At 71.4% G+C, this 227,618-nt stretch carries 215 protein-coding genes, 2 tRNA genes, 1 pseudogene and 2 riboswitches (2 of these 220 running past the window's edge); of the genes and pseudogenes, 91 read left to right on the plus strand and 127 right to left on the minus strand.

Annotated features, from left to right (window positions below; translation table 11 throughout):
- The 3 genes in view from JOD64_RS06815 to gltX are tightly spaced (at most 51 nt apart) and all read left to right on the plus strand, a layout consistent with a single transcriptional unit that may run on beyond the window.
- Positions 1-1,309, plus strand: partial view of a GH1 family beta-glucosidase gene (locus JOD64_RS06815; RefSeq protein WP_204941459.1) — the 3' portion only. Its footprint begins 41 nt before the window's first position; 1,309 of the gene's 1,350 nt are visible here — the last part of the coding sequence; its start codon lies off the left edge, out of view; it ends in the stop codon at positions 1,307-1,309.
- Entirely contained in the window at positions 1,306-2,583 is a 1,278-nt protein-coding gene (locus JOD64_RS06820; protein ID WP_204941460.1) for an MFS transporter, read from the plus strand. Before JOD64_RS06815 ends, JOD64_RS06820 begins: the two co-directional genes overlap by 4 nt.
- A gap of 51 nt (positions 2,584-2,634) precedes the next feature.
- Positions 2,635-4,044, plus strand: coding sequence for a glutamate--tRNA ligase (gene gltX / locus JOD64_RS06825; RefSeq protein ID WP_307813266.1), 1,410 nt, complete (start codon positions 2,635-2,637; stop codon positions 4,042-4,044).
- 63 nt (positions 4,045-4,107) lie between these two features.
- Here the strand turns inward: gltX and JOD64_RS06830 are convergent, their stop codons facing one another.
- Positions 4,108-4,773: a copper resistance CopC family protein gene (locus JOD64_RS06830; protein WP_204941461.1), complete on the minus strand. Its 666-nt coding sequence runs from the start codon at positions 4,771-4,773 to the stop codon at positions 4,108-4,110.
- A gap of 220 nt (positions 4,774-4,993) precedes the next feature.
- Here JOD64_RS06830 and JOD64_RS06835 point away from each other — a divergent pair, with 220 nt between their 5' ends.
- Complete coding sequence (locus JOD64_RS06835) at positions 4,994-5,644, plus strand: hypothetical protein (protein ID WP_204941462.1); 651 nt, start codon at positions 4,994-4,996, stop codon at positions 5,642-5,644.
- Between the two features lie 71 nt (positions 5,645-5,715).
- Here JOD64_RS06835 and JOD64_RS32885 read toward each other — a convergent pair whose 3' ends face one another.
- Together JOD64_RS32885 and JOD64_RS06840 are read right to left on the minus strand one after the other, a co-directional pair.
- A complete protein-coding gene (locus JOD64_RS32885; RefSeq protein WP_239559441.1) occupies positions 5,716-6,042 on the minus strand; it encodes a hypothetical protein in 327 nt (108 codons plus the stop codon).
- A 213-nt stretch (positions 6,043-6,255) separates the two neighbouring features.
- A complete protein-coding gene (locus JOD64_RS06840) occupies positions 6,256-6,798 on the minus strand; it encodes an orotate phosphoribosyltransferase (RefSeq protein ID WP_204941463.1) in 543 nt (180 codons plus the stop codon).
- Between the two features lie 120 nt (positions 6,799-6,918).
- Between JOD64_RS06840 and JOD64_RS06845 the strand changes: the two genes are divergently transcribed.
- The 7 genes from JOD64_RS06845 (at position 6,919) to fabF (ending at position 13,695) form a co-directional block, all read left to right on the plus strand.
- Entirely contained in the window at positions 6,919-8,112 is a 1,194-nt protein-coding gene (locus JOD64_RS06845; protein WP_204941464.1) for a sensor histidine kinase, read from the plus strand.
- Complete coding sequence (locus JOD64_RS06850) at positions 8,109-8,810, plus strand: response regulator (protein WP_204941465.1); 702 nt, start codon at positions 8,109-8,111, stop codon at positions 8,808-8,810. Before JOD64_RS06845 ends, JOD64_RS06850 begins: the two co-directional genes overlap by 4 nt.
- An 82-nt stretch (positions 8,811-8,892) precedes the next feature.
- Positions 8,893-10,194, plus strand: coding sequence for a PucR family transcriptional regulator (locus JOD64_RS06855; RefSeq protein WP_307813269.1), 1,302 nt, complete (start codon positions 8,893-8,895; stop codon positions 10,192-10,194).
- 78 nt (positions 10,195-10,272) lie between these two features.
- Complete coding sequence (locus JOD64_RS06860; RefSeq protein WP_204941467.1) at positions 10,273-11,199, plus strand: ACP S-malonyltransferase; 927 nt, start codon at positions 10,273-10,275, stop codon at positions 11,197-11,199.
- Positions 11,196-12,140, plus strand: coding sequence for a beta-ketoacyl-ACP synthase III (locus JOD64_RS06865; RefSeq protein WP_204941468.1), 945 nt, complete (start codon positions 11,196-11,198; stop codon positions 12,138-12,140). The genes JOD64_RS06860 and JOD64_RS06865 overlap by 4 nt, the downstream gene beginning before the upstream one ends.
- An 86-nt stretch (positions 12,141-12,226) precedes the next feature.
- Positions 12,227-12,466, plus strand: coding sequence for an acyl carrier protein (locus JOD64_RS06870; protein ID WP_030330276.1), 240 nt, complete (start codon positions 12,227-12,229; stop codon positions 12,464-12,466).
- 2 nt (positions 12,467-12,468) lie between these two features.
- Complete coding sequence (gene fabF, locus JOD64_RS06875) at positions 12,469-13,695, plus strand: beta-ketoacyl-ACP synthase II (RefSeq protein ID WP_204941469.1); 1,227 nt, start codon at positions 12,469-12,471, stop codon at positions 13,693-13,695.
- Positions 13,696-13,821: 126 nt separating this feature from the next.
- Here the strand turns inward: fabF and JOD64_RS06880 are convergent, their stop codons facing one another.
- The 3 genes from JOD64_RS06880 to JOD64_RS06890 form a co-directional block, all read right to left on the minus strand.
- Complete coding sequence (locus JOD64_RS06880; protein WP_110565637.1) at positions 13,822-14,040, minus strand: hypothetical protein; 219 nt, start codon at positions 14,038-14,040, stop codon at positions 13,822-13,824.
- Between the two features lie 160 nt (positions 14,041-14,200).
- Positions 14,201-15,937 (minus strand): glycoside hydrolase family 3 protein, encoded by a 1,737-nt coding sequence (locus JOD64_RS06885; RefSeq protein WP_372434229.1) that lies wholly within the window; start codon positions 15,935-15,937, stop codon positions 14,201-14,203.
- 96 nt (positions 15,938-16,033) lie between these two features.
- On the minus strand, positions 16,034-16,525 hold the full coding sequence (locus JOD64_RS06890; protein WP_091409261.1) for a DUF3145 domain-containing protein: 492 nt from the start codon (positions 16,523-16,525) through the stop codon (positions 16,034-16,036).
- 308 nt (positions 16,526-16,833) lie between these two features.
- Here JOD64_RS06890 and JOD64_RS06895 point away from each other — a divergent pair, with 308 nt between their 5' ends.
- Positions 16,834-17,163 carry a hypothetical protein gene (locus JOD64_RS06895; RefSeq protein WP_030330285.1) on the plus strand — a complete coding sequence of 110 codons (330 nt, stop codon included), beginning with the start codon at positions 16,834-16,836 and terminating at the stop codon, positions 17,161-17,163.
- A 118-nt stretch (positions 17,164-17,281) separates the two neighbouring features.
- On the opposite strand, the gene JOD64_RS06900 is transcribed toward JOD64_RS06895, so the two are convergent.
- Positions 17,282-17,908 carry a carbonic anhydrase gene (locus JOD64_RS06900; protein WP_204941471.1) on the minus strand — a complete coding sequence of 209 codons (627 nt, stop codon included), beginning with the start codon at positions 17,906-17,908 and terminating at the stop codon, positions 17,282-17,284.
- A gap of 171 nt (positions 17,909-18,079) precedes the next feature.
- Here JOD64_RS06900 and JOD64_RS06905 point away from each other — a divergent pair, with 171 nt between their 5' ends.
- From JOD64_RS06905 to JOD64_RS06925, 5 genes are all read left to right on the plus strand, one after another.
- Entirely contained in the window at positions 18,080-19,030 is a 951-nt protein-coding gene (locus JOD64_RS06905) for an alpha/beta fold hydrolase (RefSeq protein ID WP_204941472.1), read from the plus strand.
- A gap of 108 nt (positions 19,031-19,138) precedes the next feature.
- Positions 19,139-21,253 (plus strand): HelD family protein, encoded by a 2,115-nt coding sequence (locus tag JOD64_RS06910; RefSeq protein WP_204941473.1) that lies wholly within the window; start codon positions 19,139-19,141, stop codon positions 21,251-21,253.
- Between the two features lie 107 nt (positions 21,254-21,360).
- The gene (locus tag JOD64_RS06915) at positions 21,361-22,278 is read left to right on the plus strand and encodes a cation diffusion facilitator family transporter (protein WP_204941474.1); all 918 of its coding nucleotides are present in this window, start codon (positions 21,361-21,363) and stop codon (positions 22,276-22,278) included.
- 114 nt (positions 22,279-22,392) lie between these two features.
- Positions 22,393-22,523, plus strand: a riboswitch (cyclic di-AMP (ydaO/yuaA leader).
- A 5-nt stretch (positions 22,524-22,528) separates the two neighbouring features.
- A complete protein-coding gene (locus tag JOD64_RS06920) occupies positions 22,529-23,593 on the plus strand; it encodes a coiled-coil domain-containing protein (RefSeq protein ID WP_372434089.1) in 1,065 nt (354 codons plus the stop codon).
- Positions 23,594-23,870: 277 nt separating this feature from the next.
- Positions 23,871-24,380, plus strand: a complete 510-nt coding sequence (locus tag JOD64_RS06925; protein ID WP_204941475.1) for a hypothetical protein — start codon at positions 23,871-23,873, stop codon at positions 24,378-24,380.
- A 100-nt stretch (positions 24,381-24,480) separates the two neighbouring features.
- Here the strand turns inward: JOD64_RS06925 and JOD64_RS06930 are convergent, their stop codons facing one another.
- Positions 24,481-24,948, minus strand: a complete 468-nt coding sequence (locus JOD64_RS06930; RefSeq protein ID WP_204941476.1) for an SRPBCC family protein — start codon at positions 24,946-24,948, stop codon at positions 24,481-24,483.
- A gap of 189 nt (positions 24,949-25,137) precedes the next feature.
- Here JOD64_RS06930 and JOD64_RS06935 point away from each other — a divergent pair, with 189 nt between their 5' ends.
- Both JOD64_RS06935 and surE read left to right on the plus strand, forming a co-directional pair.
- Complete coding sequence (locus tag JOD64_RS06935) at positions 25,138-26,115, plus strand: 1-phosphofructokinase family hexose kinase (protein ID WP_307813271.1); 978 nt, start codon at positions 25,138-25,140, stop codon at positions 26,113-26,115.
- Positions 26,112-26,939: a 5'/3'-nucleotidase SurE gene (surE, locus tag JOD64_RS06940; protein ID WP_204941477.1), complete on the plus strand. Its 828-nt coding sequence runs from the start codon at positions 26,112-26,114 to the stop codon at positions 26,937-26,939. The genes JOD64_RS06935 and surE overlap by 4 nt, the downstream gene beginning before the upstream one ends.
- Positions 26,940-26,953: 14 nt before the next feature.
- On the opposite strand, the gene JOD64_RS06945 is transcribed toward surE, so the two are convergent.
- Positions 26,954-27,316 carry an STAS domain-containing protein gene (locus tag JOD64_RS06945; RefSeq protein ID WP_204941478.1) on the minus strand — a complete coding sequence of 121 codons (363 nt, stop codon included), beginning with the start codon at positions 27,314-27,316 and terminating at the stop codon, positions 26,954-26,956.
- 387 nt (positions 27,317-27,703) lie between these two features.
- On the opposite strand from JOD64_RS06945, the gene JOD64_RS06950 reads away from it, so the two are divergent.
- The 5 genes from JOD64_RS06950 to JOD64_RS06970 all read left to right on the plus strand — a co-directional run bounded on the left by JOD64_RS06950 (position 27,704) and on the right by JOD64_RS06970 (position 30,724).
- Entirely contained in the window at positions 27,704-27,844 is a 141-nt protein-coding gene (locus tag JOD64_RS06950) for a hypothetical protein (RefSeq protein ID WP_204941479.1), read from the plus strand.
- A 141-nt stretch (positions 27,845-27,985) separates the two neighbouring features.
- Positions 27,986-28,384 (plus strand): hypothetical protein, encoded by a 399-nt coding sequence (locus tag JOD64_RS06955; protein WP_204941480.1) that lies wholly within the window; start codon positions 27,986-27,988, stop codon positions 28,382-28,384.
- 546 nt (positions 28,385-28,930) lie between these two features.
- Positions 28,931-29,617 (plus strand): BON domain-containing protein, encoded by a 687-nt coding sequence (locus JOD64_RS06960; RefSeq protein ID WP_204941481.1) that lies wholly within the window; start codon positions 28,931-28,933, stop codon positions 29,615-29,617.
- A 64-nt stretch (positions 29,618-29,681) separates the two neighbouring features.
- Positions 29,682-30,179 (plus strand): redoxin domain-containing protein, encoded by a 498-nt coding sequence (locus JOD64_RS06965; protein ID WP_204941482.1) that lies wholly within the window; start codon positions 29,682-29,684, stop codon positions 30,177-30,179.
- Positions 30,176-30,724 (plus strand): DsbA family protein, encoded by a 549-nt coding sequence (locus tag JOD64_RS06970; RefSeq protein ID WP_204941483.1) that lies wholly within the window; start codon positions 30,176-30,178, stop codon positions 30,722-30,724. Before JOD64_RS06965 ends, JOD64_RS06970 begins: the two co-directional genes overlap by 4 nt.
- 18 nt (positions 30,725-30,742) lie before the next feature.
- On the opposite strand, the gene JOD64_RS06975 is transcribed toward JOD64_RS06970, so the two are convergent.
- On the minus strand, positions 30,743-33,610 hold the full coding sequence (locus JOD64_RS06975; RefSeq protein ID WP_204941484.1) for a helix-turn-helix transcriptional regulator: 2,868 nt from the start codon (positions 33,608-33,610) through the stop codon (positions 30,743-30,745).
- A gap of 153 nt (positions 33,611-33,763) precedes the next feature.
- Here JOD64_RS06975 and JOD64_RS06980 point away from each other — a divergent pair, with 153 nt between their 5' ends.
- The 5 genes from JOD64_RS06980 to serS all read left to right on the plus strand — a co-directional run bounded on the left by JOD64_RS06980 (position 33,764) and on the right by serS (position 39,062).
- Positions 33,764-34,204 (plus strand): hypothetical protein, encoded by a 441-nt coding sequence (locus JOD64_RS06980; protein WP_239559443.1) that lies wholly within the window; start codon positions 33,764-33,766, stop codon positions 34,202-34,204.
- Positions 34,201-35,337, plus strand: a complete 1,137-nt coding sequence (locus JOD64_RS06985; RefSeq protein WP_204941486.1) for an alcohol dehydrogenase catalytic domain-containing protein — start codon at positions 34,201-34,203, stop codon at positions 35,335-35,337. Before JOD64_RS06980 ends, JOD64_RS06985 begins: the two co-directional genes overlap by 4 nt.
- Positions 35,338-35,387: 50 nt before the next feature.
- Positions 35,388-36,572 (plus strand): saccharopine dehydrogenase family protein, encoded by a 1,185-nt coding sequence (locus tag JOD64_RS06990; protein WP_204941487.1) that lies wholly within the window; start codon positions 35,388-35,390, stop codon positions 36,570-36,572.
- Between the two features lie 25 nt (positions 36,573-36,597).
- Positions 36,598-37,680, plus strand: a complete 1,083-nt coding sequence (locus JOD64_RS06995; protein WP_204941488.1) for a DNA polymerase III subunit beta family protein — start codon at positions 36,598-36,600, stop codon at positions 37,678-37,680.
- A gap of 92 nt (positions 37,681-37,772) precedes the next feature.
- Positions 37,773-39,062 (plus strand): serine--tRNA ligase, encoded by a 1,290-nt coding sequence (serS, locus tag JOD64_RS07000; RefSeq protein ID WP_204941489.1) that lies wholly within the window; start codon positions 37,773-37,775, stop codon positions 39,060-39,062.
- A gap of 132 nt (positions 39,063-39,194) precedes the next feature.
- Here the strand turns inward: serS and JOD64_RS07005 are convergent, their stop codons facing one another.
- The 5 genes from JOD64_RS07005 to JOD64_RS07025 all read right to left on the minus strand — a co-directional run bounded on the left by JOD64_RS07005 (position 39,195) and on the right by JOD64_RS07025 (position 47,127).
- Positions 39,195-42,338 carry a discoidin domain-containing protein gene (locus JOD64_RS07005; RefSeq protein WP_204941490.1) on the minus strand — a complete coding sequence of 1,048 codons (3,144 nt, stop codon included), beginning with the start codon at positions 42,336-42,338 and terminating at the stop codon, positions 39,195-39,197.
- Positions 42,339-42,493: 155 nt separating this feature from the next.
- The gene (locus JOD64_RS07010) at positions 42,494-43,375 is read right to left on the minus strand and encodes a cytochrome c biogenesis CcdA family protein (protein WP_204941491.1); all 882 of its coding nucleotides are present in this window, start codon (positions 43,373-43,375) and stop codon (positions 42,494-42,496) included.
- On the minus strand, positions 43,372-43,989 hold the full coding sequence (locus tag JOD64_RS07015; protein ID WP_204941492.1) for a TlpA family protein disulfide reductase: 618 nt from the start codon (positions 43,987-43,989) through the stop codon (positions 43,372-43,374). The genes JOD64_RS07010 and JOD64_RS07015 overlap by 4 nt, the downstream gene beginning before the upstream one ends.
- Before the next feature lie 40 nt (positions 43,990-44,029).
- The gene (locus JOD64_RS07020; RefSeq protein ID WP_204941493.1) at positions 44,030-45,493 is read right to left on the minus strand and encodes an NADH-quinone oxidoreductase subunit NuoF family protein; all 1,464 of its coding nucleotides are present in this window, start codon (positions 45,491-45,493) and stop codon (positions 44,030-44,032) included.
- Positions 45,493-47,127: a hypothetical protein gene (locus JOD64_RS07025; protein WP_307813273.1), complete on the minus strand. Its 1,635-nt coding sequence runs from the start codon at positions 47,125-47,127 to the stop codon at positions 45,493-45,495. Before JOD64_RS07025 ends, JOD64_RS07020 begins: the two co-directional genes overlap by 1 nt.
- Positions 47,128-47,406: 279 nt before the next feature.
- Here JOD64_RS07025 and JOD64_RS07030 point away from each other — a divergent pair, with 279 nt between their 5' ends.
- Together JOD64_RS07030 and JOD64_RS07035 are read left to right on the plus strand one after the other, a co-directional pair.
- Positions 47,407-48,852 (plus strand): alpha-amylase, encoded by a 1,446-nt coding sequence (locus JOD64_RS07030; RefSeq protein ID WP_204941494.1) that lies wholly within the window; start codon positions 47,407-47,409, stop codon positions 48,850-48,852.
- An 84-nt stretch (positions 48,853-48,936) separates the two neighbouring features.
- Positions 48,937-49,845: a L,D-transpeptidase gene (locus tag JOD64_RS07035; RefSeq protein ID WP_204941495.1), complete on the plus strand. Its 909-nt coding sequence runs from the start codon at positions 48,937-48,939 to the stop codon at positions 49,843-49,845.
- 10 nt (positions 49,846-49,855) lie between these two features.
- Here JOD64_RS07035 and JOD64_RS07040 read toward each other — a convergent pair whose 3' ends face one another.
- Genes JOD64_RS07040 through JOD64_RS07055 form a run of 4 tightly spaced genes read right to left on the minus strand, consistent with a single transcriptional unit; the run spans position 49,856 to position 53,357 of the window.
- Positions 49,856-50,500 (minus strand): response regulator transcription factor, encoded by a 645-nt coding sequence (locus JOD64_RS07040; RefSeq protein WP_307813274.1) that lies wholly within the window; start codon positions 50,498-50,500, stop codon positions 49,856-49,858.
- Entirely contained in the window at positions 50,497-51,627 is a 1,131-nt protein-coding gene (locus JOD64_RS07045) for a sensor histidine kinase (protein WP_204941496.1), read from the minus strand. The genes JOD64_RS07040 and JOD64_RS07045 overlap by 4 nt, the downstream gene beginning before the upstream one ends.
- 28 nt (positions 51,628-51,655) lie before the next feature.
- On the minus strand, positions 51,656-52,456 hold the full coding sequence (locus JOD64_RS07050) for an ABC transporter permease (RefSeq protein ID WP_204941497.1): 801 nt from the start codon (positions 52,454-52,456) through the stop codon (positions 51,656-51,658).
- Between the two features lies 1 nt (position 52,457).
- The gene (locus JOD64_RS07055; protein WP_204941498.1) at positions 52,458-53,357 is read right to left on the minus strand and encodes an ABC transporter ATP-binding protein; all 900 of its coding nucleotides are present in this window, start codon (positions 53,355-53,357) and stop codon (positions 52,458-52,460) included.
- Between the two features lie 190 nt (positions 53,358-53,547).
- On the opposite strand from JOD64_RS07055, the gene JOD64_RS07060 reads away from it, so the two are divergent.
- Both JOD64_RS07060 and JOD64_RS07065 read left to right on the plus strand, forming a co-directional pair.
- Positions 53,548-54,402, plus strand: a complete 855-nt coding sequence (locus JOD64_RS07060; RefSeq protein WP_204941499.1) for an alpha/beta hydrolase — start codon at positions 53,548-53,550, stop codon at positions 54,400-54,402.
- A 38-nt stretch (positions 54,403-54,440) separates the two neighbouring features.
- The gene (locus tag JOD64_RS07065; protein WP_204941500.1) at positions 54,441-55,571 is read left to right on the plus strand and encodes a site-2 protease family protein; all 1,131 of its coding nucleotides are present in this window, start codon (positions 54,441-54,443) and stop codon (positions 55,569-55,571) included.
- Here the strand turns inward: JOD64_RS07065 and JOD64_RS07070 are convergent.
- Positions 55,568-56,851, minus strand: coding sequence for an FAD-binding protein (locus tag JOD64_RS07070; RefSeq protein WP_204941501.1), 1,284 nt, complete (start codon positions 56,849-56,851; stop codon positions 55,568-55,570). The two genes, JOD64_RS07065 and JOD64_RS07070, sit on opposite strands and share 4 nt — an antisense overlap.
- Positions 56,848-57,600 (minus strand): hypothetical protein, encoded by a 753-nt coding sequence (locus JOD64_RS07075; RefSeq protein WP_204941502.1) that lies wholly within the window; start codon positions 57,598-57,600, stop codon positions 56,848-56,850. Before JOD64_RS07075 ends, JOD64_RS07070 begins: the two co-directional genes overlap by 4 nt.
- 119 nt (positions 57,601-57,719) lie before the next feature.
- Between JOD64_RS07075 and JOD64_RS07080 the strand changes: the two genes are divergently transcribed.
- Positions 57,720-58,028 (plus strand): hypothetical protein, encoded by a 309-nt coding sequence (locus JOD64_RS07080; RefSeq protein ID WP_239559444.1) that lies wholly within the window; start codon positions 57,720-57,722, stop codon positions 58,026-58,028.
- A gap of 8 nt (positions 58,029-58,036) precedes the next feature.
- On the opposite strand, the gene JOD64_RS07085 is transcribed toward JOD64_RS07080, so the two are convergent.
- Positions 58,037-59,077 (minus strand): hypothetical protein, encoded by a 1,041-nt coding sequence (locus JOD64_RS07085; RefSeq protein WP_204941503.1) that lies wholly within the window; start codon positions 59,075-59,077, stop codon positions 58,037-58,039.
- The gene (locus JOD64_RS07090) at positions 59,077-59,346 is read right to left on the minus strand and encodes a hypothetical protein (protein ID WP_204941504.1); all 270 of its coding nucleotides are present in this window, start codon (positions 59,344-59,346) and stop codon (positions 59,077-59,079) included. The genes JOD64_RS07085 and JOD64_RS07090 overlap by 1 nt, the downstream gene beginning before the upstream one ends.
- Before the next feature lie 353 nt (positions 59,347-59,699).
- Between JOD64_RS07090 and JOD64_RS07095 the strand changes: the two genes are divergently transcribed.
- The 3 genes from JOD64_RS07095 (at position 59,700) to JOD64_RS07105 (ending at position 61,940) form a co-directional block, all read left to right on the plus strand.
- Complete coding sequence (locus JOD64_RS07095; protein ID WP_204941505.1) at positions 59,700-60,146, plus strand: GNAT family N-acetyltransferase; 447 nt, start codon at positions 59,700-59,702, stop codon at positions 60,144-60,146.
- Positions 60,147-60,199: 53 nt separating this feature from the next.
- Positions 60,200-60,679, plus strand: a complete 480-nt coding sequence (locus JOD64_RS07100) for a hypothetical protein (RefSeq protein ID WP_204941506.1) — start codon at positions 60,200-60,202, stop codon at positions 60,677-60,679.
- 76 nt (positions 60,680-60,755) lie between these two features.
- The gene (locus JOD64_RS07105; protein ID WP_204941507.1) at positions 60,756-61,940 is read left to right on the plus strand and encodes an MFS transporter; all 1,185 of its coding nucleotides are present in this window, start codon (positions 60,756-60,758) and stop codon (positions 61,938-61,940) included.
- Here the strand turns inward: JOD64_RS07105 and JOD64_RS07110 are convergent.
- Entirely contained in the window at positions 61,888-62,739 is an 852-nt protein-coding gene (locus JOD64_RS07110; RefSeq protein ID WP_204941508.1) for a phosphotransferase enzyme family protein, read from the minus strand. The genes JOD64_RS07105 and JOD64_RS07110 overlap by 53 nt on opposite strands.
- 84 nt (positions 62,740-62,823) lie before the next feature.
- On the opposite strand from JOD64_RS07110, the gene sigJ (JOD64_RS07115) reads away from it, so the two are divergent.
- From sigJ (JOD64_RS07115) to JOD64_RS07130, 4 genes and pseudogenes are all read left to right on the plus strand, one after another.
- The gene (gene sigJ / locus JOD64_RS07115) at positions 62,824-63,768 is read left to right on the plus strand and encodes an RNA polymerase sigma factor SigJ (RefSeq protein ID WP_204941509.1); all 945 of its coding nucleotides are present in this window, start codon (positions 62,824-62,826) and stop codon (positions 63,766-63,768) included.
- 82 nt (positions 63,769-63,850) lie between these two features.
- Positions 63,851-65,035 (plus strand): NAD(P)/FAD-dependent oxidoreductase, encoded by a 1,185-nt coding sequence (locus tag JOD64_RS07120; protein WP_204941510.1) that lies wholly within the window; start codon positions 63,851-63,853, stop codon positions 65,033-65,035.
- Positions 65,036-65,219: 184 nt separating this feature from the next.
- Positions 65,220-66,100: pseudogene (locus JOD64_RS07125) on the plus strand (ABC transporter ATP-binding protein).
- Positions 66,097-67,113, plus strand: coding sequence for an ABC-2 membrane transporter-related protein (locus JOD64_RS07130; RefSeq protein WP_204941511.1), 1,017 nt, complete (start codon positions 66,097-66,099; stop codon positions 67,111-67,113). Before JOD64_RS07125 ends, JOD64_RS07130 begins: the two are co-directional and overlap by 4 nt.
- Positions 67,114-67,130: 17 nt before the next feature.
- Here JOD64_RS07130 and JOD64_RS07135 read toward each other — a convergent pair whose 3' ends face one another.
- Complete coding sequence (locus JOD64_RS07135; protein WP_204941512.1) at positions 67,131-67,379, minus strand: hypothetical protein; 249 nt, start codon at positions 67,377-67,379, stop codon at positions 67,131-67,133.
- 343 nt (positions 67,380-67,722) lie between these two features.
- Between JOD64_RS07135 and JOD64_RS07140 the strand changes: the two genes are divergently transcribed.
- Positions 67,723-68,169 (plus strand): hypothetical protein, encoded by a 447-nt coding sequence (locus JOD64_RS07140; protein WP_204941513.1) that lies wholly within the window; start codon positions 67,723-67,725, stop codon positions 68,167-68,169.
- A 236-nt stretch (positions 68,170-68,405) separates the two neighbouring features.
- Positions 68,406-68,939, plus strand: coding sequence for a hypothetical protein (locus tag JOD64_RS07145; protein WP_204941514.1), 534 nt, complete (start codon positions 68,406-68,408; stop codon positions 68,937-68,939).
- A 297-nt stretch (positions 68,940-69,236) separates the two neighbouring features.
- Here the strand turns inward: JOD64_RS07145 and JOD64_RS07150 are convergent, their stop codons facing one another.
- Entirely contained in the window at positions 69,237-72,503 is a 3,267-nt protein-coding gene (locus JOD64_RS07150) for an arabinofuranosidase catalytic domain-containing protein (protein WP_204941515.1), read from the minus strand.
- A gap of 688 nt (positions 72,504-73,191) precedes the next feature.
- On the opposite strand from JOD64_RS07150, the gene JOD64_RS07155 reads away from it, so the two are divergent.
- Positions 73,192-73,830 carry a flavin reductase family protein gene (locus JOD64_RS07155; RefSeq protein ID WP_204941516.1) on the plus strand — a complete coding sequence of 213 codons (639 nt, stop codon included), beginning with the start codon at positions 73,192-73,194 and terminating at the stop codon, positions 73,828-73,830.
- An 89-nt stretch (positions 73,831-73,919) separates the two neighbouring features.
- Here the strand turns inward: JOD64_RS07155 and JOD64_RS07160 are convergent.
- From JOD64_RS07160 to JOD64_RS07175, 4 genes are all read right to left on the minus strand, one after another.
- Positions 73,920-73,996: transfer RNA gene (locus JOD64_RS07160), tRNA-Ile, on the minus strand.
- Positions 73,997-74,117: 121 nt separating this feature from the next.
- A complete protein-coding gene (locus JOD64_RS07165; protein ID WP_204941517.1) occupies positions 74,118-75,356 on the minus strand; it encodes an FAD-dependent oxidoreductase in 1,239 nt (412 codons plus the stop codon).
- Positions 75,346-77,457: an MMPL family transporter gene (locus JOD64_RS07170; RefSeq protein ID WP_204941518.1), complete on the minus strand. Its 2,112-nt coding sequence runs from the start codon at positions 77,455-77,457 to the stop codon at positions 75,346-75,348. Before JOD64_RS07170 ends, JOD64_RS07165 begins: the two co-directional genes overlap by 11 nt.
- A gap of 160 nt (positions 77,458-77,617) precedes the next feature.
- Positions 77,618-77,690, minus strand: a tRNA-Asn gene (locus tag JOD64_RS07175).
- Positions 77,691-77,984: 294 nt separating this feature from the next.
- Here JOD64_RS07175 and JOD64_RS07180 point away from each other — a divergent pair.
- Positions 77,985-78,392, plus strand: coding sequence for a hypothetical protein (locus tag JOD64_RS07180; protein WP_204941519.1), 408 nt, complete (start codon positions 77,985-77,987; stop codon positions 78,390-78,392).
- Between the two features lie 64 nt (positions 78,393-78,456).
- On the opposite strand, the gene JOD64_RS07185 is transcribed toward JOD64_RS07180, so the two are convergent.
- The 22 genes from JOD64_RS07185 to JOD64_RS07290 all read right to left on the minus strand — a co-directional run bounded on the left by JOD64_RS07185 (position 78,457) and on the right by JOD64_RS07290 (position 105,770).
- The gene (locus JOD64_RS07185) at positions 78,457-79,464 is read right to left on the minus strand and encodes a sugar phosphate isomerase/epimerase family protein (protein WP_204941520.1); all 1,008 of its coding nucleotides are present in this window, start codon (positions 79,462-79,464) and stop codon (positions 78,457-78,459) included.
- Positions 79,465-79,676: 212 nt separating this feature from the next.
- Positions 79,677-80,195: a sensor histidine kinase gene (locus JOD64_RS07190; protein WP_204941521.1), complete on the minus strand. Its 519-nt coding sequence runs from the start codon at positions 80,193-80,195 to the stop codon at positions 79,677-79,679.
- Positions 80,196-80,393: 198 nt separating this feature from the next.
- Complete coding sequence (locus JOD64_RS07195; protein WP_204941522.1) at positions 80,394-82,508, minus strand: ThuA domain-containing protein; 2,115 nt, start codon at positions 82,506-82,508, stop codon at positions 80,394-80,396.
- Positions 82,509-82,583: 75 nt separating this feature from the next.
- Positions 82,584-85,436, minus strand: coding sequence for a PQQ-dependent sugar dehydrogenase (locus JOD64_RS07200; protein WP_204941523.1), 2,853 nt, complete (start codon positions 85,434-85,436; stop codon positions 82,584-82,586).
- A 217-nt stretch (positions 85,437-85,653) separates the two neighbouring features.
- Entirely contained in the window at positions 85,654-86,721 is a 1,068-nt protein-coding gene (locus JOD64_RS07205) for a polyprenyl synthetase family protein (RefSeq protein ID WP_204941524.1), read from the minus strand.
- The gene (locus JOD64_RS07210; RefSeq protein ID WP_204941525.1) at positions 86,718-88,133 is read right to left on the minus strand and encodes an alkaline phosphatase family protein; all 1,416 of its coding nucleotides are present in this window, start codon (positions 88,131-88,133) and stop codon (positions 86,718-86,720) included. Before JOD64_RS07210 ends, JOD64_RS07205 begins: the two co-directional genes overlap by 4 nt.
- Positions 88,130-89,329, minus strand: a complete 1,200-nt coding sequence (eboE, locus tag JOD64_RS07215) for a metabolite traffic protein EboE (protein WP_204941526.1) — start codon at positions 89,327-89,329, stop codon at positions 88,130-88,132. Before eboE ends, JOD64_RS07210 begins: the two co-directional genes overlap by 4 nt.
- Complete coding sequence (locus tag JOD64_RS07220) at positions 89,329-90,186, minus strand: TatD family hydrolase (RefSeq protein WP_204941527.1); 858 nt, start codon at positions 90,184-90,186, stop codon at positions 89,329-89,331. The genes eboE and JOD64_RS07220 overlap by 1 nt, the downstream gene beginning before the upstream one ends.
- Positions 90,187-90,795 carry an EboA domain-containing protein gene (locus JOD64_RS07225; RefSeq protein ID WP_204941528.1) on the minus strand — a complete coding sequence of 203 codons (609 nt, stop codon included), beginning with the start codon at positions 90,793-90,795 and terminating at the stop codon, positions 90,187-90,189. It abuts the gene before it with no gap.
- A gap of 20 nt (positions 90,796-90,815) precedes the next feature.
- Complete coding sequence (locus tag JOD64_RS07230) at positions 90,816-91,733, minus strand: sugar phosphate isomerase/epimerase family protein (RefSeq protein ID WP_204941529.1); 918 nt, start codon at positions 91,731-91,733, stop codon at positions 90,816-90,818.
- A complete protein-coding gene (locus JOD64_RS07235; protein WP_204941530.1) occupies positions 91,730-92,584 on the minus strand; it encodes an SCO3242 family prenyltransferase in 855 nt (284 codons plus the stop codon). Before JOD64_RS07235 ends, JOD64_RS07230 begins: the two co-directional genes overlap by 4 nt.
- Positions 92,568-93,734, minus strand: coding sequence for an inositol-3-phosphate synthase (locus tag JOD64_RS07240; protein ID WP_204941531.1), 1,167 nt, complete (start codon positions 93,732-93,734; stop codon positions 92,568-92,570). Before JOD64_RS07240 ends, JOD64_RS07235 begins: the two co-directional genes overlap by 17 nt.
- Before the next feature lie 620 nt (positions 93,735-94,354).
- Complete coding sequence (locus tag JOD64_RS07245) at positions 94,355-95,542, minus strand: Gfo/Idh/MocA family protein (protein WP_372434230.1); 1,188 nt, start codon at positions 95,540-95,542, stop codon at positions 94,355-94,357.
- 53 nt (positions 95,543-95,595) lie between these two features.
- The gene (locus JOD64_RS07250) at positions 95,596-96,648 is read right to left on the minus strand and encodes a substrate-binding domain-containing protein (RefSeq protein ID WP_204941533.1); all 1,053 of its coding nucleotides are present in this window, start codon (positions 96,646-96,648) and stop codon (positions 95,596-95,598) included.
- A gap of 97 nt (positions 96,649-96,745) precedes the next feature.
- Entirely contained in the window at positions 96,746-97,873 is a 1,128-nt protein-coding gene (locus tag JOD64_RS07255) for an ABC transporter permease (RefSeq protein ID WP_204941534.1), read from the minus strand.
- Positions 97,870-99,378 carry a sugar ABC transporter ATP-binding protein gene (locus JOD64_RS07260; protein WP_204945947.1) on the minus strand — a complete coding sequence of 503 codons (1,509 nt, stop codon included), beginning with the start codon at positions 99,376-99,378 and terminating at the stop codon, positions 97,870-97,872. Before JOD64_RS07260 ends, JOD64_RS07255 begins: the two co-directional genes overlap by 4 nt.
- 132 nt (positions 99,379-99,510) lie before the next feature.
- Positions 99,511-100,689 (minus strand): ROK family protein, encoded by a 1,179-nt coding sequence (locus tag JOD64_RS07265; RefSeq protein WP_204941535.1) that lies wholly within the window; start codon positions 100,687-100,689, stop codon positions 99,511-99,513.
- A 357-nt stretch (positions 100,690-101,046) separates the two neighbouring features.
- Positions 101,047-102,060 (minus strand): YihY/virulence factor BrkB family protein, encoded by a 1,014-nt coding sequence (locus JOD64_RS07270; protein ID WP_204941536.1) that lies wholly within the window; start codon positions 102,058-102,060, stop codon positions 101,047-101,049.
- A 63-nt stretch (positions 102,061-102,123) separates the two neighbouring features.
- The gene (locus JOD64_RS07275) at positions 102,124-102,933 is read right to left on the minus strand and encodes an ABC transporter permease (protein WP_204941537.1); all 810 of its coding nucleotides are present in this window, start codon (positions 102,931-102,933) and stop codon (positions 102,124-102,126) included.
- A gap of 64 nt (positions 102,934-102,997) precedes the next feature.
- Complete coding sequence (locus tag JOD64_RS07280; protein ID WP_204941538.1) at positions 102,998-103,795, minus strand: ABC transporter permease; 798 nt, start codon at positions 103,793-103,795, stop codon at positions 102,998-103,000.
- A gap of 305 nt (positions 103,796-104,100) precedes the next feature.
- Entirely contained in the window at positions 104,101-104,640 is a 540-nt protein-coding gene (locus JOD64_RS07285) for a hypothetical protein (protein WP_204941539.1), read from the minus strand.
- Between the two features lie 197 nt (positions 104,641-104,837).
- Entirely contained in the window at positions 104,838-105,770 is a 933-nt protein-coding gene (locus JOD64_RS07290; protein ID WP_204941540.1) for an ABC transporter ATP-binding protein, read from the minus strand.
- Positions 105,771-105,914: 144 nt separating this feature from the next.
- Between JOD64_RS07290 and JOD64_RS07295 the strand changes: the two genes are divergently transcribed.
- The gene (locus tag JOD64_RS07295; RefSeq protein WP_204941541.1) at positions 105,915-108,227 is read left to right on the plus strand and encodes a TRAP transporter permease; all 2,313 of its coding nucleotides are present in this window, start codon (positions 105,915-105,917) and stop codon (positions 108,225-108,227) included.
- Positions 108,224-109,243 carry a TAXI family TRAP transporter solute-binding subunit gene (locus JOD64_RS07300; protein ID WP_204941542.1) on the plus strand — a complete coding sequence of 340 codons (1,020 nt, stop codon included), beginning with the start codon at positions 108,224-108,226 and terminating at the stop codon, positions 109,241-109,243. Before JOD64_RS07295 ends, JOD64_RS07300 begins: the two co-directional genes overlap by 4 nt.
- A gap of 7 nt (positions 109,244-109,250) precedes the next feature.
- Here JOD64_RS07300 and JOD64_RS07305 read toward each other — a convergent pair whose 3' ends face one another.
- Positions 109,251-109,787 (minus strand): hypothetical protein, encoded by a 537-nt coding sequence (locus JOD64_RS07305; RefSeq protein WP_204941543.1) that lies wholly within the window; start codon positions 109,785-109,787, stop codon positions 109,251-109,253.
- The gene (gene dnaG / locus JOD64_RS07310; protein WP_204941544.1) at positions 109,788-111,668 is read right to left on the minus strand and encodes a DNA primase; all 1,881 of its coding nucleotides are present in this window, start codon (positions 111,666-111,668) and stop codon (positions 109,788-109,790) included.
- A 135-nt stretch (positions 111,669-111,803) separates the two neighbouring features.
- Between dnaG and JOD64_RS07315 the strand changes: the two genes are divergently transcribed.
- The gene (locus tag JOD64_RS07315; RefSeq protein WP_204941545.1) at positions 111,804-113,012 is read left to right on the plus strand and encodes a low temperature requirement protein A; all 1,209 of its coding nucleotides are present in this window, start codon (positions 111,804-111,806) and stop codon (positions 113,010-113,012) included.
- A 7-nt stretch (positions 113,013-113,019) separates the two neighbouring features.
- Here JOD64_RS07315 and JOD64_RS07320 read toward each other — a convergent pair whose 3' ends face one another.
- The 3 genes from JOD64_RS07320 to JOD64_RS07330 are packed head-to-tail and all read right to left on the minus strand — an operon-like array spanning position 113,020 to position 115,519.
- Entirely contained in the window at positions 113,020-113,859 is an 840-nt protein-coding gene (locus JOD64_RS07320; protein ID WP_204941546.1) for a siderophore-interacting protein, read from the minus strand.
- 15 nt (positions 113,860-113,874) lie between these two features.
- Positions 113,875-115,143, minus strand: a complete 1,269-nt coding sequence (locus JOD64_RS07325; RefSeq protein ID WP_275581687.1) for a deoxyguanosinetriphosphate triphosphohydrolase — start codon at positions 115,141-115,143, stop codon at positions 113,875-113,877.
- Positions 115,144-115,165: 22 nt separating this feature from the next.
- A complete protein-coding gene (locus JOD64_RS07330) occupies positions 115,166-115,519 on the minus strand; it encodes a VOC family protein (RefSeq protein ID WP_204941547.1) in 354 nt (117 codons plus the stop codon).
- Positions 115,520-115,772: 253 nt separating this feature from the next.
- Between JOD64_RS07330 and JOD64_RS07335 the strand changes: the two genes are divergently transcribed.
- Complete coding sequence (locus JOD64_RS07335) at positions 115,773-116,273, plus strand: roadblock/LC7 domain-containing protein (protein ID WP_204941548.1); 501 nt, start codon at positions 115,773-115,775, stop codon at positions 116,271-116,273.
- 84 nt (positions 116,274-116,357) lie between these two features.
- Here JOD64_RS07335 and ppdK read toward each other — a convergent pair whose 3' ends face one another.
- Entirely contained in the window at positions 116,358-119,066 is a 2,709-nt protein-coding gene (gene ppdK, locus JOD64_RS07340; RefSeq protein ID WP_204941549.1) for a pyruvate, phosphate dikinase, read from the minus strand.
- A 313-nt stretch (positions 119,067-119,379) separates the two neighbouring features.
- On the opposite strand from ppdK, the gene JOD64_RS07345 reads away from it, so the two are divergent.
- Together JOD64_RS07345 and JOD64_RS07350 are read left to right on the plus strand one after the other, a co-directional pair.
- Positions 119,380-121,071, plus strand: a complete 1,692-nt coding sequence (locus JOD64_RS07345) for a beta-N-acetylhexosaminidase (protein WP_204941550.1) — start codon at positions 119,380-119,382, stop codon at positions 121,069-121,071.
- Positions 121,072-122,113: 1,042 nt separating this feature from the next.
- Complete coding sequence (locus tag JOD64_RS07350; RefSeq protein ID WP_204941551.1) at positions 122,114-122,758, plus strand: C39 family peptidase; 645 nt, start codon at positions 122,114-122,116, stop codon at positions 122,756-122,758.
- A gap of 303 nt (positions 122,759-123,061) precedes the next feature.
- On the opposite strand, the gene dusB is transcribed toward JOD64_RS07350, so the two are convergent.
- The 4 genes from dusB to JOD64_RS07370 all read right to left on the minus strand — a co-directional run bounded on the left by dusB (position 123,062) and on the right by JOD64_RS07370 (position 126,638).
- Positions 123,062-124,219 carry a tRNA dihydrouridine synthase DusB gene (gene dusB, locus JOD64_RS07355; protein ID WP_204945949.1) on the minus strand — a complete coding sequence of 386 codons (1,158 nt, stop codon included), beginning with the start codon at positions 124,217-124,219 and terminating at the stop codon, positions 123,062-123,064.
- Positions 124,220-124,298: 79 nt separating this feature from the next.
- Positions 124,299-125,678: a glycine--tRNA ligase gene (locus tag JOD64_RS07360; protein ID WP_204941552.1), complete on the minus strand. Its 1,380-nt coding sequence runs from the start codon at positions 125,676-125,678 to the stop codon at positions 124,299-124,301.
- A 114-nt stretch (positions 125,679-125,792) separates the two neighbouring features.
- The gene (locus tag JOD64_RS07365) at positions 125,793-126,272 is read right to left on the minus strand and encodes a hypothetical protein (protein ID WP_204941553.1); all 480 of its coding nucleotides are present in this window, start codon (positions 126,270-126,272) and stop codon (positions 125,793-125,795) included.
- A gap of 24 nt (positions 126,273-126,296) precedes the next feature.
- Positions 126,297-126,638 (minus strand): antibiotic biosynthesis monooxygenase, encoded by a 342-nt coding sequence (locus tag JOD64_RS07370; protein WP_110566725.1) that lies wholly within the window; start codon positions 126,636-126,638, stop codon positions 126,297-126,299.
- 29 nt (positions 126,639-126,667) lie between these two features.
- Here JOD64_RS07370 and JOD64_RS07375 point away from each other — a divergent pair, with 29 nt between their 5' ends.
- The 8 genes from JOD64_RS07375 (at position 126,668) to JOD64_RS07410 (ending at position 131,236) form a co-directional block, all read left to right on the plus strand.
- Entirely contained in the window at positions 126,668-126,925 is a 258-nt protein-coding gene (locus tag JOD64_RS07375; protein WP_204941554.1) for a hypothetical protein, read from the plus strand.
- Between the two features lie 54 nt (positions 126,926-126,979).
- Entirely contained in the window at positions 126,980-127,921 is a 942-nt protein-coding gene (locus tag JOD64_RS07380; protein WP_204941555.1) for a metal ABC transporter substrate-binding protein, read from the plus strand.
- Complete coding sequence (locus tag JOD64_RS07385) at positions 127,918-128,679, plus strand: metal ABC transporter ATP-binding protein (RefSeq protein WP_204941556.1); 762 nt, start codon at positions 127,918-127,920, stop codon at positions 128,677-128,679. Before JOD64_RS07380 ends, JOD64_RS07385 begins: the two co-directional genes overlap by 4 nt.
- 3 nt (positions 128,680-128,682) lie before the next feature.
- Entirely contained in the window at positions 128,683-129,555 is an 873-nt protein-coding gene (locus JOD64_RS07390; RefSeq protein ID WP_204941557.1) for a metal ABC transporter permease, read from the plus strand.
- Positions 129,556-129,592: 37 nt separating this feature from the next.
- Positions 129,593-129,892 carry an ArsR/SmtB family transcription factor gene (locus tag JOD64_RS07395; protein ID WP_030338189.1) on the plus strand — a complete coding sequence of 100 codons (300 nt, stop codon included), beginning with the start codon at positions 129,593-129,595 and terminating at the stop codon, positions 129,890-129,892.
- A complete protein-coding gene (locus JOD64_RS07400; protein WP_204941558.1) occupies positions 129,889-130,287 on the plus strand; it encodes a Fur family transcriptional regulator in 399 nt (132 codons plus the stop codon). The genes JOD64_RS07395 and JOD64_RS07400 overlap by 4 nt, the downstream gene beginning before the upstream one ends.
- Positions 130,288-130,450: 163 nt before the next feature.
- Entirely contained in the window at positions 130,451-131,059 is a 609-nt protein-coding gene (locus tag JOD64_RS07405) for a hypothetical protein (protein ID WP_204941559.1), read from the plus strand.
- Positions 131,060-131,068: 9 nt separating this feature from the next.
- A complete protein-coding gene (locus tag JOD64_RS07410) occupies positions 131,069-131,236 on the plus strand; it encodes a hypothetical protein (RefSeq protein WP_167454842.1) in 168 nt (55 codons plus the stop codon).
- A 21-nt stretch (positions 131,237-131,257) separates the two neighbouring features.
- Here the strand turns inward: JOD64_RS07410 and JOD64_RS07415 are convergent, their stop codons facing one another.
- The 5 genes from JOD64_RS07415 to JOD64_RS07435 all read right to left on the minus strand — a co-directional run bounded on the left by JOD64_RS07415 (position 131,258) and on the right by JOD64_RS07435 (position 136,509).
- Positions 131,258-133,264 carry an acyl-CoA dehydrogenase family protein gene (locus JOD64_RS07415; RefSeq protein WP_204941560.1) on the minus strand — a complete coding sequence of 669 codons (2,007 nt, stop codon included), beginning with the start codon at positions 133,262-133,264 and terminating at the stop codon, positions 131,258-131,260.
- 117 nt (positions 133,265-133,381) lie between these two features.
- Positions 133,382-133,885: a DUF6328 family protein gene (locus tag JOD64_RS07420; protein ID WP_204941561.1), complete on the minus strand. Its 504-nt coding sequence runs from the start codon at positions 133,883-133,885 to the stop codon at positions 133,382-133,384.
- Between the two features lie 211 nt (positions 133,886-134,096).
- On the minus strand, positions 134,097-134,846 hold the full coding sequence (locus tag JOD64_RS07425; RefSeq protein WP_204941562.1) for a sugar isomerase domain-containing protein: 750 nt from the start codon (positions 134,844-134,846) through the stop codon (positions 134,097-134,099).
- Positions 134,843-135,649, minus strand: coding sequence for an AAC(3) family N-acetyltransferase (locus tag JOD64_RS07430; protein WP_204941563.1), 807 nt, complete (start codon positions 135,647-135,649; stop codon positions 134,843-134,845). Before JOD64_RS07430 ends, JOD64_RS07425 begins: the two co-directional genes overlap by 4 nt.
- A gap of 29 nt (positions 135,650-135,678) precedes the next feature.
- Positions 135,679-136,509, minus strand: coding sequence for an alpha/beta fold hydrolase (locus JOD64_RS07435; protein WP_204941564.1), 831 nt, complete (start codon positions 136,507-136,509; stop codon positions 135,679-135,681).
- Between the two features lie 107 nt (positions 136,510-136,616).
- Positions 136,617-136,721, plus strand: a riboswitch (TPP riboswitch).
- A gap of 76 nt (positions 136,722-136,797) precedes the next feature.
- Between JOD64_RS07435 and JOD64_RS07440 the strand changes: the two genes are divergently transcribed.
- The 3 genes from JOD64_RS07440 (at position 136,798) to JOD64_RS07450 (ending at position 139,814) form a co-directional block, all read left to right on the plus strand.
- Positions 136,798-137,391: an ECF transporter S component gene (locus JOD64_RS07440; protein WP_204941565.1), complete on the plus strand. Its 594-nt coding sequence runs from the start codon at positions 136,798-136,800 to the stop codon at positions 137,389-137,391.
- A 129-nt stretch (positions 137,392-137,520) separates the two neighbouring features.
- Positions 137,521-139,017 (plus strand): ABC transporter ATP-binding protein, encoded by a 1,497-nt coding sequence (locus JOD64_RS07445; RefSeq protein ID WP_307813280.1) that lies wholly within the window; start codon positions 137,521-137,523, stop codon positions 139,015-139,017.
- A complete protein-coding gene (locus tag JOD64_RS07450; RefSeq protein ID WP_204941566.1) occupies positions 139,014-139,814 on the plus strand; it encodes an energy-coupling factor transporter transmembrane component T family protein in 801 nt (266 codons plus the stop codon). The genes JOD64_RS07445 and JOD64_RS07450 overlap by 4 nt, the downstream gene beginning before the upstream one ends.
- Positions 139,815-140,538: 724 nt before the next feature.
- Here the strand turns inward: JOD64_RS07450 and JOD64_RS07455 are convergent.
- The gene (locus JOD64_RS07455) at positions 140,539-140,973 is read right to left on the minus strand and encodes a hypothetical protein (RefSeq protein WP_204941567.1); all 435 of its coding nucleotides are present in this window, start codon (positions 140,971-140,973) and stop codon (positions 140,539-140,541) included.
- Between the two features lie 291 nt (positions 140,974-141,264).
- On the opposite strand from JOD64_RS07455, the gene JOD64_RS07460 reads away from it, so the two are divergent.
- Together JOD64_RS07460 and gnd are read left to right on the plus strand one after the other, a co-directional pair.
- A complete protein-coding gene (locus tag JOD64_RS07460; RefSeq protein ID WP_204941568.1) occupies positions 141,265-141,561 on the plus strand; it encodes an MTH1187 family thiamine-binding protein in 297 nt (98 codons plus the stop codon).
- Between the two features lie 113 nt (positions 141,562-141,674).
- A complete protein-coding gene (gnd, locus tag JOD64_RS07465) occupies positions 141,675-143,117 on the plus strand; it encodes an NADP-dependent phosphogluconate dehydrogenase (protein ID WP_204941569.1) in 1,443 nt (480 codons plus the stop codon).
- A 136-nt stretch (positions 143,118-143,253) separates the two neighbouring features.
- Here the strand turns inward: gnd and JOD64_RS07470 are convergent, their stop codons facing one another.
- The 5 genes from JOD64_RS07470 to recO all read right to left on the minus strand — a co-directional run bounded on the left by JOD64_RS07470 (position 143,254) and on the right by recO (position 146,347).
- Entirely contained in the window at positions 143,254-144,015 is a 762-nt protein-coding gene (locus JOD64_RS07470) for a pirin family protein (RefSeq protein WP_204941570.1), read from the minus strand.
- Positions 144,012-144,251 (minus strand): thioredoxin reductase, encoded by a 240-nt coding sequence (locus JOD64_RS07475; RefSeq protein WP_239559446.1) that lies wholly within the window; start codon positions 144,249-144,251, stop codon positions 144,012-144,014. The genes JOD64_RS07470 and JOD64_RS07475 overlap by 4 nt, the downstream gene beginning before the upstream one ends.
- Positions 144,252-144,406: 155 nt before the next feature.
- The gene (locus JOD64_RS07480) at positions 144,407-144,592 is read right to left on the minus strand and encodes a hypothetical protein (RefSeq protein ID WP_204941571.1); all 186 of its coding nucleotides are present in this window, start codon (positions 144,590-144,592) and stop codon (positions 144,407-144,409) included.
- A gap of 71 nt (positions 144,593-144,663) precedes the next feature.
- Positions 144,664-145,476 (minus strand): isoprenyl transferase, encoded by an 813-nt coding sequence (locus tag JOD64_RS07485; protein WP_204941572.1) that lies wholly within the window; start codon positions 145,474-145,476, stop codon positions 144,664-144,666.
- 4 nt (positions 145,477-145,480) lie between these two features.
- Positions 145,481-146,347: a DNA repair protein RecO gene (gene recO / locus JOD64_RS07490; RefSeq protein ID WP_204941573.1), complete on the minus strand. Its 867-nt coding sequence runs from the start codon at positions 146,345-146,347 to the stop codon at positions 145,481-145,483.
- 102 nt (positions 146,348-146,449) lie between these two features.
- Here recO and JOD64_RS07495 point away from each other — a divergent pair, with 102 nt between their 5' ends.
- Positions 146,450-147,259 carry a DUF4097 family beta strand repeat-containing protein gene (locus JOD64_RS07495; RefSeq protein WP_204941574.1) on the plus strand — a complete coding sequence of 270 codons (810 nt, stop codon included), beginning with the start codon at positions 146,450-146,452 and terminating at the stop codon, positions 147,257-147,259.
- On the opposite strand, the gene JOD64_RS07500 is transcribed toward JOD64_RS07495, so the two are convergent.
- The 8 genes from JOD64_RS07500 to JOD64_RS07535 all read right to left on the minus strand — a co-directional run bounded on the left by JOD64_RS07500 (position 147,240) and on the right by JOD64_RS07535 (position 154,809).
- Positions 147,240-148,466, minus strand: a complete 1,227-nt coding sequence (locus JOD64_RS07500) for an acyltransferase family protein (RefSeq protein WP_204941575.1) — start codon at positions 148,464-148,466, stop codon at positions 147,240-147,242. The two genes, JOD64_RS07495 and JOD64_RS07500, sit on opposite strands and share 20 nt — an antisense overlap.
- Before the next feature lie 157 nt (positions 148,467-148,623).
- On the minus strand, positions 148,624-149,520 hold the full coding sequence (era, locus tag JOD64_RS07505) for a GTPase Era (RefSeq protein ID WP_372434232.1): 897 nt from the start codon (positions 149,518-149,520) through the stop codon (positions 148,624-148,626).
- A 5-nt stretch (positions 149,521-149,525) separates the two neighbouring features.
- The gene (locus JOD64_RS07510; RefSeq protein ID WP_204941577.1) at positions 149,526-149,912 is read right to left on the minus strand and encodes a cytidine deaminase-like protein; all 387 of its coding nucleotides are present in this window, start codon (positions 149,910-149,912) and stop codon (positions 149,526-149,528) included.
- On the minus strand, positions 149,905-151,329 hold the full coding sequence (locus JOD64_RS07515; RefSeq protein WP_204945951.1) for a hemolysin family protein: 1,425 nt from the start codon (positions 151,327-151,329) through the stop codon (positions 149,905-149,907). Before JOD64_RS07515 ends, JOD64_RS07510 begins: the two co-directional genes overlap by 8 nt.
- On the minus strand, positions 151,305-151,778 hold the full coding sequence (gene ybeY / locus JOD64_RS07520; protein ID WP_110562700.1) for an rRNA maturation RNase YbeY: 474 nt from the start codon (positions 151,776-151,778) through the stop codon (positions 151,305-151,307). The genes JOD64_RS07515 and ybeY overlap by 25 nt, the downstream gene beginning before the upstream one ends.
- A 15-nt stretch (positions 151,779-151,793) precedes the next feature.
- On the minus strand, positions 151,794-152,852 hold the full coding sequence (locus JOD64_RS07525) for a PhoH family protein (RefSeq protein ID WP_204941578.1): 1,059 nt from the start codon (positions 152,850-152,852) through the stop codon (positions 151,794-151,796).
- Between the two features lie 132 nt (positions 152,853-152,984).
- Positions 152,985-154,382, minus strand: a complete 1,398-nt coding sequence (locus JOD64_RS07530) for a serine hydrolase domain-containing protein (RefSeq protein ID WP_204941579.1) — start codon at positions 154,380-154,382, stop codon at positions 152,985-152,987.
- A gap of 67 nt (positions 154,383-154,449) precedes the next feature.
- Positions 154,450-154,809 carry a histidine triad nucleotide-binding protein gene (locus JOD64_RS07535; RefSeq protein WP_204941580.1) on the minus strand — a complete coding sequence of 120 codons (360 nt, stop codon included), beginning with the start codon at positions 154,807-154,809 and terminating at the stop codon, positions 154,450-154,452.
- Between the two features lie 47 nt (positions 154,810-154,856).
- Between JOD64_RS07535 and JOD64_RS07540 the strand changes: the two genes are divergently transcribed.
- Positions 154,857-155,618, plus strand: coding sequence for an SDR family NAD(P)-dependent oxidoreductase (locus JOD64_RS07540; protein WP_204941581.1), 762 nt, complete (start codon positions 154,857-154,859; stop codon positions 155,616-155,618).
- A gap of 22 nt (positions 155,619-155,640) precedes the next feature.
- Here the strand turns inward: JOD64_RS07540 and JOD64_RS07545 are convergent, their stop codons facing one another.
- The 3 genes from JOD64_RS07545 to hrcA all read right to left on the minus strand — a co-directional run bounded on the left by JOD64_RS07545 (position 155,641) and on the right by hrcA (position 158,618).
- Positions 155,641-156,375 carry a 16S rRNA (uracil(1498)-N(3))-methyltransferase gene (locus JOD64_RS07545; RefSeq protein WP_204941582.1) on the minus strand — a complete coding sequence of 245 codons (735 nt, stop codon included), beginning with the start codon at positions 156,373-156,375 and terminating at the stop codon, positions 155,641-155,643.
- A gap of 1 nt (position 156,376) precedes the next feature.
- Positions 156,377-157,525: a molecular chaperone DnaJ gene (dnaJ, locus tag JOD64_RS07550; RefSeq protein ID WP_184188132.1), complete on the minus strand. Its 1,149-nt coding sequence runs from the start codon at positions 157,523-157,525 to the stop codon at positions 156,377-156,379.
- A gap of 70 nt (positions 157,526-157,595) precedes the next feature.
- Entirely contained in the window at positions 157,596-158,618 is a 1,023-nt protein-coding gene (gene hrcA, locus JOD64_RS07555; protein WP_204941583.1) for a heat-inducible transcriptional repressor HrcA, read from the minus strand.
- A gap of 225 nt (positions 158,619-158,843) precedes the next feature.
- Between hrcA and JOD64_RS07560 the strand changes: the two genes are divergently transcribed.
- Positions 158,844-159,488, plus strand: a complete 645-nt coding sequence (locus JOD64_RS07560; RefSeq protein WP_204941584.1) for a DUF4870 domain-containing protein — start codon at positions 158,844-158,846, stop codon at positions 159,486-159,488.
- Between the two features lie 69 nt (positions 159,489-159,557).
- Here JOD64_RS07560 and hemW read toward each other — a convergent pair whose 3' ends face one another.
- Positions 159,558-160,781, minus strand: a complete 1,224-nt coding sequence (hemW, locus tag JOD64_RS07565) for a radical SAM family heme chaperone HemW (protein WP_204945952.1) — start codon at positions 160,779-160,781, stop codon at positions 159,558-159,560.
- Positions 160,782-160,800: 19 nt separating this feature from the next.
- Here hemW and JOD64_RS07570 point away from each other — a divergent pair, with 19 nt between their 5' ends.
- Complete coding sequence (locus tag JOD64_RS07570; protein WP_204941585.1) at positions 160,801-161,610, plus strand: enoyl-CoA hydratase-related protein; 810 nt, start codon at positions 160,801-160,803, stop codon at positions 161,608-161,610.
- Positions 161,611-161,686: 76 nt separating this feature from the next.
- Here JOD64_RS07570 and JOD64_RS07575 read toward each other — a convergent pair whose 3' ends face one another.
- Positions 161,687-162,451, minus strand: a complete 765-nt coding sequence (locus JOD64_RS07575) for an SDR family NAD(P)-dependent oxidoreductase (RefSeq protein ID WP_204941586.1) — start codon at positions 162,449-162,451, stop codon at positions 161,687-161,689.
- A 398-nt stretch (positions 162,452-162,849) separates the two neighbouring features.
- Here JOD64_RS07575 and JOD64_RS07580 point away from each other — a divergent pair, with 398 nt between their 5' ends.
- The 3 genes from JOD64_RS07580 (at position 162,850) to JOD64_RS07590 (ending at position 166,221) form a co-directional block, all read left to right on the plus strand.
- Entirely contained in the window at positions 162,850-163,710 is an 861-nt protein-coding gene (locus JOD64_RS07580; protein ID WP_204941587.1) for a hypothetical protein, read from the plus strand.
- A 221-nt stretch (positions 163,711-163,931) separates the two neighbouring features.
- Positions 163,932-164,834 (plus strand): phytanoyl-CoA dioxygenase family protein, encoded by a 903-nt coding sequence (locus JOD64_RS07585; RefSeq protein ID WP_091409805.1) that lies wholly within the window; start codon positions 163,932-163,934, stop codon positions 164,832-164,834.
- Positions 164,835-165,018: 184 nt separating this feature from the next.
- Positions 165,019-166,221, plus strand: coding sequence for a low temperature requirement protein A (locus JOD64_RS07590; protein ID WP_204941589.1), 1,203 nt, complete (start codon positions 165,019-165,021; stop codon positions 166,219-166,221).
- A gap of 25 nt (positions 166,222-166,246) precedes the next feature.
- On the opposite strand, the gene JOD64_RS07595 is transcribed toward JOD64_RS07590, so the two are convergent.
- Together JOD64_RS07595 and JOD64_RS07600 are read right to left on the minus strand one after the other, a co-directional pair.
- Complete coding sequence (locus JOD64_RS07595) at positions 166,247-167,440, minus strand: low temperature requirement protein A (RefSeq protein WP_204941590.1); 1,194 nt, start codon at positions 167,438-167,440, stop codon at positions 166,247-166,249.
- Between the two features lie 158 nt (positions 167,441-167,598).
- Positions 167,599-168,240, minus strand: a complete 642-nt coding sequence (locus tag JOD64_RS07600; RefSeq protein WP_204941591.1) for an MOSC domain-containing protein — start codon at positions 168,238-168,240, stop codon at positions 167,599-167,601.
- 134 nt (positions 168,241-168,374) lie between these two features.
- On the opposite strand from JOD64_RS07600, the gene JOD64_RS07605 reads away from it, so the two are divergent.
- On the plus strand, positions 168,375-168,854 hold the full coding sequence (locus JOD64_RS07605) for a hypothetical protein (RefSeq protein ID WP_204941592.1): 480 nt from the start codon (positions 168,375-168,377) through the stop codon (positions 168,852-168,854).
- The gene (locus tag JOD64_RS07610; protein WP_204941593.1) at positions 168,851-169,165 is read left to right on the plus strand and encodes a winged helix-turn-helix domain-containing protein; all 315 of its coding nucleotides are present in this window, start codon (positions 168,851-168,853) and stop codon (positions 169,163-169,165) included. The genes JOD64_RS07605 and JOD64_RS07610 overlap by 4 nt, the downstream gene beginning before the upstream one ends.
- Before the next feature lie 34 nt (positions 169,166-169,199).
- Here JOD64_RS07610 and JOD64_RS07615 read toward each other — a convergent pair whose 3' ends face one another.
- The 7 genes from JOD64_RS07615 to JOD64_RS07645 all read right to left on the minus strand — a co-directional run bounded on the left by JOD64_RS07615 (position 169,200) and on the right by JOD64_RS07645 (position 176,915).
- Positions 169,200-170,030: a carbohydrate ABC transporter permease gene (locus tag JOD64_RS07615; protein ID WP_204941594.1), complete on the minus strand. Its 831-nt coding sequence runs from the start codon at positions 170,028-170,030 to the stop codon at positions 169,200-169,202.
- On the minus strand, positions 170,027-171,013 hold the full coding sequence (locus tag JOD64_RS07620) for a carbohydrate ABC transporter permease (protein ID WP_204941595.1): 987 nt from the start codon (positions 171,011-171,013) through the stop codon (positions 170,027-170,029). Before JOD64_RS07620 ends, JOD64_RS07615 begins: the two co-directional genes overlap by 4 nt.
- Positions 171,010-172,296, minus strand: a complete 1,287-nt coding sequence (locus JOD64_RS07625) for a sugar ABC transporter substrate-binding protein (protein WP_204941596.1) — start codon at positions 172,294-172,296, stop codon at positions 171,010-171,012. The genes JOD64_RS07620 and JOD64_RS07625 overlap by 4 nt, the downstream gene beginning before the upstream one ends.
- A gap of 249 nt (positions 172,297-172,545) precedes the next feature.
- Entirely contained in the window at positions 172,546-172,830 is a 285-nt protein-coding gene (locus tag JOD64_RS07630; RefSeq protein ID WP_030336502.1) for a GlsB/YeaQ/YmgE family stress response membrane protein, read from the minus strand.
- A 619-nt stretch (positions 172,831-173,449) separates the two neighbouring features.
- Positions 173,450-173,734 (minus strand): GlsB/YeaQ/YmgE family stress response membrane protein, encoded by a 285-nt coding sequence (locus JOD64_RS07635; RefSeq protein ID WP_184177723.1) that lies wholly within the window; start codon positions 173,732-173,734, stop codon positions 173,450-173,452.
- Between the two features lie 652 nt (positions 173,735-174,386).
- Positions 174,387-176,264, minus strand: coding sequence for a translation elongation factor 4 (lepA, locus tag JOD64_RS07640; RefSeq protein ID WP_204941597.1), 1,878 nt, complete (start codon positions 176,262-176,264; stop codon positions 174,387-174,389).
- A gap of 114 nt (positions 176,265-176,378) precedes the next feature.
- A complete protein-coding gene (locus JOD64_RS07645) occupies positions 176,379-176,915 on the minus strand; it encodes a DUF4240 domain-containing protein (RefSeq protein WP_204941598.1) in 537 nt (178 codons plus the stop codon).
- A 61-nt stretch (positions 176,916-176,976) separates the two neighbouring features.
- Here JOD64_RS07645 and JOD64_RS07650 point away from each other — a divergent pair, with 61 nt between their 5' ends.
- Entirely contained in the window at positions 176,977-177,963 is a 987-nt protein-coding gene (locus JOD64_RS07650; protein WP_307813285.1) for a phosphotransferase, read from the plus strand.
- Positions 177,964-178,145: 182 nt separating this feature from the next.
- The gene (gene rpsT, locus JOD64_RS07655; RefSeq protein ID WP_204941600.1) at positions 178,146-178,412 is read left to right on the plus strand and encodes a 30S ribosomal protein S20; all 267 of its coding nucleotides are present in this window, start codon (positions 178,146-178,148) and stop codon (positions 178,410-178,412) included.
- Between the two features lie 95 nt (positions 178,413-178,507).
- On the opposite strand, the gene JOD64_RS07660 is transcribed toward rpsT, so the two are convergent.
- The 4 genes from JOD64_RS07660 to JOD64_RS07675 all read right to left on the minus strand — a co-directional run bounded on the left by JOD64_RS07660 (position 178,508) and on the right by JOD64_RS07675 (position 183,882).
- Positions 178,508-178,930, minus strand: coding sequence for a hypothetical protein (locus JOD64_RS07660; protein WP_204941601.1), 423 nt, complete (start codon positions 178,928-178,930; stop codon positions 178,508-178,510).
- Positions 178,927-179,907: a DNA polymerase III subunit delta gene (gene holA, locus JOD64_RS07665; RefSeq protein WP_204945953.1), complete on the minus strand. Its 981-nt coding sequence runs from the start codon at positions 179,905-179,907 to the stop codon at positions 178,927-178,929. The genes JOD64_RS07660 and holA overlap by 4 nt, the downstream gene beginning before the upstream one ends.
- A gap of 739 nt (positions 179,908-180,646) precedes the next feature.
- Positions 180,647-183,022: a ComEC/Rec2 family competence protein gene (locus JOD64_RS07670; protein ID WP_204945954.1), complete on the minus strand. Its 2,376-nt coding sequence runs from the start codon at positions 183,020-183,022 to the stop codon at positions 180,647-180,649.
- A 41-nt stretch (positions 183,023-183,063) separates the two neighbouring features.
- Positions 183,064-183,882 (minus strand): ComEA family DNA-binding protein, encoded by an 819-nt coding sequence (locus JOD64_RS07675; protein ID WP_204941602.1) that lies wholly within the window; start codon positions 183,880-183,882, stop codon positions 183,064-183,066.
- Between the two features lie 357 nt (positions 183,883-184,239).
- Here JOD64_RS07675 and JOD64_RS07680 point away from each other — a divergent pair, with 357 nt between their 5' ends.
- The gene (locus JOD64_RS07680; RefSeq protein WP_204941603.1) at positions 184,240-184,620 is read left to right on the plus strand and encodes an integrase; all 381 of its coding nucleotides are present in this window, start codon (positions 184,240-184,242) and stop codon (positions 184,618-184,620) included.
- A 131-nt stretch (positions 184,621-184,751) separates the two neighbouring features.
- Here JOD64_RS07680 and JOD64_RS07685 read toward each other — a convergent pair whose 3' ends face one another.
- The 7 genes from JOD64_RS07685 to nadD form a co-directional block, all read right to left on the minus strand.
- On the minus strand, positions 184,752-184,955 hold the full coding sequence (locus tag JOD64_RS07685; RefSeq protein ID WP_204941604.1) for a hypothetical protein: 204 nt from the start codon (positions 184,953-184,955) through the stop codon (positions 184,752-184,754).
- Between the two features lie 96 nt (positions 184,956-185,051).
- Positions 185,052-185,426, minus strand: a complete 375-nt coding sequence (locus JOD64_RS07690) for a VOC family protein (RefSeq protein ID WP_204941605.1) — start codon at positions 185,424-185,426, stop codon at positions 185,052-185,054.
- A gap of 347 nt (positions 185,427-185,773) precedes the next feature.
- Positions 185,774-186,547: an SDR family NAD(P)-dependent oxidoreductase gene (locus JOD64_RS07695; protein ID WP_204941606.1), complete on the minus strand. Its 774-nt coding sequence runs from the start codon at positions 186,545-186,547 to the stop codon at positions 185,774-185,776.
- A 3-nt stretch (positions 186,548-186,550) separates the two neighbouring features.
- Positions 186,551-187,405 carry a DegV family protein gene (locus JOD64_RS07700; protein WP_204941607.1) on the minus strand — a complete coding sequence of 285 codons (855 nt, stop codon included), beginning with the start codon at positions 187,403-187,405 and terminating at the stop codon, positions 186,551-186,553.
- Positions 187,406-187,453: 48 nt separating this feature from the next.
- Positions 187,454-188,113: a histidine phosphatase family protein gene (locus tag JOD64_RS07705; protein WP_204941608.1), complete on the minus strand. Its 660-nt coding sequence runs from the start codon at positions 188,111-188,113 to the stop codon at positions 187,454-187,456.
- On the minus strand, positions 188,110-188,514 hold the full coding sequence (gene rsfS, locus JOD64_RS07710) for a ribosome silencing factor (RefSeq protein WP_204941609.1): 405 nt from the start codon (positions 188,512-188,514) through the stop codon (positions 188,110-188,112). Before rsfS ends, JOD64_RS07705 begins: the two co-directional genes overlap by 4 nt.
- Before the next feature lie 110 nt (positions 188,515-188,624).
- Positions 188,625-189,221, minus strand: a complete 597-nt coding sequence (nadD, locus tag JOD64_RS07715) for a nicotinate-nucleotide adenylyltransferase (protein WP_130403717.1) — start codon at positions 189,219-189,221, stop codon at positions 188,625-188,627.
- A gap of 123 nt (positions 189,222-189,344) precedes the next feature.
- Between nadD and JOD64_RS07720 the strand changes: the two genes are divergently transcribed.
- Together JOD64_RS07720 and JOD64_RS07725 are read left to right on the plus strand one after the other, a co-directional pair.
- A complete protein-coding gene (locus JOD64_RS07720; protein WP_204941610.1) occupies positions 189,345-190,007 on the plus strand; it encodes a PadR family transcriptional regulator in 663 nt (220 codons plus the stop codon).
- A gap of 159 nt (positions 190,008-190,166) precedes the next feature.
- Entirely contained in the window at positions 190,167-191,372 is a 1,206-nt protein-coding gene (locus tag JOD64_RS07725; RefSeq protein ID WP_204941611.1) for an FAD-dependent oxidoreductase, read from the plus strand.
- Positions 191,373-191,417: 45 nt separating this feature from the next.
- On the opposite strand, the gene pepN is transcribed toward JOD64_RS07725, so the two are convergent.
- The gene (gene pepN / locus JOD64_RS07730; RefSeq protein ID WP_204941612.1) at positions 191,418-193,934 is read right to left on the minus strand and encodes an aminopeptidase N; all 2,517 of its coding nucleotides are present in this window, start codon (positions 193,932-193,934) and stop codon (positions 191,418-191,420) included.
- A 69-nt stretch (positions 193,935-194,003) separates the two neighbouring features.
- Between pepN and JOD64_RS07735 the strand changes: the two genes are divergently transcribed.
- The gene (locus tag JOD64_RS07735) at positions 194,004-194,222 is read left to right on the plus strand and encodes a DUF397 domain-containing protein (RefSeq protein ID WP_030491749.1); all 219 of its coding nucleotides are present in this window, start codon (positions 194,004-194,006) and stop codon (positions 194,220-194,222) included.
- Between the two features lie 138 nt (positions 194,223-194,360).
- Here JOD64_RS07735 and JOD64_RS07740 read toward each other — a convergent pair whose 3' ends face one another.
- Positions 194,361-194,762 carry a hypothetical protein gene (locus JOD64_RS07740; protein ID WP_204941613.1) on the minus strand — a complete coding sequence of 134 codons (402 nt, stop codon included), beginning with the start codon at positions 194,760-194,762 and terminating at the stop codon, positions 194,361-194,363.
- A gap of 86 nt (positions 194,763-194,848) precedes the next feature.
- A complete protein-coding gene (locus tag JOD64_RS33440; protein ID WP_275581412.1) occupies positions 194,849-194,971 on the minus strand; it encodes a hypothetical protein in 123 nt (40 codons plus the stop codon).
- On the opposite strand from JOD64_RS33440, the gene JOD64_RS07745 reads away from it, so the two are divergent.
- Both JOD64_RS07745 and JOD64_RS07750 read left to right on the plus strand, forming a co-directional pair.
- On the plus strand, positions 194,961-196,208 hold the full coding sequence (locus JOD64_RS07745; RefSeq protein WP_204941614.1) for a cytochrome P450: 1,248 nt from the start codon (positions 194,961-194,963) through the stop codon (positions 196,206-196,208). The two genes, JOD64_RS33440 and JOD64_RS07745, sit on opposite strands and share 11 nt — an antisense overlap.
- A 36-nt stretch (positions 196,209-196,244) precedes the next feature.
- Entirely contained in the window at positions 196,245-197,294 is a 1,050-nt protein-coding gene (locus tag JOD64_RS07750; RefSeq protein ID WP_204941615.1) for a glycosyltransferase family 2 protein, read from the plus strand.
- 146 nt (positions 197,295-197,440) lie between these two features.
- On the opposite strand, the gene JOD64_RS07755 is transcribed toward JOD64_RS07750, so the two are convergent.
- Genes JOD64_RS07755 through JOD64_RS07765 form a run of 3 tightly spaced genes read right to left on the minus strand, consistent with a single transcriptional unit; the run spans position 197,441 to position 199,438 of the window.
- Positions 197,441-198,091, minus strand: coding sequence for a DUF3618 domain-containing protein (locus JOD64_RS07755; protein ID WP_204941616.1), 651 nt, complete (start codon positions 198,089-198,091; stop codon positions 197,441-197,443).
- Positions 198,088-198,555: a phage holin family protein gene (locus JOD64_RS07760; protein WP_204941617.1), complete on the minus strand. Its 468-nt coding sequence runs from the start codon at positions 198,553-198,555 to the stop codon at positions 198,088-198,090. Before JOD64_RS07760 ends, JOD64_RS07755 begins: the two co-directional genes overlap by 4 nt.
- 31 nt (positions 198,556-198,586) lie before the next feature.
- Positions 198,587-199,438 carry a hypothetical protein gene (locus tag JOD64_RS07765; RefSeq protein ID WP_204941618.1) on the minus strand — a complete coding sequence of 284 codons (852 nt, stop codon included), beginning with the start codon at positions 199,436-199,438 and terminating at the stop codon, positions 198,587-198,589.
- A 231-nt stretch (positions 199,439-199,669) separates the two neighbouring features.
- On the opposite strand from JOD64_RS07765, the gene JOD64_RS07770 reads away from it, so the two are divergent.
- Both JOD64_RS07770 and JOD64_RS07775 read left to right on the plus strand, forming a co-directional pair.
- Positions 199,670-200,161: a DUF4383 domain-containing protein gene (locus tag JOD64_RS07770; RefSeq protein ID WP_204941619.1), complete on the plus strand. Its 492-nt coding sequence runs from the start codon at positions 199,670-199,672 to the stop codon at positions 200,159-200,161.
- 63 nt (positions 200,162-200,224) lie between these two features.
- Positions 200,225-200,884: a DUF6766 family protein gene (locus JOD64_RS07775; RefSeq protein ID WP_204941620.1), complete on the plus strand. Its 660-nt coding sequence runs from the start codon at positions 200,225-200,227 to the stop codon at positions 200,882-200,884.
- An 18-nt stretch (positions 200,885-200,902) separates the two neighbouring features.
- Here JOD64_RS07775 and JOD64_RS07780 read toward each other — a convergent pair whose 3' ends face one another.
- The 11 genes from JOD64_RS07780 to JOD64_RS07830 all read right to left on the minus strand — a co-directional run bounded on the left by JOD64_RS07780 (position 200,903) and on the right by JOD64_RS07830 (position 214,245).
- Positions 200,903-201,352, minus strand: coding sequence for a GNAT family N-acetyltransferase (locus tag JOD64_RS07780; RefSeq protein WP_204941621.1), 450 nt, complete (start codon positions 201,350-201,352; stop codon positions 200,903-200,905).
- Positions 201,353-201,422: 70 nt separating this feature from the next.
- A complete protein-coding gene (obgE, locus tag JOD64_RS07785) occupies positions 201,423-202,898 on the minus strand; it encodes a GTPase ObgE (RefSeq protein ID WP_204941622.1) in 1,476 nt (491 codons plus the stop codon).
- A 94-nt stretch (positions 202,899-202,992) separates the two neighbouring features.
- On the minus strand, positions 202,993-203,247 hold the full coding sequence (gene rpmA, locus JOD64_RS07790; RefSeq protein ID WP_007464062.1) for a 50S ribosomal protein L27: 255 nt from the start codon (positions 203,245-203,247) through the stop codon (positions 202,993-202,995).
- A gap of 11 nt (positions 203,248-203,258) precedes the next feature.
- Positions 203,259-203,573 (minus strand): 50S ribosomal protein L21, encoded by a 315-nt coding sequence (rplU, locus tag JOD64_RS07795; protein WP_007464063.1) that lies wholly within the window; start codon positions 203,571-203,573, stop codon positions 203,259-203,261.
- Positions 203,574-203,739: 166 nt separating this feature from the next.
- Positions 203,740-204,249 carry a hypothetical protein gene (locus JOD64_RS07800; RefSeq protein WP_204941623.1) on the minus strand — a complete coding sequence of 170 codons (510 nt, stop codon included), beginning with the start codon at positions 204,247-204,249 and terminating at the stop codon, positions 203,740-203,742.
- Positions 204,250-204,365: 116 nt separating this feature from the next.
- Complete coding sequence (locus tag JOD64_RS07805) at positions 204,366-207,437, minus strand: Rne/Rng family ribonuclease (protein ID WP_204941624.1); 3,072 nt, start codon at positions 207,435-207,437, stop codon at positions 204,366-204,368.
- A 131-nt stretch (positions 207,438-207,568) separates the two neighbouring features.
- Entirely contained in the window at positions 207,569-208,381 is an 813-nt protein-coding gene (locus tag JOD64_RS07810; RefSeq protein WP_275581415.1) for a TIGR03936 family radical SAM-associated protein, read from the minus strand.
- A 148-nt stretch (positions 208,382-208,529) separates the two neighbouring features.
- On the minus strand, positions 208,530-209,978 hold the full coding sequence (mycP, locus tag JOD64_RS07815) for a type VII secretion-associated serine protease mycosin (RefSeq protein ID WP_204941625.1): 1,449 nt from the start codon (positions 209,976-209,978) through the stop codon (positions 208,530-208,532).
- 10 nt (positions 209,979-209,988) lie between these two features.
- Positions 209,989-211,485 carry a WXG100 family type VII secretion target gene (locus JOD64_RS07820; RefSeq protein WP_204941626.1) on the minus strand — a complete coding sequence of 499 codons (1,497 nt, stop codon included), beginning with the start codon at positions 211,483-211,485 and terminating at the stop codon, positions 209,989-209,991.
- A gap of 10 nt (positions 211,486-211,495) precedes the next feature.
- Entirely contained in the window at positions 211,496-211,936 is a 441-nt protein-coding gene (locus JOD64_RS07825; RefSeq protein WP_204941627.1) for a hypothetical protein, read from the minus strand.
- A 260-nt stretch (positions 211,937-212,196) separates the two neighbouring features.
- Positions 212,197-214,245: a TIGR03960 family B12-binding radical SAM protein gene (locus tag JOD64_RS07830; RefSeq protein ID WP_204941628.1), complete on the minus strand. Its 2,049-nt coding sequence runs from the start codon at positions 214,243-214,245 to the stop codon at positions 212,197-212,199.
- 78 nt (positions 214,246-214,323) lie between these two features.
- On the opposite strand from JOD64_RS07830, the gene JOD64_RS32890 reads away from it, so the two are divergent.
- A complete protein-coding gene (locus JOD64_RS32890) occupies positions 214,324-215,670 on the plus strand; it encodes a hypothetical protein (protein ID WP_239559447.1) in 1,347 nt (448 codons plus the stop codon).
- A gap of 7 nt (positions 215,671-215,677) precedes the next feature.
- Here JOD64_RS32890 and JOD64_RS07840 read toward each other — a convergent pair whose 3' ends face one another.
- Together JOD64_RS07840 and ileS are read right to left on the minus strand one after the other, a co-directional pair.
- A complete protein-coding gene (locus tag JOD64_RS07840) occupies positions 215,678-216,367 on the minus strand; it encodes a lysophospholipid acyltransferase family protein (RefSeq protein WP_204941629.1) in 690 nt (229 codons plus the stop codon).
- A gap of 95 nt (positions 216,368-216,462) precedes the next feature.
- The gene (ileS, locus tag JOD64_RS07845; protein ID WP_204941630.1) at positions 216,463-219,633 is read right to left on the minus strand and encodes an isoleucine--tRNA ligase; all 3,171 of its coding nucleotides are present in this window, start codon (positions 219,631-219,633) and stop codon (positions 216,463-216,465) included.
- Positions 219,634-220,003: 370 nt separating this feature from the next.
- Between ileS and JOD64_RS33745 the strand changes: the two genes are divergently transcribed.
- Genes JOD64_RS33745 through JOD64_RS07865 form a run of 4 tightly spaced genes read left to right on the plus strand, consistent with a single transcriptional unit; the run spans position 220,004 to position 223,666 of the window.
- The gene (locus tag JOD64_RS33745; protein WP_204941631.1) at positions 220,004-221,026 is read left to right on the plus strand and encodes an ArsR family transcriptional regulator; all 1,023 of its coding nucleotides are present in this window, start codon (positions 220,004-220,006) and stop codon (positions 221,024-221,026) included.
- A 60-nt stretch (positions 221,027-221,086) separates the two neighbouring features.
- The gene (locus tag JOD64_RS07855; protein WP_204941632.1) at positions 221,087-222,097 is read left to right on the plus strand and encodes an ABC transporter ATP-binding protein; all 1,011 of its coding nucleotides are present in this window, start codon (positions 221,087-221,089) and stop codon (positions 222,095-222,097) included.
- Positions 222,094-222,867: an ABC transporter permease gene (locus JOD64_RS07860; protein WP_307813291.1), complete on the plus strand. Its 774-nt coding sequence runs from the start codon at positions 222,094-222,096 to the stop codon at positions 222,865-222,867. The genes JOD64_RS07855 and JOD64_RS07860 overlap by 4 nt, the downstream gene beginning before the upstream one ends.
- Positions 222,868-222,877: 10 nt before the next feature.
- Complete coding sequence (locus JOD64_RS07865) at positions 222,878-223,666, plus strand: ABC transporter permease (RefSeq protein WP_204941633.1); 789 nt, start codon at positions 222,878-222,880, stop codon at positions 223,664-223,666.
- 168 nt (positions 223,667-223,834) lie between these two features.
- On the opposite strand, the gene JOD64_RS07870 is transcribed toward JOD64_RS07865, so the two are convergent.
- Positions 223,835-225,385 (minus strand): alkaline phosphatase D family protein, encoded by a 1,551-nt coding sequence (locus tag JOD64_RS07870; protein WP_204941634.1) that lies wholly within the window; start codon positions 225,383-225,385, stop codon positions 223,835-223,837.
- Between the two features lie 196 nt (positions 225,386-225,581).
- On the opposite strand from JOD64_RS07870, the gene JOD64_RS07875 reads away from it, so the two are divergent.
- Together JOD64_RS07875 and sigJ (JOD64_RS07880) are read left to right on the plus strand one after the other, a co-directional pair.
- A complete protein-coding gene (locus JOD64_RS07875) occupies positions 225,582-226,013 on the plus strand; it encodes a carboxymuconolactone decarboxylase family protein (protein ID WP_372434233.1) in 432 nt (143 codons plus the stop codon).
- A complete protein-coding gene (gene sigJ, locus JOD64_RS07880) occupies positions 226,010-226,885 on the plus strand; it encodes an RNA polymerase sigma factor SigJ (RefSeq protein WP_204941636.1) in 876 nt (291 codons plus the stop codon). Before JOD64_RS07875 ends, sigJ (JOD64_RS07880) begins: the two co-directional genes overlap by 4 nt.
- Positions 226,886-226,921: 36 nt before the next feature.
- Here sigJ (JOD64_RS07880) and ndk read toward each other — a convergent pair whose 3' ends face one another.
- Positions 226,922-227,347 (minus strand): nucleoside-diphosphate kinase, encoded by a 426-nt coding sequence (gene ndk / locus JOD64_RS07885; RefSeq protein WP_204941637.1) that lies wholly within the window; start codon positions 227,345-227,347, stop codon positions 226,922-226,924.
- Positions 227,348-227,489: 142 nt separating this feature from the next.
- Here ndk and JOD64_RS07890 point away from each other — a divergent pair, with 142 nt between their 5' ends.
- Positions 227,490-227,618 carry the 5' end (the start) of a VOC family protein gene (locus tag JOD64_RS07890; RefSeq protein WP_204941638.1) on the plus strand. The gene runs 1,311 nt beyond the window's last position, so the window shows 129 of its 1,440 coding nt (coding positions 1-129); its start codon is at positions 227,490-227,492; its stop codon lies beyond the right edge, outside the window.

Consider the following 227,618-nt stretch of genomic DNA (forward strand, 5'->3'; position numbering starts at 1 on the left):
CTGGGGCGTCTCCACATCGGCCCACCAGATCGAGGGCGCCGTCACGGCCGACGGGCGCGGTCCGTCCATCTGGGACACCTTCGCGCGCTCCCCCGGCCGGATCAGCGACGGCAGCAGCGGCGAGGTGGCCTGCGACCATTACCACCGGCACGGCGAAGACGTCGCGCTGCTCGCCGGGCTGGGCGTCTCGGCCTACCGCTTCTCCGTCGCCTGGCCCCGGGTGCAGCCCACCGGCGCCGGCCCGGCCAACGCCGCCGGCCTGGACTTCTACGACCGACTGGTGGACGAGCTGCTGGCCGCCGGCGTCGACCCGGTCGCGACCCTCTACCACTGGGACCTGCCGCAAGCCCTCGAAGACGCCGGCGGCTGGCTGCACCGCGACACCGCCGCCCGCTTCGCCGACTACGCCGATCTGACCGCCGCCCGACTCGGCGACCGGGTCCGGCTCTGGATCACCCTGAACGAACCGTTCATCCACATGAGCCTCGGCTACGGCACGGGCGAGCACGCCCCCGGCCGGACGCTGCTCTTCGACGCCTTTCCCGTCGCCCACCACCAACTGCTCGGGCACGGGCTCGCGGTCGCCGCGCTGCGGGCCCGCACCGCCAGCCCGGTGGCGATCGCCAACAACTACTCGCCCGTGCGGGTGCTCGGCGACCGCGACGCCGACCGGGCCGCCGGGGCGACGTACGAGGTGCTGCACAACCGGCTCTTCACCGACCCGCTGCTCGGTCGCGGCTACCCGGAGCTGCCCGGCTTCGATTCGAGCCTCGTCCACCCCGGCGACCTCGACACCATCGCCGCGCCGATCGACGTGCTGGGGGTCAACTACTACAACCCCACCGGGGTACGGGCCGCCGAGGAGGGCTCGCCACTGCCGTTCGACCTCGTCCCGCTGGACGGCTACCCGCGTACCGCCTTCGACTGGCCGGTGGCCCCCGACGGGCTGCACGAGCTGCTCGGCTGGCTGCGCGACACGTACGGCGACGCGCTGCCGCCCATCGAGATCACCGAGAGCGGCTGCGCGTACGACGACGCACCGGACGCGGACGGCCAGGTGGCGGATCCGGAGCGGATCGCGTACCTCGACGGGCACCTGCGGGCGGTCCGGGCCGCCATCGACGACGGGGTGGACGTGCGCGGGTACTTCGTCTGGTCGCTGCTCGACAACTGGGAGTGGGCCGAGGGGTTCACCAAACGCTTCGGCCTGGTCCACGTCGACTACGCCACCCAGAGGCGTACGCCGAAGTCCTCGTACACCTGGCTGCGGGACGTGATCGCCGCCTCCCGGGACCGGTCGGCGCGGTGACCACCCTCGACCCGACGCCGGCGTCGCTGCCGGCCGCGCTCGCCGAGCCGACCGTGCCGGTGCGACGCAGCTGGATCGGGTTGATCTTCGCCGCCAACCTCGGGGTCTGGATGGCGTTCTTCACGCCCATCCAGGTGCTGCTGCCGCAACAGATCGAGCTGATCGCACCCGGCGACAAGGAGAACATGCTGGCGGTGGTCACCGGCCTCGGTGCGCTGGCCGCAGTGCTCGCCAACCCCCTGGCGGGCGCGTTCTCCGACCGGACCTGCCTGCGGGTGGCCGGCCGGGAGTTCGGTCGGCGGCACGTCTGGACCGCGGGCGGGGCGCTGCTCGGCGCGGCGGCCCTGGTGCTGCTGGCCCAGCAGCGGACCATCCTCGGGGTCGCCCTCGGCTGGGTCGCCGCACAGGTCTGCTTCAACGCGATGCTGGCCAGCCTCACCGCGGCCATCCCGGATCGGGTGCCGGTGGCGCAGCGCGGCGGCGTCTCGGGTTGGGTGGGCATCCCGCAGGCGCTCGGGCTGGTGCTCGGCGCGGTGCTGGTCACCGCAGTGGTCACCGGCAACGCCGCAGGCTACCTGGCCATCGCGGCGGCCATTGTGCTGCTGTCGCTGCCGTTCGCGCTGCTCACCCCCGACGAACCGCTGCCGCGTACGCATCGGCCGGTGCTGCGGACGCGGGCCCTGCTGGCCTCGATGTGGATCAGCCCACGACGGCACCCGGATTTCGCCTGGGCCTGGATCACCCGGTTCCTGGTTCAGCTCGGCAACGCGCTGGGCACCCTCTACCTGCTGTACTTCCTCACCGACGGGGTGCGCCACCCCGATCCCGAGGGTGGCCTGCTGGTGCTGATCCTGCTCTACACGCTCGGCATGATGCTGACCGCTGTGGTCGCCGGCCGGATGTCGGACCGTTCGGGGCGCCGCAAGATCTACGTGATCGCGTCCGGGCTGATCATGGCGGTGGCGGCGCTGCTCCTCGCGGTCGCGCCGGTCTGGCCGATGGCGATCGTCGCCGCGCTGCTGCTCGGCGCCGGCTACGGCGTCTACCTCTCGGTGGACGCCGCGTTGATCACCCAGGTGCTCCCCCGAGCCACCGACCGCGCCAAGGACCTCGGCGTCATCAACATCGCCAACTCGGCGCCGCAGGTGCTCGGCCCGGCGCTCTCCGCCCCGCTCGTGGTGTACCTGGGCGGTTACCCCACGCTCTACGCGGTCACCGCCGTGGTCACCCTGATCGGCAGCGCCCTGGTCGTCAAGATCCGCTCAGTCCCCTGAGTCAGGGGGCCGTGGCGGAAAGCCGTCGACGGTCGCCGTAGGCTGGGGGACGTGACGGTTCGCGTGCGCTTCGCTCCCTCCCCGACCGGTATGTTCCACGTCGGCGGCGCCCGCTCGGCGCTGCAGAACTGGATCTACGCCAAGCAGCAGGGCGGTGTGTTCGTACTTCGCATCGAAGACACCGACGCGGCGCGCAACAAGCCCGAGTGGACCGAGGGCATCCTCTCCGCGCTGGACTGGATCGGCATCTCCCGGGGCAGCTACGAGGGCCCGTACTTCCAGTCGGAGAACGCCGGCGAGCACCGGGCCGCCGCCGCCCGCCTCTACGAGTCCGGCCGCGCCTACTACTGCGACTGCACCCGCGAGGACGTGCAGGCCCGCACCGGCTCGCAGTACCAGGGCTACGACGGCTACCACCGCGACCGCAACCTCGGCCCCGGGGTGGGGCACGCACTGCGCTTCCGTACGCCGGACGAGGGCACGACCGTGGTGGTCGACCTGATCCGCGGTGAGCCCACCTTCGAGAACCGACTCATCGAGGACTTCGTCATCGCCCGGGGCGACGGCTCGCCGGTCTTCCTGCTGGCCAACGTCGTCGACGACATGACCATGGGGATCACCCATGTGGTCCGGGCCGAGGAGCACCTGCCCAACACGCCCAAGCAGCAGCTGCTCTGGGACGCTCTCGGGGTCAAGCCGCCGGTCTGGGCGCACGTGCCGGTGGTGGTCAACGAGAAGCGGCAGAAGCTCTCCAAGCGGCGGGACAAGGTGGCGCTGGAGGCGTACCGCGAGGAGGGCTACCTTCCCGGCGCGATGCGCAACTACCTGATGCTGCTCGGCTGGGCGCCCTCGGGGGACCGCGAGATCGTCCCCTGGTCGGTCATCGAGGACGAGTTCCGGCTGGAGGAGGTCAACCCCTCCCCCGCGTTCTTCGACGAGAAGAAGCTGCGCGCTTTCAACGGCGACTACATCCGCGCGCTGCCGGTGGATGAGTTCGTCGACGCCTGCCAGCCATGGCTGACCGGCACCGGGACGATCGCGCCGCCGCCGTGGCAGCCCGAGGAGTTCGACGCCGAGGCGTTCGCCGCCGTGGCGCCGCTGGCCCAGACCCGGATCACGGTGCTCAGCGAGATCGTGCCGAACGTCGATTTCCTCTTCCTGGCCTCGCCGCTGATCGACGAAGCCGCCTGGGCCAAGACGATGAAGGACGGCTCGGCCGAGCTGCTGGACTCCGCCATCGCGGCGTTCGACGCGCTGGAGTCCTGGGATGCCGACTCGCTGAAGTCGACGCTGGAGGCGGTCGGCGCCGAGCGTGGTCTCAAGCTCGGCAAGACGCAGGCGCCGGTCCGGGTCGCGGTCACCGGCCGCACCGTGGGCCTGCCGTTGTTCGAGTCGCTGGAGGTGCTCGGTCGCGAGCGCACCCTGACCCGGATGCGCGCCGCCCGACTCCGCCTGGTCTGATCTCCGAACCGACTCCCGCGCCGTCTCGGCGGCCGGTCGCCGGCCAGCCTGGTGCCCGGCCGCTCAGCGGCGTCGGGCTCGGTGCCGCCGCTGCAACCCGACGACGAGCGCGCCCACCAGCAGAGCCGCCGCGATCGTCCACAGCCAGCCGCGCAACTGGCTGCTCTCCTGCGCCACCGGCACCGGGCTGCCCGTCGGAGTCGCACCAGCGGTCGCGGTGGCGGCCGGCGTCACCGACGACGCCGCGTTCGCGGTCGGACCCACCGCCGCGGTCGGGGCGGAGCCACCGGCGGTCGGGGCGGAGCCGTCAGTGATCGACGGCGAGGCGGACGGGTCGGCGGCGGTGCCGGTCGTGAGGGTGAACCGCACCTCGCCCTTCACCGGGTGCCCGTCGCTGGACGCGAGCTGGTAGCCGACGATGTAGAGCCCAGCGGCACCCGGCTTGAACGGCACACGCACGCGGCTGCCATCGAAGGCCGGTGGGCCGCCAGCGACCACATTGTCCGGTCCGGTTATTGTGATCTTCGTTGTAGCGGGTGCTGGCCTGGCCAGGAACCGCAGCTCGATCCGGGCGGGCGCCTTCGCCACCCGGGCGCCGTCGCGCGGATCGCTGCCGGTCAGCGAGTTGTGCGCGGCGGCCGGTGTCGCAGGCACCAGAAACGACACACCGAACGCCACGCCGAGCACCACTGGCACAACTCGCGCAGCACGTGCGACCCTGCCCACCATGAACCCCTCCGTAAGGGTACGATCCGCCCGCTGATCAAACGGCTCCTCATTAGTTGAGCAGAGATCGCAGATAGTTCCAATTACTGTTCCACAAGCTGCAACTCATCGACGTTCTGCGGAGTCTGTAGGAGTAGGCCTCGGCCATCCGGTCGGCGCCGCACCGGCAAACCGGTCCAGGCGTCACAGCGAAGCCATCCATCGAACGGGGCGAGGAGGCGGGATGGTCCGACAGATGAGGCGGTTGGCCGCCGTGCTGGCGGGCACGCTGGCGACGGCGCTGCTGTCGCTCGGCACCGCCGGCCCGGCATGGGCGGCGCCGAACCCGGCACCGGCCGGGGTGGACATCACGGGCGTGGGGTTGTCCGAGCCGCTGCGGTTACGCGCGGACAAGCAGCCCGCTCACGTCACTGCGGTCATCGAGCAGGTCAACTTCCTCGCTCGTACCGGCATGTCGACCGGCCCCAAGCCAGCCGACCTCGGTCCGAAGTACACGATCGTGGTGCTCGCCGGCGAGACGCCGAAGCAGACGTACGACCTCTATCCCAAGGCTGTCGGTGGTCCGCGGGTCTTCCGGCCCGCGAAGCAGCCGGACGCCCGCAAGACCAGTGCCGGTTGGTTCCTGGGCCGGCTCAGCATGTCCGAGACCCTGCGCACCGCCGGTGTGCCACTGGAGCGGCAGTTCGACACGGTCAGCGGCGGCGTGGGCGGCGGCGAGCGGGTGCTCCCGGAGGACACGCTCGACCCCGCGAAGGATCTCGACGAGGCCCTTGGCGACCTGCAGCACCTGCTGCTGCTCAATGTCGGGGTGATGCTCACCATCACGGTCGGCCTCGCCGGGATCGCCCTGCTGATCCGCCGCCGCACCCGCTGACCTGCTCGGCGTCGGCGGTGGGCGTCAGCGGCCAGACAGCCCTCGCGGATCGCTCTCCCAAGCGTCGGTGGTCAGCACCAGCGGCGCGGTGGGCGCTCCCGACGGGTCGCCCGCGGACGCGGTCGAACGGGGCCGTGCCGATGTGCCCCGGCCCAGCCGGAAAGTTCGCTAAGGCAACCAGCGGGGACGTCTGTGTCGGGCTCGGCGAGGGCGTTGGGCTCGCCGGAGCGCTGGCGCGGGAGCAGGGTCTCGTCCTCGGCCCGGCCGGCGAGGGGCTCCGCCGGGTGCGATGGCGTGCCGCCGACCGGCCGGCGGTGCTTGCCCGCCGCCTGTGGGTCGTGCCCCGGCCGGTTGGGCTCGCCCTGGGCGCAGCCGTGCTCGGCCTCCCCGTGCGCCATCCCCGGTCTCCTCACGCTCGCCTCACCCGCGGGTGCTCCCCCCGACGTGCCCTGTCACCGTACTGGCCGGGACCGACGGGCCGCGCGCAGCGTACCTGGGGTCGGCACCGGCCAGTCCACGACGACGACGGTGAGCGCGGGATCTGGTAGCGCAGTTCACAGCTTCTTTCCGCGCCGTTCATCTGGAGCGGCCGCAGCCGGGCGGACCGGCGGTCAGCGGGTGCGGTGCGCCTCCAGGTCCGCCCGGCGCAGGAGCGCCCGCAGCGCCACGCCGTGAGCGGCGAGCGCCTCCGCCCCTCCCTCGACGCGGTCGATGACGCAGAGGGCGTGCTCCACCCGGGCACCGAGTTCGCGTAGCTGGCCGGTGGAGATGACCACCTGGCCGCCGGAGGTGACGACGTCCTCGACCACCAGCACTCGCCGCCCGGCCAGCTCCGCCCCCTCGGCCAGCCGGGCCGTCCCGTACGGCTTCGCGGTCTTGCGGACGAAGGCGCAGGGCAGCCCGGTGTGCCGGCCGAGCGCGGTCACCACCGGGATCCCGCCCATCTCCAACCCGGCCAGCACCTCGGTGTCCGTCGGGACCAGGTGCACCAACTGGGCGGCGACCCGGTCCAGCAGGCGGGGATCCGCCTCGAAGCGGTACTTGTCGAAGTACTCGTCGGCGGTCCTGCCGGAACGGAGCACGAACGTGCCGGTCAGCCGGCAGGTCGCGTCGATCTCACGAGCCAGCGCGGCCATCGTTCCCAGATCAGTCATGATGATCATTGTCGCTCGGCGCGGGCACGATGCGCGTACCCCTTTCGGCGCATGTCGGTGCCGTCGGCCTCCTCCTCCGGTCGGTGTCCGAGGGTCGGCGGCTGTGGTGGGATCGTGGGCATGCGACCGCGACCGTGGCTCAACTCCGGCACCCTGGGCCGCGACCTCGCGCTCGCCGGCGCGTCACTCGTCGGCGGCCTGGTGCTGCACGCCCTGGGTTGGCAACCGCAGATCCATCCGCACCCGGACGTGCCGTCGGCGCTGTTCCTGCCCCCGCTGCTGGCGATGTGCGTGGCGGTGGGCCTGCGCAGGATCGCTCCCCGCACCAGCCTGGCCACCGGCACCGCGGCGCTCGTCGTGGACACCGCGCTCGGCGGTTCGCTGGGGACGATCCTGATCTACACCCAGGTGCTCTACGACGCCTGCGTGTACGGCCCGCCACGGCTGTGGCGGTGGTTGCTGCGGGTGACCATCGGCCTGAGCCTGATCGGTGCGGCTGTCGGCGTGCTCGTCTTCGGCGAGTGGCGTGGGGTCGCCGTCGGGGTGCCGGTGGTGCTCGTCGGGTTGCTGCCGGTCCTGACCGGCATCAGCGTCCGGCAGTACCGCGACCAGGCCGCGGCCGAGCGGGCGCGGGCCGAGCAGACCGCCCGGCTGGTCGAGTTGGACCGCTGGCAGGCGGTCAGCGCCGAACGGGCCCGGATGGCCCGGGAGTTGCACGACGTGGTCGCCAACCACCTCAGCGCGGTCGCCATCCACGCCACCGCCGTGCTGTCCGTGTCCGGGCTGGATCGCGACCAGGTCTCCTCGGCGTTGCGGGTGATCCGGGAGAGCAGCGTGCAGGGCCTGGCGGAGATGCGTCAGATGATCGAGTTGTTGCGCGAGCCGGGGACCGGCGGTGGGCGGGCCCTGGCAGGCGAGCCGGAGGCGGTCACCGCGCGGCTCGCCGAGGCGGACGGGTTGGTCGAGCGGATCCAGGCCGCCGGCCTCGCGGTGCGGGTCCGCACCGATGGGGCGCCGGGGCCGCTGCCGGTGGGAGTGGACCTCGCCGCATACCGGATCGTGCAGGAGTCGCTGACCAACGCGCTCAAGCACGGCACGGGTGAGGCGGAGCTGACGATCGCGTACCGGCCGGCGGAGGTGGTGGTGACGGTGGAGAATCCGGTGCGCCGGGGCGTTGCCGGGGTGCCGGGCGCCGGGGCGGGGCTGATCGGGATGCGGGAACGGGCCACGCTGCTGGCCGGCCGGTTCACCGCCGGGCCGCGGGACGGCCGCTGGCAGGTCCGGGCCGCGTTGCCCACCGGGGAGGTCGGGTGACCAGGCCGGCGCGGTCACCGGGCGACGCGGCCACGGCGACGGTACGGGTGGTCCTCGCGGACGACCAGCCGGCGGTACGGGCCGGGCTGGCCCTGATCCTGGGCGGCGCTCCGGGTGTCGACGTGGTCGGCGAGGCGGCCGACGGCGACGAGGCGGTGCGGCTGTGTCGGGAGTTGCGCCCGGACGTGGCGGTGCTGGACGTCCGGATGCCCCACCGGGACGGGATCTCCGCGACCCGGGCGATCGTCACCGATGGGCTCGCCGACGTACTGGTGCTCACCACCTTCGACCTCGACGAGTACGTCTTCGGCGCGTTGCGCGCCGGCGCGGCCGGGTTCCTGCTCAAGGACACCGATGCCGATGGCCTGGTGACGGCGGTGCGTACGGTGGCGCGCGGCGACGGATTCATCGCCCCTGCGGTGACCCGCCGGTTGATCGCCGCCTTCGCGGCCACGGCGCCGGGCGCGTCGGCGGACACCCGGGCCGCCCTGGGCACCCTCACCCCGCGCGAGCAGGACGTGCTGGCCTGCCTCGGCCTGGGCCTGTCCAACCAGCAGATCGCCGACCGGTTGGTGCTGGCGGAGAGCACCACCAAGACACACGTGAGCCGGATCCTGGCGAAGTTGGACCTGCGCAGCCGGGTGCAGGCCGCGATCCTGGCCCAGGAGTTGGGGCTGCCGACTCCCCCGCAACCCTGAGCCGGCCGGCGAATTCCCGTGTCGGTCCGGCCCGGCCGAGCCGCTCGGGGCGGCTGCGAGCCCGCCCGGGGTCGGTGCCGACGTGGATGGCCTGCTCACCACGTGTCAGGCTAGGGCGGTGAGTACGCCGGGCGGTGGGGAGCTGGCGGCCACGCTGCGCCGGATCGAGCGTTCGGCGGGGGCGTTGGCCACCTCCAGCGTGGCCCGGATGGACGAGACGCTGCCGTGGTTCCGGGCGTTGCCGGCCGATCAGCGCTCCTGGGTGATGCTGGTGGCCCAGGCGGGCGCCCGGTCGTTGGTGCAGTGGTTGCGCGAGGGCGGCGGCACGGCGGACAGCACCCAGGAAGTCTCGGACGAGGTCTTCGCCGCCGCCCCGCAGGCGCTGGCCCGGTCGATCACCCTCCAGCAGACCGTGGCGTTGATCAAGGTGACCATCGACGTGGTCGAGGAGCAGGTGTCGCAACTGGCCGCCGAGGGCGAGGAGCAGCAACTGCGCGAAGCGGTGCTGCGCTTCTCCCGGGAGATCGCCTTTGCCGCCGCCCGGGTGTACGCGCGGGCGGCCGAGTCTCGCGGCGCCTGGGACGCCCGGTTGCAGGCCCTGCTGGTCGACGCGCTGTTGCGCGGTGACTCTCCGGATGTGCTGGCCAGTCGGGCCGCAGCGCTCGGTTGGGCGGACGCGCCGCCGGTGGCGGTGGCGGTCGGCCGCTCCCCCGGTGGGGAGGTCTCCGCGGTGCTGCACGTGGTCTACCGGCAGGCCCGCCGGATCGGTGTGGAGGTGATCGGCGGGGTGCACGGCGACCGGTTGGTCATCGTGTTGGGCGGTGCGGCGGACCCGTTGACCGCCACCGCCAAGCTGCTGAGCGCGTTCGGCGACGGGCCGGTGGTGGTCGGTCCGGCCGTACCCAGTCTGGACGAGGCGACCGAGTCGGCGCGGGCCGCGCTGTCCGGCTTCCGGGCGGCGCCGGCCTGGCCCAGTGCCCCCCGTCCGGTGCCGGCCGCCGACCTGTTGCCCGAGCGGGCCCTCGCCGGCGACGCGGAGGCTCGTCGACGGCTGCGGCACGACGTGTACGCGACCCTGGTGCGCGCCGGTGGCGAACTGTTGGCGACCCTGGACGCCTTCCTGGCTGCCGGCGGCACACTGGAGAGCGCCGCCCGCGCGTTGTTCGTCCACCCGAACACGGTGCGTTACCGGCTTCGGCGGATCGCCGAGGTGACCGGCTTCTCGCCGCTGTCGCCCCGGGACGCGTTCGCCCTTCAGGTCGCGCTGACGGTGGGTCGGTTGGATCCGGTCGCCCCGCTCACCTCGCCTGTCCCGACTCAGACAATGACCCCGGCGACCCGGAAAACCGCCCAAAACGAGGATGATCCTCGCCGATCTTTGTAGGAAACCTCTAAACGTCCTAGTGTGGTTTGGTCGGAGGCGGCACAGCGTTACCCGCCCGTATCCGGGAGAGTCATAGGCGTGCTCGCCGTACTTAGTCCCGGCCAGGGTTCTCAGAAACCCGGCTTCCTGACCCCATGGCTCGACCTGACCGGCACCGAGGCGCGACTGCGCGAGTGGTCGGCGCTGGCCGGGGTCGACCTGATGCACCTGGGCACCGCCGCCGACGCCGACGAAATCAAGGACACCGCCCGCACCCAGCCGCTGCTGGTCGCCGCGGCCTTGCTCGCGGCCGAGCACCTGCCGCTGGACGGCGTCACGCTCACCGCCGGGCACAGCGTCGGCGAGCTGGGCGCCGCCGCCCTGGCCGGTGTGCTGACGGCCGAAGCCGCGATCACCCTCGCCGGCGTACGCGGCCGGGAGATGGCCGCCGCGTGCGCGCTGGAGCCGACCGGGATGGCCGCGATGCTCGGCGGCGACCCCGACGAGGTGCTCGCCGCGATCGAGGCGCACGGGCTGTACCCGGCCAACCGCAACGGCGCCGGGCAGATCGTCGCCGCAGGCGCGCTGGACGGGCTCGACAAGCTCGCCGCCGAGCCGTCCGCCCGGACCCGGGTCATCCGACTCCAGGTGGCTGGCGCGTTCCACACCCCGTACATGGCCCCGGCCGAGACCGCGCTCGCCGCGGTCGCCGCCGGGATCACCCCCGCCGACCCGGCCCGGACCCTGCTGTCGAACCTCGACGGCACCGCGGTCGACAACGGTCCGGAGATGGTGCGGCGCCTGGTCCGCCAGGTCACCGCCCCGGTGCGCTGGGACCTGTGCATGCGTACGCTGGCCGACCTCGGGGTCACCGGCGTGATCGAACTGCCACCGGCCGGCACTCTCGCCGGGCTGGTCAAGCGGGACCTCAAGGGCGAGGGCGCGCCGGAGATCGTCACCCTGAACACCCCGGACGACCTGCCGGCCGCACGGGACCTGATCGCCCGTATCGGAGGTCGTTCATGACTGGCAGTCGCATCGTCTCGATGGGGCACTACCAGCCCTCCCGGGTGGTGACCAACGACGACATCGCCCAGCTCGTCGACACCAACGACGAGTGGATCCGCGACCGGGTCGGCATCGTCAGCCGGCGGATCGCCGACACCGAGACGGTGGCTGACATGGCCGCTGCCGCCGCCGGCAAGGCCCTGGCCAACTCGGGCCTGACCGCCGCCGACATCGACCTGGTCGTGGTCGCCACGTGCACGTCGATCGACCGCAGCCCCAACGTGGCCTGCCGGGTCGCCGCCAAGCTGGGCATCACCGCGCCGGGCGCGTACGACGTGAACACCGCCTGCTCGGGCTTCGCGTACGCGCTGGGCACCGTCGACCACGCCATCCGGGCCGGGGCGTCGCGCAACGCGATCGTCATCGGCGCGGAGAAGCTCTCCGACTTCACCGACTGGACCGACCGCTCCACCTGCATCATCTTCGCCGACGGCGCCGGCGCGGCGGTGGTCAGCGCCACCGCCGACGACGAGCCGGCCGGGATCGGCCCGGTGGTCTGGGGTTCGGTGCCGGAGAAGAGCGACGCCGTGCGCATCGAGGGCTGGCGCCCGTACGTCCAGCAGGAGGGGCAGGCGGTGTTCCGCTGGGCCACCACCGAGCTGGCGCCGCTCGCCCTGCAGGCCTGCGAGCGGGCCGGGGTCGACCCGTCGGAGCTGGCCGCGTTCGTGCCGCACCAGGCCAACGCCCGCATCATCGACGGCATCGCCAAGCGGCTCAACATCCCCAACGCGATCATCGCGAAGGACATCGTCGAGTCCGGCAACACCTCTGCCGCGAGCGTGCCGCTGGCCCTGTCCAAGCTGGTCGAGCGCCGGGAGGTGCCCTCGGGCGCGCCGGTGCTGCTGTTCGGCTTCGGCGGTGGCCTGACCTACGCCGGTCAGGTCGTCCGCTGCCCCTGAAGACCAACCTCGGGCGCATACGCGTCGAGGAGTGGCGGCCGGCGACGCCGGCCGTCGGACAACCCCGATGAAAGGAACCAACCGCAATGACCCGTGACGAGATCACCACCGGCCTCGCCGAGATCCTCGAAGAGGTTGCCGGGGTGAACCCGGACGACGTGGCCGAGGGGAAGTCCTTCACCGACGACCTCGATGTCGACTCGCTCTCCATGGTGGAGGTCGTGGTGGCTGCCGAGGAGAAGTTCGGCGTCAAGATCCCGGACAACGAGGTGCAGAACCTCAAGACCGTTGGCGACGCTGTCAGCTACATCGCGGCGCAGTCCTGATCATGAGTCGTCCCGACGTCGTCGTCACCGGGCTCGGCGCGACGACCCCGCTTGGCGGGGACGTCGCGTCGACCTGGGACGCCATGCTCGCCGGCCGCTCCGGGGTGAGTGCCCTCACCCAGGAGTGGGCCGCGCAACTGCCGGTCCGGATCGCCGCCCAGTTGGCCGTGGAGCCGTCCGAGGTGCTGGACCGGGTCCGACTGCGCCGCCTGGACCGTTCCGAGGCGATCGCGATCATCGCGGCGCAGCAGGCCTGGGCGGATGCCGGCCTCGCCGGCTCCGACCTTGACGGGGAACGGCTGGCCGTCAGCGTCGGCTCCGGCATCGGCGGTGCCACCACCCTGCTCGCCCAGGACGACATCCTCGAAGCGTCCGGGCCGCGGCGGGTCTCCCCGCACACCATCCCGATGCTGATGCCGAACGGTCCGGCCGCCTGGGTCGGGCTGGAGCTGGGCGCCAAGGCCGGCGTGCACTCGATGGCCAGCGCCTGCGCCACCGGTGCCGAGGCGATCGCTCTGGGCCTGGACATCATCCGCTCCGGTCGGGCCGACGTGGTGGTGGCCGGTGGCACCGAGGCGGTCATCCACCCGCTGCCGATCGCCGGCTTCAGCTCGATGCGGGCCATGTCGACCCGCAACGACGAGCCGGAGCGCGCCTCCCGCCCGTGGGACCGGGGCCGGGACGGCTTCGTCCTCGGCGAGGGCGCCGGCATCCTGGTGCTGGAGCGGGCCGAGCATGCCGCAGCCCGGGGCGCCCGGGTGTACGCGCGGCTCGCCGGGGCCGGCATCACCTCGGACGCGTACGACATCGTGCAGCCGCACGCTGAGGGCGAGGGCGCCATCCGGGCCATCGCCAAGGCGATCGCGGACGCGGGTGTGGCCAAGCGGGACATCGTGCACGTCAACGCGCACGCCACCTCGACGCCGGTCGGTGACATGCTGGAGATCGGCGGGCTGCACAAGGCGCTCGGCGACCACCCGGTGCTGTCCGCGACCAAGTCGATGACCGGTCACCTGCTCGGTGCGGCCGGCGCGCTGGAGTCGATCGCCACCATCCTGGCCATCCGCGACAGTGTCGTCCCTCCGACGATCAACCTCGACGACCCGGAGCCCGGCCTCACGCTGGATGTCGCGGCACACAAGGCGCGCCACATGGACATCCCCGCCGCATTGAACAACGCGTTCGGCTTCGGCGGCCACAACGTGGCGCTCGTCTTCGCGCGGCCCTGAGGCCCTGCGAAGGACTCGTCGAAAGGACCCCCCAGGCGCTGGCCGCCGCACACGGCAAGAGCTCGCTCCAGAAGTTCGGAAGGGTCCCCACTCCTCGCCTGGCGACGAGTGGGGACCCTTCCGGTTTCAACCTCGGTTGCGGGGGTGCCGTTTCGCGGTGCGCTCGTTGCCGTGGCGGTAGTTGCCGGTCCAGCGGGCCATCACCAACTGCGGGTCGTCATCGACCTCGGCGAGGAACTCCGCTGCCCGGCCACCCCGCAGCGTGCCGGCCACCCGGCCGTGGTGCGTGATCACCACCGTGCCATCCGCCCGCACCACGTACCGGAATCCCTCTGCCGCTCCCATCCCGGGAGGTTGTCAGATTGACCGGGGGCGGGGCGACCCGATTTCTGGTCGACGTGAACGCGAACCCGATTGACGTCGGAGGGCCGCACGGCTTCGGTAGGCCGACCGAAGATCGCCCAACAGCGGTTGGCGCCCGTGGACACTCGTACTCCGCTCGGAGTCAGCTGGTGCCGCAGGTGGTGGCCGGCAGGCCGGGCACGGCCACCGGGGACCGGCCGCCCGGCCGGGCCTTGCCGGCCAGCACGGCGGCCAGTGCCGTCATCGACGCCCGGCTGGAGGAGTAGGTGGCCAGCAGCGTCGGCGACTTCGCGTCTGCCAGCACGTACGGGGTGTCCATGGCGACCGTGACCGCCGCGTCGGGGCTCAGGTCCTTGGCACCGTCGCCGTAGCCCACCAGGTGCACGATCGTGCCACCGCTGGCCTTGACCTGCACCCCGGCGGCGGTCAGCGCGGCGGTGAGCGTGGCCCGGGTGCCGTCCCGACCACTGGACGAGGTGACGGTGACCGGCCCCCGCACCGCGCCCCCGCAGGCACCCCGCAGCACGGTGACGGCGGCGGCGGCCAGCGCGTCGGCCGCCGCCCGGTGCTCCGGGGTGGCGAGCGTGGACATCTGCGCGGCGGGAAGCTCCGCGAGCCGGAACTTCATGGTCAGCACCCGGGTGACCGCCTCGACCAGCCGGGTCCGGGGCAGTGACCCGCCGCGCAGCGCGGCGAGCAACCCGTCGTACGCCTGACCGACGTTCGGGGTCATCAGGATGAGGTCGTTACCGGCGTTCAACGCTCGGACCGCCGCCTCGCCGGGTGCCCAGCGCTTCGCGGGCGGCATGTTCATCCCGTCGGTGATCACCACGCCCTTGAAGCCGAGCTGGCCCCGCAGCACGTCGGTGAGCAGCTTGTGCGAGAAGGTCGCCGGCGTTCCCGGATCGATCGCGCGCGCGTCCAGGTGCCCGGACATCACGGCCATCGCCCCGGCGTCGATCCCCGCGGTGAACGGCGGCCAGGCGCCGCTCTGCAACGTTGCGGCGGACTGGGTGAGCACCGGCAGATCCTGGTGCGAGTCGTCGGCGCTGTGGCCGTGCCCGGGAAAGTGCTTCAGGGTGGCCGCGACTCCCGCCGCCTGCAGCCCACGGACGGCCCCGCCCACCTGCACGGCGGCCTGCTTCGGGTCGGCGCCGTACGAACGGGAGCCGATCACGGTGCTGCGGGTGGCCAGCACATCGGCCACCGGGGCGAAGTCGACGTTGATGCCCATCGCGGCCAGCTCGGAGCCTGCGGCGTGCCAGGCGGCCTCGGTGAGCTTCGGGTCACCGGCGGCGCCCGCCGCGAGGGCGCTGGGCAGCACGGTGACGCCGTCGGTCACCCGGGTGACGACGCCGTACTCCTGGTCGGTGCCGATCAGCAGCGGCGCGGGGCCGGCGGCGAGCCGACCGGCGGCGGCACGCAGCCCGGTGGTGAGCTCGTGCACCTGCTTCGGGTTGTCGACGTTCGTGGTCTCCTGGTTGCCCTTGGTCGGGTCGTCGGCGCTGAAACCGACCAGGATCAGGCCACCCAGCCGGTACTTGGCGATCATGTCGGCGGGGGTGTCGACCCCGGCGAGGGCCTGGTTACCGGCGACCGAGCCGGCGGAGACCTTCGTCGCCGAGTCGCCGTACGCGTACGGCATCAGCACCTGGCCGACCAGGTCTTCGTCGGACAGCGTGGCGACGAGCGCGGCGGCACGGGCGGCCGGGTCGCCGGCCACCGGTGTGGCGGGGGCGCTGGGGCCGGCGGAGGTGCCGGTCGGACCGGGCGTCGGGGCGGGGCGGTCCGGGGCACCCGAGCAGCCGGAGACGAGCAGGACGGTCAGGGTGGCGGCAGCGACGCAAGCGCGCCACGGGCGATTCGACACGCCGCCTATCCCACCAGTTCCCCCTTATCGGGGCAACTTGACCTTACCGCCCGCACACCCCCACAGCGGCGTGCGCGCAGGTGGCCCGACTCGCACGCGCTCGGGTCAACCGACCCGGGTGAGCAAGGTCACCGGAGCACCGTCGCCGGCGTACCGGTACGGCTCCAGATCAGCGTCCCACGCGGTGCCCAGCGCCTTGTCCAGCGCGTGGGCCAGCGCCTCCGGAGCCCGGGAGGCGGCCATCAGCGCCCGCAGTCGGTCTTCGCCGAGCTGGATGTCGCCGGCCACGCCGACGGTGGCCCGGAACAGACCACGCGCCGGAACGTACATGAAACGCTCGCCGTCGGCACCGGGACTCGGCTCCTCGGTGACCTCGAAACGGATCATGGGCCACTGCCGTAGGGCAGCAGCCAGCTCGGCGCCCGTCCCCGGACGACCGGTCCACCCGCACTCGGCCCGGCGTGCGCCGGGGTCGACGGGCTGAGCCGTCCACTGCAGGTTGACCGGCGCGGCTAGGACGCGCGCGATCGCCCACTCGACGTGCGAGCACACGGCGAGTGGGGTCGAGTGGACGTATACGACGCCACGCGTTGGCACGATGACCTCCCGGAGAGCGAGGTGCGTCTTCCCCTACGACCTCGTCCACCCAGGTGGCTGCTGCAACACATGATGACTCCTGTGACGCATGGTGCGCCAGGGAATCGGAAAAAACGCCGGGTGGAATAGCCGGACGGGTGGCCGCCGTTGCCTCTCAGGACACCGCGACGACCAGCATGATGTCGTGGTCCTGTACAGTTCCACCGGCGGCTTATGCCGCGTTACACCTTCGCGAGCCGAGTGCAGTGCGGCCCGCACACAGCCCCCGGACGTCCAGTCCTCCCGTACGTCTTGCAAGGAGTACCTCCGTGGCGAGCAACACCTCTAAGACCGCGCGCGCGTCCGTCCGGGCCGGCCAGGCTGGCCAGGGTGGCGCCCTCAGCGTGCTGGGCGAGTTCAAGTACCTCATCCCGCTCAACGGCGGCAAGCACGCCTACGTGCGGAACCTGACCAACGGCAAGACCGCGCACCTGCGCACGGACTCCGACGCCTTCGTCGAGGAGATCCGCGTGCTGGCCGCCGCCGGCCACGCCGCCAAGATTCGGGCGGAGATCAACAACCTGGCTGCCACCCACCCGGGTGACGGCTGGGAGGCCACCGAGAAGCGCCTGGTCGCGGCCGGCGTCTTCGAGGGCTGAGCCCTTCCCCACCGCACCAACCAAACCGCCCGCCGGGAGTTCCCGGCGGGCGGTTTCGCGTCCCGGGCGGGCTCAGCCCGGGAGCGAGCAGGCTCAGCCTGCGCCGAGCAGGGCGGGCTCAGCCCGGGTCGAGCAGGGCGACCTCGCCGGTGGCCAGGTCGTAGAGGCCGCCGACCACGGCCACCCGACCGGCGGCGACCGGGCCGGCCAACAGGTCGTCCTCGCGCAGGGTGCGCACGGTCCGCCGGACGTGCCGGCGGATCGCGAGCGGCTGCACCGCCGGGTCGTCGAGGCCCACCTCGGTCACCGCCGGAGCGATCTCGTCCACCAGGTGCGCCAGCGAGCCGCCAGGCCGCTCCCCGGTGCGCAGCGCGTCCACGGTGGCGCCCACCGCGCCGCACCGCTCGTGACCGAGGACCATCACCAGCGGTACGCCGAGCTGACCGACCACGTACTCGATCGACCCGCACACCGCGCGATCGAGCACGTGCCCACCGGTACGGATCACGCAGATCGCGCCGAAGGTCTGGTCGAAGATCGCCTCCAGCGGGACCCGCGAGTCGATGCAGCCGAGCACCACGGCGTACGGCTGCTGGTCGCCGGAGGCGGCGGCCGCGGCGGCCGTGACGTCGTGCCCGTGCACCGGCTGGCCGCTGACGAACCGCCGATTACCGGCGAGCAGGTCGGCCAGAGCGGCGCGGGGTGTGCCGCCGGCCTGCCGCCCCTGCCCCGACGTGTCGCCCATGGGCGCTCCCGACGACCCCATGCCGTTCAGCTTGGCGCGACACCGGCAACCACGGGCGAGGTCGGGAATGTTAGCCACGGCGCGATTGGCGTGCTGTCATGACGGGTAGCCGGGTGTTACCACCGGGTATCCCGGTGCTCGTGGTGCCGGGGCGGCCCTGGGGAGGTGGCGATGCCGGAGCGGTTCGAGGTCGGTCTGCCGGACGGCGTGCGGCTCAACGTCGAGGCGACGGGGCCGGCGGACGCCCCGGTCACCGCCATCCTGCTGCACGGCTGGACGCTGGATGGGCGCGCCTGGCACCGGCAGGTCGACGCGCTCACCACGGCACCCGACGGTGGGGCGGTGCGGGTGGTCACCTACGACGCGCGGGGGCACGGCCGGTCGAGCTGCATGGCGCTGCCCACGGCCACCCTGGCCCAGCTCGGCGACGACCTGGCCACGGTGATCGACACGGTGGCGCCGACCGGGCCGCTGGTCCTGGTCGGGCACTCGATGGGCGGCATGACGATCATGGAGTACGCCCACCGCCACCCCGCGCACTTCGCCGCCCGTACGGCCGGGCTGGTCTTCGTCTCGACCACCGCCGAGGGGCACACGCACACCGTCTACGGGCTCTCGCCGCGGATCGCCCGGCTGATCCGGCTGGCCGAGACGACCGGCGCCGGAGTGCTGGCCCGGTGCGGCTCGTGGCGAGCGCCGCGAGCACTGCTGAAGGCGCTGCAGCCGAGCCTGCGGTGGATGCTCTTCGGTGACCGCTGCGAGCCGGCCGACATCCGCCTGGTGACGTCGGCGGTGGCTCGTGCCTCGCTGCGGTCGATCGGCGGGTTCCGGGCCTCCATCGGCACTCAGCACCGATTGGACACCCTCGCCGCGTTGGCCCACCTGCCGGCCGCAGCCCTGGTCGGCGACCGGGACCGGCTGACCCCACCGCCGTGCGCCGAGTCGATCGCGGCGGCCCTGCCGGCCACCGAGCTGACCGTCTGCCCGGGTGCCGGGCACATGCTGATGTTGGAGCGCCCGGACGTGGTCAACGCCGCGCTCACCGGTGTCCTGAGCCGGGTGCTCGCCGAACCGCAGCCCCGAATCTGCGGCACGCCGGCCCCCGCCGAGACGGGTGCCTGACCACGTTCGCGCACCTCGGGCGGCGCGGGCTGCGCCGGGGGCCGTACCCTTCTGCGGTTGGCTCGCGCGGTTCCCGCCGCCTGCCGGCGACCTTCGAAGGAGCGTGCGTTGACCGACCAGACCGGCCTGGAGCAGGAGATTGCCGTCGAGCAACGACACCTCGACCGGGTGTACGCACGACTGGCCGAACTGCGGCGCTCGGCGGTCCGCGCCGAGCGTGACGGCTACCGGATGGCCCGGGTAGGCACGTTCGGCGCGCTGGTCGAGCGTGACGCGATGGTCTTCCACGCCGCGCAGCGGCGGCACACCCTGGACGCCGAGTACGAGGGGTTGGTCTTCGGCCGGCTGGACCTGCGCGACCGTCAGGTGCTGCACGTCGGGCGACTCGGCATCCGGGACGAGGACGCCACCACGCTGGTCGTCGACTGGCGGGCGCCGGCCGCCGCCGCCTTCTACCAGGCGACCCCGGCGCAGCCGCTGGACGTGGTGCGTCGCCGCACGATCCAGTCCCGTGCCGAGCGGGTCACCCGGATCGAGGACGATCTGCTCGACCCGACCGCCGCCCCGGAGGGGATGACGGTCGTCGGTGACGGTGCGTTGCTGGCCACCCTGTCCAAGGCCACCGGCCGGGGCATGCGGGACATCGTGGCGACGATCCAGCGGGAGCAGGACGACGCGATCCGCTCGCCCGGCTCCGGGGTGACGATCGTCGCGGGCGGCCCGGGCACCGGCAAGACCGCGGTCGCCCTGCACCGGGCCGCGTTCCTGCTCTATTCCGAACGCAGCCGGTACGCGGGCGGCGGCATCCTGGTGGTCGGCCCGTCGTCGGTCTTCGTCGAGTACATCGCCTCGGTGCTGCCGTCGCTCGGTGAGGACACCGCGACCCTGCACTCGCTGGGCACCCTCTTTCCGGGGATGACCGCCACCCGCCCCGACCCGCCCGAGGTCGCGGCGGTGAAGGGCTCGCTGCGGATGCGCCGGGTGCTGGAGCGTGCGGCCCGCGACGCGGTGCCGGGCGGTCCGGGTGAGTTGCGGCTGCTCTACCGGGGCACGTTGCTGCGGTTGGACCGGGCCGAATTGGACCGGATCCGGGATCGCGTGCTGCACCGGGGCGCTCGACGCAACGAGGTGCGCCGGGCCGGCTTCGACGGGGTGTTCGCCGCGCTCTGGGCGCAGGCCCGGGAGGTGGGCATCAGACTGCCGGAGCAGCGGACCTTCGAGGGCGAGATCGCCGAGCGGGCCGAGTTCCGGGAGTTCCTCAAGGCGTGGTGGCCGCGGCTGCACCCTCGCCACGTGCTCGGCTGGCTGGCCCGACCGGATCGGCTGCGCCGGTACGCGAGCGGGATCCTCTCCAGCGCGGAGATCCGGCTGCTCAGCGCCGCGTACCGGAGCCTGGACACCGACGGGCTGACCATTGCCGACATCGCGTTGTTGGACGAGTTGGACGCGCTGCTCGGCAAGCCGGCAAAGCCGGCCCGGGCTCGGCGCGATCCGTTCCAGCTGGCTGGCGGTGTACGCGAGCTGAGCACCCTCGGCGAGCGCCAGCGGGCGGCCCGGGCGGCGGCCCGGGAGCGTCCGGAGGATTACCGGGACTACGCGCACGTGGTGGTGGACGAGGCACAGGACGTCTCGCCGATGCAGTGGCGGATGGTCGGTCGGCGTGGCCACCTGGCGTCCTGGACGGTGGTGGGTGACCCCGCGCAGACCGCGTGGACCGGCGATCCGGAGGAGCTGAACCGGGCCCGCGACCAGGCGCTGGGCCGGCGCAAGCGACACGACTTCACGCTCACCACCAACTACCGCAACTCGTCGGAGATCTTCGCGGTGGCGGCGGCGGAGATCCGCCGGCTCTACCCTGACCTGCCGCTGCCGACCGCCGTCCGCTCCACCGGGGTCGATCCGGTCGAGCTGGTGGTGCCCCCGACGGGGTTGGAGACCGCCACCGTGGAGGCGGCGGCCGGCCTGCTGGCCGAGGTGGAGGGCACGGTCGGGGTGATCACCCCGGTCCCCCGCCGCGACGAGGTCGCCGGCTGGCTCACCGCGCTCGACGCTCCGCGGCTGCAGGTGGTGACCAGCCTGGAGGCCAAGGGCATGGAGTACGACGGGGTGGTGCTGGTCGCCCCGAGCGAGATCCGGGCGGATCCGGGTGCCGGGGTACGCACCCTGTACGTGGCGCTCTCCCGGGCCACTCAGCGACTCACCACCCTCGACCCGACCGGCTGATCCGTGACGAATGACCGGACGGGACAGCGGCCGGCCGCATACTTGCATACATAGCGATGTGAGCATACATTTGACCGGGTCCCGACTGGCGGCGGAAGGTGGGTCTCGTGGGCGCAGGTCATGACCACCACCATGGGTCGGTCGCCAATGCCGCACACCAGCACAGGGGACGGCTCTGGGCGGCGTTCGGGCTCCTCGCCACCCTGATGGTGGTCGAGGCGGTGGCCGCCCTGCACACCGGCTCACTCGCCCTGCTCTCCGACGCCGGGCACATGTTCACCGACGTGCTCGGCATCGGCATGGCGCTCGCCGCGATCACCGCCACCCGGCGGGCCACCGGCGACCCGCAGCGCACCTTCGGGCTCTACCGACTCGAGGTGCTCGCCGCACTCGCCAACGCCGTCCTGCTCTCCGCCGTCGCGGTCTACGTGGTGATCGAGGCGATCCGCCGCTTCGGTGATCCGCACGAGGTCATCGCCGGACCAATGCTCGCGGTGGCCGTGCTCGGCCTGCTCGCGAACGTCGGCGCCTTCGCCCTGCTCCGCGCCGGAGCCCGGGAGAGCATCAACCTTCAGGGCGCCTATCTCGAGGTGCTCGGCGACCTGCTCGGCTCGGTCGGCGTGATCGGCGCGGCGCTGCTCATCACCGTCACCGACTGGTGGTGGGCCGACCCACTCGTCGCGGTCGCCATCGGTGTGTTCATCCTGCCGCGCACCTGGCGGCTGGCACGCGCCGCCGTCCGCATCCTGGTGCAGGCCGCCCCGGAGCACCTCCAGGTGACCGCCGTGCACGACCGGCTGGCCGCCGTCCCCGGTGTGGTCGAGGTGCACGACCTGCACGTCTGGACGCTCACCTCGGGCATGGAGGTGGCCTCCGCACACCTGACCATGGCGCCCGGCGCCGAGGTCGGCGCAGTGCTCAGCGCGGCGCGTACAGCCCTGCACGACGACTTCCGAATCGAACACGCGACGTTGCAGATCGAGCCCGGTGCCACCTCCGGGGCCTGCGGCTCAATCGAGTGGTGACGGCGCTTTTCTGGTGACGGCGCACGCACCGTCCGTCACATCGGCTGCAACCGCCCCACCGGCACCGGTAGGCTCGGTCCCGGCCTCCACCAGGCGGCGCCCTCCCGGCGCCGGTGGCGGTCGCCGCCTAATTGCCACATAGGCGAACCGGGGAACCACGTTCCTGGGGTGCATCCGCGTCAGCGGTAGGGATCTTCCGTCCCGAACCCGTCAGCTAACCCGGTCGGCGGCTGACGGAAGGACATGCACAGTGGCACCAGCACGACCACCCGCCGCCCGACTCGCGGCCCTGATCGTCGCGATGCTCGCCCTCGGCATCGCTCTCCCGGCCGGCACCGCCTCGGCCGCTCCCCCGACCGGCCTGCAGGCCGCCGCACCCGACTCCGACGAAGAGGGTGGCACCCCGGCGCTGCGCGCCCAACTGGAGGCCGCCAGCAAGGGCTACCTGGACGCGAAACGCGCTCTGGACACCTCCGTGCAGCGCCAGCAGCAGCTCACCACCCGGCTGAAGACCATCGAGGTCGAGCTCGCCCAACGCAACGGCAAAGTTGGCGAGATCGCCGGCGTGGCGTACCGCACCGGCCGGCTCGGCACGATGGCGGCGCTGCTCAACAGCGGCACCCCCGACGGATTCATGGACCGGGCCGCCACCCTGGGCGCGGTGGCCGCCAACGAGGACAAGGTGCTGCGCGACCTGCACACCAGCAAGGACCAGGCCAACCGCACCCGGGTCGCCCTCAACGGCGAGGTCACCGAGCAGCGCAAGCAGGTCGCGGTGATGGCCAAACGCAAGGAGCAGGCCGAGCGGGCCCTCACCGTGGCCAACACATCCACGCCGCAGACCACCGCCGACACCGGCTCCAACCGGGGCACCTCCGCCGCCAACGCGAAGCCCGCGCCACGCAACTCCAACGGCTCCTGGCCATCGGAGTCGTGCAGCGTCAACGACCCCACGCCCGCCAGCGGCTGCATCACCCCGCGCACCCTGCACGCGCTCAACCAGGCCAAGGCCGCAGGCTTCACCCGGTACGTCTCCTGCCACCGCCCCAGCGGCTCCGGAGAACACCCGAAGGGCCGGGCCTGCGACTTCGCCGCGCAGAAGAACGGCTTCGGCGGAAACGCCACCGGCGGCGACAAGACGTACGGCAACAACCTGGCCGCGTACTTCATCCGCAACTCCAACCAGCTCGCCGTCCTGTACGTGATCTGGTACCGGCAGATCTGGCTGCCCAGCAGCGGGTGGAAGTCGTACAGCGGGGCGGGCGGCGACCCGTCCAGCGCCCACACCAACCACGTGCACCTGTCGGTCTACTGACCCACCCGCTGTTCGGGATGTGTCACGGCGGGGCTCACCGCCGCAGACCCGCCCGAGGCGGGTAGGTCTCCCGGCCGGACCGGCCAGGGGATGATCCACACGCTTTCGCCGATGTCGGGGTATCCGGGTTGACGGGATACCCCGACACTGGCGACGTGTTATCGATCTTGGATGGGTGACGATCTCGCCGCCCACGGACCGGCTACGTCGCCGGGCGTACCTCTGATGTCGTCGGCGGTCGGACGACCCGGCAGTGACCCGCGGGCAGCATCGCGGTATGCCTCGGATCCCACCCACCGCCCGCAAGGGCCTCCTCACCCTGCACCTGGTCACCTCGCTCGGCTGGCTCGGCACCGACCTGGTGCTGCTCACCCTCGGCATCGCCGTGCAGCGTGGCGCCGATCCGGCGGCGGTCTACCCGGTCACGGCGCTGGTCGGCACCGTGCTGTTCGCGCCGCTGAGCGTCCTGGTCTGGCTGATCGGTGTCGCCAGCGCGCTACTCACACCGTGGGGCCTGCTGCGCTACCGCTGGGTGCTGGTCAAGCTCGTGCTCACCACGGTGATGGTCGGGCTGGTGCTGTTCCTGCTCACCCCGAACCTGCGGCACGCCGGCGCGTTGGGCGCCGCCCTGCCCGCACGCGATCGCGCCGACCTGGTGATCGCACCCGCGGTGTCGACCAGCCTGATGATCATCGCGACGGTGCTGTCCACCTACAAGCCCTGGGGCCGGCGTCCCGCCGCGCGAGCCGTGATCGCGAGCCGCGATCGCACTACAACCAGGATTTAGTGGCCTCGTCGCGCCCACAGACCACTACATCCTGGATCGAGCACGATCATGCCGTGGGGCGCGAGGCCCGCACGGCGCGAGGCCGGGGGCTGCCGGGTGGTCAGGGGGCGGGGGGTGGGTTGCCGGTGCGGTCCAGCGCCGCGCCGAGCCGGGTGGCCAGGGCGAGGTGAGCGTCGCGGGCCTGGCGGAACGCGTACCGGAACAGCAGGGTCGGTGCGGTCAGGGTGATCTCGACGTCGATCCGGACCAGGCCGTCCGGTTCGGCACGCAGTCGGGTGTGGTTGCGTACGGTGGTGGCCGGCCACTGGCGGGCCACCGTGACGATTTCGTCGTCCTCGCTGATCAGCACGTCCGCGTGGTAGGTGGTCCGGAAGCGTAGCGGGCCGGCGGCCAGCCGGTCGTTGATCGTGTAGCTGGCCCGGGCGCCCGGTCGGGGCGGCACTCGGCGGACCCGAACGATCAGCGGGTGCAGCTCACCCTGTCGGGTCAGATCGCTGAGCAACGCCGCCGCCTCGGCTGGCGAGCACCGGGCCTGGACGGTGTAGCTGAAGGTATCGCTGCTGAGCACACCGTCTCCCGCCGTCGTTGGTCGCACGATCGTCCCGTACCGATGTCTGGCTGGCAACGCCCGACGGTGGCCAACACCAGGGCGAAACCTCGCCTGGTGGATGGCCTGCCACCACCTGTCCTATTAGGGTCGGTTAGTGATAATTCACCCGACTGTCCTGGAGAGCGACATCATGAACGGCGACGACCGGTGAGCGGGCACGTCATGGTCTTCGCGCCCACTCCGCAGCTCACCGTGACCGTGGACCAGCCGAACGACCATCCCGAGTTGCACCTGCACCCCGGCGGGCAGGGCGTCTGGCAGGCCCGGATGGTGATGTCACTCGGTGTCGACGTGGTGCTCTGCGCCGCCCTCGGCGGCGAGATCGGCCAGGTGTTGGAGCCGCTGCTGGTCAGTGAGGGCGTGGACCTCAAGGTGGTGGTCCGTGACTCCGGCAGTGGCGGGTACGTGCACGACCGCCGCAACGGCTCCCGGCAGGAGATCGCCGACGTGCCCGGGCAGCCGCTGAGTCGGCACGAGATCGACGAGCTGTACAACCTGGCCCTCGGCGAGGGCCTGCGGGCCGCGGTGAGCGTGCTCAGTGGGCCGAACGAACCGTGGCTCGTCCCGGCCGACCTGTACCGGCGCTTCGCCGCCGACCTCGGCGCCAACGGCGGGCGGGTGGTCGTCGACCTCTCCGGCGATCACCTCGGCTCGGTGCTGGAGAGCGGCGTGTTCTTCCTCAAGGTGAGCCACGAGGAGCTGATCCGCGACGGCCGCGCCCGCAGCGACGACAGCCTGGAGCTGACCCGGGCCATGTACGAACTGCACGCCGCCGGCGCCGAGACGGTGGTGGTGAGTCGGGCCGACCAGCCGGCGCTGGCGCTCATCGACGGGGAGTTGTTCGAGGTCGAGATGCCCCGGCTGGAGGCCGCCGACCCGCGCGGCGCGGGCGACTCGATGACCGCCGGGGTGGCCGCCGTCGTGGCCAGAGGCGGGGACATCCGGACCGCCATCCGGACCGGCGCTGCCGCCGGTGCGTTGAACGTGACCCGGCACGGCCTGGGCACCGGCCGGTTGGACTCGATCACCGGCCTGGTCGACCGGGTCCAACTGGTGCCGGCGGACAGTCGACAGCAGGAGCGGACCACCCCGGACGAGTTGGCCGACCGAGTGGTCGAGCGATGACCCTGCGGGTGTTGATCACCAACGACGACGGGATCGCCGCCCCCGGCATCCAGGCGCTGGCCTGGGCGGCGGCGCAGCGGGGCCTGGACGTGGTGGTCGCCGCACCGCTGGAGGAGGCGAGCGGCACCAGCGCCGCGATGAGTGCCACCGAGCGCGACGGGCGGGTCGTCGTGAACGAGCACCCGCTGCCGGACCTGGCGGGTGTGCCGGCGTACGGCGTCGGTGGTTCCCCCGGCTTCATCACGCTGATCGCCCTGCACGGCGCGTTCGGCCCACCGCCGTCGGTCGTGTTGTCCGGTATCAACCGTGGTGCCAACGCCGGCCGGGCCGTGCTGCACTCCGGAACGGTGGGTGCCGCGTTCACCGCCGCCACGAACGGCTGCCGGGCGATGGCCGTCTCACTCGACGTGCTCTCCGCGGGCGAGGCGACGGCCGCGAGCGGTGGCGCCGCCGTGGACGCCGCCGCCCGGGTACGCGACGCCGAGCGGAACTGGAGCACCGCCGCGCGGGTCGCCCTGGACCTGCTCCCCCGGTTGACCTCCGCGCCGATGGAGAGCGTGCTCAACGTGAACGCCCCGGACCTGCCGCACGGGCGGCTGCGGGGGGTGCGTCGAGGCACACTGGCCAGCTTCGGTCAGGTGCAGATGACGGTCGCCGAATCCGGCCACGGCTTCGTCCGTACCTCGCTCGAGGAGCCGGGCCAGGCCGCACAGCCCGGCACGGACGTGGCGCTGCTGGCCGCCGGGTACGCCTCGGTGACGGCCATCCGAGCGGTCACCGAGGCGACGGACATCGACCTGACCGGACTGGACGACCAGCCCTGAGGATGCCTGCGCGCTCAGGCGCCGGGGAGCACCTCGGGGGTGACGGCGCCGGCGAAGTAGGGCTCGGGGGCACCGAACAGGCCGAGCAGGCCGGTCACCCAGAGCTGCCGGTGCACGAACCGGCTCGGCTCGGTGACGATCAGCTTGACGTCGCTCACCTCGGCCGTCTGGAAGCCGGCAACCATGGCGCTGATGCCGACGGAGTCGATGAAGGTGACCAGCCTCATGTTGAGCTCGATGCGGAGCGGCCGACTCTTGGCCAGCACCTCCGCGATCGCCTCGCGCACCTCGTACGCTGTGTCAACGTCGATCTCGCCACGCGGGGCGATCTCCACGACACCACCGGACAAAACCGACTTCACGATCGACAGGCTCACGCGAGCACCTCCACCCGCCCGTCCCCCGGGCGCCTCATCAGTACGCGGGCCGCGACCGAGCGTATTCCTCTGACGGCCTCGGTCGCCACCCCTCGGGATGAGCAATTCGCGGATCCGGACCCACAAAGTCGCCCATATCCGCATTTTCGAGTATCTGACTAGTCAAGAGTTTCCGTTATCTGACTCCCGACGATCGGTCGTGACCGACGCGCCGCCGGACCAGGGTAGCCGTTCGGGCCCCATGTGCCCGTCAACCGGCCCACTATCGACGCCGCCCCGCGCGCGACCGGCGTGTCGCCCGCGGACACCCCGCCCGACGCCCGCCCACGGTTGCCGACGCCACCTAGCATCGGGCCGGGACACCCACCGTTACGGAGAGGACCTTCGATGATCAAGCGACTTGCGGGGCTGGCCGGCGTCGGCGTGCTGCTCGCCCTCGTACTGGCCTGCGGTTTCGGCGGTGGAGACGACGATGACGACGATGACGACGACTTTGCCCGCGGCGTCGCCGTGGTGGTGGTGCGCTGAGCTCCTGGCGGCGGGCCGACGCCGGCCGGGTTTGCGCCCGGGCGGCCCTGGGCACTGGCGGGGTAGGCGAACCGTGACGCGCTGAACAGACGCCGAAGTCCGAAGTGGCCGGCGGCTTCGGCACCCGAGGAGGTAACCACGATGTTCGGAACCAACCTGCTGGACCGCCGCACCAGGCCAGAGCGGATCGCGGACCAGGCGTGGGAGCACCTGCTCTCCGCCGTCAGCTCCGCAGGAGACAGTGTCCGGGACACCGCCCGCTCCGCGCGCCGCAACAGCAGTGACCTCGCCGACGGGGCCGGTGACCTGGTGGGCTCCGCCGCCGACGAGGCGCGGCGCCGTGCCTCGCTGGCCTTCGACGCGCTCGCCGGCCGGCAACCGGCACTGCCCTGGACGCTGCTGATCGGCGCCGCGCTGGTCGGCGCGGCGGTCGGCTGGGCCGTCGGTTCCGCCGCGCGGGCGGCCGGCAGCCGGGACGTCCACTCCGTCGACGACGTGGAGTTCGTCGACGTCGACCGTCCCAACTCCCCCGCGGTCTGAACGACCGAACGCACAGGTGATCTGCCGGGCCCCGCTCGACCACGGTCGAGTGGGGCCCGTCTGGGTGATTGACACGCGGAGCTGGATGGGCCGGCCCGCCGGGTGCCGGACCCCTCAGGCAGCCCGACGGACCGGTGCTCGGGTGGTGGTCCGAGGCGTCCGGCACGGACAGGACGATGCTGGCGAGACTCCCGCCCGTCGGTGTTTCCTCTCCGGACCGAGCCCCGGGGGACGGGGGTCGACCGGGTGGATGCCGCCGTGGCCCGGGGGACGAGCACGACGACGGGACGGGCGGAGCTGCCCTGGCTCCCGCCACCCGACGCGACGGCTCCCGCAATCGAGGAACGCGATTACCGTAACCGAAATACGCTCGCTTTGGAAGCGCTCCCATCATCGATGTTCGCGCCCCTGGGAAGGAGCCTGGCGGTGCCGTCACCCGGTTCGGGCGAGGACTGTTCACCCGGGTCGGCGGCAGCCTCGGACACCGGCGGACCGTCGGCCGCAGCCGCCACCCGGTCCGCCCTCCACGCAGCGAAGGAGGGCCAGATGGCGATCGCGGAGATCGGCCGCACCGACCAGGACATCCAGTCCGCCGTACTCGACGAGCTGACCTGGGAACCGCGGGTGCAGCCGCACGAGATCGGCGTGACCGTCGCCGAGGGCGTCGTCACACTGACCGGCCGAGTGGACAGCTACGCCAAGAAATGGGCCGCCGAACGGGCCACCCATCGGGTCGCCCGGGTCCGGGCGGTCGCCAACGACCTGGCCGTGCAACTGGACAGCGGTGCTGAGCGCGCCGATCCCGACCTGGCCGCCGCGGCCAGCCACGCGCTGGAGTGGGACGCGTTCGTGCCCATCGAGAAACTCCAGGTCACCGTCTCAGCCGGCTGGGTGACCCTGCACGGCGAGGTCGAGTGGGAATACCAGCGCCGAGCCGCCGAACGGGCGGTCGGGCGGCTCACCGGCGTACGCGGGGTGAGCAACGGCATCGCCGTCCAGCCGGCCGCCGCGCCGGACGGCCAGAACCTGGCCAACCGGATCGTCGACGCCCTTGCCCGGGCCGGGGCGACCGAGGCCGAACGGATCAGCGTCCGGGTGCACGGTGACACCGCGGTGCTGGCCGGCCTGGTGCACTCGATGCCCGAACGGGCCGAGGTGGAGCAGGTGGCCTGGTCCGCACCCGGCATCCGGGAGGTGCAGAACCACATCGCGGTCGCCCCGGTGCTGCGCTGAGCGAGCGCGAAACCACCCGGGGTGGGTGAGCCGACCTCACCCATCCCGGGAGCAGGCTGGTGGCATGAGTGATCCGAACGGGCTGATCCAACCGGGGCGTCCCGCGCCCGGTTTCACTTTGCCGGCCACCCCGGACGGGGACCCGATTGGGCCCGAGCAGTTCCGTGGCCGGCCGGTCGTGCTCGCTTTCTATCCCGCCGACTGGAGCCCGGTCTGCGGTGACCAGATGTCGCTCTACCAATCGGCGGCACCCGTCTTCGCCCAGTACAAGGCGGTGGTGCTCGGCCTCTCGGTGGACAGCATCTGGTCGCACCGGGCCTTCGCGGAGAGCCGGGGCATCGAGTTCCCCCTGCTGGCCGACTTCGAGCCGAAGGGTGAGGTTGCCCGCCGCTACGGCGCGTACAACGCGCAGGGTGAGGCGGACCGCGCACTGGTGGTGCTCGACCCAGCGGGCAAGGTGACCTGGAGTCACCGCTCCCCGCCCGACGTCAACCCGGGTGCCGACGGCATCTTCGACGCGCTGGACCAACTCGCCGCCGATCGGAAGGTGATGGCCGGATGACCACGCCACTGCAGGTCACCGCCCGGCTTCGGGACCCGGTGACCACCGCGGACCATATCCGGGGGCCGGCCGACGCGTCGGTCACCATCGTCGAGTACGGCGACTTCCAGTGCCAGTTCTGCGGTGCCGCATACCCCAACCTGCACGAGGTGCTGCGACAGCGAGCCGACACCGTGCGATTGGTCTACCGGTACTTCCCGATCGCCAACGTGCACCCGTACGCCGAACGCGCCGCCGAGACGGCCGAGGCCGCCGCGGTCCGGGGCCGGTTCTGGGAGATGCACGACTGGCTCTACGAGCACCAGGACCAACTCGACCCGGTGCACCTGTCGCTCGGTGTCGAGCAGGTCGGGCTGCCGCCGGACGAGTTGAACGCCGAGGTGGAGAGCCGAGCGCATGCGGACCGGGTGCGCCGGGACTTCGTGGGTGGCATCCGCAGCGGGGTGAACGGCACCCCCACCCTGTTCGTCAACGGTGTCCGCCACGAGGGCGGGTACGACCTGGCGGATCTGCTGGCGGCCGTGGACGCTGCGGGCAACGCCTGACCCCGATCCCGCGCACGCTCAGATCAGCCGCAACTCGCGCGCCCGCCGGACCGCTTCGCGCCGGCGGGTCGCGTCGAGTTTGCGGTAGATGTTGCGAACGTGGGTCTTCACCGTGTTGACCGAGAGGGACAGCTCGGTGGCGATCTCCACGTTGGACAGGATGCTCTGCAGGTAGCGCAGGATCGTCAACTCCCGCTCGGTGAGCGGCTCGTCGAGCGTGCCCCCAGGCTCGGCCGCCGCCCGGGCGGTGCTCCTTCCGGACCCCCGGACCAGGTCGCTGACCAGCGCGAAGTGCGCGGTGCCCGCGTCCAGGTGTGCGGCCAGCAGAGCCCGGACGGCCGGTTCGGCGCGGGTGAACACCCGTCGGCAGCCCTGCGGGCCAGCCAGATCCAGCACCTGTTCCAGGATCCGACCTGCCCGACGCCCGTCCCCGGCCTGCTCGGCCAGCACCGCGTCGAGCAGGCCCGCGTCCAGGCGTACCGGCAGGGGCCAGGCGGTGGCCGCTGGCGCCTGCCAGGCCGGCAGGGCCCGCCCGGTGGCAGCGGCGTCGCCAGCCAGCAGTTCCACCTTGGCCAGGGCCACCGCGAGCGCCGGCTCGGTCTCGTCGACGGCGGTGTTCCCCAGCAACTCGCGGGCGGCGCTCAGGTCGCCCCGTTCAGCACGCAGTTCGGCCTCGGCGGCCCGCAGCAACCCGGCCAACTCGGCGGCGGACGGCCGGGTGACCAGCGCTTCCCGGGCCTGGACGAGCAGGCGTTGGCCGGCCGCCGGGTCACCGGAGTCGCGGTGCAACTGCGCCTGGCACAGTGCGGCCACCGCCGCCGCGACCGGTTCGCCGGAGGCGGCGGCAAGCCAGCCGTCTCCCGTAGCCGCCTCGGAGCTACCGACCCAGCCGGTGGCGACACCGAGCGCCGGGCCGGCGAGGGCGAGATTCGCCCCGGCCTCCTCGGGCTGGTCGCGCAGCAGTCCCACCAGGGCCAAGGCCAGGTACGCGTAGGCGCAGTCGAGCCGGCAGGACCAGCCCCGACACGGCGGCATGCCCAGCGCGTCCCGAGCCGCCTGCTCGGCCGCTCGCAGCTCACCGCGCACTGCGAGCAGCAGCGCGGCGCGGCTGGCGCCGACCAGCTCCGTACGCGGCCGGCCGGCTTCCCGGGCCGCCGCCCGGGCCCGAACGAAGCGGGCGGTCGGTAGCGCGCCCTCGGCCAACTCGACCAGCCCCAGCGCGGTGCCGGTGAACGCCCGCAGGTCCGCGTCATCGGCGGCACCGCCCCCGCCGGCCGTCGGAGCGGAACCGGTTGCCCCGGGCGGCGCGGAGTCCGGCACTCGGGTCGGCGTGGCACCTGCCGGGCGGGTGCGCAGCAGCCGGGCGGCGGCGGCCCGGGCCTCCGCCGGGTCGTCGGCGAGCCGGGCCATGGTCAGCTCCAGCGCGGTGACCAACCGCAGGAACCGGTCCCGGCGTGGCACCGGCAGGCCCGTGGCGTGCCCGGCGGCGGCGTGGAGGTGGCTGGTGGCGGCCGGGAGATCGCCGGCGTACGCACGCTCGGCGGCGAGAGCCAACGCCACCTCCGGGTCGGCGCGGATCACCTCCGTCGGCGGGGACGCGGGTGTCGAGGCGTGCACCGGATCGCGGTCGTACCGGGTCAGCTCCGGCCAGTGCGCGACGAACAGGTCGCCGGCCAGGTCCCACCGGCCGGCGGCGAGCGCGTGCCGCAGACCGTCGGTCGGCCGGCCGGCGCCCGCGTACCAATCGGCGGCCCGTTCGTGCAGCTCGCGCAGCTCGTGACCGGGCAGCCGGGCCAGGTCGGCGCGGAGCAGGTCGGCGAGCAGGGGCTCGCAGCGGTACCAGGGCGGGCGGGTGTCCTCCCGGTGCAGCAGGCCACCGGCCCGGGCCAGGTCGGCGAGCGCCTGCCCGGCGTCGGCGCGACCGGTCAGCGCCTCGGCCAGGCCGGCGCAGACGTTCTCGACCAGGGCGGTACGGCGCAACAGATCCACCTCGGTCGGGTCGAGCGTCGCGAGGACCTCCTCGTGCAGGTACCCGGCGATCTCCGGTTGGTCACCACCGAACTGCCCCACCCAGCGCTCCGGGTCGGGCTGTCCGCGCACCGCCAGGGCGGCGATGCGCAGCGCGGCCGGCCAGCCGCCGGTGCGCTCACGCAGTCGGTGCACGGCGACCGCCGGCAGGGCCGCGCCGTGCGCGGTGAGCAGGTCTGCCACCTCGTCGTCGGTGAACGCCAGATCGTCCGCACCGATCTCGGTCAGCTCGCCGGTGAGGCGAAGCCGGTGCAGGGGCAGGTGCAGCCCGGCCCGTGCCCCGATCACCAGGCGGAGCCGCTGCCCGGCATGCCGCAGCAGGAACTCCAAGCCGCTCAGCGCCGCCGGGTCCGCGACCCGGTGCAGGTCGTCCAGGATCAGCAGCACCGGCTGGTCCGCGTCGGCGAGTGTGGCGGCCAGCAGCTCCAACTGGTCGGGACGCGGCGGGCGGTCGGGCACCGGGCCACCCTCCGTCGACCCGGTCGCCGAGCGCAGTGCCGCCGCGAGGTACGCCCAGAGCCGATCCCCGTCGTCGCCGACCTCCACCGACACCCAGGCCGAGACCGGGCTGGCCTCGGGCTCGGCCGGCAGTTGGCCGGAGTCGGGCACGATCGCGCCCGGCTCGACCTCGGGCGAACCGCCGGCCAGTCGCACCCAGTTGGCGAGCAACGTGGTCTTGCCCCAGCCAGCGGGGGCGGCGACCAGGGTGACCGGTCCCGCACTCGCCTCGTCCAACCGGCGCAGCAGTCGGGGCCGGGCCACCACCGGCTCCGGCGGCACGGCCGGCGTCAGCCGGGACGCCAGCAGTGGCGACTCCACCGCCGTGTCGGCCCGTACGCGATTCTGCTGCGCTGGCACCCAGCCCCACCCCCATCACGCGTTCCGCCCCCGATCGGCGAGCGGTTACCCGACGCGGGCCGGTTCACCCCTTCCGGGCGAGCACGCTTCACCCGACCGCGACCGACGATCGGGGGACGTGAACCGGGAGGACGGGTGGGACAGGTGGGACCCATGGGACGGCTGGCGCGGGCGGGACCCGCCCTCGGCAGCGCGGCGCTGACCGGGGCGGTGCGGTTGTGGCGCGTACCCCGTTGGCGTGGTCGGACCGGCGCGGACAGCGACCCTGCCGCGCCGGCCCGGTGGGAGGTGGTGACGGTCGACCGGCCGCCGGATCAGGTGCTCCCCGGTGGCCACTGGCCCGAACCGCTGCGCCGCCTGGAGGGCGCGGTCGAGGTGCGGGTGCGGACGGCGCCCGGGGACCGGGGCACCGAGCTGGCCGCCCGCCCGTTGGCCGGTGCCACCCCGCCCACCGGACTGGCGGCGCACCTGGTCGGCGACGACCCGGGCCTGCTGGTCCGCCGGGCGCTGCGCCAGGTCAAGCAGCGGGTGGAGGCCGGCGAGGTGCTGCGCGCGGACCGGTCCGCGTTGGACCGTCCCGAGGCCCACGGGTGAGGGCGCTGTGCTGGGTGGCCGCCGACGAACTGGCGGTACGCGAGGTGCCCGACCCGGAGCTGCGCAACGAACGTGACGTCATCGTCCGGGTACGCCGCAGTGCGACCTGCGGCGGGGACCTGCCGTTGCTGGCCGGCCGGGACCCGCTGCTGCGGGCCGGCGACGTGCTCGGGGCCGAGTTCCTGGGCGAGGTGGTCGAGGTCGGCCCCGGGGTTCGCCGGCACCGGACCGGCGACCGGGTGGTCGTCGGCGCGAGCGTCGCCTGCGGTGGCTGCTGGTACTGCCGCCAGGGCCTGCACGCCTGCTGCGACAACGCCAATGCCGACCCGGCGAGCGTCGACCCTGACTGGGAGCGCTCGGACGCCGGCTGCTTCGGTCGCCCCCTGGCGGCGGGCGGCTTCGCGGGCGGTCACGCCGAGTACGTGCGGGTGCCGTACGCCGACGTGGGCGCCTTTCGGGTGCCGGATGCGGTCGACGACGACCGGGCGGTGTTCGCCGCCGACGCGGCGCCGACCGGGTGGCTGGCCGCCGAGTTGGGTGCGGTGCGGCCCGGCGACGTGGTCGCGATCTGGGGTGCCGGGGCGGTGGGCCAGTTGACCGCTCGCGCTGCCGTGCTGCGCGGTGCCGCCCGGGTGCTGATGGTGGACCGGCACGAGGACCGGTTGCGGATGGCCGAGCGGCACTCCGGTGCGGAACCGCTGGACTATCGCCGCACCGACGTCGCGGCCGAGTTGCGCGACCGCAGCGGTGGGCGCGGGCCGGACGTGTGCGTGGTCGCGGTCGGCGCGCCACCGCCCGACCGGCTCGGTGGCCGATCCGCCGACCGCCCGGACGCAAGACGTGAGGCCGTGCACGCCTGCCGCAAGGGCGGTGTGGTGGTGCTGCTCGGGGCGATGGACGGGTTCGTCGACGCGTTCCCGCTGGGCGCGGTGACCGACCGGCGGCTCACGCTGCGCGGGGCCCGTCGGCCGGACCTGCGGGACGTGCCGATGCTGCTGGACCGGATGGCCCGCGACGAGCTGTGCACCGAGCACCTGGCCACCCACCGGCTGCCGCTGGAGCACGGTCCCCAGGGGTACGAGCTGTTCCGGGACCGGGCCGACGGTTGTGTGCGAGCCGTGTTCACGCCATGACGCCCTGCTCGTGATCAGTCATCGGCGTACGCGGATGGCAGACTCTGGGAATGGCTGGGGAGCGAACGTACGACGTGGTGCTGTTCGGAGCGACCGGGTTCACCGGAGGCCTGACCGCCGAATACCTGGCCCGACACGCGCCGGCCCGGCTGCGCTGGGCGCTGGCCGGCCGCAACCCGGACCGTCTCGCCGCCGTACGGAGTCGGCTGACCTCGATCGATCCGGCGCTGGTCGACCTGCCACTGCTCACCGCCGACGTGACCGACGCCGATTCGCTGCACGCGGTGGCGGAGTCCGCCCGGGTGGTGGCCAGCACGGTCGGTCCGTACGTCCACCACGGCGAGCCGCTGGTCGCGGCGTGCGCCCGGGCCGGCACCGACTATCTGGACATCACCGGCGAGCCGGAGTTCGTCGACCTGATGTACGTGCGCCACCACGCCGAGGCGACCCGCACCGGCGCACGGCTGGTGCACGCCTGCGGGTTCGACTCCATCCCGCACGACCTGGGCGTCTGGTTCACCATCAAGCAACTGCCCGCCGACGTCCCGATCACCGTGGACGGCTACGTGCGCGCCGGTGGCCGGTTCTCCGCCGGCACCTACCATTCGGCGCTCACCGCGTTCTCTCGTACCGGGCAGGCCAGCCAGGCGGCCCGGGAGCGTCGGGCGGTCGAATCGCGCCCCACCGACCGCCGGGTCCGCGCGGTGCCCGGGCGGCTGGCCCGCTCCGCCGAGCTGGGCATCTGGACCGTGCCCCTGCCGACCATCGACCCGCAGGTGATCCGTCGCTCGGCGGCGGCCCGACCGGAGTACGGCCCGGACTTCCGCTACCGGCACTTCGCCGCCGTGAAGCGGCTGCCCACTCTGCTGGTCGGCGCGTTCGGCCTCGGCGCGCTGATCGGGCTGGTGAAGCTGCCGCCCAGCCGACGCTGGCTGCTCGGTCGACTCGCCTCCGGGCAGGGGCCCACCCCCGAGCAGCGGGCAACGTCCTGGTTCCGGGTCCGGTTCGTCGGCACCGGCGGCGGGCAGCGGGTGGTCACCGAGGTGGCCGGCGGCGACCCGGGGTACGACGAGACGGCGAAGATGCTCGCCGAGTCGGCGCTCTGCCTGGCGTTCGACGACCTGCCGCCGACCGCCGGGCAGCTCACCCCGGTCACCGCGATGGGTGATGCGCTGCTCGACCGGCTCGTCCGGGCCGGCCTCACCTTCCGTGTGCTGAAGCAGGGCTCGGCTTGACCCTCAACCGGGTCGAGGGGGCAGGATGCCCAGCGTGAGTGACCTGCACAGCATCGGCGAGCTGGCCCGGGCCAGCGGCCTGACCGTCAGCGCGCTGCGCTTCTACGACTCGGCGGGGGTGCTGGAGCCGGCCCTGGTCGACCCGGTGACCGGTTACCGCTGGTACACCGACGAGCAGATCACCCCGGCCCGGCTGGTAGCCGGGCTACGCCGGATCGGCATGCCGGTGCCGGAGATCGCCGCCGCGGTACGCGCCGACCCGGCGGCGGTGCACCAACTGCTCGACACGCACCTGCGGCGGCTGGCGGACGGGCTCACCGACGCCCGTCGTGAGGTCACCCGGCTCCGGGCCCTGGTGGATCCGGCCCGGCCCGTCACCACCATGCTGCTGCTCTCCCCCGCCGGCCTGGCCGCCGCGTTGGACGCGGTGCGTTTCGCCGTCGGCACCGACCCGGAGCTGCCGATGCTCTCCGGCGTGCTGCTCGACGTGGAGCCCGACGCCGTCCGGCTCGTCGCCACCGACCGGCACCGGCTCGCGCTGGCTCGGGCCGAGGCGGACGTCGACGGTCCGCCGGTGCGGGTGTTCGTTCCCGTGGCCCTCGTCGACGAACTCCGCGCACTGCTCGACGCCGCCGACCCCCGGCCGGTACGGCTGACCGTGGCGGGCACGGACCTGCGGGTGCTGGTGGCCGGCCGGACGCTGACCGGCACCGCCCTGCCGTACGACTTCCCGGACTACCGTCGGCTGCTGCGCGACGCCGTCGGCGAGCGGCCGGACGCTCGCCGGATCCCGGTGGACGTGGCCGCGCTGAGCGCCGCGCTGGCCGACCCGGCGGCTCCCACGGTCGCCCGTGAGTACGGGGGCAGGCCGCTGGCGGTCACCGTGCTCGGCCTCGACGACCAGGGCAGCCTGTGCCTGCTCCCCGCCACGGAGCTGACCTCCGACGAACTGCGGATCGGGGTCGACGGTGGATATCTGCTGGACGCGTTGAACGCGGCCGGCGCACCTCAGCTGGTGTTGGAACTGGACGGGCCGATCGCCCCGCTGGCCGTACGCCGCCCGGATGACGCGGAGACCTACTCCGTGCTGATGCCGATCCGGCTCTGAACCCGGCCATCGCTCCCCGCCCCGGGCCGACGGGGCCGCGACGGTAGCATCTGGTGGTCCACCTGACCCCGGACGGAGGCAGACGGAGCAGCATGCTCGACATGGAGTTGATCCGGAAGGATCGCGAGGCGGTGGCGACCGCGCTGGCGAAGCGTCTGGATCCCGCCGAGGTCACCCGTGCCCTGGACGAGATCCAGCGGCTCGACCAGGAACGACGCAACCTGATCACCGAGATCGACGCCGAGCGGCAGCGCCGCAAGGCGGAGGCCCGGGCGTACGCGCAGGCGAAACGTGCCGGCGAGGAGCCACAGGCCAGTGCGCCGGAGGCTGAGCGTAAGCAACTCGCCGAGCTGGAGTCCCAGCTGGACGAGGTGCAGTCCCGACTGCGTACGGCGATGAGTGAGCTGCCCAACCTGCCTGCCGACGACGTGGTGGCCGGCGGCAAGGAAGCCAACCGGGTGGTCAAGACCTTCGGAGCGCCACCGGCGATCGAGAAGGTCCGCGACCACGTGGAGCTGAGCCGCTCGCTGGGCCTCGTCGACTACGAGCGCGGGGTCAAGCTCGGTGGGTCCGGTTTCTGGATCTACACGGGAGTCGGCGCCCGGCTGGAGTGGGCGCTGCTCAACTACTTCATCGACCAGCACGTCAGGGCCGGGTACGAATTCCTCCTCCCGCCGCACCTGCTGCTCGACACGGCCGGCTTCGCCGCCGGGCAGTTCCCCAAGTTCTACGACGACGTCTACCACCTGGACTCCGAATCCGCGCCGCGCGGCCAGTTCCTGCTGCCCACGTCGGAGACGGCGATCCTCGGCGCCTACCAGGACGAGATCCTGGAGACCCCGAAGCTGCCGCTGAAGGCATTCGCGTACACCCCGTGCTACCGGCGGGAGTCGGCCGGTTCGCACTCGGACGAGCGCGGCACGGTGCGGGGGCACCAGTTCAACAAGGTGGAGATCTTCCAGTTCACCCTGCCGGAACAGGCCGACACGGCACTGGAGGAGATGCTCGCCCACGCGGAGAGCCTGGTCGAGGGGCTGGGCCTGCACTACCAGCGCACCCTGCTCTCGGCCGGCGACGCCAGCGCCTCGATGAAGAAGACCCTCGACATCGAGGTGTGGATGCCGAGCACCGGCAAGTACAAGGAGGTGTCATCGGTCTCCTGGGCCGGTGACTACCAGGCCCGGCGGGCGGCGATCCGCTACCGCGAGCCCGGTGCCAAGCAGACGCGCTTCGTGCACACCCTCAACGGCTCGGCGCTGGCCACGAGCCGGCTCTTCCCGGCGATCCTGGAGCAGTACCAGCAGGCCGACGGCAGTGTCCTGATCCCCGAGGTCCTCCAGGACCGCCTGGGCACCGACCGCCTGACCCCTCGCGCTAGCTAGAGGACGGGTAGCGGGACTGGTGCGGCCGAACGTCCGCACCAGTCCCGCCGCCGTCCATTCGGGCCACGGGTGTGACGCCGTGGTCAATCCCGACGCGGAGCTGTTCCGGCTCCGCGGACAGGCGGTGCCGGTTCAGGCACCGAACACCTCCGCGTGGGTCAGCCGGGCGTCACCGGGCTGCCAGTCGGCGACCGCGATCGCCACGTACCGCCCGGAGGACCTGGTCGAGATGGTGGTCTCGGGTCGCGGCTTCGGGACCGAGGCGACCGCTACGTAGCCGAGTCCGTCGGCAGAGGTGGCTACGGTGATCGGCCGCCGCCGACCGGGAGTCCAGGTCAGGCGGACCGATGCCAGATCCTGGAGCGATCCGAGGTCGATCACCAATCGGCCGTTCGGGCCGGGTTGCCAGGCGGTACCCGGGTCGCCGTCGACGGCGGCCGACGGGTCGGTCATGCCAGCCGGGAGCGGTGACGTCGGGTAGGTCGTCCGAGACCGGGCCAAGTCGCTGGTCGGCGTCACCGTCCCACCCGCGAACGCGACGTCCCGGCTGCGTCCAGCGGGTACCGTCACCCGCCGTCGGGCGTCGCCAGCCGCGGACTCCAGCTGCACCATCACGATGTGCTCGGCGGGTGCGGTGATTCGGAGGTGGTGCGAGTCGGTGACGTCGAACCGGGTACCGGCGGGAATCGCCTTCCCAGGCTGTGCCGCGGTCGCGGTGAACCGGGGCGGCTCGACGCGTGCGGTGGCGGCGGCAAGGTCGACCTGGTAGTTGGTGGTCCCCGATCCGGTGACCTGGCTTCCGCGGTACAGCCGCAGCGTGGCGCGCTGCGACAGCGTGACGGCCGCCGTCGTGATGTCGTCGTCGGACAGGTTGAACAGGCTCAGGTATCCGTCCGCGTCACTCACCCGCAACGCCTCCGGACCGCCGCTGGGCAGGGTTCGAGACGCTGCGGCGGCCAGGGCCGACCTGCTCGCGCCCGCGTACCCCTCGATGATCAGCCGAGTGCTGCCGGTGGCCGGTCCGCTGGACAGGGTGACGGTGGTGGCGGTCACGGTGATCGGATTCTGGCTGTTGTGGACTACCAGACCCGCTCGTCCGTCGACGTCCAGCCAGGAGCCGGCGATGGTCGGGCTGTCCGGCACAACCGCCGCGTCGCTCCAGTTGGTGCCGTCAAGAGAGGTCTGGATGACGTAGCGGGTGCCGTACGCGGTCTCCCAGTCCAGGCGTACGCCGCTGATGTCGACGGACTCGCCGAGGTCGACGGCGAGCCAACTGTCCGCGCGGCCGCGTTCCTCACGGGCGACCGCCCAGCGGGTGCCGGGGTTGCCGTCGGTCGCACGCGCTGCGGGGTAGGCGGGGTCGGCGGACGACGCCGTGGTGGGCCGGCCGGTGGCGAGGTCGACCCCGCTGGCGTCGAGCACGGCGAAGGCGAACAGCGAGTAGCCGTACTGGTTGGCGGGGGATCGGCCGAGCATCCGCACGTACCTGGCTGGACGAGGCGTAAAGCCGATCTGGTCGGTTCCGCCGTCGCCGACGCCCTGTTGTCCAGCCAGGGTGACGGACCCCTGTTCGCCGGTGAAGGTGCGGGTGCCGGTGAGCCCGGGTACGCCGGGCATGTCCAGGTTGAACAGGGTGAGCGCGCCCTCATCGGCACCGACGCCCGTGGTGGCGTACACGACCGTACCGGTGGGCAGCGTGACGTATCCGGCGGCGCCGCCGGCGACGCGGAGAACCGTGGCCGTGGCGTCGAGACCGTCCCGGGCCGTGGTGTACGCAGCGGAGGTGCGGCCGAGGACCGGCGCGGACTGCCTCGGCAGCAGCGAGGCGGCCCGGGTGTCGAACAACCAGTTGTCGTGGGCGGGGGCCCACAGGAACGAGACGAACCCGGTCCTGCTGACCGCCGCGGCGAAGGCAGTCGGGGTTTGTTGGGCGGTCAGCCCGGCCTGCTCCCCGAAGTCCCGGGTGCCCGCCGCCGACGCGAAGAACGTGGTGCTGGCGACCGGCTCGACCACGCCGCCGTTGGCTGCCCGCCAGGAATGGAAGAGATAACTGATGGCGAGTTCGGCCCGGGCCTCGGGCTCGTACTTCGGCTCGCCGCTGAACTTGGTGAGCCGATTCTCGGGCGGGTAGTTCAGGTAGGGCATGAGCCGGGCGGCGAGGTCCGCCTCGGCCCGGGCGGCGTGCCGGTCGCCCTGGACCTGCGCGAGGAAGGCGAGCGGCAGGACATCACGGCCGTACAGGTGGTAGCGGTCCGCGACCATCGGCATGAAGGGTTCGCCAGCATCGCTGGCCATCAGCCGCATGGTCCGCCACAGCTGGGCGCCGCTGGGCTGCCGGGTGAGTGCCTCGGGGAGCGGTTGGCCGGCGGTCAGGAAGTGCGCGGCGGTACGGCCCGCGGTGCGCCACAGTTCTTCCTGGTAGTGCGGGCCGAAGGAGTCGTGATTCTCGACGAGGAACGTGTCGTGGATGTTGTGGGCGGTGTTCCAGTCCGCGACCGCCCGCCCGTCGACGACGGCGGGGTTGGCGCGGTCGGCTGCGGGTAGTCCGGTCGCGTTGAGCGTCCACGTCAGGAACCGGTCGCGCCAAGCCGCGGCTGCGGGGTCGTCCGTCGCCCAGGCCAAGCCGGGCGCGATCGCCTGGGCGTAAACCCCCATCTCCTCGAGCTTGGTGTCACCGATCCAGCCACCGGTGAGGCCGTTCGGCGTCCAACTGCCGCTCAGCGGGTCGTTACCGGTGCCGAGGGAATAGGCGTACGCGGCCTGCCCGCGGGCGATGCGGTCGACGTTGTTGCGTGTCACCTCGTCCAGTTCGGACCAGAGCAGTCGGGCGGCCAGGACGAAGTACAGCTCGAAGGTGCTGTCCCAGAACAGCTGTCGGCCCCACTCGGTGCCGCCGGCGAGCCGGTTGGTGGCCGCAAAACGGCGGATGGTGGCGACGGTATGGGCGTGCAGCGTGTCCCGGTCGACGCCTGCTGCCGCCGGGTCGTACCCGGGCGAGATGAGCAGGACCGCGTTACCGAGGACGACCGCGAACCTGAAGTCCGCGAGGCGGTACGCGTTGATCGCCGGATCCCATTGCTCCTCGGCCCATCGGGTGTGGGCGAGCAGCAGGGCGTGGTAGGTGTTGGCAACCGGGCCGGTGGCCGCGGCCGGTGACGTGGGAGCGGCTGGCGCGGCCTGGGCGGCGGCGGGTCGGGCGATGGCGAGTCCAGCGCCGACGGCGCTGCCAAGGATGAGGAGCCGCCGCCTGCTCAACTCGAATTCGGATATACGCATGGTGGCCCTTCGGTGTGACAACGTTGTCAAACAGACTCCGACGATCGTTTCCGGATGTCAAGACCAACGCCGCTGCCTGCCCTCAGGTTTGCGGCCGGCGGGTTCCGGTGCCGCGACCCGGGCGCCCCACCCCACCCAGCCCTCTGATCATGAAGTTATTGCCCCGCGCCTCGGCGTGTCGTGGCGATAACCTCATGATCAACGGGCGGGTGGTGGAGGCGCTTGAGGAGGGGCGGGGTCAGGATCAGGATGGCCAGGGCGGCCAGGAGCACCGTCGGGCCGATCCGGTCCAGGGCATCGGCCAGGGTGTGCTGGACCTGGGCTGCCATCCGGATCACCGGATCGTGCAGCGCATCCCGGCGGCCGGCGGCCAGCCGCAACTCGTACCAGCCGTACCAGGCGACGTAACCGCCTGCGACCAGCAGCACCAGGCCGCTGAGGCGGGGCACCAACGCGCCGGCGACGCGCAGTCGGGCCACCAGACCGTCGCGCAACAGCGCCACGCCGAGCGCGGCGACCGCGACCACCAGGCCCATCCCGAGGGCGTACGCACCGAACAGCGCCAACCCGCGTCCCGTCGAGCCGGCTTGCAGGCTGGTCACCACGATGGCCAGGAACGGCGCGATGGCGCAGCCGAGCGACGCCAACGCGTACGCCGCGCCGAACAACGCCATCGACGGCCACGAGCGTGTGAGCCGGGGTGCCCGGGCGGACCAGCCGGGAGCGGGCAGCCGCCGGCCGGCGAGCAACCAACAGCCGGCCACGACCAGCAGCACGCCGAGCGCCACGGTCAGCCATGGCAGCCGGGGCCGCAGCCAGCCGGCCAGCGGCGCGAGTGCCAGGCCGAACGCGCCGAAGACCACCACGTACCCCAGGGTCAGCCCGGCCGCCGCGGTGAGCGCGCGGCCGACCGCGCCGCGGGTGTCCGACGCCCCGGCGACCAACAGCGAGAGGTACGCGGGCAGCAACGCGAAGCCGCACGGGTTGACCGCTCCGAGCATGCCTGCGGTCAGCGCGAGCAGCAGGGGGCCGGTCACGCCCCGGCCAGCGCGGCGACCCGGGCGGTGATCGCCTCGCCGTCCAGGAAGCCCTGGTGGATCACCTTGCCGTCCCGGTCGATGATCACGAAGATGCTCTGCTCGGTCACCTTGAACCGGCGCCAGAGCGCGCCCGCACGGTCGTCGATCTGTGGCATCCCGGCGAGGTCGAACTCGGTGACGAACTCCTTCATGGCCCGCTGCTCGCCCAGCCCGGCGATGCCGACGATCGGCACGGTGTCGCGGTATCGGGGCGCGACCTCGGCCACCGTCCAGGCCTGGCTGGCGCAGGTGGCGCACCACGGTGCCCAGAACCACAGCACCACGGGCCGGCCGGCGAACTGCGCCGCGTCGAACGCGGTGCCGGTGAGGGTGGTCCCGGTGAAGCGCAGGATGTCCGGGACCTGCGCCGGGGTGACGTCCGGCGAGCTGGTCGGGGTGGCGGCGGCCGGTGCGGTGGTGGCCGGTGCGGTGCCGGCGACCGCCGATGACGGCTTGGCCGTGCCGGTGCAGGAGACCGCACCGAGCAGGGCGGCGGTCAGCGCCGCAGCGGTGCCGGCCCGGCGGGCCACACCAACCCTGGACTGCCGCCTCCGTGCGTGCCACCTGCGCATCCGCGTCTCCGTTCGACAGTCGTCGGGAAGGTGCCCTTCCCTATTCGGCCTTGGCGAGTCGGAGGGCCAGCTCCGGGCACACCTTGACCGCCTTGAGCGCACCTTCCCGCAGCCAGGTCGGCACGGGGGTGGGGGGGAAGGCGGGGTATCCGTTGGCGTCGAGCCGGATGAAGTCCGGTACCACGTGCGCGCAGAGCCCGTGCCCGTCGCAGCGCGACCAGTCCAGGGTGAGCTTCTGCGGGTTCGCGTCGGGTGCGCCGGGCAACCCCATCACGCCCTTGACCCGCCGGCCGCAGCCGTCGCCGGTGCTGTGCATCCGCAGGTCCTCGGTGAAGACCTCGATCGCGGAGAGCGCGAAGCGGGCGGTGCCGTCCGGGTGGCTGCACGCGCCCCGGCCCTTCACCTCACCGGCGGCGGCGCGCACCACGTCGGCCGGTTGGCTGCCGGCCACGGCCAGGTCGACGGCGCGGGCCAGGTCCGGCAGGCCCATCTTGCACGGCCCGCACTGGCCGGCGGACTCACCGGCGAGATAGCGCACCACCTGGGCGGCCTCACCGAGCGGGCAGGTGTCGACCCCGAGCGGGACGATGATGCCCGCGCCGAGGGTGCCACCGACCGCGGCCAGGCCCTTGCGGGAGACCTCGGCCTGCTCCGCCGCCTCCGGCGTGATCCACTTGCCGTGGTAGCCACCCATCAGGATGCCCTGGGTGTCCGGGACCTCGCACAGGTCGAGGACATCGCGCAGCGGCATCCCGGCGGTGCACTCCACCACGGCCGGTCGGCCCGCTGCGCCGGTCACGGTGAGCAGTACGGTGCCCGGCTCGTCGTCGGTGCCGAGCGCCGCGTACTCGTACGGGCCGAGTCGCGCCCCGACGGCGAGTTGGGCGTACGTCTCGGCGTTGGACAGCAGGGTGGGCAGGCCGCTGACCCCGGAGTCGCTGGAGCGCTTCTTGGTGCCGGGCGGGATGTGCGGCAGCCCGTTGATCCCGTTGACCAGTGCGCCGCCCTCGCCGGAGATGAACCGGTGCGGCACGGTGACGATGGTGGTCGGCACCGGCATCCGGCGCTCTTCGAGGGCCTCCATCAACGAGTCCCGGCCGACCCCGTCGTCGGCCACGCCGATCACGATCTCGTCGGCGTCCAGCGCGTACGCGGCCAGCGCCGCGCCGTCCAGGATCAGGTGCGGTGCGCGGGTCAGCAGCACCTTGTCCTTCCAACTGGCCGGCTCCCCCTCGGTGGCGTTGACGACCACCACGGCGGCGAGGTCCTGCCGTTCGCAGGACTCCAGCACGGCGCGCAGTTTGCGGGCGAACGGGAAACCTGCCCCGCCCTTGCCCTTGAGCTGCATGCCCTCGGCGAGCCGGAGCAGTTGGGCCGGCTCCATCGGGCCGATCGGGCCGTGCACCTCCTCGTGCGCGGCCAGGTCGAGCCGGCCGTACTCGGCGAAGCCTGCGGTGAGCCGAGGCTCTCCCACGCAGGCAACCGGTGGCACCGCTGTCCGCATCACTTCGCCTCACCCCGCAGCCCGGCCCAGTACGCCCCGTCCACCGCATCGGCGCTGGCCTTGCGGCGCTTGGCGGACCGGCCCTCGCCGGCTGCCCGCCGGGCGCGCCGGGACGCCAGGTCGACCAGGGTCGGGGTGTCGTCGACGGGTGGCGGCACCTCTTCCGGTACGTACCGGGCCGGCGGGCGCCAGTAGTCCGGTTCCTCCGGCAGATCGTCCTCGATGCTGTGCCGGCCACTGCCACTGCGCGGCGTCGCCGAGATCGGGCTGGCCGAGATCGGGCCAGCGGAGATTGGGCCGGCCGAGATCGGCTCGTCGGCCTGCCACCGGCGCGGGCTGTCCCACGGCTCCTCGGGCTCGACCGTCGGCTGTGGTGGTGCGGAGTATCGGCTGCCGTCGTCCTCGCTGCGGGACCGGCGACCGGATCGTTCGGCGACCGGTTCCTCGCCGCGTCGCCGCCCGCTCGCAGCAGCCTCGTCCCGGGTACGCGAGCGCCGCCGGGTCACCGGCTCCAACTCCTCCTCGTCGCGCCGTCGGGTGACGGTCTCCTCGGCGCTGCGGCGCGTCGAGCGGCGGGTCGCGGGCTCCACCTCGTCACGGCGGCCGCGCGACGGCCGTTCGGTGTCGCGGCGGGCCGCCGGCTCTTGCACCCGCTGACGTCGGCTGGGCCGGGTCGGCTCGGCGAGCGAGCCGGGCTCGGGCACCACCGGGACGGTGAACCGTTCGGGGTCGCGCCGCGCGGTCGGCGCGGCCCACGTGGCGGTGGTGCTCTCCGCCCAGGCGGGCCGCTTGTCCGCGTCGGCGCTGCGGCGGCGGCTCAGCCCGGCCAGCTTCGATCGGCCGCGGGCCGCCTCACCGGCCCGACCGGCCAGTGCCGCGTTCCGCACCGCGGCCTGGTGCTGCTCGCGGCTGCGTCGCCCGATGGTGACCGAGAGCCGGACCAGCAGTGCCAGTACCACCAGCAGGATGCAGCCGAGGTAGCTGAACACCACCCAGGGCTTCGCGGCCCGACCGGCGTTGAGGCCGTGCAGCACGGCGAACGGCCAGGCCAGGTACGCGGTGGAGTGCAGCGTGCGCCACAGCCACTTCGGACCGACGCCGGCGAAGCGGGCCCGGATGATGCCGGTCCAGATCACGCTGACCATCAGCAGGGCGGCCACCGTGCCGAGCCCGACGTAGAGCCCTCGGCCGCCGACGAACGGCACCAGCGCGTCGGTCGCCGCCGCCCGCCCGGTGCCGATCTTCGTGAGGACGTGGAAACCGAGCCCGGCCACGCCCAGCACGCCGGTGGCCCGGTGCGCCGACTGCATCAGCACCCGGTGCGAGATGCGCAGCACCAGCCGGTCGGTGGCGAGCAGACCGAGCATCACGGTGAGGCTCAACGCCACCAGGGAGACCACCCCGGCGAAGAACTCGGTGAAGAAGAAGCCGTACGCGTACGCCGTCTGGCCGGCGCCGGTCAGCATGATCGCTGCCCAGAGCGCGGCGAGCACCGACGCGATCAGCAGGGTGGCCGCAGACCGGGACGGGGCGCGCACCCCCCGACTGCTGGCGCTGGTCCGGACGGTCGCCGCCTTCTGGTTCTGCTGTGCCCGGGCCATGTGCTCCTCGATCGTCTCGCGGCGGCGTACCACCGGCCGACCCCTGCTCCCCCATCCAGTACGGACCGGCGGGGCGTGCGGATCACCCGTGGCCGGAAATTTCTGGGCCGACATCGAACCGAGTGGCGGCGGCGTGCGTTGTGCCCGCTCCCCCCGCACCGAACCGGGCAGTGACGAGTGTCCATGCATTGACACTCGTTGCAACACGCTTGTAATCTTTCAGAAAATTTCAGCCCAGGTTGCAACGTCCCGGCAACCCGGCGCTTCCCCGCCGCACCACCAACCCCCTCCCTGCGCTCGTCAGGAGTCCCGATGCACCGACGTCGACGCGGCTCGGCGATCCTCGCCCTCGGCCTGGTCGCCAGCCTGCTCGTCCCCACCACCGTGACGGCACCCCCGGCCGTCGCCGCCCCGTCCGGGGCCAAGAAGGTCATCGTCCAGCTCTTCGAGTGGAACTGGCCCTCGGTGGCCAGCGAGTGCCAGAGCACGCTCGGCCCGAAGGGCTACGGCTACGTCCAGGTCTCGCCCCCGCAGGAACACGTGCGGGGCGACCAGTGGTGGCTGGCGTACCAGCCGGTCAGCTACCGGATCGAGTCCCGCAAGGGCACCCGGGCCCAGTTCCGGTCGATGGTCGACACCTGCCACGCGGCCGGGGTGAAGGTGATCGTGGACGCGGTCATCAACCACATGTCCGGTCAGGACAACGGCGGCACCGGCTGGGCCGGCTCGTCCTACTCGCACTACGACTACCCGGGCATCTACCAGACCCAGGACTTCCACCACTGCGGGCGCAACGGCGGCGACGACATCGCCAACTACAACGACCGGTACGAGGTGCAGAACTGCGAGCTGGTCAACCTGTCGGACCTGAAGACCGAGTCGGACTACGTCCGCACGAAGATCGCCTCGTACCTCAACGACCTGCTCTCCCTCGGCGTGGACGGCTTCCGAATGGACGCCAGCAAGCACATGCCGGCCGCCGACATCGCCGCGATCAGGGGCAAGCTGTCCCGCTCGGCGTACATCGTGCAGGAAGTCATCCACGGTGCCGGCGAACCGGTCCAGCCGACCGAGTACACCGGCAACGGTGACGTGCACGAGTTCCGCTACGGCAAGGACCTGGCCCGGGTGTTCCGCTCCGAGCGGCTGGCCTACCTGCGCAACTTCGGCGAGGGTTGGGGGCATCTGCCCACCGGGCCGGCCTCGGTGTTCGTCGACAACCACGACACCCAGCGCGACGCCGGCGGGGTCCTGACCTACAAGGACCGGGGCATCTACGCCCTGGCGAACGCCTTCATGCTGGCCTGGCCGTACGGCTCGCCGACCGTGATGTCCAGCTACACCTTCAGCAACCGCGACGCCGGCCCACCCTCGGACGGCGCCAACAGGACACTCAACACCACCTGCTACTCGGGTTGGGAGTGCGAACACCGCTGGCCGGTGATCGCCAACATGGTCGGCTTCCGCAACGCCACCGAGGGCGCCGGGGTGGCCAACTGGTACGACAACGGCAACAACCACATCGCGTTCAGCCGCAGCGGCAAGGGTTTCATCACCATCAACGACGAGGATGCCGCGGTGAACGGCCGCTCCTACTACACCGGGCTGCCCGCCGGTCGGTACTGCGATGTCATCCACGGCACGTACGCGGGCGGCACGTGCAGCGGTCCAGTGCTCACGGTGGACGCCAACGGCTGGTTCGCGGCCAACGTGCCCGCACACGACGCGGTAGCGATCCACCTCGGCGCCCGCGTGTGATCACCGCCGGGAAGGCACCCCCGTTGTCGCGTTTGGTATGGCAGGGGTGCCTTCCTGGCAAGGTAAGTCGGATACAGTGAATTCGTGCGTTTTGACCGAATGTCCTCGTACCGCCGCCGCGCCGTCTGGGTTGGCGCCGCCATCGCCGTACCCGCGCTGCTGGTGGCCGCGCTGCTGGTGGGTCAGGCCCTCACGCCGCAATCGACGAGCCCCGACCTGCCGGCCGCGGCCTCCGACCCGACGCCGAGCAGTGTCGAGCAGAGCCCGGAGGAGTCGGTCCCCGCAGCCGCGCCCGCCCCGGCCGGGCTACCTGTGGTCGACTACGACCCGGCGCCCGGAGGGTTCCCCGTCGATCCGGGCGCCATGGACACCACGCCGCTGACCGAGGGCGCGCACCCGACCAAGCGGATCGCCGCGTACGACGCGCCCGGCGGTCGTCCGAGAGCCTTCCTCGAACCGACGATCAGCGGTGTCGACCTGACCATGCCAATCGCCGAGCGGCGCGCCGGCTGGGTGGCCGTCCTGCTGCCCTCCGCGAACCGGCGGCTCGCCTGGCTGCCTCCCGGCGGGTTCGACACCGTGCCGCTGCGCGACCAGATCGTGGTGGAACGCAAGGTCCACCGGCTCACCTGGTACCGGGCCGGAAAGGCGGTGCGCTCCTGGGAGGTCAGCCTCGGTCAGTCGGGGCAGGACACTCCGCTCGGGCGGACCTTCATCCTGGGCCGCACCCCGCCGCCGGAGGAGGTCTACGGCGGAGTGGACATCTACGCCCTCGGTGCGGTGCCCGACGACCCGGAGTCGGTGCCGGCCAGCCTGCGCGGTGCGCACATCGGGGTACACAGCTGGCACAACGACGACGAGTTGGGTGAGAACACCACAAACGGTTGCATCCGGCTGACCCGCAGCGGCCAGCGGGAGTTGCTCGCCGAGGTCCGCCCCGGCAGCAGCGTGGTGGTCGTCGACAAGCTGCCCACCCCGCCGCCAACCGCCTGAGCGGAAGCCGTCACTCGCCGAGCAGCCAACCGTTCTGCTCGGCGATCCGGATCGCCTCGGCCCGGTTGCGCGCACCGGTCTTGCCGATCGCCGCCGAGAGGTGGTTACGGATCGTCCCCTCGGACAGGTGCAGCACCCCGGCCAGGTCGGCGACCGTGCCGCCGCTTCGAGCCGTCCGCAGCACCTCGGTCTCCCGCTCGGTCAGCGGGCTGACCCCGGCGGCCAGGGTTTCGGCGGCCAGCGTCGGGTCGACCACCCGCAGGCCGGCGTGTACCCGGCGGACCGCGTCGGCGAGCTGCCGGGCCGGGGTGTCCTTGACCACGAAGCCGCTCGCGCCGGCCTCCATCGCCCGGCGCAGGTAGCCGGGCCGGCCGAAGGTGGTCACCATCAGCACCCGGCAGGTCGGCAGCGCGGTCCGTAACGCGGCGGCAGCGGCGATCCCGTCCAGGCCGGGCATCTCCACGTCCAGCAGGGCAACGTCCGGGGTGGTGCGGCGTGCCTCGGGCACCACCTCGTCGCCCCGGCCGACCTCGGCCACCACGGTCAGGTCCTCCTCCAGCTCGAGCAGCGCGGCCAGCGCGCCCCGGACCAGCGCCTGGTCGTCGGCGAGCAGCAGGCGGATCGGGTTGGGCTGCTCATCGCCGGGGCCGCTCACCGGGCCTCCGCCGGCGCGTGCACCCGGAGCAGGAAGCCACTCCCGTCCGGCCGTCGACCGACGCTCACCACGGCGTCCAGCTGCCGTGCCCGCTCCCGTAGGCCGACGAGCCCGTTCCCGGTGGCGTCGGGAGTGGACGGACCGCGGCCGTCGTCGCTCACCTCGACCCGACCCGGATGTACTCGGATCGTGCAGCACCGCGCCCCACTGTGCCGGACCACGTTGGTCACCCCTTCCCGTACCGCCCAGCCGAACAACCGGTCCCACTCGTCCGGCAGCGCCGGCACCTCGGCCGGCAGATCCGCCGCGATGCCCGCCGCGGCCAGCGCGGAGCGGGCACCGGCCAGTTCCGCCGTGAGGCTGACCTCGCGGTACGCCCCAACCGTCTGCCGTACGTCGGACAGCGCGGCCCGGGCCAGCGCTTCCACCTCGGCGACCTCGACGGCGGCACGCTCGGTGTCCATCTCGATCAGCCGCCCGGCCAACTCTGCCTTGATCGCCACCACTGTCAGCGAGTGGCCCAGGATGTCGTGCAGGTCGCGGGCGGCGCGAGCACGCTCCTCGGCCACCGCGAGCCGGCCGATCTCCTGCTGGGCGGCCTGGAGCTCACCGTTGCGTTGGGCCAGCCGCGACACCCCGAACATGGCGAACGAGGCGAGCAGCACCGCGAAGACGATGCCGCTCTCCGCCTCCCATCCCGGCACCAGCCAGGACGCCAGTGCGGGGGTCAGCGCGCAGACGGCCACGGAGGCCAACGCCTCCCACTGCGGCAGCAGGAACACCGCCGCCGCCGCGACGTAGACCAGTGTGGCCAGCCAGTCCCCGCCGGTGCCCGGGATGCTGACCAGGCCCACCGCGAGCATCAGCAGCAGCGCGACCCGCGCCCGGCCCGCCGGGATCGGAAGCAGCAACTGGCGCAGCCGGCGGGCCCACTGGAACAGCAGCACGTAACCGAGGGCGAAGACGACAAGCGCCACGACGCCGAGGATCCGCCGCCAGGGCTGTGGCTGGTGCAACGCGGTGGCGAGCGGCACGTTGAGGAAGAACAACCAGACGGCCGCCAGCAGCCAGCCGGTGAACCGCCAGTGGCGGCTCGCCGGCCGGGACTGCCCCGTCGAAAGGTCCATTGGGTTCACGCTAGTGGTCGGTGCGCGCTCAGACCCGCGCGGTGTCCCGCCGGAACAACCGCGCCGCACCGACGCCGAAGAGCAGCGCCCAGACGACGAGGTTCACCACCGGCGCCATGCTGACCCCTCCGCCGGTCAGCGGTGTACGGGCCAGCACGCCCATGCCGTACACCGGGGTGAACTTGGCGACCTGCTGAAGGACGTCCGGCAGCACCTCGACCGGAACGAACAGCCCACCGAACATGGCCAGCACGGCCAGGACCGGGCCGATGATCTGCATGACGTTCTCGGCCGGTGCCAGGTAGCCGATGAAGAGACCGAACGCGGCGAAGACCAGCGAGCCGAGCCAGGCGGCGAGCCCGGACAGCAACCAGATGTACGCCGGGATGCGGACGCCGGCCGCGGCACCGACGACGAACTCGACGACGACCGCGAGCAGACCGAGGCTCATCGCGGTGATCAGCTTGGTCGCCACGTACGCCGCCGGGCGCAACGGGGTGAGCCGCAGTTGCCGGCTCCAGCCCAGCGCCCGCTCGGTGGCGACCGCGCCACCGACACTGGTGGTCGCCACCATGGCCGCGTACACGGCCAGGCTGATCATGACGTACGCCGTCACCGGACGGCCGTTGTCCAGCGACTGCCCGCCCTGCGGCAGGCCGAAGATGAGGAAGAAGACGCCCGGCATGATCAGCGTGAAGGCGAGGGTGCGGCGGTTGCGCAGCACCCGGCGTAGCTCGATGCGCAGGGCGCCCGGGGCGAACCCGCCCAGTGCGGGCAGCCGACGGTCCGGCTCACTGGCGCGGATGGGGGTGGGGGTGGAGGTGGTCATCTCAGGCTCCGGTGTGCGCGGTGGTCAGGGCGAGGAAGGCATCCTCGAGGTTGCGGGAGGTGATCTCCACGTCCCGTGCGTCGGTCCGGGTGAGCAGGTACCGGGCGATCGCGTCCGAGTCGCTGGTACGCACCAGCACGCTGTCGCCGCGTACCTCCACGGCGTCCACGCCGGACAGCGCGGCCAGCGTGGCCTGGTCGGCGCCGGGCAGGGTGGCCCGCACCGTACGACCGGCGGCCAGGTTCTTGATCTCCGCGGTGGTGCCGTCGGCGACAATGCGCCCCTGCCGGACCAGCACGATCCGGTCGGCGTACGCGTCCGCCTCGTCCAGGTAGTGGGTGGCGAAGATGACGGTCCGTCCGGCCCGGGCGTCACGGCGCAGGGCCTGCCAGAAGTCCCGCCGACCCTCGACGTCCATGCCGGTGGTCGGCTCGTCGAGCACCATCAGGTCCGGGTCGGGCAACAGCGCCAGCGCGAAGCGCAGTCGCTGCTGCTGTCCGCCAGAGCAACGCCCGACCACCCGCCCGGCGATGTCGGCGATGCCCGCCCGCTCCAGCACCTCGGCGGCCGGGCGGGTGTGCCGGTAGAAGTGCGAGGTCATCTCGACCGTCTCGCCGACGGTGAGGTCCTTGAGCAACCCGCCGGTCTGCAGGACGGCGGCGACCCGACCCCGGGCCACCGCGTTGTCCGGGGTGCCGCCGAGGATGCGGACGGTGCCCGCGTCCGGGCGGGCCAACCCGAGCAGCATGTCGATGGTGGTGGTCTTTCCCGCGCCGTTCGGGCCCAGGAACGCCACCACCTCGCCGGGCTGCACCCGCAGGCTCAGCCCGTCGACCGCGGTGACCGCGCCGAAGGTCTTGGTGAGGCCGTCCAACTCCACGGCCGGATTCGTACTGGTCATGGTGTAGATGTTCCGGCCTGGCGTACTCCGATGCCTGGAGCGGCCGTCATGCCCCGACCATGACATTTGTCAGGGGCCGTCCCCGGGCGGCGGCGGCACGGAGCGGACGCGCCCGCACGGACGGCGGAGGATTTTCGCGCACCGCAACGGGTAACCGCCGGGCCGGACGCCGCGACACCGGGAGGACGCGATGGGTGCCACGCCGCAGGGTCGGGTCGACACGGTCGTGCTCATCCACGGGCTCTGGATGACCCCGCGCAGCTGGGAGGGGTGGGCCCAGCGGTACACCGAGCGCGGCATGCACGTCATCACCCCAGCCTGGCCCGGCATGGACCGCTCCGTGGAGCAGTTGCGCGACGACCCCGGCCCGATCGCCGAGCAGAGCATCGCCACGATCGTCGCGCACTACGACCGGATCATCCGCGCGCTGCCACGACCACCGATCATCATGGGGCACTCGTTCGGCGGCCTGATCGCGCAGGTCCTGGTCGACCGGGGCCTCGGCGCGGCCGCAGTGGGGGTGCACCCCGCGCAGGTGAAGGGTGTGCTCAAAATCCCGCTGAGCCAACTGCGCTCCGGCTTCCCGATCCTGCGCAGCCCCGCCAACCGGAGCAAGGCCGTCCCGTTCACCCAGGACGACTTCGCCTACACCTTCGGCAACACAATGAGCCGTGAAGACTCCGACCGGGCCTGGCAACGCTACGCCGTCCCCGGCGCCGGCCGGGTGTTCTTCGAGGGCGCGTTCGCCAACGTCGACCCGCGCTCACCAGCCCGGGTCGACGTCGGGCGCCATGATCGCGCGCCGCTGCTGCTGATGGCCGGCGAACAGGACCACGTGGTGCCGGCGTCGGTGGTCCGCGCCAACGCGGGGCTCTACCAGAAGTCCCGGGCGCTCACCGCGTACGAGGAGTTCCCCGGCCGGTCGCACTTCACCGTCGGCGAGGACGGCTGGGAAAAGGTCGCCGACTACGCGCTGGACTGGGCGCTACGCGCGGCGGCCCTACCGCGGGAAGCAACGATCGCCAGCGAAAGCCCCCGACGCTGAGCCCGCATGTGTCGGCCGGCCGAGGGTAACGGACAGGGATGAGGGCCAGTTTCCGGCTTGGCCGGGTCGCGGGGGTGCCGGTCGGTGTCAACTGGAGCGTTCTGGTCATCTTCGCGTTGATCGCGTGGGGATTGGCCGCCAACCAGTTCCCCCGCTCGTACCCCGACAGCTCGCCGGTGGCGTACGCCCTCGCCGGGCTGGCGGCGGCGGTGGTCTTCTTCGTCGGCCTGCTCGCGCACGAGGTGTCGCACGCGGTGGTGGCCAAGCGCAACGGGCTGACGGTCGACGGCATCACGCTCTGGCTGTTCGGCGGCGTGGCCGAGTTGCGGGGCGAGCCGCGCGACCCGGGCGCGGAGCTGCGGATCGCGGGAGTCGGCCCGCTGGTCAGTCTGCTGCTCGGGGCGTTCTTCGGCGCGATCGCCGCACTGCTCGCGCTGACCGGGCAGGACGGGCTGCTCTTCGGGGCGGTGGCGTGGCTGGCCGGCATCAACGTGCTGCTGGCCATCTTCAACGTCCTGCCGGCCGCGCCCCTGGACGGCGGCCGGTTGCTGCGCGCCGCGGTGTGGAAGGCGACCGGTGACCGGACCCGGGCGTCCGTGGTCGCCGCCCGAGCCGGTTGGGTGCTGGGTGTCCTGTTGATCGGTCTCGGGCTGTGGCAGTTCCTGTCCGGGGTCGGTTTCGGTGGGCTCTGGCTGGCCCTGATCGGCTGGTTCCTGATCGGTGCCGCCGGGGTGGAGGAGCGGCAGGCCCGCACCGGCAGTGCGCTACGCGGAGTACGGGTGGGCGACGTGATGACGCCGCAGCCGCAGACCGCCTCGGCGGAGATGACGGTCGCCGACTTCGTCGACCACTACCTCTTCGCGTACCGGCATTCGGCGCTGCCGTTGACCGAGGATGGTCGGCCGACGGGGCTGGTCACCGTCGACCGGGTGCGCGGCGTGCCGGCCGAGCGGCGGGCGTCGACCACGCTGGCCGAGGTGGCCTGCCGCGCCGACCAACTGGTCCTCGCCCAGACGGGTGAACAGCTCAACGACCTGCTCCCCCGGCTCAGTGAGTGCGCCGACGGCCGTGCCCTGGTGGTGACGGACGGCCAGTTGGTCGGCATCGTCTCGCCCAGCGACATCAGCCGCGCCGTCCAGCGCAGCACCCTGCGCACCCAGAGGGCCTAGCGGGGGAAGTACCGGTCCAGCAGGTCGGTGCGGAACTTGCCGGTCGGGTCCAGGTGGGTCAGTTGGGCGGCGAAGTCGGCGTACCTCGGGTAGCGGGTGGCCAGCTCGGCTGGGTCGGTGACGAAGACCTTGCCCCAGTGTGGGCGGGGTGCGAACGGTGCGAGCCGTTCCTCCACCGCTGCCACCACCGGCAGGACGGCTGCGGTGTCGCCGATCCAGGTGAAGTGCACGACGAAGCTGTCCCGGTGGTGGTTCGGGCTGAGCCACAGCTCGTCCGCCGCCACGGTCCGCAATTCGCACACCAGCAGCACCGGTGCGATCAGGTGCGCCACGTCGTCCAGCGCGGCGAGCGCGTCGGCGGCCGCCGTACGCGGCACGTGGTACTCGGACTGCAGTTCGTCGCCGCTGCTCGGGGTGAAGCCGAGTTTGAAGTGTGGCAGCCGCTCGTGCCACGGGCCCGGCTCGCCGAGCTGCGGGGTGCAGTTCTCCGGCGGCATCCCGAGCACCGGGTGCCGTGGCTCGTCGGCGGCGGTGGTGCCGAGCCAGTCCGCCGGGGGCGGCGACTGGTCCGCCACCTGCTTGCGCCACACCTCACGCAGCCGGGGCGTACGCCAGTCGGTGAAGACACTCACGCTGTACGCCGAGCCGAGAGCCTCGTCGAGCGCCTCCCGGTGCAGGTCGAGCGACACGTACTGGCGCAGCTCGAAGGCCGGCACCACGTCCAGGGTGACCCGGGTGACCAGGCCGAGCGCACCGAGCCCGACCACCATGCCGGCGAACGTGTCCCCGTCGGCGTCGCGGTCGACCCGCAGCAGGTCACCGTCGGCGGTGACCAACTCCAGGCCCGCGACCGCGGTGGCCAGGTTGCCGTGGGTCTGGCCCGAGCCGTGGGTGGCGGTGGCCACCGCGCCGGCAACCGAGATGTGTGGCAGCGAGGCGAGGTTGGCGAGTGCGTACCCCTGGGTGTGCAGTTGTCGGGCGACGTCGCCGTAGCGCAGCGCGCCGCTCACGGTGACCTGCCCCCGCTCGTGGTCCACGTCGACGGCCTGGGGCAGCCCGGCGAGGGTGACCAGGTCGCCGTCGGTGTCACCGAAGCGGTTGAAGGAGTGCCCGCTGCCCACCGCCCGGATCCGGGTGCTGCCGGCCACCAGTCGGCGCAGTTCGTCGGTGGAGGTCGGTCGGTGAAACGCCCGAGCGGCGTACCGCACGTTGCCGGCCCAGTTTCGGCGCGGAACGTCGGCCGTGGTGGCCGACGTGGCGTTCTGTCCCTGCACGATCATGTTGCGGTCTCCCGATCGGTGGACTGGTGGTCGGCCAACGCGGCGACGAGGGCGTCCAGAACCGTATCCGTCTGGAGTGTGTTGTAGCCACGCTGGGCGATCGGCAGACCGGCCGCGGTGACGCGTTCGATCTCCCCCCGGGCCGCCTGCCGGGTCGGCGCGTCCCCGGCCACCAGGGCGTCCTGGCCGCGTCGGATCAACCGGTCGACCCGGTCCATCTGGTAGCCACGCAGGCCCACCGGAAGGTCCGGGTCCGCGAATGCCGCGCGGCGCAGAGCCGGCAGGTCGACGAAACGGTCGCCGGCGTAGCGCGAGAGCGCGGCGGACACCTGCTCGGGCTGCTCACGGACCTGGTCGAGGACGAGCAACTCGATGGCGGGGCGGCCGTCGAGTGGGTGGCGGGCGGTCACCGGCTCGATCGGCACCCCCGGCGCGGGCACCAACAGCAGCCGCGGCGGTTTCGGGTAGCCGTCGCGTCGGGGCGGCTCGTCGAGGACCAACGCGTCGACCTCGGTCCACCGGATCATCCGACGTAGGCCGGGCCGTCGGATGGTGAGCCCCTCGGCCCCGATCCCGAACCGGAACGGTCGCAGCGCGCTGACCAGCGCCACCACGCCGAGCGCGACGGCACCCCCCGCGATGATCGTCCGTAGCAGGGCGCCGTCGCTGGGATAGACCAAGAGGAGCACCCCGCCGAGTACGCACACCAGGGCGAGCGCACGGGACCCCCGATTCCGGCGCAATTCCACGCTCGGACCCCCGTTCATGACCGTGGCGTCGGTCCCAGCATCTTCCGCCAAACCGGGCACCGAGGACACCGGTCGATCGGGCACGGTTGTTCTCGTCATCGTCGGGGAACCCTACGCTCATGAGCAGCTACCGTGATCCGGCCCTACGGGGCGACGTCTTCCCCTCCGAGGAGGAGATGGACCCGACCGGCATGGGGGTCGAGCAGGTCAGCGCGCCGCCGTCCGGCGGGTTGGCGAGCCATCCGTCGCCCACGCCCGGTCCCCGCCCCACACCGGCACCCGCCCCGGCCCCGACGCCGGTGCCGGCACCCGGGCCGCCGCCGCGCGCGCCCGGTGCCGGGGCACAGTCGATTGTGACCCGGCACCTGGACGGGTCGGTGGAGGTGGTCACCGACCTGGATGGCGACGGCCTCCCTGGAGGCGCCTGACCGGCCGTTCAGACGAACGGCGGGGTGGCGTACGCCGACCGCAGCGCGGCCAACCCGGTCGCCTTCGGTGTGAGTGTGCCCCACCCCGAGTTGAAGTAGTTGGTGCACGCGATAAGTGGCCCACGCTCGGCGTTGAGCTGGGCGATGGCCGCCGGCACGGTCGCGATCCAGGCAGCCTGGTCGGGGATTTCCGCCACCCGCACCCCCCACTCGGCGATGAGCACCGGACGGGACAGTGCCACCGGCCCGAGGTCGGCCACCGCCCAGTCCTTGGTGCGGCGGAACCGGGCCAGCGCGGTGTGGCTGGCGTTGGTGGCGTAGACGTTCCACTGCAGGAAATCCAGACGGGTCATCAGCGGTTCCGGGTGGAGGCGCTGGAAGGAGGCCCGGTCGAAGCCGCCGATCCCGACCGAGAAGGTCGTGCCGCCGGGCAGCGTCCGCGCCTTGAACCAGGTGAGGATGTAGTTGACCGCCTGCACCGCGCGGGCGTCTGACTGCGCCCAGGTGTACGCCACACCGGCGTCGGTGGTGCCGAACTCGTGGTCGGTGTCGAATTCGGAGGCGAGTTGGATGTTCACGCCGAAGCCGAGCGTCCGATACTGCGCCAGAGCGCGGTGGAACAACCCGTCGCACTGGCCGTTGAGCACCTGGCTGTACCCGTACGCCTTCGGCCAGGTCGTGCCGGGACGCTGCTGGATGGTCATCGACGGTGCCGGCACGGTGTAGGTGGTGCCGTCCACGGTGAAGGTCTGCGGCCCGGTGTCCGGGGCCCCGTAGTGCTTCAACTCCAGGACCATGTTCATCCGGATCCCCGCCCGGCCCAGGGTGATCAGCCAGGGCCGGTTGTAGCCGGGGAAGACGAAGCCGTCGGCGAAGCTGCGGTACTGGGTGAGCGAGCGGAAGTTGCCGCCGGTCATGTCGGCGGTCGGGTCGGCACCACCGGAAAGGTAGTAGCCGCCGAGAATGGGTTGGCTTGCCACGATGTAGTCGGCGGTGGCCGTCGCGGTGTGACCGGCGGCGTCGCGGACCCGGACGGTGACGCGGGGCATCACGCCACCGCTCGGTACACGGCGACCGCGCCGTTGTCGGAGACGCGGGCCCAGGCACGGCCGGAGTCGTCGGTGACGCTGACGGTGAGCGGGTCGATGACGACGTTGGCGGTGACCGGTGCGCTGCTGTTGCCCCGCGCGTCGGTGACCACGATGGTGACGGTGAGCGGTTTGTTGTCGGCGTCGGAGTAGTTGACGGTCAGCAGCATCTGATCGCCCGGCGAGTAGGCCGACGCGCTCAGGGCTGCGATCGCGGTGGGAGTGGCCATGTGGGCCCCCTCTGATTGGTCGCGGTCCGGGCGGAGCGAATGACCGACGCCGGACCGGCATCCTGCACGGGGTGCGAAAAGAAGGGCGGGACACCGGCGCAGGCGACGTGGCCGTGAGCGGTGTCGGCGGTGATGACGTCCTTGTCCCGGCGAGGAATGAAACCGCTGCGGGCGCGCCCCCAACGGCGTCAGTACCTGCCCCAACAGTGCCCCGCCCGGGGCTCCCCCGTCTTGTCCGGTTGGCGACAGGGACCCACTCTGACCTGGGAAAATGCGAATCGGCGCGGTTGCGGGGACGTCATCGCCGGGCTGCACCAACGCTGGAGCCGCGGGAGCTGGATAGCCTGGTGATCATGGAGGACTGGACACTTCGACCGGCTTCGCTGACGGACGTCGACGCGGTGGCCGAACTGCGGGCCGTGGTGCTGCGGGCCGATCTGGAACGGCTCGGGCGGTACGACGAGCAACGGGTCCGGCAGCGCCTGCGGGACGGGTTCGTACCGGCGTACACCTGGGTTGTCGAGGTGGGCGGCGCGTTCGCCGGCTGCGTGGCGCTGCGCCCGGCGGACGACGCCCGCTGGCTGGAGCACTTCTACCTGGCGCCGCACCTGCAGGGCAGCGGCATCGGCACGGCGGTGCTGCGCGAGTTGCTGGAGCGGTGCGACCGCGACGGCACCCGGGTCCGACTGAACGTGTTGCAGGGCAGTCCGGCGCGGCGGTTGTACGAGCGGCACGGATTCACGCTCGAGACCGAGGACCCGGTGGACGTGTTCATGGTGCGCGCGCCAACTTCGGCCTAGAACCCACCACCGCCATGAGGGAGCAGCACGTGGTGTCAATGTAGCGTTGACACGTGACGGCGGACCTGGCTCAGTTGGCGGACGTTCGCGCTACCCGTGCCCGACTGGACGAGCAGGAGTTGGCGCTCATCGACCGGGCGCGTCACGACGGCGCGACGTGGGCACAAATCGCGGAGGCGCTGGGCCTGGGCAGCCGGCAGGCCGCGGAGCAGCGCCGGCAGCGCCTGGTGGCGGCGCGGTGGTCACGTCGGCAGCACCTGGATCTCGATTATTCGGCGCGGATCGCGGAGCTGCGGAACGCCGTGGCGGACCTCGGGCGGTGGATCGCCACGGACCGCCGATGGGACACCCGGTTCGCTCGGGCGGCGCTGGTGCGAAGCACGGTGGACGCCGCGCTGGATGCCGTCCCGGGCTCGCTGTACGCGTTGGCCCTGCACCTCGTCGCTGACCTGGCCGAGGCGGGCGAATGCCTGCCGGTGCCCGTACGCGCCGCGGCAGCGAGGGCCGACGCGGCACTGTCAATGACACGTTGACACGAGCCGCCGGCATTGCCTAGCTGTAGCTCAAGAATCAGGATGTGAGTCGTCTCGGCTCAACCCTGGAGGGCTCATGCGTCGCAACGCGGGACTGTTCGTGGCGATCTCACTGCTGTCCGGGTTCGGCAGCAGCGCCATGTCCCTGGTGGCCGGCATCTGGGTCCTGGATCTCACCGGCTCGACCGGGCTCGCGGCCCTCACCGGGCTGTGCGTGTACGCCCCGGTGCTTGCCGGCCCATGGCTGGGCGGTCTGCTCGACCGGGCGCCCCGACGGCCGCTGGTCATCGCGGTCAACCTCATGTTGGCCGTCGCCCTCCTGGCGCTCTTCGCGGTACGAGGGCCAGGGCAGACGTGGCTCATCTTCGCCGTCTCGTCCGTCTACGGCGTCAGTTACGTGCTCATCGGCGCAGGCGAGACGGCGCTGCTGCCGTCCGCGCTGTCACCGACCGAACTCGGCGACGTCAACGGCTGGCGCTCAAGTGCGCAGGAGGGCATGAAGCTCGTCGCTCCCCTGGCCGGAGCCGGCCTCTACACGTGGCGCGGCGGGCACGCGGTCGTCGTACTCAGCGCGGCCATGCCGGTCCTGGTCGCCATCCTGTACGCGACGGTGCGCCTGAGCCGGACGCCACCCGACCAACCGTCGCAGCGGCACCCTGTTCCGCGTACCGGATTGTCGGTCCTGTTCAAACAGCGAGCGACGGGCGTGCCGGTCGTGCTCGCCGCCGCGTCGATCGCCATGTCCGGATTCACGACCGCGGCGATCTACGCGGTCGTCGTCACGGAGCTGCGCCTACCGGCGACGTTCCTGGGCGTGCTGACCAGCGCCCAGGGTGCCGGTTCCATCATCGGTGGCCTGGTCGTCGGCCGGCTCATCACCGGCCGGGGTCCGGTCACTGTCGGTATCGCCGGAACGATGCTGTTCGCCGTCGGTTGCCTGGCCCGGTGCCTTCCATGGTGGCCGGCCACGGTTGTCGGCGCGGCAGTGGCCGGCGTCGGCCTGCCCTGGACGCTTGTCGCGGCCGTGACCGCCGTGCAGACGCACACACCGTCGGGGCTGCTCGGCCGGGTCTCCGCAACGGCCAACACCGCGATGTTCGGGCCTCTCGTGGTGGCGATCCCACTCGGCTCGGCGGCCGTGCACCTCGGCGGACGCCCGCCGCTCATCGCCGCGGTCGTGATCTGCCTGGCGGCGGTGGCCGCCACTCTCAGCTTCGGATACCCAGGCCGTCGCGGTCGAGCGCTGCTCGGATCTGGCTGAGCCACTCGGTGCCCAGCCGGCGCCCGTTGGGGAGTTGGTCGTCTCGATCCCAACGCCACGTTGTGATCATCGCCAGCACGAGGATCCGGCATTCGCGTAACAGGCCCTGATCGGCACCCGGATAGTGCTCGCCGACTTCTTCGGGCGCATGGGCGAGGTCGAACTCGACCGGCCCACGGCAGCACGTCTCGAGGTCTATGAACAGCAGCCCGTTCCTCGTGGCGAGCACGTTGCCCGGGTGCGGCTCGCCGTGCAGTAGCTGCTCGGCCCCGTCACGCTGGCCGATCACTCGCCGCAGGCTTCGTAAGGTGTTGCCGAGGAGTTCCCGGTCCGCGTCGGCGAGGGCCGGGGTGCGGTCGCGGCTTGCCACGAGTTGCTGGGCCCGCTCGACTCGATCGGTGAAGTGCGGCGCGGGGACATCGAGATTGCGCATGCCGGTATGCAGCCGCCCGAGCGCATCGGCGTAGTCGGCTGGTGAGACCTCTCGATGCGTCGCGGATTCGTAGTAGGTCCACAGCGTGACCACGAACCCGTCACGCTCGTAGACACGTGGCTCCACCCGAGGCTCAAGAGCAGCTACCGGGCTGCCGGATTCGGTGAGCCGTTGCGCCAGCTCAATCTCGGTGTGTGCGACATGGTTCGCTGCAGGTGCCACCCGGGCCAGGACGTCACACGGCAGCAGACGCAGAGTCAGCTTGTTCGAGTTCTGAAGAACGACAGCGTCGTCGACCGTCAGGTCAACCGATGCGGCGATCGACCTGGCGGCGGCCACCGCGTGCTGGAACTCCGACGCCTGCATCGTCGCCGGCCCTCTCCCTTGCGCGCTGCCGTACCTTCCCAGCCGGGACCCTACATGCGTGCCAGGCGTGGATACTGTCGAGCCATGGTGCTCAGTCTGGACGAGGTCGAGCTGTTCGAACGCTCCCGGGCGCGCCTAGAGGCGATCGCCTATCGCCTGCTGGGCTCGGCGAGTGACGCGGAGGACGCGGTTCAGGACACGTTCCTGCGCTGGCAGGCCGCCGACCGGGAGCGCGTCGAGACGCCCGAGGCGTGGTTGACGAAGGTGCTCACCAACCTGTGCCTCAACCAGCTCACCTCGGCGCGGGCCAGGCGGGAGACCTATGTGGGCGCCTGGCTGCCCGAGCCGGTCCTCGCCGGGGACCGAATGCTCGGCCCGGTCGACACCGCCGTGCAGCGCGAATCGGTGTCGATGGCGGTGCTCACCCTGATGGAGCGACTGTCGACCAACGAACGTGCGGTGTACGTGCTGCGCGAGGCATTCGGCTACTCGCACGGCGAGATCGCCGACTTCCTCGACATCACCGAGTCGAACTGCCAGCAGATCTTCCGACGCGCCAAGCAGCACGTCGCTTCGGGCCGGCCCCGCGCGGCGGTGGACGAAGCCGCCGCGCGGAAGATCGCCGCGGAGTTCCTCACCGCGGCCACCAGCGGCGAGATCCAGCCGTTGATCGAGTTGCTGACCGACAACGTGACGAGCACCGGCGACACCGCCGGCACGATCCCGACCCGGTCCACGCCGGTCGTTGGCGCACTGGCGGTGGCGAGGTTCCTGCGCGGGCTGTTCAAGCCCACCGACGTCAAGCGGAACCTCGTGGGCGGCAGCCTCGCCTTCTACGCCGACGTCGTCAACGGCGGTCCCGCCGTGGTGCTCGTGATCAACGGCCAGGTCTTCGGCGTCATCTGCCTGGAGGTGACGCCGGAGGGTGTCGCGGCAATCCACAGCCAGGCCAACCCCGACAAACTCGTCCGCGCCACGCGCCAGTGGGCCGCCGCCGAGCATGGGGAGCCTCTACTCGACGGCTGGTGACCCAGGTCATAGCCGACTCCTGTCAGGAATCGGGTCGCTGTCCGGTTCAGGTAGCGACAACCACCCAGACAGGAGTGACACCATGAAGCACCGCATCGTCGTCCTCGGGGCCGGATACGCCGGAGCGATCGCCGCCGGGCGCCTCGCCAAGCGGCTGCACCCCGAGGACACGGAGATCACCGTCGTCAACGCCGACGCCGATTTCGTCGAGCGGGTCCGTATGCACCAGCTCGCCACCGGCCAGCACCTCAAGCCCCGGCCCCTGACCGATGTCTACGCGGGCACCGGCGTCGAGGTCCGCCAGGCCCGGGTCACCGCCGTCGACGTCGACCGCAGGACCGTCGCGCTCGTCGCCGAGCACGGCACCGGCGAGATCGGGTACGACACGCTCGTCTACGCCCTCGGCAGCGCGGCCGCGAACCACGGGGTCCCCGGCGTCGTCGAGCACGCGTACGACATCGCCGGCAGGCCCTCGGCGTTGCGGTTGCGCGACCGCCTCGACCAGCTCGCGGCCGGTGGGACGGTGCTCGTCGTCGGCGGGGGTCTCACCGGCCTCGAAGCGGTCACCGAGATCGCGGAGGCCCGGCCGGACCTCGACGTGGCGATCGCCGCCCGTGGTGGCCTCGGTGACTGGCTGAACGAGAAGGCGCAGCGGCATCTGCGCGGAGTCTGCGACCGACTTGGCATCACCGTGCACGAGCACGCCGACATCGCGCGAGTCGAGGCCACCGGCGCGGTCACCGTCGACGGCCGGGTGCTCCCGGCCCAGGTGACCGTCTGGACGGCCGGCTTCGCCGTCCATCCCATCGCCGCCGCCACGAGCCTGACCGTCGCACCGACCGGGCAGATCGTCGTCGACGCCACCATGCGGTCGGTCTCACACCCCGAGGTGTACGCCGTCGGCGACGCCGCGCTGGCGGAAGGGCCGGGCGGCAAGCCCCTGCGGATGTCCTGCGCCACGGGGGGCCCGATGGCCTGGCAGGCCGCCGACGCCATCGCCGCCCGTCTGACCGGTCGGAAGATCCCCAAAACTGGGCTGCGCTACTTCAACCAGTGCATCAGCCTCGGTCGCCGCGACGGCATCATCCAGTACGTGACCGCCGACGATCGTGCCAAGCCATCCCTCCTCACCGGGCGGCTGGCGGCCCGCTACAAGGAGATCGTCTGCACCGGCGCGGCCTGGGGGGTCTCCCACCCGACGATGTACCCGGTGCGCCGCCACCACATCGCGGCGACGCGAGCGGAGATCCTCACCGCCGTTTCGTGAGACGTGCTCCTCCTGGCGACTTCGGCCGCCGCCCTGGTCCGCCCCGAGGTCGCTGGTGGCCGTTCGCAGTGGGGATTGTCGTGTTGGGCATGGCGGCGTTGTGGGGGCTGTGAGCCGTCCGGTATCCCGGAAGCATCGAGGCGCTCTTCCTCACCAGTTTTCGTGCGTTTTCGGAGGCCCGAGCATGACTAGCGCGCTGATCACGGACGGTCTGACCAAGCGGTACGGACGGCGCACCGCACTCAGGAACTGCACTCTGGACATCCCGGCCGGCCACGTCGTGGGTCTGGTCGGGCCGAACGGCGCCGGTAAGTCCACGCTGCTGCAACTGGCCTGCGGGCTGCTCGATCCGACCGCGGGGCGGATCGAGGTGCTCGGCGCGCGGCCGGTCAGCGGGTCGCCGCGGGTCGGGTTCGTCGCGCAGGACACTCCGGTCTATGCCGGCCTGACCGTTGCGGACCACCTGCGGATGGGCGCGCACCTCAACCCATCCTGGGACAGCGCGCTCGCCGAGCAGCGGATCGCCCAGGTCGGCCTGGACCCCGCACAGAAAGCCGGCAAGCTCTCCGGCGGCCAGCGCGCCCAGCTGGCCCTGACCGTCGCCGCGGCGAAGCGGCCCAATCTCCTGCTGCTCGACGAGCCGGTGGCGGCACTCGACCCGCTCGCCCGGCGCAACTTCCTCCAGGGGCTGATGGAGCTGACCGCAGCGCAGGGCATGAGCATCGTGATGTCCTCGCACCTGGTCGCCGACTTGGAACGGGTCTGCGATTACCTGATCGTGCTGGTCGCCTCTCAGGTACGGGTGGCCGGCGACGTGGAGGACCTGCTCGCCACTCACCACCGAATGGTCGGGCAGCGGCGCGACACCATCGACCTGGGCGCCGGCGGGCCCTGGTGGAGCAGAGCCACACCGACGTGCAGTCGACCCTGCTGGTACGCAGCACCGCGCCGATCGACGACCCGTCCTGGCGGGTCGGTCAGCTGGACCTGGAGGACATCGTGCTGGCGTACATGAGTGGAGCCGCCGACACCGGGCCGGACCGGGTCCTGGAGGGACAGCGATGATCTGGATGACCTGGCGGCAGTTCCGGACCCCGGCCCTGACCACCGGCGCCCTGTTGCTCGTGCTCATGGGTGGCCTGGCGCTGACCTGGGCGGACGTGACGGAACTCGCCGCGCAGACCGGATACACCGGCTGCCAGGGCGATGCCTGCCGCGCCGCAGGCGACGCGTTTCTCCAAGCGCTGCAACCGAAGTGGGCGAACGAGTTCCACATCGTCGCCATCGCAGCCCTGTACCTGCTGCCCGCCCTGGTAGGCATCTTCTGGGGCGCGCCGCTGGTGGCCCGGGAGCTGGAGTCCGGCACGTACCGAATGGTCTTCAGCCAGTCCGTCAGCCGTGTCCGCTGGCTGCTGGTCAAGCTGGTGGTCGGCGGTGGGGCCGCAGCGCTCGGCGCCGGCCTGCTCAGCCTGATGCTCACCAGGTGGGCGCAGCCGATCGACGGGGCCTCGGCGGACCGGATGAACCCGCTGGTGTTCGCGGCCCGGGGGGTCGTGCCGGTCGGCTACGCGGCGCTGGCCTTCCTGGTGGGCGTCACCACCGGGCTGCTGCTGCGGCGGACCCTCGCCGCGATGGCGGTGACCCTGCTCGTGATCGCCAGCCTCCAGATCACCGCGCCATTCGTGGTGCGCCCCTGGTTGGCCCAACCGGTCAGCACGGTCAGCCCGCTGGATGTGGACGGGAGGTACGGGATCTCGATGAGCCCCGACACCGGGCGGATGACGCTCCACGTCGAGCCGGACCGCCGGGGTGACTGGGTCATGTCGAGCACCGCGATCACCTCGACTGGAACCGAATTCAGTGGGCCGGCCGACATGACCCAGTGTGGTCCGACGGCCGCCCGCCACCGCGAGACGTGCCCGAGATGGCTGGAGAAACAGAACCTCAGCCTGAAGGTGACCTACGTGCCCGGCTCCAAGTTCTGGACCCTGCAGTGGCGGGAGTTCGGCGTGCTGTTCACGCTGGCCGCCACACTGTCCCTGTTCTCTCTCTGGTGGATCCGACGCCGGCTGGTCTGACCGCGTGCGGGGTCTCCTTATCGGAGCTTGTCTGCCTTGGCTCGCGCTCGGCGCACGATGACGACGATGATTATGACGGCCGCCAGGACCCCCGGGCCGCAGTGGACGGCAAGGACGGCTGCCAGACTCGGCGCGCCCCAGTCATTTTGATAACTGGCGGGGTCGGAAAAGTCAATGACGAACGGTTCGATCACGGCCCGAACAATGAAGTACAGAGCAATTATCAGGCCGATGGCGGCCCCGACAACAGAAAATGCCTTACGCATCCCCGCCTCCATTGTGTACGGCGCCGTCCGACTGGTCTGACTCTATAGCCTGCATCTGAGCCTCGCTGCCCTGCGGATCTCCGAGGGCGGGGTTCGGGGTTCGAGTTGCGGCGTATTGAATGATTTGGGCGTTTCAAGCGTTGACCGACGCAGACCCTGATTCGAGGCGGGGCTTCGCCTGCAGTAATTGAGACCCCGGAGCACTGTCCGATAGGCGACAATTCAGACTGCGGCAATTCTCTCCCCGGATATACAGGACACGTTACCGCACGCCATTTCTGGCCCTCCGCACCAAGTTGTCCATTCGCAGTGGAATTAGTACCGCTCGAGAAGGGGTCCTATTTTGAAACTGACGCTGAGCAACAGGCAGCTTGGAACCGTCGTCGAAACGATGATGAAAATGATGGACGCGTGCGGGTTGCCCCTGATGGTTCACGGCGCGATCCCCCCTCGGAGCCTGGCCGACGCCGTTCTTCGCGCTGCGCCGAGACTCAGAGAGAGCGATATCGGCAATGGCCAGCTCTTCGTGCTGAGGACGGCATGTTACGACATCGCCTGGTCCGTGTTCGAATACGAGTCAGGTTCCATCGCCGCGTTCGTTCCGGCACTGCACGAAGGCAACGCCACTGTGCACAACCTGCGAGTAGAGATCATTGACCCGATCGGGAGCCTGGCATCAAATCCTCTGCTCCACTTCGGTGGCGGCCCGGCCACTGATCCGAAAGCAGCCAGCGCTTACGCCTCCGCCGCCCCCGTTTCCGCCGATGTCCTCTTCGGACCCAGCTCGTAAGGCGACGGCCAGTGATCCACACCGTTTCGGCGACATGGCGGTATCCGCCGGGAAAGATACCCCCATGTCGGCGATATGGAGTCGATCACACCCGATTCGCCCTGTAATCGCGGGCATGACTCTCCGTCCGCGAGCAAGTTAGCTTGCAGACCAGGCCTGGTTCGAGGAAAGCGCCGCCCAGGGACGCTTTGAGGGAACGGCGTCGTGGCACGTGGGGGCGTAAGCGGATGTGTGTGGTGGATGCGGCGGCCAAGGAGGCCGCTGTCGCCCGGTTCCTGCAGGAGCATGCGCAAGTCCGTCGAGCCGACAACGAGCGTCCCGCGCTGCGGGGCTGCGCCGAGATCGCGTGGTCCGAGATTCCTGGCTGCCCGGCTGGCATCCCGTTTCTGTTCCAGGGGCTGCTGGATCGGGCCACCGCCCCCGAGGCTGAACGTGTACTCAGCAACGTGCTGATGGGCGGCGTCTTCCACCTCAGCGCGGCGATGCCCGCAGCGTTGCCGTTCCTGCTCCGCCTGGCGGCCGACCCGGAGATCTCGGTGCGATCCGACCTGCTCGACCTCGTGGTCGTCGCCGCTGAGTTGTCGCAGGCGGTCGACGCCAGCAACGAGCGCGCGGTGCTGCTGCTCGGCAAGGACAGCGATCATCCGGAACGCGAGCAGTGCAGGGCCGCGTTCTCCGAACACGCGTCACTGCTGCGCGCCCTGCTCGACGACGACACGTTGAATGCTGCCGACAGAGCAACACTGCAGCAGGTCGTAGGACCGCAGTAGGGGCGCGTACGGCGGATCGTGTGGCCACAGCCTGAAGGCTTTGCTCCACGCCCCGAAACGATTCGTCCGGGTCCCTGCAACCTTGCTCGTGGCACAGGCGATCACCGAAGTTCTGACCCTGGCCACCCGCGACGCGTCGAAAGCGCTGTACGACGTGGACGCCCTCAAGGTGTGATCGGGCGTTTGGGTAGACCGGTACCCGTACCCGTAGCTGACAGACCCCCACCGACGAAGCGGACCCCCTGCTCAGCAGGGGGTCCGAAAACCGGATCAGGGACGAGGTTCAGCTTGGTCTAGCTAGCTCAGGAGCTTCCAGGGTCCGTAGGGGTTACCGGGAGCCTGGTTGCGTGTCCACCACTTGCCCTCGTAGGAATGACCGGAGTACGAAACCTGGTCGCCGGCGTTGAAGATGCGCGACGCAGTCCAGATCGTCCGGCCGTCCTCGGTAAGGGCCAGTTCCTGCCACGGACCGTTCGGGTCACCTGGCTTCTGGTTCTGGGTCCACCAGGACGCCAGGTACACCTTGCCGTCGAGGCTGACCTTGTCGCCCGTGTTGTAAATCTTCGTTGAGGTCCACAGGGGCGGCAGGTTCACCGTCAGCGTTACGGTGCCCTGGGCCGCGCTGAGCGTGTCGCTGCCCGAGTAGAGCGCAGTGAGCTCGTGGTTGCCGGCCGCCAGACCGGCAGGGAGCGAGAACGTCGCACCGTTGGCGGAGAGAGTCGCCGTGCCGCGGGCGGTGTCGCCCTCCCGCAGTTCGACCGTGCCGAGGGCAGGCTTGCCGCCGGCACTCACGGTCACGGTCACTGTCGCGGCGGTGCCCCAGTTCACCGGGGCGGCCGTCGCGGTCACCACCGGCTTGGCCACCCCCGGCGATGGCGCGGTGGAGGTGACGAAGTCGCGGCAAAGGCTGTCGGCATCTTTGCCGTCGGGGGCGCGGGTGTTGCTGCGTCCAGGCCCGGCGGCGGAGCCCGCGACCACCACGATGCAGCCTCCGCCGCCCTGGTCGGCCTCCATCACCGCTAGCTCTGGGCTGGCGATGGTCCCGTTCCCGCTCGAACTGCTCTGCTGAGAGCCGTAGACCATCGCGTCGATGACCACCGCGCCGGTGGCGTCCCGCAGCGCGATCGAGCCGGCACTGACGGACAGAGCGCCTCCGAACCACTGTTCAGGCCTTGGCGACCCCTGGTATCCCGCCGTGGTGACCTGCGGGTTCACGATGGCTGCGCCGAGTGGGTGGCCGCTGTTCACGGCGGTGTCGAGTGTGATGCCGCTGCCGAGCGCCTGAACCGACACTCCGCTCGAATGCGCTCGGCTCGTGGCCGGCGAGAAGCTGATGCCGGTGCCCCGATCGGACACGTCGACGGCCGAGCGGTGGTTGAACTGAAGCGGGGCGGTCAGAGTGATACCGGTTCCGTTCACCCCGGTGGTGCCGATCTCGGCGACCGTGACGACCTCCTTGTATTCTCCGGCGTCGATCGTCAGCTTGTCACCGACCGTCATGTTGGCATTGGCCCCGACCTTGATGTTGGACGCGCCCGCGGCCGCCGCTGCCGACAGGGTCGTTTGCGTGGCCGCCTTGCCAACCTCGGTCACCGTGGCCAGCTCGTAGTTGGCGGCGGAGTCGATGGCAACCTTCTCTCCCACCGCGAAGCCTGCCGCACTCGTGACCGGCACATTGGTCGAGCCTGCGGGAATCGTCAGCCACGGCCCGGTAGTGACGGGCACGAACAGCGTCGTCGGGGCGGTGGCCGCGGTCCCGAGTGCCTGGACAACGCGGGTCTCCCGGCCCGAGCCGGCGTCTATGTCGATCTGCTGGCCGACGGCGAAACCGGTGGTGCTTCGGACGTTGATCGTGGTCGCGCCCGGGCTCGCCGGGGCCGCCAGCCCCGAACCGGACAGACCAAGCAGGTAGGTGCCGCCGGCCGCGAGCGTCGTCGAGGCTGGGATCGTCGCGAGCAGGGTCGCAGCCGACTGGCCCGGCGTGTTGGTCAGAGTCCAGTTCGAGATGTCGATACCGACACCCGTGGGGTTGTAGAGCTCGATGAACTGGTCGGTGGCATTGCTACTGGTCCGGAACCGGACCTCGTTGATCTTTACAGGGAGTACGTTGCGGACGGCCTGGGCGATCGACGTCGACTGGCCCCCGCCAAGTGTCGGACTGGTCCACCCCGCCTTGCCACTCAGGTAGCCCGCACCGATCGTTGACGCCGCGGTGACCGTAAAGGTCGCCTGTACGCTCGCGCCGGGCTCAACTGCGGAGATCGTCGTCGACGTGTTGCTGGTGCCTGACACGACGGCCTTCCACCCGTTGGGCGTGGCAAGGCTCAGCTCGACGTCAGTCGCACGTGAGCCGGTGGTGTTCGTGAACGTCTCGGTGACACTCTGTGTCGAGCCCGGTGTGAAGGTCGTGGCCCGCGAAAGGCTCAGCCGCTGTACCTCGTACTTCGCCGCGACGATGTTGGCCTGAACCGCCTGCACGCTGGCGTCCGTCGGGTATCCGGCCGTCATCACGCCTTCGTAGAAAGTACCGGCTGAGCCGTTACCGTTGTCGCCGCCATTGCCCAGCTGAACAGCACCTCTGCGGTGCATCGGGAAGTAGGTGCTGTTGGTCAGCGAGCCGGGGCGAGGTCCACTGTAGAAGGTTGAGAGGGTGCCGTCCTGCGCGTTGCCACCTCTCAGATCCCATTGATTCCCGCCACCGCCGTTTACCGATCCGGTCACGAACCGCCACGAGTCGATGGTTGGATCCGCCTCGTTCACGCCAGCGTTGTAGCCGGAGAACAGCCCGGCCTCCATGTCGGACATGATCCAGGGGCCGGGGCCGCGGCCCTTCCCCCAGGCGGTAGCGGTGCCGAAGTAGACGGTGTCCATGGTGCCCGTTCCCACGGCACGGCTGTTGGTCGAGGTGTTGCCGTAGTTGAAGCAGCAGCCGCTGTCGAAGTGTGTGCCGTCGAAGACCATGTAGATCCCCTGCGGCTCGTCGTCCTTCGCGAGGTAGGAGGCGTCGTTGTTGCGATACCCCATGCCCGGCATGATGTAGACGCCGTAGGCCTTGTGGCCGCTCACAGTCACCGGGGCCATGTCGGCGATCGAAAGCGTGTTATAGCCCCCCACCTCCTGGCCCCGGAACGTTCCCGGTGGCGCCTGGTAAAGGTGGTTACCCTTGCCGGACTGGTCGTAGACGACTGTAATCAGACAGAGCGTGCTGGCACAGAATGCGTCCTGCGCGGCGGCGTCGGCGTATCCGCCCGCGTCCGGAACCGGCCCAGCGGATGGTGCGACGATGCCGACATCTTTGACCGCCTGGTCCGATGTGCGCAGGACCTGGTAGAGCGGGCCGTTATACGAGGCGGAGAGCGCTCGTGTGGTGCTGTGGGCGGTCACGCACGGGGTGGAACCGGCGGCATAGATGTCACAAGGGCCTTGCGGTCTGGCTGGAGCCGCCGGCTCGTTCGCCTGCGCTGGCAGCGCCAACGCAAGTGAGGTGCCGACAAGCGATAGCGCGATCACTGCACGAGTGGCGAGTCTTCCGTGGTGGGCGCGGGCGGTGGGGGGTCTGAACATAATGGGTCAGCTCCTACTGCGTCCTGCTCGACCGAGCCGAGCTTTGACGTGGCCGTGAGGCGGCCGGGTTGCTGGTGCGCGATCACCGGAAGGTCACGCACGATGTGGGGGCCCTGTTCCGTCGCCGTTGTGGCGCACGCGTGTCACTTGCCGATGTGAGCGACAACATCCAGGTCGCGATGACTGCCGCATGGCCGCAATAGTGGGAGTTGTTAGCGCTAACAACGTCCCAAGACATTGATTGAAACATTGCCGACACATCGGTGTCAACGGTTGCGGTCAGCCCACGGCGAACGGTGTTTGGCGGCCCTCCAGTGTGGAGTAAACCGTTCTTGCCGATGCAGCACTTCGGCTCAGATCGTGGCGCAAATGCCAGTGGCCTGCGGTGGGCGCGCTCCCATGGAGGCAACTCGCTCGCCGCTTAACGGGTCGCAGAAGTAGCCGGTCAAGGCCCGTGGCCACGACGATGTTTTGCAGCTTCATGGCTTCGTTTTGCTTGGCCTCGATCTCGGCCTGGGTGTGGGTTCGCGCGGGCCTTGCGCGGTGGGGCGGGACTCGAACCCGCGACGGGTAGCCCTCCCGTCGGCGAGCGCCACGTCCGATGGCCGCCAGCATCGTTCGCCGGGTACGCGCAGAGTCGGGGGTGGCCCGTGCGTCGCGCGGGCCGGCTCCGATGGAAGGCGGAACGATGCACGTGGTACCCGGCATCAAGGTGCTCTACTTCGGGACTCCGGTGGTGCTGATCAGCTCACGCAACCCAAACGGCACGGCGAACCTCGCGCCAATGTCGTCGGCCTGGTGGCTGGGCCAGTTCGCCATGCTCGGTCTCGGCAACAGCGGCCAGACGACGGCAAACCTGCTGCGCGAACGGGAGTGCGTCCTCAACCTGCCGTCCTCGGCGATGGTCGACGCCGTCGACCGGGTCGCGCTTACCACCGGCAGGGCGGACGTGCCGGAGAGCAAGGTCCGGCAAGGCTACCGGTACGAGCCAGACAAGTTCGGCGTCGCCGGTCTGACTCAGCAGGCGTCGGAACTGGTTCGCGCACCCCGGGTCGCGGAGTGTCCGGTCCAGCTCGAATGTCGGGTCGTCGCGGCTCATCCATTCGCCGGGGCCTCTGTCCAGGCCACCGCCTTCCAGGTCGAGGTACTGCGCGCGTACGTCGAGGAGGAGTTGGTCATCCCGGGGACGAGCTACGTGGACCCACTGCGCTGGGACCCGCTGATGATGAAGTTCTGCGAGTTCTTCGGCGGCGGGTCCAACGTGCACCCGTCGCGACTGGCCGAGGGCTGGAACATGCCCCACCAGCTCCAGCCGACGTCGCGCTGAGCAAGGCGACCGCCAGGAGGTTGCGCGTCGGCCCGGACCTCGATGCGGTCCGCCCGGGCAACCGAAAGGCACTGAACAGGGAAAACGGTTGGTGGGGCGGGCGGGACTCGAACCCGCGACCGAGGGATTATGAGTCCCCTGCTCTAACCGGCTGAGCTACCGCCCCGAACACCGCGCCGGATCTTATCCCGCTCGGCGATCAGCAGCCAGCACCGAGCCGGCCGGTGCCCACGCCCGCACCAGCACGATGGGCTACAGGAATATAACAGCGTGCTCGGGTGGGCCTGTCAGCCGGCGCGCAACACGTCCAGGACCGCGCCGGCGCTGCGCCACCCGCTGGCAAGTGCGCCCTGGATGGATGGGCTGTCCCGGTGGTCACCGGCCACGAACAGGCCGTCCCCCAACGACACGGCCTTACGCAGCAGCCCCTGCGGTGGCGGCGCGGCGGGCAGCGCGTTCGGGACGGCCACGGTGGTGAGGTGGGTCCAGTCGGCGGTGGACTGGCCGTACAGCCGGGTCAACTCGGCCCGTATGGTCGGCTCGGGCGGGGGCGTCGGACCGACCACCGAGGTGGCCACGAGGTGCCGTCCGGCGGGCGCGTACGTCGCGGCGGCGTTGCTGAGCACCACCGTGTTGGCCACGATCTCCCGCCGGTCGCCGTCGACGAGCAGGATCGGCTCGGTAAGCGGCGGCTCGGCTGTGCTGTGGTAGTAGGTGGTGTAGCTGTGCATGCGTACCGTCGCCAGGGCCGGCAGCAGCGCGGACGCGGCGGGCGGGTCGACGGCGACCACGACGGCCCGGCAGCGGATGTCGCCGGCCTGGGTGCGGACCCGGCCGGGGGTGACCTCCGCGACCGGGGTGTCCAGGTCGAGCAGGTCGGCTGGCAGCGGGTCGGCGATGGCGCGCGGCAGCGCGGCCATGCCCTCGGCGGGCAGGCCGATCCGGCCGCGGGCGAAGGAGCGCAACACCATCGCCAGTACGTGGCTGGAGGTGGCCAACTCCTTCTCGATGAACACGCCGGACAGGAATGGCCGTAGCAGCTCCTCGATGAACGCGTCGGAGAGGCCGGCCCGGCGCAACGCCGTCTCGGCGCTGGTTTCCGGTGCGGTGAGCAGCCGGGACGTGGGCAGGGTCGCGCAGCCGGTCGCGAGCGCGGCGAAGCGGAACCGGTCGAGCAGGGTGCCGACTCCGGCGAGCGCGGTGCGCGGGCCGCCGGCCGGCTCGCGTCTCGGGTTGACCAGCCGCAGCAGGTCGTCGCCCTTGCGCACCAGGACTCCGGAGGTGAAGTAGCCGAGGTTGAGTCGGTCGGTGTCGAGCAGCGTGCCGAGTTGGGGGTAGGCGGTGTTGAGGACCTGGAAGCCCCGGTCGATGAGGTAGCCGTCGACGACGTCGGTGGCGATCCGCCCGCCGAGCCGGCCGCTGGCCTCCAGCAGCCGCCAGGGCACGCCGGCACGGTGCAGCCGGCGGGCCGCGGCGAGGCCGGCCAGGCCGCCGCCGACGATGACCACGTCGGTCTCAGCCAGCATCGCGCGCCTCCCGCTCACCGTTCGCCCGGGACAACCGGCCCGGCCACCAGATCTTCGGCCCGATGTCGTACGCGAGCGCGGGCACCAGCAGCGACCGGACGATGATGGTGTCGATCAGTACCCCGATCGCGACCGCCGTACCCAGCTCGACAAGCACCACCAGGGGCAGGACGGCGAGGGCGGAGAAGGTCGCGGCGAGCACGATGCCGGCGGAGGTGATCACGCCGCCGGTGACGGCGAGGCCGGCGAGCACACCAGCGCGGGTGCCGCGCTTGACCGACTCCTCGCGTACCCGGCTCGTCAGGAAGATGTTGTAGTCGATGCCGAGGGCGACCAGGAAGACGAACGCGAACAGCGGGAACGACGAGTCCACCCCGGGGAAGCCGAAGACGTGACGGAACAGCAGCGCGCACAGACCGAGGGTGGCCGCGAAGCTGAGCAGCACCGTGGCGATCAGCAGCACCGGGGCGAGCAGCGCCCGGAGTAGCAGGGCCAGGATGACCGCGATGACCACCAGCACCACCGGGATGATGACGTTCTGGTCGCGCTTCGCGGCGTCGGAGGTGTCCACGTTGATCGCGGTGAAGCCGCCGACCACCGCGTCCGCGCCGGGCACCTGGTGTACGGCCACCCGCAGCTCGCGTAGCGCGCGCTCGGCGCCGTCGCTGTCGGGCGGGTCGGCCAGGGTCGCCTCCAGTTGCACCCGCCCGTCGACGACCTTGGGAGTGGCATTCTCCTCGGGTGGGCCGGTCTGCGGGCCGGTGGTGAGCGGGCGGACCTCGGCGACGCCGGGCACGCCCTGTGCCACCTGGGCGACCTGCCGCGCGGTCTGCTCGGTGGTGAAGATGGTGGCCGGGCTGCCGGTGCCGGCCGGGAAGTGCCGGTTGATCACCTCCTGGCCGTCCACCGAGTCGGTGCGCTGGGTGAACAGGTCGGACTGCCCGAGGGTGGTGGCGCCGAGCTGCGTGAGGCCCAGCGTGAGGAGGGCCAGCACCACGGCGGTGCTCAGCCAGATCGGCCGGGCGTGCCGGGCCACGAAGCCCGCGACGCGGCTCCAGATGCCGTGCTCGATCCGCGGATCGGCCTGGTCCTGCCGGGGCCGTCGGGGCCAGAACGCCCACCGGCCACCGAGGACCAGCAACGCGGGCAGGAAGGTGAGCATCACCAGCAGGGTGGCCGCGATGCCGATGGCGGCGACCGGCCCGAGTGCCCGGTTGGAGTTCAGGCTGGACAGCAGCAGGCAGAGCAGGCTGACGATGACCGTGCCGCCGGAGGCGATGATGGCGGGCGCGGCACCCTTCCACGCCGTACGCATCGCGTCCCAGGGGCGGTCGTGGCGGTGCAGCTCCTCCCGGTAGCGGGCGATCATCAGCAGCGCGTAGTCGGTGCCGGCGCCGAAGACCAGCACGGTGAGGATGCCCTGCGCCTGCCCGTTGAGCTTGACCACGTCCGCGTCGGCGAGCAGGTAGACGAAGACCGAGGCCAGGGCGTACGACGTTCCGGCGGCGAGCAGCGGGAAGATCCAGAGCACCGGGCTGCGGTAGACCACCAGCAGGATGATCAGCACCACGACCAGGGTGACCAGCAGTAGGGGCCCGTCGATGGCGGAGAAGACCTCGATCAGGTCGGCGAGCAGACCGGCGGGCCCGGCGACGTCCACGGTGAGCCCGTCGCGGTCGCCGCCGGTGATGTCGCGTAGCTGTTTGACGACTGAGCCGATCTCCTCCCCCTCGGCATCGTCGACCGGCACGACGACCTGCAGTGCCTGGCCGTCCTCGCTCGGGATGGGCGGGGGCAGCGGGGTGAGGACTCCGGGCACCTGGGCGAACCGGGCGGCGTCGGCGCCGGCCCGTTGCCGGTCCGCTTCGGTGATCCCGGAGGGCCGCTCGTAGACGACCAGCGCCGGGATGGTCTGCCGGTCGACGAATTCGCTGCTGAGGTCCTGGGCGCGGGTCGCCTCGGCGTCGGTGGGCAGGAAGGCCGCGTTGTCGTTGGTGGCGACCTCGCTGAGGCGCCCGGCGTACGGCCCGGCCACGCCGCCGATCACCAACCAGGCCAGCACGACCGCCACCGCGATCAGCGTGGCCCTGCGTCCGGACATCGGTACTCACCCCAAGAATCGACGCATCAATCGACGCAGCGGGAGTCTAAGTCGACATCGACCATCCTGCCGGGCGAGCAGGTCGAGGGAGGGCGAAACCGGTGGTACGCACACGAAAACGCCCGCCGGCAGGACTGCCGACGGGCGCTGAGTGGGGAAGCTCCCCCGATTGGACTCGAACCAATAACCTGCCGGTTAACAGCCGGCTGCTCTGCCAATTGAGCTACAGGGGATCGTGCACCACGCGACTTCGGATCTCGCCGACGCCGTGCGACGGGAAAAGAATACAGGACATCCCCCGGTGCCGGTCCAGTGGGTTCTGCCTCACCCGCTGATGATCAAGACGGGCAGCTCAGGACGCGCAACACATCGACAATTAGGGTAAATCGCCATCCCGGCACAAGCATGCTTGAGTGGGGAGCAGGATGGGTAGTTAGCTGCGGACAGAGGACGCAGGCGCGAATTGGTCGCCTTCCGACGGGGCAACCCGCCGGGGCGACGGCGCGTCAGGTACGGAAGGAGCCGCCATGCGCGGAAAGATCATGTTTCTTGGCGGGCTGGCTGCGGGATTCGTCCTGGGCGCCCGTGCCGGCCGGGAAAAGTACGAGGAGCTCGTGGTCCGGGGCCGCAAGGTGCTCGACCACCCGACCGTCCAGGAGGCGGCCGGGGTCGCACAGGCCCAGGCCAACAAGCTCTACAGCGAGGGCAAGGACAAGCTCGGCCAGACCAAACTGGGCGAGAAGTTGGGCACCGGCAACGGCAGCACCGGCAAGTCGGAGCTGACCGCCGCCGACGACGCGTTCGCCGGCACGCCCGCCACCGTGGGCGCCAAGGCGGGCTCCAACACGGTCGGCACGACCTCCGGGTCGCCGTCGTCCACCAACAACCCCCGCACCAAGCCGTCCGGCTCGGGCACGAACGCCAGCACGCTCTGACCAATCGCACGTCGACGGGCCGGTCGCCGCAGGGCGACCGGCCCGTGGTCTGTCCGGCGTCCGGTCAGTCCTTGCTGCTGAACGCCGCATCGAAGGCGGCGCTCGGGGCGTCGAAGGCGAGTCGGCGGACGAACTGCAACGCCTCCGGGGCACCGACCAGCCGGTCCATGCCGGCGTCCTCCCACTCGACCGAGATCGGGCCGGTGTAGCCGATCGCGTTCAACGCGCGGAAGCAGTCCTCCCAGGGCACGTCGCCGTGCCCGGTGGAGACGAAGTCCCACCCGCGGCGCAGGTCGGCCCAGGGCAGGTGCGAGGCGAGCCGGCCACGCCGACCATCCCCGGTACGCACCTTCGCGTCCTTGCAGTCCACGTGGTAGATCCGGTCGGCGAAGTCGAAGATGAAGTTCACCGGGTCCAGCTCCTGCCAGACGAAGTGCGACGGGTCCCAGTTCAACCCGAACGCGGGCCGGTTGCCGATCGCCTCCAGCGTCCGCTTCGTCGTCCAGTAGTCGTACGCGATCTCGCTGGGGTGCACCTCGTGCGCGAACCGCACCCCCACCTCGTCGAACACGTCGAGGATCGGGTGCCAACGATCGGCGAAGTCCTGGTAGCCGCGCTCGATCATCGACGGCGGCACCGGCGGGAACATCGCCAGCGTGTGCCAGATCGACGAACCGGTGAAGCCGACGACCGTCTTCACGCCGAGCTTCGCCGCCGCCCGCGCGGTGTCCTTGATCTCCTCGGCGGCCCGCTGACGGACCCCCTCGGGCTCCCCGTCGCCCCAGATCCGGCCGGGCAGGATGTCCTGGTGCCGCTCGTCGATCGGGTGGTCGCAGACCGCCTGACCGACCAGGTGGTTGGAGATCGTGAAGACCTCGAGGTTGTGCTTCGCGAGGGTCTCCCGCTTGCGCTCGACGTACGAGTCGTCGGCGAGCGCCTTGTCGACCTCGAAGTGGTCGCCCCAGCAGGCGATCTCCAGACCGTCGTAGCCCCACTCGGAGGCGAGCCGGCAGACCTCCTCGAAAGGCAGGTCGGCCCACTGGCCGGTGAAGAGCGTGATGGGTCGCGCCATTGTTCTACTCCCCTGTTGTTGTCATGGGGATTCCAGGTGCGGACCAGGGCGAGGTGACTGGACGTGCGCGGCGCCCGGGCGGTCACCGGTGGGTGTGGAAACACCTGGGCCCGGCGGGTTGCGCCTCCCACCGGGTCACCGGCCACCAGCACGGTCGCCGCCCCCACCCTATTTCCGGGGCACCCCATCGCGAAAGCCCCGCAGCCGGATCATCATTCGGCCATCTCCTCGGGCGCGGGCAGGACGGCCCGCACGATGAAGCCGCCACCGGCGCGCGGGCCTGCGGACAACGTGCCGCCGAGCCGCTCCGCGCGCCTGCGTACCCCGAGCAGACCCCGTCCGGCGCCCTGGGTGCCCCCGCCTGACGACGCGGGACCGCCGCCCTCGTCGCGTACCTCGATGGTGATGCCCGTGAAGTCGTAGCGCAGGCGGACCGCGACCGCCGCACCCGACGCATGCCGGCACGCGTTGGTCAACGACTCCTCGATGATCCGGTACGCCACCACGTCGACCGGCCCCGGCAGCGGCCGGGGTTGCCCGGCCAGGGTCCACCGCACCGGCTGGCCGGCGGCGAAGCCCTCCACCAGCGCGTCGAGGCGGTTCAGGCTCGGCGGCGGCCCGGACACGTCGTCGGGCGGCTCGGACACGTCGTGCTCGGGCCCGAGGAGCCCAACGCGCAACCGCTGCCCCTGCGCCCACACCATCCCGCGCCACTGCGCGAACCGCCCCATGCTGGTCAAGGTACGGCAGCCGGTTGCGGGTCGGTCTGCGGGCGGTGTGTGCGAGTCGGTGGCTGTACCGGTGCGAGCGTTATACCTGTGAGTCATATTCATGACCCACAGGTATAACGCTCACGGATGACACCGCTCCCCGAGCCTCGCCGTCGCGGAAGGGTGGACCGCGACGGCGACCGCTCCCGACTCAGTCGGTCAGGGCAGGGTCCACTTCTGGTTGGCCGCGCCGAGGCAGGTCCAGAGGTGCACGACGGTGCTGTCCGCCGAGTTGTTGCCGGAGACGTCGAGGCACTTGCCCGACGACGTGTTACGCAGGGTGCCGTCGGACTGGGCCGCCCAGTTCTGCGCGCCGCTGCCGTTGCAGGTCCAGAGCTGGATCTTGGTGCCGTCGGCGGTGCCGCTGCCGGAGACGTCCAGGCACTTGCCGAGCGCCCTGATCGTCGAGCCCGACGTCACGGTCCAGGTCTGCGCCGTGCTGCCGTTGCAGGTGTAGAGCTGGATCTGGGTGCCGTCGGCGGTGCCGCCGTTGCGCACGTCCAGACACTTGCCGGCGAGGCCCTTGACCGGACCGACGCCCGGAGTGCCCCCGCTCCCCTTGACCAGGGTGAAGTCGTCCACGTCGAAGAGCCCCGTGCCGCTACCGGTGAAGGTGAGATAGAGGTTCTGGGTGCCGGACGGAACGCCGGACAGCGCGGTGGTCACATTGGCGAATGTGGTCCAGCTGCCGGTGTTCGGCACGGCGACCGACCCGAGCACCGGACCGGTTGCCGAGCCCGTACGCACCTGGATGGTGCCACCCGCGCCGCCGGAGACGACCCGGGAGGTGAACGAGGTGACCCCGGTCAGGTTCACCCCGTTGTACGCGGCCCAGTCGCCCGGGTCGATGTAGCCGATGGTCTGCCCACCGTTGGCGCCCGCCTTGGTGAACGCGGAGACGCCGTTGGCCGAGTTGAACGCCTCGGCCTGGATCGTGGTGTTCCCGGTCGGCGGCGGCGTGGTGCCCAACTCCTTGATCCGGATGTTGCGGAACGAGGCGTCGTCACCGGTGCCGTGGTTCTGGATGCCGATGTGGCCGGCCAGCGAGCGGACCGGGTTGGTGTTGGTGAAGTCGTTGATCTTCACTCCGTTGAGGAAGATCTGCAGCCGCTCACCCTCGACCAGCAGCTCGTAGGTGTTCCACTCCCCCGGCGCGTTCAGCGCCGCGTCGCGGGCCGCGATATCGGCGGACTTGAAGGTGTAGACCGACCCGGTCGTGCGGTCGGCGGCGTCGGTGGCGTCGATCTGGATCTCGTAGCCGTTGTCCACTGCCGACCACGGATCGGTGGACGGCGGGAAGCCGATGAAGATGCCGGAGTTGTCGTCACCGGCCAGCTTCCAGTCCAGCTTCAACGAGTAGTTGGTGAACTGCTTGGCGTTGTACCAGAACAGCCCCATGCCGCCCACCGAGGTCAGGGTGGCGTCGGAGTTGGTGAAGCTGCCCGGACCCGCCTGCGACCAGCCGGTCGTCGAACCGTTGTAGATCGGGGTGTAGCCGGTCTCGGGCCGGCAGTCGGCCTTGCTCCGACCGGAGGCGTACCGGATGCCGCCGAGCAGGTGGGCCCGGAACGCCGGCTCGGCGTACGACGCCTGGGTGTGCCCGGCGCCGGTGTAGAAGGACCGGCCACCGCTGTAACTCTTGCACCAGCTGAGCGGGTGGTCGGCGCCCATCCCACCCCCGGAGTACGACGACTCGTCCAGCGTGGCCAGCACGTGGGCGGTCGACCGGGCGTTGGTCCGGTAGTTGTACCACTCGTCGGTGCGGGTCCAGGTCTGCGGCAGGTGCGCGGTCGCCGCCTGCCCCCGGTCCTCGACCTTGATGTTGGCCTGCTGGATCGCCGGGTGCGAGGCGAACCACGCGCCCACCAGGTTGCCGTAGAACGGCCAGTCGTACTCGGTGTCGGAGGCCGCGTGCACACCCACATACCCGCGACCGGAGCCGATGTACGACTCGAAGGCGGTCTGCTGGCTGGCGTTGAGCACATCACCTGTGGTGTTGAGGAAGACGACCGCCTCGTACTGGGCGAGGTTGCCGGTGGTGAACGCGGAGGCGTCCTCCGTGGCGGTAACGGTGAAGTTGTTCGCCGCGCCCAGGTCGCGGATGGTCTGGATGCCGACCGGGATGGCGTCGTGCCGGAATCCGGCGGTCTTGGAGAAGACCAGCACGTCGTACGGTGCGTCGGCGGCGCTGGCCGGCGTGGCTGGGGTGGTGCAGGCGATGACGGCGAGGGCGGCCATGGCCGCGCCGAGGACGGGTCGCAGGAGTCTGCGCATATCGCTCTCCTAATGACGGTTAGGAGGGGCCCCTTGTACAACACTAGGCGTCGACAAGGGGCCCCACCTTCCAGCTCAGGGCAGGATCCACTTTTGGTTGGCGGCGGCAGTGCAGGTCCAGAGGCGGACCACCGTGCTGTCGGCCGAGCTGTTACCGGAGACGTCGAGGCACTTGCCGGACGACGCGTTGCGTACCGTGCCGTCGGCCTGCGCGGCCCAGTTCTGCGCCCCGGTCCCGTTGCAGGTGTAGAGCTGGATCTTGGTGCCGTCGGCCGTGCCAGCACCCGCGACGTCCAGGCACTTGCCCAACGACTTGATCGTGGAGTTCGGGGTGACCGTCCAGGTCTGCGCGGCACTGCCGTTGCACGTGTAGATCTGGATCTGCGTGCCGTCGGCGGTGGCACCACTGCGCACGTCCAGGCACTTGCCGCCGAGACCCTTGATCGGGCCACCCCCGCCGGTGGGGGTTCCAGTGACGAAGCTGAACGCGTCCAGGTCGTAGAGCGCCCCGGTGCCGGAGCCTGCGAAGGTCAGGTAGAGGGTGGTCCTGCCGGTCGGCGGGCTGCTGATCGTCCCGGTCACCGTGGCGAAGGTTTCCCAGCCGCCGGTCACCGGGACCGTGGCCGAGCCGAGCACCGTGCCGGTGGCCGAGCCGGCCCGGACCTGGAGGGTGCCACCGGCACCCGCCGAGGAGACCCGGGCGTTGAACGAGGTCACGTTGCCCAGCCGGTACGGCTGGAACGCGATCCAGTCGCCGTTGTTGATGTCGCCGACGGTCTTGCCGCCCTCGGCCGTGGTCTTGCTGAACACGTTGATCCCGGACGAGGTGCCGTAGAACTCGGCCTGGCGGTGCCGCGGCGGCAGCGTGTGCTGGGTGTGCGTGGTCAGCCCACCAGCGTCGGTGTACTCGGCGTCGAAGATCGCGAAGATGTTCGCCGCGTCGTCGTGCTCACCGTCGACCGGGATGGTGATCGAGCCCGAGCAGCCGGTCTGTGAGGTGATCTGGTGCCCGTGCTGGTCGTGCCCGAGCACGTAGGTCATCTTGACCTTCGTGCAGTCGATCGTGCCGTCCTCCGGGTCGGTCACCGTGATGCTGAACGGCACCGTGTCGCCGAAGCTGAACAGCTGACCGTTGCCGGGGCTGTTGATGGTCACCGTGGGCGCGGTGTTGCCGACGCTGATCCGCACACTGCTGCTGCCGGTGGCACCCTGCGGATCCCGAACCGTCAACGTGGCGGTGTAGCTGCCGTTGGCGGTGTAGGTCTTCGACGGGTTGGCCGCGGTCGAGGTGGTCCCGTCACCGAAGTTCCAGGAGTACGTCAGAGCGCCTCCCTCGGGGTCGGACGAACCGGCCGAGGAGAAGGTCACCGCGAGCGGGGCGGCACCGGAGGTCCGGTTGGCGCTGGCCACCGCGGTTGGCGCCCGGTTACCGCCGCCGACGTAGTCGAAGCGGTAGAGCGCCGAGTTGACGTCACCGTTGAAGTAGCCGGTGCCGTAGTCGAGCACGTAGTACGCGCCGTCCGGGCCGAACGCCGAGTCCATCACCTGCTTGCCCACCCAGGGAAAGGTGTCGATGGCGCCCCGGGAGCCGTCGGAGTTGACGTGGATCGGCTTGATCCAGCCGCGGCCGAACTCGGTGGCGAAGAACTGCCCGTCGAAGGACTGCGGGAACTTGGTGGTGGAGGTCGACGAGGCGTTGTACCGGTAGACCGGGCCGCCCATCGGGGACTCGGAGCCGCCGCCGAACTCGGTGGGGGTGCCGGCGTCGCCGGCGTACCGGATCCAGGCGGGCTGGGCCGGCGGCAGGGTGGTCAGGCCGGTGTTGCGGAACGAGTTGTTGGTCGGCCCGCCGTTGCAGTTGTATTTCGCACCGCTGGCGTTGGTCCCGAAGTCCCACTCGTTGTACGTCTCGGTGGAGGTGTTGGTGCCGGTGCAGTACGGCCAGCCGTAGTTGCCCGGCGCGGCGACCCGGTTGAACTCGACCTGGCCGGACGGCCCACGGGTGGAGCTGGTGGTGCCGGCGTCCGGCCCGTAGTCACCGACGTAGACGACCCCGGTGGCCTTGTCCACGCTGATCCGGAACGGGTTGCGGAAACCCATCGCGTAGATCTCCGGGCGCGTCCTGGCCGTGCCGGGCGCGAACAGGTTGCCCGATGGGATGGAGTACGTCCCGTTCGCGTTCACCTTGATCCGCAGGATCTTGCCGCGCAGGTCGTTGGTGTTGCCCGCGCTGCGCTGTGCGTCGTACGCCGGGTTGCGGTTGGTCCGCTCGTCCAGTGGTGAGTAGCCGGACGATTCGAACGGGTTGGTGTCGTCGCCGGTGGAGAGGTAGAGGTTGCCGGCGGCGTCGAAGTCGATGTCCCCGCCGACGTGGCAGCAGAGACCGCGGTTGGCCGGCACGTCGAGCACGTCGACCTTGCTCGCCTGGTTGATCGTGAAGTCGGAGTTGAGGGTGAACCGGGAGAGCCGGTTGACGCCGTTCCAGGCCGAGAAGTCAGTGCCGGTGGCCGGCGCGTCGCCGCTGGGGGTGGAGAGCGGCGGGGCGTAGTAGAGGTAGATCTGCCGGTTGCTGGCGAAGCCCGGGTCCACGCCGACGCCCTGCAACCCCTCCTCGTCGTGCGTGTAGACCGACAGGGTGCCGATCACGGAGGTGGTGCCGTTGGCATCGGTGCGGCGCAGGGTGCCGTTGCGGGCGGTGTGCAGGACCGAGCGGTCCGGCAGCACGGCCAGCGACATCGGCTCGCCCATGTCGGTAACGCCACGGGCGAGCTCGACCTGCTGGAAGTCGGTCGCGTTGATCGGGTGCGCCTGCGCGGGGGTCGAGCCGGCACCGAGTGCGACCGTGCCGGCCGCAGCCACCAGCAACACTGCCGATCCAGCCGAGAACCATCGTCGGGATCGATGTTTGGGAGCGTCCTTCATGGACATCTGTGCTGCCCCTTCCTGACGATTGACTGCCAGGCGGGCGCGCGCCGTCGCGCCGGATGCCGTAGCGGTGATGGTGGGGGTCGTGGGTTACCGCGCCGCCGGTTCACCTCGACGAAACATTGTCGTGTTGGTCACGACACTAAGTCAGGAGTTTCGATGTGTCCATACCTTCCGGCGATTCAGCATCAACTTTCGTCGATCTGATCGAAAGTTGCGATCAGGCGCGGCGGTCGATCGTCTGTCCGGCCAGTGCGACCAGCGCCGCACGTGCCTCGTCGGCCACCACCGCGCTCCGCAACGCGGCGAGCGCGGCCTCGGTCCGGACCCGGATCATCTGCTCGATCCGCTCCAGGGCACCGGTCGCCTCGATGATCGCGCGCAGCTCCGCCGCGCCGTCGGCGTCCAGGGCCGGGTTGCCGAACAGCTCCCGCAGCCGGATGGTCTGCCCCCGGTCGGCGGCACTGCGGGCCAGCGCCATCATCACCGTCGGCTTGCCCTCCCGCAGGTCGTCCAGGACCGACTTGCCGGTGATTGCCGGGTCCCCGAAGACACCCAGCACGTCGTCGCGGAGCTGGAACGCGTCGCCCAACGGGTCGCCGAACTCACCAAGCGCGGCGATCAGCTCCGGCCCCGCGCCGGCCAGGGCCGCCCCGATCTGCAGTGGCCGGGTCACCGTGTACCGGGCGGCCTTCATCCGGATCACGGTCAGCGCGCTGGCCACCGAGCCGTCACCCACGCCCGAGACCAGGTCCAGGTACTCCCCCGCGATCACCTCGGTACGCATCAACGCGAACACGCCGTACCCCCGGTGCACCTGTTCGGTGCTCAGCCCACACTCGTGGAACATCTGATCCGACCATGCCGCGCAGAGGTCCCCGCAGAGCAGCGCGGTGTTGCGGCCGTACGCCTCCGGGTCGCCGCGCCACGACGAACGGGCGTGCAGATCGGCGAAGAGCCGGTGCACCGACGGCTCACCCCGCCGGCGGTCGCTGCCGTCCAGGATGTCGTCGTGGATCAGCGCGAACGCATGGAACAGCTCCAGGGCCGCCGCGGCCACCACGATCGGCGTGCCGTCGGCAGCCCCCGCCCCGCGCCAGCCCCAGTAGCAGAACAGTGGGCGTAACCGCTTCCCGCCGGCCAGCACGAACCGTTGCAGCGCGGTGAACACGCCGCGCGGCGCGCCGTCCGGCCAGTCCGGGCCCTGCCGCTCGAGGAACCCGGCCAGCTCCGCGTCGAAGCGCGCCCGCAGCCCGCTCGCGTCGGTGGGCGCGACCGTAACCGTCATGCCCCCTCCCCCGACCCGTCCGTACCGCCGGCACCCAGCCCGGCCAGCTCCAGCAGCAGCGCCTTGACGTCGGTGGCCGCGATCCGGTCCCGGGCGGCGCTCGGGTCGGAGCAGAGCAGCACCGGGGCGTCCGCCGGGTCGTCCGGCAGCCGCCCGTGCGAGCCCCGCACCGCCTGCGCGCCGGCATCCAGGCCGACAGCGCTCATCAGGTAGCGCATGCCGAGCTTCTTGCGGGCCAGGGCCACCCCGGCGCGGGTCTTCGCGGCACCGGGGTTGGCCGGGTCGAAGAACAGCTCCGCCGGGTCGTAACCTGGCTTACGGTGGATTTCGACGAGCCGCGCGAAGTCCGGCGCTCGGGCATCGTCCAGCCAGTAGTAGTACGTGAACCAGGCATCCGGCTCGGCCACCAGCACCAGCTCACCGGCACGCGGATGGTCCAGACCGTGCGCGGCCTTGCCCTCGGCGTCGAGCACCTCGGCCACCCCGGGCAGATTGGCGCAGAGCTTCGCCACCGCCGGCACGTCGGCCGGATCCTTGACGTAGACGTGGGCGACCTGATGGTCGGCGACCGCGAACGCCTTCGACGTCCACGGGTCCAGGTATTCCATGCCGGCCTGGGTGTGCACCCGCAGCAGCCCCTCGGCGCGCAGCAGTCGGTTGACGTCCACCGGCCGGGACACGTCGGTGATGCCGTACTCCGACAGCACCACCACCGTGGCGTCCCGGGCCCGGGCGGCGTCCAGCAGCGGGCCGAGCACCGCGTCCAGCTCGGCTGCCGCCGCGGCGGCCTGGGCCGACGAGGGACCGAAGCGTTGCAGGTCGTAGTCCAGGTGCGGGACGTAGACCAGGGTGAGGTCGGGTGACACGTCGGCCAGGATCTGCTCGGCCGCCTGGCAGATCCACCGCGACGACGGCAGCCCGGCCGTCGGCCCCCAGTAGGTGAACAGCGGGAAGGTGCCCAGCCGGCCGGTGAGCGCGTCGTGCAGCTCCGGCGGGTCGGTGTAGCAGTCCGGCTCCTTGCGCCCGTCGGCGTAGTAGACCGGACGGGGCGTCACCGTCCAGTTGACGTCCGCGCCCATCGCATACCACCAGCAGACGTTGGCGACGGTGTAGCCCGGCTCGGCCTTGCGGGCCGCCTGCCAGAGCTTCTCCCCGCCGACCAGCGCGTTGTGCTGCCGCCACAGCAACACCTCACCCAGCTCACGGAAATACCACCCGTTGCCGACGATCCCGTGCCCGCTGGGTGGTTCGCCGGTGAGGAAGGTGGACTGCACCGAGCAGGTCACCGCGGGCAGCACGGTGCCCAGCTCGGCCCGGAAGCCGCCGTCGGCGACACCCCGCAGTCGAGGCATGTGTGCCAGTAGTCGGGGCGTCAACCCCACCACGTCGAGGACCACCAGTCGCCGGCTCATCGCGTCACCCCCATGCTCACGGATCGCTCTGCGGTCAGGCCGAGGCCGACCAGTTCGTCCCGGGCGAAGGCCAGCTCGGCGGCGATGCCGGTGGCCAACTCCGCGTCGGTGCCGGGCCGCCGGGCGGCCGGCAGCACCCCCCAGGTGTACGTCTCGACGTCGAGGTGGTCGCAGCCGGCGGTCGGGCCATCGAAGAGCGCTCTCAGGGCCGCGCGGAGCACCGGCAGGGTCGAGCCGAGCGGCTCCTCGGGTGGGGCGTGCAGGGGCACGTGGTAGTGCACCCGCCACGGGCCGGGCAGCGCCCGGTCCAGCGCCTCGTCCAGGTCGTCGGCCGCGTACGCCGGGTCGGCCGGGTCGGCCAGACCGGCGCAACCGCCACCCCGGGTCTGGTGCAGGAAGCGTGGCTCCACCCAGCGGCGCAACGCCTCGGCCCCGCCCTCCGGGTCGGCCGCCTCGACGGCGGCGGAGACCTGCACCTTCACCACGGGCAGCCCGGCGGCCCGCAGACGTTCCAGTGCCTCGGCCGGTTCCTCCCAGGCGCAGGCCAGGTGGGCCAGGTCGACGCAGACGCCCAGCCGCTCGGTGTCCATCCCGGACAGCAGCTCGGCGGCCTGACCGGTGCTCTCCACGACGCAGCCGGGCTCCGGTTCGAACGCCACCCGCACGACCCGGCCGGTGTCCTGCTCGACTGCGGCCAGGCCGGCGGCCAACTGGTCCAGTCGGTGTCGGGCGGCGTCGGCCCGACCGGTGTCCCACGGCTGCCGCCAGGCCAGCGGCAGCGTGGAGATCGAACCCCGGGCCGCGTCGTCGGGCAGCAGGTCGGCAAGCACCCGGGCCAGGTCCAGCGTGTACGTCAGACGCTGCTCGGTGGTCCAGTCCGGGTGGTACACATCCTGCTTGACCACCGGCGCCTGGAAGGCCGCGTACGGGAAGCCGTTGAGGGTGACCACCTCCAGACCACGCGCGTTCAACTCGGTGCGCAACCGGCGGCGTAGCGTCGGGTCGGCGGCCAGCTCGGCGGCGACCGGGGCGGCCAGCCACAGGCCGAGCCCGAGCAGGTCACTGCCGAGCGCCTCGCGGACCGGCACCGCGTAGGTGTCCAGTTGACCGAGGATGCCGGCGAGATCCTCGGCGGGGTGCACGTTGGTGCAGTAGCCGAGGTGGACGGTGTCGCCACCGGCATGTCGCAGCCGCATCAGCTGCCGCCGCGCAGGATCGAGTTGCCGGTCTGCGGGTCCACGGCGGCGGCGACGTCCAGGTCGCTGAGGTCGAGCCGCCCCGACTGCCCGTAGAACTCCACCGGGTTTCGCCACAGCACCTTGTCGACGTCGTCGTCGCTGAAGCCGGCCAGCAGCATCGCCTCGCCGGTGGCCCGGGTCAGCAGTGGGTCGGAGCGTCCCCAGTCGGCTGCCGAGTTGACCAGCATCCGTTCCGTGCCGTACTCCCGCAGCAGGTCCACCATCCGCTGCGGGGTCATCTTGGTGTCCGGGTAGATGGAGAAGCCCAGCCAGCAACCGCTGTCTCGGACCAGCTTGACGGTCACCTCGTTGAGGTGGTCGACCACCACGCGACCCGCGTCGATGCCGGATTCGGCGACCACGGCGAGGGTCCGCTCGCATCCGCGCGCCTTGTCCCGGTGCGGGGTGTGCACCAGCGCCGGCAGGTCGTACGCCACGGCCAGCGCCAACTGCGCCGCGAACGCCTCGTCCTCCTCGGGCGTCATCGAGTCGTACCCGATCTCGCCGACCGCCACGACGGCGTCCTTGTCCAGGTAGCGAGGCAGCAGGTCGAGGACGGGACGACAGCGTGGGTCGTTGGCCTCCTTGGGGTTCAGCGCCACGGTGGCGAAGTGGCGCACCCCGAACTGCCCGGCCCGGAACGGCTCCCAGCCGATCAGCGAGTCGAAGTAGTCGGTGAACGAGGCGGCGCTGGTGCGCGGCTGGCCCAGCCAGAACGCCGGCTCCACCACCGCGCGTACTCCGGCGGCGGCCATCCGTTCGTAGTCGTCGGTGGTGCGTGAGGTCATGTGGATGTGGGGGTCGAAGATGCGCATTCACGCCTCCCGGGGCAGTGCGGCGGTGAGCCGGTCGAGCAGGTCGGTGGCGTCGGCGGGCAACTCCCGGCCGGCGGCGTGCCGTTCGGCGGCCAGTGCGGCCAGCATCGCCGCCAACTCCCCGTCCGCCCGGGTTTCCAGGTCGGCCACCGTGGCGAGGGCGACACCGCTGAACACACACTTGAGCACCGCCTGCCGCCAGGCGGCCGGGTCGAGGTGCCGGGCGTAGGGGCCGAGCGCGGCGGCGACCAGTCGGGTGTCGTTGGTCCGGATCGCGTCGTGCAGCAGCGGCACACCGGCGGCGCCGATCGGCAGCAGCGGCAGGGCCCGCAGCACCGCCCGGCGCTCCGCCGCGTCGCCGTGCTGGTAGAGGCGCTCGGCGTACGCCGAGTGGTCGCCGGGCAGGCTGGTGAGCAGCAGCACCCGGGCCGCGTCGTCGGCGGTCCAGCCGGGGGCGTCGGGCAGCGCGGCCCGACCGCAACGCCGGCCGGCGGCGGGGAAGAGTCGGGTGATCGCGGTGGGCTCGACCGTGACCCGGCGCAGCGCCGCATCCAGCCAATCGGGATCGGGTACGCCTCGCAGGGCGGCCCGTAGTGAATCCGGTGTCATCCCGTCTCCTTCCCTTGCTGCTACGCAGGCACCCCAGGTATGTGTGCGGGCACCTCGTCCTCCGTGCGGCCGGCCAGTGCGGCGGCGCGGAGAAACTCGATCGACCGGGCGGCCACAGCGGGTGCGGCGTGCGAGTCGCGGGGCAACTCCACCGCGACCAGCCCGCGGTAGCCGGCTGCCGCCAGGGCCGCCAGCACCGGCGGGAAGTCGATCTCCCCGACACCGAACTCCAGGTGCTCGTGCACACCCCGGCGCATGTCGTCGATCTGCACGTTGACCAGGTGCCCGGCCACCTCGGCGACGCACTGCGGCACCGGCCACGGCTCCAGGCACCGGCAGTGGCCGATGTCAAGGGTGATGCCGAACCGGGCCGGGTCACCGAGCGCGGCGTGCAGCCGGCGCCAGTCGGCGATGTCCTGCACCAGCATCCCCGGCTCCGGTTCGAAGCCGAGGGTGACGCCGGAGGCGTCGGCCACGTCGACCACGCTGGCGCAACCGGCCACCAGCCGGTCCCAGGCGCACTGCGGCGACACCGCCTCGGGCCGGACACCGGCCCAGAACGAGACCGCCTCCGCGCCCAGGTCGGCGCCGATCCGGACTGCCCGGCGCAGAAACTCGATCCGCCGGGTCGGGTCGTCGTGCAGCAACGTCGGGGCGTGCTTGTGCCACGGGTCGAGCAGGTAGCGGGCACCGGTTTCGATCACCACCGCCAGACCCAGCTCGTTCAACCGGCGGCCGACGGCGGCGACCCGGCGCGTGAGCCCGGGCGCGAACGGGTCCAGGTGGTCGTGGTCCAGGGTGAGCGCCACCCCGTCGTACCCGAGGTCGGCGAGGACGGCGAGCGCGTCGTCGAGACGGTGGTTGGCGAAGCCGTTCGTGCCGTACCCGAGGCGCAACGTGGTGGCGTCGACGGCCGGCCGCGGCGCGGGGACGCTCATGTCGGGGAGACCTTCCGGGCCAGCAGTCGACCCAGCGGCGCGGCCGCCGCGACGGCCACCCCGAGCAGACCTGCTCCACCTCGCGCGGTCAGGGCTCCCTGGAGGGCGGGCAACCCGGTGATCCCGGCGCCGACGGCGGCACGAACCCGCCCGGCCGACGGGTCCCGGACGACCTCGGCCTGAGCCGCGCCATAGCGGGCGGCGTACCACCCGGCCAGCACGGCGGGCAGCGCGGCGACCCGCCGGGGGGCGACGACGGCGGCACTGGCGGCGACCACCGCGGTGCCGGCGAGGGTGCGCATCGGCAGGGTGGCATCGGCGCCGCTGACCTCCCGGCGGGACAGCGCGGTGACCGTCCAGGTGTGCGCGGCGACGGTCGCCGCGGCCGGCAACGCCCTGGTCACGCGGCCACCTGACGCGCCGAGCAGCACGTCCAGCCCCCGGCAGGCGGCCATCACGGCCGGACCTGCGGCGGTGTTCTTGGCCAGCAGGTCGTACCCCCAGATGGTGGCGGCCAACGGCACGGCGAGCGCGACGGCGCGGCGACCGCCCACGGCGGCGGCCAGGCCCACGCCGGCGGCCGTGAGGCCAGCCGCGAGACCGACCGCGACGGCCGGGGTGACCCGCCCGCTGGGGATCGGCCGCTCGGGCCGCTCCACCGCGTCCAGACGTCGGTCGGCCCAGTCGTTGGCGGCCATGCCGGCCCAGTAGAGCAGCACCGAGGCGCCGGCCAGGGCGGGGGTACGCGGGCCCAGCGCGCCGGCCGCAGCCGCTCCGGCGACCACGTCACCGGGCACCGAGAGCGCAGCCGGCGCCCGGACCAGCTCGGCGAGGTCAGCCAGCGTGGTCATGGCCGCTGTCCCCGCCACCGTGCAGAAGCCGCGCGAAGTCGGTCAGCCGGGCCCACTGCTCGCCCAGCGAGTGGGTGGGTGTGCCGAGCGGGTCCTTGAAGAAGAAGCCCAGCTCGGTCAGCGGCCCCACCTGCCCGGCGGCGTGTGCGGCGGCGGTGAGCCGGGCGAGGTCGAGCACCAGCGGCGCGGCCAGCGCGGAGTCGCAGCCGTGCCAGGTGAACTCCATCCGCATGCCGGTGCCGAGGAAGCCCGCGAAGGTGATCAGATCCCAGGCGGTCTTGAAGTCGCCCAGCTCCTCGACGAACTCGATGCGCGTACCGCCCTGCGGGACGTAGCCCAGCGTCTCGCCGAGCACCCGTTGCTTGCTCTGCACCTTCGCCGCGTTCGCGGCCGGGTCGGCGAGGGTGGCGCCGTCGCCACCGCCGAGCAGGTTGAACCCGGACCAGGAACGCACGTCCAGGTTGCGCATCGCGAACATCGGCGCGAGCACCGACTTGACCAGGGTCTCCCCGGTCTTGCCGTCATGCCCGGCGTACGGCAGCCGGGCCTCTTCGGCCAGCGCGGTCAGCGCCGGCAGCCGCAGCCCGGTGGACGGGGTGAAGTCGACGTACGGGCAGCCGGCCAGCACCGCCGCGTACCCGTAGAGGGAGCTGGGCGGCAGCACCTCGTCCGGTCCGGCGAGAGCGGCACGCAGCGCGGCCGGGTCGGCGTGCCCGGGGTGTGGACGAGGGGCCGGCTCGGTGGCGGAGACGTTGACCACCACCACCCGGTCCAGCTCGTGCCGCTCGCGGAAGGCGGTCAGGTCGCGGACCACGGCGGCGGCCCGGTCCGCCTGGGTGGCACCGACCGGTGCGGGGCGCAGTTCCTGCTCGACCGCGCCCAGTTGGTCCCGGACCGCGGCGACCAGCCGCCAGGGGATGACACCGCTGTCGGCCAGTGCCTCCGCGCGCTTGCACAGCGGGGTGCTGGCCAGGTCGTGCCCACCGAAGACGAGGTCGGCGAAGGCCGGCAGGGCGGGGCCGCGCAGCTCGGGCAGCTCGGTCACACAGCCGGTGGGCCCGGCCAGGCCGGCTCGCAGCGCGAGCCCTCCGACGATGCTGGTGGTCGCGACGGAACCGCGCGCCCCTACCAGCCAGACACCTGTTCGCATGGTGCTCCTTCCCATCCAGGAGGAACCGTCGGTACCGCTAAATATAGGAATATCAGAATATGTTTCGGAAAGATACAGCCGTGGTGGATGGGCCCCGCCCGCCCGCCCCGCAACGGGACGGCACCGGTTCCGGCGTCGGCGTCGGCGGCACCGACGCCGGACCGGTTCCCGGTACGGTTCGAGCAGACGGGGCTGGTAGGCAGGGTCGGGTCGGCGTCTCGACCCTGCCTCCCCCGCATCCGACCGGTCGGGGCGTTGGCATGCCCCGACCGGGCGTCTCAGGCCGCCGTGCCCACCACAGGACCGACCCGAGCACGACCCGCGAAAGGCCGGCGTGGGGCGCGGTACGGGTGGGGGCAACAGCGGACGGTGCCATCAGGTCCTCCGGATCTCCACCGGTGGTGGCGGTCCTCCGGTGCGGCCGGGGAATCCCGGTCCGGTCGCACCGGACGACCGTCCTGCTCGTGCGCCACCGGGCCGTACGGCCCGGCTGCACACTCTCCGATGCCGACCTCGTCCCGACCACGGGGCGCAATCCGCGGCCGGTCCCTCGCCGGTCGGCTTCGGAAAGCCGGTCGGGCGACAGCGGTACGAACACCGCCGTCGCGGATGGTCAATGGTCAGACAGCCGCCGCGGTCAGCGCCGGTGCCACCTCGGTCCACGAGGAGCCGAGCTCCGCCGAGCGGGCCACCGCGTCCAGCACCAACTGGACCTGCAACGCGTCGGCGAAGGAGGGAGTCGGGTCGACACCGGTGGCGACCGCCTCGATGAAGTCGCGCATCTCGTGCGTGAACGAGTGCTCGTAGCCGATGATGTGGCCCGGCGGCCACCACGCCGACATGTACGGGTGCTCGCCCTCGGTCACCAGGATGCGGTTGAAGCCCTGCTCCACCGTGGGACGGGTGGCGTCGTAGAACTCCAGCTCGTTGAGGCGTTCCAGGTCGAAGACCACGCTGCCCAGCGAGCCGTTGATCTCGACACGCAGGGCGTTCTTGCGGCCGGTGGCGAACCTGCTCGCCTCGTACGTGGCCAGAGCGCCACCGTCGAGTCGGGCCACGAAGACCGCGGCGTCGTCGACGGTGACCGGCCCGGTGCCATTGCCGTCGGCGGAGCTGCCGCCGTCCACCGTGGCCGCCAACCCGCTCGACCCGGCCGGCAACGGCCGCTCCTTGATGAAGGTCTCGGTGACCGCGCTGACTCCGCTGATCCGCTGACCGGTGACGAACTGGGTCAGATCGATGATGTGCGCACCGATGTCACCGAGCGCGCCGGAGCCCGCCCTGTCCTTCTGCAACCGCCAGACCAGCGGGAATTGCGGGTCCACGATCCAGTCCTGTAGGTACACCGCACGAACGTGTCGAATCACCCCGAGTCGTCCGTCGGCGACCATCTGGCGCATCATCGTGACCGCGGGGACCCGGCGGTAGTTGAACCCGCACATCGACCGCACTCCGGTGGCCCGGGCGGCGTCCGCCGCGGCGGTCATCGCCCGGGCCTCGGCCACCGTGTTGGCCAACGGCTTCTCGCACAGGACGTGCTTGCCGGCGGCCAACGCGGCGAGGGCGATCTCGGCGTGGCTGTCGCCCGGGGTGCAGATGTCGACCACGTCGATGTCATCGGAGTTGATCAGGTCACGCCAGTCCGTGGTGTACGCGTCCCAGCCGAGCCGGTCGGCGGCGTCGGCCACCTTCGCTGTGTCTCGGCCGCAGATCAACGCCATCCGGGCCCGCGCCGGCAGGTCGTACACGCGGTTCACTGTGCGCCACGCCTGTGAGTGCGCGGCGCCCATGAACGCGTAGCCGACCATGCCGACCCGCAGTTCGTTGTGTTTCGTGGACAAGGTGGGTCTCCCCCCGTGTGTCAGAACCCGAGCTTGTCGTAGCTGCTCGCGTTCTCCTTGGTGATCGTCTCGGAGGCGAGGGTCACTTCCTTGGGAACCTGCAGCTCCGTCAGGTCGCCCAGGCCCCGGCCCTGCGCGATGAGCCGCGCGAGGGAAATTGCCGACGAGGCCATCGACGGGTTGTAGGTGACCGTCGCCTTGAGCACGCTGTTGTCGGCCTTGATCGCGTCGATCGCGAGCTTCGAACCCGCGCCGCCGACCATGAAGAACTCCGACCGGTTGGCCTGCTTGATGGCGGCGAGCACACCAATGCCCTGGTCGTCGTCGTGGTTCCAGATCGCGTCGATCTTCGGCAGCGCCTGGAGCAGCTGGGACGCCTCGCGCTGACCGCTGTCCGAGGTGAACTCGGCCGAGCGACGGTTGTTCACCTTGAACCCGTAGGTCGCCAGTGCTGCCGCGAAGCCGGCGCTGCGCTCGACGGTCAGCGGGATCTCCAGACCGGCGATCTCGCCGATGATCGGGTTGCTGACGCCCTTGTCCTTGAGCTGCTTGCCGATGAAGTGACCGGCCGAGACGCCCATGCCGTAGTTGTCGCCCTTGATGACCAGGCGCGAGGCCAGCGCGTCGGGGAACGCCCGGTCGAGGTTCACGATCGGGATGCCCGCCTGCATCGCCTGAAGGGCAACAGCGTTGACCTCCTTGCCGTCGTGCGGCAGCACGACGATGATGTCCGGCTTCTGGGCGATCAGCGTGCCGAGCGTGGAGCGCTGGGCCTCGGAGTTCGACCCACCGTCGACCTCCTTGAACTCCACGTCCGAGTAGGCCGCGGCCTGCGCCTTGGCGTTGGCGTGGATCGCGCCCATCCAGCCGTGGTCGGCGGCCGGGGCGGAGAAGCCGATGACGACCTTCTTGCCCGGGGCGTTGTTGCCGGCACCGTCACCGGCGGCCTTGGTCTGGGTGCTGGCCGCCGGGGTCTCGTTGCTGGTGCAGGCGGTGAGCAGGGTGGCGGCGCCGACTGCGGCTCCACCGAAGAGCAACCGGCGGCGCGACACGTCGCGACTGTGCTGGGTCATGAACGACCTCCTGGGAGCGGGATTTGAGTGAGTGAGGGTGTGCGAGGCCCGGCCACTGTCGAATTCTCGACGTCGCCAGGGACAACGGTGCGGTGCGTCAGGTTGCGGTGGTGACCCTGTTCCGCGCGAGGAGCCGAGTAACGGACTTGAACTGGAACTGCTGGACCAGGACGGCGGCGACGATGATGCCGCCCTTGACCATGTTCTGCGCCTCGATGGAGAGGCCGTTGATGGCGAAGAGGTTCGTGATCGTGGCGAAGATGATGACGCCGAGCAGCGAGCCGACGATCGTGCCCCGGCCACCGCTGAGCAGCGTCCCGCCGATGATCGCGGCGGCGATCGCGTCCAGCTCGTAGAGGTTGGCCATCGCCGCCTGCGCCGAGGTGGCCTGCGAGGTGAGCATGATGGCGGCGATGCCGCAGCACAGACCGGACAGCGCGTAGAGCAGCATGGTGTGCCGGCGGACGTTGATGCCGGCCAGCCGCGCCGCCTCCGGGTTACCGCCGACGGCGATGGTTCGCCGGCCGAAGGTCGTGCGGTTGAGCAGGATCCACCCGGCCACCACCACCGCGCCCAGGATGTAGACGAGGATCGGAACCCCGAGAACCTTGCGCGCCGCGATGTCGTTGATGAAGGTGCTGCTCGACACCTGGGTCTGCTTGTTCGAGATCGACGCCGCGAGCCCGCGAGCCGCCACCAGCATCGCGAGCGTCGCGATGAAGGGGACCAGCTTCCCGTACGAGATGAGTACGCCGTTGACCAGGCCGACGCAGATGCCGACCACGATGGCGGTGAAGATCATGCCGCCGGCGCCGAAGTTCTGGGTGGCGACCGTGGTGCACCAGACCCCGGCCAACGCGACGATCGCCCCGACCGACAGGTCGATGCCGCCGCCGATGATCACGAAGGTCATCCCGACCGTGACCACGCCAACGACCGAGGCGAGCTGCAGGATGGCGAGCACGTTGTTCCAGACCCAGGTCGGGTCACCGTAGAGCTCCGGTTTGGTGACCGCGCCGACCACGATGAGCGCGGCCAGCACCCCGATCAGACCGAGGTTGCGCTTGGCGCCGTCGCCGCCGTCACCCCGCCACCACGAGAGTCGGCCCGTGGACCCTGCCTTACCGCTGGCCACCGCCGTCTCCGCCGGATCCACCGGCGGCGACTGCGCCGGAAGCTGCGGGCGCTCCGGTGTCGCGGTGGGAGTGGGAGTCGCGTCGCTCATGCCGGTGCGCCTTCCATCAAGGACCCCGCCATCACGAGGTCGAGCACGGTGTTCTCGTCGAGTTCGCCGGCCGCGGCCTCGCGGACGACCCGCCCTTCCCGCATCACCAGCACCCGGTCGGCCAGACCGAGCACCTCGGGCACCTCGCTGGAGACCAGCAGCACCCCGACGCCCTGGGCGGCCAACGCCCGGATGACCTGGTAGAGCTCAGCCCGGGCGCCCACGTCCACGCCCCGGGTCGGCTCGTCGAGCAGCAACAGCTTGGTGCCGCCGAGCAGCCACCGCCCGACCACGACCTTCTGTTGGTTGCCGCCGGAAAGCGTGCGCACCGGCCGGTCGACGTCCCGGGGCCGCAGCTCCAGGCTCTCGGCGATCCGGTCCGCCTCGGCTCGTTCCCTGGCGGCGTCGGTGAAGCCCAACCGCGCGTACCGCCCGAAGGTGGCCAACGTGACGTTGCGGTAGATGGGCTCGCCGAGCAGCAGCGCCTGACTCTTGCGTTCCTCCGGGGCCATCCCCATTCCGGCCCGCACCGCCGCGCCCACGCCGGGACGCAGCACCCGCCCGTCCATCCGGACCGAACCGGCCTCCGCGAGTCGGGCACCGTAGATGGTTTCCAGCAGCTCGGAGCGGCCGGAACCGACCAGCCCCGCGATGCCGACGATCTCCCCGGCGCGAACGCTCAGCGAGACGTCGGCGAACTCACCGGCGCGGGTCAACCCCTCCACCTGGAGCAACTCCGCACCGGCGGGGTCTTCGGCCGGCCGATCCGGGAAGACGTACTCGATGGTGCGGCCGGTCATCCGGCTGACCAGGTCGCGGGTCGGGGTGTCGCGCGCCGGCAGGTTCGCCGCCGTGGTCCGGCCGTCCTTGAGTACGGTGACCCGGTCGCCGATCTCGCGGATCTCCTCCAGCCGGTGCGAGATGTAGATGACGGCGATGCCCTGCGCGGTCAACTCCCGGATGATCCGGAACAGGTTGCCGACCTCGTCGTGGGCCAGCACCGCGCTCGGCTCGTCCATGATGATCAGTCGCGCCTCGTGCGACAGCGCCCGGGCCATGCTGACGATCTGCTTACCAGCGGCCGGCAGCGACCGGACCATCCGCCCGGGCGGGATCTCACCGTGGCCGAGTCGACTGAGGATCTGCCGAGTGTGCCGGGCCATCGTGCCGCGGCGGACGAACCCGAAGCTGCGGTGTTCGTGACCGAGGAAGGCGTTCTCCGCCACCGACAGGTCCTCGACGAGGTCGAGCTCCTGGTAGATCGTGGCGATGCCGGCCTTCATCGCGGCCTGCGGGTTGGCGAAACTCGCCGGCTCGCCGCGCCACTCCACCTGCCCGGAATCGGGCTGGTGCACCCCGGAGAGCACCTTGATCAGGGTGGACTTGCCGGCGCCGTTCTGCCCGAGCAGGCAGTGCACCTCGCCGGCACGTACCTCCAGCTGCACACCGTCCAGCGCGCGTACGCCGGGGAAGGTCTTGACCAGATCGGTGAGGCGCAGGACCACCTCGCCCGCGACGGTGTCGGCGGGAGCCTCGACCAGCGGTGCCTCGGCGACGGCCTCGGCCGACGCGGTGGCGGGGTCATCCTCGGGCAGGGCCACAGTCTCCTCCTCGCTCACGACGGAATTCGCTCGTTTTCATGCGGCTTCACCGAAGGCGACGTCGCTGGCGAGCACCGCCGCGCCGGTCACGCCGGCCCGACCACCGAGCTCGGACAGCACGACGGGCAGGTTGCCGGTGGCCAGTGGCAGCGAACGGCGGTAGACCACGCTGCGGATCTCGGCCAGCAGGATGTGCCCAAGCTGGGCCAGCCCGCCGCCGATCACGATCATCGACGGGTTGGTGAAGCTGACCAGGCCGGCGAGCACTCCGCCGACCCGCCGTCCGCCGTCACGGATCAGCTGGATGCAGGCCACGTCACCCTCGACGGCGCCCTCGGCGACGTCCAGGGCGGTCACCACATTCCGCAGGGCCATCCGCTCGGCCAGCGCCGGCGACAATCCGCTGCGGGCGGCGACGGTGGCCTCCTTGGCCAGTGCGGCGCCGCTGAACAGCGCTTCCAGGCAGCCGACGTTGCCGCAGGAACACATCGGACCGTGCGAGTCCACCTGGATGTGGCCGATGTCGCCGGCGCAGCCGTCGGTGCCCCGGTAGACCTCGCCGGTGAGGTAGATGCCGCACCCGATGCCGGTGCCGATCTTCACGAAGAGGAAGTCGTCCACCGAGTGCGCGACCCCACCGTGACGCTCACCGATCGCCATGATGTTGACGTCGTTGTCGACCACCGCCGGGCAGCCGTGCTCCCGGCTGAGCAACTCACGCACCGGGAACCGGTCCCAGCCCGGCATGATCGGCGGCGAGACCGGGACGCCGTCGCGGAAGCTGACCGGCCCGGGTACGCCGATGCCGACCGCGTCCAAGCGCTCGTACGCGCCGTCGACCCGGGCCTTGTGCAGCAGTTCGTTGACCCGTTGCAGGGTCACCTTCGGCCCGTTGCGGATGTCGGCGGCCTCGCCGTAGTGGGCGACCGGTTCGAGGCGGCCGTTGACCACCTCGATGTCCATCGAGCTCGCGCCGAGGTCGACGGCGGCGAAGCGCAGCTGCGGGTTCAGCTCGACCAGGGTCGAGCGACGCCCGCCCCGGGAGGCGGCGAGCCCCGCCTCGGCGACGTAACCCAGCGCGACCAGGCGATCCAGCTCGGCCAGCATGCGCGGGCGCGGCATCTGAAGTCGGTCGCCCAGCTCGGCCCGGGACACGGCTCCCTCGTCGCGGAGCAACCGCAACAGTCGCACGTGCAACGGGTCGACGGTCCGCACCGGGGGTCACCTCTTCATTGGCATCGTTCACATCGACGCAATGGCGACGTGTTGTGTCCGACACAGTAAGAGCGTTCCGTACCGCCTGTCCAGAGCTTCAACCGTTCCGAGATGAACTTTTGTCCGAAAGAACAAAAGCTACTAGTCGATCAAGAAAAGGATCACGGGCCGCCCACGTCCGGTCGCCCCCAGTTCCATCGATGGACACGAAACCGCCCCGCCAGCCGGTCGTCGGTGGCGGGGCGGTCTGCGCGGGGCGGCCTCCGTGCGGGGCGGCCTCCGTGCGGGGCGGCCTCCGCGCGGGGCGGCCTCCGTGCGGGGCGGTCCCGTGCGGGACGAGCGGCCGCTGCGGGGGCGTCAGCGGCCGCCGGCGGAGTTCCGCTTCTTCCGGAGCTTGCGGTCGTCGCGCAGTTCGACGTACGGCTCGTCGTCGACGTCGTGACCGGCGGAGATGGCGCGGCCCCGCTCCAACTCCGCGTCGAACTCGGCACCGAGCAGGATCGCGATATTGCTCAGCCAGAGCCAGACCAGAAAGATGATCACGCCGGCCAGCGCCCCGTACGTCTTGTTGTACGAGCCGAAGTTGCTCACGTAGAGGGCGAAGAGGCCGGAGATCACCAGCCAGATCACCACGGCCACCACCCCGCCCGGGCTGACCCAGCGGAACCCGCCGTGCCGCGCGTTCGGCGACGCCCAGTAGAGGATCGCGAACATCAGGCTGACCAGGATCAGCAGCACCGGCCACTTGGCGATGTCCCACACCGTGACCGCCGTCGAGCCGAGGCCGACCGCATCCCCGACCGACTCGGCGAGGCGGCCCGTGAAGACCACGATCACCGCGCTGGCCAGCAACAGCACCCCGATCACCGCGGTCACGCCGAGCCGGATCGGCAACGTCTTCCAGATCGGGCGGCCTTCCGGCACGTCGTAGATGGTGTTCGAGGCGCGCATGAACGCGCCGATGTAGCCGGACGCGGACCAGAACGCCGCCAGCAGACCGATGATCGCCGCGAGGCTGGCCAGCCCGCCGCTGCCCTGCGCCTGCGTGATCGCATCCTCGATGATCTTCTGGATGCTGTCGTTGGGCACCGCCTGGTTGACGGTGTCCTTGACCCCCTCGGTGGTGCCCCTGCCGAGCAGGCCGAGGATGGAGATCAGCACCAGCAGCCCCGGGAAGATGGACAGCACCCCGTAGTAGGTCAGCGCCGCCGCCCAGTCGGTCAGGCTGTCGTCCTGGAATTCGGTGACCGTGCGCCGCAGTGCCGCCTTCCAGCCGCTGCCGGGCAGATCGGTGGGGCTGTCCGGCCCCGCATCGGGCCCGACCGGATCACGCTGCTGCCCCCGGTGGCCGGAAGACTCGTCCGAGGCCATCGCCCCTCCTGTTCGTCGGCGGTGTCACCTCCGGACATGCCCGCCGACGGGCACGGATAACCCCTACTGGTAGAGCAACCTGCCCATCCGGCGCGAGGCCACCAGGAGCCCGACCGCCACCATCGCCAGCAGGTAGAGCACGTCGAGCAGCCAGACCCCGCCACCGCCGCCCAGCGCGACCCCGCGGATCAGATGCACCGACCGGTACAGCGGGGTGATCTCGATCAGCCAGTGCAGCAGGGTCGGATAGGCCTGCGCCGGCACGAACGTGCCGGAGAAGAGGAAAAGGGTGAACTGGGCGGAGCCCATCAGGTCGAAATCCTGCCAGCTGCGCATGAACGTGGAGACCGCCATGCCGAGCGCCCCGAACGCGAACCCGACCAGCACCGCGGCCGGCAGAGCGGTCAACGCGCGGGTGACGCTGGTCAGATCCAGCACGACCATCACCCCGAGGAACGCGGCCGAGTAGGCGCTGCCCCGCAACATCGCCCAACCCAGCTCACCGAGAGCGATCTCGAACGGCCGTACCGGGGTGGCGATCACTCCGTCGTACAGCTTCATGTACTTCATCTTGCCGAAGAAGTTGAAGGTGGTCTCCGCGAGCGCCCCGGTCATCGCCGAGGAGGCGAGCATCGCCGGAGCCACGAACTCGGCGTACGAGACCAGCCGCCCGTCGGGCAACGGCAGGTCGCCGACCAGCGCACCGACGCCCACCCCGATGGAGAGCAGATAGAGCAGCGGCTCGACGAAGCCGGAGAGCAGCAACAGCCAGTAGACCGACTTCAGCGCGGCGACGTTGCGCTCGGCCACCGACGCCGATCGCCGGGTCGCGGCGGAGACATCGATCAGCCGGGGCAGGATCAGCGTGACCACGACAGCCTCTCTGCTTACCTCTTCAGGCGACGAGCTTGCTCTCTTCGGACGACGAGCCTGCTCTCTAGACGACGAGCCTGCGACGGAACGCGCGCAGCGCCAGCAGGCAGCCGGCGACCGCCCAGACCGCCAGGTACAGCAGGTGCCCGACGATCGACCACTGTGGGGCGACGCCGAGCGTGGCGGCGCGACAGAGGTCGACGGCGTGCCACAACGGCGTCACGTACGCCAGCCACCGCAGCGCCTCGGGGAGCGACTCGACCGGGAAGAACACCCCGGCGAAGAGTGTCATCGGGATGACCGCGAACCGGAACAGCATCGCGAGCCAACTGTCGCTGGACACCGACGCGGTGTACGCGAAGACCGGCGCGGCAACGGCCAGCCCGAGCAACGCCACCACCGGCAGCACCGCCACCGCCCACGGCGACCGCAACGCCCCGAACAAGCCGGTGACCAGCAGGAACGCCGCAATCGTGGTGAGCACCCGGAACAGCACGAAGGCCAGGTGGCCCGCCACGATGTCGCCGACCCGCAGCGGTGACGCGCTCTGCGCGAAGTAGGTCTTGACCCACCGGAAGTTGCTGAACACCGGCCAGGTCGAGTCACCGACGGTCACCTGGAGTGCGGTCGAGGCGATCAGCCCGGGGACCAGCCAATCGAGGTAACGCACCCCGCCGACGCCCTGGTCGATGTAGGCACCGACGCCCAGCCCGAAGCCGAGCACGGTGAGCACCGGCAGCAGGAACGAGGAGAACACCCCGGCCCGCCAGGTGCGTCGCAGACCCACCAGGTAGTGCTCGAACACGGCGTACGCCGGCACCCACGGGAAACGTGCCTGCCCCACCACACTCACCACGACCACCCCCGTCCCGACCTGTCTACCCCGGGGGTACGACAGGGCCGCCGGTCACCCTACGGCGACCCCGGCAGCGTGTCGCCCGGGTTTCCGGCGGCGGCGCGTCAGGCTCGCAGCGCGTCAGGCTCGCGGCGCGTCAGGCTCGCGGCGCGTCAGGGCGATGATCCACTCCACATCGGCGATGTGGCGGCATTCCGCCGCCCGGACACCCCCGCATCGCCGACCTGGAGCCGATCACGCCGCCCGGACGGCGTCCGACCCGACGAACCTGCACCAGATGCGCGGTCCGTCGGCCCGAGGGTGCGTGCGGATCAAGCCGGGCGGTACGCGCGGATCAACGCCTGCACGGCGTAACCGAGCAGCAGCACTCCCGCACCGGTGCCGATCACCAGACCGGCGGACACCGTCGAGGCGAGGCCGGTGACGAGCCCCGCCGCCGCCACCAGGCACATCGCGACACCGAGCGGCTTGAGCAGTGGATCCCGCAGCAGCGGGGCGAGCGGGAAGAAGTGCAGGCCGACCACCAGGCAGACCAGCACCGGGACGTACTCGGACCAGCCTGCGGCGGCCAACACGGCGGCGCCCAGACCGGCGGCGGCGAACTCGGCGACGACGATGAGCAGGTACGGGCGGTCGGTTGCCCGGTCCCGGGGGCTGCCGGCCCCCCGGAGGCGGGACGACAGCACGCCGCCCACCACGGCGGTGAGCAGTGCGACGAGGCTGCCCACCAGGAGCAGGGCACGCAGCGGTTGCTCCGCGGCCGGCACACTGAACCAGACCATCGAGAAGATGCCCAGATAGAGGGCGGTCAGCCCGGCCTGACGTCGGTTGGCGGTCAGCAGATCGGACATGAAACCTCCGTGCGCGGAAGCCGGTTCGGTGAGCTCGACCGGGCCGGCCGATGGTAACGCCCAAGATCAAAAGCGGCTGCGACCGGGCTCACGCGCGGCTTCCCAGCCAGAGCCGTTGAACGGTGATCGTTGGCAGCTCAGCAGGTCGACACGTCGGGAAAGACTGTGGCTGAGCTGCCAACGATCGCAAAGGTCGATCAGTCGACCAGGGTGCGGCCGGTCAGGTGCAGGAAGACGTCCTCCAGGCCACTGCGTCGCACCAGCACGTTGGCGGGGTTGAGCCCCAACGCCGAGACCTCGGTGACCGCCGCGTCGCCGTCGGGCACGTAGAGCAGGACCCGGTCGGGCAGCACCTCGACCCGCTCCCCCACGCCGTCGAGCTTGCCGGCGAACGGCTCCTGTGACTCGGCGGCGAAGCGCAACTCGACCACCTCGCGAGTGGAGTGTTGCGCGATCAGCGCCCGGGGTGAGCCCTCGGCGACGATTCGCCCGCCGTCCATCACGACCAGTCGGTCGCAGAGCTGCTCGGCCTCGTCCATGTAGTGGGTGGTGAGCACCAACGTGACGCCCTGCTGCTTGAGCCGGAACAGCCGCTCCCACACCAGATGCCGGGCCTGCGGGTCGAGCCCGGTGGTCGGCTCGTCGAGCAGCACGATCTCCGGATCGTTGACCAGCGCGCGGGCGATGGTCAGCCGACGCTTCATCCCACCGGACAGCGGCTCGACCTTGCTGTCGGCCCGCTCGGTGAGCTGGACGAAGTCGAGCAGCTCGTCGGCCCGTTCCCGGGCCGCCCGCCGGGAGATGCCGAAGTAGCGGGCGTAGACGGTCAGATTCTCCCGGACGGTCAGCTCCGGGTCGAGATTGTCCAACTGCGGGCAGACACCGAGCCGGGCCCGGATCGCCGGCCCGTCACCGACCGGGTCCATGTCGAGGATGCGCAGCTCGCCCCCGCTGGGTGGGGAGGTGCAGCCGACCATCCGCATGGTGGAGGACTTGCCGGCGCCGTTCGGCCCGAGGAAGCCGAAAGCCTCACCCGAGCGCACCTCGACGTCGATGCCGGCCACGGCGGTGAAGTCACCGAACCGCTTCACCAGCCCTCGAGCCTGAATGAGTGGTCGCCCCGCAGTCACCGCCCGACCCTAACCGCCGAGTCCGACAACCCTCCACGCAAATACGCGCCAACGACGGACCGGCCGACCCTCGCCCGTATCACCGGCGGCGAAACGCCGATCGATGCACCGCCGCGTCGTCCGATCGACGTGTATCGTCCCCTCGTGTCGCCCATCAGCTCGCCCGATGGTTCGTCGCCACCCGCCCGACCTGCCAACTCCCCCGCCGGTGTGCCCGCAGCGGGCGCCGGCGGCAGGCCACCCCGGCCGCGACCGACAGTCGACCCCGCCGAGGCCGACAGTCGACCCCACCTGACCTCGCTCGCCCCCGACCCGACCGAGCCCGTCGACGACGACCGCTCCGCCGCCGAGCGGGCCACCCGGGACCTGGCCGCCCAATTCGAGGACGAGAGACCGGGGCGGGTGCTGACCGGGCCGGCGGGGCTGCTCCTCACCGCGGCGGCGCTGGCGGTCGCCGCTCTCGCCCTCTGGCAGGTGTTCCGCCCACTGTCGCAGGGCAGCAAGTATTACCTCATCATCTTCCTGGCCGGCGTACTCCCGTTGGTCTTCCTGGCCTACCCGGCCGACCTGCGGCTGCGGGCCCGACTGCGCGCCCGTCGACGCCGCGCCAAAGACGCCGACCCCACCGAAGACGCCGACGGGCCGCCGCCGGCGCGTTCGACGTCGGCACGACCCACCGCGACGGACTGGGTACTGGTCGCCCTGGCGGTGGCCGCCTGCCTCTACCCCGTCCTGCCGATTCCCGTCGGCGCGGGCGGGGGTGGCTACAACGCCTTCCTCGACCGGCAGGGTCTGCTGGCGCCGATGGACCTGGTGCTGGGCACCGTGCTCCTGCTCCTGCTGCTCGAAGCGTGCCGCCGGGCCACCGGTTGGATCCTGCCCGCGGTCTGCCTGCTGTTCCTCGGCTACGGCTACTACGGCGGGCTGCTGCCGCAGTCCTGGCCGGTCGCCCACGCCGGGCTCGACTTCAGTCAACTGGTCGACGCGTTCTACAACTCCGACAGCGGCTTCTACGGCACACCACTGGACGTCGCGGCCTCCTACATCGTGCTGTTCACGATCTACGGAGCGGTGCTGGAGTTGTCCGGGGCGGGGCGGTTCTTCGTCGACCTGTCGGCCGCGGCGTTCCGCCGCTCGCGGACCGCCGCCGGTCGTACCGCGGTGGCCTCCGGCTTCCTGCTCGGCACCGTCTCCGGGTCCGGCGCGGCGACGACGGTGAGCATCGGCGCGGTCACCTGGCCACTGCTGCGTCGCGCCGGCTATCCCCCGGAGCGGGCCGGCGGCATGCTGGCCGCGGCCGGAGTGGGTGCGATCCTCTCGCCGCCCACCCTGGGCGCGGCGGCGTTCATCATCGCGGAGTACCTGGGCGTGTCGTACCTGCAGGTGCTGGGTTGGGCCACGGTGCCGACAGTCCTCTACTACCTCGGCATCCTCCTCTCCGTGGAGATCGACGCCCGCCGGTCCGGCGTACGCCCCGTGGTGATCGACGTCGGGTCGCCCTGGCGTCTGCTGGCCCGCTTCGGCTACCACTTCGCGTCACTGATCGCGATCGTCGTGCTCCTCGCCGTGGGCGTGTCCGCGACGAGAGCCGTCGTCTTCGCCACCCTCCTGGCGGTCGCGCTCTCCTTCCTGGACCGTGCGCACCGGCTCACCCCGGCCAGGCTGGTGGCCGCGCTCGTCACCGGCGTACGCGGCGTGCTCGCGGTGACCGCCGTCTGCGCCGCCGCCGGCATCATCACGGCGACCACCACGAAGACCGGCCTCGGGCCGCAGGCGGCGGCGCTGCTGATCAGCGGGGCGAAGGCGGCCACCTCGGACCCGACGCTGGTGCTGGTGCTCACCGCGCTGCTCGCGGCCGTCGCACTCAGCCTGCTGGGCCTGGCCGTGCCGGTCACCGCCTCGTTCGTGATCGGTTGGGTGATCGTCGGGCCGGCCCTCATCGACCTCGGTGTGTCGGCGCCCGCCGTGGCGATGTTCGTCTTCTACTTCGCGGTCCTGTCCGAGGTTTCCCCGCCGACCGCGCTCGCCGCGGTGGCGGCCGCGGCGGTGACCGGGGGCCGGTTGGTGCCGACCATGTGGCAGACCCTGCGCTACGCGCTGCCGGCGTACCTGACGCCGATCGCCTTCGTCATCACGCCGGCTGGGCTCGGGTTGCTCGGCATCGGTGGCGCACAGCGGATCGCCGTCGCCGCCGTGGTGATCGCGCTCAGCGTGGCGGTGCTCGCCGTCGCCGCCGGTGGCTGGTTGCCCGGGGTGGGTCCGGCCGGCGCACCGGAGCGCGTACTCGGTGCCGTCGCCGGCGTCACCCTGCTCTGGCTCGAACCCGTCGCGATCACGGTCGGCTTCGCGCTGGCCGCAGTCGCGGCGGCGGGTGTCTTCGTACGACGGCAATCCGCCGGCCGGGCCGGTCGGCCACGAGCCGGATCGTCAGCCAACCTCCGGGAGGAGAAACCGTGAGACGAATCGACGTACGGGTCGCAGCGGGTCTGAGCGTGCTCGCCCTCGTCACGGCCGGTGCTGCGGGCTGCGGAGGCCAGCAGGGCGGCGCGGCCAAGGACGACGCGGCCAGTGAGGTCACCTGCGAGGTGGGCCAGGAGACCCGTGTCGGCATCGCCACCGGCAACGCGACAGGCGTCTACTACGTCGTCGGCAACGCCCTGGCCGGCCAGTTGTCCGGGGCTACCGGCGGCAAGCTCAGCGGCACCGCCGCCGAGACCGGTGCCTCGGTGCAGAACGTCGAACAGTTGGTCGGTGGCCAGTACGACGTGGCGTTCTCCCTGTTCGACACGGCGGTCAACGCGGTCCAGGGCAAGGGCAGCTTCACCGCGCCGCAGCCGGTCGAGGCGCTCGCGCGCATCTACGACAACTACACGCAGGTGGTGGTGCGCAACGACTCCGGGATCAACTCGGTGGCCGACATGCGTGGCAAGCGGATCTCCACCGGTTCTCCGAAGTCCGGCACGGAGGTGATCGCCAACCGCCTGCTGGAAGCCGCCGGCCTGGACCCGGCAAAGGACGTCCGGGCGCAGCGGCTCGACCTCACGAAGACGGTCGAGGGTGTCAAGGACGGCAGCATCGACGGGTTCTTCTGGTCCGGTGGCCTGCCCACCGGTGGTCTGACCGACCTGTTCACCACCGCCGGTGACCGGGTGAAGTTCGTCGACATCGCGGCCCTGCTGCCGAAGATGACCGAGTTGAGCCCCGCCTACCAGGCCGGGACGATCGGCCGGGACGCGTACCGGACGGCGGCGGACACCCCGACCATCGTCGTGCCGAACGTGCTGCTGGTCCGCAAGGATCTGGACGCCAACGTCGCCTGTGCGATCACCCGGACGGTGTTCGACAAGCGGGACGCGCTGGCTCAGGCGAACCCGGCGGCCAAGGGGATCTCGCTGGATACCGCCCGGAAGACCGAGCCCGTCCCCCTGCACCGGGGCGCCGACAAGGCGCTGAAGGATCTCGGCGCCAACTGACAGCTGGTCAGCCGTCGACCGGTGCGGTGGCGGCGCGGGCCACGGTGACCAGACGATCGGTCTCGGCGAGCAGGGCCTCGTCGTCCGCCGGGGTGCCGGGGTCGAGTCGGACCGTCCAGGTGAGACCGTCGACTCCGGCTTCGCGGCGGGCCGCGACCCGCGCGGCACCGCCGGGCACCGGCTGATGCTCGGTGTACGCGACCGAGCGGGTGACCCGCGCCCGCACCTGGTGCGGCAGCTCACCCGGGTCGAGCAGGAGGTACGTCTCGGCGGGGCCGTCGGCGACCAGCGTGTAGCCGTCGCGTTCGACGACGAGCTCGGCGGGTGTGACGGTCAACTCGCGGCCGGACCAGACCGCCTTGAGGATGGTGTGCCAGCCGAGCCGGTGCCCCCGACCGGGCAGCCACAACCCGAGGTTGCTGGCGACCACCACCCCGTCACCCTCGCCGTTGCCGGCGGCGGCCCACGCCAGCACCCGTTCGTCGGCGGTCAGCGGCGGCCGGGAGGCCGGTGGCAGCTTCGGCTTGCGGCTGAACAGTCCCATCTAGAGGCCTCCCGCGGCCTGCTCGCGCAGCGCCCGGGCGTGCTGCTCCAGTGACAGCAGCTCACCGAAGGCGGCGAAGTACTCGTCCTTGTTGTTGACCGGGTTGATCCGTTGGATGCGCGACTTGATGTCCCGGATCCGGGAGGTCACCGACCCGAACTGCACCCGCGCCATCGTGATCGACACATAGCGGGGGTCCGGTTCGCCGTCGATCCGCAGCGGCTCCACCGCCAACTCGCCGACCAGCGCCGCCGATGCCAGGTCGTCGCAGGCGTCACGGACCGACTCGATCCAGACCGCGCCGCCGGTGGCCGACACGGCGCCACCGGCCGCCGCGATGGCAGTACGCACCGCAACGTGCATCGGGTGGCGGTATTCGGTGGCCTCGACCGCGTCGAACATGGGCCCGGCAAGGACGGGCTGCTGCAGGGCGAGCTTCAGCGCCTCCCGTTCGACCATCGACTGCGGGCTGTCCGATGCCGGCTCGGCGCGGGCCGGAGAGGGCCGGGCGGCGGGTGCCGCGTCGCGGGTGCCCGGCGGCGGGGTGTTGGCGGCGGCGAGCACTGCCCGTTGCACCGGCTCGATCTCCATGCCGAGATCCATGGCGAGCTTGCGGACGTACTCCGGGCGCTTCTCCCGGTCCTTGAGTCGCGCGACCAGCGGTGCGGCGTGGCGCATCGCCTCGACCCGGCCGTCGACGGTGTCCAGGTCGAAGCGGCTGATCACGTGCCGCAGCGCGAAGTCGACAAGCGGCTCGCGGCGGGCGACCAGGTCACGTACCGCCAGGTCACCCTTGGCCAGCCGCAGGTCGCACGGGTCCATGTTGTCCGGGGAGACCGCGATGAACGTCCGCCCGACGAACCGCTGATCGTCTTCGAAGGCGCGCAGGGCGGCCTTCTGGCCGGCGGCGTCACCGTCGAAGGTGAAGATGATCTCGCCGGCCACCTCGTCGCTGTCGAACAGGAGCCGACGCAGGACGGAGATGTGGTCCGCGGCGAATGCGGTGCCGCAGGTCGCCACCGCCGTGGTCACCCCGGCGAGGTGGCAGGCCATCACATCGGTGTAACCCTCGACGATCACCGCCCGGCCCTGCTTGGCGATCTCCCGCTTGGCCTGGTCGATGCCGTAGAGCACGTGCGACTTCTTGTAGATCGGCGTCTCGGGGGTGTTCAGGTATTTCGGGCCGTCGTCGTCGTCGAAGAGCTTGCGCGCGCCGAAGCCGATCACGTCGCCGGCGAGGTCGCGGATCGGCCAGAGCAGCCGACGGCGGAACCGGTCGATCAGGGTGCCGGAGCGGGACTCCCGGGACAGCCCGGCCGTGACCAACTCCTGGTGGGTGAAACCCTGCTGGCGCAGGTGCTTGGTGAGCAGGTCCCAACCCTCCGGCGCGAAACCGCAGCCGTAGCGTTCCGCGGCGGCCCGGTCGAAGCCCCGCTTGGCCAGGAACTCGCGGGCCGGTCGGGCACCCGCGGTGCTGAGCTGCGCCCGGTAGAACTCCACCGCGGCGGCGTGCGCGGCCACCAGGCGCTGGCGCTGGCCCTGCTGCGGGCGGGGGCGGGGGGTGCCCTTGTCGTCCTCGATGTAGCGCAGTTGGATGCCGGCGCGGCCGGCCAGCCGCTCGACGGACTCCACGAAGCTGAGGTGGTCGGCGTCCATCAGGAACTTGATCGCGTCGCCACCGGCCCCGCAGCCGAAGCAGTACCAGACGTTGCGGGCCGGCGAGACGTTGAACGACGGGCTCTTCTCGTCGTGGAACGGGCACAGACCCTTGAGGTTGCCGCCACCGGCGGACTTCAGGGTGACCGTCTCGGAGATCACATCCCCGATCGAGGTGCGTTCCCGGACCAGTGCGATGTCCTCGTCTCGGATCCGCCCAGCCATGCGCCACCCCCTCGGCGTACATCCTGCCCTGCCGGACCGACGACGCGCCGGCCGGGGGACGCCGGTGTGGCGGCCACCGCTGCCGGCTCGCCGGTTTCCACCCGGCAGCCGGGCCCGCGCGGGGACCATGACCAGATGCGCAGGGTACGGGCCGACGGTGTCCAGGGGGCCGGTTGGCTGGCCGGCCGGTTGGGACTACGCGGACAGGCCCCGCGGACGGACGAGGCCGGCCACCGTCATGCCACCTGGCTGGAGCTCTTCCTCGACATCATCTTCGTGTACGCGTTGGCGGCGGTGGTGGCCCGGCTGGGCAACGACCCGACCCCGTCGCCGCGCGCCGTGCTGGCCGTGATCGGGCTCTTCGTGGTGGTCCAGTGGGCCTGGGTGGGGCAGGTCTACTACGACACCCGGTTCGACCCGGACGACGCGCTGCACCGACTGCTGGTGCTGGGCGCGTTGGTCGGCGCGGGCACGATGACGCTCGGTGTCGACGAGGTGCCGGAGAGCGTGCTCCTGACGGTCGGGTACCTGATCGTGCGGGGCGTGCTGCTCCTGCTGTACCTACGGGCCCGGCCGACGAGCCCGATGGCCCGCACGGTGACCTCGGTCTACCTGATCGGCTTCGGGGCGGGCTGGTTGATCTGGCTGGCCTCGCTGGTCGTGCCCACCGCGCTGCGACCGGTCCTGTGGATCATCGCGATGAGCATCGAACTGGCCACGCCGTGGGTCGGCAAGCGCCACCTCAACCGGTGGCCCGTGGACAACCGCCACCTGCCCGAGCGAATCGGGCAGTTCACCATCATCGTGCTGGGCAGCGCGCTGGCCAGCCTGCTCTTCGCGGTGCCGGACCACCCCCGGCCACACATGATCGTCGCCGCCGGGATGGCCTTCGTGGTGCCGGCTGCCGTCTGGTGGGTCTACACCACCTTCGTCACCACCCGCTTGGCGCAGCGTCGCCTGCGTGGAGGGCAGGCGTACGGCTACCTGCACATCCCGCTCGGTGGTTCGCTGCTGCTGCTCGGCTGGGCTCTCGGGCAGGTGGTCCGGCTGATCGACGACAACGTGAACCGGCTGCCGTTGGAGCTGCGGCTTCTGCTGGCCGCCTCGGTCGTGATCTGGACGATGTGTGGGCTGGCCCTGTACTGGCTCTGGTCGCGGCCGAGCGTCGCCCGACTGGCGATCACCGCCTACGGGGTGATCTCGGTCAGCGTGATCACCGCGACGGTGCGCGAGCCGAGGTTGATGCTGCTCCTGCTGTCCGCGGCGATCGTCGGGTACGCCGTGCTGCTCACCCGGCGACTCGCCTCGGCCCGCCAGGAGTCGGAGAACGAGCCCGAGCGTTGAGCGACGCTCAGACGGTACCGGCGGCGGTGGCTTCCTCGGCGGTCACCTGGCTGTTCCAGGCGGCCTTGGTGGAACGCCAGCCCTCGTCGTCCATGCCGCGCCGCCAGTAACCGGAGATGGAGAGTTGATCGAGAGGTACGCCCCGCTCGGCCCGCAACAGCCGGCGCAACTCCCGGACGACGGCGGCCTCACCGTGGACGAAGGCGTGCACCTGGCCGGCCGGGAACTCCAACTTCCGCACCGCCGCGACCAGCGCCTCGCCCACCGGGCGTTCACCGCGGTGCAGCCACGTCAGCTCGACCGCACCGGGGCTGAGCAGCTTCTGCTCCTCCACCGGGTCGGCGATCTCCACGAAGACATGGGCCGGGGCGTCCAGTGGCAGCCGCTCCAGGGCCGCCGCGATCGCCGGCAGGGCGCTCTCGTCGCCGACCAGCAGGTGCCAGTCCGCGTCCGGGCTGGGGGCGTACGCGCCACCGGGGCCGACGAAGTGCACGGGGTCACCGGGGCGCAACGCGGCGGCCCACGGACCGGCCAGCCCTTCGTCGCCGTGGTACACCACGTCCACGGTCAGCTCCTCGGCCAACGGGTCCCAGCGTCGCACCGTGTACGCGCGCAACCGGGGCCACTGCTCCCGGGGCAGGTCCCGACGGATCGCGGCGAGATCCAACGGCTGCGGGTACGCGACGCCGGGCTGCGGAAACACCACCTTGATGTAGTGGTCGGTGAACTCGCCCACCGGCAGGTCGGCCAGCTCGTCCCCACCGAGGACGAGCCGGATCAGGTGCGGGGTGGGCCGCTCGGTGCGCAGCACGTGGACCGAGGTGACGTTCCTGGGGCGCTCCGTCATGCCACTTAGGCTAACCTAATCTGCCCTGGGGTCAGCCGGCGGTGCACTCCCATCGACCAGGCGGGTGTGCCACGTCACGGCCGCCGGATCGGTGAGGGAGGCGACCTGGTCGATCACCACGCGCAGTCGGGCGGCGTCGTCCGGCGCGGCCCGCCACAGCGGGGCGAAGATCGGGTCGAGCCCGTCCGGCGCGCGCCGGACCAACGCGGCGACCACCTCGGCCAGCATCGTCCGCTGCCGCTCGTAGCGACCCCGGAAGCCGGCTCGACGCATCACATACCGCAGCGCAATGCCCTTGAGCAGGGCACACTGCGCCCGGACCAGACGGGGCACCATCAGGTCAGCTTCGTAGCGGCGGTGCGGGCCGGGACCGAAGCGCTCCTCCGTGGCAGCCACCGCCGCGGACACGAACCGCCCGGTCACCCCGCTGGTGGTGGCCTTCAACGCGACCTGGGCGCGGTGGCTGCCGTCGTACCCGGCGAGCGGCGCGAGCAGCGGATCCGCCAACAGCTCGACCAGCACCTCCGCCAGGTCGGCCGCGGTCTCGTCGGAGTAGGCGGCGGCCACGTCGGCACAGAGCGCGGCCCGCTCGTCGGAGTCGGCGAGCAACGGGCGCAGCGTGACGTACCCGCCGTGGATGCCGTCCTCCACGTCGTGCACCGAGTACGCGACGTCGTCGGCCCAGTCCATCACCTGCGCCTCAAGACAGCGCCGGTCGCCGGGCGCACCGGCCCGGATCCACTCGAAGACCGCGGCGTCGTCGGCGTACACCCCGAACTTGCGCTCCCCGGGGCGGCGCGGCCACGGGTACTTGCCGATCGCGTCGAGCGACGCCCGGGTCAGGTTCAACCCGGCGGACGAGCCGTCCGGGGCGAGCACCTTCGCCTCCAGTCGGGTCAGCACCCGCAGGGTCTGCGCGTTGCCCTCGAAGCCGCCGCACGGCGTGGCGAGCAGGTCCAGAGCGGACTCGCCGTTGTGGCCGAACGGCGGATGCCCGAGGTCATGGGCGAGCCCGGCGACGTCCACCACGTCCGGGTCGCAACCCAACCGGGCACCCATCTCCCGCGCGATCTGCGCAACCTCCAGCGAGTGCGTCAGCCGCGTACGCAGGAAGTCGTCCGTCCCCGCGGTGTGCACCTGGGTCTTCGTGGCCAGTCGGCGGAACGCGGCGGAGTGCAGCACGCGTGCACGGTCGCGCTCGTACGGCGACCGGCGGTGCCCGGTGTCCTTGGGTGGCTCCTCGACCAGCCGGGCGTCCGCCGCGGCCGACGGTGGTGCGGTCAACCGGTCACCCGGCTCACCCGGCTCACTCCTCGCGCTCACGGAGAACGCAGAACTCGTTGCCCTCCGGGTCGGCCAACACCGTCCAATCGACGTCGCCCTGGCCGATGTCGACGTGCCGGGCGCCCATGTCGACCAGGCGCTCGACCTCGGCTTCCTGGTTGGCGGGGCGCAGGTCGAGGTGCAGCCGGTTCTTGCGGTCCTTGCCCTCGGTCACCGGACCGAAGAACAGGGCGGGGTGCTGGTCGGCGGACTGACGGATCTCCACGCCGTCCGGCTTCTCGGCGACGATCTGATAGCCGAGCGCTTCGGCCCACCAGCGGGCCAGTCGGGCCGGATCGCGGGCATCGATGGTCAGGCTCTCCCAGACGCTGGTCATGCAATCACCCTTCCCGTTCGACGGCGTACGCAATCGGCCGTGTGCGAGCGAGCCAAGATTACGCCCGGCACAGCTACTCAACTGACCCCCGACGCGTCGGCGGAGGGTCCACAACCGCCGATCGGCCCGGAGTTGTCAACCGATCGCCATGGGTTACGGGCTCGCGGGCGTAAGTCGCCAGCGGTAGCGTTCCCAGCGCGGAACGTGACCAACCGACCGACGCGCAGATCCCGCACGGGTAAGGGAGCAGTTCGTGGACGCAGACACGGTGGTGGGAACGGAACTACGCGGGTTACGCCGACGCCGGCCCGAGGTCGCCGGAGCGGTGCTGGCCGGCACCGACGGGCTGCTCATCTCCAGCGACCTGCCCAGCACCGACGCCACCCATCTCGCCGCGCTGGCCGCAGCCAGTTTTGGGCTCGGCCACCGGGTTGCCGACACCGCCCGGCGGGGTGAGTTCCGGGAGTCGGTGGTCTGCACGACGGCTGGCTGCGTGGTGACCTACCCGGCGGGGCGCACCGCCCTGCTGACCCTGGTCACCGTGTCGCCGGCGGAGGATCTGGAGGCGCTGCACGAGGAGGCGCGGGCGGTGGCCCGCCGGGCCGGTTCGGTGTTGGACACGCGCGGCGGCGTCATCGGCGCCACCTCAGTTCCGGACGCGCACGCGCCGCTTGCCGTGCGTACCCCGATGGCGACCCTGCCGACGCAGTTGCACCGCCCGGCCCGGCCGACCTGGCGTCGCCCGCCGATCTGAGCGTCGGCGGACCCCCCACCCGCTGCCGACCCGAGCGCTGGCGCCGGCGGCGGCCCGGTCGCCCGGTCCGCCGCCGGCCCCGCGTCAGCGGCTGTCCGACCCGCCGGTCTCCACGACCGCCCGGCCGGCCTCCAGCCGGGCCACCGGCACCCGGAACGGCGAACAGGAGACGTAGTCCAGACCGACCTCGTGGAAGAAGTGCACCGAGTCGGGGTCGCCGCCGTGCTCACCGCAGATACCGAGCTTCAGCCCGGGCCGGGCGGCCCGGCCCTCCTCGGCGGCGATCCGCACCAGCCGGCCGACGCCGTCGCGGTCCATCGACTCGAACGGCGAGATGCCGAAGATGCCCAACTCCAGGTAGCGCCAGAAGAACGCGCCCTCCACGTCGTCGCGGGAGAAGCCCCAGGCCATCTGAGTGAGGTCGTTGGTGCCGAAGGAGAAGAACTCCGCCGCCTCGGCGATCTGCCCGGCGGTCAGCGCCGCTCGGGGCACCTCGATCATGGTGCCGATCAGCACCTCGACCCCGCTGTCTCCGACCACCTCGGCGATGATCTTTTCGGCCTCGGCGCGGACCGTCTCCAACTCCTGCACGGCCCCGACCAACGGCACCATGATCTCCGGCTTGGCCACCCCGCCGCCCCGGGCGCAGCTGACGGCCGCCTCGGCGATGGCCCGGACCTGCATCGCGAACAGGCCGGGGATGACCAGGCCGAGGCGAACGCCCCGCAACCCGAGCATCGGGTTCTCCTCGTGCATCCGCCGAACGGCGGCGAGCAGCGCCTCTTCCTTGGCGACGTCCTCGCCGCGCTCCTGCGCGACCGCGACGTTGACCGCGAGCTGCTCCAAAGGCGGCAGGAACTCGTGCAGCGGCGGGTCGATCAGCCGGACGGTGACCGGCAGACCGTCCATCTCGCGGAAGATCTCCTCGAAGTCGGCCCGCTGCAACGGCAGCAACGCCGCCAGGGCCGCCTCCCGCTCACCCTCGGCCCGGGCCAGGATCAGCCGCTCGACCAACTCGCGCCGATCACCGAGGAACATGTGCTCGGTGCGGCACAGCCCGATGCCCTCGGCGCCGAAGCGCCGGGCCCGGGCGGCGTCCGCGCCGGTGTCGGCGTTCGTGCGGACCGCGAGCCGCCGCTTCCCGTCGGCGTGCGTCATGATCCGGTGTACGGCCCGGACCAGCGCGTTGTCGATGTGCTCGGGGTCGAGGCTGCCCTCGAAGTACTGCACCACCTCCGAGGGCATGACCGGCACCTCACCCAGGTAGACCTTGCCGGTGGTGCCGTCGATGGACACGACGTCGCCCTCGTTGACGGTCTGCCCGGCGACGGTGAACCGCTTCGCCGGCACGTTGACCTCGATCTCGTCGGCGCCGGAGACGCAGGTCTTGCCCATGCCCCGGGCCACCACGGCGGCGTGGCTGGTCTTACCGCCCCGAGAGGTGAGGATGCCCTTCGCGGCGATCATGCCGTTCAGGTCGTCGGGGTTGGTCTCCCGGCGGACCAGGATCACCGACTTACCCTCGGCGGCCAGCTCGACGGCCCGCGCTGAGGTGAAGACCACCGTGCCGGACGCCGCGCCGGGTGAGGCGCCGATGCCCTTGGCGACCGGCTGGAACTCGTGGTCGAGCTGGAACCGGGGGAACATCAGCTGGGCCAGTTGCGCACCGTTGACCCGGTGCAGCGCCTCGTCCAGGTCGATCAGGCCCTCGTCGACGAGTTGCCCGGCGATGACGAACGCGGCGGCGGCGGTGCGTTTGCCGACCCGGGTCTGCAGCATCCACAGCTTGCCGCGCTCGATGGTGAACTCGATGTCGCAGAGGTCCTTGTAGTGCTCCTCCAACCGGGCCATGATGCCGAGCAGCTCGTCGTAGGAGGTCTTGTCGAGCTGCTCCAACTCCTGCAGGGGCACGGTGTTGCGGATGCCGGCGACCACGTCCTCACCCTGGGCGTTGGCCAGGTAGTCGCCGTAGATGCCCTGCGCGCCACTGGCCGGGTCACGGGTGAACGCGACGCCGGTGCCGGAATCCGGGCCGAGGTTGCCGAAGACCATGGTCACCACGTTGACCGCGGTGCCGAGGTCGGCCGGGATGCGCTCCTGGCGACGGTAGAGCACCGCGCGCTCGGCGTTCCACGACTCGAAGACGGCCCGGATGGCGAGGTCGAGCTGTTCGCGCGGCTGCTGCGGGAACTCCCGACCGGTGTGCTTGAGGAAGATCTTCTTGTACGCGCCGACCAGCCCGCGCAGGTCGTCCGCGTCGAGGTCGAGGTCGTTCTGCGTACCCTTGGCGCGTTTGGCGTCGTCGAGCGCGTGCTCGAACTCCTCGCCGGGCACCTCGCAGACGGTCTTGCCGAACATCTGGATGAGCCGCCGGTAGGAGTCCCAGGCGAACCTGTCATTGCCCCCCGCCTGTGCGGAGAGGCCGACCACGCTCTGGTCGTTGAGACCGACGTTGAGGACGGTCTCCATCATGCCGGGCATGGAGAACTTGGCCCCGGAACGGACGGAGACCAGCAGGGGGTCCTGCGGGTCGCCGAGTCGCTTGCCCATCGCGCGCTCCAGCGACTCCAGGTGCGCCTCGATCTGACCGGCGAGGCCGTCGGGCTCCCGTCCCGTCGCGAGGTACGCCTGGCAGGCCTCGGTGGTGATGGTGAAGCCGGGCGGGACGGGCAGACCGAGGTTGTTCATCTCGGCGAGGTTCGCCCCCTTGCCGCCGAGCAGGTCCTTGAGATCCTTGTTGCCTTCCGAGAAGTCGTAGACGTACTTCTGATCGACGGTCTCTTGCGCTGCCACCAGAGCCTCCACACACGCGCCGGATTGACACTTAACGAAGGTTCAGTTTTTTCTTCCCCCGGACGGACCGCCGGTAATCCCGGAGTCGACGCCGATCGGTGGGCGAAGGTTAAGCGAACATCGGGTGACCTGGGACCGTTCGGTGACAATAGGCACAGCTATCACGACTATCCGTGTTCGTACCGGTTTTTGGGAACGCTTCCACGCGCATTAACACGCATGCCGGCCGGGAGTCGTACGCTTGACGGCACGCCAGCCAGCGAACTTCACTTTTGCCATAACCGACGCGAATACACCCCCCGGAGTCGCCGCCGTGTCGACAATCCCCTCCTTCGACCCCGCCACCGATCCCGCGGCGGCCACGCCCACCACCGGAGTGCCGCTGCCGGCCGGGGAACCCGACGCGGCCACGCTTGCCCGGGCGGCCGAGCGGACCGCCGCCGAGTTGCTCGCCCCACCAGCCCCGCACCGGCTGACCGACGTCGTGCCCGCTCCCCAACAGGTCCAGCCGGACCCGACCGAAGACTGGGTGCTGCCAGCCGAAGCGGTCATCGTGGCCACCGCCGACCCCGCCGCGCTGGCGGTCGCCGCGCACCTCGCCGAGCTGCTCCGACCGGCCACCGGGTACCCGCTGCCGGTCGCCGACACCACCACCCCCGACCCCGCTGACGGCATCGCGCTGGTGCTGGACGAGACCGACGACCTCGGAGCCGAGGGCTACCGGCTCGACATCACCACCAACGGGGTACGCGTCACCGCCGGCACCGCCACCGGCCTCTTCTACGGCGTGCAAACCCTGCGCCAACTGCTGCCACCGGCCATCGAGAGCCCGGTCCCGGTCAGCGAACACTGGGCGCTGCCCGGCGGGTCCATCACCGACGCGCCCCGCTTCCCGTACCGGGGCGCGATGCTCGACGTCGCGCGGCACTTCTTCGCCGTCGAGGACGTGCTGCGGGTGATCGAGCACCTGGCCCGCTACAAGCTCAACCACCTGCACCTGCACCTCACCGACGACCAGGGCTGGCGGATCGCCGTCGACTCCTGGCCGAAGTTGACAGGCGTCGGCGCGACGACCGAGGTCGGCGGGGGCCCCGGCGGGCACTACACGAAGGCCGACTACCGGCGGATCGTCTCCTACGCGGCCGCTCGCCACATCACCGTCGTCCCGGAGATCGACCTCCCCGGGCACACCAACTCGGCGCTGGTCGCGTACCCGGAGTTGGCACCGGACAAGATCGCCCCACCGCCGTACACCGGCACCGAGGTCGGCTTCAGCTATGTCGACCCGGCCGACGAGCGGACGTACGACTTCATCGCCGACGTGTTGGGCGAGGTGGCCGCGCTCACCCCGGGCCCGTGGCTGCACATCGGCGGCGACGAGGCGTTCAAGGTGAAGGGCGAGGTCTACACCGGTTTCGTCGAACGGGCCCAGCGCATCGTTGCCGGCCTCGGCAAGACCGTCGTCGGCTGGCACCAGCTCGCACCTGCCGGGCACCTCGACGGGCGGGTGCTGCAATGGTGGGGCACGAACGGCGAAGACCCCACCACTGCCGACGCCGTACGCCGGGGCGCCCGACTGATCCTCTCCCCCGGCAACCACGCCTACCTGGACATGAAGTACGCCCCGGACACCCCGATCGGGCACGACTGGGCTGGCCTGATCGACGTGCGAAAGGCGTACGACTGGGACCCGGGCACGCACCTCGCGGACGTTCCCGCCGAGGCGGTGCTCGGCGTGGAGGCGCCGCTCTGGACCGAATCGGTCACCTCGCTGGCCGACATCGAGCTCCTGCTCCTCCCCCGGCTCCCCGCCATCGCCGAACTCGGCTGGTCACCTCGGGCAACGCACGACTGGGCCGGCTTCCGCGACCGGCTGGCCGCTCACGGCCCACGCTGGGCGAGAGCCGGCACAACCTTCCACCGCGCGCCCGAGATCCCCTGGCCGGCCACCCCGACCATCCCAGAGCAGCGCCAGCCAAACCCGGCCGACACCAAGACATCCTGAGCCCAGCCCAGCCCAGACCCGGTCTGGCCAGGCCCAGTCCAGGCCGGGTCTGCCCACGTCAGGCCCGCCCACGCCAAGCCGGACCAGACCGGGCCAAACCGGGCCGGGCCGGGCCGGGCAGGGCCTAGGCCGGGCCAGGCGGGGCCTAGGCCGGGCCAGGCGGGGCCTAGGCCGGGCCAGGCGGGGCCTAGGCCGGGCCAGGCGGGGCCTAGGCGGGGCCTAGGCGGGCCGGGCCGGGCCGGGCCGGGCCGGGCCGGGCCGGGCCGGGCACCAAAATGATCCACTCAACATCGCCGACATGGCGCTATCCCCGACACGGGATACCCCCATGTCGGGGACCCAGTGTGGATCACGGCCAGACGATCACCGCAGGACGGGCGTGATCGACTCCATGTCGCCGATGTGGCGGTATCTCCTCGGCCGGATACCGCCATGTCGCCGACATGGAGTCGATCACCGCCCGCCGCCCGTTGCGCGGGGTCGGCCTGCGTTCGGTTTGTTCCGTGTGGGGGGTTTCGTCCGGTGGGTGGGGTCACCGTGGCGGTGGAATCGGGGGCCGGCCCGGGTCGTTATACCTGGCATGCCGCCGTAGCCCCCGGGCGTCAGCGTGCGGCAGCCCCCGGGGAACACCCGTCGGGCCGCCCCGGTTACATCCCCCTGTAGCCGCCGAGCTTTAGGTGCGGCACCACCCGCCGAGCTTCGGTGTGCGGGCAGCCCCGGGAACACCCACCGGGCCGCCACGGTTACATCCCCAGTACCCGCCGAGCTAGGTGCGGCAACACCCGCTTCGGCGTGTGGCAGGCTCCGGGAACACCCGCCGGGCCGGCCCGGTTACACACCCCGGCCACCGAAGTAGCAAGGCCACCCCCGGGCAGGCCGGCGGAAATAACCCCGCCGTCCCGGACCGTTACACCCGTCTTGAGAGACCCGATGCCGGCCCCCTGTTCGGGCTGCCGGGTGAACCCCCGCAACGACTTTCACGCCGCGCATCCACCCCCTTGGGTGCGCATCGCGTACCCCCATCGCAGAGGAGCACGCCATCATGCGTACCGATCTGATCCGTAAGACCGCTCTCACCGCCGCTGGGCTCGCCTTCACCGGAGGCGCCATCGCCGGCCCCATCACCGCCGCCTACGCCGCGGACGCCCACACCCAGGGCGACCGTAAGCCCACCAGCGAGCGGGAACTCAACGTGCGCTACCAGGCGCAGCCGAACTTCTACGACTGCGGCCCCGCCGCGACCCGTAACGCCCTGTCCGTGCAGGGCAAGGACATCAACATCGACGACATGGCCAAGGAAATGGGCACCACCGAGGCCGGCACCAACTCGATCAACGACATCACCCCGGTGCTGAACAAGGAAACCGGCAAGACCGACGCCTACCACAGTGTCGAGATCAGCAACCCCAACGCTGATGACAAGCAGACCGACCGTCTGCGCGCCGACGTGGTCAAGACCGTCGACAACGGCCGCGCCGTCGTCGCCAACATCGCCGGCACCAGCACCGACACAGGCGGCAACACGCACTCCTACGAAGGCGGGCACTACATCAGCGTCGTCGGCTACCACAACAACGGCAACACCGTCACCATCGCCGACTCCGCCGACCCCAACACCGCCGCCTACCAGATCAGCATCGAGCACCTCGCCGACTGGATCGCCACCCGCGGCTACGCCACCAGCTGACCAAACCAACACGCAAAGAAGCTGACACCGAAGGGCCGGACCCCCACCAAGGGCCCGGCCCTTCGGCATCGCTCAGCCCCGTACCGACCGAAGGGCCGGACCCCACCAGGGGCCCGGCCCTTCGTCGTCGTCAGTGCGCGGCCGTCCCGGGGCGATTCGTCTACAGCATCAGCTCCAGAGCGTGCCGGTCCTCTACGCCCAGCCGGTACTCACGGCCGGACGGAGCCCGCCCGCACTCGTGCCGCACATTCACGCCCTGCATTCGCACTCCGCACCTGCGCGCCGATGCCGGAGGCTCAGCGATCAGCCGCCGGAGTCATCCATCTCGGCGCCCTCGGGGACGGCGTCGTCGTCGCGGCTGGCCAGCCAGCCGTCCGGTAGGAAGACCTTCCCCGGCGAGTTGGTGCGCCCGCGCGGCTGGCCCAGTGCGGTCAGCGGGAACGGCTCCGTCGGGTCGAGCTTTCCGAGCAGGTCGTCGAGTTGGGCCAAAGTTTCGATCATCGCCAGCGAACGGCGCAGCTCGCCGCCGACCGGGAAGCCCTTGAGGTACCAGGCGACGTGCTTGCGGAAGTCGGCGCAGCCGTCCCGCTCACCCCGGGCCGGGTTGCTGGCACCGGTAACGAACTGGTCGACCAGCAGCTCGGCGTGCCGGCGCATGGTCACCGCCACCTCGCCGAGGGTCGGCAACCGCCGCTCCGAGCGGCCGTTGAAGGCGGCCTCCAGGTCGGCGAAGAGCCACGGTCGACCCAGGCAGCCACGCCCCACGACCACGCCGTCGACGCCAGTGTGCGCGACCATCCGCAGCGCGTCGTCGGCTTCCCAGATGTCGCCGTTGCCGAGCACCGGCACATCGAGGGCCTGCTTCAACGTGGCGATCGCGTCCCAGTCGGCCGTGCCCGAGTAACGCTGCGCGGCGGTCCGCCCGTGCAGGGCCACCGCGGCCACGCCGGCGTCCTGGGCGGCGAGCCCGGCTTCGACGTACGTCAGGTGGTCGTCGTCGATGCCCTTGCGCATCTTCACCGTGACCGGCACCCCGGCCGGCGCGGCGGCAGCCACCGCGGCCTGCACCAGCCGGGCGAAGAGCCGACGCCGCCACGGCAACGCCGCGCCGCCCCCACGCCGGGTGACCTTGGGGACGGGGCAGCCGAAGTTGAGGTCGATGTGGTCGGCGAGGTTGCGTTCGACGACGATCCGCACGGCGGCAGCGGTGATCTCCGGATCGGTGCCGTAGAGCTGGAGGCTGCGGGGCTTCTCGTCGTCGCCGAACGTGATCATGCGCAGCGTCTTCGGGTTCCGCTCGACCAGCGCCCGGGTGGTGATCATCTCGCAGACGTAGATGCCGCCGCCCTGCTCCCGGCAGAGCTGGCGGAACCCGACGTTGGTGATCCCGGCCATCGGCGCGAGCACCACCGGCGGCCACACCTGGTGCTGCCCGAGAGTCAACGAGCGCAGCGCGGGCATGGTCGAGGCGGTCACCGGACAAGTGTACGGGGCCCCGACCGGCGCTCATCGCGTCGGCCGAGGCCCCGTGCGCAGTGTCTCAGCAGCCGGGGAGTCGCTCGATCAGGTAGCGCTCGACCTGGTCCAGGGAGACCCGCTCCTGGGCCATGGTGTCCCGGTTGCGCACCGTCACGGCGTTGTCGTCCAGCGTGTCGAAGTCGACCGTCACGCAGAACGGGGTGCCGATCTCGTCCTGCCGGCGGTAGCGGCGACCGATCGCCTGCGAATCGTCGAACTCCACCACCCAGCGCTTGCGCAGCAGCGTCGCGAGGTCCTTGGCCTTCGGCGACAGCGCCTCGTTGCGCGACAGCGGCAGCACCGCCACCTTGACCGGAGCGAGCCGCGGATCGAAGCGCATGACGGTGCGCTTGTCCACGCCACCCTTGGTGTTCGGTGCCTCGTCCTCGTCGTACGCCTCCAGCAGGAAGGCGAGCACCGCGCGGGTCAGACCCGCGGCCGGCTCGATGACGTACGGCATCCAGCGCTCACTCTTGGCCTGGTCGAAGTAGGACAGGTCGACGCCGGAGTGCTTGCTGTGCGTGGAGAGGTCGAAGTCGGTGCGGTTGGCGACGCCCTCCAGCTCGGAGAACTCGGTGCCACCGAACTGGAAGCGGTATTCGATGTCGACCGTCCGCTTGGAGTAGTGCGAGAGCTTCTCCGCCGGGTGCTCGTAGAGCCGGAGGTTGTCCGCGGACAGGCCGAGGTCGAGGTACCAGTTCCAGCGCTCCTGGAGCCAGTACTCGTGCCACTGCTCGTCGGTGCCCGGCTCGACGAAGAACTCCATCTCCATCTGCTCGAACTCACGGGTCCGGAAAATGAAGTTGCCCGGGGTGATCTCGTTGCGGAACGACTTGCCGGTCTGCGCGATGCCGAACGGCGGCTTCTTGCGGGCGACCGTCTCGACGTTCTTGTAGTTGACGAAGATGCCCTGCGCGGTCTCCGGGCGCAGGTAGTGCATGCCCTCTTCGCTCTCCACCGGGCCCAGGTAGGTCTTCATCAGGCCGTTGAACATCTTCGGCTCGGTGAAGGTGCCCTTGTTGCCGCAGTTGGGGCAGTTGAGCTCAGCGAGCGAGGCCAGCGGCTTGCCGTGCTTGGCCTCGTATGCCTCTTCGAGGTGGTCCGCCCGGAATCGCTTGTGGCAGAACTGGCACTCGGTGAGCGGGTCGACGAACTCGGCGATATGGCCGGACGCCTCCCACACCTTGCGGGCCAGGATCACCGCCGAGTCGAGGCCGACGACGTCGTCGCGCTGCTGGACCATGGTCTTCCACCACTGCCGGCGGACGTTCTCCTTGAGCTCCACGCCGAGCGGGCCGTAGTCCCACGCCGATCGGGTGCCTCCGTAGATTTCGCTGGAGGGGAAGACGAAGCCTCGGCGCTTGGCGAGGCTGACGACGGCGTCGATACGGTCGACTGGCATGTTTCCTCCTACGCCGGCTGGCGGTCGGCGGGGGCGAGATGTGGATGGAACGGTCGGTTCGGGACAACGGTACGACCACCGTCGCCCTGAGCCCAGCAGAATACCGGGGGCGGGTCAGCTGACCCCGCAGACCTCCACGCCGCCGGTCTGACCGTCGTGCCCAAGGATGACCTGCTGCTGCTCCCGGTCGCCGCCGTCGAGCATCACGTCGACCGGCAAGGTCAGGTTGATGGTGTCCACCTCACCCAACCGGAACGCCGTGACCTGCGGCTCGGCGGCGGCCCGCCGTTCGAACTCGGGTCGGGACTCGCGCCGCTGCGCGTCGTCGCAGAGCTGCTCGTACGCCCGCCCGTAGTTCCGCTCGACCAGCGCCTGGTAGTAGTCGCCGGTCACGGTGCGGGCCTGTTCCCGGACCGCCTGCACGCCGGTGACGGCCAGGCCGACGACGGCGCTGCCGCCCCCGCCACAGCAGAGCACCACGGCGAGCGCGCCGACGCCGAGGCCGATCCAGAGCCGGGTCCGGCGGCCCTCGGTGGGCGGCGCGGCGAACGGCGGAGCCACCCCGGGACCGGGTGGCGGGGCGGGTGCGGTCATAGGAGCAGCGTAGTGTCCGGCGGCTCAGCGGTAAGGACCCGCAGCCCGATCACTCTCGGCGACGACCACGGCCCCGCCGGGGGCGGCGGTGGCCAACGCCTCGTACGCGGAGGGCTCGTCGACCGACTCGGCGAGCAGCGGCACGGCGCTGACCTTGACCTCGAAGGCGCCCAGCGCCCGCCGGTACGTGCCGACCGACTCCCATTCGGTGACCAGTGACCAGTACCGGGGGTCGTCGAGCGCCCGGACCAGTTGACCGCGCAGGTAGCCGGGGCGGGCGGCCAGTGCGGTGAGGGCGGCGTGCGCCCGTTCGGTGAAGTCGTCGGCGACATCGACGTCGACCACGAACCGGTTGGTCACCAGCAACGGAGGTCCCTCCTCGTAGAGTCTGTGGGATGCAGCGTACGCAGCGGCCTCTGCTGGCCCGGTTGGCCGGGGCGAACCCGACGTCGGTGTTCCTGCTCACCCTGGTGGTGGTGCTGGTGGCGTTCTTCACGCCCGGGGTGGTCGGGGGGCTGCTGACGCTGGCGCTCGCCGCGGTCCTAATCGCCCTGTTGGCGACGACCTGGGCGGTTCAGGCGCCGCAGACCCGGCTGATTCGACTGGTGATGCTGACCCTGCTGGTGACGGTGGGCCTCGCGAAGCTGCTCTGACATGCAATCATGCGTTTTTGACAATCATTATCGTTGCCACGGACAGTTGACGACATGAGCAACCGCACCACGTTCCGTGTCCTGGCCGCCGCGACCACCCTCCTCGCCCTGGGTGCCGGGGCCGGCTGCTCCACCGGTGGTGCCGCCGGCGCCGATCCCCAACGGGTCGACGTGGTGGCCGCGTTCTACCCCCTCCAGTTCATCGCGGAGCGCGTCGGCGGCGACGCGGTCCGGGTGACGAATCTGGCCAAGCCCGGTGCCGAGCCGCACGATCTGGAGCTCAACCCGAGTCAGGTCGGTCAGGTCAGCGAGGCGGAGCTGATCGTCTACCTCAAGGGTTTCCAGCCCGCGGTCGATGACGCCGTCGCACAGAACGGTGGCGACCGGGCGTTCGACGTGACCAGCGTGCAGCCGCTGCTGGACGCGAGCGCCGGCGGGCACAACCACGAGGGCGAGGAGCACGCTGAGGACAACAGCAGTAAGGACCCGCACGTCTGGCTCGACCCGACCCGCCTCGCCGGCATCGGCGACCAGCTCGCCCAGCGGCTCGGCAAGGCCGACCCGGACCACGGCGCCGACTACACCGCCCGCGCCGCGGCACTACGCGCCGACCTCACGACCCTGGACGACGAGTTCAAGCACGGCCTGGCGACCTGCCAGCGGCGGGAGATCGTGACCAGCCACGCCGCGTTCGGCTACCTCGCCGACCGCTACCAGCTCGACCAGGTCGGCATCACCGGGCTGAGCCCGGACGTCGAGCCTTCGCCGCAGCGGCTCGCCCACGCGATCGAGGAGGCGAAGGAGCACAAAGCCACCACGATCTTCTTCGAGACCCTGGTCAGCCCGAAGGTCGCCGAGACCATCGCCGGTCAGGTCGGCGCGAAGACCGCCGTGCTGGACCCGATCGAAGGACTCGCCGCCGGCAGCAACGGGGACTACCTTTCGGTGATGCGTACGAACCTGCAGACCCTGCAGACGGCCTTGAGCTGCTCGTGACCTCACCTGTCATCACCGTCGAGCACGGGGTGGTCGGCTACGACGGCCGCCCCGTGCTCCGGGACATCTCGCTCACCGTGACCGCCGGCGAGGTGGTCGCGGTGCTCGGTGCCAACGGCTCCGGCAAGTCCACCCTGATCCGCGCCGTGCTCGGGCTGGTGCCCATCAGCGCCGGCTCGGTCACCCTCTTCGACCGGCCGTTGCGCCGCTTCCGGCAATGGGAGCGCATCGGGTACGTCCCGCAGCGCCTGGGCGCCGGCGGCGGCGTACCGGCCACCGTCCGCGAAGTGGTGGCCTCCGGCCGGCTGGCCCGCCGGGGGATCCTCCGCCCGCCGGGCCGAGCCGACCGGGCCGCCGTCGACGCCGCGCTGCTCGCGGTCGGGCTCGCCGACCGGGCCGGCGACCCGGTGTCCACGCTCTCCGGCGGCCAGCAGCAGCGCACCCTGATCGCCCGCGCACTGGCCGGCCAGCCGGAGTTGCTGGTCCTCGACGAGCCCACCGCCGGGGTGGACGCGGCAAGCCAGGAGGCGTTCGCCAACGCGCTGCGCGACTTCGTCGGCGGCGGCGGAACGGTGCTGCTGGTCGCCCACGAACTGGGCCCGCTGCGACCGGTGATCAGCCGGGCGGTCGTCGTACACGAGGGTGGCATCTGTCACGACGGTGCGGTGCCGGACCCGGCCGGCCACCACGCGGAGCCCGACCACGACCACGTGCACCCGCACGGTCCCGACGAGCCCGCCGGGCTGTGGAGCAACTGACGCATGGGACTCTTCCAGTACTCCTACATGCAGCATGCCCTGATCGGCGCGCTGGTGATCGGCCTGGCCGCGCCGGCCCTCGGCATCTACCTGGTGCAGCGCCGGCTGGCGTTGATCGGCGACGGCGTCGGGCACGTGGCGCTGACCGGCGTCGGCGCGGGCCTGCTTCTCAACCGCTCGCCGGTGCTGGTGGCGGTGCTCGTCGCCACCGCGGGTGCGATCGCCATCGAGGTGGTCCGTGCCCGCGGGCGTACGTCCGGCGACCTGGCCCTGGCCCTGCTCTTCTACGGCGGAATCGCGGGCGGCGTGTTGCTGGTCGGCCTCTCCGACGCGACCAGCGCCAACCTCAACGCCTATCTGTTCGGGTCGCTGATCACCACCTCCTTCGCCGACGTGATCACCATCGCGGTGCTCGGCGCGGCGATCCTGGTCACGATGATCGCGTTGCGGCCGGCGCTCTTCGCGGTCAGCCACGACGAGGAGTACGCCCGGGTCTCCGGCCTTCCGGTACGCACGCTGAACCTGCTGATCGCTGTCGCCACCGCGATCACCGTGACCATCGCGATGCGGGCCGTCGGGGTGCTGTTGATCAGCGCGCTGATGGTGGTGCCGGTCGCCACCGCACAGCAGGTCACCCGGGGCTTTCGCAGCACGATGACCGCCGCGATGGTCCTCGGCTTCTTCGCCGCCGGCTCCGGTGTCTGGGTGGCGGCCACGGCGGACACCGCGCCGGGTGCCTCGGTGGTGCTGGTGGCGATCGCCTCCTTCCTGGTGGTGGCCGTGGCCGGCGGGGTCTGGCGGGCGCTGCGCCGCCGGGCGATACCGACCGCCGCGCCAACACCGGAACCGCACGAGGTCGTGCTGGACAGATCCTGATCGGCGGGATGTCGGTGGTATTGGTTACCGTTGCAGGATGACCAGCGCGACGGGCTACGACGGGTTCGACGGGGCCAGCGAGTTGCTCCGCGCGCTGTCCGCGCCCATCCGGCTGGCCATCGTCAGCGAGTTGGCCGGCGGTGAGCGGTGCGTGCACGAGTTGGTGGAAAAGCTCGGCGCCGCGCAACCGCTCGTCTCGCAGCACCTGCGGGTGCTGCGCGGCGCGGGCGTGGTGCGGGGTTCGCGTCGAGGTCGGGAGATCGCCTACAGCCTGGTCGACGAGCACGTCGCGCACATCGTGGCGGACGCGGTCAGCCACGCGGGGGAGGGATCATGAGCGAGAGCAGCGCCGCGGTGCGCAACACCCGGCAGCGCTCCGCAGTGAGCGCGCTGCTGGCCGAGATGGAAGGCTTCCACAGCGCCCAGGACCTGCACGCGATGCTGCGCCAGCGCGGCGATCGGGTCGGCCTGACCACCGTCTACCGCACCCTGCAGGGGCTGGCCGACGCGGGCGAGATCGACGTGATGCGTCCGCCGGGTGGCGAGCACCTCTACCGCCGGTGCAGCGAGGGGCACCACCACCACCTGGTCTGCCGGGCCTGCGGGCGGACGGTCGAGGTGGCCGGGCCGGCCGTGGAGAGCTGGGCCGACCGGGTCGCCGCGCAGCACGGCTACACCGACGTCAGCCACACCATGGAGATCTTCGGCACCTGCCCGGCCTGCTCACGTTGACCGACCTCAGGCACGTGGCAGACCTTCAGTTCAGGCCGGTCCAACCGGTAGGCAGCGAAGCTGCCCTGCTCGCCTGCGTCGCCGTGCCGCGGGCCGGATCGCCCCGGCCGGGCCACTGAACGACGGGTGTCGGGCCGAGGCCGTTCGTGCAACGCTGTCCGGCGTGAAAATCTATGCCGATCGGTTTCCCGCCGCCGCCCGCCAGTTGCTCACCGACCTGCTCGTCGTCGCCTGGGTGTACGTGGCGATCCGCGGCGCGCTCTGGCTGCACGACCTGGTGCAGAAGCTCGCCGTACCCGGGCAGAAGCTGGAAGGTGCCGGCACCGGGCTCGCCGACAACCTGGGCGACGCCGGCCGGAAGGTCGGGCGGGTACCGCTGGTCGGCGACGAGTTGACCGCGCCCTTCCAACGCGCCTCCGATGCCGCCCGGTCGCTCGCCGACGCCGGCCGCGACCAGCAGCACATGGTCGACCAGCTCGCCCTCGCCCTCACCATCGCCGTGCTGATCTTTCCGTTGGGCCTGGTGCTCTTCGGTTGGCTGCCACTGCGGGTCCGGTGGATGCGCCGCGCCGGGTCGGCCGCGAAGCTGGCTGCCGTCCCGGCCGGCCGGGACCTGCTCGCCCTGCGCGCGCTGGTCAGTCAGCCACTGGGCCGGCTGAACCGGATCGCCCCGGACGTCGCCGAGGCGTGGCGGCGCGGCGACGACGAGACGATCGACGCGCTGGCCACGCTGGAGCTGCGTCAACTCGGCGTACGCGGTCGAGGCCGCTAAGGTCTTCGGGTGTTCTACTTCCTGATCGTCATCGCCGTCCTGCTGCTCGGCTACGCCGCCGTCCTGGTCTCCTTCGTGCGCCGGGGCAAGAAGATCCCGCCCGCGGCGTACCTGGGTCTGGCCGCGCTCAACGGCCTGATCCTGGCGGCGGTGCTGGCCTGGGCGGTCGCCCGCTGACACCTGGTGTGCGGCGGTCGATCACGACTTGGGTGGGATGCGGCGGCGGACGTCCTCGGCGGTGGACGGGCCGGGTGACCAGCGGGCCACCCAGGGCAACTCGTCGGACGGGGTGATCACGCCCTCCTCCAGGCCCGCGTAGCGGCCGGCGAGAATCCGCTTCGCGGCGGCGGTGTCGACCGAGTCGGTGTTGTCCCAGAGTGCCGTGAACAGGGCATCCACCCGCACCCGCGCCTGCCGGCAGAACAGGTCGGCCAGCTCGACATTTTCCGGTCGGCTGTCCCGTTCGGCGGAAGCCCGCACGCAGACCGCGGACATCGCGAACAACTCGGCGCCGATGTCCACCACACGGCCGAGGAACGCCTGCTTACGCTCCATCTTTCCCTGCCAGCGGGACATCGCGTAGAACGTCGACCGGGCCAGCTTGCGCGACGACCGCTCCACCTGTCGCAGGTGCCCGGCGAGCGGCCCGAACTCCGCGTACGCCGAAGGGCTCTGCCCCCGACCCACGGCCAGCGTGGGCAGCCACTTCGCGTAGAAGGCGCCGGCTCGGGCACCGGCCCGCGCCTTGCGACCCAGCCCGGCCTCGGGGTCGATGATGTCGCCGGCCACCGACAGGTGGGCGTCGACCGCCTCGCGGGCGATCAGCAGATGCATGATCTCGGTGGAGCCTTCGAAGATCCGATTGATCCGCAGGTCGCGCAGCACCTGCTCGACGTTGGCCGGGCGTTCGCCGCGGGCGGCCAACGAGTCGGCCGTCTCGTAGCCGCGCCCGCCCCGGATCTGGATCAGCTCGTCGGCGATCTTCCAGGCCATCTCGCTGGCGTACAGCTTGACCAGGGCCGCCTCGATCCGGATGTCGTTACGGTCGTCGTCGGCGAGCAGGCAGCAGAGGTCGAGCATGGTCTCCATGCCGTACGTGGTGGCGGCGATGAAGGAGAGCTTCTGCGCGACCGCCTCGTGCTCGCCCACCGGTCGGCCCCACTGGACCCGGTCGGCGGCCCACCCCCGGGCCACGTTCAACGACCACTTGCCGGCGCCCACGCACATCGCCGGGAGCGAGAGCCGGCCGGTGTTCAGCGTGGTCAGGGCGATCTTCAGCCCTTTGCCCTCGCCGCCGATGACGTTCTCGGCGGGCACGAACACGTCGTGGAAGCGGGTGAGGCTGTTTTCCAGGCCACGCAGGCCGACGAACTCGTTGCGCCGCTCGACGGTGATGCCCGCGCTGTCGCCGTCCACCACGAACGCGGTGATTCCACCCCGGCGGCCCTGGGTGGCCGGCACCCGGGCCATCACCACCAGCAGGGTGGCCACGATGCCGTTGGTGGCCCAGAGTTTCACCCCGTTGAGCCGGTAACCGGTGCCGTCCTCGGTCGGCTCGGCGATGGTGGCCAGCCGGGCCGGGTCGGAGCCGACGTCCGGCTCGGTGAGCAGGAACGCGGACACCTCGCCGGCGGCGAGTCGGGGCAGGAAGCGCTGCTTCTGCTCGGCGGTGCCGAACATCTTCAGCGGCTGCGGCACCCCGATCGACTGGTGCGCCGAGAGCAGCGCGCCGATGGCCGGGCTGACCGAGCCGGCCAGCATCAGCGCCCGGCAGTAATGCAGGTTGCTCAGCCCGAGCCCGCCGTACTTCCGGTCGATCTTCATGCCGAACGCGCCGAGGTCGGCGAGGCCGTGGAAGACCGAGTCCGGAATGGACGCGTCGCGTTCGATGGCCGCGCCGTCCACCTCGGAGTTGAGGAAGGTGCGGAACCGGCCTAGGAACTCCTCGGCGCGGGCCACGTCGTCCGGGTCGGACTGCGGCCACGGGTCGATCAGGTCCAGCCGGAACCGGCCGAGGAACAACTCTTTGCCGAAGCTGGGTCGGTCCCAGGTGGACTCGCGAGCGGCTTCGGCGACCCGCCGGGCCTCCTTCTCCGACACCTGCCCGGACTCCGCCAGCAACGGTGCCGCGGCGCCGGCGGTGTCGGGGGTGATATCGGAATCGGGGCCGTCCGGTGCTGGTCGGCCGTCCTTCGTCGTGGTCACGGCTGCCCCCTCAAACCTTGGTGCGGCTGCTCGGCATGCGCCCTCCACGCAACGCTACCCCCGGGTGTTACCCAGGGGTAGCGTTGCGTGAAGATCTGCTTCCCCCGCTCGCCCCGATCAGTGACCGGCCGTCGCGTCCGGGTCGTCGTCCTCGTCGTCGATGTCGTCCTCACCCCAGTTGCGCCGGGCGAACGGCAGGGCCACCCAGAACGTGAGGAACCAGATTCCGGCCAGGGCGCTGAGCACGAAGGCGATCGGCCGGTCCAGCACGAAGTCGGTGATCAGCAGCACCGCGCTGACCATCGCGATCAGCATGAAGGCGAGGCCGCCGGTGGCCATCCGGTGCGCGAAACGGACCAGCTCCGGCTTGCGCCCCTGCCGGAACAGCGCCCGGTGGAACGCCACCGGCGAAATGATCAGTGCGGTGGCAGCCGCCGCCGCGAGCAACGCCACGATGTAGACATCGCGCTGGAACTCCGTGGTCTCGGTGAACCCGTTACTGAACGGCAGGGTGAGCAGGAAGGCAAAGAGGATCTGCACGCCGGTCTGGGCGACCCGCAACTCCTGCAGCAGGTCGGCGAAGTTGCGCTGCCAGCGCTGCTTCTCGGTCTCCTTGGACACGCGCTACCTCCGGTGCGACGCTACTGCCGGCGGTCCCGCCCGCCGGCAGCAACGCCAATGCCCCACCCGGCCGAGCGCGAAACAGCTTCACGACATCTGCCGTTCATCTCGACGACGCAGGTCGACCGCAGCAGCCCCTGGTCGCCGTCCGGCACCAGCGGAAAGCCCGCCGAGCCGTGGCCGGCGACCGGGAGCACCGCGCCAGCGGGCGTCAGGACCCGCGTCGGATCCGACCCGCGTACCGGGCTTCCAGCTCGTTGTTGTGGGCGTCGCCGTCCGGGATGTTCGCCGACAGGTAGACCGGCGGCCGCTCCCCCGCCGCCAGCAACCGCGCCACCACCTCCACGGTGATCTGCTGAGCCAGCAGCGCGGCGGTGATCGAGGAAACCGCGCCGACCGCGCCACCGCCGGGCAGCGGCAACGTCGCGTCACCGTACGGCGCACCGTTGTCGAGCACCACGTCGGCGAGGTCGCCCAGCTTGCGTCCGGACGGGTGGCGGGAGGTCATCCGGCCGGAGTGCTGCGCCGAGGTGATCGCTACCAGAGCGTGGCCGCGCTCCTTCACCAGCATGGCGAACTCCACCATCGCGCCGTTGACCCCGGAGTTCGAGGCGAGCACGAAGACGTCGGTGGGCCGCACCGGGGCCAGCTCGTAGAGGCGGTGCGCGACCTCCGGGTCCCGTTCCAACATCGGACCGAGCCGCTCGGCCGGTTCGCCACCGATCAGCACCAGGTCGCGGAGCGCGATCCGGTTGGTCGGCACCAGACCGCCCGCCCGGCCGGCGATCTCCATCGCGAGCGCCTCCGAATGCCCGGTGCCGAACGCGTGCACCACGCCGTCGGCGCGCACAGCCTCGGCGATCAGGTCGGCGGCCCGCCCCACCGCCTCCCGCTGACCGGCGGCCACCCGCCCGATCGTCTCGGTCACCACGGCCAGATAGTCCTCGGCACTCACCGTCATGCGTCCTCCGTCGTCCGGTTGCGGGCCAGCCAGCGCACCGCGAAGTCGACCGCCGCCCGCTGGCGCATCAACCTGCCGGTCCCGGCGCCGACCGGTCCGGTGCGAACCGCCCCGGTGGCCTCCAGGTCCCTGCCCAACGCGTCGAAGTCGTCCGCGTCGAGCCGTACGTCCTGCCACCACACCCATTCGCGACCACCGTCGCCGGTACGCGCCGCGGCGCCCACCTGCTCACGGGGCGAACCGGAGCAGCGATATTCGGCCAGGTGCAGCGAGGTGCTCACGGAGTGGTCCACGCCCAGCAGCAACACGTCGGCGTCCAGGTCGTAGAGCCGGGCCAGCGGCGAGCCCTCACCGAGCATGTCGCCCAGGGTGTGCCCGGCCACCACCTGCTCGGCGGCCGGCCCGAGCGCGGCGAACGACACGTGCGGATGCGAACTGCGCATGGCGCCGGGCCAGCCGCGAACCGTCTCGGCGAGCACCCCCATGAACCGGCTCGGCGTGACCACCGGGTCGAAGCCTGGCATCTCGGCGCGGATCAGCGGCCACCAGTCCGCCGGCACCGGCGGGTTGCGCCACCCCGCGGGGTCGCTGTTGTCCGGCGTGTGGGTGGGCACCACGATCGTGCCGTCGGGGCCGAGCGCGTCGCGCAGGGCGAGCACCACCGCGTGCGGCCCGCCGCAGACGAATCCCAGCGGACGCAGCGCGGCGTGCACCAGCAGCGTCGCGCCGGGGCGTACGCCCAGCACCCGCAGCTGCGCGGCGACCGAACGCCGAGTGCCCGGCCTGCCGGCGTCCGCCGTCACGATGGCCCTCCCTCGCTGACCGGCACGGCTCAGGCCGTTCCGCCGGCTCGGGCCAGGATCGCCTCGGCGAGCGGGCCGGGCGCCGTGTCCGGGATCCAGTGACTCACCCCGGGCAACTGCACGAAGCGGTATTCACCTGTGACGTTCGCCGCGCACGCCTCGGCGGCGGTCCGGCCGATGGCGACGTCCCGATCACTCCAGACGTACGTGGTGGGAATCGCGACCGGGCCGACGCCGGCCAGGTCGGCGCGGGACATCGCCCGGTACCAGTTCAGCGCGGCGGTGAGGGCCCCCGGCTCGCGCATCGGGTCGGCGTAGCGGTCCACCCGGGGCGCGTCGCCCACCCCGCCGAGCAGCTTGCGCAGCGCGGTCGCGTGCCACGCCAGCAGCACCTTCTCGGCCTTGTCCGGTTTACGGAACAGCGCAATGTACGACGAGCGGGCCTTCTGCTGAGTGTCGTTGGCCAGGGCCTGCGCCATGGCCGCCGGATGTGGCACGGACACCGCGGTCAGCGTGCGGACCCGATCCGGGTGCCCGGCGGCGACCGCCCACGCCACGACCGCGCCCCAGTCGTGGCCGACCAGGTGGACGGCGTCCAGCCCGAGAGCGTCGAGCACCGCCACCACGTCGGCGGCCAGCTCGGGGATGCGGTAGTCGGCCACCCCGGTCGGCCGGGCGCCCGGCGAGTAGCCGCGCTGGTCCAGCGCGTACGTGCGCAGCCCGGCCGCGTGCAGCGTCGGCACGACGTCGTCCCATTCGCCGCTGTGCTGCGGGAAGCCGTGCAGCAGCAGAGCGGGTACGCCGTCCGGCGGACCGCCGGCGGTTACCTCGAACGTGAGACCTCGCGCGTCGACCCGCATGATCGGAGCGTACCCAGCCGACGGCGAGCCGGTCGCTCCCCGCAGGTCAGGCGGATGCCCTGCTGGGCTGTCGGCCCAGGTCGGTGTTAGCGTCAGCGAGACAACTTCACATCCGACAGGGGAGCGCACAGCGCTGAGAGTGCGGGCACGCCCGCAGACCCTCGAACCTGATCTGGGTAATGCCAGCGCAGGGAGTTCGGTCGACCTCCAGCCGCGCCGTACGTCCGGTGCCACCGGACGCGCGGCGTGCGTCTTCTCCTGGTTCGCAGTCAGAACTGGGAGCAACACATGAAATCCACCACCGACACCAGCCGCTGGCGGACCATCGACATCGTGGTCGCCTCGGTGATCGCGGTCGCCTTCGGCGTCATCTTCTGGGCGTGGGGCCTGGTCTGGAGCGCCACCGAAGGTGCGTTCGCCTTCTTCCCGCCGGCGCAGACACTGCTCTACGGCGTCTGGCTGATGCCGGCCGTGATCGGCGGTCTGGTCATCCGCAAGCCCGGCGCCGCGCTCTACTGCGAGACGGTGGCCGCGGTCCTCTCCGCACTGCTGGGCAGCCAGTGGGCCGGCACGGTCATCCCGCAGGGCATCGTGCAGGGCATCGGCGCCGAGCTGGCGTTCGCCGCCTTCCGGTACCGGTCGTTCCGCCTGCCGACCGCGATGCTTGCCGGCGCGCTGACGGGCCTCAGCGCCGCGCTGTTCGACTTCTTCGTCTGGAACGTCGACTACGCGCTGACCGACTACCGCATCCCGTACGCGCTGCTCACCATCGTCAGCGCCACCGTGATCGCTGGCGTCGGCGGCTGGCTGCTGACCCGGGCCCTGGCCAACACGGGAGTCCTGGACCGCTTCCCGGTAGCCCAGGACCGCGCACTCATCTGACCACCGCTGTCGACCGCGTTGATCAAGAAGTTTGCGTTCAACGAGACGCGACTTTCTGACGCAAACCTCTTGATCAACAGGTGAAATGTGGGGCGGCCCGAGGCTCGGACGGGAGAGGGGGTGGGGTTGGTGGGCGGGGTTTTGCTGCGGGGGTTTGGGTGGCGGCACGCTGGGCGGCGCGCGTGGGCTCTGCGCGGGGTTGACCTGCGGGTTGAGGCTGGGGAGCGGGTTCTGCTGCTCGGGCCGTCGGGGGCCGGCAAGAGCACCCTGCTCAGCGCGCTGGCCGGGCTGCTGCCCGAGGACTCCGGCGAGCAGGAGGGCCTCGTCGAGATCGACGGGCTCGACCCGCGCAAGGGACGGGAACGGGTCGGCATCGTCTTCCAGGACCCGGAGACCCAACTGGTCATGGCGCGCTGCGGCGACGACGTCGCGTTCGGGCTGGAGAACCGAGGGGTACCGACCGACGAGATCTGGCCCCGCGTGGACGAAGCGCTGCACCGCGTCGGCTTCCCGTACCCCCGCGACCGCAACACCGCCGCGCTCTCCGGCGGCGAACAACAACGCCTCGCCCTGGCCGGCGCGCTGGCCCTGCGCCCCGAGTTGCTGCTGCTCGACGAACCAACCGCCAACCTCGATCCGGCCGGAGCCGACCTGGTCCGACAGGCGGTGGCCCGTGCACTCGACGCCGACACCACGCTGATCCTGGTCGAGCACCGGGTCGCCGAGGCACTGCCGCTGGTCGACCGGGTGGTCGTCCTGGAGCCCGGCGGCGGGGTCCGCGCCGACGGCACGCCCGAGGCCGTCTTCGCCGCACACGGTGCCGCCCTGGCCGCCGAGGGGGTCTGGGTGCCCGGTCACCCCATCGCGCCCCGGCCGGCCACCGCCGCGCCCGGGGACCTCCTGCTCACCGCCGACCGGCTCGGCCTGCCACCCCGGCTGGGCTCCACCGACCTGGCGGTACGCGCCGGCGAGGCACTCGCCGTACGCGGACCCAACGGCGCCGGCAAGTCCACCCTGGCGTTGCTGCTCGGCGGTCTGCTCCGGCCCGGCACCGGGCGGGTCACCGCATCCGCCGAACTGGCCGGCACGGACCACCGCACTCCCCCGCACCGCTGGCGGGCCCCCGCGCTGGCCCGCCGGATCGGGTCGGTCTTCCAGGATCCGGAACACCAGTTCGTCACCAGCACCGTCTTCGACGAGCTGGCGCTGGGCCCACGCCGGACCGGTCAACCCGAGGCGGCCGTCAAGGAAACAGTGGCCGGGCTGCTGGAACGGCTGCGACTGGCCGCGCTCGCCGCCGCCAACCCGTACACCCTCTCCGGTGGTGAGGCGCGGCGGCTGAGCGTGGCGACCGCCCTGGCCACCGCGCCACGTCTGCTGATCTGCGACGAACCCACCTTCGGTCAGGACCGGCGGACCTGGCGGGAGCTGGTCGACCTCTTCGCCGACCTGCGCGACGCCGGGCACGGCGTGGTCGCGGTTACCCATGACGCGGACTTCGTCGCCGCGCTCGCCGACCGCACCGTCACCCTCCAACGGGCCGCGACCAGCGACGGCCCGGCCGACCCGGCAGGTGATCGGGCAGGCCGGCCGGCGATCCAGCCTGGCCGGGACGACATCCGATGATCAGCATCGAGCCGGTCGCGGCGCCCGGTGCGCCGCTGGCCCGCCGCAACCCGGTGGCGAAGGTGGCCGCTGCGCTGGTCTTCTCGTTCACCCTGCTGGCCACCCTGGACCCGGTCGCCCCGGCGATCGCCATCGCGCTCGAACTCGCCGTGCTGCCGCTGTTCGGCATCGGCTACCGGGTGCTGGCCCGGCGGGCCATGCCACTGCTGCTCAGTGCCGCCGGCATCCTGGTCACCCTGGTGCTCTTCGCCGCCGACCGGTCCGGCCGGGTCCTCCTCGACGCCGGCCCGGTGCTGGTGACCACCGGCGTGCTGCTCACCGCGCTCGGCCTGGTGCTGCGGGTCTTCGCGGTGGCCCTGCCCGGTGTGATCGTGTTTGCGACCACCGACCCCACCGACCTGGCCGACGCACTGATTCAGAACGCGAAGGCACCGGCCCGCTTCGCCATCGGGGCGTTGGCCGCGTTCCGGCTGGTGCCGCTGCTCGGCCAGGAGTGGCAGATGATCAGCATGGCCCGACGCGCGCGAGGCGTCGACGCCGGACGCAACCCGTTCGCGAAGCTGCGACTGTTCGCCTCCACCGCGTTCGCACTGCTGGTCGGGGCGATCCGCCGGGGCACCCGCCTCGCCGTCGCGATGGACGCGCGCGGCTTCGACGCCGGCACACCCCGGACCGTCGCCCGCCGCCAGCGCTTCACCCGGGCCGACGCCCTCCTCATCGCCGGGGCGGTCGTGCTGGCCGGTGCCGCCCTGACGACAAGCGTCCTCCTAGGCACCTTCCGCCCCCTAATCAGCTAACCCTCCCGCCCCGACTCCCCGGCCTCTGACCACCGCGCCGGCCCGGTGACCACCGCCCCGGCCCGGAGCCTGATTCCCCGCCCCGGCCCCGGCCCGGCGCCTGACCCTCACCCCTGGGCCTCCGACCCCCGACCCCCGACCCGGCCCGGCGCCTGACCCTCACCCCTGGGCCTCCGACCCCCGACCCCCGGCCCGGCCCGGCCCGGCCCGGCGCCTGACCCTCGCCCCGGACCCCGGACCCCGGACCCGGCCCCGGCCCCGGCCCCGGCGATCTTGCACTTGCTGTCGTCGCATATCCGGCATAGGGCGCGCACGACCTGCGCCGACCGCCGATTCCGCCGCCACGGCGACCTCGCCAGCGCACCGAATCACCCATACGGGACGAATCGACGGCGTGGTGGCTCCGCGCGGTGAGCGTCCGGGCGTGATCGACTCCATGTCGCCGACATTGCGGTATCCGAGAGGCGGGATGCCGCCACATCGGCGACATGGAGTCGATCATGTCCGAGTCCGGTTCGGGCCGCAGGGGTCCCTCCCCCTCTCGCCGAGACAATCGGACGTCGGCGTCAGAAACTGCAAGATCGGCGGGGCAAGGGCGGCAGGGCAGGGGCGGCAGGGCGGGGCGGCGGGGCGGGCAGGGCGGCGGGGCGGGGCGGGGCGGATGGTGGGTGGGTGGGTGGGTGGTGGGTGGGTGGGTGGTGGGTGGGTGGGTGAGTGGGTTGGTTTAGCTGCGGCGGAAGGCGTAGCGGCGCGGCTGACCGGCTCGCTGACTCTTGCCTCCGGCGGAGCGGCCTCCGCCGGTCTGCGGCGGTCCGGCCTTCGGTGCCGCCGGCCGCCCGGCGGTCAACGACGGATCGACCACCGGGGGCACGTCCAACGCTGTCGGCACGTGGATCAGCGGGGGTACGACCAACGCGTCGTCCATCGAGGGCACATCGACCTCCACCGGCACGTCGCTCGTCGGCACGTCGACCGGCAGGGTCGACTCGACCGGACGAGTCGGTAGAGCCGGCACCGGTAGAGCCTGCAGAGCCGAGGCAGCCGGTAGAGCCGATGCAGCCGGCCCCACCGCCAAGGCGGGGAGCGAGCCGCGCTCAATCGTCGGGTCGGTGCCGAGCGGGGTCTTACGGGACTTCTTCGGGTTGCGCCTGGCGGGCATCCGGGCCTCCTTCGGTGCCGACCGTCACGGCCGGTCCCGCGCTCCGGCGGTCGGTCGGATCGGCTGGTGACCGTCGCGGCGCGACGGTCGAACGGGAGAGGATCTGCTCACCGGGGTCGGGCACAGCCAGCACCGCCGAACTGCGGGTGGGATGCGGGACGCCCGGGAGCGCACGGACCGCGACGCGGGGCGGCGGGCCGGCTCGGAGAAGGGGCGTCAGTTGCGCATGTCCGCACACTATCGGCTCGTCGTACGTCTGCGCAGCCGGTTTTTCCTGGCACCATCAGCGGCATGCTGATCGCGTTCTCGGTAACTCCGCTCGGTGTCGGTGAGTCCGTCGGTGACCTGGTCGCCGAGGCGGTGCGGGTGGTCCGCGACTGCGGCCTGCCCAACCGCACCGATGCCATGTTCACCACCATCGAGGGTGAGTGGGACGAGGTGATGGCGGTCGTCAAGCGGGCTGTCGACGTGGTCGCCGCGCAGGCGCCCCGGGTGAGTGTGGTGCTCAAGGCCGACATCCGACCGGGGGTGACCGACGCGCTCACTGCGAAGGTGGCGCACGTGGAGGATCGACTGGCCCAGGGCTGAGCGCCACCGGCCGGTGACCGACAGTCGACGACATGCCCGTACCGCCGCTCACCACGATACGGTCGCAGCACAGCAGCAGCACACCAGCACGACGGCGAAAGGTGGCGGCACGGATGGCTGAACAGGCGACGGCGCAGATCGGTGTGACCGGGTTGGCGGTGATGGGCCGAAACCTGGCCCGCAACCTGGCCCGCAACGGCTTCACGGTGGCAGTGCACAACCGCTCGCCGGAGCGCACTCGCAGTCTGGTCGCCGAGCATGGCGACGAGGGCACGTTCGTGCCGGGCGAGACGATGGCCGAGTTCGTGGCGTCGCTGGAACGGCCCCGCGCGGTGATCGTGATGGTCAAGGCGGGCGCTCCCACCGATGCGGTGATCGACGAGTTGGTGCCGCTGCTGGAGGAGGGCGACATCATCGTCGACTGTGGCAACGCGCATTTCGCCGACACCCGCCGTCGGGAGGAGGCGCTGCGCACGCAGGGGCTGCACTTCAGCGGCACCGGCGTTTCGGGTGGTGAGGAGGGTGCGCTGCTGGGGCCGAGCATCATGCCCGGCGGCTCCACCGAGTCGTACGCGAAGCTCGGGCCGATGTTCGAGAAGATCGCCGCCCAGGTGGACGGTGTGCCGTGCTGCAGGCACATCGGGCCGGACGGCGCCGGGCACTTCGTCAAGATGGTGCACAACGGCATCGAGTACGCCGACATGCAGCTCATCGCCGAGGCGTACGACCTGCTTCGGGCCGGTCTGGGCGCGGATCCAGCGGAGATCGCGGAGATCTTCCGCGACTGGAACAACGGCGAGTTGGAGTCGTTCCTCATCGAGATCACGGCCGACGTGCTCGCGCACACCGACGCGGCGACCGGCCGCTCGTTCGTCGACATCGTGCAGGACCGGGCCGAGCAGAAGGGCACCGGCCGGTGGACCGTGCAGAGTGCACTGGACCTGGGTATTCCGATCACCGGGATCGCCGAGGCGACCTTCGCCCGCTCGCTCTCCGGGCACGTCGACCAGCGGGAGGCCGCGCGGCGGGCGTTCCCGGACGCGGGTGAGAAGTGGCAGGTCGCGGACCGGAACGCCTTCGTCGAGGACGTTCGCCGCGCGCTGCTCGCCTCCAAGATCGTCGCGTACGCGCAGGGTTTCGACCACATTCGCGCCGGCAGCCAGGAGTACGACTGGGACATCGACCTGGGAGGCATGGCGACGATCTGGCGGGGCGGCTGCATCATCCGCGCCCGCTTCCTGGACCGGATCCGCGAGGCGTACGACGAACAGCCCGACCTGCCGACGCTGCTGGTGGCGCCGTACTTCGCCGAGGCGGTCGGCGCTGGCGTGCCGAGCTGGCGGCGGGTGGTGGCCGACGCGGCCCGGGCCGGTGTGCCGACGCCCGCGTTCTCGTCGTCGCTGGCGTACTTTGACGCGCTGCGCGCCGAGCGGCTGCCCGCCGCGCTGATCCAGGGCCTGCGGGACAACTTCGGTGCGCACACCTACCAGCGGGTGGACCGCGAGGGCTCGTTCCACACCACCTGGGCCGGCGACCGCACCGAGTCGCCTGCGTAGCCGGGAACTGGTGCCCCGCGCCGCCGTGATCGTGCCCGACCCTGGATGTAGTGGTCTGCCCCGGCGGGGAGGCCACTACATCCATGTTCGGGCGAGATCACGGCGGCGCCGGGGCCGCTTCTGGCGCGGGTAAGCGTCAGGCGACGGTGGCGTGCATCTCCCAGACGAGGATCTCGGCTGGTTCGTCGGCGGTGACCCGCCGGCCGCCGGTCCTGGTGAGCCGGGCCGCGTCGCCGGTGCCGAGCGGGCCGCTGTCCTCCAGGATCACCGTGCCGTTGGGCACATACAGGTGCACGAAGGGCGCGTCGGGGATGGTGACCTCGTCGCCGGGGGCGAGACGGGCGGCGTGCAGAGTCGCGTACCGGTTGCGGATCCGAATCGCCGACGCCCCGTCGTAGCGGTCCATCCCGGAGGCGATCGGCACCAGGCCGCCACGGAGCAGCTCGTCCTCGATCTCCAGCTGTTCGTAACCGGGGTCGACGCCCTCCTCGTCGGGGAGCACCCACATCTGCACGAAGTGGACCGGGTCGGTGTGCGGCTCCTGGTTGTTGAGCCGCCAGGCGTCGTTCTTCTCGGAGTGCAGAATGCCGGTGCCGGCGCTCATCCGCTGGGCCAGGCCCGGGTAGATCACCCCGGAGTGCCCGGTGGAGTCCTGATGCACCAGGGAGCCGCGCAGCACCCAGGTGATGATCTCCATGTCCTGGTGCGGGTGGGTTTCGAAGCCGGCCCCCGGGTGCACCACGTCGTCGTTGTTGACCAGCAGCAGACCGTGGTGGGTGTTGGCCGGGTCGTAGTGCCGGGAGAACGAGAACGAGTGCTTGGAGTCGAGCCAGGAGATCCGGGTGGCGAAGCGATCCTCACCACGGCGGACGTCGACCGCGGGGGCGGGGGCGGTCACCAGGCACGCTGCCCGGTGTCGGAGGTCGTCGGCGCCCAGGTCAGGGCCGGGTCGCCGGTGGCCAGCTCGGCGATCTCGCCGGTACGCAGCTGCGGTGTGTGACCGAATTCGGCGCAGTGCTGCTCGGCGATCTCGGCACAGATGTCGGCTACCTGCTCGCACATCGGATCACCGAGGTCAGCCGCGTTCAACGCCATGATCATCTTGTACCGAAGGTCCCGCACTTCCACCCCCATCGCCGTCGTCCCACCACCTCCGGACCCTACCCGTCCCCGTCCCGCAGGACCCCAGAACAACCGACCGCGAGGGTGAGCCGGGTCGGGATGAAGCGGGCATGGGCCGGCACCGCCTGCACGGTGTGCGGACGGCGCCGGAAGGTGGGGTCTGGGGGTCAGAAGAGCCGGCGGCGCTTGGCCTTTTGCGGGCGGATCAGGTCCGCACCTCTGGTCAGCATCCGCGTCGCCCCGGAGGGACCACGCCGGGCCTCCAGGGTGTGGCTGAGCCGGCGGGCACCGGCAGCCGCCAGTGGCACCGCTACCGCCATCACCGCCCACTGGGCAATGCGCTTCTGGATCATGTGGGTTCACCTCCGTCAGTGGCTTCTGACATAGGTGATACCCAGAGTGACGTGAGGGTAAGCGCGTCGACTCAGACGACCGGGGCGACCGGGTTGGGCAGCGCTCCGCCGAAGCGTCGGTCCCGCTGCGCGTACAACTCGCACGCATACCAGAGGTGGCGGCGATCGAAGTCGGGCCAGAGCGTGTCCAGGAAGACCAGCTCCGCGTACGCGGCCTGCCAGAGCAGGAAGTTGGAGATCCGTTCCTCCCCGGAGGGGCGCAGGAACAGGTCCACCTCCGGGACCTCCGGGTGGTAGAGGTATTTGGCGACGGTCTTCTCACTGACCTTCGCCGGATCCAGCCGGCCGGCCGCCACGTCGCGGGCGATCGCGGCGGCGGCGTCGCCGATCTCGGCCTGCCCGCCGTAGTTGACGCAGAACTGCAGGGTCAACGTCGAGTTGTCGCGGGACATCTCCTCGGCGGTCTGCAACTCGGAGATGACGCTCTTCCACAACCGCCCGGTCCGACCCGACCAGACCACCCGGACGCCGAGGTCGACCAGTTGGTCGCGGCGGCGACGGATCACGTCCCGGTTGAACCCCATCAGGAACCGGACCTCGTCGGGCGAGCGCCGCCAGTTCTCGGTGGAGAACGCGTACACCGACAGGTACGGGATGCCCATCTCGATGGCACCCTCGATGGTGTCGAAGAGGCTGTGCTCCCCCGCCTCGTGCCCCTTGGTGCGAGCCAGCCCGCGTTCCTTGGCCCAGCGACCGTTGCCGTCCATCACCACCGCCACGTGCTTCGGCACCGCTTCGGTGGGCAGCGCTGGCGGCCGGGCGCCGGACGGATGCGGTGTCGGCGGCGTCGGCTCGCGCCGGCCGGCCTTCTTCGATCGGATCACTCGGTCACTCCCTGCTCGCGCTGTCCGCCCCGGCCTCGATGTCGCCACGTGGCTGGAGCACCACGGCCCCGGTGCCTTCCGGTGACGGGGCCGTGCCGGCCACCGAGGGACCCCGGTCGACCAGCGGCAGCGAGCGTAACGCGCGCTCCAGGTGCCACTGCAGGTGAGCCGCGACCAGCCCACTGCACTCCCGGCGTACGCCGGAGTCGGTGGCGTCGGCGACCACCCAGTCGCCGGTGGTCAGCGCGGACATCAGGTCGATGGTGGCCGGCGCGGGGTGGGCCGCCCCGGGCGGCCGACAATCCGGGCAGACCGCGCCGCCGGCCGGCACGGAGAACGCCCGGTGCCGCCCGGGGGTGCCGCACACCGCGCAGGCGATCAGCGCCGGCGCCCAGCCCGCGAGGGACATCCCGCGCAGCAGGTACGCGTCGAGCACCAGGGTGGTGTCATGTTCGCCCCGGGACAGCGCCTTCAGTGCGCCCACGGTGAGCTGGAACAGCCGTAGCGACGGCTCCCGCTCGACCGGGGTCAGCCGTTCGGCCGTCTCGGCGATCGCGCTGGCCGCCGTGTAGCGGGGGTAATCCCCCAGGAACCGTTTGCCGTACAGCTCGATGCCCTCGACCTGGCTGACGGTGTGCAGTGAGCTGCCGTGGTTGCCCTTCGGGTCGCCAGCGAGTTGGAGGTCGACGTGGCCGAACGGCTCCAGCCGGGCACCGAACTTGCTGGTGGTGCGGCGGATCCCCCGGGCCACCGCGCGCAGCCGGCCGTGCCGGCGGGTGAGCAGGGTGATGATCCGGTCGGACTCGCCGAGTTTCTGCACACGCAGCACCACCGCGTCGTCGCGGTAGAGCTGTCGGCGATACCCGGCCATCGGGCCATTCTCCCTCGGGGTGTGAAATCAGGGTTGGTTCGGGGTGGATGCGCGGATGAACCCCGATGCGCCGGGCTCGCGCTCGGCCGTAGCGTGCTGGCCATGGCACTACACCGGACCACCACCCCGCGCCGTCGTCGCACCGTCGCTCCCGTCGCGCTGGGCCTCGCCGCCACCCTCATCGTGCTCGCCGGGTGCGACAACCTGTCGTTCCGCCGGCTCGACTACGACAACACCGAGGAAGTCCAGATCACCACGATTCGCCTGTCGGGTGGTTCGGGCGACGTGGTGGTCCGCGGCACCGGCCCGGCGTCCCAGGTGCGGATCAAGCGGGTGGTGCGCTACCAGGGCGGTGAACCCGACAACGCCCGGTACGAGATCAAGGGCAGCGAGCTGGTGCTGGACACCAACTGCGGCTCGCGGTGCAGCATCTCGTACGAGGTGACGGTGCCGGAGGGCGTGGCGGTGCAGGGCGAGACCAGCTCCGGCAACATCGAGCTGAGCCGGGTAAGCGCGGTGGACCTACGGGTGAGCTCGGGCGACGTGCGGATCTCCGGTGCGTCGGGCGCGCTCGGGGTGGAGGCCCAATCCGGCAACATCGAGGTGAGCGAGGCCGCTGCCGCGGTACGGCTGCGCGCCTCGTCCGGAGACATCAGCGCACGCCGGCTGAGCGGCACGGTCGACGCGGAGGCCACCTCTGGCAATGTGAACGTCGAGCTGGACAAGCCCGCCTCGGCCCGGGTCCAGGCGTCCAGCGGTGACGTCACGCTGCTGGTGCCGGAGGGCAGCTACCGGGTCCGAGCCAACGCCAACTCCGGCGACAAGACCGTCACCGTCACCGACAACCCGGCGGCGTCCCTGATGCTCGACGGTTCGGCCAGCAGCGGCAATCTCACGATCCGCCAGCGTTGATCTCGACGCTGGCGGTCTCCCCAGCCACCCGCTGCGCCGGTACCACCGCTCGTTCGCCGGTCGCCCCCGCCGTCCCGGCACCGTCCGCCGCTTCGCCGTCAGCCCGGAGCGCAGTGTCGGCCCGGAGCGCAGTGTCGGCCCGGAGCGCAGTGTCGGCCCGGAGCGCCGATTCGGTACCCGCCCGGACCGCCGGCTCGGCGGACTGGATCGGGCCGCCGGGGATCAGCTCCGGCCGGCGACGGGCGGCGACGTCCTCGACCCAGCCGACGGCCAAGGTGACCAGCCCGACCAGCGCGAAGACGAGCAGCACCCGGATGGCCAATCCCACCGGTTGCCGAGGGGACCAACCCACCAGGCCGACCAGCGGAGTGAGCGCCACCACGAACGGCATGTGCCAGAGGTAGATGGTGAGCGCCCGCCGGTTGACCACGGTCACCGCCCGGTCGGCCAGTCGGCTGCGGCCCAGCCAGCTCACCCCGGAGGGTTCCCGACCCAACGCGATCAGGATGAACGCGGCCGACCAGAGGGCGTTGCCCAGGTGGTTGTCGTTCAGGTCGTACCCGCGCGGGCCGGGATGCCCGATGATCCAGGCGCCGCCGCCGACCGCGAGTGCGAGTGCGAGTGGGTAGAGCACCCGGCCGGAGAGCCGGCGCAGCATCCCGGCGTGATGGGCGAAGCCGAGCATCCACGCGCCGAAGTAGAGCCCGAACTCACGCAGCACCGGCGGCGGCGCCGGGTAGATCCCCACCTCGATCGCCACCAGCAGGAGGTACGGGGCCAGCAGGGTGAGCAGTGGAGCACGCCGAAACAGCCAGAACGCGACGGGTGAGGCGAGCACGAACCAGAGGTAGTCGCGCAGGTACCAGATGACGCTCAGCGCCAGGGCACCCCAGTTGTTGGCCGGCGGGTCGGTGATCGGAAACAGCCACAGCAGCACTCGGGGGGTCACCGCCAGACCGCTGAGCAGCATGGCCGGTACGACGATCACGGCGAGCACCCAGAGCGACGGCAGCAGCCGGCGCAGTCGACGCCCGACCGCCGCCGGCCCGGAGCGGGTCAGCGACGCGGCCATCAGCGAGCCGGCCAGCGCGAACATCACCGACATGGCTGGGAAGACGAGGGTGAGGGTCGCGTACCCGGTGACGTGGTAGACGATCACTCGGACGATGGCCAGGAAACGGAGCAGATCGAGATACCTGTTGCGCATCAGCCTGCATCTCGGTCGGGGACGCGGGGCATATCTCCCCTACCCTGCGCGGCTCCCGCACCAAACGGGCGCGGCCCCCACCCGAACGTGAACTTCCCCATCTGCCCGACCGAAGATGATCATGTCGTCGGCCGGGCATCCGCCTCGACGAGGTAGGTCAGAAACCCAGCTTGCGCAACTGCCTCGGGTCACGCTGCCAGTCCTTCGCGACCCGCACGTGCAGGTCGAGATAGACGCGGCCACCCAGCAACTCCTCGATCTGCCGGCGGGCGTTGGTGCCGACCTCCTTGAGGCGGCTCGCCTTGTGGCCGAGCACGATGGCCTTCTGGCTGGGCCGTTCCACGTACAGGTCGGCGTAGATCTTCATGACCTGACCCTCGGGGATCATTTCCTCCACCACCACGGCGATGGAGTGCGGCAGCTCGTCGCGGACCCCCTCCAGGGCAGCCTCCCGGATCAGCTCCGCGACCAGCACCTGCTCGGGATCGTCGGTCAGCATGTCGTCCGGGTAGAGCTGCGGCGACTGCGGCAGGTACTTGGTCATCACGTCGACCAGGGTGTTGACCTGGTGCCCGGAGACCGCGCTCACCGGCACGATCTCGGCGAACTCCCCCATCTCGCTGACGGCGAGCAACTGCTCCGCCAGGCGGCGCTTGTCCACCAGGTCGGTCTTGGTGACCACCGCCAACACGGTCGCCTTCAACTCGGCCAGCTCACCGCTGATGAACCGGTCGCCACGCCCGACCGGCTCGTCGGCCGGGATGCACAGGCCGATCACGTCGACCTCCGTCCAGGTGGACCGGACCAGGTCGTTGAGGCGCTCGCCGAGCAGGGTACGGGGGCGGTGCAGGCCCGGGGTGTCGACCAGGACCAGCTGCGATTCCGGACGGTGCAGCACGGCCCGGATGACGTGCCGGGTGGTCTGCGGCTTGTTCGAGGTGATCGCGATCTTGGTGCCGACGATGGCGTTGGTCAGCGTCGACTTGCCAGCGTTGGGCCGGCCGACGAAGCAACCGAACCCAGCCCGGTAGGGCCGGCCCTGCGGGTCCTGCACGGGGCTCACTGAGTCACCGTGCCGAGGACCGTGCCGTCCGGCGCGGCCAGGTGGATCGGGGCGTCCACCGCGAGGTCACGCACCGCCGCATGCCCGGCGCCATCCAGGGTCGATGCCTCGGTCACCACCACTGCGGCCTCCAACCGGCTTGCTCCTGCCGCCACGGCCGACGCGACCGCCAACTGCAACGCGGTGAGGGTCAGCGAGGGCAACGCGACACTTGCCGCGGCGTACGTCCGGCCGTCCTGATCCCGGACCGCGGCGCCCTCTACGGCGCCGACCCGTCCGCGTGCTCCCCGGGCCAGGACGACGAGTTTGCCGTCCTCGGCGCTCAACGCGCCCGACGCGGTGGGGGTGGGCCGGGCGGCAGGCGCGGCGGATGTGTCAGGCATCGGCGGATTGCCTCTCGTCGTCTCGATAGTTGTTCGTGTCGTGCCCGGGGCCGGCGTGTTCGCCGCGCCCCGCGGTGTCCTGCTCATGGCCCGACTCCACCCGGCTGACCAGGACGGTGTCGATCCGGTTGCGCCGGCCGGTGGTGCCCTCGGCGACCAGCCGGAGACCGGCGACCTCGACCTCCGCGCCGGGGATCGGCACGCGTCCCAGCGACTGGGCCAGCAGGCCACCGACCGTCTCCACCTCGTCGGTGGGCAGATCGGTGTCGAACATCTCGCCCAGAGTCTCCACCGGCAGGCGGGCGGTCACCCGCACCGAGGAGTCCGTCAGACGTTCGACCGGCGGGCGTTCGACATCGTACTCGTCGGTGATCTCACCGACGATCTCCTCCAGGATGTCCTCGATGGTGACCAGGCCGCCGGTGCCGCCGTACTCGTCGACCACGATGACCAGGTGGTTGCGGGCCGCCTGCATCTCCGACAGCAGGTCGTCGACCGGCTTGGACTCCGGTACGAAGGTCGCCGGGCGCATCAGCTCCGCCACCGGCAGCTGCTCGGCCTCCGGGTCTCCGCCGCGGGAGCGCCGGATCAGATCCTTGAGGTAGAGCACACCGAGCACGTCGTCGACGCTCTCGCCGATCACCGGGATGCGGGAGAAGCCGGAACGCAGGAAGAGCACCAACGCCTGCGCGAGCGTCTTGCCCTCCTCGATCCACACCATTTCGGTACGCGGCACCATCACCTCTCGGGCGATGGTGTCCCCGAGCGCGAACACCGAGTGGATCATCTGACGCTCGCCGTGCTCGACCACCCCGCGCTGCTCGGCCAGGTCGACCAGCTCACGCAACTCGACCTGGCTGGCGAACGGCCCCTCCCGGAAGCCACGCCCCGGCGTGACCGCGTTGCCGATCAGGATCAGCAACGACGCGAGCGGGTTGAGCGCCCGGCCCAGCCAGCGGACCAGCGGCGCCACCGCTCGACCCACGGCGTACGCGTGCTGCCGGCCGATGGTGCGCGGAGCGACGCCGACCACCACGAAGCTGACCACGGTCATCGCGCCGGCGGTCACCAGCGCGGCCCGCCAGCCGGCGCCGAAGCTGTCCACCGCGACCAGCGCCACCAGTGTGGTGGCGGTCAGCTCGGCGAGCAGCCGCAACAGCAGGAGCAGGTTGAGGTGCCGGACGACGTCGCCGGCGACGACCTGGAGGGTGCGGGCGCCACGCACGCCGTCGCGGGCCAGCTCGGCGGCCCGGGCTGGCGAGACCGCGGCGAGCGCCGCCTCGGTCATCGCGATCAGACCGGCCAACACCACCAGGCCGGCCGCGAAGACGATCAGCTGCAGGTCGGGAAGGCCGGCGGTGGCGCCGGCCGCCAGTAACGGAGGAGTGGACATCACTGGGTGCGGGTCGACCGCCAGCTCGTGAGCAGGCGGGCCTGGAGGGCGAACATCTCCCGCTCCTCCTCCGGCTCGGCGTGGTCATAGCCGAGCAGGTGCAGCACCCCGTGCACGGTGAGCAGGTGCAGCTCGTCGGCCGGTGCGTGCCCGGCGGTCGCCGCCTGCTTGGCCGCGACCTCCGGGCAGAGCACGATGTCGCCGAGCAGAGCTGGCTCGCCGCCGGCCGGCGCGGACTCACCCGGGCCGTGGTCGACGCTGCCCTCGTCCATGGGGAAGGCGAGCACGTCGGTCGGGCCGTCGCCACCCATCCAGCGGTGGTTCAGCTCGGTCATGTAGTCGATGTCGACCAGCAGCACGGACAACTCGGCGAGGGGGTTGACCCCCATCTCGTCGAGGGCGTGCCGGGCGACGGCGAGCACGGCGTCGGTGTCGACCTCGACACCGGACTCGTTGGCGATCTCGATGGACAACTGCTTTCCTCTGCTTTAGCGGCGGCGGCCGGATCGGCCGCCCTGGGCGGGTCGCCCGGGCACGGCGTGAACGCCCTGCGCCTGCTGATTCTCCCGCTCGGCGTCCCAGCGGGCGTACGCGTCGACGATCTCCCCGACCAGCCGGTGGCGAACCACGTCGGAACTGGACAACTGGGCGAAGTGCACGTCGTCGACGTTTTCCAGGATCTCCCGGACGACCCGCAGGCCGCTGCTCGTCCCGCCGGGAAGGTCCACCTGGGTGATGTCACCGGTCACGACGATCTTGGAGTTGAAGCCGAGCCGGGTGAGGAACATCTTCATCTGCTCGGGCGTCGTGTTCTGTGCTTCGTCCAGGATGATGAACGCGTCGCTGAGGGTCCTACCGCGCATGTAGGCGAGTGGCGCGACCTCGATCGTCCCCTGGGCCATCAGCTTCGGGATCGTCTCCGGGTCGAGCATCTCGTGCAACGCGTCGTAGAGCGGGCGCAGGTACGGGTCGATCTTCTCGTTGAGCGTGCCGGGCAGGAAGCCCAGTCGCTCGCCCGCCTCCACCGCCGGCCGGGTCAGGATGATCCGGTTGACCTGCTTGGCCTGCAACGCCTGGACGGCCTTCGCCATCGCCAGGTAGGTCTTTCCGGTGCCGGCCGGGCCGATGCCGAAGACGATGGTGTGGGTGTCGATCGCGTCGACGTACCGCTTCTGCCCGAGGGTCTTGGGGCGGATGGTGCGCCCGCGACGGGAGAGGATGTTGAGCGTCAGAACCTCGGCGGGCCGCTCGGCACTGCCCTGCTCGAGCATGCCGACGGTACGCCGGACGGCGTCAGTGGTCAGGGTCTCGCCTTTCTCGATGAGTTCGAGCAGCTCACTGAAGACCCGCTCGGCGAGGGCGTTGTCCGCGGGGTCACCGGTGATGGTGATCTCGTTGCCGCGGACGTGCACGTCACTGTTGACCGAGCGTTCGACGAGTCGAAGGATCTCGTCGCCTGCGCCGAGCAGATTGACCATGATCTTCGAGTCGGGCACGGTGATCTTGGTCTGCACCCGGGGCGGGCCGGGAGGTGGGGTGCCGGTCATAGGTCGGGCCGAAGGGCCCTGCGCCACCTGCTCTCGATCTCGAAGCCGGCTCTGCTGGCACGGCCTGCGGACGTTACACCCATCGTATCGGGTCAACGCGGGGCGCATCGCGCCCATTTCCGCTGGCCGCGATCAACTCCCGGCCCGGAAGTCGTACCGGTCGAAGGTCTCCTGGTGGCGGGTGAACCGGTACGTCGCCCAGTGCATCCGGACCACCGCGCCAGCCTCGTCCCGGGTCAGCCGCAGCAGCTCACCGGCCTCCCGACCGGAGACCGTCCGGAACACGTCCGGCTGGTCCGGCAGGGGGGTGAAGATCGCCGGTGGACGCCCCGCCGGGTCACCGGCCCCCCGCGCCCGCAGGGCGCCGTCGTGCCAGGAGAAGACGTACTCGAAGCCCTCGCCCCACCAACGGCCGAGCACTCCCCGCAGAGCCGTCGGCGCGGGTGCACCAGGCCGCCAGGGCTCGATCTCGGCCGGGTCGTGCTCGACCGCCGCCGCGAGCAGCCGGTGCGGTAGATCGAACACCTCGGCCGCCGTGCCGGACGAGCCGAGCACCGCAGCGCCCATCGCGCCGGCCGTGCCGTCGCCTCCTCGCCGGCCGTACGCCGCGGCGAGGAAACCGGGCATCGCCCCGTCGTGCCCCACGTGCACCACCCGATCCCCCTGCGGAACCAGGATCAGCCCGAGCCCGAAGCCCGCGCCCCAGAGCGTCTCGTCGGTGGTGGTCAGCGGCCAGCGCATCTCGTCCAGCGTCGCGGGGGCGAGGACCACACCGGCCGGGTCCAGTGCGGCCGGGTCGGCGAGGAACGCCGCCCAGCGGGCCAGGTCGGTCGCGGTGCTCCAGAGCTGGGCGGCCGGGCCGACCGCGCCGAAATCGGTCGGCGGCTCCGGGTGTGCCTCGTCGGAGTACGCGTCGACCAGGAACCCGGTGGCCGCCGTCGGCCGAGGGGTCACGGTGGTGTCGGTCAACCCCAGCGGCGTCAGAACCCGCTCGGTGAGCGACTGCGCCCAACTCTCGCCGCGCAACCGGGCGACGAGTTGGCCCAGCACGGCCAGACCCAGGTTGGAGTAGTGGAACCGGCGGCCCGTCGGCAGCACCCGCTCGGCCCGGTCCAGCTCAGCCAGCAACTGCTCGGCGTCCGGCGCGCGCAGGCTGTCCCAGACGTCGCCGAACGGCTCGCGTTGCAGGCCACCGGTGTGCGACAGCAACCGGCGGACGGTCAACTCGCCGTGCGCGGGGAGATCCAGGTGCCGGCCGATCGGGTCGTCCAGGCCCAGCAGCCCGTCGTCGCGGCACTGGAGGACGAGCACCGCGGTGAAGGTCTTGGTGATCGAGCCGATCCGGAACTGGGTGCCCGGCCCCAGCGGGTTGTCGGTGCCGGTCGCGCCGATGGTGCAGCTCCAGAGCGGTCGGTCGGCCCGGTGCAGCGCCGCCGACACCGCCGGCACCCGGGCGTCGGCCTGCACCCGCCGGACCAGCCGGCCAAGGCGCTCGTCCACTCGGGATTCCGGCGCCGGACCGGCGCTCACGCCGCCGCTCCGCTTCGCTGCGCGCCGGCGCGAGGCGCCAGGCTGCTGGTTCGCTCGCTGCGCTCGCTCATGTCAGGTCCCGAGCGAGCATCGGGCCGAGCGGTGCGCCACCGAGCAGGTGTGCGTGCGCGTGGAACACTTCCTGCCCGCCGTACGCGCCGGTGTTGAACATCAGCCGGAAACCGTCGCCGAGCAGGCCCTCGTCCTCGGCCACCGCCGCGGACGTCGCCAGCACGTCCGCGGTCAACGCCGGGTCACCCTGGGCGAGCGTGGCGATGTCCGCGTAATGCTCCTTCGGAATGACCAGGACGTGCACCGGCGCCTTCGGGTCGATGTCACGGAAGGCGAGCGTGGTGTCGGTCTCCCGGACCACGGTGGCCGGGATCTCCCCGGCGACGATGCGGCAGAACAGGCAATCGGATCCCATCGGGGCAGTGTAAGTAGGGGCGCGACGGCTCAGGCAGGATGGCCGGCATGACAGATCGAGCGGTACTCGTGACCGGTGCCTCACGCGGGATCGGCCGCGCGGTGGCGACGGCGTTCGCGACCAGTGGTGATCGGGTGGCGATCCACCACCGCGACTCCGGCGACGCGGCCGAGGAACTGCGCGCGCAGTTGCCCGGCACCGGGCACGTGGTGGTCCGTGCCGACCTCACCGACCCGGACGCGGTCCGGGCCATGGTGGACCGGGCCGCCGAGCTGCTCGGCGGTCTGGACGTGCTGGTCAACAACGCCGGGATGTACGGCGACCGGGACGACCCGCACCCCGTCTTCGGCGCCTCCTACGAGCAGTGGCAGAAGCGCTGGCGGCAGGTGCTGGAGACCAATCTGACCGGGGCGGGCAACGTCACCTGGTGCGCTGCCCAGCACATGCGGGAACGCGGCGGCCGGATCGTCAACGTCTCGTCCCGAGGTGCGTTCCGCGGCGAGCCGGACCAGCCGGCGTACGGCGCCAGCAAGGCGGGGCTGAACGCACTGGGCCAGTCCCTCGCCGTGGCGCTCGCGCCGTACGGCATCACGGTCGCCACCGTCGCGCCGGGCTTCGTGGCGACCGACATGACCACCGAGCACCTGCGCGGGGAGCAGGGCGCGGCCATCCGGGCGCAGAGCCCGTTCGGTCGGGTGGCCCGACCGGAGGAGATCGCCGCCGCCGTGCACTGGCTGGCCTCGCCGGAGGCCGAATGGACCTCCGGCACGATCGTCGACCTCAACGGAGCTTCCTACCTGCGTAGCTGAACCACGAGCGGCAGGGTTGGGACTACCAGCGGCCGAGCCGGGCGGCGAGCACGCTGAGCGCCGCCACGCCGGCGGTGGAGGTACGCAGCACGGCCGGCCCGAGCCGCACCGGCCGGCCGCCGGCCTCCTGGAAAGCCGTCAGCTCGGCCGGGGCGATGCCACCTTCCGGCCCCACCACCAGGACGATCTCACCGGAGGACGGCAGCTCGGCGGTGGTCAGCCGCTCCTGGGCCTCCTCGTGCAGCACGAACCCGGCGGCGGCACCGGCGATCCGGCGGGCCACCGTCGCGGTGGACTCGTCGGGCGCACCGGCCACCACCGGCAGCCAGGGGCGGCGCGCCTGCTTGGCCGCCTCCCGGGCGGTGGCCACCCACTTGTCCCGGGCGCGTACGCCACGGTCGCCGCGCCACTGCGTCACCGAGCGGGACGCCGCCCAGGGCACGATCTCGTCGACCCCGACCTCGGTCATCGCCTGCACGGCCAGCTCACCCCGGTCGCCCTTGGCGATGCCCTGCACGGTCACCAGCCGGGGTACGGGCGCGTCCGCGTACCCCCGCGAGGTGATGGTGACCTCCAGGCTGCCCCGGCCGACCGCGGTGACCACCGCGGTGGCCGTGCCGCCCCGACCGTCGGCGAGCAGCAACTCCTCGCCGACGCGCAGCCGCTGCACGGTCGCGGCGTGGTGCCCCTCCGGGCCGTCCAGGGTGAATGCGTCGCCGGTGGGCAGCGCCTCGACCAGGAACAGCGGCGCGGACACCTCAGGCGTGCCCGTTGAACGCGTCGCGCATCCGGGAGAAGAAGCCGCCCTGCTTGGACAACTCGGCGACCTCCTCACCGCGGGTCTTGGCGAAGTCGCGCAGCATCTTCTCCTGGTCCGGGTCGAGCTTTGTCGGCGTCCGGACGTCCAGGTGCACGTAGAGGTCGCCGCGGCCGGTGCCGCGCAGGTGTGGCACACCCCGGGCGCGCAGCCGCAGCGTGCTGGCCGGCTGGGTGCCGGCCTTGACGTCGACCGTCTCCTCGCTGTCCAGGGTCTTGATGGTCAGGCGGGTGCCGAGCGCCGCCGCGGTCATCGGCACGGTGACGCGGCAGTGCAGGTCGTCGCCCTTGCGGGAGTACACGTCGTGCGGCCGCTCGTGGATCTCCACGTAGAGGTCACCGGCCGTGCCGCCACCCGGGCCCACCTCGCCCTGCTGGGCCAGCCGGATCCGCATGCCGTCCTCGACGCCGGCCGGGATCTTGACGGTCAGCGAGCGGCGGGTGCGCACCCGTCCGTCGCCGGCGCAGGTGGGGCAGGGGTGCGGGATGGTGGTGCCGTAGCCCTGGCACACGGTGCACGGCCGGGCGGAAACCACCTGGCCGAGGAAGGTGCGCTGCACCGACTGCACCTCACCCCGCCCGGCGCACGCCTCGCAGGTCGCCAGGTGGGTGCCGGCGGCCGTGCCCGCTCCGGAGCAGGTGGTGCAGAGCACGGCGGTGTCGACGGTGATCGGCGCCTCGACGCCGAACGCCGTCTCGTGCAGGTCCAACTCGAGTCGCAGGATCGCGTCGGCACCCGGGCGGGTACGCGGACGCGGGCCACGGGCGCCACCGGCCGCGCCACCGAAGAACGCGTCCATGATGTCCTGGAAACCGACGAACGGGCCGGCACCACCCGGACCACCCGGGCCGCCAGCGCCGCCCCCGCCACCCGGGGCGAGCGGGTCGCCACCCAGGTCGACGATCTGCCGCTTCCGGTCGTCCGAGAGGACCTCGTACGCGGCGTTGATGTCCTTGAACTTCTCCTGAGCCTCCGGGTCCGGATTGACGTCCGGGTGGAACTGGCGCGCCAACTTGCGGTAGGCGCGCTTGATCTCGTCATCGGAGGCTTCCCGGCTCACACCGAGAATGCCGTAGTAGTCCCTGGCCACTGCGTTCCGTGTCCTCATGTTCGTCTCGCGTTGCGCCGATCCGGCGGCAGCCGGCCGTCGGCCCTGACTGTCAGTTCTGGGCCAGCAACTCGCCCACGTAGCGTGCCACGGCGCGCACCGTGGCGATATTGCCGGGGTAGTCCATCCGGGTGGGCCCCAGCACCCCCAGGCCGCCGACGATCGTGGCGCCGGGGCCGTACCCGGTGCTGACCACGGAGGCGGCGCGCAGGTTGTCGAACTCGTTCTCGTCGCCGATCAGCACCCGGGTCGTGCTCGGCTCGGTCTCGCCGATGAGCTTGAGGAGCACGACCTCCTCCTCCAGCGCCTCGAGGATCGGCCGCAGCGAACCCTGGAAGTCGAGCAGGCCGCCCCGGGTGAGGTTGGCGGTGCCGGCCAGGGCGATGCGTTCCTCGTGGCGCTCGACCAGCGTCTCCAGGAGCACCGTGGCGAGGGTGGTCATCGTCGGACGCAGCTCGGCCGGCGCCTCTTCGACAAGCGCCTGCACCAACGGCGGGGTGTCGGACAGCCGGGCACCGGCGAGCTTTTCGTTGACCAACCGACGCAGGTCGGTGACGTTGTCGGCGGGCACCGGCCCGGGCAGCTCCACCAGCCGCTGCTCCACGCGCCCGGTGTCGGCGATCATGACGAGCATCAGCCGGGTGGTGGAGATCGGCACCAGCTCCAGGTGACGAACCGAGGAACGAGCCAGGCTCGGGTACTGCACGACGGCCACCTGCCGGGTCAGCTGAGCGAGCAGCCGCACCGTGCGGTGCACCACGTCGTCGAGGTCGACCGCGCCGACCAGGAAGCGCTCGATGGCCCGGCGCTCGGCCGGGGTGAGCGGCTTGACCCGGGACAACCGGTCGACGAAGAGGCGGTAGCCGCGATCGGTGGGCACCCGGCCGGCGCTGGTGTGCGGCTGCCGGATGTAGCCCTCTTCCTCCAGCACGGCCATGTCGTTGCGGACCGTGGCCGGGGAGACGCCGAGCTGGTGCCGCTCGACCAGCGCCTTGCTGCCGACCGGCTCCTGGGTGGAGACGTAGTCCTCGACGATCGCGCGGAGCACGGCGAGCTTCCGGTCGTCGAGACCCATTCTCCGCACCTCCTGTCGCACGTCGGCCGCCGGCGCCATGGGCCGGCCGAGCCGTCCTGGCACTCGACTGTAACGAGTGCCAGTCTACGTCGGCGTACCCGCCGGCGCGATGATCAACGGCGGCTCATCGCTGCGGCCCGCGCCACCCCGCTGGGCCGATCGGCCCAGACTGCCGGGCGGAGTCGCTCTGGTGCGGCGTTGCCACGGGCCTCTACCGTGACATCCATGACTGAACCTCCTCGCCCTCCCGGAGCGGGTGAGCCCGGCGACTACCCGCCGGAGCCGACCTCCCCGAGTTCTTTCCCGTCGGCCGAGCCGCCCACCGCACCACTGTCCGGGGCACCCGGCCCGGGCGGCTATCCCCCGGCCGGTGGCTATCCGCCGCCCACCGGTGACCAACCGCCGTCAGGTGGCTACCCTCCGGCGGGTGGCTATCCGCCGCCCGGCGGTTACCCCCCGCCCGGCGGTTACCCCGCTGGCGGCTACCCGACCGGTGGCGCCTACGGCGGCCCCGGCGGCGGCTATGCCAACAACGAGGACAAGACCTGGGCGTTGGTCGCGCACTTCGGCGGCGCCGCCGGCATGATCATCAGCGGCGGCGTGCTCGGCTGGATCGCCCCGCTGGTGGCGATGCTGGCACGCGGCAACCAGTCCCCGACGGTGCGGGCGCACGCTGTGGCAGCGCTCAACTTCCAGCTCATCTGGTCGATCGTCGGTCTGGTCGGCTGGGTGCTGTCCTGCATCCTGATCGGCTTCATCGGGGTCGGGGCGGCCATCATCCTCGGTGCCGTGTTCGGCATCATCGCTGGCATCAAAGCCAACGAGGGCCAGCTCTACCGCTACCCGCTCTCTGCGAGCTTCATCAAGTGAACCGGTCCGGCCGCTCCCCCGGCCGGCCCGCAGCACCCGCTGCCCCGCTCCGGGGCAGCGGGAGCCCACTCAGGGCAGCAGGTCGCGCACGACCGCGTCGGCGAGCAACCGCCCGCGCAGGGTGAGCACCGCCCGACCGGCCCCGTACTCATCGGCGTCCAGCAGGCCGTCGGCCAGCGCCCGCTCCGCACCGGCCCGGCCGGTGCCGTCGAGCACCGCCAGCGGCAGGCCACTGGCGAGTCGCAGCCGGAGCATCACGTCCTCCATGTGCGCCTCGTCGACCGTGAGCACCTCCCGGGCCAGGCCGGGAGACGCACCCGCGGCCAACCGCTGGGCGTACGCCGAGGGGTGTTTGACGTTCCACCAGCGCACCCCGCCGACGTGGCTGTGCGCCCCCGGCCCCAGCCCCCACCAGTCCGCGCCGGTCCAGTAGAGCAGGTTGTGCCTGCAACGCGCCTCGTCGGTGCGGGCCCAGTTGGAGACCTCGTACCAGGAGAGCCCGGCCGCGTCGAGCGCGGCCTCCGCGGCGAGGTAACGGTCCGCGGCCACGTCGTCACTGGGGTACGCCAGCTCGCCGCGTTTCATCCGGGCGGCGAGCCGGGTGCCGTCCTCGACGATCAGGGCGTACGCGCTGACGTGGTCCACCCCGGCCGCCACGACCTGGTCCAGTGAGGCGGCGAAGTCCTCGGCCCGCTCCCCCGGTGTCCCGTAGATCAGATCCAGGTTGACGTGCTCGAACCCGGCGTCCCGCGCCTCCAGGGCGGCGGCGGTGGCCCGGCCTGCGCTGTGTTTGCGGTCCAGGATCGCCAGCACTCCCGGTGCGGCGGACTGCATGCCCAGCGAGATCCGGGTGTAGCCGGCGGCCCGCAGCAGCTTCAACGATTCCGGGGTGACCGATTCCGGGTTCGCCTCGGTGGTGACCTCGGCGTCGGCGGCCAGCCCCCAGGTGCGGTCGATGCCGTCGAGGATGCGGGCCAGGTCGTCGGCGGGGAGCAGGGTGGGCGTGCCGCCGCCGACGAAGACGGTGTCGACCCGGGGCGGCGGGCTGTCGCCGAGCACCCGGGCCGCCAGTGCCAGCTCGGCCAGGACGGTGTCGGCGTACCCCTCGCGGCTGGCCCCACCACCCAGCTCGGCCGCCGTGTAGGTGTTGAAGTCGCAGTAGCCGCAGCGACTGGCGCAGAACGGGACGTGCACGTACACGCCGAAGCCGCGCGCGCCGACCGCCGTGGTGGCGGTGGCGGGCAGCGATCCGTCTACGGGGACGGTCTCACCATCTGGAAGGACGCCGGGCATGGCCACTAGTGTGCCCGGCATGACCTCTCCCGACGTCCTCGTGCGGGTCGCCACGGCCCGTGGGGTGACCACCCTCACCCTGGACAGCCCGCACAACCGCAACGCGCTCTCCACCGGGCTGATGACCCAACTGCTGGCCGGGCTGGCGGACGCGGTCGCCGACGACGCGGTCCGAGTGATCGTGCTCGACCACACCGGCCCGGTCTTCTGCTCGGGAGCTGACCTGAAGGAGACCGCCGCGGCGTACGCCAGTGGGACGGTGCCCGCCGGGATGCTGGGCGACGTGCTCGCCGCGCTCTGGGAGTGCCCGAAGCCGGTGCTGGCCCGGGTCGCCGGGCCGGCGCGAGCCGGTGGGCTGGGCCTGATCGCCGCCGCCGATCTGGCGGTCTGCGCCGATCAGGCGACGTTCGCGTTCACCGAGGTGCGGATCGGGGTGATCCCGGCGGTGATCTCGGCGACCGTGCTGCCTCGGCTGCACCCGCGCGCCGCCGCCGAGCTGTACCTGACCGGGGACACCTTCGACGGGCGACGGGCCGCCGAGATCGGCCTGGTCACGGCCTCCGTGCCGGCGGACGACCTGGACGCGGCGGTGCGGCGTTTCTGCGACTCGCTGGTACGCGGCGCGCCCGGCGCGTTGGCCGGCGCGAAGGAGCTGCTGCGCCGGCCGGGCAACGCCGAGCTGCGTGGCGACCTGGCCCGGCTGGCTGCTCTCTCGACCGGCTATTTCCTCTCCGACGAGGGGCGCGAGGGGGTCACCGCCTTCCGGGAGAAGAGATTGACTCGATGGGTGGCCGCTCTGGACGGTGGTTCCGGCGATCAGGCCGAGTAAGGCCGGGGACGGGTAGGGCCGGGGCCGGCGGGGACGCCACCTGCGAGGGGTGGTGCCCCCGGCCGTCCGGGTCGGGTCACCAGGCGGTCGCGCCGCCGTCGACCGGGTAGTTCGCCCCGGTGATGTACGACGCCCGGTCCGATGCGAGGAACACCACCAACTCGGCGACCTCCTCGGGGCGGGCAAACCGCTTGAGGAGGGTCTTGCTGGTGATCGCGTCCCGGGCTTCCTGGTTGTCGCCCAGGTCGCGCTCACTGGCCGGGGTGAGGATCGGCCCGGGGCTGACGGCGACCGCCCGGATCCCGTGCGGGGCGCCTTCGAGCGCCAACTGTCGCGTCAAACCGATGACGCCGGCGTTCGCCGCGGTGTGGCCGACCATCGGGGGGACCTGACCGGCGATCATGCCGGCCATGGAGGCGGCGTTGATGATGACGCCCCCGCCCCGCTGGACCAGGTGCGGCCAGGCGAACTTCGACACGAAGTAGGGAATGTCGAGCTCGCCGGTGATGGTGTACCTCCAGTCCTCGACGGAGAAGTCCGGCATCGGGCCGAAGCGGAGCGCGGCTGCATTGTTGTAGACCACGTCGAGCCCGCCATAGGCCGCGGCGGCGTCCTCGACGAGCTTCCGCACCTGCTCGGCGTCGGTGAGGTCGACCGGCGCGATGCCGGTCATCTCACCGCCGGCGATCCGGACGAGTTCGACAGTCTCTTCGTTGCCGGCCACCTGGATGTCGGCTCCGACGACCTTCGCGCCCTCTCGCGCGAACGTCAGCGCCGCGACGCGTCCCAGACCGCCGCCGGTACCGGTGACGAGTACAACCTTGCCGTCGAGCGTTCCCATGGAATTCCTCCTTGCTCCGTGGCCGGTCCGGCCGCCCGTGTGTCCGATCGGCAGGCCCAACGATTGACATGTCAACCGGGATAAGTCCTTGACCGGTCAATCGCTTCCCCACAGGGTCGAGGCGGTGACGCGCACAACAGTTCAGGCCGCCGGAACGCAGGGTGCTTGCCACCCGACCAGCCGGACCTGGCACCAGATGCCTCGATTGTCGCCGGGCCGTGGCGTCGGAGAGGGCATACGGGGAGGTGAGACCACGCCTGAAGCGGGAATGCCTCGATCGGAACGCGTCGGCGGAGCCGACCCCGAACCGGGCGGAGCTGCCGAGCCGACCCCGAACCGCTCGGACGACCCGAACGGGGCGGCGGGGACGTACGCTTGGCAGACTTGTCGATCTGGGGGTGTGGGTGCGAACTCGGGCAGCCGTGGCGGGTGGAGTGGTGCTCATCCTCGTCGCCGTGATCGCGATCTGGCTCGTCGTACGGCAGGTCGGAGACCGCCTTCAACTGCCGGTGCTGGCACGAAAGTGCACCGTGCAGGCTGACGGCCGGGTCGCACTGGATGCCGACCAGATGGCGAACGCGGCGACCATCGCGGCGATCGGCGCGAAGCGCGGCATGCCCGAGCGGGCCGTGGTCGTCGCGCTGGCCACCGCGTACCAGGAGTCCGGGCTGCGCAACCTCGCCGACGGCGACCGTGACTCGGTCGGCCTGTTCCAGCAGCGACCCAGCCAGGGCTGGGGCACCCCGGCGCAGATCCGCGACCCGCGCTACGCGGCCAACCGGTTCTACGCCGCGCTGAAGAAGGTGCGCGGCTGGGAGAAGATGCGCGTCACCGACGCCGCCCAGCGGGTGCAGCGATCGGCCTTCCCGGAGGCCTACCAGAAATGGGCCGACGACTCCGAGGTGCTCAGCAGGGCACTGATGGGTGACGCCACCGGCGCGGTCGCCTGCACGGTAGGGCGTACCCCGGTGATGCACGGCGCGGCGGCGGCCGCGCAGCTGACCCGCAACCTGGTGCTGGACTGGGGGTTGAAGGGCCTCGACCCGACCGACCCGACCGGGCTGGCGGTGACTCCGGGCGACCAGCGTGACGGCTGGCGGTACGCGCACTGGCTGGTTTCGCACGCCCAGGACCACGGGGTGAAGCGCGTCCGCTTCGGCGACCTGGAATGGACCGCCCGCGACGGCACCTGGGGTCGGGTGACCGGCCAGCAGAACCCTGCCGGCCAGGTGGTGGCCGAGGTGTTCAACGAGGGCTGACGGGTCCGGATCTCTTAACCGGCAGTCACCGCACAATCGGACAAAATTGTCGGATCCCCTCAACTGATCACGGAATTCTCACGCTGCGCAGTCCTTCCGCTGCGCGGGGTCCCACTGGCGGCATACTCGCGCGACACGACTCCCCGATGTCCTGGCCATCGCGTTACGATCGGCGGCCTGTGCCAGAAATGGTTTCACCTCATGGGGAGGGGTACGACGCGGTGTTCGATTACGGCGACCGGACCGGCTACGAACCGATCAGCGACACTGACCGCAAGGAGTTCCACGAGCAGGGCTTCCTCCTGCTGCGCAACGTCCTGACGGAGGACCACCGGGCGGCGCTGGAGGCGGCGGTCGACCGCGTCTACGCGGAGGAGCAGGCAAAGGGCACCACCAAGAAGGACGGCACCCTGCACCTGCTGGGCTTCCTGGAGCGCGACGAGCTCTTCGGCGAGTTGCTCACCCACCCGATCGCCTTCCCGTACATGTGGGGGCTGGCCGGCTGGAACATCTACACCCACCACAACCACCTGGACGTCACCCCGCCGGCCGCCGAGCCGGAGAAGCCCTACTGGGGTTGGCACCAGGACGGGTACCGGCAGAACTCCGACCCGGAGACGATGGACCCGAACCTGCCTCGGCCGATGTTCTCGCTGAAGGTCGCGTACGTGCTGTCGGACCTCTCCGAGACCGGCCGCGGCGCCACCAAGGTCATCCCGGGCAGCCACCTGAAGAACTCGCTGCCCCGGCCGGCGGACCTCACCGTGCAGAACCCCGACCCGGAGGGCACGGTGGAGATCACCGCCAACCCGGGCGACGCCTTCATCTTCGACCGCCGGCAGTGGCACTCGCGGTCGACGAACCTGTCGACCATCACCCGCAAGATGCTCTTCGTCGGCTACACCTACCGGTGGATCCGCCCCCTTGACGAGCTGCACCCGGACGTGAACGGCGAGTGGTACCGCAACCGCACCCCGGTGCAGCGCCAGCTGATCGGTGAGGGCACCCACACCGCGAACTACTGGGGCATCAACTGGGACGGGTACGTCGACGACGAGATCCCGCTGCGCAAGGAGCTCAAGGAGCGCGGCCTGCTGGACCGCAACATCCCCTGGCTCCGCTGATCTCCTGCTGCTCGTGGAACGGCCCTCTGCCAGTGGCAGGGGGCCGTTCCCGTTCCGCTGACCGCGCCCGGGACGAGCCCGTTCCGCGGCACCCGGCGCCACACTGTCGGTAGCGTGGCGGGTGCGCGGCGTCGGGGCGCAGCGCCCCCGCCCAAGGCGCGGGGTGGCACAGGAGGCAGTCGCAGTGACGTCCGCTCCGCTTCCCCGGATCCTCCGCCGCCGCGGCGAGCCGGAGTATCCGACCTTCCTGGAGCTCTTCTTCGACCTGGTCTACATCTTCATGTTCTCCCGGCTCGCTGCCAGCCTGGCCGACAACCTCACCCTCCGGGGTGCGGCCCAGACCGCCGTCCTGCTGCTGGCCGCCTGGTGGGTCTGGGTGCTGACCGCGTGGCTCACCGACCTGTTCAACCCCCGACTGCCGATCATCCAGGCGACGGTCCTGCTGGTCATGCTCGGCACCCTGCTGATGGCCATCGCGACCCCGTACGCCTTCGGCCGGTACGGGTGGCTCTTCGTCGCGGCGTACTTCGGCATCCACCTCGTCCGTGACGTCGTTCTGATCCCCGGCACCCGAGTGAACCGTCCGATCCAGGCCAGGAGCATCCGGGTGTTCTTCTGGTTCGGCATCACCGTGGCGCCCTGGGTGGCCGGAGTGTTCGTGGACGAGACGGCGCGGCTGGTGCTCTGGTCGCTCGCGGTGGCCGTCGACCTCGGGTCGGCCCGGATCGGCTGGCCGACGCCGCGGCTGGGGCGGACCGAGCTCGCCAGCCAGATCTTCACCGGGGTGCACCTGTCCGAGCGGCACCGGGCGATCTTCATCGTCGCGCTCGGCGAGCTGATCCTCAACATCGGCATAAGGCTGGCTGGCAGCGGATTCACGGCCGGTCCGGTGGCCACCTGCGCGGTCGCGTTCGTCAGCGCGGTCCTCCTGTTCCAGCTCTACTTCCAGCGGGTCCAGCGGATCCTGGCCCCGCCGGGTGTCGCAACCGTGGAACGGGTCCGCTCCGGCACCTCCACCTCGTACACCCATCTGGTCATGGTGGCCGGGGTGGTGCTGGTCTCGACGAGCACCTCGATGGTCATCGACAGTCCGTTCGGTCGCGCCCCGGTCGAGCTGGTGGCCGTCATCCTCGGTGGACCCGGCCTGTTCCTGCTCGGCAGCGTCCTGTTCGACGCCGTGGTGACCGCCCGGATCCTCTGGTCCCGGGTGCTGGCGATCGTGGCGCTCGTGGTCGTGGCGCTGTGCGCCCTGGTGGGGCCCGACACGCTCCTGCGCACGCCCCTGACCATCCTGGTGGTGGCGAACCTGATCCTGCTGCTCACCCTGGTCTCCGAAGAGCTTGCCGCGCATCGCCGACCGGTCGCGGCCACCGCACCGGCACGATGAGAGGCTGCCTCGTCGCATCGGGCAGTCACCGCAGCATCGGCGGTGCCGGCGTACGCGCGTGTAGGCGGGTGCTCGCCAGGTTCGCCACGGCGATCAGGGCCAGCACGGTCATGGCGAGCAGGGCGACCAGGACCGGCGGCAGCAGGGGCGCAGCCGGCGCCACGCACGCCAGCAGCACCAGCCCGACCAGCCGGGACCGCGAGATCCGCCCGAACACGGTGAAGTCGAGTACGCCCCGACCGACCAGGTACAACGCGGGGCCGCCGAGGATGACCGCTGCCCACGACGGCGGCGTCTCGCCCAACGGGCGGCCCACCACCAGGTGGCTGGTGACCGCGGCGCCGACGATTCCGGCCACCATGATCAGATGGGTGACCGCGGCGGACTGGGTGAGCAGCGCCGGGTCGGTCGACCGGGCGATCGCCTCGGTCAGCAGCTCACCGGCACGGTAGATGTAGATCCGCCACATCAGCACCACGGTGCCGAACACCACCACCAGTGCCCAGGCACGTTCCATCGTGTAGTCGCTCGTGCTGAAGGTCGTTCCGGTCACGAAGAGCGAGACACCGAGCGCGACGATGACGAACTGCCGGTAACGCTCGGCCACCCGCCCGCCGACCCACCCCCAGTCACGCGCTCGTGAGCGGCCGATCCGGGGCACCGGCCAGCCGAACGCGCCTGCGGAGTACTCGATGACGACCGCCAGCGCCCAGATCGGTAACTGGCCCGAACCGCCGACGAGCGCCCCACCGATCCATGCGACGCCAGCGATGGACTCCCAGGTCTGGATCCGGATGCTGCTGGGAAGCAGGATCCTGTTCGAGACGACCAGGGCGTAGTAGAGGGAGGAGCTGAAGTGGAGGGACACGTACGTGATCGCGAAGAGCAGCCCGTGATCGCCGTACGCATCGGCCGCCGCCGCGGCCAACAGCAGGCTGGCCGCCGCCACCCAGATGAAGAGCCCCTGCCCAGACGGGGAGGCCAGGTCGATGGCGTCCGCTCCCCAGACGGTCAGTGCCCAGATCATCGTGAACGCGAGCAGCAGCACCAGCGTCTTGGCGACGCCGGTCCAGGTGAGGTTGTTGGCCAGCACGGTCGCCAAGGTGACCAGCGCGAAGACGTAGACGAGGTCGAAGAAGAGTTCCAGGAAGGCCGGACGCTCCAGATCCGAACTGGCTGGTGTCCGCGCCGCAGCGCCACCGTCCGTTGCCATCGACATCGCGCTCCACCCGGTCGCCCGCCGCACGCCCTCGGTGGGGACATTACGGGCAGGCCCCTCGGTCGGACCCGTCATCGGGTTCTTCGAGCCGATCCGGTGGGCTGCCCGCCGTTATCCCAACCTGGACCTGAAGGCCGGGTGTCGTCGCGGCGCCGTGGTCAGCCCTGGGCGGCCAGGCGACGACGAGCCTTCTCGCGGATCTTGTCCGGCAGATCCTCCGCGTCGAGCAGTCGGGGCAGCAGCTCCGGCTCCAGGCTGGTCGCCCGGAACACCTCGCCGATGGTCACCCCGTGCGCGGGCCGCTCCACCACCTCGACCGGGTCGCCCGGGCCCACCTCCCCCTCGCGAAGCACCCGCAGGTACGCCCCGGGCAGTGCCCGGGCGGTGAACCGCTTGATCAGATCCGGGACGCCCCAGAAGCCGGCGAAGGTGGTGCACGGCGTTCGGGGCTTGGTCACCTGGAGCAGGGCGGACCCGACCTGCCACTGCTCACCGATCACCGCGCCCGTGATGTCGACCGCGTACGTGGTGAGGTTCTCGCCGAAGCCACCGGGCCTGATGTCCCGCCCCAGCTCGGCCGCCCACCAGGCGGCGTCCTCCTCGGCGTAGGCGTAGACCGCCTGGTCCTCGCCGCCGTGGTGGGCTCGCTCGCCGATGAAGTCGCCGACCACTCCGTCGACACGGAACGCCACTGGCGCGTCCACCGGCCGCTTGTCGATGCCGCTGCGACCGCTCGCGTCGCCGGCCCACTCCGCCTCGGTCACCCTGCCGAGGTTCACCGCTGCCACCCTGCCCGTCATGGCGTCAGCCTAACGGCGCGTCCAGGCCCGGAAGCGCCACCTCATTCCCGACGCGGAAAGTACTTTCCTACCGGGCAAGAAGATGCTCTACTTGCCTAACAAGAAAGTTCTTGCCTTCTCCTCAAGGAGCAGCCATGACCGATCCAGGCATCACTCCCGCGTCGGCCGCCGACGCGCTCGCCGAGATCCACGCCCGTCGCGACCAGGCAGTCACCGCCACCCTTGTCCCCCACTGGTACTGGCCTGCGGTGGGCGGGCTCATGGTCGCCTTCACCGCCGCCGTGGAGACCCGCCGGCCGTGGGCGGTGGCGGTCGGGTCGGTGGCGTACGCGATCGGCCTGGCCGCCGTCGTGGGCCGAGTCGTGGTGCGGCACCGGGCCCAGGTCCGCACCAGCCTCATCGGTGTACACGGCGCGGCCGCCATCACCGGTTACGTGCTCGCCCTGGTCGCGCTCAGCCTCGGCACCGGGTTCGCCGCCGAGGCGGCCGGCCTGGCCTGGCCCGCGACGATCGGCGCGGCCACCACCGCCGGCGCGATGACCGCCACCGGGCTGCCGCTGATGCGCTACCTTCGCCGGGTGATGACCAACCGACCGCTTGGCGGCGGCCGGTGAGCACTCCCCGGTTCGACGAGCTGATCCACGCGCCGACCCGGCTGTCCCTGGTGAGCCTGCTCGCGGCCACCGAGTGGGCGGAGTTCCGCTACCTGCGCGAGCAGCTCGGGCTCTCCGACTCGGCGCTGTCCAAGCAGCTCACCACGCTGGAGCAGGCCGGATACGTGGAGATCCGCAAGAGCTTCGTCGGCAAGCGCCCGCGTACCTCGGTGACCCTGAGCAGCGCCGGTCGGGCGGCGTTCGACGGGCACGTGGCGGCGCTACAGGAAATCGTCGCCCGGTCGGGGCTCACCGTCCTGCCCGGCGGTTGACCACCGGCCCCGGCGGTCGTCCACAGCCAGCGGGTCAGCCCTTGACGGCGCCGGCCACCAGGCCGGAGACCATCCGGCGCTGCACCAGCAGGAAGAAGATGATGACCGGCAGGGTGAACAGGGTGGACGCGGCCATCACCGGCCCCCAGTTGGTGTCGTCGCGGCCGAAGAAGAAGGTCATCGCGACCGGCAGCGTGTAGCTCCCCTGATCGTTGATGAACGTCAACGCGAAGATCAGCTCGTTCCACGCCGTGATGAAGGAGAAGATGCTGGTGGCGACCAGGCCGGGCGCGACCAGCGGAAGAAGGATCCGCCGGAACGTCTGGGCCCGGCTGGCGCCGTCGATGGCCGCGGCCTCCTCCAACTCCTTGGGCACCGCGGCGACGAATCCGCGCAGCATCCAGACCGCGAACGGCAGCGAGAAACCGAGGTACGTGAGGATCAGGCTGGGCAGCGTGTTGTAGAGCCCCAACCGCTGGATCATCAGGAAGAGCGGGATGACCAACGCCTCCAGCGGGATCATCTGCACCACCAGCAGCATGATCAGAAAGCTGGTCCGCAGCCGGAAGCGGAACCGGGCCACCGCGGTCGCGGCGAGCAGCGCGACCAGGCCGCTGAGCACCACCGTGGAGATCGCGACCAGCGCGCTGTTGACGAAGAAGTCGAAGAAGCTGACGCCGGGGATCAGGTTGCCGGTCAGGATCTCCCGGTAGTGCGCCAGCGTCGGGTGGGTCGGCACCGGCTGCGGGGTGGCCGAGAAGATCTCGTTGCTCGGCTTCAGCGAAGTCGAGATCATCCAGTAGACCGGGAACGCCGCGAAGAGCGCGACCAGCAGCCCGGCGGCGTTGAGGGCGACCTTCTTCACGACTCGTCCTCCTGCCTGAGCACCATCCGTACGTAGAAGCCGGTGACCACCAGCAGGATCAGCGTGAGGATCACCGCGATGGCCGCGCCGAGTCCGTACTTCGGCGGCGGAGAAAACGCCTCGGCGTACGAGTAGATGGCGAGCATGAACGTCGGCCGGTCCTGGGTGCCGCCGGCCAACACGAACTGCTGGGTGAAGACCTTGAAGTCCCAGATGGTGGAGAGCACGATCAGGATCCCGAAGACCGGGCGCAGCAGCGGGAAGGTGATCTTCCAGAAGACCCGCCACGGGCTGGCGCCGTCCACCCGGGCCGCCTCGTGCAGCTCGCTCGGCACGCTCTTGAGACCGGCGAGCACGCTCACCGCGATGAACGGGAACGAGTGCCAGACCACCACCAGGGTGAGGATGGCGAAGAAGAGCAGTGGCGAGTTGAACCAGCCGTACCCGGTCCAGTCGCTACGACCGAACAGGCCGTTGGAGAGCCCGTCCGGCAGCGCGTTGAACAGCCAGGTGACGAGGCCGCTCGTGTCGTCGAAGATCCACTTCCAGACGATGGTGCCGGTCAGTGCCGGCGTGGCCCACGCGAGCATCACGCAACTGGCCACGAAGGTCGCCATCTTGCGGCCGAGCCGGTTGAGCAGCAGCCCGACCAGCGTGCCGAGGATCATCGTGAGCAGCACGTTGGCCGCGGCGAACAGCACCGTGTTGCGCAACACGGTCAGGAAGAACGGATCGGAGAGGATGTCGGCGTAGTTGCCCAGCCCCACCCACGGCCACTCTCGGTCGCCGCGCAGTTGCCGGACGCTGTTCAGCCGGTAGAAGGACATCGCCACCACCTGGCCGAGCGGCCAGAGCAGCAGCACCCCAATGATCACCAGTGCGGGCAGGAGCAGCAGGTAGGGCAGGCGGTCCACCCGGCGACGCCGCCGCGCGGGGGTCTCCCGCGCGGCGGCCGCCTCCGGCACCTCGGTCAGCGTGGTCACTTGGCGTTGAGGATGCTTTCCATCTCACCGGCCGCATCGGCGGTAGCCTTCTCGACCGTCTTCTGACCCTTCATGACCGAGCTGTTCATCGCCTGGGTCACCGTCTTGGTCCGGCTGACCTCCACCCACTTCGGGGTGAGCGGCGTGAGCTTCGTGTTCTGCATGGTGGTGGCGAACGCCGCCATCACCTTGTCATTGGCGTACGTGTCACCAGCGACCAGATCCTGGTAGACCGGGAAGAAGCCGAGGCTGCTCGCGAAGCTCTGCGCGTTCTTCTTGTTCAGCAGCACCGTCAGGTAGTCCCAGGCCAGGTCCTGGCGCTCGCTGTCCTTCCAGATCGCCACATCCGAGCCGCCGGCGAAACCGGGTGCCGCCTTGCCGTCCGGGCCGGGGATCGGGAACGTACCCCAGACCTTCTCGATCTCGGGGTTGTCCTTCTTGATGGCGGCCTGCTGCCAGCTGCCGGCGAACGCCATCGCCGCCTTGCCGGTGGCGAACTGGGTGCGTGCGTCGATCTCGTTCCAGCCCGCCGCTGCCGGCGGGGCCACCTTGTGGACGGTCACCAGGTCGGTCCAGAACTTGACGGCCCGCTGCGCCTCGGGCGTGGTGTAGCCGGACTTCCAGGTGCCGCCCTGGTTGCTGGCGATCTCGCCGCCGGCACCCCAGAGGAAGGAGTAGAAAGGCAGCTCGGAGTTACCCGGCAGGGCGATGCCGTAGGTGCCCTTCTTCTTCGCCTGCACGGCCTTGGCCACCGTGACCAGATCGTCCCAGGTCTTCGGCGGCTGAACGCCCGCCTCGGCGAACCAGTCCGTGCGGTAGTAGATCGCCCGGACGCCCGCGTACCACGGCACGCCGTACTGCTTGCCGTCGAGCTGCGCGTTGCGCACCAGGTCGGGCAGCAGGTCCTTGCTGTCGGCCCAGCCACCCATCCGCCCGCTCACGTCGGCGAGCGCCTCCTGGGCAGCCCAGCCCTGAGTCTCGGTGTTGCCCAGCTCGGTGACGTCCGGCCCCTCGCCCCCGGCGAGCGCGGCCTGGAACTTCTTGGGCGCCTCGAGCCAGGGAATGTACTGCACGACCACGTCGGTGTCGGGGTGCTTCTGGCGGAACTCGGCCTCGACCCCGTCGAGGAAGGAGTTCTGCGCGTCGCCGCCCTCGCCCATCATCCAGACCGTGAGCTTGCTGTCGTCGGCCGCGTCCTCACCGGAACCCCCGCAACCGGTCAGCACCATCGCGGCCGAGGCCACCATGGCGGTGACCGGGGCCAGCCGCTTCCACCTGTTCACGCCAGTTCTCCCCTCGCGCCGCCTGGAACTAACCTTCTCCGCCGCACCTTAGTACGAAGAATTCCTTTACGACAGTGGGCGGGGCGGGGCGAAATCCTGGCGACCGTACCGCAGAGGCCCGACGAGCGGCGCCATCGCATCGGGCCGAAGTTGGGCACTTCGCACGAAAGAGCGCCCGGCCAGGGCCGGGCGCTCTTTCCAGTAGTGCGGTCTTGCCAGTCCTGCTGTCCCGCAGGTGATGCCAGGTCGTTATCGGGTGATGCTGCGGCGGCGACCCACACCAGCCACCAGCGCGACCGCGATGGCCGCAACGACGACCTGCACCAGCAGCTCGCCCCAGTCCACACCGTTCGTCTCGGTGGCGATACCGATGGCCCGCGCCAGCACGGTGCCCAGCAGAGCCGCGCCGACACCGATCAACAGGTGCAGCCAGATCGGCATGTTCTGCCGGCCCGGGACGACCAGGCGGCCGAGCGCGCCGACGATGAGACCAACAACGATCGCAGTGATGATGCCCCACACGGTGAGCTCCACGGCCACCCTCCTTCAAGAATGTCTGACACACACGATCTGTGTGCTTCCTGTCGTGACCGCTAAATGCCCGCCCCACCGAAAATCCAAACCGACTCCAGCCACCAAACGATCACGACTCGGCCGACAAGAACACGTCCCACCGCCCACCCCGCAGCCCTCGCACCCCCGCAGAGGCAACGACGACCGAGACGACGAGCCACCGAGACAGCAGGAGCGACGGCCCGCCGGCCCAGCGGTGCGATCAGGCCACCGGGCCATGTGATCAACACGAGGTCGCCGATGTTGCGGCATCAGGCCGCAGAGACACCCCCACATCGCCGAAGTTGAGTGGATCACGGTGGGGCGCGCGCCAGGCCGACCTGACGAGGCCCGACCTTGTGACCACTCAGGACGCCGGATCGGGAGATCAACACCAGATCGCCGACATTGCGGCATCACACCCACAAGGACACCCCCAGTTCGCCGAAAGGGAGCGGAGCCGGTCACGGTGATCCGGCGCGCCGGAGGCACCCGACTGGCACCGCGACCGACCACCGCCGGGACAAACGCCGATGGGCGCCCGACCTGCCGGTCGGGCGCCCATCCGGGGTGTTGCGGTGGTACGTGGTAGTGCTCGCTGTTATCGGGTGACGCTGCGGCGGCGACCCACGCCAGCCACCAGCGCGACCGCGATGGCCGCAACGACGACCTGCACCAGCAGTTCGCCCCAGTCCACGCCGTTCGTCTCGGTGGCGATGCCGATGGCCCGCGCCAGCACGGTGCCCAGCAGAGCCGCGCCGATGCCGATGAGCATGTGCAGCCAGATCGGCATGTTCTGTCGGCCGGGGACGACCAGGCGGCCGAGCGCGCCGACGATGAGACCAACAACGATCGCAGTGATGATGCCCCACACGGTGAGCTCCACGGTCGTCCTCCTTCAAAGAATGTCTGACACACACGATGTGTGTGCTTCCTGTCGTGACCGCTAAGTGCCCGGCTCGCCGAAAACCCAAACCGACTCACCTCAGAGGACAGGGCCAGGCATCAATGCCAAACGCGTGCGTCGGTTGGCGCGGGAGCGCGTCCACACAGGTAGGAGCCCATCTCGTCGCCCCTTTTCAGCCCACGACGACGCCCCAAAAAAATCCGCCGCCGCGGTCACGCCACCGCCCTCAGCAGCCAGCCTGCACCCATGACGGGCCGACCGGCCGGCCGAGGCAGACGCGCCGAGGGGACCAGTCGAGGCAGCCCGACCGAAGCAGACCGACCGAGCAAACGGGCGCCGAGGAGACCCGCCGAGAGGGCCGACCACCGGGTGCCGGGCCACACGGACCACCTGACCGCACAGATCGACCGCACGGAAGGCAACGGCACCAACGGACGACACCGAAGGGCGGCCACACCAACAGACGGCCACACCAACAGGGGCGGCCACACACCAACAGACGGCCGCGCCAACGGGGCGACCGCACCAACGGGGCGACCACACCAACAGACGGCCACACCAACAGGGGCGGCCACACACCAACAGACGGCCGCGCCAATGGGACGGCCGCGCCGAAGGGCAGTGGGCGGAGCTACTTCTTCCCGGCGGCCTTGCCGTCACCGGAGTCGGAGGAGAGGGCGGCGATGAAGGCTTCCTGCGGCACCTCGACCCGGCCCACCATCTTCATCCGCTTCTTGCCTTCCTTCTGCTTCTCCAGCAGCTTGCGCTTACGGCTGATGTCGCCGCCGTAGCACTTGGCGAGCACGTCCTTACGGATCGCCCGAATGGTCTCGCGGGCGATGACCCGGCTGCCGATGGCCGCCTGGATCGGCACCTCGAACTGCTGGCGCGGGATCAGGGTACGAAGCTTGGCGGCGATGGTGACGCCGTAGTTGTACGCCTTGTCCTTGTGCACGATGGCGCTGAACGCGTCCACCGGCTCGCCGTGCAGCAGGATGTCCACCTTCACCAGCTCGGACGCCTGCTCGCCGGAGGGCTCGTAGTCGAGTGAGGCGTAGCCCTTGGTACGGCTCTTCAACTGGTCGAAGAAGTCGTAGATGATCTCCGCGAGGGGCAGCGTGTAGCGCAGCTCCACCCGGTCGGCGGAGAGGTAGTCCATGCCCAGGAGGGTGCCGCGCCGGCCCTGGCAGAGTTCCATGACCGCGCCCACGTAATCGTTGGGCGTCAGCACGGTGGCTCGGACCACTGGCTCGTACACCTCGGCGATCTTGCCGGTGGGGTACTCGCTCGGGTTGGTGACGACGATCTCCTCGCCGTCGTCCGTGATCGCCCGGTAGACGACGTTGGGCGCGGTGGAGATCAGGTCGAGGTTGTACTCGCGCTCCAGCCGCTCCCGGATGATTTCCAGGTGGAGCAGGCCGAGGAAGCCGCAGCGGAAGCCGAAGCCGAGCGCACCGGAGGTTTCCGGCTCGTAGTCCAGTGCGGCGTCGTTGAGCTTGAGCTTGTCGAGCGCCTCGCGCAGATTGGGGTAGTCGGACCCGTCGATCGGGTAGAGGCCGGAGTAGACCATCGGCTTCGGGTCCTTGTAGCCACCCAGCGCCTCGGCCGCCGGCCGGCTGTTGATGGTGACCGTGTCGCCGACCCGGGACTGCCGAACGTCCTTCACACCGGTGATCAGGTAGCCGACCTCGCCGACGCCGAGCGCCTCGGCCTTGACCATCTCGGGCGAGATGACGCCGATCTCCAGCAGCTCGTGCACGGCCCCGGTGGACATCATCTTGATCCGGTCCCGGGCGCTGATCCGCCCGTCGATGACCCGGACGTACGTGACGACGCCGCGGTAGACGTCGTACACCGAATCGAAGATCATCGCCCGGGCGGGCGCCTCGGCGTCGCCGACCGGCGGGATGAACTGCCGGACGATCTCGTCGAGCAGGTGCGGTACGCCTTCGCCGGTCTTGCCGGAGACCCGGATGCAGTCGGCGGGGTCGCCGCCGATCAGGTGGGCGAGCTCCTCGGCGTACTTCTCCGGCTGGGCGGCCGGCAGGTCGATCTTGTTGAGCACCGGGATGATGCGCAGGTCGTTCTCAAGGGCCAGGTAGAGGTTGGCCAGGGTCTGCGCCTCGATGCCCTGCGCGGCGTCGACCAGCAGCACGGCCCCCTCGCAGGCGGCCAACGATCGGGACACCTCGTAGGTGAAGTCGACGTGCCCCGGGGTGTCGATCATGTTGAGCACCGCGTGCTCGCCGGTCCGCTCGCCGTCGCGGATCGTCCACGGCATGCGGACGGCCTGACTCTTGATGGTGATGCCGCGCTCGCGCTCGATGTCCATCCGGTCCAGGTACTGGGCGCGCATCTGCCGGGGGTCGACCACGCCGGTGAGCTGCAGCATCCGGTCGGCCAGGGTCGACTTCCCGTGGTCGATGTGGGCGATGATGCCGAAGTTCCGGATGCGACCGGGGTCGGTGGAACCAGGGGCGTTCGCGCCGGGATCGAGCTTCGGTGGCACAGCGGTCCGTTCTGGTCGGCTGACGTGAACAGGCCGGCGCGCCGCCGACCCCCTCTATGTTCCCACGCCGCCGGGGTGCGCCCGCTGCGCGGGCGACGGATCGACCCGCGGCCCTCACTCCACCGGCGGCTCGACGAAGAGCGCGGCGAGTCGCGGCAGCCGACGACGCGCCTCCTCCTCGTCGTCGAAATCCCAGAAGTCGTTGAGGTCCGGCGTGCGCACCGGGTCGCGGTCCGCCGGCAGTTCGGTCGCGGTGGCCTTGCGGTACGCGTCCCAGGGCACCGACAACATCTGCTCGGCGGAGAACTCCTCGCCGCTGAGCGAGGCCGCCCGCACCTGGGGCAACTCGGCCAGGGAGTCCGGTTCCGCGACCGCGCGGGCGAAGACCGCCCGTCCCTGGGTCATCAGCCAGCCCCGGAAGTGCTCGAAGCCGTCGGCCGAGGCGCCACCGTTGATCAGGTACGCCGCACCCCAGAGGTCCGCCTTGTGCGAGGCGGCCAGCACCCGTGTCTGATGACGGGCGTACCCGATGATGTCCTCCGGGTCGCGCTCGGCGAGCAGCGCGACGGCCCGCGCGGCGACCGGGCCGGGCTCACCCCCGCCGCCGGCCCGAGCCTGGTCGATCAGCTGCCAGAAGTCCTCGGTCCTCATGGGTTGGCAGTCTGGCAGTGTCGCCGTGCGTCGCGCACGTACCCCGGGGCAGCATGGTGGGGTGTCTCCTCCCCCGCTGCCGCCGGTGCCCTACCACGCGAGCGCGCTGCGCCCGTCGTGGCCGACGTTGCCGGCGGCGCTGCGGGCCGCGGTCGGCGAACGGCTCGGTGCGCCGGTGGTCACCGCCCGGGTCGCGGGCGCGGGGTTCACCCGGGGGTTCGCCGCCGTGCTCGAGACGGCCGACGGCGGCCGGGCCTTCGTCAAGGCGGCACCCGCCGTCGAGCAACCGCATCTGGTCGACTGGTACGCCCGAGAGGCCGCGATCCTGGACCGGCTGCCGGTGGCCCTGCCGGCGCCCCGCCCCCGGTGGACCCTTTACGAGGCCGGCTGGTTCGTGCTCTGCACCGACGCCGTCGACGGCCACACCCCGCGCCTGCCCTGGGTGGCCGGCGAGTTGGACGCCACCCTCACCGGGTGCGCGGAGGTCGCCGCCGCCCTGGCCGACCCGCCGGCGGAGCTGACCGCGCTGGGTCTGCCGCACCTGGCCGACCTGGCCCGCTCGGACATCCTGTGGTGGGAGGAGGTCGCCGCGGGTCGCGAGCCGACCCCACCGCTGCCGCCACCGGCACTGGGCCGGCTGCCCGAGCTGGTGGCGCTGGAGTCGCGCCTCCCCCGGTACGCCGCCGGGGTGACCGGCCTGATCCACGGCGACCTGCGGGTCGACAACGTGCTGATCGACGCGGACGGCCGAGCCTGGTTCTGCGACTGGACCTGGGTCTGCTCCGGGCCGGCCTGGTTCGATCTGGCCGGCCTGCTGCTCACCGCGTACGCCAGCGGACTGGACGCGGACCGGCTCTTCGCCGCGCACCCGGCGACCGCGGGAGCACCCCCCGACGCGCTGGACGCGACCCTGGCCGCGTTGGCGGGCTACTACCTCACTGGGGCCGCGGCGGCACCGCCGACCGCCTCGCCGCACCTGCCCGCCCACCAGCGCTGGAGCGGTGAGCAGGCACTCGACTGGCTGGCTCGCCGGCAGGGCTGGGGGTAACCGGCGACCACGGCCGGGGGCGTAGTCTGGTCCCCGACGGGCCGGGTCCGTCCGCACGAAGGCCGAGCCGTTTTGGCTCGTCCCGGGCGACCTGGTAACCTGGCTCTTCGCGCAGCGATGACGCATGTTCGTCATCCCGCGCATAAGCTGACCAACCCGAGCTATCAAGACGAGGCTGTCGCGTGGCGAACATCAAGTCCCAGATCAAGCGCAACCGGCAGAACGAGAAGGCCCGGCTGCGCAACAAGTCGGTCAAGTCGTCGCTGAAGACCGCCGTCCGGAAGTTCAACGAGGCTGTTGAGGCCGGTGACGCCGAGAAGGCCACCGCGCTCATGCAGGACGCCTCGCGCAAGCTGGACAAGGCCGTCAGCAAGGGCGTGATCCACTCCAACCAGGCCGCGAACCGCAAGTCCGCGATCGCGAAGCGCGTGGTGGCACTCTCCGCCTGACGATTTCACCGTCAGACTGATTTCGGAAAGCCCCGGACCTCGGTCCGGGGCTTCCGTGTGTCTACAGCCCAGTCGTTTGCCCGTGGTCCCGGTGCTCAGCCGGACGGGTCGGCGCGGCGGGTGGGTGGCGCCGGATCGGCGTTGATCACCACACCGGTGACACTGTGCGAGATCCACTCCACCTGGGCTCGCCCGACCGCCGGCTCCATCTGCCGACGGAAACGGTCGCGTTCCTGCTCGGGCACGAGCGCGGCGGAACGGACCACGATCGCGGCCACCATGTCGTTGAGCTTGACCATCGCCGCCACCACTACCGGCAACACCAGGACCGCCCACCAGGTGACCAACTCGGCAAGGGCGAGCAGCACCGCCAGGGCGATGGTGCCCTCGAAGAAGAGGAAGCACAGCACGCCGCCGGGGTTGACGAACCGCAGACCGAGGAGTCGGGCATAGAGCGGTCGGTACCGCTCCTCGTCGACTGCGATGGTGGCCCACGCTGGGCGGTTCGCTCCCGTCACCTGGTGCTGCCCTGCCGGGCCGCCGCGACCGAGAAGACCGCGCGCTCCAGGGCGTACGCCCGGTCGTCGGAGCCACCCTTGACGGCCGCGTTGCACTCGGCGGCGACCTGCATGGCCCGGACCAGGCCCTCCGGCGTCCAACCCCGCCCCTGCCGCTGCGCCCGCTCGATCTTCCACGCCGGCATCCCCAGGGTGCTGGCGAGCTGGTACGGGCTGCCCCGCCCGGCCGACGCGACCCGGGCCACCGTGCGCACCCCGTCGGCCAGAGCGTCGGCGATGGGCACCGGGTCGACCCCGACGTGCAAGGCCCAGCGCAGCGCTTCCAGAGCCCCCGGCACGTCGCCGACCATGGTGGCGTCCGCCACCGTGAAGCCGGTCACCTCGACCCGACCCCGGTAGTAACGGGCGACGGTGTCGGCGCTGATCCGCCCGTCGGTGTCGGCGATCAACTGGGAGCACGCCGCAGCCAGCTCGCGCAGGTCGTTGCCGACCGCCGCGATGAGCGCCTCGGCGGCGTCGTCGGTGCACTTCCCGCCGGCTCGGCGGATCTCGTCGCGGACGAACGTCACCCGGTCACGGTGCCCCTTGAGCTTGGCCGCCGGCACGACCGTCGCGCCGGCCGCCCGCAGCCCGTCGGCGAACGCCTTGCCCTTGGCCCCGCCCAGGTGCAGCACCAGCAACTGGACGTCCGGGTCGGGGTTCTTCGCGTACGCCAGTAGCGCGGCGACCAGGTCCTTGCGGGCGTCCTGGCCGGAGCGCAGGATGAGCAGCCGCCGCCCCCCGAACAGCGAGGGGCTGAGCATCTCGGCAATCTCGCCGACGGTGAGCGCACTGGCCTGGTATTCGCGGACGTCCACCTCAGCGTCGACGCTACGGACCTTCGCGACAGCTTCGGTGACCGCGCGCGTGGCGAGCAGCTCCTCGTCACCGAGGACGAGCAGAATGGGGGCGAGGCTGGCGGCGTTCACGCCGCCCATATTCGCACGGCCCACCGCGGGATCGTGCCTGCTCATTCGCTGCCTGGTCGGCGCAGCCCGCACTAAGCGCAAAACCAGACATATATCGCGATTCATTGCAAAATCCGCAATCCGGCTATTGAACGCGGCCTGCTGCGGGCTGGCCGACGCCCGTCCGGCCGCCTTCACAAGCCCCGCAATCCCCCGACGATCCCGCAATCCCTGAGCGCCGCGATCCCCGCAAGAGCGCGCCCTCCGAGCCCGCGAGCCCCGCAATCCCCCCGAGCCCCGAAGTCCCGTCGCCCCACCAGGCCCGCAATCCCCCCGAGCCCCGAAGTCCCGTCGCCCCACCAGGCCCGCAATCCCCCCGAGCCCCGAAGTCCCGTCGCCCCACCAGGCCCGCCGTCCCACAAGCCCCGGGGTCCCGTCGCCCCACGAGGCCCGCCGTCCCGCGAGGCCCGCCGTCCCGCGAGGCCCGCAATCCCGCAATCCCGCGAGGCCCGCGCTTGATCCACACAAGGTCGGCGACATGGCGCTATCGAGCGCCGCTGATGCCCCGATATCGGCGATCTGGAGTCGATCAACTGGTGATCCGACAGGGCGGTGTGGGAATCCGCCCTCCTGGACTCGTGCCTACGGGACACAACGGTCGTAGTGGACGTCGAGCCCGGCATCGCGTGACAACGAGGGCGCAACCCCGTCCGGGCGAGGCGGGGAGCTTCACTGATCGGTGGGCCGGCCGCGCCGTGACGCCGGCGACTCAGGATTGTCGGCCCGGTGGGATTCCTCGCCGGACCACGGCCAGGCCATCATCAATCCGGAGCGCCGCCAGGTCGCCGTCGGTGTCGGTGCGCAGCACCCGGGTGCCGCCCCTGCTCAGCCGGGCGAGCAGCCCCGGGTTGGGGTGGCCGTAGGTGTTGCCGCTGCCCACCGGCACGAGCGCCACCGCTGGCCGCACCGCGTCGAGGAAGCTCGGGTCCTGATACGCCGACCCGTGATGCGCGACCTTCAACACGTCCGCCCGTAACTGGTCGGGCGTCGTCCGCGTCAGCAACGCGTGCTGCTCCTCGGTCTCGGCGTCCCCGGGCAGCAGGATCCGCACTCCGGCCACCGTGGCGCGCAACACCAGCGAGTTGTTGTTCGGGTCGGACCTGGTCCCCGCCAGCGGGTACGGCGGACCGAGCACCACCAGGTCGACGCCCCCGATCGGGTGGCGCGCACCGGCCACGGTGGTGAGCAGCGCAGCCCGCCCGGCGGTCGCCGCCGCCCGGACCAGGTCCCGGCCGCTCTCCGGGTCCGTCGAGGACGGCACCAGCACGGAGTCCACCCGTCGCCCCCGGAACACCCCGGCCACTCCACCCACGTGGTCGGCGTGGAAGTGGCTGACCACCAGCAGCGGCACCTCCCGTACGCCGAGCCGGCGCAGGCAGCCGTCCACCGCGCCCGGCTCCGGCCCGGCGTCCACCACCACCGCCCGGCCGGAGCCGACCGGCAGCACCAGGGCGTCGCCCTGGCCCACCGCGCAGGCCACCACCACCCAACCCGGTGGCGGCCAGCCGGCAGCCGCCAACCGAACCGGCAGGGCGCCCAGGACTGCGGCGACGCCGACAACTGCCACCAGTCGGCGCACGAGGGGCCGTCGCACCGCCACCAGGAGGGCGACCGTCAGGACGGTCAGCAGCAGTGCCCCCGGCACCCCGCCGGGCCACGGCAGAGTGCCGCCCGGCAGCCGGGCGCCCTGGCGGGCGATGACCACCAGCCACCAGGCCGGCCAACTCGCCAACCACGCGACGAACTCGGCGCCGGCCGGCCAGATCGGCGACACAATGGCCGCCAGCACGCCCAGCACGGTCGCCGGCGCGATGGCCGGCACCGCCAGCAGGTTGGCCGGCACCGCAACCAGGCTGACCGTGCCGGAGATGCCGGCGACGACCGGCCCGCACGCCAACTGCGCCGCGGCCGGCACGGCCAGCGCCTCCGCCAGGCCGGGCGGTACGCCGCGCCGCCGCAGCCCGTCCCGCCAGCGCGGCGCGAGCAACAACAGGCCGCCGGTGGCCAGCACGGAGAGCGCGAACCCGGGATCTCCGGCCAGCTCGGGATCGACCAGAACCAACACGGTGACGGCGGCGGCCAACGCGGGCAGCGCGGCCCGGGGACGACCGGCGGCAAGCGCGGCGAGCCCGATCGCCCCCATGGTCGCGGCCCGAACGACGCTCGGTGACGGGCGGACCAGGATGACGAAGCCCACCAGCGCCACTCCGCAGAGCCCGACGGCGAGCCACGGACCGGCTCGCGCCCAGCGAGCCAGCAACAACACCGCGCCAACCACAATCGCCACATTGCTCCCCGACACGGCATTGAGATGTGTCATCCCGGTGGCCCGGAAGTCCTCCTCAACGGCGGGTGGCAACCGACTGGTGTCTCCCACGACCAGCCCCGGCAGCAGCCCGCCCGGATCGTCGGGCAGCGGCGCGCAGGCCCGTTGCAGACCGGCACGCAGGGTGCCGGCGAGACGCTGCGCCCAGGACGACTCACCATGCCGCTCCGGCGGGTCGTTGGTGCTGAGCACCGCCGCGGTGAGATCACCACCGCGTGGGACGCCCAGTCGCCCCTCGGTGCTGACGCGCTGCCCGGGCAGCAGCCCACGCCAGGCCGGGTCGGTGGCCAGGACGAGCAGCCGCACCGACGCGTGGATCCGGTGGCCGTCGGGGCCGGTGAGCCGGACCAGCTCGGTCGACACCAGCAGCATCCCCGGCCGCCCGGCTGAACGGATCGGGCGCGGATCGTCCCGGACCACCACCTCAGCGGTGACCGGAACGCGCTGCTCGGCCAGGGCACGGATCGGCGGCGCGTCCCGAACGACGAGCCGGGCCGCCGTGGCCGCCGCACCGCAGACCACGCCGAGGCCGACCGCGACGGCGATCCAGCCGACGCGGCGGACAGCAACTCGGGGGTTGCCGAGACGGCCGAGCAGGTGCAGCGCGCTGACCGTCGTCAGGACGGCCACCGTCCCGGCCAGCAGCAGGATCGCGCGGGCGCCGAGATGCAGGCCGGCCAACGCGGTCAGCCACGCGGCCACCGCCAGCCCGGCCAGCCGCAGATCCGGCGGTGCGGGCTGAGCCTGGACGGCGTTCAAGCCGCCTGGCGGTGTTGTGCCATCGGCGACAGGGCGGGCGCTCACACCGTCACCAGGTCCTTGAGCTGCTCATACCGTGCGTCGCCGATCCCGTCGACCTGACGCAGGTCGCCGACGGCCTTGAACCCGCCGTGCTGGTCCCGGTGGTCGAGGATGCGCTGGGCGAGCACCGGCCCTACCCCGGGCAGCGCGTCGAGCTGCGCCAGTGTGGCGGTGTTGAGATTCAGTGGACCGGTGGCCGAAGCCGCCCCGCCCGCCGCCGGTCCGCCCGGCGGCGGCGTCACCCCGACCACGATCAGCTCGCCGTCGGTGACCTTGCGGGCGGGGTTGAGCAGCGCCACGTCGACCCCGGGGAGCGGGCCGCCGGCCGCCTGTACCGCGTCGGCGAGGCGGGATCCGGCTGGCAGGCGCACCAAACCGGGTTTTCGGACCTTGCCCGCGACTGCCACCACCAACTCGCCGGAGCCGGACGCGCTGGGGTCAGCAAGGGGCGCGGCCGACGCGGTGTCGCTGACCAGCGGGGCGACCGGCTCCGACTGCGGCCGGGCCTGCCAGGCCCAACCTGCCGCACCCACGACCACCACCACGGCGACCACCGCCAACGCCCGCACACCACGCCGCCCGGGGTCGAACGCCCCCGGGCCGGGCAACCGCGTATCGGGCGGGACCGCGAGGGCGTCCGACGACGGCTCCGCGACCGGCGCGGTGGGCCGGGAGGACAGCGCGTCCGCAGGCACGCCGACCAGGGACGACGGGGATACGTCCGCGAGCGGCGCCTCCGGCCGGGGCGGCGGTGCGGCAGCCGCCTCCGTCAGCCGGCGCAGGCGCTGGCGTACCTCTGTCTCCTCGTCGTGCGACACAGCGCGACGTTATGGCGGCGGCCGGGACGGTGGAGGGTGACGGGCGTCGTCCTGTGGACAACCACCGCCACTGTGGACAACGCCCTGATCATGCCTCGGTCTGCTAGGAGGGGGTCGAAGTGCGGCACGTGGCCTGGGCAACCGGTCTGGTCGCGGACGCCCGCAGCGAGCGGACCACCCTCGCTGGTATGCCCGACTCCGCGCGCCCGTGACCTCCTCGAACTTCCCGCGCACGCCTGACCGTCCGCCGGGTACCGCCGTCGCGCACCGGTAAGCGAATTCCAACCGGCCCGTTGGAGAGCGCGAAGTAGAGTGCATATTGTCGATCTTGAAGGTCCGACCACGGAGGTGGCTCAGATGCGGGCTCGGCTACGGCAGATTCACGTCGGCGGGCAGACCTTCACGTGGCGCGCGGCGCTGCACAGCGTGCAGGTCAACGGTTTCTACCACCGGGCCGTCTACGTTCGCGTCTGGGGATCCGGCGGCAAGAACAGCCAAAAACTCGAAGCGGATCTGTTGTCGGCCCCCGGACCGTACATTGTCGACAACGGCTACCCCACACCCGCCGACGTGCGGGTAGTCATCAGCTATGCGCTGGAGCACGGTTGGCAGCCAGAGCAGCGGGGCGGAACGTTCGCGCTGTCCGAGCGCGAGCATGGTGCCCGGTTCTCGCTGCCGGGTTTCCTGCTGGTTGACCCCGTGCGCACGGCCGAGAGCGCGGACCCACGGCGCAGGTGACCCGCGCCTACGAGACTCAGCAGCGAGGCTGACGGCCGGCGGGCTGTAACGCCCAGATGGGATCTCATGGACTGGGCCCCGGCGCTGCTGCCGCCGGGGACCAATCAGATGGATCAACAAGTCATTGCTGGCTACGCGTTCCCGTACGAGGGCGGACCGTACTTCATGTAATTGCCGGCATATTCGCCGACCGACATCCTGACCCGCACGCCCTCCGGCAGGTAGCTCGAGGTGTGCGACTCGCGGCCATTACGCGAAGACGGATCCCTGATGATGATTTCCGGCGACCACACGCCAGGCTCATGCGACACCGAGACCACCACGATGACGCCCATACCAACGGTCACCTTCTCGGAGCCACCGCGGAGCCCACGGCCCAGGTGGCCCGTGCCCACGAGGCTCAGCAGCGAGGCTGACGGCCGACGGGCCTGCTACACGTACGGCCGGGTGATGATCTCGATCGCGTGCCCCGCCGGGTCCATGAAGTAGAAGCCCCGCCCACCGTGCTCGGTGTTGGTCTCCCCCTCCCGCTTCAGCTGCGGGTCGGCCCAGTAGGTGATGCCGCGCCCCTCGACGAACGCCAGGCACCGTACGAACAGCTCGTCGTCGACGAGGAACGCGTAGTGCTGCATCTGGATGTCCACCGGCGGTTCAGCGAACTGGAGCAGCACGCCCTCGTCCAGCAGAACGTTGACGAACGGCCCCCACGACGGCGCCTCCGGCAGCTCGAACAGCTCCCGATAGAACGCGGCCGACGCGTTCCTGTCCTTGCTGGCGATGATGGTGTGGTTGAACGTGACTGTCATGCGTACCGTCTTCCGGTCGATCCGAAGACCCGACCGGAGGCCCAGAGCGTTCACCCAGCCACACCGATGACAAAGCCCCGAAGGCGCCGACGCCCCGGATCCCGCACAAGAGACGCGTGCATCGCGCCGATCTCGGCGTGGTGGCTGAAGTAGCCAGAACCTCCGGGGGGTAGGCCCATCTGGGGCGCGGCACGGAGGCTAACACAGCGACCCAGGCAGGACAGCGCCTGATCAAGATGAGCCCCGATCGCCGCCAGCGCGCTGCGGTCCTCCTGGTACCTCACGCACTCTTCTTCACGATCCAGCACGATCGCCGGGGGTAGTCAGGCTCCAACGAGCCGCGCCGCTCAGCGGGCCTCCGGGTCGAGGCCGAGCACGGCTCGTCCCCCGTCGACCGGCAGGATCACCCCGTTGACGAAGCTCGCCGCCGGTGACAGCAGGTACGCGACGGCCTCCGCCACCTCGTCGGCCCGCCCGATGCGACCCACCGGGTGCAGCCGATTCAGCTCGGCGTCGATCCACTGGGCCTGGTTGGGCTCCTGCGCGGCCAGGAATTCGGTGTGCCGCTCGGTGGCGATCGAGCCGAGCGCGACGGCGTTGGCGCGGATGCCCTGCCTGCCGTACTCGACGGCCAGCGCCCGGGTCAGCCCCTCCACGGCGGCCTTCGCCGTCGCGTACGGCAGGGCGCCGGACACGGGCCGGCGGGCCTGGTGCGACGAGACGTTGACGATCGCGCCGCCGGCGGCGCGGGTCAGGAACCGGCGGACGGCCACCGCGGCGCCCACCACGGCCGGACGCAGGTTCAGCCCGATCAGGTCCAGTACCGTGTCGGCCGACGCGGAGTGCAGCGTGGCGTCGCGGAACACCGCCGCGTTGTTCACCCAGCCGGTCAGGGGCGCGGCACGTTCGGCCAGTTCGGCGGCGTGCTCGGCCACCCGTTCGTCGGCGGCGTCGCCGATCACCGCGACGAGCCGGTCGGCGGCCGGGTGGCTGGCCAGCCAAGCGGTCGCGTCGGCGTCGCGTTCCAACACGACGACGGTGGCACCGGTCGCCACCAGGCGTTCCACCACGGCCCGGCCGACACCGCGACCGCCCCCGGTGACCACACAGGACGGGGGCACTGCTCAGCCCTCCGGTCGGCGGTGGACGACCACGCAGGCCAGGCCCGGGCCGGCGTGCGCGCCGACGACCGCGCCCGCCTCGGAGACGTACGTGTCGTGCAGCCGGTCACCGAGCCGTTCGGTCAGCGCGGCGCGCAGCGCCTCGGCCCGTTGCGGCGCGGCCAGGTGGTGTACCCCGAGATCCACATCGTCGTCGCCGGCGGCCTCGACGGCCAGGTCCACGAGACGGGAGACTCCCCGGCTGGCGGTGCGGACCTTCTCGCGCAGCACGATCGCCCCGTCCGGCATGTGCATGATCGGCTTGACGGACAGGGCGGTGCCGAACAGCGCTTCGGCCGCGTTGATCCGGCCGCCTCGGCGGAGGAACTCCAGCGTGTCGACGTAGAAGAAGACGGTGGTGCGGGCGACCGCGGCGAGCGCCGCGTCGCGTACACCGGCGAGGTCGACGCCGGCCTCGGCGGCGGTGACGGCCGCGATGGCCGGGAAGCCCAGCCCCATGCCGGCCGAGCGGCTGTCCACGACCTCCACGCGGCCGTCCAGGTCGGCGGCAGCCAGGCGGGCGGCCTCGACCGTGCCGGACAGCGCGGCGGACAGGTGCACCGAGACAACCCCGTCGGCACCGGCGTCGAGTAGTTGGCGGTACGTCCGGGCGAACTGCTCGGGCGCCGGGCGGGAGGTGGTCGCCGTGACCCGGCGCGCGCTCAGCGCCAGGGTGGCATCGGCGGGCTGGGTCTCCACCCCCTCCAGCCCCTCCGCGCCGTTGAGCACGACGGTCAACGGGATCACCGTCAGCCGGTGCGCCTGCGACAGCTCGGGCGGAAGGTAGGCGGTGGAATCGATGACGACCGCGACGGGCATGCCCGGCACGCTAGCCGATCGGGGCCCCGAACGCCGAAGCGCGAGCCCTCAGATCGCGTCGGCGACGACCGGGGCGGTGATCCAGCCGACGTTGTGGGCCCGCAGCTGCCAACCCCGGACGTCCTGGGGACGACCGACGGCCGGCGCGCTGGGTGCGCGCCGCAACTCGGTCCAGTGGCAGTTGGCCAGGGAGCCGACGCTGCGCAGCACGGCCTGGTCCCAGCCGAGCAGGTGACCGATGCCCTGCCGGGAGGCACCACCGTGGGTGGCGACCACCACGGTGCCGTCGGGGGCAGCGTCGGCCGCCTCCAGCAGGGCGGCGGCGACCCGTTCGCCGAGGTCGTGCAGCGGTTCCAGATCGACGCCAGGGTCGGGGTCGCCGGCCCGCCAGCGGGCGTACTCGTCGGGGAAACGCTCCGCGACCTCGGTGAGGTGCAGACCCTGCCACTGGCCGAAGTGCCGCTCGCGCAGCCGGGCGTCGGTGCGTACCGGAAGGCCCGTGAGCGCGGCGAGCGCGGCGGCGGTGTCCGCGGCGCGACTCAGGTCGCTGGCCACGATGGCGTCGGGCCGCAGCGCCGCAAGCAATGGCGCGGCGGCGCGGGCCTGGTCACGGCCCAGTTCGTTGAGGGGTACGTCGGTCTGCCCCTGGACACGATTGGCGGCGTTCCAGTCGGTGTTGCCGTGCCGCCAGACGATCAGCCGGGTCATTCGGCGGTGGCGGACCCGGCGTCGGCCTCGACCAGGTCGCGGTCGACGAACGGGATGGTGGGGCAGTCCTTCCAGAGGCGGTCGAGCCCGTAGAACTCGCGCTCCTCGGTGTGCTGGACATGCACCACGATGTCGACGTAGTCGAGCAGCACCCAACGGCCACCACGCTCGCCCTCGCGCCGAACCGGCTTGGCCTTGTCCGGCATCTCCAGCAGGCGCTCCTCGATGGCGTCGACGATGGCAAGCACCTGACGCTCGTTGGGGGCAGCGGCGAGCACGAACGCGTCGGTGATGGCGAGCTGGTCGCCGACGTCGATGATCGCGATGTCCTGCGCCTTCTTGTCGGCAGCAGCCTGGGCGGCCGCGATAGCCAGCTCGTGAGCGCGTTCGGAAACTGTCACCATTCTCCTTCGATCAAGCGTGCGATCCTCCAAGCGTCTCATACCCGGCGACACCCCGACCCTGCAGTTCTGGCCTGCTTCGTGGCTAAACCGGGCGATATCCGGCGCATTCAGCGCTGATAGAGGCTCCGCTTGGCGATGTACTGCACCACACCGTCGGGCACCAGATACCAAACTGGCTCCCCCCGGGCGACCCGAGCGCGGCAGTCGGTCGACGAGATGGACATCGCGGGGACCTGGATCAGGCTGACGGTGTCCGCCGGCAGGTGCTTGTCGGTCAGCGGGAAGCCGGGACGGGTCACCCCGATGAAGTGCGCCAGCTCGAAGATCTCGTCCAGATCCTTCCAGGACAGGATGCGTTGCAGGGCGTCCGCGCCGGTGATGAAGAACAGCTGCACCTTGGGGCCGTACTCAGCCTGGAGGTCGCGCAGGGTGTCGACCGTGTAGGTCGGCCCGGTGCGGTCGATGTCGACTCGACTGACCTGGAAGCGGGGGTTGGAGGCGGTGGCGATCACGGTCATCAGGTACCGGTCCTCGGCCGGGCTGACCGGTTCGTCAGCCTTCTGCCACGGCTGCCCGGTCGGAACGAAGACCACTTCGTCCAGGCCGAACCGGTCGGCCACCTCGCTCGCCGCGACGAGGTGCCCGTGGTGGATCGGGTCGAAGGTGCCACCCATGATCCCGATCCGCCGGATATCTTCCTCCACCCAGTGATCGTAGGCCGACCGTCCTGGCCGGCCGTCTCGGCCCGGCGCGAGGGGTCGCGGGCGGGCTACCCGTCTGCGTATACTCGTTGACAAGTAATTGGTCACGAGGGCAGGAGGGCAACCGTGCCGAAGCGGCGCAAGGTCAGCAACCTGCTGGCGCTGGCTGTGCTGTCCGCCCTGGCCCAACGACCGATGCACCCGTACGAGATCGCCACCGCACTGCGCACCTGGGGCAAGGACCAGGACATGGAGTTCAAGTGGGGGTCCTTCTACACGGTGATCCGCAACCTGGACAAACACCACCTGATCGACGCGGTGGAAAGCGTCCGCGAGGGCCGACGGCCGGAACGGACCGTCTACCGGATCACCGACGCCGGGCGCGCCGAGCTGGTCGACTGGGCCCGCGAGCTGGTCTCCACCCCGATGCCGGAGCATCCCCGCTTCCGCGCAGGGCTGTCCGTCCTCGCCGCACTGCACCCCGACGAGGCCACCGGCCTGCTCCGCCAGCGGCTCGACCTGCTGGACGACGCCCTCCGGCAGGACCGCGAGACGCTCGACGCCCACCTGCGAGAGGTCCCGCGGCTGTTCCTGGTGGAGTCGGAGTACGACCTGGCCATGCGGGCCGCGGAGGCGGCCTGGCTTCGTGGACTGCTCGCCGAACTCACCTCGGGCAGCTATCCGGGGCTGGACTTCTGGCGGGCCTACCACGAGACCGGCGAGATTCCGCCCGAACTGACCGAGCTGGCCGAGAGGACCAGCACCCCGACCCCGGACACCACCGACTGACGAACGGCTCCGGCGGGGTGCGCCAACACCCCGCCGGAGCCCTTACCTCGAACCGACACCTGGGAAGGCACCCGGCCCGAAGCGGCAATCAGAGGATAGCCGGGCTCCCTCCCAGGTCGGTTCGCACGCGCACGAACCGACAACACCCAGGGAGAGACCATGACCACGGCACGAACCGCGATCGTCATCGGCAGCGGCATCGCCGGACCGGTGACGGCACTCGCACTGCACCGCGCCGGCATCACCGCCACCGTCCACGAGGCGTACCCCGCCACAGCCAGCGGGGTCGGCGGCACCCTCGCACTCGCACCCAACGGCGTCGCGGCTCTGCGCACGGTCGGCGCCGACGAGGCGGTGACCGCGATCGCCACCCCGATCATGCGCAGCGCGATGGCCGTCGGCAGCCGCCACCTCGACCTGCCCACCCTCGCCGGGGCGCCGCCGCTGCGCGTGGTGCACCGGGCCGAGCTGCACCGCGTGCTGCACGACCGGGCGGTCGCCGAGGGCGTCCGGTTCGAGTACGACAGGAGACTGGTCGACGCCGAGCAGACCGACAGCGGGGTGACCGCCCGATTCGAGGACGGCAGCACCGCCACCGCCGACCTCCTCGTCGGCGCGGACGGCATCCGGTCCAGGGTCCGCGGCCTCATCGACCCGTCCGCGCCCGGCCCCCGGTTCACCGGGCTGCTCGGCTTCGAGGCGGTCGCCCGCCACGAGGTGGACGTCGAGCCAGGCACGATGACGTTCGCGTTCGGGCGGCGCGGCTACTACCTGTACTGGCCGGAGCCCGGCGGCGGCACCCGGTGGGGCGCCAACCTGCCGCAGCAGCGGCCGATGAGCACCGTCGAGGCGCGCGCGGTGCCGGCGGCGCAGTGGCTGGACACGCTGCGCACCACCTACGGCGACGACGACCCGGGCCGGGAGCTGATGGCGGCCAGCCACGCCGACGAACTCCAGGTGGCCGGGTCATTGCAGATCATGCCGCCGGTGCCGCACTGGTACCGGGGCCGGATGGTGCTCGTCGGCGATTCGGCGCACGCCCCCTCGAACAGCTCCGGGCAGGGCGCGTCGCTGGCCATCGAGAGTGCGGTGCAGCTCGCCCGCTGCCTGCGCGACCTGCCGGACGTGGAGACGGCGTTCGCCGCGTACGTGCGGCTGCGCCGCGCCCGGGTGGAGAAGGTCGCCGCCCGGGCCGCGCGGATCAACCACGCGAAGGCGCCGGGGCCGGTCGCCCGGACGTTGATGCCGTTGTTGCTTCCGCTGATGGTGCGCACCATGCTGGACCCGGAGAAGACCGTCGCCGAGGAGCAGCGCTACGTCATCAATTGGGACGCTCCGGTCACCATGGAACCCGCGCTGCGCTGAGCCCGGGCGCGGGGTGGCCCACCAGCCACCCCGCGCCGCCAGGCCTCACGCCGCCGCGGCGGCCACCGCCGTCCGGGCCACCAGCGCGCGGCGCAGGTCGTCGTCGGCGTCGGTGACCACCCGACGCAGACCGGGGGTCAGGTCGTCGCCGGCCAGCAGCGCCGCGGCCGCCTCCCGGGTCGGCTGCGCCACGGCGTAGTGGGGAAACGCCAGCTTCGCGACCCGGTCGGCCGTCCACGGGGTACGCCGACGCGAGGCGGCCGGCATCTCCGCGAAGTACCGCTCGACGTAAGCGGCGGTCAGCTCGGCCTGCTCGGGCTGCCAGAACCCCTCGGCGGTCGCCTCCAACAGTCGGTTGGACAACCCGGTGTCCCGCACGATGATCTCCCAGGCCGCCTGCTTCGCGGACGGGTCGGGCAGGGCGGCCCGGCAGAGGGCGGCCCGTTCCGCGCCCGTGGAGCTGTTGTCGGCGGCCGCCTCGATGGCGATCTCCGCCTCGCCGGCGGCGCCCAGCACCACCAGCCGGCGCAGCACCGCCCAGCGCAGCTCCGCGTCGACCTTCAGCCCGGCCGGCACGTCCCGGCCGGCGAGCCAGCCGACGAGCAGATCCGCGTCGGTGGTCGCGGCGATCCAGCCCCGAGCGGCAGCCAGCTGCAGCGACTCGCCCGCCGGCGCACCATCGAGCAGCTGCTGGCATGCGCCGGCGACCCGGGCCAGCGCCGCGGACCGGGTCAGCGGGTCGAGGTAGCGGTCCACCAACGACCGGCTGAGCGTGAGCACGTCCTCGGCGATGATCACCTCGGTCTCGGTGGGCAGGGCGGCGACGATCAGATCGACCAGGGCGGCCACCGGCCGCTCCCCGTCGGTCGCCGCATCCAACGCCTCGCCCCAGAGGAGCGCCCGGGTGAGAGGGTCGGCCAGGCTGGGCAACATCAGCGGAACGGCATCCGCCGACGCCCGGTCGAGGCGCACCTTGGCGAAGGTGAGGTCACCGTCGTTGAGCAGCAACAGCCGGGCCGCCGGCGCACCGGTCAGCGCACCGAGCACCGTCCGGCCACCATCGGCGGCCGGGTCGACATCCACCTCGTCGCGCCGCACGGTGCCGTCCGCCGAGTAGCGGCCCACGCCGATCCGGTGTGGGCGCAGCACCGGGTGCGACTCCGGCGCGGTCTGCACCACGGCCACCTCGGTGTAGCGGCCGTCGGCGTCGACGGCGACCTCGGCGCGCAGCGTGTTGACCTGCGGCCGGCGCAACCACACCTCGGCCCAACCGGAGAGGTCCCGGCCGCTGGCGGTGGAGAGGCTGGCCAGCAGGTCGGCGAGGGTGGCGTTGCCGAAGCGGTGCGCGGCGAAGTGCGCGTTGAGGCCGGCGAGGAACGCCTCGTCACCGAGCCACGCGACCAACTGCCGCAGCACGCTGGCGCCCTTGGCGTACGAGATGCCGTCGAAGTTGAGCAGGCCCTCGTCGGCGTCGGCCACCTCCTGCGGGGCGACCGGGTGGGTGGAGGGGCGCTGGTCGGCCGCGTACCCCCAGGCCTTGCGGCGCAGGGCGAAGGTCGTCCAGGCCTGCTCGAAGCGGGTCGCCTCGGCGATGACCCGGTGGCCCAGGTACTCCGCGAAGGACTCGTTCAACCACAGGTCGTCCCACCAACGCATGGTGACCAGGTCACCGAACCACATGTGCGCCATCTCGTGGGCGATGGTGGTGGCCCGCAGCTCGCGCTGACTGTTTGTGACGGCCGAGCTGAACACATAGTCGTCGCGGAAGGTGACGATGCCAGGGTTCTCCATCGCGCCGGCGTTGAACTCGGGCACGAACGCCTGGTCGTACTTGCCGAACGGGTAGCGCTCGGTGAAAAGCTGGTGGAACCGGTCCAGGCACTGCCGGGTGATGGTGAAGATCTCCTCGGCGTCGGCGTCCAGGTGCTCCGCGAGCGAACGGCGACAGTAGATGCCCAGCGGCACACCATCATGCTCGGCCCGCCGGACGTGGTACGGCCCGGCGATCAGCGAGAAGAAGTACGTGGCCAGCGGCGCGCTCGGGGCGAACTCCCAGCGGCCCGGAGTCGGCCTGGCGCTCACCTCGGCGTTGCCGGAGACCGTCCATTCCGGCGGCGCGGTGACCGAGAGGACGAACGGAGCCTTGAGGTCAGGCTGGTCGAACGCGGCGAAGATGCGCTGCGCATTGTCGAGGAAGCTCATCGCGTAGAGGTAGGTCTCGCCGTCGGCCGGGTCGACGAAGCGGTGCATCCCCTCCCCCGCGTTCGAGTACGCCATCTCGGCCTCGACGATCAGCGTGTTATCTGCCTCCAGCTCGCTCAGCGGCAGCCGGTTGTCGGTCAACAGGTCGGGATCGAGGTCGCGGCCGTTGAGGCGTACCGCCAGCAGTTTCGCGGGCTTGACCTCGGCGAACGTCGCGGCGCCGGAGGTCGCCCGGAACCGGATCGCGACGCGGGAGCGGAACAGCTCCGCGCCGCCGGTCAGGTCGAGGTCCACCTGATAGGACTCGACAGTAATCGCCGCGCCACGCGCGGTCGCCTCTACACGGGTCAGGCTCGGCATCCGCTTATCCTGCCCGATGGGGATCGGCACTCGGTCACCACACGACCCTCGGCACTGGAGGAAAGAACCATGGCGCAGCACCCCAAGGGCGACTTCGACCTCTCTCGAGCGGTCTGGCAGCGGGCCGAGGGGGACACCTCCGACAGCGCCGTTGAGGTCGCCTTCGTCGACGACCTGATCGGGATGCGCAACTCCGCCGAACCCGAAGGACCGGTGCTGGTCTTCACCCAGGCCGAGTGGGACGCGTTCGTTGCCGGCGCCCAGGACGGGGAGTTTGACCTGGACTGACCGCCCTCGGCACCTCGTCGCTGTTGGCGTGCCGTGCCGGTGCCGGTAACCCGGACACCGGCGCGGCGACGCGAGCGGAGACCTGCTCCGGGTGTCAGGGTTCGCCGAGTTTGGCCACGCGTGCCGCCTCGCCAACGGTCACCCGTCGCCCGGGCCGTCGCCATCGCCCCAGCCGAGGCCGCCGGGACCGGGGGCGTGGTGGAAGCCGGGGTGATCGGCCACGTCGACGCAGCGCTCCCCGTCCGGGCCGACTGCCCCGCAGAACAGCCGCTCGGCCCGGTGCCAGGCGTCGGCCGGCGACAGCGCCGCCGCACCGAGGGCCACCTCCGGACGGAGCAGGCTCAACGCCTCCGCGTACGCCACGGCAACCTCGCGGGCATCGGCCGCGCCGGGCGCGGTGAAGCCCAGATGCACGGTGAAGAACCGGTGCGGCCGCGTGGGCCGCCGGGGCGGCCCGAGCAGTGCCCGCCCGTCGCGACCCAAGCCCAGCGCCTCGACCGCGCGCCGCTGCCGCCAGTGTGGCGACCTGTTGTCCCGCATGCTTCCTCCCCGTGGTCGTGGCCGTCGGCCCACCAGCAGCAAACCAGGTTTCGCCGCCCCTGGGAGGGGCCAGCCGGCGCGGGGATTCAGCGGCGACGACGGGGGTAAACGCACGGCGAGCCGTCGCTGGCGTCGAGCAGGCCGGCGGCGGAGAGCAGGCCGTCGGCGACCGTCAGCACCTGCGCGGGAGGAGACCCGATGGCGAGCATGCCGGCCGACCGCAGCCCGGACAGCACCCTCGCGCTGCTCCGCTCCGGCTACCGGTTCATCGGCGAACGCTGCGAGCGGTACGGCAGCGACATCTTCCGGACCCGGATCCTGCTCGCCCCGGCCATCTGCCTGCGCGGCCGGCCGGCAGCGGAGCTGTTCTACGACAACGAGCGCTTCGAACGGGCGAACGCGATGCCGCTGCGGGTGCAGCGGACCCTCACCGGACGGGGCGGCGTGCAGGGGTTGGACGGGCCGGAGCACCGGGACCGCAAGGCCATGTTCATGTCGATCATGACACCGACCGCCATCCGGCGGCTCGGCGAACTCTTCGACGACGAGTGGCAGACCCGGATCCCCGCCTGGGAGGGCGCTGGGCCAGTGCTGCTCTACGACGAGCTGGGCCGGCTGCTGACCCGGGTGGTCTGCGCCTGGGCCGGGGTGCCCCTGCCCGCGTCGCAGGTCGAGCGGCGCGCCGTCGAGCTGCACGCCATGATCGAAGCTCCGGCGGTGGTCGGCCCCCGACACTGGCGGGGGTGGCTCGCCCGGCACCGCGCCGAACGGTGGCTCGCCGCCCTCATCGAGCGGACCCGGGCCGGCTTCTCGCCGGCACCGACCGGCAGCGCCCTGGCGGTGATCGCCGAACACCGCGACAGGCGGGGCAAGCTCCTCCCCCGGCGGATCGCGGCGGTGGAGCTGCTCAACGTGCTGCGCCCGGTGGTCGCCGTGGACCAGTACCTCGTCTTCGCCGCGCTCGCCCTGCACGACCATCCGGCCTGGCGGGAGCGGGTCCGCGACGACGACGAAACCGCCGAGCAATTCGTCCAGGAAGTACGTCGCTACTACCCCTTCTTCCCGATGGCGGCGGCCCGGGTCCGACACCCCTTCGACTGGCAGGGCCACCACTTTCCCCGCGGCCGACGCGTGCTGCTCGACCTCTACGGCACCAACCACCACCCGTCGCTCTGGCCACAACCGGAGCTCTTCCGTCCGGACCGGTTCACCGGCCGTCGGGTAGACCCGTTCGAGCTGATCCCGCAGGGCGGCGGTGACCACTGGGCCGGGCACCGCTGCGCGGGCGAGTGGATCACCATCGACCTGATGAAGCGGGCGGTCGCCAACCTGACCACCGCCATGCGCTACGACATCCCGGCCCAGAACCTGGCCCTGGACCTGCACCGGATGCCCGCGCTGCCACCCATCGGCCTGACCCTCACCAACATCCGCGGCACCGCCTGACACCACCCCGACCGTTGTCCTGCCCAGGAGGCGCCGATGCCCTCGGTCAACCCCACCGATGACGCACCCTGCGCCGCGCGTCGGTGGGACGGCAGGCACGGTGCCAGCACACTGCCGGCCCGCCTGCCGATGACGTACGTGCTGCCGCTGCGCTGGCACAACGACACCGGCCTGGCCGAACTGACCGGCTACCTGCGCTGGCTGGCGGGGCGAGTCGACGTACTCGTGGTCGACGGCTCGGCACCGGACCTCTTCGCGCGGCACGCGCAAGCCTGGCGAGGGCTGGTCCGGCACCTTCCACCCGATCGCACCGATCGCGGGCTCAACGGCAAGGTGATCGGGGTGTGCACCGGCGTCCGCGCGGCCGAACACGAACACGTGGTGATCGCCGATGACGACGTCCGGTACGACGATGCGGGGCTGACCGCTGTGCACCGCCTGCTCGGCCGGGCCGATCTGGTACGACCACAGAACTACTTCGACCCCCTGCCCTGGCATGCCTGGTGGGACACCGGCCGGACGCTGCTCAACCGGGCGCTCGGCGCGGACTACCCGGGCACCCTGGCCGTGCGCCGCAGCACCTTCCTCGCCATGGGCGAGTACGACCCGGACGTGCTCTTCGAGAACCTGGAGCTGATTCGGACCATCCGTGCACACGACGGCACCGAGGCCGCCCCGGCCTGGCTGTACGTACGCCGGCTGCCGCCGGACGCCACCCACTTCCGCGGCCAACGTGTCCGCCAGGCGTACGACGATCTGGCCCAGCCCGCCCGCCTGGTGACCGCGCTCGCGGTCCTGCCGGCGCTGGCCGCGGCGGTCGCGGCCCGCCGGCCCGCGCTGCTGCTCGGCGCGGCGGCCGGCACCGTCGCCCTCGCCGAGCTGGGCCGCCGCCGGGCGGGCGGCACCAGGGTCTTCCCGCCGGCAACGGCGCTGGCGGCCCCGGTCTGGCTGCTGGAGCGCGGCGTGTGCGGCTGGCTCGCGGTCGCCCAGCGGTTCCTGTTCGGCGGTGTCCGCTACGGCGAAACCCGAATCCGCCGAGCCGCCCACCCGACCCACACCCTGCAGCGTCGCCCCCGCCCCCATTAACCCCACCCCGCGCCCCCGCCCCTCCCTCCCCGCCTCTCCCTCCCCCGCCCTTCACCCCTTCACCTCCGCTCCCGCTCCCGCTCGCGACAGCTCGCGGTCACCGTGGTGGCCGCGAGCTGTCGCGATTGCGGTGGTGCGGGGTGGGGTCAGGGGCTGACCTGCTGCCGGGCCTGCTGCGCCTGGTCCTTGACGTCGTGCGCGGCCGACCTCGTGTCGTCCTTGACCGCGTGCACGGCGTCCTGAGCTGTGGACTTCACCGACTCGGCAGCGTGCTGGGCCGGCTCGCGCAGTTCCTCCTTGAGTTCGCTGGCGACCGCGCCCAGCTTCTCCGTCACCGCCCCGCTGTGCTCGCTGGCCTTGGCCTTCACCTGGGTCGCGACCTCCTGCTCACGGCGGGAGGCCGGGATCAGCGACGAGGCCAGCCAGCCGACCCCGAACGCGATCAGACCGGCGGCGAGAGGGTTGCCCTGGGACTTCTGCCGGATCACCCGCGGCGCGCTGTGCGCGGCGTCGCTGACGGTGGTCGCCGCCGAGTGCGCGGCGTCGCTGACGCCGGAGGCCGCCGACGAGGCGCGGTCACCCACCGAGTGGGCGGCCTGGCCGGTGCCGTGGCCGAGGTCAGACGCGGTTCCCATGACCTTGTCCCTCACATTCTGCAGAGCGGAACGGGCCCGCTGCTTGCGGTCGTCGACGATGCGGCTGGGGCTGACCTTGTACGCCAACGCGTCCACATCGGAGCTGAGACTGTTTCGGGTGGCTTCGATCTCCCGGCGGATCTGATCGGGATCGGTGCTCATCGGGTGACTCCCTCCGGGTGCGGCTTGAGCGCGTCGGGGATCCGCTGCACGCTGTCGTTGGTCTGCTTGAGCCCGCGTACGTGCTGGGCGTTCTTCTTGGCCATGGAGTAGAGGACCGCAGCGACCACGGCCCAGATCACGGCCACGATCAGCGCGGCCAGGCCGGAGTCCATGACGTTGTCCATGAACTGCCACACGGCGATGGACACGAAGAGCGCCACCATGTAGCCGCCGAAGCCGGCGCCGCCGAACAGCCCGGCGGCCTTGCCTGCCTTCTTGCCCTCCTGGCGGATCTCGGCCTTGGCCAGCTCGACCTCCTGACGCATCAGCGTCGACAGGTCGGTGGTGACCTGACGCATCAGGTCACCCAGCGAGTTGCTCTTCACCTCCGCCGCGGTGTGCGGGGCACCCGCGTCGGGGTGGTATCCGGAGTCCAGCCCGGACCCCTGCGTCGGCATGGTCATGCCGTCGCCTCCCTTCGGATGACTCGGCGGCTCACGGGCGGGGGCTGCCGCTGGACGGCACGCCCGGCAGCGGGTCGGTCTGGGTCACCGGCGGCAGCGGCTGACCGGTGCCGGAGTGCTCCGGGTAGTCGCCCCGGTTGGGCTCGGCATAACCACCGGACGCCTGGTCGGCGTAGCCACCGGACGCCTGGTCGGCGTAGCCACCGGACGTCGGCGGGGTGTGCGTGCCGGGGGTCGGGTCGAGGTAGCCGCCCGGCGGGACGGCGTCGGGCACCGCCCGGGGCGCTGGCGTCGGCGGCGGCGTCGGGATCACGGCGGTCTGCTCCGGGTCGTACGCCCCAGCGCCCCGGTAGGTGGAGGATCCGTTGCCGGAGTCGTCGCCAGCGGCCGAGATGCCGCGGGTCAGCCGGCCGGCCAGCACGCCGAGGACCGCCGCGCCGACCAGGAATGTGCCGGGGTTGCGCCGCGCGTAGTCACGTACCTCGGTGAGCAGGTCGCCGGGCTCGCGCTCCTCGAGCCAGCCGGCGACGCCGTGCACCCGGTCGGCGGCCTGGCGGGCCAGCTCGCTCACCGGACCGGCCTGGCCACCCTGCTCGGCCATCGAGCGCATCTCGTCGGCCAGCGAACGCAGCCCGCCAGCGGCCCGCCGCTGCTGCTCACCGGTCTGGCTGGCGAGCTGGGTGCGGGCCTCGCCGTAGAGGTTGCGGGCCTGCCGGGCCGCCTCGCGGCCGACCTCAGTGCCCTGCTCCTTGGCCGTCTGGGCGACCGCCCCGCCAGCCTGCGCGGCTTCGGAACCGACGTGTCGCGCCTGGTCGCGGACGCCACCACCGTTGGTCGACTCCTGCCCGTACGTGGAAGACGTGGGTGAAAGATCGTAAGACATGATTTCCCTTCCGCTCAGAAAGTCGTCGCGGTTGTGCTGGGGGATGCGGTCGGCGTTGCCGCGGCCGCTGACCAAATCCCTACCCTGGGTTTCGGCTTCCATACCTCTTCGTGCATTTCTCTGCGCGGCAGGCCGGATCGACTTCAAAATGGAGGATCGTCGGGCTGCGTCACGTCGCCGCTGCGGACAGTGAGGTTCGCGAGGGCTGGCAGATCCACGGAGGGGGCAGCGATGGCACGAGACGCGCGAGGTGGCCGACCGACCGGCCATCGTCCCCGGGTCCAGTCGGCCGCGTTGGCCGTGGCCGGGGTGTTTCTGCTGATCGGCGTCCTCGGCTTCATACCCGGCATCACCACCGACTACGGCAAGCTGAGGTTCGCCGGGCACCACTCGGACGCTCTGCTGCTCGGGCTCTTCCAGGTGTCGATCCTGCACAACGCGGTGCACCTGCTGTTCGGGCTGGTCGGTCTGGTGCTGGCCCGCAGTGTCGGGGGCGCCCGGCTCTTCCTGGCCGGCGGCGGTGCGGCCTACCTCGCGCTCTGGCTGTACGGCCTGGCGATCGAGGCCGTCGACCCGGAGGCCGGGGCGAACATCCTGCCGCTCAACGACGCCGACAACTGGCTGCACCTCGCGCTCGGCTTCGGGATGCTCGCGCTCGGGCTGTTGCTGTCGAACCAGGCGGGCACCGGCGGACGCCTGGACAACCCCGCCGCTCGACACTGACCTGGCGCTACGGGTTTCGCCGTCGCGCCCGTAGGGGTAACCGATCAGCGAAGGAGGTGCGACATGCCTCGTTGGCTTCGCAACAACGCGCTGGCCGTCGCCATGCTGGGGGCGTTCCTGGCCTTCCTCGTGCTGCAGAGCGTCTTCGGCTGGCAGACCCACAACGAGGAGCTGACCGAGTTCGGGGCCGCGCCGCTGAGCTGGCCGGCGTACCTGACCAGCGGGCACTTCATCGAGTCCGTCTTCGAGAACTGGGAGTCGGAGTTCCTCCAGATGGGCGGGTACGTGCTGCTCACCGCGTACCTGGTGCAGCGGGGCTCGGCCGAGTCGAAGCCGGTGCAGCAGACCGACCGGCCGAAGGACGACGAGCGCCGGGCCACCCCGCAGTCACCCTGGCCGGTACGCGTCGGCGGCCTGCCACTGGTGATCTACCGCAACAGCCTCTCCCTCGCACTGCTGCTGATCTTCGCCGGTTCGTTCCTCGGTCACCTGCTGGGTGGCACCGCCGCGTACAACCAGGAGCAGGCGCTACAGAGCGGCGCGCCGCCGATCGGGGTGTGGGAGTTCCTCGGCACCAGCGAATTCTGGTTCCAGTCCATGCAGAACTGGCAGAGTGAGTTCCTCGCGGTCGGTGCGCTGATCCTGCTGAGCATCGTCCTGCGCCAGCACGCCTCACCCGAGTCGAAGCCGGTGACCGTCGAGCACGCCAGCACCGGCACCTGACCGGCGGCGACCCCGCGCTCAGGCCGCGACCGGAAGCCGCTTCGCGAAACAGATGCTGTACGGGTTGCCCACGTATTCGCCGAAGACCGGGATCTGGTCGTAGCCACACGAGGTGTACAGCGCGATCGCCGCCGGCAGGTAGGTCCCGGTCTCCAGGCAGACCACCGAGTGCCCCTGCCGGAACGCGCACTCCTCCAGTGCGGCCAGCAACTGGCGGGCGATGCCCCGCCCCCGGTACGCGGGCCGCACGTACATCCGCTTGACCTCGCCGGTCTCGGCGTCGATCGACTGGAGCGCTCCGCAGGCGACCGCCCGCCCGTTCACCACCACCGCAAGGTAGCGGACGTCGTCGTGGGGGACGAAGACCTGCCCATCCAGTCCGCCATCGGCCTCGCGCAGCTCACGCTGCTGCGCGATGACCAGGGCGGCGATCTCCGGATCGATGGCAGGCCGGGACTCGATCAGCATCACCCCACGCTAGGACCGGAGGATTTCGCGAAGGTTTCCGGAAATCAACCCGATCACGGAGCGCAACGGGCTACTCGGCGTCGTCCTCGTCGTCGATGTCGTCGAGGTCGTCGGACGAGTCCGCACCGACCTCGTCCGCCGACCGCACCCGGCGAGCCTTGCGGGCAGCGAGCCGGTCCGCCGCAGAAAGCCGGTTCGACTTCTCCTCCAGGCGGACGTCGGTGCCCCGGTTGCCGGGTACGAAGTCCACGCCGGCGTAGAGCGTCGGCTGCCAGTCGAACTCGCGCTCACCGATCCGGACCAGGTCCCCGGGCTGCGCGCCGGCCTTGGCCAGCTTGTCTTCCACCCCGAGCCGGGCCAGCCGGTCGGCCAGGTAACCGACGGCCTCGTCGTTGTCGAAGGTGGTCTGCTTGACCCAACGCTCCGGCCGGGTACCGCGAACGGTGAACGAACCGTCCGCCTCGGCCGTGATGGTGAAGCCGTCGTCGTCCACGGCGATCGGACGGATCACGACCCGGGTCGGCTCGGCGGGCGGCGCGGCCTTGCGCTCCGCCTCGACCAGCTCGGCCATCGCGTAGGTGAGCTCCTTGAGGCCTTCCCGCGTGGCGGCGGAGACCTCGAACACCTGGTAGCCGCGCTCCTCCAGGTCGGGGCGCACGATTTCGGCGAGGTCCCGGCCGTCCGGCACGTCGACCTTGTTCACGGCGACCAGCCGGGGCCGTTCGGAGAGCCCGGCCCCGTACTCGGCCAGCTCGGCCTCGATGGCGTCGATGTCGGCGACCGGGTCACGCCCGGGCTCCAGGGTCGCCGAGTCGATGACGTGCACCAGCACCGCACAGCGTTCGATGTGCCGCAGGAACTCCAGGCCCAGACCCTTGCCGGTCGCCGCGCCGGGGATCAGACCCGGCACGTCCGCGACGGTGAAGGTGTGGTTGTCCATCCGGACCACACCGAGGTTGGGCACCAGGGTGGTGAACGGGTAGTCGGCGATCTTCGGCTTGGCCGCGGAGATCACCGAGATCAGCGACGACTTGCCGGCCGACGGGAAACCCACCAGGCCCACGTCGGCGACGCTCTTGAGCTCCAGCACGATGTCCAACTGGTCGCCCGGCTCGCCCAGCTCGGCGAAACCCGGAGCCTTGCGCTTGGCGTTGGCCAGCGAGGCGTTGCCCCGCCCGCCACGCCCACCACGGGCCACCTCGAAGGTGGTGCCGGCGCCGACCATGTCGGCCAGCACCGTGCCGTCGGAGGTCTGCACCACGGTGCCGTTGGGCACCTTGAGCACCAGGTTGTGACCGTTGGCCCCGTCCCGGTTCGACCCAGCGCCGCCCTTGCCGTTGTCGGCCTTGACGTGCGGATGGAAGTGGAAGTCGAGCAGCGTGGTCACCTGCGGGTCGACCACCAGCGACACGCTGCCGCCGTGCCCGCCGTTGCCGCCGTCCGGCCCGCCGAACGGCTTGAACTTCTCGCGGTGGATCGAGACACAACCGTGCCCGCCATCGCCGGCCTGCAGATGCAGAACGACCCGGTCAACGAACGTTGCCACGGCGTCAATCCTTCCAGCGAGGTCCAACCCCGCACTTCGAAAAAAAACTAAGCGGGCCGGGACCCGGAGGTCCGCGGCCCGCTTAGCCCGAGAACTACTGCTGCGGAACGATGCTGACGGTCTTACGACCGCGCTTGGTGCCGAACAGGACCGCACCGGCGGACAGCGCGAACAGCGTGTCGTCGCCGCCACGGCCGACCAGGTCACCGGGGTGGAACTTGGTGCCACGCTGCCGGATGATGATCTCACCGGCGCTGACGACCTGACCACCGAAGCGCTTCACGCCGAGTCGCTGGGCCGCGGAGTCACGACCGTTACGCGAGCTGGACGCACCCTTTTTATGAGCCATTGGAGGACGACCTACTTCCCGCTGGAAATGCCGGTCACCTTGACCTGGGTCAACGGCTGGCGATGACCCTGGCGCTTGTGGTAGCCGGTCTTGTTCTTGAACTTGTGGATCCGGATCTTCGGGCCCTTGGTGTGCGCGGCAATTTCGCCGGACACCGCGACCTCGGCAAGCTTCGCCGCGTCGGTCACCAGGTCGTCACCGTCGACGAGGAGCACCGCGGTGAGCTTCACCGCGTCACCGGGGGCACCGGTGAGCTTCTCGACCTCGATCACGTCGCCCTCGGCGACCTTGTACTGCTTGCCGCCGGTCTTGACGATCGCGTACATCGGAGGCGGACTCCCTGTCGTTGAGGCTGCTGGCGGTCGTCCCCGCGGCGGCTCGCCGGGTAGCAGTGCACGGCGGCGCGGGCACACGGGAACTCGGCACACCAAAAGTGCGCCGCAGGCAAGAGTACGCCATTGTTGGCCCGGACCCCAAACCGGCCCGCCCTGGTCAGCGCGCGCAGAGCTGGTCGAGGCGCTGCTGGAGCCGGTCGAGCTCGGTTTCGTCGATCGACTCGACGTCCGCGCCGAGCGCGGCCACTTCGGTGCCGATGTCGGTGAGCAGAGTCTTGAGCTGCGGATCGGTGGCCCGCTCCGACTGCTCCCGCAACTGGGTCCGCCAGCCGGCCAGCGCCGCCTCAGCCCGCCTGCGGGCAGCCTCGGCCGTGCCGCTGTCCCCTGCACCCACCGCCGCGATCATCTGACCCAACTCGGCCACGTACGTCTGGAGGGCGGTCGTGCTGGCCTGCTGGGCTGCGGCGCAGACCTGCGGGGCAACCCCCGCCGCACCGCCACTGGCCGGCATGGCGGTGGCTCCGGGGTAGGTGACACCAGCCGCCGGACCGGAGCCCCCGGTGGTCCCACCGGTCGGACCCGCCCCGGCGCCTGGCCGGTCGGCGGCACAGCCCGCCGCGCCGAGGAGCACGGTGACCAGCGCGGTGACGGCGAGCAGACGACGCATCTTCTTCTCCTGACCCGGGACGGCTGATCCTGGACCGGGGTGGCCGGAACGGCGAGGTCCCTCCCCCGGTCTTTGCCGGGGAAGGGACCTCACCAAACACTTTGCCGGTCAGGCGGTCAGGGGCGCGTCCGCCGACGGGTGCCACCTCGGCGTGAACGGCGACGGCCGGCGCCACCCTCGGCGCTCTCCTCGTCGCCCTCACCATCGGCGAGCGCGTCCGGGTCGTCAGCCGCAGCCAGTCGAGCCGACTCTCCCTGCTGGCTGTCGGAGATCGCCGGCGCGGCGGCGGTGTCCGACTCGTAGCGGGACAGGTCGTAGCCCATGGTGTCCTGGTAGTCGGCGTCCGGTTCGACGGCGCTGGTGTCGGTGTCGACGACCTCGACCGCCGCCCGCTCGACCGGGGCGTTCTTACGCGCCCGGCGACGGGACGACGCGGTGCCCTGCTCGGTGGCCGGAGCGGCGGCCACGGACGAGGCGACCGCCTTGACCTTCTCCCCCGCACCGGCAGGGCGCGGCTTCTCCGGCACCGGCTCGGTGTGCATGATGACGCCCCGGCCCTTGCAGCACTCGCAGGTCTCGCTGAACGCCTCCAGCAGGCCCGCGCCGATCCGCTTACGGGTCATCTGCACCAGACCGAGCGAGGTGATCTCGGTGACCTGGTGCTTGGTGCGGTCCCGGCCCAGGCACTCGGTGAGTCGGCGCAGCACCAGCTCACGGTTCGACTCGAGCACCATGTCGATGAAGTCGATCACCACGATGCCGCCGATGTCGCGCAACCGGAGCTGGCGGACGATCTCCTCCGCCGCCTCCAGGTTGTTGCGGGTGACGGTCTCCTCCAGGTTGCCCCCGGAGCCGGTGTACTTGCCGGTGTTGACGTCGACGACCGTCATCGCCTCGGTACGGTCGATCACCAGCGAGCCGCCGGAGGGCAGGAAGACCTTGCGGTCCAGACCCTTGATGATCTGCTCGTCGATCCGGTACTCGGCGAAGACGTCGCTCGTGCCGACGTGCCGGCGCACCCGGTCGACCAGATCCGGGGAGACGTGCGACAGGTACGACTCGACGATGTCGTACGACTGCTCGCCCTCGATCACCAGCTCGCGGAAGTCCTCGTTGAACAGGTCACGGACCACGCGGATGACCAGGTCCGGCTCCCCGTAGAGCAGCGCCGGGGCGCCACCCTCGGCGGCCTTGGCCTGGATGTCCTCCCACTGGGCCTGGAGCCGCTTGACGTCACGAGCCAACTCGTCCTCGCTGGCACCCTCGGCGGCCGTACGGACGATCACGCCCGCGCCGTCCGGTACCAGCTTCTTGAGCACGTCCCGCAGACGCTTGCGCTCGTTGTCCGGCAGCTTCCGGCTGATCCCGGAGGCGTTGCCGTTGGGCACGTAGACCAGGTGCCGGCCGGAGAGCGCGATGTGGCTGGTCAGCCGAGCGCCCTTGTGCCCGATCGGGTCCTTGGTGACCTGGACCAGCACGGAGTCGCCGGAGCGCAGCGCCTGCTCGATCGAGCGGGCCCGCCCTTCCAGACCGGAGGTGTCCCAGTTGACCTCACCGGCGTACAACACCGCATTGCGACCCCGGCCGACGTCGACGAACGCCGCCTCCATGCTCGGCAGCACGTTCTGCACCTTGCCGAGGTAGACGTTGCCGGCCATCGTGCCGGAGGAGTTGCGGGTGACGTAGTGCTCGACCAGCACGCCGTCCTCCAGGACGGCGATCTGGGTGCGGTCACCGCGCTGCCGGACCGCCATCACGCGGTCGACGGCCTCCCGGCGCGCCAGGAACTCCGACTCGCTGAGAATCGGCGGTCGCGTACGCCGCTGCTCCCGGCCGTCCCGACGGCGCTGGCGCTTGGCCTCCAGCCGGGTCGAGCCGGACACGCCCTGCACCTCGTCGACGGTCCGGCGCGGCTCGCGGATCTTCACGACGGTCGGCACGCCGTCGTCGGCGGCGCCCTCCGTGTCGCCGGCGCCACGGCGGCGACGACGCCGGCGGCGACGGGTCAAGCCGTCCCCGCCCTCGGCCTCGTCGTCCTCGTCGCCTTCGGCCTCGACTTCGGCGGTCTCTTCCTCCTCAACCTGCGCCGCCTCTTCGGACTCCTCGTCCTCGGCGTCGTCGGCCCCGCCCTTGCCCCGGCCCCGGCCGCGGCGACCACGCCGGCGGCGACGGCGCGCGGCGGCGCTGTCCTCGTCGTCCTCATCCGCCTCGGTGGCCTCTTCGGCCTCCTCGGTCGGCTCCTCCTCGACCTCGATCACCTCGACCGGCTCGACCTCGCGGCGACCACGCCGGCGGCGGCGGGACGGCTCTGCGGCCTCCTCGGCTGCCGGCTCCTCGGCGACCGGGGCGGGCTCGACCGGGCGGGTCACCGGCACGGCGTCCGGCTGCGGCGCCATGAACAGCACGGTGGGTGCGGAGAGGGCGGCGCGCCGACGACGGGTACGCGGCTGCTCCGGCTCGACCTCGTCGTTCGGTTCATCGGTCACACCGGAGACGGCGGCACCCGGTGGCACCTCACCGGAGCGCTCCTGCGCGCCACTGGTCCAGGCCAGCTCGGCGGCGGTCGCGCTCGGGACGGCCTCCGTGTCGTTCAACTCGGCCTCGGCCTCGCGCAGGTCGGACTCCGCCGGCTCCTCGGCGGCGACCGGTTCCTCGACGGCGACCGGCTCCTCGGCGACGGGCTCCTCGACCGCGGGCGGCTCCTCGACGGCAGCCGGTGTGGCCTTCTTACGCCGGGTACGGGTCACCTTGACCGGCGGAACCACCTCGGCCGAGGCCGCCTCCGCGGAGGCCGCGACCAGCGGCTCCTCGGCGGTCGTCTCGACGGGGGTGGCCTTGCGGCGGCGCCGGGGGGTCTTCGGGGCGACGTCCAGGTCGCCGGAGACCGGGGCGAAGACCTCCGCCTGCGGCGACTCGGCACCGCCGGCGTCGCCGGTGGGCGCCTCGATCGGCACGTCGGTCTGCTCCGGCTGGTTGAGCGGGGCGGCCCGACGCCGGGTCGCCCGGGTGCGCCGCACCGGCGCGGCAGGCTCGGCGCTCTCCGCGTCGACCGGGTCCGCCGGGGCTGAACCGACAGCCGTGGTAGGGGTCGCGACGGCAGCGCCGTCGGCAGTGGTGCTCTGGTCGGCGGTTTCACCGGCCGGCTGTGAACCGGTCCGTTCGCCGCCCTCGGGCTCGTTCTCGAGCATGGACGTTCTCCAGTTCTGGCTACCCCGGGCGCGTGTGAGCGCTGCCACGCAGGGTCGCCGCAAAAGTGTTTCCGCCGGGCGCGCGTGGTGCGCGACCGCCGAAGTCTGCCTGCCAGAGCACGGACCGTCGGTCAGTGCCCAACGATGGTTGCCCCGCCGCGGTCCGCATCCAACGGATCCACGATCGCACCCTGCGCGGTCAACGTGCCCTGAGCCAGCCGGGTCACCCTCGGCGAAACCGGCGGCTCCAGGTCGGCCACCACGCGGAGGCCGGAAAGGACGTCATCGGGCCGTACGGACGGGGTGACCTGCCGCACGACCAGTTCGAGTATCGCACACGGTACGGCCGGCGCCCCGGAAGGCGTCGGCGTTGGCGCGAGGACATCGATCGACATCACGGCCGCTCGGGCGTCGAAAGTGCGTCGCCCCTGCTTGGTCATCCGCTCCACCAGCACCTCTTCGGCCGCGACAAAAGCGTCGACCGCGGCGCGAAGGACCGCCGTGTCGACCTCGGGCAACTCGATGTGCCAGTGCGACGCCTCGATCCGGTCCGGAAGGTTGCCGCTTTCGGCGATCACGGCGTCCAACACGTCCAGCCCCGGCGAGAGCGCGGCGTCCAACGCGGCCCGCAACTGCTCCGGGTCGACCGCCGCCTGAAGACCGATCTCCAGGTACTCCGCCTCGCTCGCCACCCCGGTGGGCGCGGCGCTGGCGTAGGAGATCTTCGGGTGCGGGTGGAAACCCTGGGAGAAGGCGACAGGTACGGCGGCCCGGCGCAGCGCACGCTCGAACGCCCGGGCGAAGTCACGGTGCGAGGTGAACCGCAACGGTCCGCGCTTGGCGTACCGGATGCGGACGCGCTGGACGACCGGCGCCTGGCCGCCCTCGGGTTGAGGCTTCTTGGCGATCGTGGGCTCCTCGGGTGTACCTGCGTGTCCGCCCATCCTGGCGCAGGGCCCGTGACGGTACGCATCCGGGGCGGCCGTCCGGCCCTGGCGAACCGGTTCAAACCGGTCGACACCACCATGATCACGTGCCGGAACGCCGATGGCCGGCCGGGAGACCCGAAGGTCGTCCGGCCGGCCATCATGATCAGGACCGGTTACCGCTCCCCGGCGGGGCCGGCGGCGGCGCCCCTCCCGGCGGGCCGTAACCCGGCGGCGCGTAGCCGGACGGTGGGGGGTATCCACCACCGGGCGGGGCGTACCCCGGAGGTGGGGGGTATCCACCACCGGGTGGTGCGTACCCCGGAGGTGGGGGGTAACCGGACGGCGGCGCGTAACCAGCGCCGGGTGGCGGGTAACCGCCGGGGGGCTCCTGGTCGAGCAGGTGGTCCGGGACGTTGGCCGCCAGGGCCGCCTCTCGGCGGTACCGACGTCGGTTCCAGATCAGGAACGCCACCAGCCCCAACACCAGCACCAGCACCACGGCGACACCGATGACGATCACCATGACCTGCTGGTCCGTGGGGCCACCACGGTCGCCGTGCTGGGTGACGTCGAACTCCTCGGCCGCGTCCGCGGTCTGCGTCGGCGCCGGGTCGGCGGTCGCGGCGGTCGGGTCGAGCAGCGGGTTCGCGGTGACCGGCGGCACGTTCGCGCTCAGTGCGGTCACCGGGTCGATCAGGCCGAAGCCGTACTGCGGGTCGCGGCCGGCGGGACCGGCGTCCCGGGCGGTGCGAATGATCCGGTTGATCACATTGGGGGCGTCGAGGTTCGGGTACTTCGATCGGATCAACGCGGCGATGCCGGCGACGATCGCCGTGGAGTCGGAGGTGCCGTCACCCCAGCCGTAGCCGTTGTCACGGCCGGCGTTGTAGATGTCATCACCGGGCGCGGCGATCACCGCCTCCGGACCCTGGACCGACCCGGACCAGAACCTGCCGCCCCGGGTCGTCCCGGTCACGGCGATCACGCCGGGGACGTTGGCGGGAGCATCGACCTTGGTGCTGCCCTTGGCGGTGTTGCCGGCGGCGACCACCACGACGACGTCGTGATCCAGGGCGTACTGGATGGCGCTGAGCTCTGCGGGGGTGGCGGCCGACGGCTTACCCAGTGACATGTTGATCACCTTGGCGCCACCGTCGACAGCCATCCGGATGCCGAGGCTGACCGGCGCAGCGTCATACGGCGCAGCCTCATCCCTGGAGGCGTCCAGTTTGATGGGCAGGATCTTCGCACCGGGGGCAATGCCGTCCACGCCGTCCGGGCTGGCGTTCGTCGCCGCGATGATGCCGGCCATGTGCGTGCCGTGCCCGTGCGTGTCGGTCCGTCCATCTCCGCTGCCGCCGTCACTGCGGCCACCTCGGAGCACCTGCCCCTTCAGGTCCGGGTGGTTGGCGTCGACGCCGGTGTCGAGCACGGCCACGACCACGCCCCGCCCGGTGGACAGCTTGTGCGCCTGCTCGATCCGCAGCTCGTCCACATACCACTGTTCGGCTCGCCGAGGTGCCGCGACCGCCGGCTGGGCGGCCCCCAGCACCAGGAGCCCCGCCAGCAGGCAGGCCGCGGCCGGTCGGATCGCTCCGACGTTCACTGTCATCCGTTCGTCCTCATCGCAGGATGCCCGGGGACGCCCCGTCACCAGGACCCCACGGATCGTCGTCCTCAGTCAACCACGACGAGTGCTCCGAGCCCGTACCACCACCACCGCCGTGCCCGGCACCGCCCGCGCCGCCCATCATGCCGCCGCCCATCCCGGCGCCCCCCATCCCGGCACCGCCACGCGCGCCGCCCGCCATGCCGGCGCCGGCGCCGGCCGCGCCCGCACCCGCGCCGGTGGCGGCGCGCAGCGCGTTCGCCGCGCTCGTCATCGGAGGCACCTTGCCGTTGCCGCCACCCACCATGCCGGGGATGCCACCCATGCCACCCACGCCGGCACCGCCGCCGGACCCGATCCCGCCGCCGGACCCGATCCCGCCGCCCGCACCAACGCCGCCACCGAAACCGCCGCCGGCGCCACCGAGGCCGGCACTGCCGAGGCCGCCACCCGCGCCGCCGTATCCGCCGCCAATGCTGCTGGGCGCGGCGCCAGCCAGACCGGTGCTGTAGCCGTCGTCGACACCCGGATATCCCGAACCGGTGGGCGGAGGTTTCAACGAACCGGCGCCGCCGCCGGTGGAGCCGTCGCCGAGCCCGCTGGACGGGGGCGGGGAGAACGGTCCCCCCTTGGACGTCGGCCCGCCAGTGAGGTCGGCGCCGATGCCGGGCGGCCTGCTGCCGATGTCCGGACCACCGCCGGTGTCGAACCCGCCGCCGATGTTGGGTCGTCCGTTCGGCGGCACCCGATCGTCGGGTCGGAAGTCGTCCGAAATCCTCTCAGGGGGCTCCGGAGGCGGCGCTTCGCCCACCACCAGCTTCGGACGCTCGGAGTACACGGCCGCGGGCAGCGGGGACATCGCCGTGTTCGCCGCCTGCTGGTTGTCCTTGTACCAGTTGTCGAGATGGTCCTTGGTGTCCCACCAGCCGCCCCGCTTGTGGTCGTCGGCCTGGCCGTCGACCTTCATGGTCGCCTCCAGGTCGTCGGCCTTGTCGCGGAACGCGCCATCGGCGTACGACCCGGGGTTGCTCTGGTAGTCCTTGCGCAGCGCGGCGAGGAAGCCCGACGCGCTCTCGCCGTCCCGGGCGTCGCCGAGGTCGGTGCCGTTGGGCAGGCTCCAGTTGTTGATGCCGAAGTCGTCCATCAGCGGGACCGGGATCGTGGCGACCACCTTGCGGATGTCCGTCTCGATCCGCGCCAACGCGCCGCTGACGTTCGTCGAATCGGTGATCAGATCCTCGATCTGCTTACCGATCTGACCCAGATGCTCGCGGTAGGCGTCACCGCCGCTGCCCTTCCAACCGGCGAGCATCCCGGGCAGGCCACCGACGTGCGGGCGCTCCTGACCTGTGGCGATCGGGCCGACGAACGATCGGCCGACGAGCGCGTCCCGCAGCTGCGTCAGGCCGGAGGAGAGGTTGCCCCACCCCTGCCCGACCGATCCGACCGTCTCCGGGTCGGCGGAGAGCGTCACCTCGCGGACGCACCGCTCCCAGCTTCCTTCAGCCATGACGTCCCCCTCAGGCCGTGTACGGGTAGGTGGGCGCGCCGCCGGCAGCAGGCGGCGGCGCCGCCGACTCGAGCAGCCGCTCGATCTCCTTGCCGGTGGCGGCGTTGCGCGCTTCGGTGTTACGGAACGCCTTGGCGATGTCCTCGGTGCCCTGCTTCAGCCCGGCGAGATTCTGGGAGAGCGTCCTGAGGTGCATCTCCATGTTGGCCGTGGAAGTGGTCAGCGCCTGCCACTGCATGCGGGCGTCCTCGTAGGCGCCGAAGGGGGTGCCGTTCGGGACGGTCTGGGCGTTGTTGCTGTCGCCCTTCATCCGCTCCTTGACGCGTTCCATCTCGTAAAGGATGGTGTCGTCGACGTACTGCTTCAGCCGCTCGACGTACGCCGCCGCGGCGTCCAGGTCCTCGACGCTGACTTGTAGATCGCCGGTGTTCGGCGGCGGAATGGTCCCCATCAGCTTCCTCCCCCGTTCCCGACCCACCGGGTCGGTCCATGTCAGACGCAGCGTATCGAGTCTGACCCAGTCGGGGCAGCCCCAGCCACCGTCACACCGCGCAGTCGTCGTCGATGCCGACGAGGGTCGCGGGGTCGACCGTTGCGGGCTGTGCAGGCCGACCAGCGCCAACGGGCCCGCGAGACGCGGACCCGTTGGGTGACATGTCGGATGTGGAGTTTAGTGGTGCATCGCCGCCCGGCGCTGCCCTGGACGGGCGGTCAGTGGGAGTGGCCGGCTGCCGGGACCTTCATGCCGCTGCCGCCCAACGGGGTGAGCGGCAGCAGCTTCTTACCGGTGGGGCCGATCTGGATCTCGGTGTCCATCGATGGGCAGACGCCGCAGTCGAAACAGGGCGTCCACCGGCAGTCGTCCTGCTCGAACTCGCTGACCGAGTCCTGCCAGTCCTGCCAGAGCCAGTCCTTGTCCAGGCCCGAGTCCAGGTGGTCCCAGGGCAGGACCTCCAGCTCCTCGCGCTGCCGGGTGGTGTACCAGTCGAGGTCCACCCCGAACGCGGGCAGCGTCTCAGCAGCCGCGTCGACCCAGCGCTGGTACGAGAAGTGCTCGCTCCAACCGTCGAAGCGACCGCCGTTCTCCCACACCTTGCGGATCACCGAGCCGACCCGACGGTCGCCCCGGGAGAGCAGCCCCTCGATCAGCGACGGCTCGCCGTCGTGGTAGCGGTAGCCGATGGCCCGGCCCAGCGAGCGGTCCGAGTTGATCGCCTGCTTGAGGATCTTCAGCCGGTGGTCGATGACCTCCGGACGCTCCATCGACGCCCATTGGAAGGGGGTGTGCGGCTTCGGCACGAACCCACCGATGGAGACCGTGCAGCGGATGTCCTTGGAGCCGGTGGCGGCCCGACCGGCCTTGATCACCTCGTGGGCCATCTCCGCGATCTCGAGGACGTCCTCGTCGGTCTCGGTGGGCAGGCCGCACATGAAGTAGAGCTTCACCTGCCGCCAGCCGTTGGTGTACGCGGTGACGACGGTGCGGATCAGGTCTTCCTTCGTCACCATCTTGTTGATGACCTTGCGGATCCGCTCCGATCCGCCCTCCGGGGCGAAGGTCAGGCCGGTCCGCCGCCCGTTGCGGGACAGCTCCTGCGCGAGGTCGATGTTGAAGGCGTCCACCCGGGTCGACGGCAGCGACAGCGAGACGTTCGTGCCCGCGTACTGCTCGGCGAGGCCCGAGCACATGTCACCGATCTCGGAGTGGTCGGCCGAGGAGAGCGACAGCAGGCCCACCTCGTTGAAGCCGGAGAACTCCAGGCCCTCGCGGACCATCTGGCCGACCGTGGTGATGGACCGTTCCCGCACCGGACGGGTGATCATGCCCGCCTGGCAGAACCGGCATCCCCGGGTGCAGCCCCGGAAGATCTCCACCGCGTACCGCTCGTGCACCGTCTCGGCCAGCGGGACGAGGGGCTTCTTCGGGTACGGCCAGGCGTCCAGGTCCATCGTCGTGCGCTTGTGCACCCGGAACGGCACGTCCGCCCGGTTCGGCACGACCCGCTGGATCCGCCCGTCCGGGAGGTAGTCGATGTCGTAGAAGCGCGGCACGTAGACGCTCTCGGTCCGCGCCAGCCGCAGCAGCAACTCGTCGCGGCCACCCGGGGAGCCCTCGGCCTTCCACTCCCGGACGATCGCGGTGATCTCCAGAACCGCTTCCTCGCCGTCGCCGAGGACCGCGGCGTCGATGAAGTCGGCGATCGGCTCCGGGTTGAACGCGGCGTGCCCGCCGGCCAGGATCACCGGGTCGGCGTCGGTGCGGTCGGCCGCCAGCATCGGGATGCCGGCCAGGTCGATCGCGGTGAGCATGTTGGTGTAACCGAGCTCGGTGGAGAAGGAGATGCCGAACACGTCGAAGTCGCGGACCGCCCGGTGCGCGTCGACGGTGAACTGCGGCACGCCGTGCGTGCGCATCAGGGTCTCCAGGTCCGGCCAGACCGCGTACGTCCGCTCGGCGAGGGTGTCGGGCAGCTCGTTGAGCACCTCGTAGAGGATCTGCACGCCCTGGTTGGGCAGGCCCACCTCGTAGGCGTCGGGATACATCAGTGCCCAGCGCACGGTGGCCGCGCCCCAGTCCTTGGTCACGGCGCCCAGCTCGCCCCCGACATATTGGATGGGCTTGGAGACCTGGGGCAGCAGCGGCTCGAGCTGGGACCAGACCGACGGCTCCAGGTCGCGGCGCTGCGTCAGAGGCGCCGAGCTGGAGTCGTCGCGAGAGTCGGTCGCGGCCGCGCGCGGCGTCGGGGACGTGGCACTCATGATGCCCAAGGGTACGCGCCCGCCCGGCGGTGGCGGCACGGTACTAACCTCGGACCGGCGCGAGAGGAGATTGCCGCGATGCCCGAGCCCCAGCCGGGAGCACGGCCGGCCGACGGGAGCACCCCGGGCGCGGAGCCGGACCGGGATCCGGCGGCCGCCGACGAGCCGACCTCCCCACCCGTACCCTCGGACCAGCCGGAACCCTCGGCGCAGCCCGACACTCCCGACCAGCCGGAAGCCTCGGACCGGCCGGAACCCCCGACGCAGCCCGACACTCCGGAGCAGCCGGAACCCTCGGACCAGCCGGAACCCCCGACGCAGCCGGAGACTCCGGAGCAGCCGAAATCCTCGGGCCAGTCCGAGGCCGCCGCCACCGTGGAGGCCCCGGCGCCCAGGTGGAGCGGCTCGGCGCCGGTGCCGCCGCCGCTGCCGCGCCGACCGGTCTGGGGCGAGTCGGCCGAGCCGACCCCGCCGCCGCCCGTGCCGGTCGGCTCGCCGGAGCACCAGACCCCGGTCGACCCGTGGGCCGGTGTGGACACCGGCGGCTGGGACCTGCCGTCCGCCGAGTTGCCCCCGCTGCCCCCGACAGTGCCCTACCCGACGCCGCCGGCGACCCGGCAGTGGTCCGGTCCGCCCGCTCCCCCGGTCGGGTCGCACCCGGTGTCTCCGGCGGTCGGGTCGCATCCGGTGTCTCCGGCGGCCGCCCCAAGGCCACCACAGGTCACCGGGCCGCGGATCCCGGCCCGGCCGATGTCGCCGCCCGCACCGCCGCCGGCAGCGCCGAAGCAGCGCCGGGGCCGTCGATCCGCCACGCCGCCGGTGGCGCCGCCGCCGGGCTGGCAGGCCCCCAAGGGGTACGTGCCGGTGCCGGTGCGCCGACGTCGCCGCTGGCCGTGGTTCCTGCTGCTCACCCTGGCCTGCTGCTGTGGCTGCCCCGCCTACTACGGGTTCCCGATCTCGGCCCAGTACCCGGCCCAGGCCGCACTGCCCGCACAGGTGGACGACCTGAGCCTGCGCCAGGACAACCGCAGCGCGGAGACCGCCCAGCAACTGGAGAGCGAGGTCCGCAAGGAGCACTGGCTGGCCGAGGACACCTTCGCCGGTGTCTACTCCACCTCACATGGCAAGCAGGTGACGGTCTTCGGCGGCACCGGCTTCCGGCTGAACCCGGAGTCCGACGCGGACGCCGAGATCAGCCGGCTCACCGAGCGCTACGCGCTGGACGCCCCCGAGAGCGTGGACACCGGTGTGCGGGGCCGGCACGAACGATGCGCGGTCGGCCGGTCCGATGGCGGCGACGTGGTGGTCTGCACCTCGGTTGACTACGGCAGCATCGCCACCGGGGTGTTCACCCGGCTCTCCGTCGCCGACAGTGCCGCCCTGCTGGCCACCCTGCGCGCTCAGATCGTCCAGCCCAAGGGCTGACGTCGGATCAGGCCTCGCGGATCGGGTCCGGGTGGGCGCGCGGCGGTGCGTAGCGGGGGACGTACTCCTGGCCGGTGAGCTTCTGGATCTCACTCATCATCTCGTCGGTCATCTGCCGCAGCGAGGCGCGGTCGGTCGGCCGACCGGTGAAGTCCAGTGGCTTGCCGAACCGAATGGTGATCTTGGCAGTGCCGGGACGGGGCACCCGGGCGCCGATCGGCTGCGCCTTGTCCGTGCCGATCATGCCGACCGGAATGATCGGCACGCCGGTGGACGTCGCCAGCCGGACCGCCCCGGTCCGCCCCCGGTAGAGCCTCCCGTCCGGCGAGCGGGTGCCCTCCGGGTAGACCACCACCAGGTCACCGCCCTTGAGCGCCGGGATCGCCGCGTCGAACGCGGACAGCGCCGCCCGACCGCCGCCCCGTTCGACCGGGATGGCACCCAGGCCGGTGAGGACGAACTTGGAGATCGCGCCCTTCACGCCGGCGCCCTTGAAATACTCCGACTTCGCCCAGAACGCCAGATGCCGGGGCACGACCGTGCCGAGGAACAGCTCGTCGGCCACCGAGAGGTGGTTGCCGGCGAAGATCGCGCCGCCGGTCTGCGGCACGTTCTCCAGCCCCTCCACGGTCGGGCGGAACGCCAACCGCAGCGTGGGCCCCACGGCGAGCTTGCCGATGGTGTAGAGCAGGGGCACTGGTCCTCCGGCAGATGAGGTGCGGACAGGCGGTGTCACGGTAGCGGACGCCTCCACACCTCGCAGACAGAGGTGGTGAGGCGCCCGCACCTTCCTCACACGCGGCGGACGGTGACCGTTACCCGTTCGCCCTCGCCGACCTCGCCGGCGAAGCCGTCGAGGCCCTCGGCGAAGTCCACCGAGTCGGCCAACACCTCCCCGGAGACGAAGTCGGCGTACGCCGCCACGGCCGCACGCACCTCCTCGGATGCCGACACCGCCACCACGATCCGGTCCGAGACGTCCAGGTCGGCGTCCCGGCGGGCCTGCTGGACCACCCGCACCACGTCGCGGGCCAGCCCTTCGGCGGCCAACTCCGGGGTGACCTCGGTGTCCAGCACCACCACGCCCTCGGCGCCGGGCAGTGGCGCGGAGTGCTCGGCGTCGGCGGCGACCAGGCGCAGCTCGTACTCGCCCTCGGCGAGGGTGACGCCAGCGGCCACCGGGGCGCCGTCGACCAACTCCCAGTCGCCCGCCTTCACCGCCTTGATGACCTGCTGCACCTGCTTGCCGACCCGGGGGCCGAGCGCCCGGGGCACCACGGTCAGGACCTGCTCGCAGTACGCGGACAGCTCCGCGCTGAACTCCACCGCCTTCACGTTGACCTCGTCGGCGACCAGGTCGGCGAACGGGCGCAGCTGCTCCGCCGCCGGCGAGGCCACGGTCAGCCTGGACAGCGGCAGTCGTACCCGCAGCCCCTTGGCCTTGCGCAGCGACAGCGCCGCCGAGGCGACCGCCCGGGTGGCGTCCATCGCGGCGACCAGGTCGTGGTCGGCCGGGAACTCGGTCGCCTCCGGCCAGTCGGTCAGGTGTACCGACCGTTCCCCGGTGAGCCCCCGCCAGATCTCCTCCGCGGTCAGCGGCGCCAGCGGCGCCACCACCCGGCAGAGCGTCTCCAGCACGGTCCAGAGCGTGTCGAACGCGTCGGCGTCACCGGACCAGAACCGGTCCCGGGAGCGGCGCACATACCAGTTGGTCAGCGCGTCCAGGTAGGAACGGACGGTGGCGCAGGCGCCGGAGATGTCGTACGCGTCCATCTGCGCGCCGACCGTCGACACCAGTTCGTTCGTCTTAGCCAGCACGTACCGGTCGAGCAGGTGCGTCGAGTCGGTCCTGCGGCGAGCGGTGTGGGAGTCCGCGTTGGCGTAGAGCGTGAAGAAGTACCAGACGTTCCACAGCGGCAGCAGCACCTGCCGGACGGCGTCGCGGATGAGCGTCTCGGTGACCGCCATGTCGCCGCCGCGCAGCACCGGCGAGGACATCAGCATCCACCGCATCGCGTCCGAGCCGTACGCGTCGAAGACGTGGTACACGTCCGGGTAGTTGCGCAGGCTCTTGGACATCTTGCGCCCGTCCGAGCCGAGCAGGATGCCGTGGCTCAGGCAGTTGCGGAACGCCGGCCGGTCGAACAGCGCGGTGGCCAGCACGTGCATCGTGTAGAACCAGCCGCGGGTCTGCCCGATGTACTCGACGATGAAGTCACCCGGGTAGTGGTGCTCGAACCAGTCCGCGTTCTCGAACGGGTAGTGCACCTGGGCGAACGGCATCGACCCGGACTCGAACCAGCAGTCCAGCACCTCCGGCACCCGGCGCATCATCGACTTGCCGGTCGGGTCGTCCGGGTTGGGGCGGACGAGGTCGTCCACCGCCGGCCGGTGCAGGTCGGTGAGGCGTACGCCGAAGTCCCGCTCGATGTCGGCCAGCGAGCCGTAGACGTCCAACCGTGGGTAGTTCGGGTCGTCGGACTTCCAGGCCGGGATCGGCGAGCCCCAGAACCGGTTCCGGCTGATCGACCAGTCCCGGGCGTTGGCCAGCCACTTGCCGAACGAGCCGTCCTTGATGTGACCGGGCGTCCAGTTGATCTGCTGGTTCAGCTCGACCATCCGGTCGCGGAACTGGGTCACCGCCACGAACCACGACGACACCGCCTTGTAGACCAGCGGGGTGTCGCAGCGCCAGCAGTGCGGGTACGAGTGGGTGTAGGTGTCCTGCTTGAGCACCACCCCCCGCTCCTTCAGCTCCCGGATCACCGGCTTGTTGACGTCGAAGACCTGCTCACCCTGGTAGGGCGGGACAATCGCGGTGAAGCGGGTGTGGTCGTCGACCGTGACGATGGTGGGGATGCCCGCGGCGTTGCAGACGTTCTGGTCGTCCTCACCGAAGGCGGGGGCGAGGTGCACGATCCCGGTGCCGTCCTCGGTGGTGACGAACTCCGCGCCGAGCACCTGGTACGCGTTCTCGCCGGCCTGCTCGACGAGGAAGTCGTACAGCGGGGTGTAGCGGCGCCCGACCAGGTCCCGGCCGTACACCGTGCCGACCTGCTCGTAGGACTCCAGCTCCTTGGCGTACGCGGCCAGCCGAGCCGCGCCGACCACGAACCGCTCCCCACTGCGCTCGCTGTCGGGGGAACCCCGGTGCTCCAGCACCGCGTACTCGATGTCCGGACCGACGGCGAGCGCCAGGTTCGACGGCAGGGTCCACGGCGTGGTCGTCCAGACGCCCAGCTTCACCGCGCCGCGCAGCAACTCCGGGGCGGACTCGTCGGGGGTCAGCCCGAACCACACCGACAGCGTCGGGTCGTGCCGGTCCCGGTAGACGTCGTCCATCCGGGTCTCGGTGTTCGACAGCGGCGTCTCACAGCGCCAGCAGTACGCCAGCACCCGGAAGCCCTCGTAGATCAGACCCTTGTCGTGCAGGGTCTTGAAGGCCCACATGACGCTTTCCATGTAGTCCAGGTCGAGGGTCTTGTAGTCGTTGGTGAAGTCGACCCAGCGGGCCTGCCGGTTGATGTACCGCTCCCAGTCCTGGGTGAACTCCAGCACCGAGGTGCGGCAGGCCTCGTTGAACCGGGCCACGCCCAGGTCGATGATCTCCGCCTTGCTGGTGATGCCGAGCTGCTTCTCGGCCACCACCTCGGCGGGCAGGCCGTGGCAGTCCCAGCCGAAACGCCGCTCGACGTGCCGCCCGCGCATGGTCTGGTAACGCGGCACCACGTCCTTGACGTACCCGGTGAACAGGTGGCCGTAGTGCGGCAGGCCGTTGGCGAACGGCGGGCCGTCGTAGAAGACGTACTCGTTCTTGCCGTCGTCGCCCGCCGGACGGGCCTCGACCGACGCCTCGAAGGTCTTGTCGGCCGTCCAGTGCTCCAGCACCCGCCGCTCGACCGCGGGCAGGTCCGGGCTCGCCGGGACACCGGCGGCGGTCGGGTCGTGCATCGGATAGGCCATCGGGGGTCGCTCTCCTCGCGTTACGACGACTCCGGCTCGGCCGCGTCTGGCGCCGCGCCCCGCCCCGGAGACCGTCGAGCTCACTCATCACTGGGTCTGCGAGGACGAGCCTTTCCGGGGTACGCCTCAGTCGGCGTTCCCGGGTGGTCCGCGGTACCACCCCGCTTGGCGGTCAGGATCGACCGCCCGCTCATTGACCGGCTGTGACGGGCCGGACCCGTCCGGTTCTACTGGGCCGGTCACCCGGCTGTTCTTCCGGAGGCTCACCGGTGATGGCCGGGTCATCGCCTTACGGTGCTCAACGATACTCGACCCGCCCACCGCTCCCGCCGAGTAATCCCGTGCGCCGACCGCCACCTAGGCTGGCCGGGTGATCCGGATCGAGTTGGACGAGCCCACGCTGGCCCGGACCCGGATCGCGACCAGCCCACTGTGGGAGGCCAAGTGCAGCCTCTACCTCCTCGACCGGTACCCGGACGAGGCGCCCTGGCCCTACACCGGCTGGGCCCGGCACGCCCGGCGGGTGCTCGCCGAACTGCCCGCGGCGGCCCCGGCCCAGCTCTACTCGGCGACCGGCGCCTGGTACCCGGATTTCCTGGGCCCGGTGCCGCCGACGGCGAACCCGACCATCGCCGAGGAGTTGGCCGTGCTCCGGGCCACGCCGGCCTCGGTGATCGCTGAGCAGCTCCCCCGTTACCACCGTCCCGACGACCTCCCGGGTTGGCTGCGCCCGTTCGTCACCGATCGGGAGGCCGCCCTGAACCGGCTCGCCGACGGCCTGCAGGCGTACTGGAACGCCGCGATCGCGCCCTGGTGGCCGGCGATGCGGGCCGCTCTGGACGAGGAGGTGTTGCACCGGGCGCGGGCGCTCGCCGCGCACGGCCCGGACGCGCTGCTGGCCGACTTGCACGAACGGGTGCTCTGGGAGAAGCCGGTGCTGACGCTGGTCAAGCCGTCCGAGGGGCAGTTCACCGCGGTCGACCAGCGGCTGCTGCTGATCCCGTTGATCTTCTCCCGAGGTGCGCTCACCTTCTCCACCGACCACTCCGAGATCCTCGCGGTCTCGTACCAGGCCCGGGGCTCGGTGCTGCTGGCCGACCGGCCTACCGCCGACCAGCCAACGACCGACCCGGCGATCGACCGGCTGGCGGTGCTGGTCGGGCGCGGGCGGTCCCAGGTGTTGCGGGCACTGACCCGGCCGGCCACCACCGTCGGCCTCGCGGCCACCCTCGGGCTGGCCCCGAGCACCGTCTCGGAGCAGCTCTCCGCGTTGCTCACCGCCGGCGTGGTGCACCGCCGTCGGGTGGGCCGGCGGGTGCTGTACGGGCTGGAACCGGCCGGTATGGCCCTGGTGCAGTTGATCGGCGACGAGCCGGTGAGCGCCTCGGCCTGAGCATTCGGCCGGATCCGAATTCGTTTCCCCGACCACCCCGCTGCTCCTAGCGTGGCCGCCATGAGCGAGTACGCGATCGAGGCGGCCGGGCTGCGCCGCACCTACCGCAGCCGAACGGGCTGGTTACGACCACAGCGCCGGGAGGTGGAGGCGGTCCGCGGCGTCGACCTGACGGTCGGCAACGGGGAGCTGTTCGGCCTGCTCGGGCCGAACGGCGCTGGCAAGACCACGACCATCAAGCTGCTGAACACGCTGCTCATCCCGACCGCCGGCGAGGCCCGGATCTGCGGCTTCGACGTGGTCCGGCAGACCCGGGAGGTGCGCCGACGGATCGGGTACGTCTTCGGCGGCGACCGTGGCCTCTACGACCGGCTCTCCGCCCGGGACAACCTGCGCTACTTCGCCGAGTTGTACGGCGTGCCGGGGCGGGAGCAGAAGCGGCGGATCGCCGAGCTGTTCGAGCTGGTCCGGTTGACCGGCCGGGAGAACGACCGGGTGGAGGGTTACTCCCGGGGCATGCGGCAGCGGCTGCACATCGCCCGGGGCCTGCTGCACCGGCCGCGCGTCCTCTTCCTCGACGAGCCGTCGATCGGCGTGGACCCGGTGGCCGCCCGGGAGCTGCGGCAGACCGTCGCCGAGCTGGCCGCCACCGGCACCACCGTGCTGCTCACCACGCACTACATGGCCGAGGCGGACGAGCTGTGCGGCCGGATCGCGGTGATCGCCAACGGCACGATCCAGGCCCTCGGCACCCCCGCCGAGCTGCGGCACCACGCCGACGGCCGGCAGGTGCTGGAGGTGGAGGCGTACGGGGTCGGCGACGCGCAACTCGCGGCCATCCACGCCCTGCCCGGCGTACGGGAGGCGAGCGTGACCGTCGCCGGGGCGGCCCAGGTGCTGAGCGTGCAGTCCGACGCGGGGGTGGACGTGCAGGCCGACGTGCTGCGCGCGCTGGACGGGGTCCGACTGGGTCGGGTCACCGCCCGGCAGCCCACCCTGGAGGACGCGTACGTGGCGATCGTGAACCGGGTGAACGCGCAGGCTCGCCTCGTCGAGGCGGTGGCCGGGTGAGGACGCTGCGGATGATCGCGGTGGGCGCGCTGCTGCACACCAAGCAGCTCAGCCGGTCGCCGTTCGAGATCGCTACGGCGCTGATCGTGCCGGTGGTGCAGGCGACCCTGGCCGTCTACCTGTTCCGGGCCGGCGGTGAGCCGGGTCGACTGTTGGAGGCGGCTGTCGGGGCGGGGCTGATGGGCGTCTGGTCGTCGGTGCTGTTCGGTTCCGGTGGCGCCGTCCAGAACCAGCGCTGGCAGGGCACCCTGGAGATGATCATGTTGGCGCCCCGGCCACCGGCCCTGGTGGTCCTGCCGATCACGCTGGCCACCGCGCTCACCGGCACGTACGCGATGGTCGCCACGCTGGCCTGGGGCCGCCTGCTGTACGGCATACCGCTGACCTTCGCCGATCCGCTGGCCTTCGCGATCGCGGTGCCCGGCTGCATCATCGGGCTCGGCATGTTCGGCCTGCTGCTCGCCTCCACGTTCGTGCTGTTGCGCAACGCCAACGCGCTGACCAACACGCTGGAGTACCCGATCTGGTTGGTCTCCGGGATGCTCGTGCCGATCACCGCGCTGCCCGGCTGGACCGGCCCGATCGCCGCCGTGCTGCCCACCACCTGGGGGGCGCGTGCGGTCCGCGAGGCGGCCACCGGCAGCGGGCCGGTCTGGCCATCGCTCGGCATCTGCCTGGCGATCAGCCTGGCCTGCCTGGCGCTCGGCGCGATCATGATGACCCACGTCGAGCGGCGAGCCCGCGCGGCGGCCACCCTCGCTCTGGCCTGAGGAGGCGACGATGACCGCACTGCTCCGCCTGGTCGGCACCGGTGGCGTGATCGCCTACCGGGCACTGTTCAACTGGACCACCCCGGCGATGTTCGTCGGCACGCTGCTCGTCGGCCCGCTGTTCCAGCTGCTCTTCTTCGCCTACCTGGGACGCCAGCTCGGAGTCGCCGACGACGGCTTCTACATCACCGGCAACGCGGTACTGGCGGCCTCCCTGGCCTGCGTGTTCGGCGGCACGATGGCGGTCTCCAACGAGCGCCGCTTCGGCACCCTCGGGCACGTGCTGCTGTCGCCGCGCAGCCGCACCGCGGTCTTCCTCGGCCGCGTCCTGCCGTACGCGGCGAATGGTCTGCTGATCGCGGTGACCACCATGACCGCCGCGGCGCTGCTGCTCGGCCTCCGGGTGCCGCTCGACGCGCTGCCGGGGTTGCTGCTGACCCTGGCGGTCGCGGCGCTGGCCTGTGGCTTCTTCGGCCTGACCCTGGGCGCGATCGGGCTTCGGTTCCGCGATGTCTGGCTGGTCTCCAACGTCTCGGTGGCGCTGCTGCTCCTGCTCACCGGCGTGAACGTGCCCGCGGCCGGGCTACCGGCCTGGATGCGGATCACCGGCGAGCTGTTGCCGATCACCCACGCCGCCGAGGCGGCCCGCCGGCTGGTCGCGGGCGACGGCTTCCAGGCCGCCGCACCTCAACTCGCCGCCGAACTCGCCATCGCCACCGCCTACGCCGTCCTCGCCGCACTCCTGCTCAAGGTCTTCGAAGCCGAGTCCCGCCGCCGAGCCTCCCTAGACACCCTGTAACCCAACCCGACCCAGCCCCAGCCCCAGCCCCAGCCCCAGCCCCAGCCCGTTGATCATGAGGTTATTGCTGGCCGCGCCGGCGTGTCGTGACGATAACCTCATGATCAACGGGGCCAGGGGTGGGTCGGGGTGGGCTAGCCCGGGATGAGGGTGGGTCAGGGGGGTGGGTCAGGGGGCTGGGAGGGTGGTGGACCAGAGGGAGGCACCGTCGCGGTCGCGGAGGTGGACCGTCAGGGCCTCCGACTTCCCGTCGATGGAGACCTCACCGAAGTGCTGGAAGCCCTCCGCCGGTGAGCTGTTGGCCTGCGGCGGGGCGTGCACGAAGGCCGCCTGCGGGCCGAACGTACCGTCCAGCGCGTTCGGGCCGAACGCCCCGGCGTGCGCGGGTCCGGAGACGAACTCCCAGAACGGGGTGAAGTCACCGACCGCCGCACGGGACGGGTCGTAGTGGTGCGCGGCCGAGTAGTGCACGTCGGCGGTGAGGAAGACCATGCCGGTCACCCCGGCCCGATGGGTGGCCCTCAGCACCTCGGCGAACTCGAGCTCACGTCCGGCCGGCGCGCCCGGGTCACCCTGCGCGACGCCTTCCTGGGCGGTCGGACCGTCCGGCACCACCACCCCGATCGGCAGGTCGTTCGCGATCACCTTCCAGGTCGCCGTGGACCGCTTCAGCTCCCGGATCAGCCACTCCCGCTGCTCGCGGCCGAGCAGACCGCGCTTCGGGTCGGCGTACGTGTTGCCGTCGTTCGGGTCCTTGTGGGTCCGCATGTCGAGCACGAACACGTCGAGCGACGGCCCGTACGACAACCGCCGGTACATCGGACCGTCGACCGGCACCGGCAGCCACTCGTTGAACGCCTGCCGGGCCCGGGCGGCGAGCACGTCCACCCGCTGCTCGGTGTAGCGGGGGTCGTCCAGGATCTCCCCCGGGTACCAGTTGTTGAGGACCTCGTGGTCGTCCCACTGGTTGATCTGCGGCACCGTGGCGGCGAACTCCCGTAGGTGCTTGTCGAGCAGGTTGTACGCGAACTGTCCCCGGTACTCGGTCAGCGTCTCGGCGACCTTGCTCTTCTCGGGGGTCACCAGGTTGCGCCAGATCCGCCCGTCGGGCAGCGTCACCGACTCGACCAGCGGGCCGTCGGCGTACACCGTGTCGCCGCTGCACAGGTAGAAGTCCGGCCGGGTCTCCCGCATGGCCCGGAAGATCGACATCCCGCCGAAGTTCGGGTCGATCCCCCAGCCCTGCCCGACGATGTCGCCGGTCCAGACGAACTTCACGTCGCGCCGCCGGTGCCGGCCCGGCGCGGTGGTCAGCGACCCGGTCAGCGGCTCGCTGACCACCCCGTGCCGGTCCAGGCTCTCCACCCGGACCCGGTAGTGCAGCCGCTCGGCGTCCGGCAGGCCGCGCAGCCGGACCTTTCCGGTGAAGTCACCGTTCGGGGTGAGCACCGGGCCGCGCAGCTTCCGGGCACCCCGGAAGTCCGGCCGACGGCTCACCTCGACCAGCATCCGACCCGGCCGGTCGGCCCGCGTCCAGACCAGCGCCGAGTCCGCGGTGACGTCACCGCTCTGCACACCGTGGGTGAGTACCGGCCGTCCCGCCGGGCGCCAGGCCGGAGCCGCGGTCGCGCCGGCACCGCCCAGCAGGGCGCCGCCGGCGACTCCGGCACCGGCCACCAGGCCAGCCCGCAGCAGGGTACGTCGATCGAGCTCGGTCATGCTTCCTCCCGGTCATGAGTTGACCCCGTCGGTCTACCGGCCGGAGATGACCGCGATCGGCGATGCGGATGACGCGGATCGGAACGCAGGTTGTCCGCTCGGCATGACCGGAGTCACAGCCACGGCTGTCACGACGCGCCCCCGCCGATCCGTCGTGTCGATGTCGAACCGATCAGGGGAGGTAGTCATGCAGCGAATGAATCCCAGCGAGGTGGCGCCGAAGGCGTACCAGGCCGTCATGGGGCTGGAGAAGTACGTCCAGTCGAACGTCGACCGAACCGTGCTTGAGCTGGTGAAGCTGCGGGCGTCGATGATCAACGGGTGCGCGTACTGCGTGGACATGCACAGCCGGGACGCGCTCGCCGAAGGCGAGTCGAGCCGCCGCCTGTTCGCGGTCGCCGCCTGGCAGGAGTCGCCGTTCTTCGACGAGCGGGAGCGGGCCGCGCTGGCGCTCACCGACGCGGTCACCCGGCTCGGTGAGCACGGTGTCCCGGACGACGTGTGGAATGACGCCGCGAAGGTCTGGTCGGAGAAGGAACTGGCCGACCTCGTCATCGCGATTGCCACAATCAACGTGTGGAATCGGATCGGGGTGACGATGCGGCTGGAGCCGCCGGCCCAGGCGTGACCACCGAGGCAGCAGAGGCGGCCGGTGCGCTCCAGGCGCACCGGCCGATGCTGCTCGGGCTCGCGTACCGCCTGCTCGGCAGCTGGCACGACGCGGAGGACGTGCTCCAGGAGACGTACCTGCGCTGGCTGGGCGTGGACCGTTCGACGGTCGACGAGCCGCGCCGGTACCTGTCCCGGGTGGTCACCCGGTTGGCCCTGGACCGGTTGCGGGCCCGGCAGTCCGGCCGCGAGACGTACGTGGGGACGTGGCTGCCCGAGCCGGTGCCGACCACGCCCTCGCCGTTCGGGCCGTTGGACCGCGCGGAGTTGCGCGACTCGCTCTCCACGGCGTTGTTGCACGTCCTGGAGCGGCTCACCCCGCCGGAGCGGGCGGTGTACGTCCTGCACACGGCCTTCGAGCTGCCGTACACGGAGATCGGCGAGATCCTGGACCGGTCCGCTGCCGACTGCCGGCAGTTGCATCACCGGGCGACCGCGCGGGTACAGCAGGAACAGCGCCGGTTCACCGCCAGCCGCTCGGAGCGGGAGCGGTTGCTCGACGCGTTCCTGGCCGCCGCCCAGGAGGGGGATCTGGCGACCCTCACCAGCCTGGTCGCCTCGGACGCCACAGCCTGGAACGACGGTGGTGGGCGGGTACGGGCCGCCCTCAATCCCGTCAGTGGCGCGGACCGGATCGCCCGGTTCTACGCCGGAATCTACGGCCGACGCAACCCCACGGCCATCGAACGGATCGAGCTCAACGGGGAACCCGCAGTGGTGATCACCCACGCGGACGGCATTCGGTACGCCTTCACCATCGCCGCGGCAGGCGGTCAGATCACCGGGATCTACGTGGTCGGCAACCCGACCAAAATGCAGTCCGTCGACTGAACCCCGGCACCGTCGATCCGCGCCGGCCGGGTCGCGTCAGCCCAGCTCGGGAAACCAGAGCGCGATCTCGCGCTTGGCGCTGTCCGTCGAGTCGGAGGCGTGCACCAGGTTCTCCCGGTTGGACAGCGACAGGTCACCCCGGATGGTGCCGGCCGCGGCCTTGCGCCCGTCGGTGGCACCGACCAGCCCGCGGACCACGTCGATGACCTGATCTCCGGAGAGCACCAGAGCGACAAGTGGACCGCTGGTCATGAAGTCCTTCAGCGGCGGGTAGAAAGCCTTGTCGACGTGCTCGGCGTAGTGTTCGTCGGCGAGCGCGGCGTCCATCGTCCGGTGCACCATCGCGTCGATCTGCAGCCCCTTGCGCTCGAAGCGGGAGAGGAGCTCGCCGACCAGGCCGCGGCGGACCGCGTCGGGCTTGATCAGAACGAGGCTGCGCTCATCCGGGCTGTTGCTGGACACGCTGGGTTCCTCCTGTACGCCATGAACGCTCGGGATCGGTACGGTCAGCCTAGCGACCCGGTCCCGGCGCCGGCGCGGCGGCCGGTCTTTCCCCCGGTGGCCGATCCGGCCTAGCCTGGCCCTGACCCCCGGGAGGTCCACTGTGGCGAATGGCGGGAACCGGCCCATCGCGCCGGTACGCAAGCTGATCGGCGCGGTGCTGGGCACCGTGGCCACGTTCGTCGTCCTCTTCGGGCTGGGCATGACCAGTTGGGCCATCGTGGCTCTCGGG

The sequence above is a fragment of the Micromonospora luteifusca genome (assembly GCF_016907275.1).
Taxonomy (GTDB): Bacteria; Actinomycetota; Actinomycetes; order Mycobacteriales; family Micromonosporaceae; genus Micromonospora; species Micromonospora luteifusca.

Bases quoted from the DNA above. Each gene is read 5' to 3' on its own strand.
- JOD64_RS06830 (WP_204941461.1), bottom strand. From the start codon at position 4,773: ATGGTGGGCAGGGTCGCACGTGCTGCGCGAGTTGTGCCAGTGGTGCTC.
- JOD64_RS06835 (WP_204941462.1), top strand. From the start codon at position 4,994: ATGGTCCGACAGATGAGGCGGTTGGCCGCCGTGCTGGCGGGCACGCTG.
- JOD64_RS32885 (WP_239559441.1), bottom strand. From the start codon at position 6,042: ATGGCGCACGGGGAGGCCGAGCACGGCTGCGCCCAGGGCGAGCCCAAC.
- JOD64_RS06840 (WP_204941463.1), bottom strand. From the start codon at position 6,798: ATGACTGATCTGGGAACGATGGCCGCGCTGGCTCGTGAGATCGACGCG.
- JOD64_RS06845 (WP_204941464.1), top strand. From the start codon at position 6,919: ATGCGACCGCGACCGTGGCTCAACTCCGGCACCCTGGGCCGCGACCTC.
- JOD64_RS06865 (WP_204941468.1), top strand. From the start codon at position 11,196: ATGACTGGCAGTCGCATCGTCTCGATGGGGCACTACCAGCCCTCCCGG.
- JOD64_RS06870 (WP_030330276.1), top strand. From the start codon at position 12,227: ATGACCCGTGACGAGATCACCACCGGCCTCGCCGAGATCCTCGAAGAG.
- fabF (WP_204941469.1), top strand. From the start codon at position 12,469: ATGAGTCGTCCCGACGTCGTCGTCACCGGGCTCGGCGCGACGACCCCG.
- JOD64_RS06880 (WP_110565637.1), bottom strand. From the start codon at position 14,040: ATGGGAGCGGCAGAGGGATTCCGGTACGTGGTGCGGGCGGATGGCACG.
- JOD64_RS06900 (WP_204941471.1), bottom strand. From the start codon at position 17,908: ATGGGCGACACGTCGGGGCAGGGGCGGCAGGCCGGCGGCACACCCCGC.
- JOD64_RS06905 (WP_204941472.1), top strand. From the start codon at position 18,080: ATGCCGGAGCGGTTCGAGGTCGGTCTGCCGGACGGCGTGCGGCTCAAC.
- JOD64_RS06925 (WP_204941475.1), top strand. From the start codon at position 23,871: ATGCCTCGGATCCCACCCACCGCCCGCAAGGGCCTCCTCACCCTGCAC.
- surE (WP_204941477.1), top strand. From the start codon at position 26,112: ATGACCCTGCGGGTGTTGATCACCAACGACGACGGGATCGCCGCCCCC.
- JOD64_RS06950 (WP_204941479.1), top strand. From the start codon at position 27,704: ATGATCAAGCGACTTGCGGGGCTGGCCGGCGTCGGCGTGCTGCTCGCC.
- JOD64_RS06955 (WP_204941480.1), top strand. From the start codon at position 27,986: ATGTTCGGAACCAACCTGCTGGACCGCCGCACCAGGCCAGAGCGGATC.
- JOD64_RS06960 (WP_204941481.1), top strand. From the start codon at position 28,931: ATGGCGATCGCGGAGATCGGCCGCACCGACCAGGACATCCAGTCCGCC.
- JOD64_RS06965 (WP_204941482.1), top strand. From the start codon at position 29,682: ATGAGTGATCCGAACGGGCTGATCCAACCGGGGCGTCCCGCGCCCGGT.
- JOD64_RS06970 (WP_204941483.1), top strand. From the start codon at position 30,176: ATGACCACGCCACTGCAGGTCACCGCCCGGCTTCGGGACCCGGTGACC.
- JOD64_RS06980 (WP_239559443.1), top strand. From the start codon at position 33,764: ATGGGACGGCTGGCGCGGGCGGGACCCGCCCTCGGCAGCGCGGCGCTG.
- JOD64_RS06990 (WP_204941487.1), top strand. From the start codon at position 35,388: ATGGCTGGGGAGCGAACGTACGACGTGGTGCTGTTCGGAGCGACCGGG.
- JOD64_RS06995 (WP_204941488.1), top strand. From the start codon at position 36,598: ATGCCCAGCGTGAGTGACCTGCACAGCATCGGCGAGCTGGCCCGGGCC.
- serS (WP_204941489.1), top strand. From the start codon at position 37,773: ATGCTCGACATGGAGTTGATCCGGAAGGATCGCGAGGCGGTGGCGACC.
- JOD64_RS07005 (WP_204941490.1), bottom strand. From the start codon at position 42,338: ATGCGTATATCCGAATTCGAGTTGAGCAGGCGGCGGCTCCTCATCCTT.
- JOD64_RS07015 (WP_204941492.1), bottom strand. From the start codon at position 43,989: ATGCGCAGGTGGCACGCACGGAGGCGGCAGTCCAGGGTTGGTGTGGCC.
- JOD64_RS07020 (WP_204941493.1), bottom strand. From the start codon at position 45,493: ATGCGGACAGCGGTGCCACCGGTTGCCTGCGTGGGAGAGCCTCGGCTC.
- JOD64_RS07030 (WP_204941494.1), top strand. From the start codon at position 47,407: ATGCACCGACGTCGACGCGGCTCGGCGATCCTCGCCCTCGGCCTGGTC.
- JOD64_RS07045 (WP_204941496.1), bottom strand. From the start codon at position 51,627: ATGGACCTTTCGACGGGGCAGTCCCGGCCGGCGAGCCGCCACTGGCGG.
- JOD64_RS07050 (WP_204941497.1), bottom strand. From the start codon at position 52,456: ATGACCACCTCCACCCCCACCCCCATCCGCGCCAGTGAGCCGGACCGT.
- JOD64_RS07055 (WP_204941498.1), bottom strand. From the start codon at position 53,357: ATGACCAGTACGAATCCGGCCGTGGAGTTGGACGGCCTCACCAAGACC.
- JOD64_RS07060 (WP_204941499.1), top strand. From the start codon at position 53,548: ATGGGTGCCACGCCGCAGGGTCGGGTCGACACGGTCGTGCTCATCCAC.
- JOD64_RS07065 (WP_204941500.1), top strand. From the start codon at position 54,441: ATGAGGGCCAGTTTCCGGCTTGGCCGGGTCGCGGGGGTGCCGGTCGGT.
- JOD64_RS07070 (WP_204941501.1), bottom strand. From the start codon at position 56,851: ATGATCGTGCAGGGACAGAACGCCACGTCGGCCACCACGGCCGACGTT.
- JOD64_RS07080 (WP_239559444.1), top strand. From the start codon at position 57,720: ATGAGCAGCTACCGTGATCCGGCCCTACGGGGCGACGTCTTCCCCTCC.
- JOD64_RS07085 (WP_204941503.1), bottom strand. From the start codon at position 59,077: ATGCCCCGCGTCACCGTCCGGGTCCGCGACGCCGCCGGTCACACCGCG.
- JOD64_RS07090 (WP_204941504.1), bottom strand. From the start codon at position 59,346: ATGGCCACTCCCACCGCGATCGCAGCCCTGAGCGCGTCGGCCTACTCG.
- JOD64_RS07095 (WP_204941505.1), top strand. From the start codon at position 59,700: ATGGAGGACTGGACACTTCGACCGGCTTCGCTGACGGACGTCGACGCG.
- JOD64_RS07105 (WP_204941507.1), top strand. From the start codon at position 60,756: ATGCGTCGCAACGCGGGACTGTTCGTGGCGATCTCACTGCTGTCCGGG.
- JOD64_RS07110 (WP_204941508.1), bottom strand. From the start codon at position 62,739: ATGCAGGCGTCGGAGTTCCAGCACGCGGTGGCCGCCGCCAGGTCGATC.
- sigJ (WP_204941509.1), top strand. From the start codon at position 62,824: ATGGTGCTCAGTCTGGACGAGGTCGAGCTGTTCGAACGCTCCCGGGCG.
- JOD64_RS07120 (WP_204941510.1), top strand. From the start codon at position 63,851: ATGAAGCACCGCATCGTCGTCCTCGGGGCCGGATACGCCGGAGCGATC.
- JOD64_RS07130 (WP_204941511.1), top strand. From the start codon at position 66,097: ATGATCTGGATGACCTGGCGGCAGTTCCGGACCCCGGCCCTGACCACC.
- JOD64_RS07135 (WP_204941512.1), bottom strand. From the start codon at position 67,379: ATGCGTAAGGCATTTTCTGTTGTCGGGGCCGCCATCGGCCTGATAATT.
- JOD64_RS07150 (WP_204941515.1), bottom strand. From the start codon at position 72,503: ATGTTCAGACCCCCCACCGCCCGCGCCCACCACGGAAGACTCGCCACT.
- JOD64_RS07155 (WP_204941516.1), top strand. From the start codon at position 73,192: ATGCACGTGGTACCCGGCATCAAGGTGCTCTACTTCGGGACTCCGGTG.
- JOD64_RS07165 (WP_204941517.1), bottom strand. From the start codon at position 75,356: ATGCTGGCTGAGACCGACGTGGTCATCGTCGGCGGCGGCCTGGCCGGC.
- JOD64_RS07170 (WP_204941518.1), bottom strand. From the start codon at position 77,457: ATGTCCGGACGCAGGGCCACGCTGATCGCGGTGGCGGTCGTGCTGGCC.
- JOD64_RS07180 (WP_204941519.1), top strand. From the start codon at position 77,985: ATGCGCGGAAAGATCATGTTTCTTGGCGGGCTGGCTGCGGGATTCGTC.
- JOD64_RS07185 (WP_204941520.1), bottom strand. From the start codon at position 79,464: ATGGCGCGACCCATCACGCTCTTCACCGGCCAGTGGGCCGACCTGCCT.
- JOD64_RS07190 (WP_204941521.1), bottom strand. From the start codon at position 80,195: ATGGGGCGGTTCGCGCAGTGGCGCGGGATGGTGTGGGCGCAGGGGCAG.
- JOD64_RS07195 (WP_204941522.1), bottom strand. From the start codon at position 82,508: ATGCGCAGACTCCTGCGACCCGTCCTCGGCGCGGCCATGGCCGCCCTC.
- JOD64_RS07200 (WP_204941523.1), bottom strand. From the start codon at position 85,436: ATGTCCATGAAGGACGCTCCCAAACATCGATCCCGACGATGGTTCTCG.
- JOD64_RS07205 (WP_204941524.1), bottom strand. From the start codon at position 86,721: ATGACGGTTACGGTCGCGCCCACCGACGCGAGCGGGCTGCGGGCGCGC.
- JOD64_RS07210 (WP_204941525.1), bottom strand. From the start codon at position 88,133: ATGAGCCGGCGACTGGTGGTCCTCGACGTGGTGGGGTTGACGCCCCGA.
- eboE (WP_204941526.1), bottom strand. From the start codon at position 89,329: ATGCGGCTGCGACATGCCGGTGGCGACACCGTCCACCTCGGCTACTGC.
- JOD64_RS07220 (WP_204941527.1), bottom strand. From the start codon at position 90,186: ATGCGCATCTTCGACCCCCACATCCACATGACCTCACGCACCACCGAC.
- JOD64_RS07225 (WP_204941528.1), bottom strand. From the start codon at position 90,795: ATGACACCGGATTCACTACGGGCCGCCCTGCGAGGCGTACCCGATCCC.
- JOD64_RS07230 (WP_204941529.1), bottom strand. From the start codon at position 91,733: ATGAGCGTCCCCGCGCCGCGGCCGGCCGTCGACGCCACCACGTTGCGC.
- JOD64_RS07235 (WP_204941530.1), bottom strand. From the start codon at position 92,584: ATGACCACGCTGGCTGACCTCGCCGAGCTGGTCCGGGCGCCGGCTGCG.
- JOD64_RS07240 (WP_204941531.1), bottom strand. From the start codon at position 93,734: ATGCGAACAGGTGTCTGGCTGGTAGGGGCGCGCGGTTCCGTCGCGACC.
- JOD64_RS07245 (WP_372434230.1), bottom strand. From the start codon at position 95,542: ATGGTCGGCTACGCGTTCATGGGCGCCGCGCACTCACAGGCGTGGCGC.
- JOD64_RS07250 (WP_204941533.1), bottom strand. From the start codon at position 96,648: ATGACCCAGCACAGTCGCGACGTGTCGCGCCGCCGGTTGCTCTTCGGT.
- JOD64_RS07255 (WP_204941534.1), bottom strand. From the start codon at position 97,873: ATGAGCGACGCGACTCCCACTCCCACCGCGACACCGGAGCGCCCGCAG.
- JOD64_RS07270 (WP_204941536.1), bottom strand. From the start codon at position 102,060: ATGGCCTCGGACGAGTCTTCCGGCCACCGGGGGCAGCAGCGTGATCCG.
- JOD64_RS07285 (WP_204941539.1), bottom strand. From the start codon at position 104,640: ATGTCCGATCTGCTGACCGCCAACCGACGTCAGGCCGGGCTGACCGCC.
- JOD64_RS07305 (WP_204941543.1), bottom strand. From the start codon at position 109,787: ATGGGACTGTTCAGCCGCAAGCCGAAGCTGCCACCGGCCTCCCGGCCG.
- dnaG (WP_204941544.1), bottom strand. From the start codon at position 111,668: ATGGCTGGGCGGATCCGAGACGAGGACATCGCACTGGTCCGGGAACGC.
- JOD64_RS07315 (WP_204941545.1), top strand. From the start codon at position 111,804: ATGCGCAGGGTACGGGCCGACGGTGTCCAGGGGGCCGGTTGGCTGGCC.
- JOD64_RS07320 (WP_204941546.1), bottom strand. From the start codon at position 113,859: ATGACGGAGCGCCCCAGGAACGTCACCTCGGTCCACGTGCTGCGCACC.
- JOD64_RS07330 (WP_204941547.1), bottom strand. From the start codon at position 115,519: ATGACCAGCGTCTGGGAGAGCCTGACCATCGATGCCCGCGATCCGGCC.
- JOD64_RS07350 (WP_204941551.1), top strand. From the start codon at position 122,114: ATGCGTACCGATCTGATCCGTAAGACCGCTCTCACCGCCGCTGGGCTC.
- dusB (WP_204945949.1), bottom strand. From the start codon at position 124,219: ATGCCCGCGCTGCGCTCGTTGACTCTCGGGCAGCACCAGGTGTGGCCG.
- JOD64_RS07360 (WP_204941552.1), bottom strand. From the start codon at position 125,678: ATGCCAGTCGACCGTATCGACGCCGTCGTCAGCCTCGCCAAGCGCCGA.
- JOD64_RS07365 (WP_204941553.1), bottom strand. From the start codon at position 126,272: ATGACCGCACCCGCCCCGCCACCCGGTCCCGGGGTGGCTCCGCCGTTC.
- JOD64_RS07375 (WP_204941554.1), top strand. From the start codon at position 126,668: ATGCAGCGTACGCAGCGGCCTCTGCTGGCCCGGTTGGCCGGGGCGAAC.
- JOD64_RS07380 (WP_204941555.1), top strand. From the start codon at position 126,980: ATGAGCAACCGCACCACGTTCCGTGTCCTGGCCGCCGCGACCACCCTC.
- JOD64_RS07390 (WP_204941557.1), top strand. From the start codon at position 128,683: ATGGGACTCTTCCAGTACTCCTACATGCAGCATGCCCTGATCGGCGCG.
- JOD64_RS07395 (WP_030338189.1), top strand. From the start codon at position 129,593: ATGACCAGCGCGACGGGCTACGACGGGTTCGACGGGGCCAGCGAGTTG.
- JOD64_RS07400 (WP_204941558.1), top strand. From the start codon at position 129,889: ATGAGCGAGAGCAGCGCCGCGGTGCGCAACACCCGGCAGCGCTCCGCA.
- JOD64_RS07425 (WP_204941562.1), bottom strand. From the start codon at position 134,846: ATGACGGTGAGTGCCGAGGACTATCTGGCCGTGGTGACCGAGACGATC.
- JOD64_RS07435 (WP_204941564.1), bottom strand. From the start codon at position 136,509: ATGCGGGTCGACGCGCGAGGTCTCACGTTCGAGGTAACCGCCGGCGGT.
- JOD64_RS07440 (WP_204941565.1), top strand. From the start codon at position 136,798: ATGAAATCCACCACCGACACCAGCCGCTGGCGGACCATCGACATCGTG.
- JOD64_RS07450 (WP_204941566.1), top strand. From the start codon at position 139,014: ATGATCAGCATCGAGCCGGTCGCGGCGCCCGGTGCGCCGCTGGCCCGC.
- JOD64_RS07455 (WP_204941567.1), bottom strand. From the start codon at position 140,973: ATGCCCGCCAGGCGCAACCCGAAGAAGTCCCGTAAGACCCCGCTCGGC.
- JOD64_RS07460 (WP_204941568.1), top strand. From the start codon at position 141,265: ATGCTGATCGCGTTCTCGGTAACTCCGCTCGGTGTCGGTGAGTCCGTC.
- gnd (WP_204941569.1), top strand. From the start codon at position 141,675: ATGGCTGAACAGGCGACGGCGCAGATCGGTGTGACCGGGTTGGCGGTG.
- JOD64_RS07475 (WP_239559446.1), bottom strand. From the start codon at position 144,251: ATGGGGGTGGAAGTGCGGGACCTTCGGTACAAGATGATCATGGCGTTG.
- JOD64_RS07480 (WP_204941571.1), bottom strand. From the start codon at position 144,592: ATGATCCAGAAGCGCATTGCCCAGTGGGCGGTGATGGCGGTAGCGGTG.
- recO (WP_204941573.1), bottom strand. From the start codon at position 146,347: ATGGCCGGGTATCGCCGACAGCTCTACCGCGACGACGCGGTGGTGCTG.
- JOD64_RS07495 (WP_204941574.1), top strand. From the start codon at position 146,450: ATGGCACTACACCGGACCACCACCCCGCGCCGTCGTCGCACCGTCGCT.
- JOD64_RS07500 (WP_204941575.1), bottom strand. From the start codon at position 148,466: ATGCGCAACAGGTATCTCGATCTGCTCCGTTTCCTGGCCATCGTCCGA.
- JOD64_RS07510 (WP_204941577.1), bottom strand. From the start codon at position 149,912: ATGCCTGACACATCCGCCGCGCCTGCCGCCCGGCCCACCCCCACCGCG.
- JOD64_RS07525 (WP_204941578.1), bottom strand. From the start codon at position 152,852: ATGACCGGCACCCCACCTCCCGGCCCGCCCCGGGTGCAGACCAAGATC.
- JOD64_RS07535 (WP_204941580.1), bottom strand. From the start codon at position 154,809: ATGGGATCCGATTGCCTGTTCTGCCGCATCGTCGCCGGGGAGATCCCG.
- JOD64_RS07540 (WP_204941581.1), top strand. From the start codon at position 154,857: ATGACAGATCGAGCGGTACTCGTGACCGGTGCCTCACGCGGGATCGGC.
- hrcA (WP_204941583.1), bottom strand. From the start codon at position 158,618: ATGGGTCTCGACGACCGGAAGCTCGCCGTGCTCCGCGCGATCGTCGAG.
- JOD64_RS07560 (WP_204941584.1), top strand. From the start codon at position 158,844: ATGACTGAACCTCCTCGCCCTCCCGGAGCGGGTGAGCCCGGCGACTAC.
- hemW (WP_204945952.1), bottom strand. From the start codon at position 160,781: ATGCCCGGCGTCCTTCCAGATGGTGAGACCGTCCCCGTAGACGGATCG.
- JOD64_RS07570 (WP_204941585.1), top strand. From the start codon at position 160,801: ATGACCTCTCCCGACGTCCTCGTGCGGGTCGCCACGGCCCGTGGGGTG.
- JOD64_RS07575 (WP_204941586.1), bottom strand. From the start codon at position 162,451: ATGGGAACGCTCGACGGCAAGGTTGTACTCGTCACCGGTACCGGCGGC.
- JOD64_RS07595 (WP_204941590.1), bottom strand. From the start codon at position 167,440: ATGTCGATGGCAACGGACGGTGGCGCTGCGGCGCGGACACCAGCCAGT.
- JOD64_RS07600 (WP_204941591.1), bottom strand. From the start codon at position 168,240: ATGACGGGCAGGGTGGCAGCGGTGAACCTCGGCAGGGTGACCGAGGCG.
- JOD64_RS07605 (WP_204941592.1), top strand. From the start codon at position 168,375: ATGACCGATCCAGGCATCACTCCCGCGTCGGCCGCCGACGCGCTCGCC.
- JOD64_RS07645 (WP_204941598.1), bottom strand. From the start codon at position 176,915: ATGAGGACCGAGGACTTCTGGCAGCTGATCGACCAGGCTCGGGCCGGC.
- holA (WP_204945953.1), bottom strand. From the start codon at position 179,907: ATGGGCGGCGTGAACGCCGCCAGCCTCGCCCCCATTCTGCTCGTCCTC.
- JOD64_RS07680 (WP_204941603.1), top strand. From the start codon at position 184,240: ATGCGGGCTCGGCTACGGCAGATTCACGTCGGCGGGCAGACCTTCACG.
- JOD64_RS07685 (WP_204941604.1), bottom strand. From the start codon at position 184,955: ATGGGCGTCATCGTGGTGGTCTCGGTGTCGCATGAGCCTGGCGTGTGG.
- JOD64_RS07690 (WP_204941605.1), bottom strand. From the start codon at position 185,426: ATGACAGTCACGTTCAACCACACCATCATCGCCAGCAAGGACAGGAAC.
- JOD64_RS07700 (WP_204941607.1), bottom strand. From the start codon at position 187,405: ATGCCCGTCGCGGTCGTCATCGATTCCACCGCCTACCTTCCGCCCGAG.
- JOD64_RS07705 (WP_204941608.1), bottom strand. From the start codon at position 188,113: ATGACCCGGCTGATCGTCTGGCGGCACGGCAACACCGACTGGAACGCC.
- JOD64_RS07725 (WP_204941611.1), top strand. From the start codon at position 190,167: ATGACCACGGCACGAACCGCGATCGTCATCGGCAGCGGCATCGCCGGA.
- pepN (WP_204941612.1), bottom strand. From the start codon at position 193,934: ATGCCGAGCCTGACCCGTGTAGAGGCGACCGCGCGTGGCGCGGCGATT.
- JOD64_RS07735 (WP_030491749.1), top strand. From the start codon at position 194,004: ATGGCGCAGCACCCCAAGGGCGACTTCGACCTCTCTCGAGCGGTCTGG.
- JOD64_RS07740 (WP_204941613.1), bottom strand. From the start codon at position 194,762: ATGCGGGACAACAGGTCGCCACACTGGCGGCAGCGGCGCGCGGTCGAG.
- JOD64_RS07745 (WP_204941614.1), top strand. From the start codon at position 194,961: ATGGCGAGCATGCCGGCCGACCGCAGCCCGGACAGCACCCTCGCGCTG.
- JOD64_RS33440 (WP_275581412.1), bottom strand. From the start codon at position 194,971: ATGCTCGCCATCGGGTCTCCTCCCGCGCAGGTGCTGACGGTCGCCGAC.
- JOD64_RS07750 (WP_204941615.1), top strand. From the start codon at position 196,245: ATGCCCTCGGTCAACCCCACCGATGACGCACCCTGCGCCGCGCGTCGG.
- JOD64_RS07755 (WP_204941616.1), bottom strand. From the start codon at position 198,091: ATGAGCACCGATCCCGATCAGATCCGCCGGGAGATCGAAGCCACCCGA.
- JOD64_RS07760 (WP_204941617.1), bottom strand. From the start codon at position 198,555: ATGACCATGCCGACGCAGGGGTCCGGGCTGGACTCCGGATACCACCCC.
- JOD64_RS07765 (WP_204941618.1), bottom strand. From the start codon at position 199,438: ATGTCTTACGATCTTTCACCCACGTCTTCCACGTACGGGCAGGAGTCG.
- JOD64_RS07770 (WP_204941619.1), top strand. From the start codon at position 199,670: ATGGCACGAGACGCGCGAGGTGGCCGACCGACCGGCCATCGTCCCCGG.
- JOD64_RS07775 (WP_204941620.1), top strand. From the start codon at position 200,225: ATGCCTCGTTGGCTTCGCAACAACGCGCTGGCCGTCGCCATGCTGGGG.
- JOD64_RS07780 (WP_204941621.1), bottom strand. From the start codon at position 201,352: ATGCTGATCGAGTCCCGGCCTGCCATCGATCCGGAGATCGCCGCCCTG.
- rpmA (WP_007464062.1), bottom strand. From the start codon at position 203,247: ATGGCTCATAAAAAGGGTGCGTCCAGCTCGCGTAACGGTCGTGACTCC.
- rplU (WP_007464063.1), bottom strand. From the start codon at position 203,573: ATGTACGCGATCGTCAAGACCGGCGGCAAGCAGTACAAGGTCGCCGAG.
- JOD64_RS07800 (WP_204941623.1), bottom strand. From the start codon at position 204,249: ATGCGTCGTCTGCTCGCCGTCACCGCGCTGGTCACCGTGCTCCTCGGC.
- JOD64_RS07805 (WP_204941624.1), bottom strand. From the start codon at position 207,437: ATGCTCGAGAACGAGCCCGAGGGCGGCGAACGGACCGGTTCACAGCCG.
- JOD64_RS07810 (WP_275581415.1), bottom strand. From the start codon at position 208,381: ATGGGCGGACACGCAGGTACACCCGAGGAGCCCACGATCGCCAAGAAG.
- mycP (WP_204941625.1), bottom strand. From the start codon at position 209,978: ATGACAGTGAACGTCGGAGCGATCCGACCGGCCGCGGCCTGCCTGCTG.
- JOD64_RS07820 (WP_204941626.1), bottom strand. From the start codon at position 211,485: ATGGCTGAAGGAAGCTGGGAGCGGTGCGTCCGCGAGGTGACGCTCTCC.
- JOD64_RS07825 (WP_204941627.1), bottom strand. From the start codon at position 211,936: ATGGGGACCATTCCGCCGCCGAACACCGGCGATCTACAAGTCAGCGTC.
- JOD64_RS07830 (WP_204941628.1), bottom strand. From the start codon at position 214,245: ATGAGTGCCACGTCCCCGACGCCGCGCGCGGCCGCGACCGACTCTCGC.
- JOD64_RS32890 (WP_239559447.1), top strand. From the start codon at position 214,324: ATGCCCGAGCCCCAGCCGGGAGCACGGCCGGCCGACGGGAGCACCCCG.
- ileS (WP_204941630.1), bottom strand. From the start codon at position 219,633: ATGGCCTATCCGATGCACGACCCGACCGCCGCCGGTGTCCCGGCGAGC.
- JOD64_RS07855 (WP_204941632.1), top strand. From the start codon at position 221,087: ATGAGCGAGTACGCGATCGAGGCGGCCGGGCTGCGCCGCACCTACCGC.
- JOD64_RS07865 (WP_204941633.1), top strand. From the start codon at position 222,878: ATGACCGCACTGCTCCGCCTGGTCGGCACCGGTGGCGTGATCGCCTAC.
- JOD64_RS07870 (WP_204941634.1), bottom strand. From the start codon at position 225,385: ATGACCGAGCTCGATCGACGTACCCTGCTGCGGGCTGGCCTGGTGGCC.
- JOD64_RS07875 (WP_372434233.1), top strand. From the start codon at position 225,582: ATGAATCCCAGCGAGGTGGCGCCGAAGGCGTACCAGGCCGTCATGGGG.